Origin of the sequence: Legionella gresilensis (genome assembly GCF_900639865.1) — a bacterium.
GTDB lineage: Bacteria > Pseudomonadota > Gammaproteobacteria > Legionellales > Legionellaceae > Legionella_C > Legionella_C gresilensis.
The window spans coordinates 1-230,686 of the sequence record NZ_CAAAHX010000001.1 but is presented as its reverse complement, the minus strand read 5'-3'; the positions used below and the strand labels follow the sequence as shown (position 1 = coordinate 230,686).

Below are 230,686 nucleotides of genomic sequence, written 5' to 3'. Positions count from 1 at the left end.
CAGTCAAAGGGGATGATAAAGCTAAAATAGAAGATAAAATGAAAATCTTAACTGATGCTTCTGGAAAAATGGCTGAGCGTATCTATGCTAAAAAATCAGCTGAAGGTCAAGGTGGTGCGGGTGGGCCGCAGCCTGATGATCAAACAGCGCATACTGAACAAGCGCCTAAAGATGACAGTGGTGTTGTTGATGCTGAATTTGAAGAAGTTCAAGACGATAAAAAATAATTTAGTTAACAAAAATTGCTTAACAAGTGGTTAATTTAAACGAAAAAGTCTCTTAATTGTGATGATAGTAAAAAGATTAATTGCACTTAAGGGACCATTTTAAACAAGATTAATTAACAGTTAAGTTAATTATGTTTGACTTAATAAAATAATATTGGGGAGGGGTGTGAAACACTCCTTTGTATTTTTACTGTTTAAATAAATGCAGTCATTAAATTAATTGGTGTAAAATATGGACCAGCGGGATTATTATGAAGTACTTGGCGTTAATCGAAACGCTGATGATAATGAAATAAAAAAAGCGTATCGCAAATTAGCGATGAAGTATCATCCTGATCGTAATCCCAATGATAATGACGCTGAAGAAAAATTCAAAGAAATTCAAAATGCCTACGCTATTTTATCTGACTCCCAGAAAAGGGCTATGTATGATCAATACGGTCACGCTGGCGTTAGCGGTGGTGCAGGAGCTGGCGGTTTTGGCTTTGGTGGATTTGGGGATGTATTTGAAGATATTTTTGAAAATATTTTCTCTGGCAGTCGCGCTCGCCAATCCAGGGCTCATCGAGGCGCTGATTTACAATTTAATGTGCAATTAACTTTAGAGGAAGCAGCGGTAGGTAAACAAATCGAAATTACCGTCCCTCGGCATGCAATCTGTCAAAACTGTGCTGGCTCAGGTGCGAAGCCTGGTTCTTCTCCTAAAAATTGTGAAACTTGTAATGGTATAGGTCAAGTACGTATTCAACAAGGGTTTTTCTCAATTCAACAAACATGCCCAAGTTGCCATGGTGAAGGTAAAGTGATTACCGAGCCTTGCACCAGCTGCCATGGTCAAGGCCGCGTTCGAGAAAGCAAAAAGCTTACTGTGAAAATTCCTGCTGGTGTTGATAATGGTGATCGAGTTCGCTTAAGTGGTGAAGGCGAAGCGGGCCTTCATGGAGGCTCGCCAGGTGATTTATACGTTCAAATAAATATTAAAGCTCATAGTATCTTTGAGCGCCATGAAAATGATCTTCATTGTGAAGTTCCCATTAGTTTTGCCACAGCAGCGTTAGGTGGCACTATCGAAGTGCCTACTTTAGAAGGTCGGGTTACTTTAAAAATCCCTGCAGAAACCCAAACGGGTAAGGTATTTCGCCTTCGTGGCAAGGGGATGAAATCAGTCAGAGGCCATGCGCCAGGTGATTTATTGTGTAGGGTTGCTGTTGAAACACCGGTTAATTTATCACGAGAGCAAAAAGATTTGCTAACTAAGTTACAAGAATCTTTAGAGAGTAGTAAGAAAACTCACTCACCAAAGTCAACTAGTTGGTTTGATGGGGTAAAAAAATTTTTTGAAGATATGAAATTTTAAGTTTTTGAAATAATTCTGCTAATTTAAATCTATGTAAATGATAAACTTCTCCTTATTTAAAGCGAGGAGAGGTTTATAATACTATACTTAATAACCTATCATTCGGTATAATATGCACTCCTTAATGTTTAAGTTTTGATTGTCTCGATATAAGGTTTTTTCTCATGGTTTATAAACCCGCAATTTTAGCGCTTGCTGATGGTACTGTTGTAGAGGGTATTTCAGTGGGTGCCAATGGTGATTGTGTGGGTGAGCTGGTATTTAATACCGCCATGACAGGATATCAAGAAATGCTCACCGATCCTTCCTATGCAAAGCAAATCGTTATGTTAACAACTGCACATGTTGGTAATACAGGATGTAATGATGAGGATATGGAAGCATCAAGAATATGGGCAGCAGGCCTTGTAATGCGTAATTACTCGCCCTTGGCAAGTAATTACCGTTCTAATCAGACGTTATCTGACTGGCTTAAAAAAAATAATATTGTTGCTATCTCAGGCGTTGATACGCGGCAATTAACAACAATCATTCGTGAAAAAGGGGCACTTGGTTGTTGTATTAGTACTAAAGTCGATAAACCAGAATTAGCGTTAGCTAAAGCAGAGTCTTTTGCTGGGTTAAATGGTACAGATTTAGCTTCTGACGTTTCACGACAGACCATTGAGCGCTGGGATCAGGGTCGTGGGGAGTGGGGCGAAGCTTCAAAACCCTTACAATATCACGTGGTTGCTTATGATTTCGGTGTTAAGCACAATATACTAAGAATTCTTTATGATAAGGGCTGTCACGTTACACTTGTGCCGGCGCAAACTAGTGCAGAGGAAGTCTTAGCTCTTAATCCAGACGGCGTTTTTTTATCTAATGGCCCAGGTGATCCTGAGGCTTGTACTTATGCTATTGAAGCGACTAAAAAATTCTTACAAACTGAAATACCAATTTTTGGTATTTGTTTAGGATTTCAAATTTTAGCGTTAGCAAGCGATGCAAAATCGATGAAAATGAAGTTTGGACATCATGGTGCTAATCATCCTGTCGTAGAAACATGCGAACCTAAACGCGTATTTATTACCAGTCAGAACCACGGTTTTACGATTGAGGAAACAACCTTATCTGATAATTGGGAGATAACCCATCGTTCTTTATTCGACCAAACGTTGCAAGGTATTAAACATAAGTTGAAACCTGCGCTTGGTTTTCAGGGTCATCCTGAAGCAAGTCCAGGTCCACATGATATAGAGATTATTTTTGATCAATTTATAACGATGATGCACAATGCTAATAATTCAAGAGGAATAAAGTGAACGAATTTCATGTCTTTACTTCAGAATCAGTCTCTGAAGGTCATCCTGATAAAATCGCCGATCAAATTTCTGATGCTATTTTAGATGCTATCATTAAAAAAGATCCTAAGGCTCGAGTTGCTTGTGAAACATTTGTAAAAACTGGCATGGTTATGATAGGCGGAGAGATTACTACTTCGGCTTGGGTTGATGTTGAAGACATTACGCGTAACGTAGTCAAAGATATTGGCTACAATAGTTCAGAAATGGGTTTTGATTGGGCTTCTTGTGCTGTTTTGTCAGCAATTGGTAAACAGTCACCTGATATTTCGCAAGGCGTCGATAACTTAGAGACTAGAATTTTAGGTGCTGGTGATCAGGGATTAATGTTTGGCTATGCAAGCCGAGAAACTGATGTATTTATGCCTGCGCCGATTGCTTACGCTCATCGTTTAATGGAGAGACAAGCTTATCTTCGGAAATCGCAAAAGTTACCTTGGCTGAGACCCGATGCTAAATGCCAACTAACATTGCATTATGAAGGAGGAAAACCTGTAGCAATTGATACAGTTGTTTTCTCAACTCAACATGACCCAGATATCCAACATGCTGATCTAATGGAAGCGGTTCATGAAGAAATCATAAAGCCTGTACTGCCAAGTCATTGGTTAACAAACAATACGCGTTATTTTATAAATCCCACCGGTCGTTTCGTTATTGGAGGGCCTCTAGGCGATTGTGGCTTAACTGGTAGAAAAATTATTGTCGATACTTATGGCGGTATGGCTAGACATGGAGGTGGCTGCTTTTCCGGTAAAGATCCATCTAAAGTAGATCGTTCTGCTGCTTATGCCGCAAGACATGTTGCAAAAAATATTGTTGCAGCCGAGATTGCAGATAAATGTGAAATTCAAGTATCTTATGCAATTGGTGTGGCGGAGCCCACTTCAATCAGTATTAATACCTTCGGAACAGGTAAATTACCTAATCAAGATATTATTAATCTAATAAATAAGCATTTTGATTTAACGCCACAAGGTATAATTGACGAGCATGATTTGTTACGTCCTATCTATCGACAGACGGCTACTTATGGTCACTATGGTCGTGATGAATTTCCCTGGGAACGATTAGATAAAGTAGATGTACTTAAACAAGCTTTATAGTAGTCAATTTCAGTTGTCTAATAGGTTATAAAAACTCTACTTTAGCCTATCTTCTAAATTAGAAGTAGGCTAAAAATTAATTATGTTAATATACTGCATCTATTAAAGGATAATTTATGAATACAACCACCGTTGCTGCAAGCAAAACCTTTAATGATTTTAAAGTAGCAGATGTTTCTCTTGCTGCATGGGGCCGTAAAGAAATTGCGATTGCTGAAACAGAAATGCCGGGGTTAATGGCGTTACGAGAAGAATTCGCAGCAGAGCAGCCACTAAAAGGCGCGCGTATCGCAGGCTGCTTACATATGACTATTCAAACAGCAGTATTAATTGAAACGTTAATTGCTTTAGGTGCTGAAGTCCGGTGGTCTTCTTGTAATATCTTCTCTACTCAAGATCATGCTGCCGCGGCTATTGCTGCAGCAGGTATTCCTGTTTTTGCCTGGAAAGGAGAAACTGAAGGTGAATATTGGTGGTGTATTGAGCAGACAATTTTAGCTAAAAATGGTTGGCGGCCCAATATGATATTGGATGATGGGGGTGATTTAACCTTTGTTATTCATGATAAATATCCTGAGTTACTGGATGACATTCGGGGTATTTCAGAAGAAACAACGACTGGCGTCGCTAGATTATATGATATGGCTAAAAAAAGTTTATTAAAAACACCAGCTATTAATGTCAATGATTCAGTTACAAAGTCAAAGTTTGATAATCTTTATGGTTGTAGAGAGTCACTGTTAGATGGTCTAAAGCGTGCTACTGATGTCATGGTTGCTGGAAAAGTAGCGCTAGTGATTGGTTATGGTGATGTTGGTAAAGGTTGTGCGCAAGCACTACGTGGTCAAGGCGCAACCGTTTTAATTGCTGAAATAGACCCTATCTGTGCGCTACAAGCAGCTATGGAAGGTTATCGAGTTGTGACCTTAGACGAGGTTGCAGAGCAGTTAGATATTGTTGTTACGGCAACTGGCAATTACCATGTTGTAACCCATGAGCATATGCTTAGGATGCGTAATCAAACCATAGTATGTAATATTGGACATTTTGATTCTGAAATTGATATTCAAAGTTTGCGGCAATATCGTTGGGAAAATATTAAACCTCAAGTCGATCATGTTATTTTTCCAGATGGTAAACGGATTATTATACTTGCTGAAGGACGCTTAGTTAATTTAGGTTGTGCGACAGGTCACCCAAGTTTTGTCATGTCTACTTCTTTTACCAATCAAGTTTTAGCGCAGATTGAATTATATAAGAATGGACATGATTATGAGCATCAAGTCTATACTTTACCAAAACATTTAGATGAAAAGGTTGCTCGCTTACATTTAAAAAGGATTGGTGCTAAGTTAACTGAATTAACCGAGCAGCAAGCTGAGTATATTGGTGTAAATGTCAATGGACCTTATAAGCCAGAGCATTATCGTTATTAATAGAACATTAAATTTATTTAAAGTTAATTACGGAAAGCTATAACATGCTGATGGATTTTATTTATTTTCTTTTGCATATAGACACTTATTTAGTAAATTTTGCTTCTACTTACGGTGTCTGGACTTATTTGGTCTTGTTTGCAGTTATTTTTTGTGAAACGGGGTTGATTATTACCCCTTTTTTACCAGGTGATTCATTGCTTTTCGTGGTTGGTAGTTTTGCCGCTTATCCATCTAGCCCGCTTAATATCATTTTTCTTTTCTTATTATTAAGTGGTGCTTCTATCTTAGGAAATCAAGTTAATTACTTAATAGGAAGGGTAATTGGGCCACGTGTTTTTACGGCCAAAGATTCTTGGTTTTTTAATAGAAAACATCTTGAGCGAGCGCATCAATTTTATGAAAAAAATGGTGGAAAAACGATTTTTTTAGCTCGTTTTTTACCTATTATTCGTACTTTTGTTCCTTTTATTGCTGGAGTAAGTTATATGAGTCCAGTGAAATTCTCTTATTATAATATTTTAAGCGCTGTAGTTTGGGTAGGAAGTTTATTATTTTTTGGCTATTTTTTTGGCAGCATTCCAATCATTAAAGAAAATTTTTCTATTGTTATTTATAGTATAATTATTCTTTCGTGCTTGCCGCCGGTAGTTACATTTATAGTGGCTCAAAATAAAAAATAGACAATAATTAAAAAAACTAAGATATATTTAAAAATCTGATCCTGTCTTAACATGCTACGGTTTTATCCTATCTTACGTACCGCGGCTTCATTCTCATGCTCTACGTCCTGCAACTTGTTCGCGGGATCCAGTGATGTAGCAAGATTCCTAGATTCCGCTAACAAGTCGCGGAACGTAGACGAAAGAGAGCTGAAGCTCCTAAACAATTACGCTTCTTTATGCTCACATCCTGTAGCTGATCTTCCTACTCAACGACGTCCTGCGGCGTGTCCGCAGGATCCAGTAATGTCTCTAGATTTCTAAATTTAGCGAACAAGTTACGGAATATAAGATAAGATGAAGCAGAACGTCCTACTTCGACTTCAGGCTTTTTTAAAAGTATACACACTAATTAAAGCTAATAAATTTTGGTTAAATTAAATTATTAAGCACTTGTTATTTATATCAAAATTTTATTATTTTGCTCGTTTAAATAAAAATAGAGATTAGAAGATATTTTTTCTTATCCAGAAATCTTATTTTAAATTAAGCTAGAATTAATAATAGACATACAATTTACCATTAAAATTATCTCTAGTTATTATTTATCTACCACACTATATTTAAGTTAAGCCAACTATTTTAAAGCAAATTTTATACTTAAGTTATTTTACAATGATTATGCATAGTTTAATTAATTAAAGGTATAAACTATGAAAAATGTAAGTAAACCAGACGCAGCAACCTCTAAAGAAAGTAAATATATTGATTTATTAAGCATTGATGAATTGGAGCTTAAAAATAATAAGGCAAAATTCCAAGCAAAACAGGTTTCTAATAATTGCAACCATACTGTATTTATTGGTTTATTAACGAAAGATGGTATTTTTACATATGTCAATAAACTTGCTTTTGATTTAATTGGTATGAAAGCTGAGGAAGTTTTAGATAAACCCTTACCTAATATTCCTTGCTGGTCATCTTCTATTGTGAATCGTAAGCTTCTACATAGAGCCATTAAATTGGCTGCAAAAGGCGATACAATCCATTTTGAAATTTATATTCGAGATAAACATGGCAAGATGTGTATTTCCAACTTTTTCTTATATCCTCTATTTAATTCTAAGGGGGAGGTAAGTTATCTAGTTCCTGCGATTGAAGATATTACTTCTCGACATTATCTAGAGTCAAACTTACAATTAACTCAATTTGCAGTGGATCATGCTGATGACGCGATAATACAAATCGGTGCTGATGGTAAAGTTAAGTATGCTAATGAATCTGCTTGCCGCCATTTAGGTTATTCTCACAAACAGTTAATTGGTATGTCAATTGAAGAATTTGATATTAATAGTAGAGAAATTGATTGGCCATCACAGTGGAATATTTTAAAGTCACAAGGTTCTAGGCGTAGTGAGTCTATTCACTCCCATTCAGATGGGCGAAAAATTCCTGTCGAAATTTCCGCAACTTATTTTGAATATCATGGCGAAGGGTATTGTTTTCTCTATATAAAAGATATCAGTGAGCAAAAAGCGGATGCTAAACGGATTGAGTATTTAACGCATTATGATCATATGACGCGATTACCAAATCGAGTGTTATTTACTGAGCGTCTCAATGAAGCAATTAATATTGCTGCAAAGAATGAGACTAAATTAGTCATCTTTTGTCTAGGGCTAGATCGATTTAAATTGGTTAATGATACCTTAGGCAATGTTAGTGGCGATGAAGTTTTACAAATTACAGCTAATCGACTCATTTCAATTGTGCGTGATATGGATACAGTTGCTCGCATCGGGGGCGATGAATTTGCTGTGTTATTGGCAAAAAGTCCACAAAATAATGATGATATTGTACATACTGCTCAGCGCATCTTAGATGTTTTCAACCAGCCTTATTTAATTAATCGGCAAGAAATTTATATTATGTGTAGTATTGGCATTGCTACTTATCCTAAGGGTGGTAGGGATGCTGATGAAATTTTAAAAAATGCAAGTGCTGCTCTACAACAATCCAAAAAGCAAGGTGGCAATAACTATTGCGTTTATACATCCAATTCTTGTAATCGCGATCCGGCGCGCTGGTATTGGGAAGCAGATTTAAGAAATGCTTTGAAAAATAACCAGTTTGAGATCCATTATCAACCTCGAGTTGAGTCTAATACAGGTCGAATATTTGGTGCGGAAGCCTTACTTAGATGGCGTCATCCTTCAAAAGGTTTAATTTTACCTGATCAATTTATAAATATTGCAGAGGAAACAGGCTTAATATTGCCTATAGGAGATTGGGTATTACGTAATGCTATTAAACAGCGTAAAGCTTGGGCTGAACAAGGTATTCCATTAGCAAGACTCGGTATTAACCTATCAGCTCGCCAATTTCGCCAAAGAAATTTAGCTCAAACGATAGAAGCTATTTTTGAAGAGGTTAAGCTTAATCCAGACCTCATAGAACTAGAGTTAACTGAAAGTTTAATTATGCAAGATGTAGCACAAGCAATTCAAATTATGAATGAATTAAAACAACTGGGCGTTCATATTGCATTAGATGATTTTGGAACAGGTTATTCAAGTTTGAGTTATTTGCGTTATTTTCCTATCGATACTTTAAAAATTGATCGTTCTTTTGTTAATGAAATTACCTTTGATAAAAATAGTGTCGCTATCGCTGAAGCCATCATTATTATGGCACATCGTTTAAATTTAACTGTCATTGCTGAAGGGGTAGAAACGTTTGAGCAGCTTATGGTCTTGCGTCAGGGAGGTTGTGATCAAATACAAGGTTTTCATTTTTCAAAAGCATTACCATCCGAAGAGATGACGATGTTATTGGCTAGCGAAGTAGCTGTAAAAAATTGGGGCGAAGCGTATACCTATCGTCATTAAACTTAATAAAAGGAGTTTGCTATGAAGTGGATTATTCTTGCTAATACTAATGAGTGTCGTATCTATTACTATGATAAAAAAAGCAATATACGTGTGTATAAAGAAATTAGTCATCCTGAAAATAAATTAAAAAATCAAGATTTAGATACTGATAAGCCTGGACGCTACGCTATTAGTGGTAGCGCAACTCGTGGTACTTTTACTGAAAGAAATAGTAGTATTGATTATAATATTGACCGCTTTGCCCATGAAATTGCTCAAGAATTAGAACAAGCTGACAATCATAATCAGTATGAAGCCGTAACATTAATTATGCCGGCACAACTATATGGGCTTGTTCATCATTATTTATCTAATAAAATTCAAAATAAAATTAAACAGGTTATTCAAAAAAATATAATGAATTTACCTGAACAAGAACTTGCTGATTATTTAAAAAAAGCTGGTTAATTTACTACTAAGCCAGCTATTTCTTGTATTTGTAAGGTACATATACTGGCTCCCAGATATGACTCTTTATGCATGTCTCAATTTCATCATCACTCATAGGTTTTGCTAAATTGTCTCTTACAGCTTCCTTAGCTACTGCTAAAGCGACTTGATAAGACACTTCTCTAACTTGAGTTAAGGGAGGTAGTAAATTCGCTTCAGGATCTTTTTGCGCTGGTGAGCAATTGGCAAGTGCTTTTGCTGCTACCATAAACATTTTGTCTGTCACATGCCGTGCTTGAACTGATATTAAACCTAAACCCATACCTGGAAAAATATAAACATTATTGGTTTGATCTACCCGAAATAATTTGCCGTTTTTAACAATATTACCAAAGGGACTTCCTGTTCCAATAACAGCTCGGCTTTCCGTCCAAAGCATTAAATCGGTGGGTGTTGCTTCGCTATGCGTAATAGGATTAGATAGGGGGAGAATAATAGGCTGTTTAACATGCGATGCCATTTCTCGAATAATTTCTTCTGTAAATAATCCTGGCTGCCCTGATACACCTAATAATGCATGAGGATGTAAATTTTTAATGACATCTAAAAGACTTATGTTATTTTTATTTTCAAGTTTCCAGTCCGCGATTGCTGCTCGTGTTTGCGTTAGTTGTTGCTGAAAGGGTAATAAATCCTTCATTTCATCAAGTAATAGGCCATTTCGATCAACCATAAAAATACGTTTACGTGCTTCTTTTTCAGATAATCCATCTTCCATCATGGCATGAATAATTAATTCTGCTATGCCACAACCTGCTGTACCTGCACCTAAAATAGCTATGCGTTGTTCACCTAATGGGATACGAGTAACTTGTACAGCTGATAAAAGTGTGCCTGTTGCAATAGCGGCAGTTCCTTGCACATCGTCGTTAAATGTACAAAGTTTATTGCGATACTTATCTAATAAACGAGTTGCATTTTGCAGTGCAAAATCTTCCCACTGTAATAAGATGTGAGGAAAGCGTTTCTTTATGGCTTTGATAAATGCATCAACAAAATCATCATATTCTTGACCGCGGATGCGTTCATGTCGCCAGCCAATGTATAGGGGATCATTAATAAGGTCCGGGTTATTTGTCCCTGTATCAAGTAATATAGGTAGAGTTGCACTTGGATGAATACCAGAGCAAGCACAATAGAGCGCAAGTTTACCAATAGGAATGCCCATTCCACCAGCGCCTTGATCGCCTAATCCTAAAATACGTTCCCCATCTGAAACGACGATGGCTTTAACAGAATCAAAATGCGGATTTGCTAAAATCTGATCAATGCGTTTTCTATCAGGGTAGGCAATAAAAACCCCACGCGGACGACGATAAATATGACTAAAGGATTGACAGGCTTCACCTACAACAGGAGTATAAACGATAGGCATAATTTCAGTAATATGTTCAATAAGCAAACTGTAATAAAGCGTTTCATTAGAATCTTGTAAATCGCGTAAATAAATATATTTTTCCAGATCTGTTTTTCTACTGCGAAAAGCTTCGTAAGAACGTGCCCGCTGTTGTTCCATTGTACTTACCTCTGGCGGAAGTAAGCCAAATAAGTTGAATTCTTCTCGTTCTTCATTCGTAAACGCAGAACCTTTATTTAAGAGAGGATTTAAAATAAGATTAAAGTCTGTAACGCTGATTTCCTCTACATTCTTTTTATGTACTTTATGCTTCATTACAGCCTCCTGACTATTTTTTAAAACATCTAAAAGAATATAATAAAATTAATAGTACAAAAAATTGACAAAATCATGTGTTTTACTATAATTAAAGTGTAGATCAATTAAAGACTTTTATGTTTTTAATCTGATCTTAAAGAAACCACCTTCGGGTGGTTTCTGCATTTAGAGACAGGCCAGTGAACCGATGTTTAATTGATAAAATTGAGAAATTACATTATGTTATTTTTTGTGCAACTACCCTAAAGTTAATTTGTACCTCATCTTTAACCGTACTCACATCCGACCATTCACCTTGCCCAACTCCAAAAAGAGTTCGCTTAATCGTAGTATTTCCTTCAACTACTGTATAACCCCTATTATTTTCGTCTGCTGTAAAAGTTAGGATCGTAGGTACGGTTTTATTGCGAATAGTTAATAATCCATCTGCTGTATAAGTATTTTTGTTAACTTTATTAAAATGAGTCGCTTTAAAATTTGCGATAGGAAATTTTTTAACATCAAACCAGTCCGCTGATAGTAACATTGTAATTAAGTCATGATAAGAAGCACTTAATGAAGCTATATCGATATTTATATTAATGCGACTAGATGCATATTGCTCCGCATCAGCTATGATCTCACCATCGAAGCGCTTAAATTGGCCAGACACAGGTGCATTATTTTGAATTGCAGTAAAAGTAATGCTGCTTTGATCAGGTAAAATTTCCCATTTGGATAAATTATTAGCAAAAAGCAGAGAAGAGAAAGAAACTAGGCTAATAATTCCTAGTAGTCTTAATGACCAATTCATGGCAACATTCTCCGTATCGTATCATCTTTATCATAAAAATGATGTTTTAGCGCAGCAAATACATGCAATGTAATAAGTGCAATTAAAATATACGCTAAGAGTTCATGTGCTTGAGCAAAAAAGTCACGCCAGTAATCATTGGGCGCAATGAGGTTGGGAAGCGTAAATAAACCGAAGAAGGAAACTGGAAAGCCTGCTGCAGATGACATCAGCCAACCGGTAAGAGGCATTGCAAACAACAGAATATAAAGCAACCAATGGACAGTTAAAGCAGCATTTCTCTCCCAGCGGGGGATCGTTAATTGGGGCGTGATATTTATAAATCGCCATAGAACTCTTAGAGTAACCAAAGTTAAAACCACGACCCCAAATGCTTTATGTAGGCCGTATAATCTTAGTTTTTCAGGGCTTGTGTCTAGAGAAACCATATATAAGCCAACACATAGCATGGCAATTACAATAATAGCTAAAAGCCAATGCAAGATAATAGCAACTAGGCCATAATGAGAACTAGTGTTTTTTATATCCATGATTATACCTTATAATGTAGGCTGGCTATCTTGATATGCTTCAGCGCCAATTTCAATTTTTACATCATCTCCTAAGGCATCTTGTAAGTTAGTCATACCAAAATCAGAACGCTTAATTGTTGTTGTAGCTGAAAATCCTGCAGTCATTCTTTCTTTCATGGGATGTTTACCCATTTTATTTAGAATGACATCTAAAGTAACTGGTTTCGTAATACCATGTAGAGTTAATGTCCCATGAACTTTAGCTGTATTTTTGCCAGTAATATCAATCTGTTTGCTTGAAAAAGTCGCAATAGGATATTGTGCTGTATCAAAGAAAAGTTTTTCCCGTAAGTGCTTATCAAGTTCAGGAATGCCTGTAATAACATTATCAAGTTTAATATTGGCAATGACTTTACTATTTTGAGGATTTTTAGGATCGAGCATAATTTCGCCATTAACAAACCATTTGCCTGTTTGATAAGAAAATCCTAAATGTTTAATAGTCCATTGAACATAGGTGTGTTGATCATCAAATATCCATTTTTCAGCAGCAGATGCAGAAAGAGTAGTGAGAATAAATAGTAGCCCAATAAAACGCTTTAAAAAAATAAGCATAACTAACTCCAATGTCAGTAAAATTTTTGCAAAATCCTTCGGCAACATTACCTTAGCAAGGTAGTATTAAATTGTCATTTAATTTATTATCATTTAAAACTTTGTCTTGAATGATTATATACTTGGCTTGTAATAAATTTACAAGGATTCTATTTTTTTATCTCTTTTAAATACAATTTCTTATGTATATTTTGACTATCACTTTTTTTAACGAGTCAATAGAAAAATTATCGCAATTTATATTTTACAAATAGGGGTTAACACGGCTAATATAAAAAAGGAATCACATAGGCTGTACGGAGGATTCGTATAACTTTTCCTTTAACTCAAGGAGTGACATATGTCTTTATTAGGATGGGCACTATTATTTTTAATAATAGCCATTATTGCAGGTGCTTTTGGTTTTAGAGGGGCTGCTTCAGCTGCTTCAGGTATTGCTAAGGTACTCTTCTTTATATTTATCGTTATATTCTTAATTTTCTTAGTTATGGGATTGTTAGGTGGCGGCACGCCTACAGTGGTCACGCCTTAGATTTTATGAGATAGCCGCATATAGCGGCTATTTTACAGGCACAAGTAGATTATCAGAATTGAGGTCTGGATGAATCAATTTAGTCTTTGACTTAGCATATATTCCGTGCTTAAGAATGCCTGTTTCACCTTTTGGTGTTAAAGAGTCAGTAGTTGGGACTGAAGGACCGGGAAAGATTGCTATGGAGTTTGCTTCGTCATACAAGGCACGTTTTTCAGTAAGTTTATCTATGTCTTCTTGGATTTGCTTAAGTCTGGACTCTGTAACCCCCATTCTCTCTAAGCGTTCAACTTGACTTTCTTGCCTATCTAACAAGTCACGATATCGATTATTACTCTGTTCTAACTGCTCTTTTACTTCCTGTAATTCTTTTTCTAATTCTTGCACTCTATTATTAATAAGTAGAGCATTTTGCTCACTGGTATCGATTATCATAGCAATTTTCTTTTGGAAAAATTCGCGTTTATTATTATCATCAATCACTGTACCGGATAAAGTTTTAACAGTAGTTTGTAGAGTCGTAGCAACATCTTTAGCCTTTTTTACTTCTGCTTCCATAGAAAGTCTAACATAAGCAAGTTCAGCTACTTTTTCGTTAAGCTGCTCTCGGCTTTTTTCATAATCTTTCCTAACTTGCATTAATTCAAGCTCATTTTTTTTCAATAACTCTTCACTATCTGCCGCTGTTTGCCTAAGTCGAGCCGCTTCTTGCTCCAATTTTTCTTGAGTTCCGCGTAATAGTTTTTCAGTAAGAACAAAAATCTCTACTTGATTACTCAATGTTTCTAATCTGTCATTAAGTAAGCCTATATTGCCAGCTAATTTATCATTTTGTTCTTTAAATTTTTCAAGTTCTTGAGAGAGTTCTAATCGAATTTTATCTAATGCTGAAATGGTAATTGCTAATATGTCTGCTAAGCTAAAAATTCCCTTTTTTAATTCTTCAGTTATATTTTTATTGTAATTGTGGTGGTCATCAAGAATAATACTGCCAGTTGTATAAACAGCTACCGTTGCGCCACTTAAAGCTAATAATGCTCCTAGCTGTGCTGCAATACCTGCTGCAAGAGTAGGCACAGTTAATACGGCACCACCTACAAGTTTTTGCCACAATGGCAATCCTCCCCAATAATCGGCTGCTTTAGTAACTAAGCTTCTATTTCTAGACAAAATATCGATAATTTCAGCAAGATTCTTTTTTATTTGGGAAAGATGTTCTTGAGTTAAGGCTATTTTTTGCAGATTATCTTGCTCATTTTTATATGATTCACGGATAACTACCTCAGATAGTGGGTTTTCAGCAAGCTCTACGCCACCAACAAGATCTTCTTCTTTAGTTCCCATGACGACTCCTTGTTGTATTTTTTTCCTTTGAAACTTATTTATAAGCATAAAATTGAATAGAGTGCAAGGAAAAATTCATCTTGCATAAATTTAATAAAATTGTCTCCTGTAAATATAGCTGCTGAAGATTGAAGACAAATTAAATAATTATATTGGCGTTCTTGCATAACCTGGGTCTGCGCGTTGTAAACGTTTTTGCAGTGCTCCTACACCATATAAACGCCGCTCCTCAAACCTTTACGCCTTGCACTAAAGCAAAATTCACAAGTTATGTAAGAACTCTATTTCTTTAATGATAGTTAATCTTCAACAATTTAGAGCAAGATTTGATTAATTTCAGTAAAATTAAATTGTGTGCGGTTGTATCCAACCAAAACTGAATGCTAAAAAAAGAAAAATAAATAAGGCCAGGGATAAGCCGATACGCCAAGTTAAAGCTTTAACAGTTCGCTTTGTTTTACCTTCATCACGAACTAAAAAAATCAAACTGCTACCTAATGCAGCTAAAATGATAAACATAACACTAATAATAAAAATTTTGGTGAACATTTGTTATACTCCCCGATTTATTACAACGCTTTATTTGTTAATTATCTAAAATAGTTAGCAAGAATTACTTATTTAGATGGTTTTAACATTTATTCGCTTAGGAAAAAGAATGGCCAGTTTAACTTGTTTTTATCGTCGTTTCACCTTTAATTGGCTATGGATAATAGGTGTTATTTTCTTAAGTTCATTTTTTATCTATTTAGGGATATGGCAGTTAAATCGTGCTGATGAGAAAAAAAACATGCTAATAAGGGAGGAGTACTTATCAGCAAAGGCGCCTATTAAATGGCAGACTAATATTAAACCACAGCAATACCAACAAATTACTGTTCAAGGTCAATACCTTCCTCAAACATTTTTATTAGATAATCAGCATCATGAGCATCAATTTGGCTATAATGTTTTAACGCCGCTTCTGCTTTCCGATGGAAAAGTTATTTTAATTGATCGAGGCTGGATTAAAGGGGATTTGGACAGACGCAAACTTCCAACAATTACTTCGCTAAATAAGTCATTGCAATTACTAGGTCAAGTTTATTATCCTTCTTCCAAAAACTGGGTTCTAGGCCAAATTTTAGAAAAAAAGACGCCTAATTTAGCTGTTATAGAGCAAATAGATTCTGTAAAAATTAGCCAATTTTTGCATAAATCTGTTTATCCATTTATCATTCGCTTAAATAAATTGGAAAAGGATGGCTATATCCGTGAATGGGCAATTATTTCTATGCCTCCGGGGCGCCATAAAGCTTACGCGTTGCAGTGGTTTGCTATGGCATTGGTTATTTGGTTGATTTTTATTGGGTTAAGTTTAAAGAAGACTAATGAATAAAATACGAAAGAATAATTATGTTACATTGCTAATTCTGACATTAATTTTTGTTTTTCCAGGGGCTGCAGCTTATTTATTTTATACTCACCCCCATTGGTTACAGGGACAATCAATTAATAAAGGGGAGTTGTTAAATCCTCCAGAGCTGTTAGAAAACATTCATGAGCAACCCAAATGGCGTTTAGTTTTATGGATACCCCATGACTGTAAGAAAAATTGTTTAACTCAAATTGATAAATTAGCTCGCATTCGCTTAGCTTTAGGTAGACGTCTCTTAAATGTAGATGAATTAATTATTATGAATGATCAAAATCAATTTCCCTACTCGCTTAATGATCGTCTACATGAGCAAGATATTCACTTATTGTTAATTTCCAAAGCTCAACAAGATAGGCAGAAAAAGCTTGATAATCATATGCGTATCTTTATTGCTAATCCGAATAATTACTTGGTTTTGGCTTATAAGCCAGCTACAAGTCCTGAAGATATCTTTCATGATCTTCAAAAGTTATTGCACGCAAATGAGAAAGGTAATTGATGTTTAAAAAAAATTCCAAATTAGAACTTTATATAGTAACCAGCGCGGTAGTGCTTGCATTAACGGTTGTTATGTTAGGCGCTTATACCCGTTTAACAAATGCTGGTCTCGGATGTCCAGATTGGCCAGGCTGCTATGGTCACTTAGTTTTACCAAGCGCTAATCAGGACTTAACTAAAGCTCAATTAAACTATCCGCAAGTCCCTATTGAAGCTAGTAAAGCTTGGACAGAAATGGTACATCGCTATGCCGCTGGCTTGTTAACTCTATTTATTTTTACCATTGGTTTTTACAATTTATGGTTATTATACAAAGATAAGACGCAGGCAAAGCTTCTACCTATAATGCTTATGCTATTAGTTTTATTTCAAGCAGCTTTAGGTATGTGGACTGTAACTTTAAAATTATTACCTATTGTTGTAATGGCTCACTTGTTAGGTGGTATATTAATTTTTTCTTTACTTTTCCGTTTAAGAATACAATTAAATCATTCCTCAACTTCTTTACGACAATTATCATTATGGCAATTTTGGATTAGTTTAGGCATAGGGCTAATTTTCTGTCAGATTGCGTTAGGTGGTTGGGTGAGCGCAAATTATGCAGGAATTGCTTGTATAGGTTTTCCTCAATGTAATGGTCAGTGGTGGCCACCACTACATATGGCTCAAGGTTTTCATCTATTTTCAACAGTTGGTGCTAATTATCAAGGTGGTTTATTAGAAAATGAAGTAAGGATTACAATTCAATTTATTCATAGGTTAGGCGCGTTTGTTGTTGCATTCTATATGATATCCTTGGCGGCGGTAATCTTATGGAAGGTAAAAGATAAAGCTATGCGAGTGCTGGCTATCTTAATTATTTTATTAATTCTTATACAAATTACCTTAGGCGCCTTAAATGTAATTTACTTATTACCTTTAAGTATTGCTGTTGCACATAATGGTATTGCTGCATTATTATTAGCAACCTCATTATCTATGCTTTACTTTACTCAAAGGAGAATTAAGTAATGTCTTCTAATGAGTCAACTTTATCACCCGTAATATGGCGAGATTATCTCGAGTTATGTAAGCCACGTGTTGTTGCTTTAATGCTTTTAACTGTCATAGTAGGGATGTTCTTGGCCACGCCTGGTTGGGTGCCTTTAGCAACACTTTCTGCTACTTTATTAGGGGTAGGATGTTGTGCTGGTAGTGCTGCTGCTATTAATCATTTAGTAGATAAACGGATTGATGCGCTAATGCAACGTACTAGTAAAAGGCCAGTCGCACAAGGAAGAGTATCTGTCAAACAAGCATCCTATTTTGCTTTGATACTAGGTACAATTGGACTCTTTATTTTAGTTGTTTTTGTTAATTTATTAACCGCAGTTATGACTTTTATTACTTTAATAGGTTATGCTGGAATTTACACAGGTTATCTTAAACGAGCAACGCCACAGAATATCGTTATTGGTGGGTTAGCAGGGGCTGCGCCTCCTTTACTTGGCTGGACAGCCATTACCAATCAACTTGATCCACAAGCTCTCCTACTTGTTTTAATTATTTTTACTTGGACGCCGCCTCATTTTTGGGCACTAGCAATCTATCGCCTTAAAGAGTATAGAAATGCAGCTATTCCTATGTTGCCAGTAACTCATGGTGTAGCATTTACCAAATTAAACATCTTGTTATACACTATCTTGCTTTTACCCGTAAGTATGTTGCCATTTATAGTAGGTATGAGTGGTGGCTTATATTTAATTGGTGCACTTTTATTAGGGGCACGTTTTCTATATTGGGCAATTTTTCTTTATTTGAAAGAAGAGCCTATTATTGCGATGCGTACCTTTCGCTTTTCTATTATCTATCTAATGATGTTATTTATTTTCTTATTACTAGATCATTATATGGTTTAGCGTTGAAAATAAAACAATAGTTGTAATTTAACTTTATCAACTTTTAATTAAGTAAAATGGATTTCCAGCTTGGAGGAGTAAAATGCCAATGAAAAAAAGAGTTGTACTAGGTAGCGTTTTTGCTGTTATAGCATTAGTAATGGGTATAACAATGTCAAACTCTCTTTATAAAGAGAAAAAAATAGACCCCGAACAATTTCATGGCACCTTGTTACAAAAACCCAGGGAAATACAACAGTTTAATCTTATCGGAGTAGATAATCAGCCATTTAATAATAAAAGTCTCCATGGTAAATGGACAATGGTATTCTTTGGATTTACTAGTTGCGGTTATTTATGTCCAACGACCTTGAGTGAATTAGCTAAAATGTACCGTATCCTTGAACAAGAACACATTAAACCTTTGCCACAAGTCGTCATGATTTCCATTGACCCTAATCGAGATTCGTTAGATAAATTAAAAAATTACGTTAGTAACTTTGATTCTCATTTTTATGGTGCTCGTGGTGAAGAATCAATAGTTAAGAAAATGACTCATGAAATGGGCGTGGCTTATAGCAAGGTCAGCTTGCCTAACGCAACCGATGCAGAAAACTATGATATGCAACACAGCGGCGCTGTTATGTTATTTAATCCAAAAGGTGAGTTAAGCGCATTTTTCACTACTCCTCATCAAGCTACCTTACTTGCTAAAGATTATCAGCTTTTAGTAGGTTAAATGGCTTAAATAGTAAAATCTAATTATAAAATGTATTTTCTTTTGAGCAATAAAGGATATAATTTGCCTTTACTGCTCAATTAATTGTATTCCCGACTATTAATTTATTAATATTCTCTTAGTAGATATTTGTCAGGCTATACTTAATTTAAAGTAATGTTTAATAAATTTAGTTGTCCTATGCCTAACTAATTAATTTTTAAAAATAAAAAGACATGAATTGGTTTTGTGGTAGTAGCCGCAATAAAATTATTTAGGAATGACTTATATGCAAATTGCGATTTTAGCCACTAACCCTCAATTATATTCTCATCAGCGCTTAAAACAAGCGGGAGAAGAGGCAGGACATAAAGTCCATATTATTAATCCTCTTTATTGCTATATGAACGTTGCAACTTCTTGCCCTAAAGTTCATTACCGTGGAGGGGAGCCCTTGCCTCAATATGATGCGGTTATCCCTCGAATTGGCTCATCCATTACCTATTATGGAACAGCTGTATTAAGGCATATGGAAACCATGGGCATGTATACTTTAAATGAATCGCTTGCCATTTCTCGTTCAAGAGATAAATTTCGTGCCTTACAATTATTGGCAAGAAAAGGTCTTCCTTTACCGCTGACAAGCTTTGCTCAATCACCTGATGATACTGAGGATTTAATCCGTATGGTAGGAGGCGCTCCTCTAGTCATTAAATTACTTGAAGGTACACAAGGAAAGGGAGTGATTTTAGCTGATAGTCATCAATCGGCAGTTAGTATTATTAACGCGTTTAAAGAGATGTCTGCTAACATTTTAGTACAAGAATTCATAGAAGAATCAAGAGGGACTGATATACGGTGTTTTGTTATTGGCGATAAGGTTGTAGCTGCCGTTAAACGACAAGCAAAGGAAGGAGACTTTCGAGCCAATGTGCATCAAGGAGGAAAAGCAATTAGAGTCATATTAACGCCACAAGAACGTGCGATCGCCGTGGGCGCTGCAAAAACAATGGGTTTAAAGGTCGCCGGGGTAGATTTAATTCGTTCAAACCATGGGCCTTTAATTTTAGAAATTAACTCCTCACCTGGCCTTGAAGGAATAGAGAAAGCTACTAACGTTAATATTGCTGGGAAAATAATTCAATATATTGAGAAGCATGCTAAGCCTAAGACATCTAAGCAAAGATTCCAAGGGTAATAAAAAGAAGGAAATTAGGAGTCTTTTCTCTTTTTAAGATCGCTTTTCCCTAATAACCATTCTGCATTAACTTCTAGTTCGTCAGCTAATATATTTAATAGATTTGGATCAGGAATAGCAGCGCCATTTAAATATGCTTCAGCTTTAAATCTAGGTACTTTTAACAATTTAGAAAATACTTCAACACGTTCATTTGCTAAAAGTGGAACACCTATGCTATCTAATTCTCTATTTAGCCTATCGGCAAATCGCTTATTGGACATGCTCGCTCCAAATATTTTTGACTATTAATTTCTATAGCATAAAAAAAGGGTTTTGCAATAATTTTAAGACTCGACTATAAGCTTATAATAATGGCCGAGAATAAATAAGTTAGAGTTTAGACTTAATTTATTTCTAAATGGAGCAAAAAGTGGACTCATTAATTACCCTGGTTTTGTTAGCAATCTTTGCAATTGCATTCGTATTGGCTGGTGTAAAAGTAGTTCCTCAGTCCGAGGAATGGACTGTTGAGAGATTTGGGCGTTATACACATACCTTGCATCCAGGTTTAGGATTAATTATTCCTTTTATTGATAGAGTAACCTATAAAATCAATATGCGTGAACGAGTTTTAGATATCCCACCTCAAGAAGTTATCTCCTCAGATAATGCTATGGTTACTATTGATGCAGTCTGTTTTTTTCAAGTAATTGATACTGCGAAAGCTGCTTATCAAGTAGATGACTTAGAGCATGCAATTCGTAATTTAACAATGACTAATATTAGAACAGTTCTGGGTTCCTTAGAATTAGATTCGATGTTAAGTCAACGGGACGAAATCAATAGCCGATTAATGCATGTTGTTGATTTAGCAACAAATCCTTGGGGTGTGAAAGTAACACGGATTGAAATTAGAGATATTAGGCCTCCGCAAGATTTAGTGGATGCAATGGCTAATCAAATGAAGGCAGAGCGTGATAAGCGTGCATCAATTTTAGCAGCAGAGGGTCATCGGCAAGCAGAAATTTTAAGAGCTGAGGGTGATAAACAAGCCCAGATTTTAAGGGCAGAAGCAGCAAAGCAAGAGGCATATCTAGAGGCTGAAGCGCGTGAGCGTACAGCCCAGGCTGACGCAACGGCAACCCGTATGGTTTCTGACGCAATTGCCACAGGCAATATGAATGCAATTAATTATTTTATTGCCGAAAAATACGTAGAAGCTCTAAAAATGATTGGCACCTCTGAGAATAGTAAAATGGTATTAATGCCCATAGAAGCCACAGCTATTGTTGGTTCATTAGCAGGCATAACAGAGCTTTTTAATAAAGTAAATTCACCCAAAGGATAGGGTTATGTTTGAATTAACTTATTGGCATTGGTTAGCATTAGCACTCGTTTTAATCATTGCTGAAACATTGGGTGCTGCTGGCCTTTTAATTGCTTTAGGCATGGCTGCAGCAACAACCGGTATAATTACTTGGCTATTTGCCATAACTTGGCAATGGCAGTTAATTGATTTTTCACTTTTATGCATTTTATTTGCAGTATCTTGGTGGTTTTTTATTAAAAAAAGAACTGCTAAAGAGCCTTCTTTAATAAATAAACCTTTCCATTCTATGTTAGATCAAACCGTCATTTTAGTGGAACCTATTAAAGATGGTCGAGGTTTAATACGAATTAATGATGCAACTTGGTTTGTCAAAGGGCCAGATTTACCTGCAGGAACGAAAGTTAAAATAGTAGCGATTGAAGGAACCAGTATGGTGGTTGAGCCCCTTATTGCAAGTGGCAAATGTCAATAATTGCTTCTGCCCAGGCTTCTGAATCATTAAGGCAAGGGATCAATGTAAATTCCTCTCCACCCAAGTCTAACCACTGTTGCTGCGCACGGATACCTATTTCCTCAAGGGTTTCTAAACAATCAGCAATAAAGGAGGGGCAGGAAATTGCCAGTTTTTTTACTCCTTGCTTAGCAAGTCTAGGTAAAATTAAATCAGTGTAAGGCTTAATCCAAGGTGTTCTACCCAAACGAGATTGAAATGACATACTGAATTTATCTGCTGGTAGCGAAAGTATTTCTGCTAATTGACGGGTAGTTTGATGACATTGCGCTTTATAACATACGAGATTAGCATCTTTAACTGGCGGACAAACTTGGCAAATAGTATTACAACCTGATTCCTTTAAGTGAAACTCAGGAATGCCATGATAACTAAACAAGATATGATCATATTTCTCTATATAAGGCTTTATGAGCGCTGCTTGCGCTAGCAGAAAACTTGGATGATTGTAAAAATCTCTAATCACATGTATAGATGGATGCGTGGGTTTTTTTGCTAAAAGTGTTAATACTTTTTCTAAAGCAGCCCCAGTTGCAGCAGAAGAGTACTGGGGATATAAAGGTAAAATTGTAATATGAGGACAATTTTCTAATTGTTTTAATGCTGCGTTTACAGAGGGTTCCCCATACTGCATAGCTAGCGCCACTTGAATATCGCTTAGTTTGCTTTGCAATTTATTGACTAGACGTTGATGGTTAACTAATAAAGGCGAGCCTTCCTTTGTCCAAATGGCTTTATAGGCATGAGAAGATTGCTTAGGTCGAAAGGGAAGAATAAAAGCGTAAAGAAGAAAATATCTTAAAGGGGCATTAAGATTAATTACGCGTTTGTCAGCAAGAAATTCTTTTAAATAGTGCCGTACATCAGTAATAGTAGGGGATTTAGGTGTACCTAAGTTAATTAATAACAAGCCATGTTTCATCTAAATTATTTATAAAGCGAAATATTAAATAATACATCAAAATCATTTTTTATAGAAATTTAATAAATTAAATTCGTTAGTTTTTTAAGAAAGATGAAACTTGCTGTAAAAGACAGCCGAGCCTTAAACAGGCTCTTGCTCTCTTTCTTCGGCTGTAACTACAACATTTGCTGCATGTAAACCCCGTTCACCTTTTATTAAATCATAACTAACTATTTGGCCTGGATTTAATGTTTTGTAGCCCGTACCATGTATAGCTGAAAAATGAACGAAAATATCTTCACCACCGCCTTCAGGTATAATAAAGCCCCAACCTTTGGCATTGTTAAACCATTTGACTTCGCCCGTAGCCATGAATCCTCCTTTTGCTAAAGCGTATCAATCGTCGGCTGAAAGTAATCAGCTGGCAATTGCATTCGTCCTTAAATGACAATTGGTAAGCCCATATATATGGGTTTATTCAACATAACGCAAAAGAGGCATAACTCACAATAGTTTTTTATACTATTTTTCTAGTTTATTCATAAATAAAAGTTTTTTTTAATTAAACAATAAAAAAATTACGCAAACACTAAAAAAAACAAGCATTAGCCTTAATTTTTAAAAGACTCATTTCTTATAAATATTGGTCCAGTGGCTGTTGATCAGGAAACATTTCTGATAATGAAATTGAAAATCCATCTTCTCGAACTATTCGTGCATGGCGCCGTTGTAGTTGTCTTGGTTCATCTACCCCACACGAATGGCAAATAATAGCTACTTCATGAGCCATATTATTAGCGTAGTGAAAGACACGCTCAGCTTTGTCTTCAATAACAATACCCCGTTGTAAGTTAGCATTGTGCGTTGCAATACCTGTCGGGCAGGTATTACTATGACATTTCAAGGCTTGTATACAACCTAAGGAAAACATAAATCCTCGCGCAGAATTAACGAAATCCGCTCCAGCACATAATGCCCATGCTACTGTTGCTGGTGTAATCATTTTTCCACTTGCAATAACAACGATACGTTTGCGTAAATTATATAAAATAAGGATATCAACCAGTTTGGGTAAAGATTCTTGAATAGGAATACCCATATAATCCATTAAGCCTTGTGGTGAGGCACCCGTTCCGCCATCTGCACTGTCGAGAGTAATAAAATCAGGTGCATACTGCGTACCCCGATTATGAATTGCTAAACATAAATCATGTAGCCACTCATAACTACCCAAAACAAATTTACATCCTACAGGTTTACCTGTAATTTTTCGGATATGATTAATTGCATCTAAAAGTTCTTCCACATTTGCGATATCTGTATGGCGGTTAGGGCTGATTGAATCCTGATAAGGAGGGATACCTCGAATTTGCGCTACTTCAGGCGTAACTTTAACTGCTGGTAGGATACCACCTTTACCAGGTTTTGCACCTTGGCTTAACTTGATCTCAAACATTTTAATATTAGGGTGTAATGCTAACTCCCGTAGTCGACTATCGGATAGATTACCATGTTCATCTCGTACCCCATATTTAGCTGTACCAATTTGAACTACTAAGTCACAGCCGCCTTCTAAGTGATAAGGAGAAAGACCTCCTTCGCCTGTGTTAAGCCAGCAACCGGCTTTCTTAGCTCCCCTTGATAAAGCTTTAATAGCTGGCTTTGAAATTGAACCATAACTCATAGCAGAAATATTAAAGATATGATTACTTGTATAGGGGTGCTTACAATACGGGCCAATAGTTAAAGGTTTAATGGCTGCTTCAGTTGCTAGCGGCGGAAAAGGAGCGCTAACGAAATAAACTGTCCCGGGTATATGTAGCGGCCGAGTGGAGCCGAAACCAATGGTAGTATCAAGGTTTTTAGCAGCCCGATAAACCCAAGAACGTTCAGCTCGATTAAAAGGTAGCTCTTCTCGATCATTGGCAAAAAAATATTGACGTAAAAACCCACCGAAATACTCTAGGATATAACGAAAATGACCCAAAATAGGAAAATTACGTAAAATAGTATGAGGTTTTTGAAGTCGATCATAGATATAGGTAATAATTAATAAAACTATTATACCTAAAATAATAACTAAGAGGACTATTTCATTGTATTCGAGCGCACGAAAAATAAAAAGATCTTTTTTACTTAAATCAACTGTTTCCACAAACTGGCCCTTTAAAATGATTAACTTAAATTTATAGAATAAAATTTACTATAAATGAAATAATTATCTTTTAATCACAAGTATAGTCTTTAAGAAAAAAAATATTATTTATCTTATAGGTAAGTAAACAAACTACTTTTAGATTAAACGAAAATAAAGAAAAAAATTTATTTGAAATCTTCACTAACAACAAAAATTCTTAACCATAATCCCTAGTTTAATCAGTGTCTTATTATTTACAAACAAATCAAGGTGATTAATTTTTTTTATATTAGTATATAATTAAATCAAACCCTTCGGTTTCGGAGAAGCGCATTATGACAATTGAGACCTCATTGGCTAACCATTTGTTAATCGCTATGCCTTCTTTAACTGATCCTAATTTTGAGAGAACAGTTATTTATATTTGTGAACATCATCCACAAGGTACCGTAGGTTTAATTATTAATCGTCCTACAGAATATCAGCTCAGTATGGTTTTTGAACAGTTGAATATTTTGCCTTTACATCAAGAGATAAGTTTGCGTCCTTTATTATTTGGTGGTCCGATTCAACCTGAGCGAGGTTTTGTTATTCACCGCCCTAGTGGAGAGTGGCGCTCAAGTTTATCTTTGCAGGATGACGTTACAATAACGACTTCAAATGATATTATCCGTGCTATTGCAGCAGGAAATGGCCCACAAGATGCCCTTGTTACTTTAGGCTATGTTGGCTGGATAGATAACCAATTAGAGCAAGAAGTTCAAGACAACGTATGGCTTGTATGCCCTTATAAACATGAGATTTTATATGATGTTCCTTATAGGCAGCGATGGGAATATGCAGGCTCCCTCATTGGTATAAAAATGTCTCAACTTAGCTCGTCAATTGGTCATGCTTAAAAATGTTATTGAAAAGCGCTTTATCTTTGTCTTTATATTAAAATCTTAGAAAATTTAGTCGTATTTGGAGTCGATATGCCATCAGGCATTTATTTTGGTTTTGATTTTGGTTTTAAGCGTATTGGTGTAGCAGTAGGACAAAAGATAACGCTAACAGCTAGGCCGTTGACAATAGTTCAAGCTAAACAAGGTATACCAGACTGGGACTTATTAAGAAATTTAATTAAAGAGTGGCGACCTGAGGCATTTGTGGTCGGGCTGCCAACTTGTATTGATGATACAGAGCTTTATACAACTGCAGCAGCAAAAAGATTCGCTAAACAGTTACAAAAACAATTTTGTCTACCGGTTCATCTGGTAGATGAACGATTATCAACAAAAGAAGCACGTGCTTACTTGTTTGAAGAAGGCGGATATCGTAAAATCCAGTCTTCTCAAATTGATAGTATAGCTGCTTGTATCATTCTTCAGCAGTGGTTGCATTCGCAGCAGTTTAAAAGTGAATCATGAACCATTTTCTAGAAATTAGTCAATTAACAATTAACGAAATTGAAAACTTATTACAGCGCGCCTTATTTTTTAAACAGTTTGGTAATTATCCTAATTTTTCTAAACATAAGCTTGCCAACTTATTTTATGAAAATAGTACACGTACCCGAGTAAGTTTTGAGTTGGCGGCTAATCATTTATCAATATACCCAGTGAATCTTAGCGTGGCCGCTTCTTCGGAAAGGAAAGGAGAGATTATTACCGATACCATTCAAACTTTAGCAGCTATGGGCATTAACCTATTTGTAATTCGCCATCAACAAGACGGTTTACAACAACAGTTAGCTGCTCAGGTTGGGCCTGATATTCATATCATCAATGCTGGCGATGGTAAGCATGCTCACCCCAGTCAAGCCATGTTAGATTTAATGACCATTAAAGAGAAAAAATCAAACCTACAACAGCTTAAAGTTGCAATCGTTGGGGATTTACGTCACTCACGCGTAGCAAATTCATTGCAATGTTTATTTTCTCTGATAGCGATTAAAGAATTAAGGTTAGTTGCTCCATCTATTTGGCAACCAAGCCAGATCCATTATGGGCAGGTTACTGATTCCTTAAAAGAAGGTATTAAAGATGCCGATGTGATTATTTGCTTACGCATTCAAAATGAGCGCTTATCATCTAGCGAAGTTATAAATTTAGATACCTATCGAGCCAATTACGCAATAACTTCTGAGGTGTTACAGTACGCTAAAAAAGATGTAATAATTATGCATCCAGGTCCAATTAATCGTGGTGTTGAAATTGATAGTGATGTAGCTGACGGTCCACAGTCATGTATCTTGCAACAAGTAACAAATGGCGTTTTTATGCGTATGGCTATTATTGAGAGCTTATTAACTCAATATATCTGATTGATAGGTTTTATTACTAACATCTTATACTTCTAAGTATATGTGAAACTTAGATTTTCATAATAACTTTAATATAGATTTATTCTAAAGAAACGTATTTAGTTTATTCTTACTGTTGATAACCATAAATTATATTAATTCTCTTAATCAGTCCGACAAATAAAATAATGTAAATTTATTATACTAACTGTAGTTTAAATTATCTTGTTGGCTCTCTATGTTAATTTATAAATCTCCTTTAGTCGAACAAAGTACGGTCGATGAAAAGAATGAATTTAGAGCACTTAATTCATGTTGGCTATATGCCCCAATTATTGCTAATTCTAATTCTCATGAAACAGAAGAATTTGAAGAGCAAAAGCAAATTTTGATGGAGAAAATAGTTGATGGAGGCATTTCACAAGACTCTTTAATTAATATGATTCAAAAAGGGACTTCTCCGACTAATGAATTAAACAAAAAAATAAATAAAATTTTAGGTTTAACAGATGGTGTAAGCTTAACAGCCATTACTGGCGTGTTCGCAGATTACAAAGGAGCCTCTAGTAAAGTAAAAAGAGAGATTTATAGTAAATTATCTAATTTACTAGAAGAAATGGGCCCATTAGTTTTAGAGTATCCTGCATTTGGATTTAAAGCAATCCATAGAACAGCAATCACAGGCATACTTTTAGGTAAGAATAGTAAAACGAATGCAGAAGAGATTTTTTTTGTGACCAATGACACAATGGATTGTAGAATAAAAGCTATACCCTTAACAGATTTTTTAGAAAAACAGGATGTTACTCCTAATTCAAATATTTATTTTTTACCACCAGCAGAAAAAAGAGTAAAGAAGCCAGACAGATACTCTATACAGGAAATAGAGCAGATGTTTGATAGCCTTCCTTATGATATTTATAAATATAATCTAAAAACGGATCTAATGCTTGGTTTAGGTATAGATAGCCTTATTAATCCTACTTCAGGAAACATAGTAAGTATTAATTCGCAACGCTCAAAAAGCCCAAACCAATTTTTTAAAGGTGGCGGCTTTGCGGATGAAGCTCCTCAAGCAGCAGAGGATGAAAATTTAAGGGGTAGTTGTAATTTGCTCTAAAATAAATTAAGCCTCAGGTTTTTAATTTGTAGGTCGGGCTTTGGCCCGACAATAGATGCTTAAATAGAAGTCGTTTAATAAGTAAATTAAAATTAATATTTATTAAATAGAAGGTGATTGCAGCATATGTCTAAACGATAGCGTTTGCTTTAAAGTATTTAAACTCACATCCTTTTGTTCTTCTAAATCAGCCACCGTCCTCGCAACTTTTAATAAGCGATGATAAGCCCGACCTGATAATTTTAGTTTTATCAGCGCTTGTTGCAAAAATTCTTTTTTCTCTGCCGTAAGGTTGCATAAGCGCTCACAATCTTGAACGTTTAAATTGCTGTTAATTACACCTTGACGCTTAATCTGTAAGCTACGTGTGCTTTCTATGATTTCTCTAACTAGAGAACTTTTAGTTGCTTCATCATCATGTTCTTTAATCAATTCATCAGGACGTAGTGCTTGTACCTGAATATGCATATCAATCCTATCAAGTAGAGGGCCTGATAATTTAGCTAAATAACGGCTAATTCGATCTGGCGTGCAGCGGCAGCTGGCTTGAGAGTTACCCCAATGGCCACAAGGACAAGGATTCATAGCCGCTATAAGCTGAAATTGAGCTGGAAATTCAGTTTGAATGGCTGCTCGGGAAATACAAATATTTCCAGACTCTAAGGGTTCACGTAAAGTTTCCAGTACATGCTTGCTAAATTCTGGTAACTCATCAAGGAATAAAACACCATGATGAGCTAAAGAAATCTCGCCAGGCTTAGGTGGATTACCGCCGCCAACTAACGATACAGCTGAAGCTGTATGATGCGGCGCGCGAAAAGGAGGTATACACCAAGTTTGAGGATTAATGGCTCGACCCTGAATAGAGTAAATGGCAGCACATTCTAAGGCTTGTAATTCAGATAATAAGGGAAGAAGCGTTTTAAATCGTTTAGCAAGCATTGTTTTACCGCTACCAGGAGGGCCACTTAACAAAATACTATGGCCGCCGGCAGCCGCTATCATCATCGCCTTTTTAGCATGTTTCTGACCCTTAACATCTGACCAGTCAATTGCTTCATTGTATTGATTTGCTAAACGCTCAGGTAAGGTTTTTAGAGGAATATCTTGGCATAAATGACTACAAACTTCTTGCAGGCTAGTAGCTGTATAGACATGAGGATAACCTGTAATAGCTGCTTCTTTAGCATTTGCTTCCGGTATAATAAGCGTTTTTTGTTCGCGCATAGCAGCAAGAACGATTGGAATAATGCTATGTACGGCTTTTATTTCGCCGCTTAATGCTAATTCGCCAATAAATTCATAATCCGTTAATTTGCTATTAGAGATTTGTTTGGACGCAGCAAGAATGCCTATAGCGATAGGTAAATCAAAGCCACTCCCTGCCTTAGGTAAGTCAGCTGGCGCTAGATTAACGGTAATTTTACGGCATGGGAATTCAAAATGACTATTAATAATTGCACTTCGCACTCGATCTTTGCTTTCCTTAACAGCAGTTTGAGCAAGGCCAACAATTGTAAAACTGGGTAAGCCATTAGATAAGTGAACTTCTACAGACACGGAGCGCGCATCTATGCCTAATGCACTGCGCGTTTTGCTAAATGCAAGATTCATTAATTTCCTTAAATGAAGTTGGACAATTATTTTTTAATCTGGTTTATTGACTAGGTCATTATTTTTTTTCTCTATTAATTCATTAACTTGAGCTTGTAGGTTTTCAAGTTTTTCACGAGTTCTTGCTAGTACTTTAAGTTGAATGTCGAATTCTTCTCGCGTCACTAAATCTAAGCGAGAAAAGGTTGATTGTAAAACTTCTTTAAATTTTTGCCGTGTTTCTTTTTCTAAATTCTGCAAACTTAAAGGTAATGTAGCAAAAAGTTTTCTGGTTAAGTCATCAAATAGTTTAGAATCCAGCATGAAAATCCTTAAGATTAGGCAATCTACATCAATTTTACTAAATATACTAAGTACTCACTAGTGGCAATTCTACTCCATTAATTGATAATAAAGATAGTAGCGCTTTTGGATAACCTGCAACTTGGCTTCTTGCAGTTAGTTTTAAAGAAGACTATTTACTTTGTAAACGCTGTTCCTTTAAATATTTATGCCTTGCCTTAAAGTAAAATCTACAAATTTTGCAAAAGCTTTAGAGTAGTTTATAGGAACCTGTTACCTTTCTCTTAATTTTTCTATAATCCCAAAATTGTGATTAAATACCTTTCTTAATTGAATTAGGAAGACAAGATGAAAATGCTTACCGCAATTATTAAACCTTTTAAGCTTGATGATGTTCATGAAGCATTAATGGAGATAGGTGTACCTGGAATTACGATTTCTGAAACCCGTGGTTTTGGGCGGCAACGAGGCCATACAGAGCTGTATAGGGGGGCTGAGTATGTTGTTGATTTTCTACCTAAAATAAAAATCGAACTTGCTCTACCTGATAATATGGTCGAACCTGCTATCGATGCTATTTGTAAAGCAGCTTATACCGGTAAAATAGGTGATGGTAAGATTTTTGTATATGACTTACTCCAAGTTGTACGTGTACGTACAGGCGAAGTTGGAGAAGACGCTCTAGGTTAATTAGCGTTAACGTAATTGCGAATTAATAAAAGCCCATTCGGTCTTACTAACAGGTATAATCGATAAACGATTACCTTTACGTAGCAATAACATATCCTTAAGCTCAGGATGTTGTTTTAATTGCTTTAATGCAATTACTTCTGTAAATTTTTCTTTAAAAGTTACATCTACCATAACCCACCGTGGATTTTCAAGGCTACTTTTAGAATCAAAATGCTCATTTGATGGATCAAAAGCTGTATGATCAGGATAGGCGTCACTCTTAATCTCGGCGATACCAACAATCCCGGGTGTGTCACAGTTAGAGTGGTAAAAGAATACTAAATCACCAATAGACATCTGATCTCGCATAAAATTACGTGCTTGATAATTACGTACTCCATCCCAATGTGCTGTTTTATTAGGCGAATTATAAAGGTCATCAATACTAAAACAATTAGGTTCAGACTTCATTAACCAATAATTAATCATTATTTACCCCACCAGTACGTATTATTTGGTGTAATCACCGCTGTTAAAGGAACATCCCATTCTTGGGGAATAATCAAGTGTTGATGTTGAAAATCATAAGCAATACCAATGAGTAAAGGATGATTTTCCTTAGCAAGGGTACGATCATAATAACCTGCACCTCTACCTAAGCGGGTACCATGCTCATCAAAAGCAACTAAAGGAAGAAAAATTAAATTTAGCTCTTTAGGTGAAATTGCTTGAGAAAAATTAATATCTGGTTCAAGGATCCCATATTGATTTTCTTTAAAAGAAGTAGTTGGTGTTGCTGGTAAAAATAAAAGTGTTTTATCTTTAGTGAGGGCGGGAAAGCAACAAAATTTACCTTGCAGGGGTGCTGATTGCCAGATTTCTTGCAGGCTTATTTCACCGTTAGAAGCATTATAAAGAGCAATGTTCTTAGCATAGCGGTATTGTTTAAGTTGGCGAATACGTGCACATACTTTTTGGGAGGCTTCATTTTGATAAAAAGGTGGCAAATTTTCTCTTATGTCTTTGATACTATTACGTAAAATTTTTTTAAAACGATCAGCCATGATTGTAAAAATAATAACTTATATCTTTCATTATGACTTGGATAGATTAGTTTATTCAAGGTACTTGCGAATACTTTTTTTTACTTAGCTATCTAGTCAGAGCAAAAAAAATATTGTATATAGCCGTTCTAGCAAAATATTTAGTAATCTAATAAATTAACTACTAATAAATGTTAGGAAATTAAGCTTACATGGCAATTTATTGTGCAGGTATGTTTTAATATTTAAATTATAAGCTGGCTTATTGACAAGCAGGTGCTTTTAGCAAGATAAATACTCAAAGACGTGCCTAGCCCATATTGGTTTAACTTTTAAAGTTATTGAATTAACTGATGAGAGATAGCAATGAGTGATTTATTTGATGACGATGATGATTTACTAGAAGACGTATTTAGTCCAGATGATACTGTACCTGTTGATTCTGCTGAACTATCTGAAAGTACTGTTTTAGATGCCCGTCGTCGGCTTGAACAGGCTTTAGAGGAAAAGCGTCTTCGTGATGAACTCAATGATTTTGTAGATTATTAATAATGTCTTTCCAGGTTGTCTTTGGTAGGCAAAACAATAATATAAACTTTTTAAGTCATGATCGTCTTTTATTAGGTGAAGGACTTTTTGAAACTATAAAAATAGTAAATGGCGAGCCTTGTTATGCTGATCTTCATTGGCAAAGGCTCAAGCAATCTGCGAATTTTTTAGAGATACCCTTTAATCTTTCTCTAACAGAGTGGCTTAATAAGCTTTTTTTGTATATTAAATCTATGGCGCTTAATAATGGTGGTATTAAAGCTGTTTTAAGTGGAGGTAGTGCTGAAAGAGGACTAAATGCTAAAGGTAAAACACCTTATTTATTTTTAGAAGCGTTTAATTATCAACCAAACTATTCTGCTATAAGTCTTACTCAAGCACCGTGGCTACGAGATAGTAATAATCCTATTTACAAAATTAAGTCAATTAATTACCTTGAGGCCATTATGGCTTATCGCTATGCCAAAGAGAAAGGTGTAGATGATGTATTATTTTTTAATTTAAAGCAATTCGCTCTTGAATCTACAATCGCTAACTTCTTTTTAATTATTAATAATCAATTGGTTACGCCATCACTGTCTTGTAATATCTTGCCTGGTATTACTCGCAGCCGTATTCTAGCAATTTGTCAGAAATTAAATCAACCTTATGTTGAGACCAATGTTGATATGTCTATGTTAGCGCAAGCTGAATCCGCGTTTATCTGTAATACATTACAAAACGTGCGACCTGTTAAAACTTTAGATAAGTTTAAATATGATGTAGAACATCCTTTATTAAAGGAAATAGCTGAATTGATAAAGTAAGTTAGACTTTTATCACTTATTTGGCCTGACAGGTTCTTGCGGACAAGCCGCGGAATATAAGCATGAAGAAAAATAATTTTGTAAATTGTAAAAAAAAATGCTATAGCTTAAATATAGTTAATAAAACCTTAATCTAGGTTTGTTAATATACCTTCAAGACTTAATGTGAGGTGCTTTATGGCTAACACAGCTAAAATATTAGCAGCTTTAAATAAAGATGACGTCATTGCTGAGGTAAATCAAATACCTTCAGTTGAAGACGTTAAAAAAAGCCTACCTCGTAGTTCATCTTCTCAAAACATGGCTAAGATTGTTGAAGGTATTGGTAAGTCTCTTGCTGAAAAAGATGATTTCGATCTAACTCCTGGCAGTTAATTATTTAATTTACAGCTAAAATAACTTCTTAGATAAATCTTATAAAATTTTATATACTTAATTTTAACAAGTATTCGACTTGTAAAATGACGTTTGTTATTTTATTTAAGTCTTAAGTAAGTCGTTAGATGGAGCACATATGGCTGGTTTTTCTGAGACAACCCATTGGCGTGATTCAGCAAGGAGTGCTCGTTTTTTTATTGTTGATGCACGAGCCGCATTCCCGATCTTTCTATTTTTAATGCATATAAGATTTTGGACGGGTTTCTTGGTGGTAATATCTGCAATCTTTTTCGGTGTTATTGAACATTATGGCTTTACGGTACCCGTTTTTTTAAGATGGCTTAGAAGCTTTCTTGCTGGTCGAGTTAAATCATCTCAACCCTGGTGGCGATAAATATGAGTATTGATATCGATATCCGTAGAAGTTTAGCCCTCATTGCTTCCTCAATGAATGCTAAATTTTACTTAAATGATAGGTTTATGAGCTTTGATGAGGTCTTTTCAGACACAGGCTTACTGCCGGCTATTGCGCGTCGTGCTGACCAATTATGTTCTCTTTGCCTAGGTTATGGATTGGGTGCCACGTTTGATGAAGCTGAAAACGCTCTTTTAGGCACTCGCGTGGTTTTTGATGAGGTCACGCCCAATTCATTACGGCTTTTATGTATGACAGATGTGCTAAATGAGTTAATTCAAGGCGGGCCAAGCCGGGACTATACGCCTCTTGATGAATTAATGTATGATTAAAAGTTGACCACACATTGAATATAATGTACAATTAGGGTACATTAAAAGCGATAGTTTGCAGAACGTTTTAACTTAGAGAAAAATTTTAAAGATAATTGTAAAAAAATTGAAATTTCTTGTTGTTTTAAGTTTATCTTAAAGAAATTTCTGGTAATCTAATATTGGTAATCAATGATTTGGAATAAAAATGAGCATAAATAGATTTTTTAGTCAGCCACCTGTGAGAGGTTCTAGTAATACTTCTTATGCTGTTGATGAGAAAAGCGCAACTGATGAAGTTAAAGATAAAATAGCCCAATTTGCCAGATCGCTTCCTGCAGGGTTGAGTAGGCTAAGTGCAACAATAGATAAGATTAAAGGAATGAATACTGACCCAGCTAAACAGGAAGGAGCTAAAGATGCCTTTAATAGGGTTTCAGGCGCTGGTCCTAAAATTTTATCTATTGCTCAAAATCCTAATTTTAGATTTGATGAAAAGGCGCAAGTCAGTCAGGAAACCTTCAAAGCACAAGTTCAGCCAAATAAAGTAGTTCCATCTGCACCTGAAGCTGAGCCTCAATTATCAGATTCAACTCCACGTTTTGGATAATTTAATCAGTATTCAACTTTCCTGGTTGAATACTGTTATAATATCTTTAACAACTTCATCAATTTGTCTAAGTATCTCCATATTATGAGTAAAAATCATTTAACTGATGATCAGGTAAAAGCGATCTTACAAGTATTGGAAGACACCATTAAGGGAGGTCCATGGGATACTTCTAATTTTTTAAAGGTTATCGGAAAAACTTTACAAGATTATCATAATGAATTGACAAAACTATATAATGAATCGAACGAGCTAAAAGCGAAAAGTAATCAGTTACTAGGTAGAGAAACTAACCCAAATCAGCAGGAAGTTTTTATCTCCTTATACACCTCTGATGGCAGTAACATACAAGCTTGGGAGCGTATTATTCTCAATCTCCCTAGACAAATGATATCTCGGCCTATCTATGCTAATGAAGAAGACGTTAAAAATTTAATTAAATCAAAAGAGAATAAGTTAAATGAAGGGTATATAGCTATTTTTGTTGATAAAAACAGTATATTGAATTTACCACCTGATAAAATGCCGCAAGACCGATTTGGTAAGCAGTTGTTGACTTTAAGGGACCGCTCTTTAGATCTTAACAATATTCATTATTTTGTTCACCTTTCTGGTACTTATCGTTATCAAAGGGGACGCCTCCTTATGAGTAATGTAGAACGTTAATTATTTGGGATAAATGAATTCTAAATTATTAAGTTATCTGCTTAAATAATTGAAATTTAGCTATAACTCGCTTTTATTGTTTTCATTTTTGCTTCAGTGAGAAACTATTTACGAATTAAAAGATAATTCATAGTTAAAAACGGGGAAAATTTCGCCAATTTTAGCTGATAAAGTTATAATGATAGGTATATACTTGAATTAAATAACTGGATTTAAATAGCCGATGGCCCAACAACCACAGCAATCTGGTGGTGGCGGAGGAGGCGATAATTCCATGGCACCAGTATGGATAACTCTACTGGTTTTTGTGGTTTTATATGCTATTTGGTACGCTGCCCATCAATATATAGTAGCTTTTGTTTTTCATATTAATTTATTGGAAGCTAAGTTTGTTAATTTATTTATTGATAATCCTAAGCTTGCTAACGATGTTTATTTGATGCAAACCCTTAATCCTTCATCTGTTAAGTGGGAGCAGTTCGCTGATTTGACGGCAAGTGTTGGGGATTATATACGTTATCCTATTGTTGCTATTCTAGCTCTATTAGCTGTTTATCTTTATACCTCAAATGTGACTTTAAAATTTCGTAAAGCACACGATATGAAGACATTACGGGCGCAAGAACAATTTAATTGGCCGGCTATTATGCCTATCGTCAAAGAAGATATTGTTAGTGAGGATGTTAATAAAGGTCGTTGGGCGATGGGTCTAACGCCCATGGAATTCGCACGTAAATATAATTTATTAAAAAAAGATGACGCTTTATTAGATAACCCAGTTCCGGGTATGGAATTTACAGCAGGTGTTCGTCGTGGTGATGCTAAGCGCGTTTTTACTTTGCAGCTTGGGCCTTATTGGGAAAGTTTTGAACGTTGCTCGCCCCAAGCTTATACGCTAGCAGCGGTTTTTATGGCCCGCATTAATCGTGACCGTGGTGCTGCAAGCATGATTTTAGAGCATATAGATAAAACGTTTGCCCAAGGAAAGCCTGATTTTGCTGTCGCAAGGCCCATTCTAAAAAAATACGAAAATACAGAAATTGTCCAAGAGATAGTGAGCCAGCACGCTTATATGTTGACTGTGATGGCCTCTTTATTGGAGAACGCTCGTAAAGATGGTGTTGTGCCTAGTGCAGAATTTTTATGGTTAAAGCCCCTAGATCGCCGATTATGGTATATGCTTAATAGTGTTGGTAGACAAACGCCATTTGCGGAAGTAGCGGGTCCTTTTGCTCATTGGATAGCAGAGAAAGCACTGGGTAGGCGTTCGTTGGTTCCTATGATTGATGAAGCTATTAAAGCTTTAGAGATAGCGATAAAAGAAGTTAAGCTATCTCCCCGTGAGTTGCAGGAGTTAAAGCCATGATGCGAGGTATTGATTCAAGGCATGAAATTGACCCTACGCTGCTCTTAAGAGATACGCGTACAATAGGGCAACGTATTGCTGACTTTTTTTCAGACCCAACTAATGCATCGATTATATTAGTGATGTTTGCAGGCGTAGCTTATTATATGACTGCACTTGCTACTGTCGGATTAATATTAGGTTTTTTTTGTTTTCTTTATAGTTTTACTAGGAAACAAACCCTTCCTTTTCGCTTACCTAAAGTTGCGCAAGTAAAAGATTATAATGATTTAAAGCCAGGTATTAAGACACCGAATATCGCGCGTGGAATTACATTTTTCGGTAATGATAGAAAAACAAATGAAGAGTTATGGTTTGCTAATGAAGATATGCGAACTCATGCTTTAATTTTCGGCTCAACTGGTAGCGGTAAAACAGAAGCGTTAGTGTCACTAGCATTTAATGCTTTGGTGCAAGCAAGTGGCTTTATTTATGTCGATGGAAAAGGTGATAACTCTTTATATGCCAAAGTTTTTTCCATGGTACGTAGCATGGGACGTGAAGATGATTTATTACTTATCAACTTTATGACAGGCGCTAGGGACATCATTGGACCACAGGAAAAACGTCTTTCTAATACCCTTAATCCATTTTGCCAAGGTTCATCTAGTATGCTAACGCAGCTAGTTGTAAGCCTAATGGGCTCATCCAATCAATCTTCCGATGGTGATATGTGGAAAGGCCGAGCTATAAGCTTCGTTGAGGCATTAATGAAGTTATTAGTTTATATGCGGGACGAGGGTGCAATTTTATTGGATGCCAATACTATTCGAAATTACTTTGATTTAAATCGGCTAGAAGCAATTGTAATAGATAAAGTATTTCCTCGTGATGAACAAGAAAGTATTAATATTGAGTCAGTTCCAAAACTTGTAACTGATCCTCTACGTAACTATGTCTTTAACTTACCTGGATATAATAAAGAAAAAAAAGGTAAGCAAGTATCGCAAGTTTTAGAGCAACATGGCTTCATCACCATGCAGTTAACGCGAACTTTCTCATCTTTAGCAGATACCTATGGCCATATTATTAGGACAAATCTTGCTGAAGTAGATTTTAAAGATGTTGTTTTAAACCGACGTATCTTGGTCGTGTTACTGCCTGCTTTAGAAAAATCTCCCGATGAATTAGCGAACTTAGGGAAAGTAATTGTATCTTCCTTAAAAGCAATGATGGCCGCAGGTTTAGGAGAAGAAGTAGAGGGGGATTATCGAGATGTTATTGAGCGTAAAGCAACCAATGCGCCTACTCCTTATATGTGCATCTTAGACGAGTATGGTTACTATGCAGTACAAGGATTTGCTGTTGTGCCAGCTCAGGCACGTTCGTTAGGTTTTTCTGCTATCTTTGCAGGGCAAGATTTACCAGCCTTCCAAAAGGCTTCTAAAGAGGAAGCTGCTTCCATTGGTGCAAATACGAATATTAAAATTTGTATGAAACTTGAAGATCCTACTGAGACTTGGGATTTCTTTACTAAGACTGCGGGTGAAGCTTATGTCACTAAAGTAGACTCTTTTCAAACTAAAGATACCAGTATCGCAAATACTTATATGGATACGAAGAGTTCTTCATTTGAAAAACGTGCTCGTATCGATTTATTAGATTTAAAAGAACAAACTGAAGGTGAAGCTCATATCTTCTTTAAATCAAAGATTGTAAGGGCTCGCATGTTTTATGCTAATCCGAAACCAGTTAAGCAATTAAAATTAAATCAATTTTTAAAAGTTGAGCCACCAGCTGATGATTATTTAGCAAAATTACAAAAGCAACTTTCTGGTTTTCAACAAATATTAGACAGTGGTGATTTAAGTATTAATAAAGATATAGAAAGCGAAGAAATCACGCTCATAACACAGGCATTACATGAGTCCACCATTTCAGAGCCAATAGAGCGTGGGGTAGCTGCTTTACTTGCATATCATGGACAAAATGAATTACCCCCACTTGAAGATATTATTGAGGAAGAAGAAGAAGGGGTATTAACAATCTTCAATCAATTACGGCAACAACCAGGTTCATTACCTCTTCTAGTTAAAGATACCGAGCAATTTTCTCTACCTTTATTGGATGTTAATAATACCCGTAATTATCTATCTACCATCGAACGCTTAAGCGGTGCAAAAGATAAATACGCAGGTTCTATATCAAATGAACTTATTAAAGATTTTAAAACAGCTACCAGTTATCCGCCCCAAGAAAGGGATTATATTAGTGGCGAAGAACTTGCTGAGCTTGCTAATGAGCTTTCTAATAGAATTGCCAGCGAGCGTGATAAAGCAAGTTTAGAAGATAAAAATGATTAATACTTAGCTGAAGTAAGTGATCAAGTTCTAATTTAAACTCTCCAAATCTAGCATTTGTACAAAATAATGATCGTACATACGACTAGCTTTTAACTTCAAATAAGCTTATTTTTATTTTACTAACTCTTGACAGCTATAATGACTTGGCGTATGTAAGGTTTTGAAATAAAAAACATTTATTGCTCTGTTAATAAGCATTTTTTTGAATGGTTTATGAATTTTTTATGAATCCCTTGTAACCTGAAGATTTGTATGTTTTGATTTTACTAAAATGAATTAGCAATATTGGCGACAGGATTTTAAGTGAAACGAGAGAGTGTTGGTTATTTAACCCTATGGATTAGATATTTTATCATATTATCATCCTTAATCTTGACAGGTTGCTGCTGTGGTAATGGAAAGATGTTACTCCTTACTCAACAGGGTTTTAAATTGCCTACTCGAGTTAAAGGCTCTTCTGATGCTTATGTTATTGCCCAGCAAGCTGGCTTTGCTAAATGTGGTGTTCAAGTCATTACTATTGGCTCTGATTATTTAATCAGTATTCCTTCGACGGTTTTATTTGCTGATCAATCACCAAGAATAAAGTGGGGGGCATATTCAGTTCTAAATAAAGTTGTTAAGTTTATGCAGCAATTTAGAAAAGTAGGCGTTAATGTAACAAGTTATAGTAGCCCTTATGTTTCTTCTAAGAGAGAGCAATCATTAACTTTAGCGCGTGCTAGGGCAGTTGCTGATTATTTATGGTCACAAGGTATAGATAGTCGTTTTCTTTTTGCAGAAGGTGCAGGAAGCGAAAAACCTATATCAGCATTTATGCAAGGAGGAGACCGGTCTTTAAATTCCAGAGTTGAGATTACTTTTCGAGACGTTGTTGCTTAAGTAAAAGTATGCTGTGTTAGAGCGGTGATTAACTTTTGTATTAGGCTTAATTGAGGTGCGCCCTGATATGATAAAGGTAGTATTTGGAGAGATAGAAGTAACTATAGAGTAGCTAATAATTGTTAAGAAATTTAAAAGCTTATTGCTTAATGCCTTAAATGAGGTTTAAATGAGTCGTCAGTCTTGGAATAGAATAAAACAGTCTAAATCATTTTATGTAATGACATATAGACGAGCATTAAAGTTCTTATTACTGTCTATGGCATTGAACGTATTTATTTGTGTTGCTATTAGCTATGTATATTTAAATAGGCCGGAGCGGACATTTTATGCAAGCAGTGGAATTACGCCTCCTATTAAACTTACCCCATTAGCTACACCAAATTACTCATCACGATTTTTACTGTCGCCAGATCCAGTTGATGATAATGAAGAGAAAGCCATACCACAATAAAAAGAGGAAGAGATGGTTAAAGATTCGCTAACAGCAGTAACTTTGCGTAATGAGTTTTACCGTGATGGTCAAAGAAAAATGGTTCTAGGTTTACTCATTTCATTGCTTACTAATTTTATTTTAGGATGTATGTTAGCTTATTTACTCACCCACCCACCAGCACCTAAATATTTTGCTACAAGTATTAATGGGCGAATTACGCCAATTTTTCCTTTAAATGAACCTAATCAATCTGATTCAGCGGTTTTACAATGGGCTAACCAGGCTGCTATCGCAGCATTTACTTATAATTTTGTTAATTATCGTGATGAGTTACAAGCAGCATCCGGATTTTTTACAGCAGAAGGTTGGCAACAATTTTTAGTGGCATTGCAACAATCTAATAATCTTGATGCCGTTAAAGCTAAAAAGCTAATTGTGTCAGCAGTGGCAACAAGAGCGCCCATTATCTTACAAAAAGGCTTACTAAATGGTCGTTATTCATGGCGAATTCAAATGCCTTTACTGGTAACTTATCAAAGTGCAAGTGAATTTTCTCAACAAAATAATGTGGTTACTATGCTAATAACGCGAGTTTCAACCCTTAATTCACCTCGCGGTATAGGAATTGCACAGTTTGTAGTTGGTCCAGCAAGTGGCGGAGTAACCTAATTATGTTCAAGCCAAAAAACAGTATTACAGCGAAAGCTAGTCTAATATTTGCTATGACTATACTGAGTTCAGTACTCTATGCCTCTGACCAATCGGATTCTGCCCAACAGGCTTTACAGCAGTTACGGCTATTACAACAGCGGTTATCTCAGAATCAAGGAAGCAGTACCAATACAACTCAAACTAAAACTACAACCACAGCTAGTGATACGAAAACACAAAGTACAAGTGTAATACCTAATATTGCTAACTCGCCGACTAGGGCTGTGACGACGACTACTACTAGGAACGTACCAGCTGTTAGCACAGTTCCTAGTACATCAACTACTACGACGACTACCGCTGAAGCGGCCGTAAATCCGGTGCCCGTTATAAATAAGGAGTCTTTAGATGAAGTTGCTTTTGAGAGTGTAGCACAACAATTATTTCCTTTAACTCCTGAGCAAACCATCCGTTTAAAGCAAATGTTTCAAACAGCAGAGTTTGCTCAAGCATCACCAGCTGGGGTTCCACCTAAACCAACAGCAACGTCACAATTTGTTAATTTATCTCCTGGTTCTACACCACCTGTTATTCGTTTAGCACAAGGATTTGTCTCTTCCTTAGTATTTTTAGACTCAACAGGCGCGCCATGGCCTATTAGTGCTTATGATCTTGGTGATCCTTCATCATTTAATATCCAATGGGATAGAACAAGTAACACTTTAATGATTCAAGCAACGAAGCTCTATACGTATGGAAATTTGGCTGTAAGGTTAAGAGGATTAAATACACCTGTAATGCTAACTCTTATTCCTGGCCAAAAAGCAGTTGATTATCGAGTTGATTTACGTGTCCAAGGTTATGGTCCCCATGCTATCACCCCTGTAGCTGAAGTAGGTTTACCTCCAAGCGCAAATGATCTTTTATTACATGTTCTAGATGGTGTACCGCCAGGTGGAAGTCAGCGGTTAACTGTCAGTGGGGGTGATGCTAGAGCATGGCTATTTAATAATAGAATGTATGTTAGAACTAACCTTACAATTTTATCGCCAGGATGGATTAGCAGTATGACAAGCGCAGACGGTATGCATGCTTATGAAATGCAAAAGTCTCCTGTTTTGCTTGTATCTTGGCATGGAAAAGTCATGCAGCTTAAGGTAGAAGGGTTATAATCACATGGCAGGTAGAAAAGAAAATTTGCAGGCGTTATTCACCAATACCCGTTCACGCGTTATTATTGTTTTTACAGCCATACTTTTAATTATAGCGGTCTTATATGGCGTATTACGTTTTGTGCGCTCTGGTGAGGAAGCATCAGTAAGTCCCTCCTCTGTAAATTATGTGCCAGGTATTCAATCTATTCCCGGTGCTCTTGACCCAACTATTCAATATGCGAAGTTACAAGAAACCCAAAATGTTAATCAAGCTCAAGCTGCACTTAAAACAGGTAGTAGCGCTATCCCTACCATAGTTCGTTCACAAGCACTTGGTTCTGGTGTCCAAGTTGTAGGCTCGCAGGGAGGAGAAGGTGGGTTAAGTTTTACAGGTTTAAGTACGGCTGAGCAAGCTGGGAATCAACGTAGCTTGTGGTTGCAAGATTTACAAAATAATAATTGCAGTAAGACAACGGTCAATAAAGTAGTTGCTCAAGGTGCAAATTTAATTGTACTTAGAAACGCTTGTACTTGTATACAACTTAAGGATGTTGGTTATCAAATAAATGCATTACAGCAAGTATGCTCCTGCCAAGAGTTAAAAGCGGCAGGCTTTAATGCCAACCAATTTAAAAGTATTGGTTATACAGCGGAGCGCCTACGTACTTGTCAGTTCAATGCTTGTGAACTTCGTGACGCAGGTTTTAGTGCTCAAGCATTAAAAGATGGTGGTTTTAGCGATGGTGAGTTAAAAGGTGCAGGTTATTCTCCGCAAGAAATAGCACGTGCAAGTGGGCTGCCTCATAATATTTCTATAGCTGATGTTCAAAGGGCAGATTGCCAACCTGAAGCACTAACTCGTCTTCGAGCTGCAGGTGTTAGCGCAGGCGCCATTAGGCGAATTAATGGGTGTAGTGTGGCGCAATTAAAAGCAGCAAATTATACGCCTCAGCAATTAAGAGAAGCAGGCTTTACTGCAGCTGATTTGAGAGGCGCAGGTTTTACACCTGATCAACTACGGCAAGCTGGCTATAGTGCTCGTGACTTATTAAATGCAGGATTTACACCGCAAGATTTAGCTCAAGCAGGCTTTCCACCAGCTGATATTTCTGCAGCTCAATCTGAATTACCACCTGGTGTTACAGCTAATGATATTAGACAAGCTGATTGTAATGTAGCTGCGTTACGTAATGAAAGGCTAGCTGGGGTAAGTGCAAGGCTTATTCGCCAATATGCTGGCTGTAATCCACAAACCTTAAGAGCTGCAGGTTTTACAGGAGATGATTTAGAGGATGCAGGTTTTACACCAGCACAAATACGTAATGCAGGCACGGTGCCGGTAGATAATAATACCATTAGAGCTGCTGATTGTGATCCAGAGAAATTAAAAAGTTTGTTTGATCAAGGAGTATCTGCAAGAAGGATACATGAGCTAAATGGCTGTAGCGCACAAGCTCTAAGAGCGGCAGGTTTTAATGCTGCTGATTTGTTAGATGCAGGATTTACACCACAAGATTTAGCCGTAGCTGGCTTTACACCTGACCAAATCAAAGCCGCTTTAGCAGATCCTAATGTAGCAATCCGTGTTGCCGATTGTGATCCTGCTAAATTAAGCGCTCTTTTAAAGCAAGGCGTCTCAGCGGCTCAGATACGTGATCTAAATGGTTGTAGTGCGCAAACACTGCGAGCAGCTGGTTATAATGCTAGAGCATTAGCAGATGCAGGATTTACGCCGCAGGATTTAGCAGCGGCTGGATTTAATCCAGAACAAATAAGAGCCGCTATGGCAGCTTCTGATGCGGCCATAAAAGCCGCCGGATGCGACCCTGCTAAGCTAAATGCTCTGCTTAAACAAGGTGTTTCAGCAAGTCGAATTAAGCAACTAAATGGCTGTAGCGAGCAGGCTTTAAGGGCAGCAGGTTATAGTGAACGCGCTCTAGAAAATGCCGGTTTTAGCCCGGGTGGGTTACCGGGAACAACTTTAACGCCAGCCCAATTAAGTCAATTAAGTAGAACGCCAGCTGCTTTAATTGCTGCAGGGCGTACAGCAGATTGTAGCGTTGCAGCATTAAGTGCAGCGCGGTCAGCAGGTGTTTCTGCAACAACTATTAGAGAAACCTTAGGTTGTAGTGCTGCTGCTTTAAAAGCCGCAGGTTTTTCTGCACAAGATCTAAGAAATGCCGGTTTTACTGCTGCTGAATTAAAAAATGCAGGTTTTACGGCTGATCAATTGCGAGCAGCAGGTTATGGACCACGAGAATTACGTGACGCAGGTTTCTCTGCGCAAGATTTAAAAAAACTTGGATTTACGCCTGCTCAATTAAGAGAGGCAGGTTTTAGTGCAGCTGAACTAAAAGCGCTAGGGCTTAATGCTAGTCAGTTAAGAGCGGCTGGCTTTAGTGCTCAAGATTTAAAACAAGCGGGATTTGGCGCTCGGGAATTAAAAGCTGCGGGCTACAGTGATGCAGATTTAAAGGCAGCGGGATTTGGCCCAACTGAAACTGCAGTAGGCTCTCAAGTTCCAGGTTTGAATACGTTATCTAGTGACGTTCCTGTTGATTCTAGTATTCCTACTATTGCAGGGGCTACGGCGGCTACACAAAATATTGCAGCAAGTAATATCCCGTCAGCTAATCTCAATGCTAGGGAAGCTCAATTACAAGCTGTTGTTGCTCGCCAGAATCAGCAAATGGCTGATCAAAGATACCAGCAGCATTTACAAGATCGACAAAGTCAAATGCTTGGTATAGCAAATCAATACTTGCAGAATTGGAATAAAGTTGCACTACAAGCTTATATAGCTGGTAATCCTGTTGTAAAAAAGACCACGACTACTACAACGAAAACAACTTCAACGAATAGAACTGTAATTGGTAACCCTACTACAGTAATTAATTCTAATGGTGCAGCTCAGCAAAAAGCTTTAATTAAAACAGGAGATGTTCTTTTTGCTGTAATAGATACTTCTGTAAATAGTGATGAACCCGGACCGATCTTAGCAACTGTTGTTTCTGGCAGATTTAAGGGCGCGAAATTAATTGGCAGCTTTAATTTGCCAAGTAATGCCGATAAAATGGTTATTAGTTTTAACACTATGTCAGTTCCCGGAGCAAGTAGAAGTACCCCCATAAATGCGTACGCTATTGATATAAATACAGCTAGAACAGCACTTTCTAGTCGTACAGACCATCATTATTTACTTCGGTATGGTTCTTTATTTGCCTCTTCTTTTATTGAAGGGTTAGGTAATGCATTCCAGTCGGCTGATACGCAGGTAACTATTGGCGGCACAGGTGGTGGAGATAATATTACTATTCAAAATGGTATTGGACGTTCGGTACTAGAAAATGCAGTTATTGGATTAGCAACAGTAGGTAGAAATTGGGGGCAATTTGCACAGCAACAATTTTCTACGCCAACGACAGTATATGTCTATTCGGGAACTGGGATAGGTGTACTATTTACTCAGGATTTAATGAATCTTTAAGCTAAAAGTGGGTAAGACATGGTAGATAAAATTCAAGATAATGATGAATATGAATTTGTTGATTACGATACTATTAGTACTGATCCCATGGGCCAGGATGATGAAGTTGTCGAACGCACAACTCGCGTACGCTCTGCCGGTGGCGGAGGTCATGTGATAAGAAATGCAATTATTGCAATAGTACTAATTCTCTTAGCTTTAGTAGTCTATAGGTTTATAAGTTCTTTTACTAAAAAAACGACGTCAACTGATGCAAGTATCCCTGCTATAACAACACCTACTGACCAATCATCAACGGTTACAACCAGTACAGCAACGACTAATGGTATATCAGCTGATACTTCTGCGCCTATTGCAGCAGTACCTACTGATAATCTACCGACACAGCAGTCCCAGCCAGCAGAAGTAGCACCAGTTCAAACAACAACATCCTCATCGACAACAACCACACCAACTACGGTTGCTGTAAGTACTCCTTCGCTTGATGTAAGCCAAATTGACCAAAAAATATCTGCAATAGATATTAATCAACAAGGAATGCGAGCTGATATTAATACCTTAAATAATCAGCTTAGTGGGATTAACTCAAATATAAGTAATTTAAATGTAAAGATTGAAAATTTAACCCAAATAATTAATACACTTTCTGCTACAATAGAGAAACAAGTTAATCAAATTACGGCATTATCGATAATAAAAAAAGCGCCAAAAGTAAAAAAAGTTGTACGTCGGGTAATTGTTCCACGTAGAGTGTATTATATACAAGCTGTTATTCCTGGTAGGGCGTGGTTAATTGCATCAAATGGGTCTACACTTACGGTAAGGGAGGGGACGAATATTCCAGGATACGGTGTGGTTAAATTGATTGATCCTAATCAAGGACGGGTTTTGACTAGTTCAGGTCAAGTAATTAGGTTTAGTCAACAAGATAGTTGAGGCGGTTATGGCAGGTGGGGGTTCAGTTGCAGATTGGGTAACCTCTAATGCAGATATCATTATTAATATTGCTAAAAGTTTAATCCCTGTAGAAAGACTTATTACTGGCCTTGCCTATGTTATAGGTGTTTTCTTTGCTTTTAAAGCAATTTATTCTTTAAAAAGTTATGGAGAATCCCGCACGATGATGTCTAGTCATGCAAGCATGAAAGAGCCTTTAGTCTATCTTTTGGTAGCAGGTATGTTTATTTATTTTCCTACCGGATTAAGTATTCTACTTAATACCACATTTGGTTCACCTAACATTCTTGGATATTCTCCAGTTGATAGTCAAAATCCAACTATAAATGCATTGTTTGGTAGCGATAGCGTAGTTGGACAATCTTTGACAATTATCATTCAGGTTATAGGTTTGATTGCATTTGTAAGAGGGTGGGTATTAATAGCCCGTTCATCTTCGCAAGGGCAGACTCCGGGTGGTTTGGGCAAAGGAATGGTTCATGTTTTTGGTGGTATTGTTGCAATGAACATTGTTCTTACTTTAGAAATAATTAATAATACTTTATATGGTACAAGTTAATATAGGAGAATAAAAGTGGAAAGCTCGGCTTTTTTTAGAAAAATGAATTTTAAAAGGCTATTTGCTTGGGTGGCTTGTATAGGATTAATAATAGTAGCAGAATCTGCCTTGGCTGGCGGTCCAACAATTGGTTCAATGGCTTCTAATATAGTTAAATCTTTTACCAGTTTAACTAGATTAATTACAGGGGGCTCATATTTAGCAGGTATTGGTTTTTCTATTGGTGCTATTATGAAATTTAAACAGCACAAAGATAATCCTACGCAAATAACTATTGGTACACCAATAGCATTGGTACTTATTGCAGCGGCATTGTTATTCCTACCTACAATTCTAGATGTTGCTGGTTACACAATGTTTGGAACTACTGGTGGAAAGGTAGCTGGCCCTAGTGGATCTATTATTGGGTCTGAAACCTAAAATTATATAATTTATAGTTTATAATTTACCTATAGATGAATATCTATAAAAGTTAGAAGCCTTAGGGCTTCTAACTTTTATAACTTGTTTGAAATTACGAAGTATATAGAGGTTTATATGGCTTTAGATCAGGAAAGTAATAAGTTAAAACTTGTAGCTAGTCCTGGTGCTTGGCGCTTATATTCAGCCAGGAAAGCAGACGAACGATTTAAATCTTTTGAATTAAAAGTATTTCAACGAGATCGTTATACTTGTCAATTCTGTGGATTTCAAGCTAAGTTATTTCAAGAAGTAGTAAATCTTGACGGTAATTATACTAATAATCGCTTAGCAAATATGGCTACAGCATGTTGCTTTTGTGCACAATGTTTTTTTATCGAGTCTGTAGGGGTTGGTGGCTATGGTGGTGGTACCTTAATCTACTTACCCGAGCTTTCTCAAGAGGAATTAAATAGCCTATGCCATGTCTTATTTTGTGCTATTACCAATGATACTGGTTATAAAACGAGCGCACAAAATATATATCGAAGTTTTAAATTTCGTTCTCAGGCTGTAGAAGAAAAATTTGGAGAGGGGACAAGTGATCCGGCTATTTTTGGCCAATTGATTATTGATTCTGGTGCCTCTATCGATACTGCGGATAAACTTTTCCATAATATTCGTCTTTTACCATCGCGGGCTAAATTCCGGAAGCAAATTGAGCAGTGGGCTGCAAGTGCGTTAGAAGAAATGACGGAAGCTAGTTAGATTATATAATTTTCATAAAATTAAATCTCATTAGACTTCTTTAGAAACTCTACTGCAACGGCCAATTGTAGGTGCAGCAGTGCTCGAATTCTCATGTGCTTTGACGTACACTGCGGTTCTGTGCGCTGGTGTAACTTGTAACTTAGCTCTTTGCAGTGAGTTTCTGGAGAAGCCTAGTTAAAGAATTACTAAAGAATATGTTCTATATATAATAGAAGTAGTTAGATATACAGATTATCTTTAAAGGGTTACTCTAAAATAAAAATGATAGATTAAGTAAGAAGCGAACTTTATTAATTATTAATTTAGCAGCAATAGTTGCACTGAAGCTAAAATAGGAAAGGGTATGGGTAAGTGGGCAGAGTCTTTTTTCGAAGGTGTTGATACTTTTTTCGCTTGGCTTAGTACTTCTTTAAAGCAAACTACAGAATCTTATTGTGAATTAGAAACGGCTGATAGTCCCACGGTTCTAGTAAATCATGATGGCTCTTTGCTTTCTATTATAAAAGTAGAAGGAATTACTGCTTTATCTGGTGCAGATGAATTTCAGATATTGGTTGAAGGATTAACTAATTCATTCCAAGCTGCTATGGGTAGGCCCGGTCACGCATTGCAAGTCTTTTTTAGTCATGACAAACAAAATATCAAAAAAGTAATTGAAAATATTTATGCACCGGCCCATAGTACAGCTGAACGAATTGAGTTAAATTTGGCTGATCTGTTTAAAGAGCGAGTTGATTATTTGGCACAATATTGTGCGGATGAGAAAGTTTATTTTGTACTATTTACGAGGCCCATTAATCTTGCCCAAGAGCAGTTAAAAGCTGCTAATAAAGCTAAAATTAAGATGATTAGAGATACCAAGGCGCCTCCTTTTAAAAACACTCAAACTGTATATGCTGCTATTCCGGAGCTACGGGATACGCATGAAGCTTATGTGCGTGCTATATTGAATGACTTAGCAACGCTTAATATTTTTGCTAATTTACTTGAGGTTCATGAGGCGATACATGCTATTCGCATGACAGCAGATGCTGATTTTACAGCGGAGGATTGGCGAGCTACCTTACCGGGAGATAAAATTTTTCCCCGTGAAATTAATGATTTTGAAGGCGATGCTTCAGACCTATTATGGCCTTCATTAGCAAAACAAATTATTCCTCGTGATGCATTTAGCGTGGATTTAAGAACAGTACAAGTAGGGGATAAAATATATTCCTCAGTTTTTATTGACCTCTTTCCTAAAGAAGTTAGACCTTTTATTAGCCTTTTTTCCCGCATTCTACCTTCACATGTACCCTGGCGAATTTCCTTTTTAATTGAAAGTGAGGGGTTAGATACAATTAGATTTAAAGGCTTGTTATCGTCAATATTAAGCTTTTCTTCTGCTCAAAATAGATTGATAAGTGACTCTGTAAATCTGTTAAAATATTTAAAGTTAAACACAGATGATGCTATTGTGAAGTTGCGTGTTGTAGCAACAACTTGGGCCAAAGAAGGCGAAATTCCTTTGTTACGCCGCCGTAGCTCTGAATTAGTGAAGGCAATTCAGGGTTGGGGATCAACCGATATATCAGAAATTTGTGGTGATCCTTTTGCAGGCTTTGTTTCTAGTATGTTAGCGACTACTACAAATAGTACAGCTGTGTCTTCTGTCGCACCTTTATCTGATGTAATTACCATGCTACCGATTACTCGGCCTGCTTCTCCGTGGCGTACAGGTGCAATTTTATTTCGTTCACCTGATGGTAAACCATGGCCATACCAGCCGGGCTCAACGCAACAAACAACTTGGATTGATTTAATTTATGCTCGTCCTGGATCTGGTAAGTCGGTATTATCTAACGCTTTAAATCTGGCTTTATGTCTTTCAGCGGGTATCAGTAGATTGCCACGGATTGCCATTATTGATATTGGTCCTTCAAGTAGCGGTCTAATTTCATTATTAAAAGAAGCACTGCCAGTATCTAAACGTCATCTAGCTGCTTATTACCGATTGCGTATGACACCAGAATATTCTATCAACCCGTTTGATACTCAGTTAGGTTGTCGCTACCCTACAGCTTCGGAGCGGTCATTTTTAGTTAATTTTTTAACTTTACTTACAACCCCCTTAGGCTCTCCTAAGCCTTATGATGGTATGGCTGATTTAGCAGGCATGGTGGTTGATGAATTATATAAGAGTATGGCTGATGAATTTAATCCAACACCCTATGCCCAAGGTGTAGAAGAATTTATTGACAGTATCTTAGAAGAAATAGGATTTATTAGGGATTCAAAATCTACGTGGTGGGAAGTAACTGATTCGTTATTTTCGGCAGGCTTTATCCATGAGGCTATGCTTGCGCAGCGATATGCAATGCCACTGATTGCCGATGCTGCATCAATTTGTCGTACAGCCTCTATTGAAGATTTATATGAGAAAGTAACTACACCAACTGGTGAATCATTAATAAATGCTTTTTCTCGTATGATTTCTGGTGCTGTACGTGAATATCCTATTCTATCAAGGGTAACAAGTTTTGATATAGGCGATGCTCGAGTTGTATCGTTAGACTTAGATGAAGTTGCGAAAAGTGGGGGAGATGCTGCGGATAGACAAACTTCAGTGATGTATATGCTCGCACGTTATGTTTTAGCCCGGCATTATTATCTAACTGAAGAAAGCTTAAGTAGTATCCCAGATCAATATCGAGACTATCATAAAAATCGTATACTCGAAATTCGTGAGGATCCTAAACGTATTGTATACGATGAATTCCATCGTACAGCTAAATCATTAGCAGTTCGCGATCAAGTACTAATTGATATGCGAGAAGGTAGAAAATGGAAAGTGCAGATTGCTTTACTTTCTCAATCAGTAGAAGACTTTGATTCAGTAATGATTGACTTTGCTACTTCTATTTATATTATGGATGCAGGGCCTTCTCAAGCAGTGGAAAAGACTACCCAAATTTTTGGTTTATCTGATACTGCTAAAATAGCATTGCGTACTCGTGTTCATGGGCCGCGGGCTGGAGGAGCCACCTTTTTAGCCCAATACGCTACTAAAACAGGCGTTAACGTGCAATTATTAACGCTTACCCTAGGCCCTATTGAATTATGGGCTTTTAGTACCACTGCTGAGGATGCTGCAGTTCGTAATCGATTATATAGGCATTTAGGCCCTGCTGAAGCAAGACGAGTACTTGCTAATTTATTTCCTAATGGTTCTATAGCAAAAGAAGTTGAAGATCGTTTAGCTGCTGTTAAAGCACAAGAAGGTTTAATTGAAGAAGATGCTATGGACAGTGTCATTGAACAGTTGATTCATGATATTTTAGAAGCTTATTCAAGAGATCCTGACATAAAAGTTTTACCAGCAAAAACAATTTAGTTACTTAGTTCAGTTGTTGTAAAGTAGGTAAATTTTAAATTACTTGATAATAGAGGTGGGTACAGTTTAGTATGCCTTACCTTTAAGCCATCTATTTATTTACCCCTTAAGAATTTTTAGTTTAACTGAATTAGATAAAGCTTAAAGCTAAGGTAGTTAGGTTATTTTCAGTGGAAAATTTATTAGGTTCTTTTTCTAAATTAGTTTTTATCTCCTGCAACGTTTTTTCAGTGGCTGAATGAGACGAAAAAAAACTAATAAAGTGATTTGAGCGCCGTCTAAACAAAATATCTTTCTTGTCATTTTCAAATTCAGTTATTTCTAAAAGCAGATCAAAAGCACTAAGCTTAGATGTACCAGCAATCTTATTATAGAGATCTTTTAATTCATCAAATTTCATCCGGGTTTTAATATCATTACCATGTAATTTAGGTATTTTTTTTAAGCGCCCATAGAGCTTATTAAGGGTACTAAGCTGATAACTAGTTAAAGGTTTATAAACTGAAGGTGGAGGAGGAAGAATATAAAAAGATTGTTTATCGGGAACACCAGCTATTAATTTCGTATGATAAGAAAGGGGAATAAAAAATTGTTTAGATGCATCTATTTTATAATGAAGTATGGATTCCAAAATATCTAAAGCGCTATGTCGACATGTATTGCTAACATTAATTCGATTTATCTTGTTTACAATTTGTGAGGCAGATCTTAAATTTTGCAGATAAATTTCTTCGGGAGCCCGATATTCTCTTAATTTTTTATATTCAAAAACGACTTGATTAGGACTTGTAGTGAGATTATTAGATACATTTTCTTGGCTAGGAACATACGCTTGAATTGCTTCTTTATATAATTTTTTTTTGTACGTTTTATTTAGAGCATTCTTAATCTCGTCATTAGCTAATTGTCTTTCTTCAATGTAAGTAATGAGGTCTAAAAATTCTTTCATTTGTTCATAAGTAATTGAATAGGCTTGATAGGCGATAGCATCTTTTTGGGAACTTTTGCGTGTAATTCCTTCATCAGCAAGTCGTGCTAAGGTGCCTGACGTTAGGTTTTTATAAAAAGGTTTAAAGCGTTTCTTAATATCTGGATCAATGTCATTGGTTTTGCCAACCCTAGCTAATAATGTGGGCTTGTTATCTTGTATGACACCTAGCATTAGAAAACTATGATGTTCTTGTTTAACTATGGATAAAAAAAATTCATCATCTTTATTAAGAAGAAGTTCCGCTGGCATAAAATCTCAGAGGTTAAATTATTTAGACAATAATAAAATATTATATTTGAATAAAATAGTCATAATTGGATTAAATGTATTATTAATAAACAATATTTTGACTAAAAATTCCTAAAAATTTAGGCAATTTCTTTTTTCAAACTAAATCCGCTTAAAATGCCGGGACTAAAAGGATTAATTTGATTTTGAGTTTTTAGTAAATAACGACCAGAATTACCATTAACTTCAAATAAGATTTGTAAATTAGCGCTATCATTATTATCCACTAAAACATTAACTTTTTGTAACATTTTAAAGAAGGCCCAAACGCCTTTCTCCTCTAATTCAAAATGGCTGCCATCAATAGCGCTTAAAATTAATTTGGCACCAGTTTGGGGCCAGTTAAAGCTTATATAAGATTCACTTGTTTGGGTATCTTGAAGGGTTGTTTGACCAATACTAAGTTCTAAGTTTGCAACTACAGGATCTAAATTAATTTTCTGTAAACTAAATTCAATTTTACTTGTTGCATTATTATCTGGAAAAAACATATTACTAATAACATTTGCCCGAATAAGTTCGTTCACTAAATCTGCCGAAATAGGTAAAACAAATCCATTAAGTTCTTTAGGCCGCCATTCAGGATGAGAGATATCTAAGAAGGGTTTTAAATAATTGCTAACGAAAGTATTCAAAATTCCTTGAGGAGCAAAAAAATTATTAAAATCAGCAAGTGAAACATCTTCCTCTTGTATTGAATCTAGAGGATAGCGATGAGCAATCGTTTGTTGATAAGGAGTAAATACAGTATCTTGCCACTTTTTATTTAAATATTGTTTACTATCATTTATAAAAATAAACCACACATCGTCAGCCAATTGTTTTGCCCAACTCGCTACAGGCTCAGGTAGTTGTTTTGCTCTGCTGTATAACATACTTAAAGGATCGCCTACGCTCTCGCCTAAAAATCGAGAGCGAGTAAGATTAAAAACAGTTTGCCCATTGTCTTTAATAAGTGACAGCGTAGTTAATAATTTTTCAAGCTCCCTAATATTCTGGGTAAATTCTTGCGTTGCAGACATAGAAATTAAATTTAAGGGTGTAAATTGACTCGCAATCTTTTGATTAAAAAGTGCAAACTGCTCCCCTGATTCAGGGCTGGTTTGCTGCTGCATAAATGTAAGTAAACGGGTAATTGCATTTGTTTGCTGCAAAATTTGTATAAGTTGGCGCGCTTGCTCATAGTTTTGATAATGTTCAAATTGAACACGTTTAATAAAGTTTTGCCACCAAGTAATATAATCAAAATGATAGGCCTGCTCTAATTGAGTAGATAATGTACTTAAATCTTGCCGTGCTAAGACCCAATTTTCCTGTTGTAATTTTTGTGCAATATTAGGTAACGAAGTAGTAACTTTCTTAAAACCTTCTTTCGTAAAGTAAATAGGTATCTCTTTATTAGATAAATTAAAGCCTTTTAAATTTATGGCTAAATTTTCTTTAGGAAAATAACTTTTAGCTAAGGAATAGTATAAATAAGTAGCTGGTAAAGCGTTTAAATAATTTCTTGCATCGGTAACAAGCTGTAAATTAATAGGAAGGGGTTGAAAGGGCTGTTTTAAGGCCTTTTTCAGTAATATTTCTTGGGTATTATTAAGCTTAGTTGCATGAGTAGTTTGCCAGTATTGATTGAACCACTGATGTATTTCTGCTTCTGAAAAGTGCTCAGACTCACCAATCATAAGATAAACTTTTAAGGCTTGATAGCGCGCCGATTGTGTCTGAGATGGGTTTGTAAGTGTTTCTTCTAGGCTTGCTATTAAATCAGCTAAAAAATCATGACGTAATTTAATTTTAGTGTTTTTATGTAGTCTTGTTTTAAGTTGATTAATGATAGAAACCTGCAATATACCTTTAGGAATTAAATTCAATTTATTTTCTGCCAAGGATAAATGATAAAGCGCAGCGGTTTTATTAGCTTGGCTTGTTAAGGTCTCATAGGCAATTAGTTCTTTACTTGCTTCATCTAATAATCTTGAAGTTTTAAAATATTGATAACTTAAACCCGCTAAAAGTAAACTAACTACTGTTGCAGTTGTTGCAATAGTAATATGCTGCTTTCTACTTAATTGAGGTAAATGATATTGTGATTGTATTTGAAATGAATGAATAGCTCCTTCAATAAAATAGGCACGATAATTAGTAGATTGAGGAAATCTATCTTGTACAGAAAGCGCATATTCATGCTGGATTTTTTTATTAAGTCTATCAACGCTTAAGCCGCCTTGCTCAGCACTGCTAAAATAAATAGCTTGTAGGTGTATTAAATTATGGTTGATATTTTGTAGTATTGTTTGAATGGGCGCACGTAACCCGGCTAATTGTAGGGGAAACTCACGAATTAAGGTGCGTTTTAAACTTGAGCGAGCCGGGTGTAACTTATTAATTAGTTGCTGTCCAAGTACTTCTACCATTTGATCAAATCGATAATGATATTGTGAAATTAACTTCGTACGTTCTTTTCGCAAGTCAAGCGAAAAGCCTAAAGGCTTTTTTAAATCGACTTCATGTTCAGATTGAAAGAATTCAGCAAAGCCAGCTAGGGTGTCTAATTTCGTAAGCATTAAGGCAGTATCGATAGGGTAGTCAAGTGCATTGGCAAAATTTTCAAGTAATAAGGAATGCTTTTTACATTGTTCTTGAAAAGTTAATGGCTCGGCTAAAAAAAGCTCGCTACTATCAACACATAAGATAATGCCACTTATTTTAATACCCTTAACACAGCGATTTAATTTTTTTAAACTAAAAGTGAGTAAATTTTCACTTTGATTAAGCCAAGCTTCGCCAAGTTCTAAAATAATGCCGAGATCATTGTAAAAAAAATTGGCGTTATTTTCTGGATCTACGGTATATTGCTTAAGTGAGCTTTGTTTTAAAAAAGCACTTTTTCCTTGTTTCCTTTTTCCTGTGACAAGAATAAATGAAATAGAGTTATTTTGCGGTTTTAACTGTGAGCCAATGCGTTTTAGAGCGTCACATAAATTTTCTAATGACTTATCCATTAATTATCCAGCTCTGCTATTACAGCATGCCCAAATTGGACTGCTTTGGCTTTACCATCTAATATAAAATAGCTAGTTANCTAGTTACATAGCTTGTTATTAACATACCTAATAAACCTAAGCTTATTATTAGAATTGATTTATAGCTTTGTTTAGGCGCCGACATTTTCTTAGATTCTTTGAAAAGGTGGCAAGGCTTATTTACTCGATGTTTTTGAATAAGTTGGAATAATTCTTCAATCATATTATCTAGTATTAATCGTCCATCAGCCTTTTGATGTTGTTTCCCTTCAAAGCCAGCAATAAGGCAATAATAGGCAAGTTCAATCAAATCTAAGTATTGATTAGGACTTTCTTTAATATGATTAACAATATCAAAAAAGCGTTCTTCAGGACCTATATCATCATAGGATAAAGGTGTAAAGGCTTGGAATTCGGCGGGGCGTCCATATAAACGAAGGTAACTTTTACCTAAAAGTTCATCTATAGTGGCGCATAGAAGATAATGAGCGATTGCATCGAATTCTTCTGTATATGCTTTTCCAGCCAAACGGCTATGAAAAGCGCGTAATTCATGTTCAATATTCTCTCTAATATGCTGCACAGGTGGCATTGAAGGACTAATGCATAGTCGCTCCAAGAGAGAAAGTAAGGGCCCTGCTGCGGCTACTAGAGGGTTAGCGGTGAATGAAATAGTAAATAATTTAGAACGATAATAGACTTTTGGTATCTGTTGATTGCCCAATACTAATGGCAATCGTCCGGCAAGGGAGGCCGACATCTGCCCAACTGTCATCGCTTCACTCCAAAGAATTCAAACTCGCTTCTCAATAAGAGACACCTATACTAAGTTAATACTCTACGATTTCTGTAAAACTCTTTTTATTTTAATAAGTTACACGTATATTCAGTAAAAAAGTCAAGATTACCTATAATCAATAGGCCTACTGCATTTTGTTAAAAGAAATAAGTCGGTTTTTTAAGACGTTTATCTTATTTAAGATTTAAAGATAATACGTTATATATAAGATCTTGTCGATATAGTAATATATTTAATCTAATTTAACGGTGTCAGCTCACTTTATGAAAGCTTAAAAATTATATATTTACTAAGTTATTGTTTAAATTTATTCTTTCTAAGAAATGATATAAGGGATTTATTTAAACAAACGCTTCAGAAAAATATCGCTCGACCCATGCTTCACCTAAATAGGTGAAGCAATCTTCAAGAAAATCAGCTAGTTCATCAGGTGTGACTTCGTATTCCTGGCCAACTGGTTCAATATCATGGTGAAAGTACTGACCAAAGTAACTCTCACAAAATTTTGTATAGTCACGGGTATGTAAAATAAATGCATGCCATAATTCATCTAGGGGTAATAAAGGGCCAAAGAGATAGGTATGGCGTTTTGATATTTTTCGTTGCATAGTAAGCCACATCCAAGCAAGAAGATCTTGCCATAATTGATGAGCTTGCTCAGATGAAAAACTAGGATTATGATGGCAAAAATAGTGAATTACTTGCTGATTTTCATAGCGAAGTAATTCATCTAATTCTATTTTAGTCATTGAAAATGACAGCAAGTTTTTCGCCAGTTAGTATTTTTTGTAATATAATGGACAATTCGACAAATTTTTTCTTGTTTAGACATGACTAGCCTCCTGAGTTAATTAGAATTAATTCTAACCACTTATTTCAGCAATAAATACGTTATAATGCAATCCTTATTAGTTTAATCACATTTTTATAAAAAAACTACAAATTGCTTTATAAAAGATATAAGGCTATTTTTGAGGTTGCCATGTTTATAAAATTAATTCTTGCGCTTACTCCGATGGTATTGGCTTTACCGCTTGCCATGGATGTGTATGTGCCTGCGATACCGCATATTACGGAAGCATTTAATACCACAGACACAAAAATGCTACAGACCTTAAATTGGTTTATGTTAAGTGCAGGGATAATGCAATTAATTATTGGTCCGATTTCAGATCAGTTTGGTCGTCGTGTAATAGCGTTATGGACAATCGCTTTTTTTGCTATCGGCTCGCTTTGCTGCGGCTTAGCTGTCGATGTCAAAGAGTTATTGTTTTACCGAATCATTCAAGCATTAGGTTCTTGTGGCATGATGGTACTTAGTTTTGCTATCGTTAGAGACCTTTATGCAGATGAAAAGAGCGCTAGAGCCTATAGCTTTTTAAATGGCATGATTTCTTTTTCGCCTATTTTTGCAACGTTTATTGGTAGTTATTTAGATTATTATTTAGGTTGGCAATCAACTTTTTGGAGTTTGTTATTAGTTGCACTGAGTGCCTTTTTTACTATGGGCTTATGGCTTGACGAAACGCTACCTTCGTTTAAGCGCGTATCTTTATCAAAAAATCTTTTAAGTCAGTATTGGCTTGTTCTGCGTAATCGGGAATTTACTATTTTTAATATGGCCTCTTTTATGGGGCATTCCTATTTATATTTATTTTGTGCGCTTTCTCCTTATTTAATCATTCGCTGTTTAGGTATTCCCCAAACGCAATATGGCTTTTATTTTTGTTTTATGGGGATATCTCTTTTATTAGGAAGTTTTTTAGGTGGGATAATTGTTGAACGGATAGGAATAATTAAAACGTGTTTGCTAGGTTATTTAATTACTTTAGTAGGTGGCACTTGGATGGCAATATGGTATTTATTTTATGGATTAAGTGTCTATAATTTTATTTACCCTATGTTATTGATAGGTACGGGTGGAACCTTTTGCATGGGCGCTGGCGCTGGCGGGGCTATGAACCCGTTTGATACAGCTAAAGGAACAGCTGCGGCAGCTATTGGATCTTCGCGGTTTTTATTTGCAGGGATAGCAGGTTACTTTTTAATAAATAAAACGGTAAGTTCCACCTTGCCTTTAGCTATTCCTGCTATAGTATTTAGTCTTATTGGTTTAATTTCTCTTTCCTTTACAGTGAGAAAATCAGCAAGGTTAGTTGTAAATTATAATAGTTAAAAGTAATTGTTTTGATAATTATAATCGATTTTACTTATTTAATAAGATTCACTACAGTTAAATAAACAAAGTAATTCATTAATAAAAGGAGAATAAAATGATTTCTGTAGGTCAACCCTTTCCAAAATTTAATCTTAAGGCTACTGTTAGTAATGATATGAATAGTGCCTTCACGACTATTTCAAATGAGACTTACAAAGGTAAGTGGCTTGTTGTATTTTTTTGGCCAAAAGACTTTACCTTTGTTTGTCCTACTGAAATTGCTGCATTTGGCCAATTAAATTCAGAGTTTGCTGATCGCGATGCGCAAGTATTAGGCGGTAGTACTGATAGTGAGTTTGTCCATTTAGCTTGGCGCAATCAACACTCGGATTTAAATAATTTGCCATTTCCAATGCTTGCTGATGTTAAACGAGAATTATCACAAAGCTTAGGTATCTTGGATGCTAATGAAGGTGTTGCGCAACGGGCTACATTTATCGTCGATCCTGATGGTATAACTCGCTTCGTTATGGTTACTGACTTAAGTGTTGGTCGTAATCCAGAAGAAGTCTTGCGAGTACTTGATGCATTGCAAACCGATGAATTGTGTCCTTGTAATTGGAAAAAAGGTGAAGAAACTATCCATGTTTGATTTAAGGAATTTAATTTATGTTTGAGCAAATTAAAGAAAAGTTACCTGAGTTCGCTAAGGATACTCGTATAAATCTAGGTAAGGTAATGGATCTAAATCAAACGGATGGCCTTGAAGCTCAGCAAATTGTAGGAAGTGCTTTAGCGGTTGCTTATCACTTAGGTAATAAGGAGCTAATTCAATCTCTAGAAACAGAGTTTGAAACAGAGCAGACCTTACGAGAGGCGGCCAAATTAGCTGCAAGCTTGATGGCTATGACAAATATTTATTATCGCTTTATTCATCTTAGCGAGCAGCCAGAGTTAAATCATGTCCCTGCTGGGTTACGTATGCAGGGCATGATGAATCCGGGTGTTGATAGAAAAACGTTTGAGGTGATGTCATTAGCCGTATCAATATTAAATGGCTGTGGAGCATGTATTAGTGCGCATTGCCGTAATTTAAAAGAGCATGGTTTTTCAGCCCAAGCTTTAGCTCGCATAGGGCGGATTACTGCGATTATTCATAGCACCCATGTAGGCCTTCATTTATAAATAAGCACATATCCCGTATTTAGATTTATTCTAGATACGGGTTTAAGACCTCTAATAAAAATTTACTCAGCTGGCGTATTTTTTTCAGACGATGAATTAAAAACACCGCATCCTAGACGAGCGCCTCCTCCCCCTAAAGCTGGGTTATCAGAGTAATTATCACCACCAGCATGAATCATAACTGCTAAACCTGTCAAGTCACTAGTTTTTAATCGTGGCGCAAGCAAAGGCGTATTTGCTTTACCATCTTCCATAATAAATAACACAGGTAAATCACCTAAGTGGCCATCGCCATAGGGTCCAAGGTGTTTTTTGGTATCTTTAGGATCAAAATGCCCACCTGCATCCATGCCTGCATCCCCACAGTTCGCATGCTGATGAAGATGAAATCCGTGCGCGCCAGCTGGCAAGGTAGTTAGGTCAGGCTTAATTAATAAACCATATTGAGTATCGGTAAAAGTAATTTTGCCAAGTGGTGCTTTATTCTTTTCTGTTGCATAAATAGTTGCACTGAGTTCATTAGCATAAGACATTGTTCCATGTAACAACGAAATCATTAGAAGGCGTGAAAATTTTTTCATAATTTCCCTATAAAGATAAGTTAAAGTGTTAAATCATTGTATACGCAAAAATTGCACGTTTTGAAAGAAAATTCAAATACCACTCTTTTAGTTTAAATAAAAGATGAGTAGCATTAAATTCATTTTTAATTATTATAGCTTAATACTCTTACGGAAATAAGCAATGAAGTTAAAGTGGCGGTTTATTGCCGGAGTCCTTTATATTATGTTAGTGCAAAATGCTCAAGCTGATAATGTAAGTATTCAAGGCTGGATTTACCCTGGAAATCCAGCTTGTAATGCAAAAAATGAGTATACAGATGGTCGAGTTATACAAGTATTAAAACCTGAGTATTTTACCGTAACTGGCGTAGGCGTTCTTAAGCGGTTAAATGTTGCTGATGCGGGTTGTAACGCTTATAGCAAAAAAAATGTTAAAAGTATTAAAGCTCACTCACAACAACAGTTTGTCACTATATCTGCAAATGCAAGTTCAATGGTTGCCTTAACTTCAAGCGCAAAAAAACGAGCCAACGCGATTAATAAGCTAATTAATTTTATTAAAACGACAAACTTTACTGGGGTGGAGCTAGACTTCGAAGAATTCGGTAGCTGGACTGATAAAAACTACCGTGATTATAAACTATTTATAATGGAGTTAGGTAATGCTCTATGGTTAATTAATTCACAACTTATGATTGATGGACCTCCTATATCAAATAGCACTGAGCAGAGCTACTATAAATGGCGATATGAAGATTTTAATGATCTACCCGTTAATTACATTGTGGTTATGGCCTATGACTATCAATATGATTATGGAGTAGGTACACCTATAGCACCTAACACATGGGTAATTGACATAATTAATTATGTTAAAGACAAAGTAGAGGATATTAACAAAATAGTAATTGGCATACCTGCTTATGGTTATCATGGTATTACCGGATCTTATAAAATTAAACTTGATACGTTTGAGCAATCAAAAAGCTATCCTGGATTTTCTCTAGCAGTCCAAGACCCGTCCTCTTTTGAATATTTTTGGCAGCATGAGAATACGACATATTTTATTCAAACAAGCGATTCCCTTAATCGAAAGAAAGCTTTAATCGAGGCAGCAGGTATTAAACATATTTCTGTTTGGCATTTAGGTGGTAATCAATGGTTTTAGGACTAATTGATAAAGTTTTGCCTTAACTCTAATAAACTTATTTACCTATTGAGAAACTAAAAATAACTTATTAAGGTGGAATGAATGAACAATAGAGTATTATTTATAAGATTTTTATTAGAAGATTTAAGTAAAAAAACTAGCTTTGAGTTAAAATTGATAACAATTTAAGTTTACTCGGGTAAGTTGTGAAGAAAGTCAATTTTGCTATAGCATCTGCTCTACTATTTTGGTCATCAGCTTTCGTAGGCATTCGTGTTAGCCTAGTAAGTTATACGCCAGGTGCTTTAGCTTTATTGCGCTTTATTATTGCATCTGCTTGTATGGGATTAATCTATGTAAAATTACCAACTAAAAATAAAATGCCTTGGCGGATTCGACTACAATTATTATTAATTGGTGTAGGCGCAATTGGTATTTATAATACATGTTTAAATATTGGAGAGTTAACAGTTTCAGCAGGGATAGCTAGTTTTATAATAGGTATTAATCCTGTATTAACAATTCTCATATCTATTATACTCTTTAAGGAACGCACAAATTTAGGCGTATGGATTGGTATATGTATTAGTATGCTTGGTTTATTTTTGATGGCTTTAGGCGGTAATGATACAAATATACACACAGAAGGTGTTTTGATTATCTTTATTTCTACAATAATGAGCGCACTCTATAACCTTTCGCAAGGCTATTATTTAAAGAATTACCATCCTATTGCCGTAACATCTTGGGTAATTTGGGGAGGAACTTTATTTTTACTATATTTTTTTTCTGATTTAAGGCAAGAAATCTTTAAAGCTAATTTAGGAATAACCCTTGTAATTGTTTATATGGGTATTTTTTCCGCGGCACTCGCTTATTTATGTTGGGGCTTTGTACTTTCAAATATACCAGCTTCTAAAGCTTCTATATATGCTTATTTCTTACCTTTAATTTCAACAGGGCTAGGATTTTTGCTACTAGGTGAAAAACCATCTTTTATCGCTTTTCTAGGCGGTGTTATTGCTCTAATAGGTGCTTTTATTGCTAAACGGCCGCCTTCAATTCTTACTACATCAGCCGCGCTAAGATAAGTAATCGAGATTGAAATTATTATAAAAATGTTAAAAAGCGTTAAGTAACTTCTCTAGAGTGCTTTATACTGGAGTTTTTACAATAAGTAACATGAATAATACAACTTATGAATAGCTGCCAGAAATCTCGTTATTAAGTGTTGCAAGTAATTTATTGTGTTTAAATAGGAATTTTAATAAAACGATTAAGTCTTAGGTGATAACTCCATGGAATTGAAAATTGATAATACGCCATTTAAAGCCTTATTTCAGCCCTTAGATCTGGGGTTTACTCAATTAAAAAATAGGCTATTAATGGGATCGATGCATACAGGTTTAGAAGAAGACAAAGAAGGATTACAACGCCTAGCTGCTTTCTATAGAGAGCGTGCATTAGGAGGCGCGGGATTAATTGTTACAGGTGGGATTGCACCTAATCGTGCAGGCCGGCTTGCACCTTTTGCAGCAAAGCTTACGCAACGAAAAGAACAGCAGCGCCATGAATTAGTAACCCAAACGGTGCATGAAGCAGGAGGAAAGATTGCTTTGCAAATTTTGCATTCAGGCCGTTATGGGTATCATCCATTCATTGTCGCCCCAAGTCCAATAAAATCGCCCATTAGTCCTTTTGCACCCTGGAAAATGAGTAAGCGACGGATTAGAAAAACGATAGAGCATTTTGGACGATGCGCCAAGTTAGCACAAGCTGCTGGTTATGATGGCGTAGAGGTGATGGGGAGTGAAGGTTATTTAATTAACCAATTCATTGTAACACATACCAATCGCCGCACTGACGAATGGGGAGGAGATTTCGCCAATCGTATTAAATTCCCCATTGAGGTTGTTAAACATATCCGCGAAGTAGTCGGTGAGCAATTTATTATTATCTACCGTTTATCGATGTTAGATTTAATTGCCGATGGTAGTAGTTGGGAAGAAGTGATCTTTTTAGCAAAAGCCATTGAACAAGCAGGTGCAACAATTATTAATACTGGTATTGGTTGGCATGAAGCGCGTATTCCTACCATCGCTACGATGGTTCCACCAGCAGCATTTACCGCAATCACTAAGCGGCTTAGGCCTGAAATTACAGTACCTATAGTTACTTCAAACCGCATAAATACTCCTGAAATAGCCAATCAGTTATTAGAAGATGGCGTAGCTGATATGATTTCAATGGCCCGACCCTTTTTAGCAGATCCGCGCTTTGCAGAAAAGGCAAAGCTTGGTGATAGTAAGGCAATTAATGTTTGTATTGCTTGTAATCAAGCATGCCTTGATCGAGTTTTTGTTAACAAAACAGCTTCTTGTTTAGTTAATCCTCAGGCCTGTAATGAAACAGAATTAATTTATCAAACTGCACATCATCCTAAAAAAATTGCGGTTGTTGGCGCAGGTCCTGCAGGCCTTGCTTTTACAGCGGTTGCTGCTGAAAGAGGTCATGACGTGACTCTATTTGAAAAGAAAGATAGATTAGGTGGTCAATTTAATTTAGCTAAATCGATTCCAGGTAAGGAAGATTTTCAACATACTATTAATTATTATACTCATCAATTAGAAAAATTTGGTGTAGATATTCATTTAAATACAGCAGCTCAGGTTGATTTATTAAAAGAATATGATGAAATTGTACTTGCTACAGGCATTAAGCCACGCACGCCAAGTATTCCTGGAATTGATCATGCTAAAGTCATGAGTTATGTCGATGTTATTGAAGAACGCAAAATTCCTGGCCAACGGGTTGCTATCATTGGTGCAGGTGGTATTGGTTTTGATGTAGCTGAGTGGTTAACGCATGAGTCACAGTCCTCACCTTTAGAACAATTTTATAATGAATGGGGAATTGATATTAATGTCACTCATCGAGGAGGGATAAAAGCGCCAATAATTGAAAAAACAGCACGTGAAGTATTTTTGCTACAACGCAAGAAAGAAAAACTAGGAAAACGTTTGGGCAAAACAACAGGGTGGATACATCGCTTAAGTCTTAAGCATAGACATGTAAAAATGATATCAGGCGTTGAATACATACGTATTGATGACGAAGGCTTACATATTCGTGTTAATGATGAACCTAGACTGTTAGCAGTAGATTCAGTTATTATTTGCGCTGGTCAAGAAGAATTACGTGAATTATTTGAGCCTTTACGTGAAGAAGGTTGCAATGTTCATTTAGTAGGTGGTGCTTTTAAAGCATTGGAACTTGATGCGCGTCATGCTATAGATCAAGCATGTCGATTAGCAGCATTGCTTTAGTTTTGTATATAAATAAAATTTTTAAATTTTATATTAATCTAATTTCATTTGAAGTTAGATTAGCTTATCGCAGTTAATGAATTAGTAAGTTAAGGAATTTTCATTTTAGTTACATGAATTTATGTATGTTTAATCTGGAGCCCGTATAAATGCTTCGTATTTTACGGGGTAGCGTTCCTTTAGCGACATAAAGGAGCCTTCGTCTCTTTTATGTCTAACTCACGTTAATTAATAAAAGTAAATGTGGAGACCAATTTAAATATATTGAGATCTGTGATATAATAATTAACAATTCGCAATAAAATAAACCGCAACGCCGCTATACCATCATCTATTATTGAAAATCCGTGCAAGCCATTGTTTATTTTGTTATTATACTGAGCAATTTTTACATTACTTAAGCTATTGCTACATCATTTGGAAGATTTATGACAGACAATTTAGTAAATTTCGCAGCGCTGAACTTATCAGCTCCTTTATTGAAAGCTTTAGAGGATATGAAATTTCAAACACCTTCACCAGTGCAAGCTCAAACCATCCCACAGATGTTAGAGGGCCGTGACATTATTGCCCAAGCCCAAACAGGCACAGGAAAAACTGCAGCTTTTGCTTTACCTATTTTAGAACGCTTAAATGGTAACTTACCAGTTACTCAAGCGTTAATCTTAGCACCCACACGGGAGTTAGCTATTCAAGTTGCTGAGCAATTTAAAACATTGGGTAAATACCAGCAAGTTACTGTATCTGTATTATGCGGCGGTCAAGACTATTCAAGACAATTAAAACAATTAAGGGAGGGGGCACAAGTCGTAGTAGGTACGCCAGGTAGAATTTTAGACCATATGGACCGTGGTACATTGAAATTAAACAATTTATCAACTTTTGTACTTGATGAAGCGGATGAAATGTTGCAAATGGGTTTTATTGACGATATTGAATTAATTTTCTCAAAATTACCTGAACAAAAGCAAATCGCATTATTTTCGGCGACAATGCCACATCGTATTCGCCAAATTGCTAATAATTATTTAGTTGATCCTATATCAGTACAGATACGTTCTGAAACAGCAACCGTAAAAAGTATAGAGCAACGCTTCCTATTTGCCTCTCCTGCTCAAAAACCCGATGCTTTATCACGTATATTAGCAGTAGAGGATTATCAAGGTGTTATCGTTTTTGTGCGTACTAAGAATGCTACTGAGGATGTCGCAGATACTCTGCAAAAACAGGGCCACCGGGCCATGGCTATTCATGGTGATATTACCCAAGCCCTTCGTGAAAAAATTGTTGCTCAATTTAGACAAGGAGCGATTGATATACTGGTTGCTACTGATGTTGCTGCGCGTGGATTAGATGTTGAGCGAGTTACTCATGTCATTAATTACGATGTACCACATGATTGCGAGACTTATGTTCATCGTATTGGACGTACAGGCCGAGCTGGGCGAAGTGGGGTGACTATTTTATTTGTAAGCCCTCGGGAAGCAAGGATTCTAAATAATATTGAACGCCATACGCGTCAACGTATAGAAAAAATAAACGTTCCCAATGACCATATAATTCAAGAGGCAAGACAGCAGCGCTTCTTATCAAATATTAGTAATAGGCTTGAGCATAAAAATGTAGTTCAATATCGTAAAATTATTGATACCTTTTTAGAGCAAAATCCAACTGTTGCAGCTGCTGACGTAGCTGCTGCCTTAGCACTATTAGTTAATAAAGATAAGCCTTGGCAGTTTGAGGCACCTAAATCAATTAATGTAGGTAAAGATAAACATATTAGAGAACGAGTAAATTCTAAGGATTCTTACGAGCGCTCAACTAAAAAGAATCGACGTAGCTCGCGTGAATCTTCTTCAAACCACTTTGAAGATATGCCACAAGAATTATTTCGCTTAGAGGTAGGACGAGTTCATGGCGTAAAACCAGGTAATATTGTTGGCGCTATTGCTAATGAGGCGGGATTACAAAGCCGTTTTATTACCGGTCTTAAAATTCATGATGACCATTCTACTGTAAGACTACCTAAAGGAATGCCTAAAGAAGTCTTTCAAGATTTAAATAAAGCTTGGGTCTGCGGACGACAATTAAAGCTAAGTGTCATTAATTCTAATTAACATAACATAAGTAAAACAAATGTTATCCCGTACAACGTATAGAATTGTACGGGCATTTGTTTACACGTTAAACTCAATTTATTGTCGAGGGCTGTAATTATAGATTACAGCAGCACCTAACAAGACAACTGCGCCACCAAAAAAACTGTATTCATTAAAAATTGAGGTATTTTCTTTTTTAGGTAACTTTTCTAAATTCATCTTTAGTTGCTGGGATAACTTTAAAAATGGATTTTCTGGATCTAATTCCCTGACAAGTTTGGGAATATATTCAGCACGAATTTTTTCTGTCATATTATGGATAGTTTCGGCATCCTGAGTGTCTATAAATTGCTCTGTTGCTCGTGCAAACGTTTCAGCAAGTGCAGCTGTGAATTTTTCAGCATCCATTGGTTTCCAGCCTATCAAATTAAATGTATGCATACCACTGTAACGCTTAGGATTATTTTTATCCTGTATCGTTTGGAAATTTCTTAGTGCTTTTTCTATTTCTAGAGGAGTAATAACATTAATAAATGATTTATAAAATGCATGTAAATATTCTGTTTCAAAATTAGACATCTTGTCTCATCCTATAAAAGCAATTACTCATAATATAAATAATTAGATAGTTTAGCGAGTTCTTTAACTATTTATCCTAGTAAAATGAACTTAAATTAGAAAGATTTATGTTACTTAATGATTTAATTAAGCGAGTATATATGCACTTCGAAGCTGTAAGCGATACCTAGCAAGACTTGCTAAATGATAAAATAATTTCAGTATTTGTTTTAATACAATAGCATTATAATAGTAATACCATGACGGCACTTTAATATAGTGATAAGGGAACTAATATCTTTTAATATATTTCAATTATGGACAGTCAATGAAATTGGTATCTCAGTTGTATAAATTAGTATGCATTTTATGTCTAACGGGGTGTAATTATCCCGCCGATCCCAATAATACTTTGATAACAATTAAAAACAATCATGTAATTAAAATTGGACTATGTTCTAATCTTCAGCAAAACGCTTCTCTGCTGAATAAATTATCTCAAGGACTGAATGCACGAATTTTAAAAGTGGTAGATAGTTTTGATAACCTTTATAAATTATTAGAAAAAAATGAAATTAATCTTATTAGTTGTGACATTGAAGAAGATAATCCCTGGCGTGAAAAAGTAGCCTTTACTAGGCCTTATGAAAAAAATTATGTATGGGTAGTTCAGCAGGGAGAAAATGCTTGGCTTAGTTATCTCGATAGGTTTATTTACTTTAATAGGAATAATAACAACTAATGCAAAATGTAACTAAAACAGTAGAGTTTCCTAAAGAATTAAAAGCTCAATATTCGAAAGCTATTTTTTATGAGTGGATATCACTTTTTTACATGATTTCTGCAGCAACTTTTTCCTTTTTAGTTATGTCTAACTCTCAAACAATGAAAACAGTTTGGCTGGAAGATAGCTTGGGTATTATACCACCTTTGTCCTTTTTAGTAGCTAGTAAGATAGTTAATCGCAAGGCTAATAAGACATTTCCTTATGGTTTCCACCGCGTAACCAGCATGGCCTATTTTACGAGTTCACTAGCTTTATTTGCATTGGGTATTTATCTGTTGATTGATGGAAGTATTGTTTTATTAAAGCAAGAGCATCCTAGTATTTCATCAGTGGTTTTTTTAAATCATACGATTTGGCTTGGATTTTTGATGATTGCGGCTCTATGCTGGTCAAGCATTCCTTCTACGGTTTTAGGACATATTAAAATACCTTTAGCACATTACTTATATGATAAAGTTTTATATGCAGACTCTAAAATGAATAAAGCAAGTTGGACAGCTGGGTTTGCGAGTATTTTAGGTATTTTAGGAATAGGTTTAGGATATTGGTGGGCAGATGCAGTTGTTGGTATATTGATTTCTTTAAGTATTATTAATGATGGATATAGTAATTTCAAAAAATCTATTTTGGATTTACTAGATGAGGTGCCGAAAACGTTAGAAGGTGATAAAACTGATCCCTTAATACAAGAAGTTGAAGCGATAGTAAAAAGACAGGATTGGGTTGAATCAGTTGCATTACGCTTTCGTGATGAAGGACATGTATTTTTTGGTGATATCTTTGTTACATCAAAACATAAAAGTATTGAGATTAAAAAATTATCCGAACTCCAAGAAGAAATCAAACAACATCACTGGCGGTTAAATGACATTGTTATTATGCCAGTTTCATCTAAGAAGGGATAAAGATAGAATCTTTTAACTAAAAAGTTCTACTTTGAGAGGCATCTAGACCTATTTTTTACAAAATTAAGATTTATTAACTGTCCTAATTTTTTCTTAATAATTAATAGGTCAAGTGATAGTTAAGTTTCTAATTTTAAACTTAAGTATGGCTAAAAGTTTTTCTCCTAACAACAAAAATCATCACTAAGACAGAATATTTGTTCTAAATTAATTATAGGTTTCCTGGTTATTTTCATTGGTTGCGCAATGAATTGGTTATAATGAGACCTTTTTTCAAATTACTCCTTAACCAGAATTCTGGGTATAAATTTTAAAAATTTATTTTATCTTTAATAATAGAACAAATAAAATGCATTATTTTGAGTCAATTTAATACAAAATTTTACAAATTTTTTAAATTTTGCACGATTTAGGTTATAATGTTTTCTATTTAGTAGTTAAGGGGTATTTATGAAAGAAAAGCATGCGGAAATACTTGAATTAGTCGAGAAGATTGTTAATACACAATTTCCATATATAGAAAATACTGATCTAAACAGTAAACCTATTCTTAATCAACCACCTATCTTTGGACATTTTAGTTTAATTTTGTTAGAGCAAACTAAAAAAGAATTAGAGCAAAACGTCACTGATCATTTAAATCTACTTGTTCAGATGCTAGATACATTGGTACCTCAACTACAAAATAATCAAGTAGCAAGATACTATCAAGACGAACACTATAACAATTATGTAAATTATTATAACAACTGCAAGCCTGAATACCGTTCTTTATTGATACCTCCTCAGGACTTAGGTCAAAAATTTATAGAAATCCAGCAGGGTGTAGTTAAAGCTTATAGAGATCTAAAAGAAATTTTATCACCATCTGAAAAAATGACAAATTCACAACAATATGGGCTCTACCATAGGCGTCGACCTAAGGACGACGCTTATGATGAAGAGCTGCGCCATAATAAATCAGCTAAATCCCGAGGAAATGTAGTGGTTGATCCTATAGAAGAAGGAGGTGATCCTATGGAAGAAGATACTAACTATTCATCTCCTAGCCCTAAGCATTCGTAAGTTAAAATTACATCTATTTACCTGTATTTTAAAATATGGGTAACTAGAATCCTTGCCTAATCTGCGCCTTTACTTTATTGCAGTGTTGTAAACGTTTTTGCCGTATTCATTTATTCCATTAAGCTCTATTCCTTGAAACATCTATGCCTTGCGCTAAATCATCACAGGTAAGGCAAAACGCTAATCATTAAGGGTAAAGCTATAAATGGCCTTATCACTAAGGTTAAATTATGTTTCACTTATGCATTAGCATCCTATTAAATCTTTCTTAAACCTAACTGATAAACAAATGTGATATCTATTTATAGTTACTTACAGAATCGCGTTTTAAAACTACTTAAACAGTTACCTAAGTACATTATTTAATATGCTCTTAGCATTTCAACTAACAAAATTACTAAATTGATTCATTTCGATTTTTCATACTATAATCGGGCCTCATTATTAATTTAGTTATTAAGGGCTTACTAATGAAAGTGTTTTTGGCTATGTTTGTCCTGCTTTTCTCGACATTGGTAAATGCTAATGAGTTGAATAATGTAGTCGTTTTTGGGGATAGCTTATCTGATAATGGAAACTTGTACGAAGATATGCATCATCGTATTCCCCAGTCGCCGCCCTATTATGAAGGACGATTTACAAATGGACCTGTTTGGATTGAGCAGCTTACAAATTCATATTTTCCTAATCAAGTTAAATCACATCTCCTTGATTATGCTTTTGGTGGGGCGGCAATTTCTGATAATACCGATGACGATGACATACTTTATACATTAAACCGTGAGATTAAAACCTATTTAATAGGTAATGATAATAAAGCAAGCGGGCAAAGTTTATTTGTTATATGGATTGGGGGTAATAATTACCTAGCTTTACCTGAGGATGAAGTGGAAGCTAATAGGATAGTTGTTAATGGTATTACTCAGGGTATTGAACGACTAGTTAAAGCAGGAGCGCAACATATATTACTTCTAAATTTACCTGATTTAGGAAAAGGTCCTGCAGCAAGGCAGTTAAACGCTGAAGAAAAGTTAACTAGGTTATCAAAGCGGCACAATGAGCTTTTAGGGGGTTCATTAAAAGAGCTTAAAATAAAATATCCTCATGTCCAATTTTTATATTTTGATACGGATAGAGCAGTTAATAAGCTACTAGATTCACCTGCAGAGTATGGTTTTACTAATACGCTTGATACCTGTTATGACGTATTAATTGATGAGGTGTCAAAAAAATCTACCCTATTGATGGCTGCTAAAGCGGCAAAGATAGATACAACGTGTGAAGGTTATCTATTTTTTGACCCAGTGCACCCGACAACCGTGGCACATCGATTAATAGCTGATGAAGTTCGTGCTATGCTCGATTCTTCTCAGGTTAAGTTTAAAACTAAATAATACCCTTTTCTAAAGCTTATTTAACTTTAACTGTTCATTCTAGGTAAGAATGAACAGTTAGATATAAGTTATTTTTAATTTTAGACTGGTTACCATTTGGGAAGAATTTTTTCTAACCATTTAGGTAAATACCAATTTAACGGTTTAACTAACGCCATAGTTGCTGGCACTAAAAGAGTACGAATTAAAAAAGCATCAACAAAAATAGCTGCAGCAATTCCTAATCCAAATTGTTTAACCATTAATACATCAGCTACCATAAACGAGCCACAAAGAAAAATTACAATTAGTGCTGCGCTTGTTATAATCTTACTGCTCTTTTCTATACCAAAAATAATACTGTTCTCATTGTCTTTAGTTTGTTCATAGTACTCTTTAATACGCGTGAGTAAAAAGACTTCATAATCCATAGAAAAGCCAAAGAGAGCACAGAAAATAATAACTAACAAACTAATATCTAAACTACCTTGTGGATCAAAGTTAAGCCATTTTTGTAAGTGTCCTTCCTGAAAAATGAAAACTAATACACCGTAGCTAGCACATAGACTGACAATGTTCATTAAAATAGCTTTAAGGGGTAGAAATAAGGAACGTAATAAGATAAGTAGAACGAGATAGGTTAAACCTATAATCCATAATACAGTATATGGAAAAAGGCTATATATTTTATTTAAGACATCTTCATTTTTAACAGGACCACCAGTTAGCTGAAAATCCCATCCACTAGGAGGCTTAAGTGCGCGTAATTGTGAAATCAGTGTTTTAGTTTCTTTTGAATTGGCGTCATATTTACTAATGATATTAATAACAGTTGCATACTTCGTTGTTGTCGTTGCTAATAAGCTTTTGATTGACTCAGTATCTAAAGTACTTTTTGTATTATACAAAGTTTGATACTGTGATTTTGTGAGGCTACTACTGGTATTTACAATACTATTGATATGATCAATTAGTGGGTTTTTTTTAAGTGTTTTGACTAAATCATATAATTTAGCAATATTAGCTTTAAAAAGAATAGGATCCTTTTGACTGGTAACAATTAATAAAATAGGTGTTAAATCTTGTTCATTAAACTTATCAACATAAGTATTAAAAAACGCGCGGCCTTGGGAATGCTGGGGTAAAATACGAAAATTAGAAATTCCAAATTTAGCATTTAAAAAGGGATAGCCTAAGAGTAATAGGAGACTTAAGGTTAATAAAAAAAAGCTTAAAGGTCTTTTAACCACTTTCCTTGCTAGCCATCGCCAAGCAAGGGAAGCTTTTTCTTTTTGCGAAAGGCGTATGGATAAATAATTTATTCCGTTTCTCAGAATAGCGAGAATAGCTGGCAGCAAAATAACTGACACACAAACAGCAACAAATACGGCTGTAAGACCACCCACACCAACTGAAAATAAAATATTGATAGGAAAAAAAAGCAAAGCACTAAGGCTAATAAAGACAGCTAAGCCACTAAAAAAAACAGCTTTACCGGCAGTAGCAATAGTGGTAGCAGTAACACGCCTTATTGCTTTATTTTTTCTTAATTCGTCTCGAAAGCGACTGATAATAAAAAGGCAATAATCAAGACATAAGCATAAGCCTAATAAGAGAGCGATATTAATAGTAAAGATAGATAAAGTGTAGGTTTGGCCAATAAAATACAGCAAAGAAAGAATAATAAGCGCGCAGCCCCCACCTAATACAATGGGAATTAAGGCCGCTATTAAAGTACCAAACACCAAAATTAGAGTAATTACTGAAACCGGTGCAGCAACCAAATCTGCTTTATAAAGATCTTTTTGAGTTTGCTTGTGTATGACTTCTTCAAAAATTGCTTCACCCCCAAGCTGCATGGTCATATTTGGCGGCGTCTTTATGCTGTTTTCTAAATCCTTGATTAAATTTTTATCGATCACTTGATCATGATCAAAGAAGATAACGGCATAGGCTGTATGTTTATCTTTAGATATTTGCTTTTTATTAGCATCGGGATAAATAATCTCATAATTAATAGGTAAGTCTTTTAAGCCCGATAACGATTTTTTTATTGCATTTTTAAAGCGGCTGTCCGTTGCCAACCATTTTTCACTAGTATAAAGGACTAATATCTGGTTAGAGCTTAAGCCAAGTTTATTATTTAAATAATTTTCTGCTTTAGCACTATTAGAGGTAGCATCAATAAAACCCGTTGATTGAAAGGGTTTCATAATGTTTGGTAAATAAGGCAGGCAAAGGATAATTAAAATTATCGATAGCCATACAATATGTACTCGAAGTTTATAAATTAATTTTCCGAAACGAAAGAAAAGCGAATCCTGCATAAGTAGTCTCGCTTATTTTTTATATTATTATTTAAAGTATAGAGCAACATTGCTAAGCCCAACTTAGAGTATAGTTGATTAAATCCAATTAATATCTAAAAAAGGGAAGGTTTTTTAGCCTTCTAAATGAATTAAATAAACTTTTTAATACTAATTAGCATTTTATAATGGTATTTGTAGCTAAGGTTGCATTAATCTGTAATAGTGAATTGGTTATCAATAACTTTGACTCGGGAAATAGATAGAAATAACCATTTATAGCAGTTAGCTTAAAGGAGAGATTTAAATCCATAAAGAAAATAGCCTTACTAATCTAACGGAGGATTAACAAGCAAAAGTTATTTTAATGTTGTTGCATTTCTTATCAGAGAGCTCTAAAAGTTATAAAATTCTTAACTATTAATTAATACAACTTCCAATAAGGAAATGATAATGAAATATGCAGTGACCTTTTGTGTACTCGATCGAGAAGCTGGTAGTAATCCTTTCTGGCATAGTTGCCTTTTATTATCCCAATGGGAGAATAAGGGTAAAATAGAAGTAGTCGAGCAGTGGGGGTTTTATGGTTTACCTACAACTACGCCTAATTCATTATTAAAGAAGGTAAAATTAAGTTTAGGTTTGGATGTAGATTTAAATGGTAATCATGGCATGTTACGTCATGAAGAAGTACGTTTTTTAGACTTAGGATGTGGTTTACACGGAGCTACCTTTGAGTTAACAGAAGAAAAATTTAAGCTATTACAGCAGCGCTGTAAGGTTGCTGCTGATGAGCAAGAACAAGCAATCAATGAGGTAATGAGTCAACAGGGGCTGGCTGCTAAGGCAAAAAAAGACACAAGAATTTACCCTTATGAACATTGGTCTGCACAAATATACCAATTTGAAAAGGCTAAAGCGCAAGAGCAGCATCGTGAATCAAGGCTTAAACCTTTTGAATTAAATTTATCTTTAACCTTATGGGGGCCTAGTTTAAAAGGCTCTTATACTTGTAAAACGCAAACTTTGTCACTGTTAAAAGGTATCTTGACTGAGCAACAGTTGAGTCGCTTAACAGAAAATGATAAACATCCAACTATTCCTCGGTATAGTGGTCCTTTAGAGAAAATATTTCTACATAGCACAGGCACCTTAAGACAGCACACTAAAAGGTCGGGAAAAAAAGTACATTATCGTGCTTTAGAAGATAAGGATGTAAAACTCTATTGGACCCTACCCCCTCAAGAAATGGAAGCCCTTACTGAAGAAACCAATAAATCCTTACAAATTTCTAAAGATTACGCAGATGATGCTAAATTAGTTATCAAACGGTTACAACGCTTAGAATGGTTATTTAGAAATGCTACTTTACCCAAGGAATATCAACCTTATCGCGATCAATTAATTGAGCAAATATGTGATTATTATGAGAATTTTGCTCGAGTAAATACTATTAAATCGCTACCTATAAAAGAAGAAAGCTGGTTTAACTATTTTTCTTTTCTAGGTACGCTACCGAGAGATAAGGGCGAGCGAAAGCTTTTAAAGCAGATTCATAAAGCAAAAATGCTCTTTAACTCTCTTTATATGGCAGTGGTTGATCAGTGGCAAATTGATCTTAAGTGCCCTAATGAGCGTTATGAAAGGGTAACTACAAAGAAATTTAATAAAGAGGAAGTAGATAATGTTAATTTTTTTGACAAAAAGAACATAGCTAATATTGCTCATATGCAGCCTTTAATGAATCAAGTTATAACTAAGTCTGATTATATTAATCCTTTAGAAGCCGTAGCAGCTTATTTAAGCCTAGAAGATCAAAAAGCGCTTTGTTCCATTTTAGGTAGGTCTTATATACCAACTGATAAGATAATTAATGAATCTACACAAGAAGTCACCCTTATGACGTCTAATATAGTACCTACTAATAAAAATGATGAAATTAATCAAGGGAATACGCTTGTAATAAATTAATAATTTACTGTTATTTTTAATAATACAACTAATCTAATAAAACAGAAGCTAAATTGTGTATTTTCAAGCAAAAATGGTTTCTGTTTCCTTAAAAATAACTTATCTTTAATTGAAAATTTAATGTATCTAGTTCTAAAAATATTTAATTTAAAATAATTATAAAAAAACAATAAAATTAATTTATATGCAAATTTGATATTTCTTATACATTTTCTTAAACTAAGATTAGACTACTCACTAAATTATCCTTATGCACATTACTTTAAGTCATACTAAAGAAGAAAAGCTAAAATTATCTGTAGAATCTCAATATATGATATCTAATCCAGGATGGGTAGTTAATTGGGTAAATAATGCTATTTTGGCTTCTTCTGATCAAGTTCAGATCAATGGAGAAAAGATTGATATCTATGGAGAGAAAATTAAACATTTTCTAGAGGATTTAGTTAAACTGGGAAAGGATAGTCAAATATTAACTGAATCAACTTCACCTTCTGATAATACTTCCATAGCTATTTCAAAGATAGAACAAGCTGAGCACATATACTCAATTATCAAAGATTTGTCACTCGAAAACAGGTTTGATAAAGGGCAGTTTAATAGCTTAAGTAATGTATCAAGTTTGGATACTTCAAAAAATTCTAAAGCTAGAGATTTATTTATTATTGCATTTAAATGCTTTTATTATTCTAGTTGTAGCTTTTTCGGACAGACTTTCTCAGAGCATGATTTGGATTTTAGTAAAGTTGCTAAGGAAGCGAGGGACAAAGAAGGTCCTTATAGAGATACATTTATTCGTTTGAAATGGATGGATACCAAAGGATTGCTTACCCCGTATGCGCCTCATGAAGTTAAAGAAATCTTAGAGTCTGATAGTATACCTGCTCCTCCCCCATTGCCCCCTACAACTCCACAAGCTGGGTAATTACTCTAGTTGGATTTAAGTGATTTATTCAAAAGCTTAAATTTAATTAATTTTGAAAGCTTTTATTTTTATAAGTCCTCCATTATTCAGAGAGCAAAAATATGAGCTAAAATTAATTGCTATGGAGTTAAATCAGTCGTTTTGTCATTAGATTTTTCCATATTCTGAAATAAGCAAAAAGGAAATTTTTAAACTGTAATAGTAAATAGGTACTTTTAGGACAAACGGAAGGAAATAACAATGAAAAAGCTACTTATACCATCTAGTCTATTGTTAATAGGAACATCTGCCATCGTGCAAGCGCATGGCTCCATGGAGCTGCCAATTTCTCGTTCTTATCAGTGTTATAAAGAAGGTCCAGAAAATCCTAAATCAGAAGCTTGTAAGGCCGCTATAGCCGTTGGAGGCAAACAAGCTATCTATAATTGGAATGAAGTTAACCAGGGAGCAGCTAACGATAGGCACCAAGCTATTATTCCTGATGGCACACTATGTGCTGGAGGACGCGATCTATTTCAGGGCTTAAACTTAGCTAGAGAAGATTGGCCAACAACTTTAATGAATGTTGAACCAAATAGGCCATTCCAGTTTATTTATAATGCGACTGCGCCGCACCGTACTAAATATTTTAAATTTTACTTAACTAAGGATAATTATACGCCTGCACAGCCTCTAAGATGGAGCGATTTAGATGAGGCTTTTTGTACAATTACCAGTGTTACTTTAGAGAATGGACGTTATAAAATGAACTGCCCAATCCCGGCTAATAAAACAGGTAAACATATCTTGTATGTAATATGGCAACGAGCCGATAGCCCAGAAGCATTTTATTCTTGTAGTGATGTTTTCATTAAGCAAGCAACATCTAATGTTAGCTGGAATGAATTAGACACCCTATATAATACTGCCGACGTTGTACCAGGTACCACGGCCTATTTAAGATTATTTAAGAACGGCTCAGAAGTAGAGAGTCATAGTATTGTTACGAATCAAAGTAATTCTAGCGCAACGCAATGGCCCTATGCCCTTGCCCAGAAGGTAAATAGTCAATCAAGCCTCTTACAAATTGGGCAACTGGATCCAGCTTCAGGTAATATAATTTTGACACCTGGTAGTGCTTATAAAGTCTATATTAAGGATAACAATGTAAGTAACTATCGCATGGCAGTTGATCTGAAAAACCCTGGCGAAGTAGTAGACTATATTTACCCAGATGGTATAGCCAATTACAAAGCCGGCACAATTGTTATGGGCCGTAATGATCATAAGAGATATCAGTGTAAACCTTGGCCATACTCTAATTGGTGTTCACAATCACCTGCCTATTATGAGCCTGGTGTTGGTTTAGCTTGGACACAAGCTTGGAATCTTTTAGATTAACAAAACCTTTTGTTTGATTAGTATAAGCCATTTGTAAATGGCTTATACTACAAATGATAAATAATAGAGTTAATATAGAAATAATTGTCATTCGTTATTTCTTATTTACTGACTGTTTTAAATGAATTCGCAATATCCCTTGTTAAGTGATTTAAGTTAGTATTCATGCTTTTAACAAGGGCTTCAATTGTAACAGGTTCGTTAATTAATTTAAGCCGATAAAATACATCATACTTTTTAACCAGTGATTCATTAGAAAAAATAATATACTCGGCTCGTAAAATACTATCGCCTTTGCAATCAATTTCAAATTGAAAAATATCAATCTGAATATGGTAGTTAGGCTTAAACTTAGTATCCCAAGGGTATCTTGCAATAACTGCGCCTGGCAATAAGGTAGTTAAATTAGCCTCGATAACGCGCCCAATATTTTTATCTAAGGACTCAACCCAGCGATGATACTCCTTTAATTGGACCTTGTAAGGGGTGTAGTTAATCATTAATTGTGGTTTTTGAGTGTATTCGGGCACCTGAATTTCATCTATGCCAATTTGCATGTCATTATGAAGCACTTTGCTTTGCTCAGGCGTAATCGGATTTAATAGATAAAATTCTGATTCTTTTGAACGACTGCAAGAAAGCAATAATAACATGAATAAAATAAGGCTAATTGTTCTAAAGATCACGATTTACCTCGTAAGAGTGATTCGGGGTGGCGTGATAGGTAGTCACTCAAGTTTTCGACGGAATTAGCGGCGTCTGCTATTTCTTTTACAGAGCGATTAAAATAGGTAATAGCTGGTGGTAAATAATCATCAAGGTTAAGTGTTAAGCGATTAAAGTTATTTATCGCAGACGGAAGCCGGTTATCAAGATTGCGGGTTAATTGATTAAAACTATTAATGGCCGACGGCAACCGATTATCAAGATTACGCGATAATCGCGTGAAACTATTAGCCATTCGTCGCGTAGAAGTTATAGTATCTTTAAAAGCCGGGGAGCGAACAAACTTCGTAATTTCTTCAATCATTATTTGTGCTGATTTTAAGGTTTCGGTAATTGTAGTGGGTTTTTCCTTGGTATTTCTTGTGGGAAAAATAGGATAGCCACGGAAATAGCTAGGCTGATAATTACTAAGTTTGACATCGCTTTTAACTAGCTCAATTTCAGCGACCCCCGTTAAAAAATTAGGGCTAGAAATGTTCGCAACAAAGCCATTCCTAATTAATAATTCAACAGGGTTTTGAGCAAAATCTAGGTTTTTCTCTACAAAAAATTCGACATAAACAGGAATTTCAACTTTATTTTTAATTTTATTCTCTGTAATTTCAATAAGCGAGACTTCACCAACTTTCACACCTCGATAAGTTACGGGAGTCGTTGCGCTTAATCCTTTTAATGAGCCTTTAAAAAACATAACAAACGTTTGTACTTTTGCTTGCGTATGTTGTTGATAAAAAAATAAACCTCCAACAAACATCAAGGCAAGGCCACCAACTACAAATATACCTACTAAAGTATAAAAAGGTTCATGACGCATTAATTTATCCTTAAACTATTTTAGCGATCATTTAAATCCGTAGAACTTTTAACAGAGCGCCTATTACAATAATCCATAGGGCACCACGTGTTAAAATACGAGATACGGCAGTGCGTAAAGGAATATGTATAATCGCAGCTAAATAATAATAATAACCAGCTGTTAAACTTATAATTGTAGCAAATAGAAGTGTCTTAATTGTTCCAATTATTAAACTGGTAATTTTTACTGCATGACTAATATGAAGCATATACTCATATAATGTCATATTAAAGTAATAATTAAATATATAAGAAAGACCAATTAAAGAAGCAGTAAGCGTATAAGCATACAAAAGTACAGCACACATATTCGTACCTATAAAAATAGGTAAGATATAGGTAAGAATTACTTCATGTGGCGTATGGCGTAACTTTGTAATTCTAACCCGGTTAATAATCAAATTAAGTGAGGATTGTACACATAATACTAATCCTATTAAAAGAGGTAATAGATCCCTGGTTAACATGGTTTGGGCAATGGGGAGCGCTTTCTCATGCAAATTAAAATTTTGTAAAGTGAAATAAAGGTTAAGACATAAGGTGCCTGCTGATAAAATGCTAATAAAGATAAGTGGAATAACAATCGCTGTCCCAGAATTATAAAGAATCTTTAATACATTTAACCAGACAATATGTGTAGGGCCAAAAATTGCTCTTAGAGCACTATGGCCTACATGACCGAGAAACGCGAAAAAAAGATTAAAGGAGAGGAGGACTCGACTGGTATTCCTTCCTATCGCGTAGAAAAAAGTCATTTACCATCCTTGTATAATGTTGATATATAATTTTTATCTCTAGACTTCTTTGGAAACTCTACTTTAATGGCCAATTTGCTGGCTGCGGCAGTGCTCAAATCCTCATGTACTTTATGTACCCTCCGGTTCTGTGTGCTGGCGCAACCTGCAACTTAGCTCCTTGCAGCGAGTTTCCGAAGAAGTCTACTAAGAGAATAACAGAGGTTAATAATGAGGTTAATTACTTTTATCCCTTAACACATAAAATTTGTCTTAAAGTAAATAATATTTCTACTAAATCTTCTTGTGATTTCATTACGGCATCAATGTTTTTATAGGCAGCAGGACTTTCATCAAGTATATTTTTATCTTTGCGACACTCAACGGCTTTTGTAGCTATCTTATGTTCAGCTAAGCTAATCAATTTTTTTGCTTGATGGCGTGACATAACGCGACCAGCACCATGGCTACAACTATTAAAACTCTCTGGATTGCCTAACCCTCTAACAATAAAAGACTTTGCACCCATACTTCCAGGAATAATACCTAATTCGTCTTTTTTAGCCGATACGGCACCTTTCCGGGTAATATATACACGCTGACCGTAATGGTTTTCTTCTGCAACATAATTATGATGACAATTAACTACATACAACTCACTATTAATAGGTATACCTAAAAAATTACTTACTGTTTGAACAAGAATTTGCAGCATAATATCTCTATTGCATCTGGCATAATTCTGCGCCCAGCTGACAGCATGAAAATAATCATCAAAATGCTTTGTTCCTTTAGTAAAATAAGCTAAATTTCTATCAGGTAATTGACCTAGTTGCTCTTGCATATCACGTTTAGCTAATTCAATAAAGTAAGTGCCAATTATATTACCTATTCCTCTAGAGCCACTATGTAACATCAACCAAAGTTGTTGTTGTTCATCTAAACACAGTTCTATGAAGTGATTCCCACCGCCTAGCGTACCAAGTTGACTAACTGGATTAGAACGGTGCTTAGATTGCTTGCCCATACCTATGGAGGGGTGCTTCTCTCTTAAAAAAAGATACTCTTTATTAAGTTTACTTTTCCAGATTTGAATAGCCAGTTGCGGTAGTGTTTGCTCTGTCCATTTATCAAAGCCAACTGGAATAGCTTTTTCAATTGCTAAACGTAGCTTATATAAATCATCAGGTAAATCCTTAGCAAATAAATTAGTTCGCATCGCTATCATACCGCAACCAATATCTACACCTACAGCAGCTGGGATAACTGCTTTTTTAGTAGGTATAACGGAGCCTACTGTAGCACCAATGCCTAAGTGTACATCCGGCATTATCGCGATATGTTTATAAATAATAGGTAGAGAGGCTAAATTTATAATTTGCTCTTTAGCGTTCTCATCAAACATAACATGCTTTGTCCAGGCTTTTATTTTCCTGTTGATTTGTAAGTATTGAGTCATAAGATAGACAAAGATTAAAACCAGATAGATTAAATAATAGCAAAAATTTAAACAAATTTTTTATCTTTCTTTAAAAAAGGGAATTAAACAATAGGCAACTTTGATTCTATAGACTAGCTTCCTGTAATAGGGAATGCACTATCACGAGGATTTCTAAAATCAGGAAAGGAAGCATGAAGATGCGCAATTTTCCAAGTCTGGTCTTCCTCATCAATACAAATGGTGACTCTTAAGTGCTCTAGTATATAAGTTTGCCCATCAATCCATAATTTCGCACTACAGTTAGCACTAGCCCAAAAAGAATGAGCAGGTGCTGGATTAAAATTAATAATTGTAATTTCACTATCTTCAGATTGACTCCACGCACGTAACAATTGCTCTTCAATTTCTTTCAGTCCGTAGCGGTATTCATCAATACCTGTACCCCATAAGGTAGCATTTTCCGTAAATAAACTCAGTATGTGGGGTAAATCTCGATGTTTGTAACTATCACAAAAATTTTTAAATAGTTTTTCGCTGGTAGAAAGTTTGTTCGGAGTATATTTTTGCGTGTCCATTATTTTCTCTGGTTAATAAGTATCTATTCATCCTAGGAATAGAAAAATTTTATGATGCTACTTTGATTTATGCCCATCAATACCTTGTTGGCTTTCTCCATGCTGAAATTGCCTTTTTTTATTTTGGCCATGCTGTTGACCGCGCGTATTTTTATCTTGTTGATCTTCTTTATATTTATCTTGCTGGGGTTTGCTTTTATTGTCCATGATTGTTCCTAGATGAATTAGAGTTATTTAAGAGTTTACTACCTCAATGAGTGACTTTATTTTCGACCTAAATTCATTTTTCTTTAGCTTTAATAGACAAGTTAAATTTATTTTTAGTGAGAATTTTCGATATCTTTTTGCCTGCAAATAATGCTGGCATATAACTCTCCTTAGCAAAAGTCCTTACATAAGCACAGTTTCGCCCGTTTTTTTAGGCTACGTTCTAGAAATTAAATATAATTTTATTATCTTAAGCTTACCTATAAGACCTGTCAAATTCAGTTTAGGTAAAAGTCTAATGCAAACAAATCCATTAAAGAAAATTACTTTTTAAATAATAAAGATCAGTGCTCGGTATTATTTACTAAACGGTTTGTATAGGTAATTGCTAAGGCTGAAATAACAAGCGTTAAGTGAATAACCACCTGCCACATGACAGCATAATTACTTTGTTTTGTGGGATCAATAAAGGTTCTTAACAAATGAATTGATGAAATACCAATTAAAGCTACTGCAAGTTTAACTTTCATGGCACCTGCATCTAAATGATCGAGCCATTCAGGTAAATCAGGATGAGATTGTAAACTAAGCTCGGAAATAAATGTATCATAACCGCCCATAATAACCATGATAAGTAAGTTGGCTATCATTACAACATCAATTAAGTCTAATACACCAAGCATAATATGTGTATCATCAAGAGATTGAATGTGAATCAATAAATGAAATAACTCAACAATAAATCGATAAGCATAAGCCCCTAAAATTAAGATAAGGCCAAAATATAAGGGCGCTTGCAGCCAACGACTAAGGAAAATAAGATGGCTAAGACTATTTTTGATAACATTCATTTAAGATTAAACCTTGGTATAAATAAGGGTATATTAAGGGAGTTAATTTGTTGAATCAAACAAAAATAATGACAGATTGTAATAAATTTATCATGCTAATCATAAATTTTCAGGATGAAGAGAGGTAAACTTTATTTATGAACCTGCCATAGCGAATCAACAAAATAATTTTTCGAATCAAAAAAATTTTTGACGATTGCAAAGTTACTTTGCTTGGCAAACTCATTAATTTGTGGTAGTAAATATTTGTAAGAAAATTCTAAATGAATAGGTTCGAATTCAGAAAAATGAATAGATTTATCAAGCGCTTTGATAAAAACATTTTGCTTTTGAGAACTAATAAGATAGCTTTCCATTGCGCCTGAATATACATTATAAGGGGCATAATGATAAAATAATGTTGGATCAAAATTAGCACCCAACTCCTGATTTAAACGATGTAATAAATTAAAATTAAATGCGCGGGTAATTCCATCCTTATCATTATAAGCACGTAATAAAATGTCAATATCTTTTCGTAAGTCAAATCCAATTAAGAGATAATCATCATTCTTTAAATAAGACCAAATTTCTTGCAGAAAAGTTTGCGTATGGCCGTAATTAAAATTACCAATACTTGAGCCTAAAAATAATAATAAATTTTTTCGATTGGATTGCATTTTTAACCATTGTAAACCTTTAAGATAATCAGAATTTAAGGCGCCTAGCTTTAGGTCAGGAAACTCTTGACTATATTGGTTAATAATCTGAACTAAGTACTTATTAGAAATATCAATTGCATAATAGGTAAAGTCTAAAGAATTTTGTAAAAACTGTTCGATAAGTATACGACCTTTAATACCTTCACCAGGGCCAAGCTCTATAAGATTAAAGCTTTGTTGGTTGAGCAAGTCAGCAATTTCAGCTTTGTGATTTTGTAAGATTTCTAATTCGCAATTTGTTAAGTAATAATCTGGGTGGCGAGTTATTTTATTAAATAATTCACTTCCTTGCTCATCATAAAAATATTTTGATGAAATAAATTTTTTTTCACTTGTTAAGCCATTTAATATATCCGTTAAAATAGTTTTATTCCTTTCAACTAAATCAGGTTGATCCAGTGTGGTTATATTTAAATTAACAGTCATTAAAACTCCTTTTTTAATTATCCTTCACTAGTCGAATACCGCTAAATACCCATCTTTTTTCTGGTTGGTAAAAATTACGATAAGTTGCTCGAATATGTTGTTGCGGAGACGCACAGCAGCCTCCGCGAAGAACATATTGATTATTCATAAACTTACCATTATATTCACCAACTAAGCCAGAAAAAGGTTTATATCGAGGATATGCTGAGTAAGGACTAGATGTCCATTCCCAGAGATCACCAAAAAACTGTTTTGCCGACATGTCTTTTGATTGTTGATAGGCAGGCTGTGGATGATAAAAACCTTGCTCTAGGAAATTACCATTTAATGATAATTGATTTTGAGTTACAAAGTATTCCCATTCTGCCTCAGTGGGTAGGCGGCAAGAGCGCCATCTAGCATAAGCATCTGCTTCAAAATAACTTACATGGGAAACAGGTTCCCAATAATTTATAAGCTTTAACCCTGTTAGTGTAAATTCATACCAACAATTATCTATATCCAGCCAATATAAAGGTTTGGTAATTGCATTATTTTGTATCCAGTCCCAGCCATCTGCCAACCATAAAGTGGGGTCTGCATAGCCACCTGCTAGCATAAATTCTAGGTATTCTGAATTCGTAACAAGTCTGTTAGCAATGGAGAAATTTGTAATAAAATTTTGGTGGCAGGGAAGTTCATTATCAAAGCAAAAGTTTATGCCTTGATAACCCATTATAAAATTACCCTCTATTATATTGATAAACTCTAACGGCATCCGTGTTGTATTTAATTTAGACGATGTGTCTGGTGTAAAATAAGTAGGTAAATCAGGATTGAGAGAAAAATTATATTTAATATCCATAAGCAATAATTCTTGATGTTGTTGCTCATGCTCTATACCTAAACGAATTAAAGGATAAAGTTTAGTTAACTTATTAAATGATGATTTATTAATTAACTCCAAAATTTGCTTATCAACATGGTCTCGATAACTATAGATGTCGGCTACTGATGGCCTAGATAATAAGCCACGGTTTGCGCGAGGGAAAGGCTGATTAATCCCTAAATAGTAAGAATTAAATAAATAATCATAAGACCGTTTAAAAGGCCGATAATGTTTCGATTTTAGTAAAATAAAGGTTTCAAAAAACCAGGTGGTATGTGCTAGATGCCACTTAGGGGGGCTAACATCTGGCATTCCTTGAATAATATAATCTTCAGTAATTAATACTTGGCATAATTTTTCAGTTTGTTCGCGAACAGACCGAAAAGAAGTCATCAACTCTTGTTTAAAAATTTTTTCATTCTTATAAGTCGCCTGACTTGCTTGCACAATCTATTCCTCCAGATCTAGTCATTCTTTAAATAAGAATAAAAATGATGCTATTTAGATTTCTTTGGAAACTCTACTATCACGGCCAACTTGCAGCTAGATTCGAAAGAAATCTATTATAAAAATCAATTATAGTTAAAATTTTCTTTTTATCTTTTATCGCTTGCAATAGTCATGCCGTTGATTTTTAATTACTAATTGTGTCTGAATAAATTTAATGGCATAGTTTGTTATTAGTTCTATACTAATACACGTAGGGAATAAGGATAAATAAAAGGAGATTGTAATGGCAGACCATAATTCTAGTAATAACGTTGCTATTGTTGCGATAGTTGTTATTGTAGTCATCATCGGTGTGATTCTTTATTATGTATTAGGGGATCATAATACGGTTAATACAACGACTACACCGGCACCAGAAAATAGCACAATTAATGTAGAAACACCTAGCGCTACTGTTCCTGCATCTAACACTTCAATAAACAGCTCTACAACAACTACAACAGACGTACCTGCAACAACTGGTACAACTGGAACTACAGGCACCAGTACTACAGGAACTACTGGTACTACCGATACTGGTACTACCACTAATACAGGTACAGGTACAACAGGTACAACAGGTACTGGTGGTAATCAATAAGCGTACAGTTTAATCAAGCAATAAGAAGAATTTAAATTCTTCTTATTGCTGTTATTTAGAGAGTTTTAACGGTTTATTATTGGGCTGTATTTGATGTACTTGTGGTATTAGATTGGTTAGAAGTACTTGAAGAATTATCCATTTGATTTAATTTCTTTTGAATCTGCTGTGCTTCTTCTAAATGTTTAACTAAATGTTTCCGAGTTTGAGTTAAGTGATTTTTTAATTTTTTATTACTTACACTAGGAAGCAAATCGTTATCAAATAACTGTATAGCTTGCTGGTGATCTTGTATCATCGCATCAATATAGGCTTTATTTAAAGCAGCACCTGTTAAAGGATTTAAGGTGTTTAATTCATCTTGTCCTTTTTGCTTTAAATTATTAGCTGTATCATTTTGTATAGGTGCGCCAATAATACGGCTAAGCTTCATGGTTTCTCTTAAATTTTTAGCATGTTCTTTTGCTAGCATTTTTGCGTATTTTTTTACTGAAGGATTAACATCTTTCTTTTTAGTAACCAAATCAGCTGATGACACTTCATTTTGATTTAATACCACCAAAATACCTAATATCTGTCCATCTTTTTGATTTTGCTGATTGTTAGCTTGTTGATTTGAGCTTGTGCTATTTTGATTTACATTGCCAACGTTATGCTGAGTAGCTGTAGTTTGAGTAGTCGTATTATCAGTGTTATGAGTAGCTCCTGCTGCAAAAACGATAGGCATAGTAAAAGTAGAAAGTAAGCTAAGTGTGACTAATTTAAGTTTCATCATTAAATTCCCTTTAAGTTAGTAAAAATCCAAAATAATATAGCATAGTCAATTTAGTTTGTTCTATTAGATTAAAATAAATTCTGATGATATTTCGAATATCCTCTGAAAAAAGGTCTTCAAATACTTATGTATTTTACGTACGCCGCTTTTTTTCAGCCTTTTTTTCGAAGGACCTCGTCTCATCACTGACAGTTTGGAAAAGAGGTCTAGTGTTGGCGCGGATCGAATTTCATGAAAATTAATCCCTTAAAGATAAAAGACAGCTAATTAAATAATTATTTTCTCTCTTTTTTTATGGGATTTCATAGTTATAAATTGTGAAAATTTTTAGGCATTATTAATATAATTTATCTGTTTTATCTTAAGAGGATAATTGATTATTATTAGGTGAATTTGGCGTTGTTTTGGGATCCCATTCAGACACTTCAAATCCATCTACTGTAACTTGGCTAGATTTAAAATCTTCATAAGTTTTAATCGGTTTAATAATTTCTTTGGCCACATAAATAGTGTTAGGTTTAGCATGTTTTTGCATATGTCCGGCAATATCAATAACCCTATCACCAAATTCTTCCAGTGGCGTTGATAAATCATAATATACGAAGCCAGTATTTATACCACAACGTACCTTAAAATCTTGTTTCATCATTTTTGTGTGTTTATTAAAATTATCTAAACCAGAGATAATTAGACGTGCTGCATTAATAGCTTGTTCAGTCGTATTAAAACAAGCCATGACTCCATCTGGAGTCCAAGAGGCTTTGATGTAGCCCGCCTCCTTAAACTTATTACAAACGAAATTTCGATATTCATTAAAATCACTTTCTACAATAACGGGATCTTCTCCTTTTTTCATGCCTGTAGAGTCAACAACATCGACCGCTAAAAATGAAAGGTTCCTACCCGTCTTTTCAAGTTCCTTTTTTAAAAGTACAAATTCTTTCAATAATTGTTGTCGGTTTTTACCTGTAGGATTGTGCTCAAACTGTTCTTCCAACTTATGTATAGATTGACGCTGTTTTTCAGTAGCTGCTTTATTCTTTAATAAACCAAGCTCCTTTTTCATTCTAGATCTTCTGGTTTGTTCTTTTAGAGCTATTTTTGCTTGCGTAGTGAGAATAGATAAAATAATGAAGAAAATAATAGTAATTGGTCTAGACATATCCCTATCGGATATCGTAGTAGGAACATATTTTTTAACGTTATTGTTTATTGTTTTTTCGAAATTGACGATGGGAGTTAGGTAGTTATATTTATTTATATTAGTAATATATGGCTTAGCAAGTCCAAATAAAGTAATAAAGATAAAAACCCAAATCACTAGTTTTACTAATGTTAGCAAATGAAATAGTAGATTATTTAATATTCGCATATCTCTTCCCTACATTATTCTTATTTCAAGTATAGCAATTTGTTTTATTAAAGAATTATGGTAATTTGACATTGTTAATTTAAGTAGTCGATAAGTGGCTATTTACAATAAGTTTTTTTAAAATATAAGCTTAAAATGAGGCTTATTTAAATAGATAAATCTAAGTTTCTAATGAGGGCTATTATGATTTTAAGTAGATTTTTTGTTTGTACATTATTTTTTCTAAGTTCTACTTATTTATATGCTAGCCCAAATCATGCTAAATCTTCAGTACAATCACTTCATTTAGATTGGTTAGATAATAGTGTTTCCCCTGGCGAAAATTTTTATAAATATGCTAATGGTACCTGGCAGATGACCCATCCAATTCCGCCGCAATATGCTAGTTGGAGTACATTTAACATTCTGCAGGAAGATATACAAAATAAGCTTCATCTATTGTTAATAAGTGCCGCCAATAAACCATCTACTTTAGGAAGTATTGAACAAAAAATAGGGGATTTTTATGCGAGCGGTATGGATACAGTTACAATTGATAAATTAGGATTTACGCCACTGCAACCTTTTATTAGTCAAATTAATGACATTAAAAACCAAATTGATTTACAAGCTGTTATTACGCAACTGCAATTAATAGGCGTCGATGTATTATTTAATACTAGCAGCATGACAGATTATAAAAATAGTCAACAAGTGATTGGCGTAGCGTTACAAGGAGGCTTAGGTTTACCCGATAGAGACTATTATCTAAAGGAAGATCCTAAATTTAAAGTCATAAGAGAAGCGTATCTTACTCATATCGCTCGTATGTTTGAACTGATAGGCGATAGTTCATCACTTGCTAAACAGAAAGCAATGACAGTCATGGGCATAGAAACAGAATTAGCTAAAATATCGATGCCACAAGTTAAACAGCGAGATATAAAAGCAACCTTTAATGTCAAGACTCGTAAAGAGTTAGAAGCGCTTATGCCTAATTTTTCTTGGCCAAGCTATTTTAAAGCTTTAGGTTTACCAAATATCAAAACGATTAATATCGCAATGCCTGATTTCTTCATTGGTGTCAATAAGTTATTAACAAGTATTCCTATAGAGAATTGGAAAATATATTTACAATGGCATCTTTTAGATGGGTTTGCTCCTTATTTATCTCAACCATTTGTAGATGAAGATTTTAATATGGTCAAGGCTTTAACAGGCGCGCAAAAATTGTTACCTCGTTGGAAGCGCGTTGTAAATACGGAAAACAGTCTTTTAGGGTTTGCAATCGGTAAATTGTATGTAGAGAAATATTTTTCTGAACAATCAAAAACGGCTGTATTAGCCATTTTACACAATATTCGGCAAGCACTAGAAACTGATTTACAAACATTAAGCTGGATGACCCCAAGTACTCGACAAGCGGCATTAGAAAAGCTGGCTTTAATGGAAGAGAGAGTAGGGTATCCAAATAAGTGGCGTGACTATTCTCAATTAAAAATTGATAGAGGGCCTTATGTTTTAAATGTCATTCGTGCTAATCAATTTTTGCTTAAAAGAGATTTAAATAAAATCGATAAGCCTGTGGATCGAGAAGAATGGGAAATGACACCACAAACGATCAATGCTTACTATGATCCTTCAATGAATAATATTAATATTCCCGCTGGCATTTTACAGCCACCTTTTTTTGATCCTAATGCACCTGCTGCAGTAAATTACGGCTCTATTGGATTTGTTATTGGTCATGAAATTACGCATGGTTTTGATGATCAGGGCGCCCAATTTGATGGCCATGGTAACTTAAAAAATTGGTGGTCCCCTAAAGATTTAGAGCGTTTTCATCAAGCGACTCAATGTATTGTTAAACAATATGCTAATTATAAAGTGGACGGCCTAGCTATCCAAGGTGAACTCGTAGTGGGTGAAGCAACAGCAGATTTAGGCGGTGTTCTATTAGCTTATTTGGCTTTTCATAAGTCTGAAGCTTATAAGCAAGCTAAGACAATTGCAGGCTTTACACCTGCTCAACAGTTCTTCTTAGGTGCTGCTCATGTTTGGGCTACTAATATACGTCCAGAACAATTACGCAATTTATTAACAACTGATCCTCATCCACCAGCAGTTTATCGAGTTAATGGCCCCTTAGCGAATATTCCTCAATTTGCAACAGCATTTAATATAAAAAGTCCTAGTCCGATGATAAATCCGAATCGCTGTGTTATTTGGTAACTAAAGGAAACAAAAATAAGTAAATAGTAAAAAATAATTTAAGTTCAAATAAAAAAGCTTTTAGTACTCATTAACTAAATTTTAAGATAAAATATGGTTTTTTTATTAGCACTTTTATCTTAGTACAGCCTCATTAACTAGAATTAGATATAATATAGTTGATTAGAAAGAAGTTTAACTAGGTCAAAAATGAGTTTATATACAATAGCAACCTTTTATTATTTTACGTCTCTTACCAGTTACGAAGCGATGAAAGAACCATTATTAATGGTTATGAAGGAAAAAAATATTCGTGGCACCATTATTTTAGCTGCAGAAGGTATAAATGGCACGTTTTGTGGAGAAGAGGACTCAGTCACTTATTTAGAAAATTATTTAAAAAGCTTTACTGAATTAAGTGAGCTATCTTTTCGTAAAACCTATGACGATTTTAATCCGTTTGATAAAGCAAAGGTAAAATTACGCAAAGAAATTGTCACTTTAGGTACACCTGAAATAAATCCCAAAGATGAGACAGGCATTCATTTGACACCGGAAGAATGGAATGAATTACTTGCCGATCCTAATGTTGTTGTTATTGATACACGAAATGATTATGAAGTGAAGTTGGGTACCTTTAAAGGCGCTATTAATCCAGAAACAGAAAATTTTAGAGACCTCCCTGCCTATGTGGAAAAACATTTGCTTGATAAAAAAGACAAGAAAGTTGCTATGTATTGTACAGGTGGGATTCGTTGTGAGAAATCCACAGCTTATTTAAAGAAATTAGGTTTTAAGCAAGTTTATCAGTTAAATGGTGGTATTTTAAATTACCTTGCTACCATGCCTGTTGAAAACTCTATGTGGGAAGGGCACTGTTTTGTATTTGATGAACGAGTAGCTCTTGATCATAGCTTAAAGAGTTTAGAGAAGGGATCGATTGATACTGAGTGGAAAAATAAAAATAGGAAGAAGGCGGGTTAGAGTAATTTAAGCTGTGTAGTAAATTTTCAGTAAAAGTAAGTTAACATTAAAGCTTTGTTTATCATTTCTAAAATTTGGGCCACACTCATTATAAAAGAACAAAGCTTTAACTAGATTATTAGAATTAAATATATATATAACTCATAATTGCTCAAGTCTAGCTCATTAGTTGTAGTTGGGATCGTAGCAAATTTGTCCATGCTCTCAGGAGATTTAGTAATTTTTAAGCGGTATAGCATAAAATTTCCTGTAAATTTTCATATAAACTAGTTAAATTGCAGAAATAATTAGTCTCTACATAGTTAACACTTTTCTAAAATAGTTAATTGATTAACAAATTGGTATAAATATGGCAAAAATAAGTATAAAAAATTTTTTAGGTAAAAAAATTAAATAGTTTTGATTGAACTTTAAAGAAATAGAAAAAGATTTGAATTCAAGCATTTAATCATAGTTAGGATTTCAATAAAGGTTTAAAGGTAAATAATAACCCTATTTGTTAGAATAAATTTCTTGTGTTAATATTTTTATTATGAAGATATCTAACCCTATAGTTAAGTATTTCTTTATTCTAAGCTTAATTTTTACTTTTATTAAGCCCGTTTCTCTTTTTCTGAATAAACAGCCTTTATCAACCAGCCAATATACTCAAACCACAGAATGCCCAACTAGAGCAGCAATAAACGCTTTGTGTCAAGCTTCTACTTACTATACAGCCGAGGAACAATACTTAGGTTGTTTGCCCTATTTATTTATTCCTATTGGTCTATTGTTCTTTGCTATACCTTATTTAATTTCTACCCCGCCACGTGAGTCGCCTTTTAAGCCACCTATTTAATTTATGTAGTCTAGTTTTAAAAATTTAAGCAAATAATTTTAAATGCTGAGCTTAGGTTAAAGCCTTAATCCATTAGCAGGTTTAATCCTATTGTTTCAGTTAAATTTAGATTAAGTAGCTAATGAAAGTTAGCTATATATAGATTATGAGGACTATATGAAAAAGAATACTTATTTATTAATCTTAATAGGGCTTATAGGTATTGTTAGCTCTACGTGGGCGCTACCTGTCGGTTTTGATAGCTCAAATCCTTTAACATTAGCGCACCTTATTCAAAATAATGGGCCCTGGGTTTATTTAACTATCTTTTTTGGGCTTGGTGTATTATTAGCTTTTACACCCTGTGTACTACCTATGGTGCCTATTTTATCGGGCATCATCGTGGGCCAAAATGCTTTATCCTTATCAAGGGCTTTTAAGCTGTCAGCAGCCTATGTGATAGGTATGGCATTGACCTATGCTCTAGCAGGAATGCTAGCTGCTTATTTAGGTAGTACGGTACAAACTTTAATGCAGCAGCCTTGGATTATTGGCGCCTTTAGCGTTTTATTTATACTAATGGCATTATCTATGTTAGATATTTTCCATTTAAGTCTGCCTAGTTCGTTTAATTCTCGTTTAAGCCAGCTAAGCCAAAAGAGTAGTAAGAGGAGCTTTATTTCTGTTGCTTTAATGGGTGTAATTTCAACCTTAATTGTTTCACCCTGCGTAACTGCGCCTTTAATTGGGGTATTAACTTATATTGGGCAAGAAGGCCAAGTATTAAAAGGTGGCTTAATCTTATTTGTAATGGCCTTAGGTATGGGAACCCCATTGCTGTTGGTAGGCGCAGGATACGGCTCTCTATTACCTAGTACAGGCCTCTGGATGATTAAAATTAAACAGTTTTTTGGCTTTTTAATGCTAGCAATGGCTATTTGGATGTTATCTAGAATTCTTCCTAATGCCATTATTGATGTTTTATGGGCGCTTTTACTCATCTTGGTAAGTTTTTATCTAGGACTTTTTCAAAATACATCATCAAATGGGCAGAAAGTCATGCAAGTCTTTGGTAGTCTGGGCCTAATGATAAGTGGGGTCATATTGTATTCGTCAGTCCCAACTATGATTAAAAATAATGCTAATGCTGTCTCAGCACCTAAACAGGCTCCTTTTATAAAGGTAAATACATTAGAGGAAATTAATACTCATTTGATTCAGGCCAAGCAAGCTCATAAACCTGTGTTTCTTGAATTTTATGCAACTTGGTGTAGTGATTGCCAGGCGATGGAGGCGCATGTTTTCAATCAACCAGATGTTATTAGAACCATGGATGGATTAGTTAGCCTGAAGGTGAATTTAAGCGAGAATACCCCTGAAACGCGTAAAATTAAGAAGAGATTCGCGATTTATGGTTTGCCTGAAATGATTTTCTTTGATTCATTAGGCGCTGAACGAAGTCAACTTACTTCTGCTGGCTATTTAAATAAAGCAGAAATGTTATCACTACTTAAGAAAGCTAAATAACTTAACAAAGCGCAATGTACTTCTTGCACACTGCGCTTTTTCAGTTTTTTAACTGCTCTTGTTGTCAGTTAGGAAAGTGGTCTATTGATGCCTAAAATAAAGCCATGAAGGCTAAAACATTGCAAATGAAAGAAGATTTTTTTAATATGCGTAGCTATTAATTCCTAATTTATCTTAAATTATTCCATTGAAATCAGTATTAGATAACCTAAAGGCATTTAATAATTATATTAAAGGAGATAGAGCAGACGTTGTAAAAAACGAATTAGCTTATTATACGTATAATCTAGATGCATTAAGGGTTAACTTCAAAGAAATTATTATTACAGATGATGAGGAAATTGTTGAACAAGTCCAAAATATTCTAGCCAATCTAAATATTCCTAAATCTCAATGGTCCAGCTATATCAAGGGAAAAAATCTCTATCAATTTCTGGAAAAATTAAATCGTCGTGGTTTTATTCAAATAAGCTATATCTTGCAATTAATAGATGAAAAAACGCAGATAAGTAGGAAAAAGCTTACCTTGGCTGGGTTTGGTGCATTAATGATTTTTCTTTCTTCGCTTTTTATACCGCAATTGGTAACAGTAAGGCTTGCTCTGCAATCATTTATTTTATCTACATTTAGTCTACCGGTTTTAGGGCTTATTTCTCATGTCTTTTCAACAGGATATTATCTTTATAATAATCATACAGATACTAAAAGAACAGTACTTAAACGTTTGCATGATAATGGCTTTGTAGTGGCAAGTTTTCTTGTTAACTTTGTAGCTTATGTTTTATGGATTATTGCCGCTTCACCAATGACGCCCCTTATTGGCGGTTTATTTATTTTGGCTTCGGTCTTAAATGTTGCTAAGGAACTCATTTCATTAGGTCACTATGCTATTAAATATATCGCTAGAGAAGCATTACCTACTACCCTAGATTTAAATCTTTACCGTAGTCACATTCGTAATGAATATAGTTATTTTAATCGACGAAATAGCACTTTTATTAACTTAATAGCAGCCATTTTAATTGTTGGAATTATGGCTGCTTGGTCGTTTTTACCAAGTGGTATTATCTTATCTGTTGGTACTTTTGTAGCGATAGGTATTGTTGCTTTAGTTAAAAAATTAATTCTAGATAAAAGTGAAAAAATCATTAGAGAACGATTACAATTGCAGTTGCAGCATATTAATGAAGTAGAAGAAAAATTAACTAGTAGAACACCCTTGACTGAAGAGTTAGGTCACCAAATAGTTAAAGAGGTTAAAAAGGAACAACAGAAAGAGGAATTTACAGAACGCTCTAAAGCAAGTGACACTAATTCAACCTCTACTTACTTGCTAGTAAAAAAATTAAAATTTCTTTTTTGGCAACGCCCAGAAAATATTACGATTCCCTTTAAGACGAATACGTCAGCTCCAGTTAGTCCTAAGTGGTAAATTACTTATAACTAGTAGAGGAGCTAGCGTGTTATTGCATTTTTGGTACGTTTGTATCTTCTTGCTTTTCATTTTCAGGTGTAAACTGACTAGTTGAGCTTTTAGTTTGTTGAAACTTATCTTTCTCTATAACCATAGCTAATCTTGTTTCAGCGAGTTTATATTTTTGAATTGCCTCTTTATCCGCTGGATTATTCGCCTTTTCAAGTGCCTCACGATCCTTGCATATTTTATCTTTTATTTCGATAAGGGATCCGTCATACATTTTACCCGTACCTAACGAAAATAAATTCTTACCAGTATATTTTCCATTTTCATCTATGGCACGCACAAAGAACTCACGCTTGTTTGGTTCTTTGGCTTGATCATCAAAAAATTTCTCAGCCTCACCTATAGTAGGAAAAATAAATGTGTTATTTTTATAGTTATCCTTACCATACTTTGTTTCAAAATCTTTAATAATGTCCTCAAAATCTTTACTCTTAGGCGCAGTATTTTTATAAGCAGGGGTAGCTTGTGCGTTGTCCTCTTCTGCCTTTTTCTTTCTATTCTTTAGGTCTTGCATTTGAACCCCGGGCTCTTCTTGAGCTTTATCTTTCGGTTTTTTTCTAGGAGGCATAGTAAACTCCACATAATTGGATTAAAAATTAGTCAATATGATCTAAAATTTTAAACGATTTTAAAAGAAAAGACAAGATAGATGCCAAGTTTGCACCTGTTTCTAGCCTGTTTTAGCCTTTACCTGTAAACTAGAGCACTTTATCAACTTACTATTAAAATTAAAATGCTTGAAATAAATCAAATTAATATAACTTTACATGATTTAAGTGAGCGAACCAACGCACTTCGGGGGTATCTTTGACTTCGATAGTAAGCAAGAGCGCTTAGAAGAGGTGACGCGCGAGCTCGAATCTGCTGCTATTTGGGATAACCCAGAGCTGGCTCAGGCCTTAGGACGCGAGCGTGTACAGCTAGAATCCGTTGTGCATCAATTAGAGTTTTTAACTAAAAATATTCTTGATTTGACTGAACTTTTTGAGATAGCGCGTGAAGAAAGTGATGAAGAAGCCATAAATGACGTTGCTAAAGAAGTCGCATCACTAGAACAGCAAGTAGCAAAATTAGAATTTCGCCGCATGTTTTCAGGTAAAATGGATGGCGCCAATGCTTATCTAGATATTCAAGCAGGCTCGGGTGGAACAGAAGCCCAAGATTGGGCGGAAATGTTACTACGTATGTATTTACGTTGGGGTGAGCATCATGGTTTTCATATGACTTTAATAGAATGTTCACCAGGTGAAGTTGCCGGCATTAAAAGTGCAACTATTCATGTAGTTGGTGAATATGCTTATGGTTGGTTACGGACTGAAACTGGCGTCCATCGCTTAGTTCGCAAGTCACCTTTTGATTCAGGTAATAGACGCCATACATCATTTGCAGCTGTATTTGTTTCACCTGAAGTTGATGAGGATATAGAGATTGAAGTCAACCCCGCTGATTTACGTATTGATACATATCGCGCTTCAGGCGCAGGTGGGCAGCATGTTAACCGGACTGATTCCGCAGTACGGATAACCCATATGCCAACAGGTATTGTGGTGCAATGTCAAACAGATAGAAGTCAGCATAAAAATAAAGATAGCGCTATGAAGCAATTACGAGCGAAGCTTTATGAAATGGAACTACAGAAGAAAAATGCAGAGCAGCAGGCGCTTGAAGCAACAAAATCTGATATTGGTTGGGGCTCACAAATACGCTCTTATGTCTTAGATCAATCACGAATTAAAGATTTAAGAACAGGTGTTGAAACCAGTAATACGCAGGCTGTATTAGATGGGGATCTAGATAAATTTATAGAAGCCAGTTTAAAAGCTGGTATAGGGGCAGCAGTATGACAGAAGTGACAGTAGATGAAAGTGAAGTATATTTAATTCGTAAACAAAAATTAGCTAATTTACGCAAGCATGGATTTAATTTTCCTAATGATTTTCGTCGTAAATACTATGCTACTAATATAATAGATCAATATAAAGATTGTACTAAAGAAGAATTAGCTGCAGAAAAAATTCAAGTTGCTGTTGCCGGCCGTATTGTTTTACGTCGGATTATGGGTAAGGCAAGCTTTTTTCATATTCAAGATGTATCTGGTCGTATTCAAATCTATATAAAGCAAAATGATTTACCCGAAATCTATGAGCAATTTAAAGAATGGGATTTAGGCGATATTGTCGGTGTAGAAGGAGAATTATTTAAGACTAATACCGGGGAACTGAGTATTCATGCAAATAATGTTGTTTTGCTTACAAAATCACTAAGGCCTTTGCCTGATAAATTTCATGGTTTAGCTGATCAAGAAATGCGCTATCGCAAGCGCTATGTGGATTTAATTGCCAATGAAGATTCGCGCCGCACTTTTCTTATGCGCTCACAATTAATTAAAGCTTTTCGTCAATATATGGATAATCATCATTTTCTAGAAGTAGAAACACCTATGATGCATCCTATTCCGGGGGGGGCTTTAGCCAGGCCATTTATTACCCATCATAATAGTTTAAACATGGATATGTTTTTACGTATTGCTCCTGAATTATATCTTAAGCGTTTAGTTGTCGGTGGCTTTGAACGCGTATATGAAATCAATCGTAATTTTCGTAATGAAGGTATTTCAACGCGCCATAATCCAGAATTTACTATGGTTGAATTTTATCAAGCATATGCCGATTATCAGGATTTAATGGATTGTACCCAAGATTTAATGCAGCATTTATGTGATGTCGTTTTAGGTAGCCGAAAAATTAATTATCAAGGTCAGGAAATTAATTTTAATGAACCTTTTGCGCGCTTAAGTGTTAAAGAAGCAATTTTACATTACCATCCTAATCTAACGTCTACTCAGTTAGAAACTGTAGAGGAATGCAAAGCTATTTTAGAGCAGTTGCAATTATCTTATAAATCTACGGATGGATTAGGTAAATTACAAATGATTATTTTTGAAGAAACAGTGGAACATTTATTAATTCAGCCCACGTTTATTACGGGTTATCCAACGGAAGTATCACCATTAGCAAGACGTAACGACAAAGATCCAACTATTACTGATCGCTTTGAATTTTTTATTGCTGGCCGTGAGATTGCTAATGGTTTTTCAGAGCTTAATGATGCGGAAGATCAAGCTGAGCGTTTTCATAAGCAAGTTACTGAAAAAGAAGCTGGGGATTTAGAAGCCATGCACTTTGACCATGATTATATTGAGGCCCTTGAGTATGGTTTACCACCAACAGCAGGCGAAGGTATTGGTATTGATAGGTTAGTCATGCTTTTTACTAATTCACCTTCTATACGCGATGTCATTTTATTTCCACATCTACGTCAATTAGACTAATCCTATTTGTATTTTTCTGTCCACTTATCCCGCATAGAAAATTGAATTCTAAGCGGGATTTTCCTAGTTAAAAAAATTATTACAAAACACTGGACTTATTTAATATTTCCTATTTAATAGATAGCGCTAGTGATCATTTATTAGCAATACCCTACATTTTTTATTTTCATTGTACAAATAGTCTTGTACAAGTAGTTCTAGTGAGGATCAAGGCTATGAAATCTCAAATTCAATACGAAGAAGAAATTAATGACGCATCGGCTCAAGTCCCAAATGTGTATGCTTGTTTAAACAATAAGGATGTCATAGCAAGCAAGATTTCTGATCATCACCCTATAGTTCATGACGGTATTTTATTTTGGAATGTCATGATGCAAGGAAGGAAAAGGGGAAAAGGATTTAATAATGGATTTGGTATTGTCGAGGATGATGCAGATTATAAAACAAGGCTAAATAAAGTTGCACATGTTATTGCAGAAACTGTTAAGAATAATCCTTCAATTGAAGCAATTTGCCTTTGTGAAGGGCCTATTAAAGATGATGATATTAAGTTCTTAAATAATAGTTTAAAAGCCTTCCCTGCAATGCAGCGCTTTATCAGTAAAGATGAATTTCATAAGCCAAATGAAGTAGGGCCAGAATGGGGTTTATTGATGCTTGCTGATAATCACTATAAAGTTAGTAAAGTCAATTTAGATGGGATAAGTCTTCTTCCAAATCTAGTTAATCGCTTTCAGTTATGGCAATTACAAAATGGTGAAATAACAAAATATGTTGCTTTGGCACATTTTCCATTTTCAGGTGATGTTTATACAACAGACAAAAAATTACTCTCAGCACGCACTCAAGTATATTGTCAATTTATTCAGTATGTTTTGGATCGCTATCAAGATAAAAGTCTAATTTTTTGTGCAGATTTTAATTTTAATCCGCATTTGATAGGACAACCGGTAGAACGAGCCTTAGATCATATAATTAATAACAATAGTATTTTATTGAATATTGAAGAAAAATCCGGTTTATTTAACGTTGATGCTGTGACAGTTGATGGGGTTTTGTTATCGCAAAAAGAAAAACAAAACTATCTTAATTCAAAAAGAGAGCAAAATTTAATTACAATGCTGCAGTATAACGATCGCTTTTTTAAAGCGGCAGTGAAAGTTGTTCTGGAGCAAAAAGAGGCCAATGAGTGTTTAGGTTATATTCCAACACTTACTTCCCAAGCTTGTTAGGTTCTTATTTGAAATAATTTAAAATTCTGCTATCAAGCTACAATGCTAGATTCCGCGAACAAGTCGCGGAACGTAGGCATCTTAAATAAAACGTGGCAAACTTAAATAATTTGTTAACCATTTAGTTTAATAATGTTTAATTCTCAATATGAGATTATTAAGAATTAAGTTTGATTATTAATGGCGAATTTCTGCAGTTTCTTCACTGGTAAATTGTAATTTATCATCTTTCCATGAGACATGAATTGTTTCACCTGAGCTAAATTGTCCAGTCAACAAGGATTGTGCTAATGGATTTTCTAACTCTTGTTGAATAGTACGCTTAAGTGGTCTTGCACCATACACCGGATCAAAACCCGCTTTCCCTAAATGCGCAAGTGCTGCAGGTTCAACGTCTAAGCGAATATTTAATTGTTGTAAACGTTGTTGTAAATTACTAATCTGAATACCCGCGATGGTTGTGATTTGTTCCTGACTGAGCGGATGAAAGACCACCGTATCATCAATTCGATTAATAAATTCAGGACGAAAATGCTGGCTTACAATTCCCATTACCGCTTCTTTTAATTGATCATAAGTTACTTTAGACGCCATATCTTGAATTAGATGGGATCCTAAATTAGATGTCATGACAATCACCGTATTACGAAAGTCAACAGTACGACCTTGCCCATCTGTTAAACGACCATCATCCATAACTTGCAGTAAAATATTAAATACATCTGTATGTGCTTTTTCAATTTCATCAAGCAAAATCACAGAATAAGGTCTTCGTCTTACCGCTTCCGTTAAATAACCGCCTTCTTCATAACCTACATAGCCTGGTGGAGCACCGATCAGACGGGCAACAGAATGCTTTTCCATGAATTCGGACATATCAATTCTAACCATGGCTTCAGTAGTATCAAATAAAAAGGCAGCTAACGCTTTACAAAGCTCAGTCTTACCCACCCCAGTTGGACCTAAAAAGAGAAAAGAACCAATAGGGCGATTAGGATCAGAGAGGCCGGCGCGTGAACGGCGAATAGCGTTGGAAACAACATCTACTGCTTCATCCTGGCCAATTAAACGTTTATGCAGAGCATCTTCCATATGGAGTAATTTTTCTTTTTCACCTTCAAGCATTTTAGCCACAGGAATACCGGTCCATTTAGAAACGACTTCAGCAATTTCTTCTTCAGTTACTTTATTACGAACTAAACGATGCTCGGTGTTGTCTTCTTTTTCATTCACTTGTAATAGTTGCTTTTCAAGCTCAGGAATGCGGCCATACTGCAATTCAGACATGCGAGCTAAATCACCCGCTCTGCGTGCTGTATCTAATTCTATTTTCGCTTGTTCCAGCGCTTCTTTAATATGGGTTGCGCCTTGCAACGTTGCTTTCTCTGCTTTCCAAACCTCTTCTAAATCAGTATAAGTTTTTTCAAGCTCATCAATACTTTGTTGTAAATCTTGTAATCTTTTTTTAGAAGCTTCATCATTTTCATTTTTGAGCGCTTCTCGTTCTATTTTTAATTGAATTAAGCGTCTATCTAATTTATCTAAGCTTTCAGGCTTAGAATCGATTTCCATGCGAATTAAGCTGCCTGCTTCGTCAATTAAGTCAATCGCCTTATCTGGTAGTTGACGATCACTAATATAACGATGTGAAAGTGTTGCTGCAGCAATAATGGCAGGGTCAGTAATTTCAACACCATGATGAACTTCATAACGTTCTTTTAAACCACGCAAAATTGCAATCGTGTCTTCAACAGAAGGCTCATCAACTAATACTTTTTGAAAGCGTCTTTCAAGGGCCGCATCTTTTTCAATATACTGACGATACTCATCCAGCGTTGTTGCACCAATACAATGCAATTCACCGCGAGCTAAAGCCGGCTTTAACATATTACCAGCATCCATCGCACCTTCTGCTTTACCAGCGCCTACCATCGTGTGTAATTCGTCAATAAATAAGATAATTTGACCTTCTTGTTTGCTTAAATCTTTTAACACTGCTTTTAAGCGTTCTTCAAATTCACCACGAAACTTAGCACCAGCAATAAGAGCACCCATATCAAGAGAAAGTAAGCGCTTATTCTTTAATCCTTCCGGTACTTCACCATTAATTATACGTTGTGCTAACCCTTCAACAATGGCCGTTTTACCTACGCCTGGTTCACCAATTAAAACAGGATTATTTTTAGTACGTCTTTGTAGAACTTGAATAGTTCGGCGAATTTCATCATCACGACCAATAACAGGATCTAATTTACCTTGCTCAGCTCGCTCGGTTAAATCTAGCGTATATTTTTCTAGAGCTTGTCGTTGATCTTCTGCATTAGGATCATTAACGCCCTCACCGCCACGTACATCATTAATTGCCTGTTCAAGTGTTTCTTTGGTTACACCGGCTTGTTTAAGTAGGCGACTTAAATTTCCTTCTTCACTCACAGCAGCTAGTAAAAATAATTCACTTGAAATATAAGCATCTTTGCGTTGCTGAGCTAATTTATCCGTTAAATTAAGCAAGCGATTAAGCGCATTTGAAATATGAATATCGCCGCCGGTACCTGCTACCTTAGGCAAACGATCCAGCGCTTGGTCTAACGCTGTACGCAGTTGAGCAATATTAGCACCGGCCTTGGTTAATAAAGGTCTACTACTACCGCCTTGTTGATCAAGCAGAGCTTTTAAGACATGTTCAGGCTCAATAAAACTATTATCTCTTCCTAAGGCTAAGGATTGAGCATCAGCAAGAGCCATTTGAAATTTTGAGGTAAGTTTATCCATTCGCATTGTATAACCTCTCTATCATAGATTATTTATGCTTGCTTGCATAAGTTAAGTCTGGTTAAATATCGACCTTTATCTTTCAATATGAAGCTAAAAGGTATTAATTACAGTCTTACTGCCGTAAAATAAGGGCTTAAATTCAAAAAACAAGGGGTAAAGCAGTCTATTTATGAATAATTCTCCTAACCAACAGTCTGAGTCACAAGTGCTATTAAATCAAATAATTCTTGAATACATGCGCGAACAAAAACGAAAGCGTCGTTGGCGTTGGATAATACGCATTCTTATCGTCGCCTTAATTATTCTAGCTTTTTTTAAACTGAGTTCTTTATTAGAAACTGATAAAGAGGTTCTCGTTAAAGAGCATGCTGGTTTAATTGATCTAGAAGGAACTATTTCTGACGATGGCGGCGGCAATGCAGAAAATTTTGTTAAAGGGTTAGATAAAGCCTATAAAAATAAATCTTTGAAGGCGTTAATTATTCGTATTAATAGCCCGGGTGGAAGTCCTGTACAAGCTGATTATATGTATAGCGCTTTACGCCATTATCGTGCTCAATATCCTAATATTAAGACCTATGCTGTATGCGTTGATGTGTGTGCTTCAGCAGCTTATTATGTGGCAGCAGCAGCTGATGAAATTTATGCTAATGAAGCAAGTATGGTAGGTTCTATTGGTGTACTTTATAATGGCTTTGGCTTTGTTGATGCCATGCAAAAATTAGGTATTACCCGTCGTTTGCAAACAGCAGGTAGTAATAAAGGCTTTTTAGATCCATTTTCGCCCGTTACACCTGAGCAGCAACAATTATTACAAACCATGCTTAATGATGTGCATCAGCAATTTATAAATCGCGTAAAAGCAGGACGTGGCTCGCGCCTACACATAGATAATCAAACCTTTTCAGGTTTATTTTGGACTGGAAATCAAGCGAAAGCACGTGGGCTTATTGATGGCTTTGCGAGCAGTGGGCAGCTTGCACGTGATGTATTAAAATTAAATACTGTCATTGATTATACTTATAAGCAAAGTGTTCTTGAACGAGTTAGCCGTAATGTGGGTACCGCCATTGCAGATGAACTTCCTAAAGCGTTAGGCCTTAATCCAGGTATTAAAGAATAAAGGCTGAGGGTAATATTAATTTAGAAGTAGGGAACTTTTAGTTCTTTACTTCTAAAAAGTTTATGTTCTATTGGAGTTGCCGCCAAGATTGTCTGCCATACGCTTGTTGTCCTGGATTTTCATTTACTTTTTGCATACTACCACTCGTACCTGCTAAGTATTTATATTCCTTACTACCTGCATTTAAAATTGCTGGCGTCGCTGTAAGGCCTACCTCAGACTTAAGACCGCTAGCTGTTGTGCTAAGTTGTTGACCATCTTGAGTGGTTATAGTGACGCCATCTGCTGAATTAAATTGTCCATCTTGATTTAAATCAAACACATTGAAATTTAAACGGCCACCCGTATTAGCATTTAATTCCATAAGCCAGCTTGTGCCACCATAATCACATGGGTCAGTATTGGGAATAACTGTAGTAAAGATAATCCTACCATTGAGATAGATCATATCTGAAATAGTACGCTCACCTTGTGCTTGGCCATTATAAATTAAATCCATATACCAGCCGCGTTGATTGGTTATTGCATTATCGCTGGTAATACGTAAGTTGGTTTGTTCTGCTATGATAGTTTGTTGTAATAATTGTTCTCTTCCGGTAATAACCGTATTAGTATCATCACGTAAGGCATAAATACTTTGGATACTTAAATCTGTTTTATCTGCGTTTTCTATATATTTACCTGTGCCAATATAAATTTGTAATCCGCCGGTGCTAAAATTAACGCGTGAAACAGTAGGGCGCGTGGTAATTGGTTGTCGTTTCCCTGTACTATCTTTTGCTACAAAGAAGGGGGCTGGATTGCCACTGCCATTTTTAAAACTAAAATCCCATAAGCTAGGATTTGCCGAAGAAATATCAATTTTCCAAACATTGCCAAATAAATCGCCGGCATAAATGAGATCGGCAATCATATTGCCATCTGTATCTACAACTGTGGGTGAAGACATGCCATTAGGTCGCGCTAAATTTAAGGGATCAGAGCTCATGCCAACTTTGGTATCAAACTTTTTGATAATAGCGCCGGTATCAATATTGACAACGTAAATGACAGCATTACCCGTGGAGCTAACATTTGAATCACTGTAAGTATTGTTATAGCCATTACCAAAGATGGCAGCCCACTGACCATTAGCTAGGCGCACAATAGATGCTTGGCCAAATGAAAATCCCATATCAGCATCATTAACATCACTAAATTCCCATTTAACTAGTTGCTCGGCATTGGATTCAGCAAACATAGTAGGATCAGTTATATCGAGAGCAAAAATACCTTGGCCGCCAGCGTTGAGCGAACCAACTAAGACAGTGCGCCAGTTGCCATTAATAAAAACATCGATAGCATTAGGTGACCCATCCACATAATATCGATGACTATAACTTGTACTTGTTAATTGATTTAAATTAGCAAAAACTTTAGATGGCACATAAGCAAACAATTCATTTCCGTTATCGGCGTCAAAGGCATGCAACATGCCATCATTAGCTCCAACATAAATAACAGGCTTTCGATTTAAATTAGCATCTCTAAACGTGCTATAGGGGACAGTATTTTCAGCAGCGCTACCGGACCAAACAATAGGATAATTTTGTTTTGGTACATCCACTAAGACGGGGCCAGAGTCAATAATATCACCTAGAGGTGTACTACGGTTGCGGAAGATACCACCATTTTGCATTTCTTTGCTGCGATCGCCACGGATATAATTAAGTCGATTACTGCCTTGATTGTCAACAAGGGCTGTAGAAGGGTTCGTGTTTAAGATAGTAGATTGCGAAACGTCCAGCTCGGTAAGCGTGGGTGAGGCAGGATTAGTGGGCCATCTAAAAGGTATGCCTTTTTTGGTTGATGGTTTATAAGTAATAATATTACGACCTGTATTAAAGTTCTGTAATTTTAGTTTTTCAGCGGCATCCCAGATTGCGCCTTGAGTTGAGGAACCTGTATAAAGAATATTTCCATTGTCTGGATCAAGTGCAAATGCAAGCAATCGTCCGCTCCAGTCGATGGTACGGAAAATAGCTTGATAGATTAATGTTCCTGATTTTAAAGAACCACTGCTTAATGTTGCAGATGAAAACGAACCTGAACGGTCCATGATGGCTTGCAAAGCTTTGGAAAGTTGTGCTCCTAGATTGCTTGCATTCGTAATTAAAAAGAAGTTATCAGGATTGCCGCTATTAGAGGTGTCATATTCACTTTGTATATCAGGTACTTTATTGTTATTGCTGTCAGTAAACCCTCCCCACTTAGCTGCATACCATAATGGGGAGTTAAAAGTTTTAGCTGGCCCTAGACCACTTGCAGTCAACGTACGATTCGTTATCCACGGCAACGGTTGATTATCATTCCAAGTTCCACCTGGAAAGGCGCCAGGCGGTGTATCTAAAATATAATCAACATCTTGATTAGAGCCGGTATCTTTATCTCTAACTTCTAAATAAATACCATCTTTAGTCGTGCCTGAAATAATGTAACCTAGATGTTGTTTTTTACCGCTATTAGCAAAAAGACTTTCTGTGGTAATAGTAAGCGTATTGTTGGCGTTAACAGTAATCGTATATCTTACAATGGTATCAATACCAAAACCTGATCCTGCTTGTAGATCAGAAAAATTAACAGTGAAAATACCTTGGTTATTTATCAGATAATCGACATAAATATCAACAACTGCACTTGTTGGCACATTGTTACCACCATTTTCATTAATTTGAGATCCTGAAACTGATTTACCAAAAGGAATAATACTAACGCTGCTATTGCCAACTTTGAAATTAATTTCAGGTCTTCTGGGCGATAAAACAACAGAAAAGAGCTTAGCATTCTGTGTACCTGCGACATTGCTTAAATCATTTAACCAACCATGATAAGCAACACTTGCGGCATAATAACTACCTTCATATGCCGTATCATAGGGCGCAAGCCCGCGAATATTTGCAAAGCTCGTGACAGGTTTAGCTGTTGGATTACCATCTGCATTGGTACCTGACTCGCCAATAAAAGCAAATAGACTGGAAAATCCTTCGCCATTGAAGATCGCTTGGGCAAGGGCTGAAACATTTAAGGAAGCAAGATCACCTGACATAGGATTAAAATAATTTCCAGGTACATAATCACTATCATAGGTGGGATAAAAATCGCTAATAGAAAGTATATTTGCTTTAGCACAAGAAGGAAAATTAGTATAAGGGTTTTGCCAACTTGCATTAGGCAAATTAAGACTATTATCTCTGCCACCGGAATAATTAAATCCTGCCGTTGGACCGCTTTTACCAGCAAAGTAGCGTACTGCTTCATAGATCATTTCAGCAATAGGTTCACCTAGCATTTCGCATGAGCCACTGGTTAAATTTTTATAAGCGCAAACATAAAGGTTGGTATTCGGATGAGTAAACGTAAATTTATTAATCGTTGAAATAATACCATTAACTGCAGTAAATTGCCCGGTTGTTAAATTTATTTCGTCACGAATACTGCCAATATTTTTGCGCAAAACACCACCATTCGTATTATTAGCATATGAACCAGTAATAAGCCCAAATAGCATAGAGTCGTTTTCACCATACTCCTGTAATAAGCCAATAGGTTTATAATTTCCATTCGGATAGGCACGGCAATTGGGTTCAAGGCCGACATTAGGATCGCATACCTTTACCTGCACAGCAAAATCTGTCACGCCTGGAACTGCAGCTGCATTTCCTTTAAATTCCAGATCTAACCATTGCCAAATGGTATAAGGCTGGTTTAGGGCAACACGCAGCATAGGATAACCATTTTTATTAAGTGAACCGCTATAAAAGATATGTCTAACAGTGGAGCTTGTTGGTGGGGTATAAGGTGTATAATCGCTAATGTTATAGCCATGCGTAAGTTCATGCTCCTTTGCCCAGCTATGACCATCTAGAGGGACATATATGCGTTGTAAAACAGTTTGAGAGGTGGTATCAACAGAGCGAAATCCACCATACAGTACTTTTCTAACTGCATCAAAGCGAGCGGTAGTTAAATAATTTAGAAAATTACCACTCCAGCTTCCAGGGCATTTCTTATTAGATGCAATTGAAGTCGGATAAAAAAGATTACCTCCTGTATCGTACGCGTAACATTTGTTACTATCAAAATAACCAAAATAAGTGAAAGATGGTTTAAATGTATATTCAATAGCACCATCGCCGTCTAAATCAGTAAAATCATCATAGGCTTCAAAATAAAACTTATGATCTCGGCCTAAAACCAGCATCGTCATTGGTGCCACTGACTCAGTGAAAAAAAGAGGTGATTGCGCTAAATTTAAGGGTGCTGCATAGCTTACGCCACAAAATAAATTAGCGATTGTTAAAAGCAGCAACAAAACACGTCTCATTAGAATCGCCTCGCTACTGTGGTTTGCAAATAAGTTACCGACTCGCTATTAGCACCTACGCCACGGGCCGTAATCCGATAATAATGCACGCCTGTCCCAAATGTAGCACTGCCTACTACAGGTGAATCGGGAACAAATTGTAAGTATTCAATAACATACCGGGGAGCTGCGATAACATTTTTAAGTTGGCTTGTATAGGCTGCTGAATTACTAGACCACCAGGAAGCAGGCTGACTATATAAACTAGTACTATCAAACATTTGTCGTACACAGGGAAAAGCTGGGCAATTATTAGAATAAATAACGGGTTTCTTTGTTTGTGCTATTAGCCAGTCCTCACCCGCATTTAAAGCTGATTCAGCAGCTCTGAGCGAAATTTCTTTATCTTGTATGTTAGCGGACATTCTTTCTTGCATATGACTAACTTGGATTGAACCAACTGCAAGAATGGTGATTACAAATAATAAAATGAGTGCTATAGCAAGTGTGGCTCCTTGTTGCTTTTTCATACAGGTAACCCTCGATTACGTAATGTTATGAACATTACCCATTCTCGTCTGATTTTCCTGTCAGTTGGCGTCGTTGTTACCCCATTAAACGTGTATGGTCTTGGTCTATCAGCGACATTATCAACAGTAGCTAACAATAAATTAACGTGTACACTGATAACATTATTCCAATTATTGGCCGTATTAACCTGAGCAGCAGTCTGATAACTATTTACAGTATTATCACTATCAGTATCGACACCATAAGTAATTTGCAGGCGTTCAACGCCTTCAGCTATCTCATCTTCATTACCATTAGCACTAAGCCTTACTAAAGAAAATATTGGTTGATTTAGATTGTTAACGCGTCCAGTATTTTTAATATAGAAAGCATAGTAAAGAAGTCTCATGACTTGAGCATTAGTTAAATAGGCAATACTTAAATTATCAGAGTTATTTACACCGGTAGGGTGCGTAATTGTAGTATTGTCAGTGCCTGCACCTGCCATAAATATATTACCTATTACGCAATTGGTAATGATTAGTGGTGTACCACTTTGGGCACCGAGCCCAGAATAAACATTAATGGCGCTATTAGCTTGTGCCATATCCGCACTTAAATGTACACCATTGCTTGAAGCCATTCGGACTTCTATTATATCATTCCCAGCAACAGGTGCTTTAGAACTAATATTAGCGGGTAAAGAAGGGGTAAAAGATGTTCCACTGCTACTAAATCCTTGTAAAGGTTTGTCATAATTTAACATTGTTGAGTAATTTGAGACCAAATTTGTCAATGTGACTTGCCGCTGATTTGTACACCCTTGAAAGCCGGCCATGCGAATATCTCGGGCTAAAACATAGTTTGCGTAGCGACCATTTTCCTGTAATCGAGCTAAAGCGGATTGGATTGAAAAAGTAGCTTTATTGCTTAGATAAACAGCACCAATACCCGCAATTAGTAAAGTACCAATAGTGGTAGCGATTAAAAATTCAAGAATAGTAAAGCCTGCAGTTTTCATCATAACTCGACCTCCATACGCAGGCAGGTTAAATCGACATTAGTATTACTACTGCAGTTTGTTCCTGTTGCGCCTGTACGGTCGTTATCCCAGAATAGAGTAATTGTGAAACGCTGTCCGTTACGAGTGACAGTGCCTTGTCCTGAAGGTAAAAGTTGGGCATTAGTTGTATTCCATTGATGAATATCACGTTGTGCTATTTGCGCGCTTGAACAAGTAGTGCAAGTTGCCAGCGTTCCTATGCCAGACACATTATTATACGCACCCACATTAACACCGGCGTAATTAGATTGCATACGATCTATCATATTATTAATTTGGTTAATTGCTGTAGAGCGAAGTAGGGCTGAATGATTATCGCGAACAGCACGCGTTTGTAATGCAGCTACTCCTAAAAGGCCAACAGCAAGAATAATTAAGCTAATTAAAACTTCAAGCAAACTAAAGCCATATTGTTTGCTTTTCTTTTTAATCATAATTACTCATAAAAAAGATATTATTTTAATATTAAGCAAAAAATGTACCGAAATTGCCTATTTTGTTCTTTTTATAAGACAACTTAAAAATATTTAACCCCTACCAAAATCTGATATTAACTCACTCCCTATAATTAAAATTTAACTTTTTGCCCACCTTCCACTTACCCACGTTCCGCGGCTTGTTCGCGGAATCTAGTGTTTTGTTCTACACTGAATCCTACAGACATGTTGCAGGTGGTTGGAAGAAGTAGTAGAGATTATTTGATAATTTTTGCCTGTATAAAGCAAAGCTTGTTATTCAAACTAAATGAGCAAAAAAATTTAAACTTAAGATTTATTATCCAAATTAAAATTGCATTTTACAAAAAACAAGTTATGCTGGAATAAGCCGCTGTCTGTTTTAAATAAGTTTAAAGGACTATAACTTTTCATATTAGCTTAAGTAAAAAAATAACTTACTTTAACATTAAGCATCTTAAATACCATGTCACAGATCGCATTATATTTATGTCATTTAAAATCTTCACAGCTTAACTTTTTTAATAAAGAGTTCGAGCCAGTTGCTGCTGAAAGTTTAAGTGGTTTATTTGCTTATATCTTTTTTAAGGATATAAAACTTTTAATTATTAGCAACTTAACAGCTTATCAAAGTAATCATGCTGGCATAAATTTAGTTCAAAAAGCATTACATAAGAGACTACATGAAGAATCCCTTTATAAATCCATAGATATTACCCTATCTTGTAAAGAACCAGATTTTGGTGGAGAAATTTTACTCTTAAAAGGTGAAATTATTTTTTGGAATTTTAAAAGTAAAAGCTACTCGGAGAAATATGAAGCATTACATGATGAAAGTTTGCATTTAAAGCAACAAATAAGAGAGTCTGGTCTGCTTCCTAAGCGTTTTATTAATATTAAAAAAGCGGAGCTTTTTCAAGAAACCTACCTTAAAACTTACTTTGCCCCTAATGGACAATATCGGCAAAATCCTTATCAAGTCGCCCAGCTGCTATCTTTAGCACTAAATTTATCGCCATTAAATAACCAAAATCTAGCTAGCCCAATTATAGAAGCTGGAGCTAAGCAGAGAGATAATTACCCTTCTATGACAGCAGCAGATAATCTATTTTCTTTTTTCACTAAAGTTGCAGAAAATCCATCAGTTTTATCTGCTGAATCAGACTCACCTAAACCTTAGCGGCTTACAATAGGTGCTAAAGTCTGTAATATTGATTTAAAAATTTTAGGTGTTCCCGCGATAACATCACCTTGATCAAAATAATTTTCCCCGCCCTGTAAATCGCTTACAAGTCCGCCAGCTTCTTTTACGAGTAAAGACGCTGCAGCTAAATCCCATGGACGTAATCCAAACTCCCAAAAGCCGTCTAAACGACCACAAGCAACATAGGCCAAATCAAGTGCTGCTGAGCCGGTTCGGCGCACCCCTGCACATTTAGTAGCCATGGCTTCAAAAGTAGGTAAGTAGCGTTGAGTTAATAGCGCATTGCGGAAAGGAACACCTGTGCCAAGTAAGGCTGCATTCAGTAACGTTTGTTTTGAGACCCGTATTCGTCTGTCATTTAATTGTGCACCTCTGCCGCGGCTAGCTGAGAAGCATTCATGGCGAATGGGATCATAAACTACGCCATGCTCAATTCGGTTTTTTACTTTAACTGCAATCGATACGGAGACAAAAGGAAATCCATGTAAATAATTAGTTGTGCCATCTAGCGGATCAATAATCCAAGTAGTTTCAGCATTATCGTTAAACACACCACTTTCTTCAGCTAAAATACCATGCTCAGGATAAGATTTTTGAATTGTCTTAATGATAGCTTGCTCAGCCTTTACATCCACTTCACTAAAATAGTCATTTGAGCCCTTAGCGCTGACTTTAATTCTATCAACTAACTCTAAATTACGTAAAATAATTTCACCTGCCTGACGGGCAGCATTTATAGCTATATTTAATAATGGATGCATGCGTTGCTCTTGGAAGACAAAATCAGGTATTCTAGCATGTTTTTTTATTTAAGGCAGTTATTGTAAAATTTAAACTTAAGTTGGTTAATGCAAGCAGTCTGTCTTATTTGATAACTTTTTACAGCTTAAAATCAGACATTAATATGTTTGATTATTAAACATACTCCTTATATAAGAAAAAATATCTAAGATTATTATGAAATTTAACTCAATTCGTATTGTATTAGTGGCTACTTCTCATCCAGGCAATATCGGATCAACAGCACGAGCTATGAAAACAATGGGTTTAAGTCGACTCTATTTAGTTGCACCCAAATCATTTCCAGATCAGAAAGCATATGAGTTAGCAGCAGGCGCAGATGACGTGTTAGTGGCTTGCCAGGTTACCAATTCATTACAGGATGCTTTACATAACTGTCAGTTAGTTATTGGCACAAGTGCTAGACCAAGAGGGATTGACTTACCAGGATTATTACCTAAAAACTGTGCAGAACTTATTTCTAAGCAGCCAGATGATACTGAAGTAGCTGTTGTATTTGGTAGGGAGCATGCAGGTTTAACTAATGAAGAATTATTACAGTGTCATTATCATGTAAACATTCCTAGCAATCCTATTTATAGTTCACTAAATTTAGCTCAAGCAGTACAAATTATTGCTTATGAAGTAAGGATTGCTTTACTAGCGCCGGCGCTAAAAGTTAGCCATACTCAAGATAAATTAGCAACTGTAAATGAAATAGAACAATTTTATAGTCATTTAACAGATGTATTATTAACGATTAATTTTTTAAAGAAAGACAATCCGCGCAGATTACAGGAACGACTAAGACGATTATTTAATCGAGTTGGTTTAGAGCAAATGGAAGTTAATATTTTACGTGGCATCCTTACTTATATGCAAAGAGCATTACAAAAAAGCGAGAAATAGAGAAGTGGATACTGAAAAGTTACCTATTTATTTTGATTATATGGCTACTACGCCAGTAGACCCCCAAGTTGCAGAGAAAATGATACAATATCTTGGGCCTGAAGGAGTATTTGGTAATCCTAATTCAATAACCCATGATTATGGCCGGCTTGCCGCGTTAGCTGTTGAAAATGCTAGATCACAAATTGCTGATTCAATCTCTGCTAATCCCAGAGAAATTATTTTTACTTCCGGTGCAACAGAAGCAAATAACCTTGCCATTATTGGTGCTGCCCATTTTTATCAGCGTAAAGGTCGGCATCTTATTACGATGACAACAGAACATAAAGCTGTACTTGATAGTTTTGCTCAACTAGAAAAAGAAGGGTTTATAGTTACTTATTTAAATCCAAAATCAGATGGTTTGCTGGCTTTAGAAGACTTAAAACAAGCCTTACAGCCTGATACGATTTTAGTTTCAGTTATGCATGTTAATAATGAAATTGGTGTTATTCAAGACATTGCAAGTATTGGTAACTTACTTAAACAGCAAGGGATTATCTTTCATGTTGATGCTGCCCAAAGTGCAGGTAAGTTACCGCTTAATCTACAAGCTTTGTCAGTTGATTTAATGTCTTTTTCTGCGCATAAGAATTATGGACCAAAAGGCGTAGGTGCATTATATATTCGACATAAACCGCGTATCCGTATTGAAGCCCGCTCTTTTGGCGGAGCTCATGAAAGCGGATTAAGGGCAGGAACACTACCTACGCACCAAATAGTTGGCATGGGAGAGGCTTTTCATTTAGCGCACTTAAAGCGCATTGATGAACAAGCTAGATTATTAAAATTAAGGCAAAAACTTTGGCAGGGTATCAAAAATATTCCGGGTATCAAATTAAATGGTCATCCAACAGAGCGTATTGCAGGTAATCTTAATTTAACTTTTTCAGGGATTCATGGCGAATCTTTACTACTGGCGCTGCGTCAATTAGCTGTTTCTACTACTTCTGCTTGTGCGTCAGCAAGCTTTGCGCCGTCGTATGTTTTAAAAGCATTAGGTTTAAGTGCGGAAGCAGCTTATAGTTCTATTCGACTGTCTATAGGTCGTTTTACAACTGAAGAAGATATAAATCAAGCAATTGAGATTATTAATACACAAATTTTGCGACTGCAGCAAATGGCACCTTTATGATTTATAATAATCTTGTTAAACGTTATTTTTTTCAACCAAAGCATATTGGAAAGTTAGATTGTACTTTAGCTAGGACTGTGTATTGTTCGATAAGTGATGCGTCTAAAAGTAATTATTTTGATTTATATTTATCTTGTGATGAGTCAGAGAAAATTATAAAAGCATGTTTTAAGGCATGCGGTAGTCCATACTTAATTGCAAGCCTTGAATGGCTTTGTAGCCAATTAGAAGGTAGCTTTCTTAAAGTACATCCCAAACTAACTTATTTAGTTTTAGTAAGTCAGTTAGAAATACCTAATCACGTATATCCAATAGCAATCTTAGTTGAAAAAGGCTATAACAATATTATATTGGCTATGAAAAAAAAGCTCAATGAGGAAAAGAAATGAGTGAAGTTGTAAATTATTCAAGTACTAAGAATCAAGGTGTTACCTTAACTGAGGCAGCAAAAAGTCATATTATAGGTTATCTTGATAAAGAACCTAACAGTCAAGGCGTTCGTTTTTCGGTTAAAAAAACAGGTTGTTCTGGTTTGTCATATGTAGTGGATTATGTCATTCACCCACAAGAAAGTGATATTGCTTTTTCCCTAGATGAACGTTATCAGATTTGGATTGATAAAGCGAGTTATCCTTTTTTAAAAGGGATGAACATTGACTATATTAAACAAGGGTTAAATTATAAATTTATTTTTGATAATCCTAATCAGACTGGACAGTGTGGTTGTGGCGAAAGTTTTACGGTAGATTCTGTCTAATAATCTTAATTAATTTTTAAAGCTTCTGTCTAAATTAGGTAGGAGCCCTATTCTTATTTTTATAACTATTAGATTTAATAGGTATCTCTCTATATTCAAATTTAACTAATTTGACTTAAATTTCACAAACTAGAGTGAAGTAAATTTAACTTGATTAAATTAACGTAAAAATGTACAATAAAGGATCTAGTTTGGGTTATGAGATAATAAATGAATTGCGGTAATAATCTAAGAACATATCATTTTGCATGTCGGCTATAAAAAAAGCTTGATAAATGCTCAGTTTTTCCTTAAGCTTCCCTTAAGAAATGAATATGATTAAATCAATATTTACATAGTTTGTAATATTTGATACTATATAGGTCATGATGTTCTGTTTATGATAAATAGAACGTTCTTTATTTATTTAATTTTAACTATTTAAGTATACGGAGAGATGTAATGAATGCAGTAATGCAGGATATTGAGCAAGTTAATGAAGCATTAACTCAGCAAGTGATAAGCGCAGTGAAGGGATATCTAAACACAGTAGGCAGTAAAGATGCAAACTTAAATCTTTATCAACTTATTGTTGAGGAAGTTGAGGCACCTTTATTTCGTACTGTTATGGAATTAACTCGCTATAATCAATCAAAAGCAGCTCGAGTATTAGGCGTTAGCCGTGGAACTTTACGTACTAAGTTAAAACGTTATTTTGATGACGAATTTATTGGTACGCGAGGTTAATTCTGGCATTCGCAAGCTCAATTTGCTACGATAATAACAAGCTGGTCAGGCAATCGCTCTTTGTTTTTTAAAGGGAGGAAAGTCCGGGCTCCTTAGGGTAAAGTGCCAGGTAACACCTGGGAGGCGTAAGCCTACGGAAAGTGCCACAGAAAATATACCGCCTTTTTAAGGTAAGGGTGAAATGGTGCGGTAAGAGCGCACCGCGCAACTGGTAACAGTTGCGGCAGGGAAAACCCCACTTGGAGCAAGACCAAATAGGAACCTATTCTCATTAATTTGAGTACACATGGCCCGTGTGAGGTTCGGGTAGGTCGCTTGAGGTATATGGTGACATATATCCCAGATAAATGATTGTCCGCGACAGAACCCGGCTTATCGACCAGCTTGTTTATATCTAATTTATTTAAGCCAATTCTTTTTAGTAATTGCAATGAGCAGTATTTTTTTAAATAAAAATAACAAAAAGAAATCTTGGAATTACATTTCAGTAAAATGTTCTTCTTCAATTATTAGCTCCTGTCGTAACCATATTGCTATATTCGGTGTAATGAAGCGCTTGTTAAAGAGCTCTTTATTAAGCTAGGCCTTGATTTTATTTTTTCTGAGACTTACTATCGACCATCGCTGATAAACGTAGTTTCGGCCCAAAAGAGGTAAGTGCCTTTTATGTCGTTAACCTACGTTATCATCTGAAATGTAACGCATGTAAGCAGAATTTAAATCAAAATAAGCGAGTTCAGCGCAAGAGTTTTATAAATCTTTTACGTTGTATTCACGAAGTATGAAGGGTGAGCTCACGCTATGATGTTATGCATTGATGTTGGTAATTCTCATATTTATGGTGGTGTTTTTATTGAAGACAATTTACAACTTCGCTTCCGCCATACTTCAAAAGCAAGTGCGTCTGATGAGCTAGGGATTTTCCTAAAAACAGTTCTCCGTGAAAATCAATGCCAACCTGAAGAAATTAGGGAAATTGCAATTTGCTCAGTTGTACCACAAATTGATTACTCCTTACGTGCAGCCTGTGTTAAATATTTTTCTATCGAGCCATTTGTGCTGCAGGCAGGTGTCAAGACGGGTTTAAATATTAAATATCGCAATCCTATAGAAGTGGGCGCTGATAGGATAGCAAATGCTATTGCTGCTGTGAACGCTTATCCAGGGCAAAATATAATTGTTATCGATTTTGGTACAGCAACCACTTTTTGCGCTATTACTGATCAAAAAGCCTATTTAGGTGGTACTATTTTACCAGGCGTACGTCTATCCGTAGATGCGCTTGCAAGTAATACAGCCAAACTTCCTGCAGTAGAGATTATTAAAATGGAGCAAGCGCTCGGGCGGTCTACAGCTGAAAGTATTCAAGCAGGTGTATTCTTTGGTGCTTTAGGCGCTTGTCGTGAGCTTCTTGCTAAGATTAAATTAGAGGCTTTTCCAGAGCAAGATGTGCTTGTACTAGCTACTGGTGGTTTTGCTTCATTATTTGAGGAGCAAGAACTTTACCATTATTTAATTCCTGATTTGGTTCTTCAAGGGATTCGGCAAGCCGCTATTCTAAATCGTTAATAAACCTCTTTCCAAACTAGCATTGATGGCCAATCTCACTCGAAAACAGGTCTGCAAAACCTGTCCCCATGTAGATGAGGATGCTCATGTACTTCATGACACGATACTTTTTCAGCCCTTTTTCCGATTGACCTTGTCTCTTTACTGCCAGTTTGGAAAGAGGTTGGATTATAATTGTCTTATTAATAAGCAAAGTAATTTATAAATATTCGATCCAATCAATTTTCTTCATTTTTATATTAAATAGATAAAATTTGATCTATTTAACGCTAGAAAATTAAATTTCTATAGTGTATAAAAGTGGAGTAGAATATAAAAAAGTGGAGAATTGTGGGTAAATTCGAATTTACCCACATTACTAAATATGTTTCGTGGAATCAATACAAGCACGTTAGATGGAAAGGGGCGCTTTATGGTGCCTATTCGCTATCGTGAAGTATTGTGTGCTGAAGAAAGTAGTTCATTAGTCATTACTATTGATACAGAGCTTTGTCTCCTTGCTTATCCTTTAGCACAATGGCAAATTATCGAGAAAAAATTACAAGATTTACCTAGTTTTGATAATGTAGCACGTCGCATTCAACGTTTACTCATTGGTCATGCTACAGATGTTGAACTAGATAATAGTGGACGTATTTTATTACCTAGTGTTCTACGTGAATACGCTAAATTAGACAAACATATAGTCATAATTGGTCAAGGTAATAAATTTGAAATTTGGAATGAAATGTTGTGGCAGCAAAAGCGTGAGCATTGGTTGGCTGAAAAAGCATTGCAGTTAGATAGTTTACCAGAGGAAATGAAAAATTTTTCTTTATAATGGGAAAATATCATGTCGCATCAGTCCGTGTTGCTACACGAATCAATTGAAAGCTTAGCTATTAAAGCTGATGGTGTTTATATTGATGGAACGTTCGGCCGTGGTGGCCATAGTCAAGCTATTTTGGCGCACTTATCCTCTCAAGGTCGATTAATTGCCATTGATAAAGATCCACAAGCTGTAGAATTTGCGAACTGCCATTTCACTAACGACCCACGTTTTCAAATTTTTCAAGGTTCATTTGCCGACTTGCCTAAGTTTGCTAAACAAGCAAATGTTTATCAGCGAATCGATGGTATTTTACTAGATTTAGGGGTGTCATCACCGCAATTAGATGATGCTAATCGTGGCTTTAGCTTTATGCAAGCAGGTCCTTTAGATATGCGAATGGATATACAGCAGTCTTTGGATGCTGCTACTTATATTAATCATGCAAAACTAGATGATATGGCAAAAATATTTTGGGAATATGGTGAAGAGCGATTTGCACGTCGTATTGCTAAAGCAATTATTGATGCGCGAACACAGGCGCCTATTACCTCAACAACCCAACTTGCTGAAATCATTAAACAAGCTAATCCTAAATGGGAAAAACATAAACATCCGGCAACGCGAGTTTTTCAAGCGATTCGTATCCACATTAATAATGAGCTGGATGATCTAAAAAAAGGGCTTAAAAATGCTTTTGAAGTCTTGGGTAAGGGTGGGCGTTTAGTTGTTATCAGCTTTCACTCGTTAGAGGATAGAATCGTTAAGCAATTTATGCGTGATATGGAGATAGGACATCAGTTACCTTTTGATATTCCAATACGCGCGCAAGAGGAGTTGAAAAGTTTTAAACGCGTAGGAAAAGCAATTAAGCCTGAAGAGAAAGAAATTAGACAAAATATTCGCTCACGCAGTGCCATCCTAAGAATAGGAGAGAAAATTGTATGAACGCTGCAGCAAGAATAATTAATCAAAGTACACTATTTAATGGTCAATTATTTGCTATGCGTATTTCTAAAAAGCTTTGGCTTACCTTAATTCTGATGCTGCTTGTTTTATCAAGTGCGTTGGCAGTTATTTATACGACAAATGAGTATCGTACAAACTTTAGTGAATTGCAGAAGTTTGAGCAGCAAGCACATCAATTACAATTACAATGGGGCCAATTATTACTTGAGCAAGCAAGTCTTGCTACACCAGGGCGTGTAGAAGCACTGGCAAAACAAAAATTGCAAATGCGCCTTCCCGAAGATAAACAAACATTTGTATTACAGGCCAAATGAAAAAAAATGGACACCATTCTCGGTTAGCTACTGTATCAATCTTCTTTATAATGATTTTTGGTATCTTAGTTTGGAGGATACTTGATTTAACTGTGTTACATCGGCAATTTTTAAAAGGCCAAGGTGACGCTCGTAGTATACGTATTCAGGATATTCCGGCTTATCGAGGAATGATTACCGATAGACAAGGTATTCCACTTGCAGTTAGTACGCCTGTACAATCTGTTTGGGTTAATCCTAAAGAGTTCTCTCCTACTAAGGAGCAGCTTAATAAATTAGCAAAACTAATTAGTGTTAAATCGCAGACCTTATTAGAGCGCGTGAAGCAAGCAAATTCACGAGAGTTTCTTTATTTACAACGCCAATTACCACCGACATTAGCTAAAAAAATTGAGCAATTAAAAATTCCAGGCGTTAATTTTCAACAGGAATTTAAACGCTATTATCCTGAAGCAGATAGTGCAGCTCAGTTAATTGGGTTTACCAATATTGATGATGTAGGTATAGAAGGATTAGAGTTAGCTTATCAAGATTGGTTAATGGGCATACCTGGTAAAAAGCGTGTACTTAAAGATAAGATGGGTCGAGTTATCGAAGAATTAGGAATTATTAAGGAGCCACGTTCCGGACAGGATTTAGTATTAAGTATTGATAGACGAATTCAATATTTAGCCTATCATGAATTACAAAATACATTAGAAAAATTTTCTGCCAAGTCAGGGTCTGTTATTGTACTAGATACACAAACAGGGGAAATTTTAGCTGCTGCTAATTATCCTTCTTTTAATCCCAATGCACGTGGTCGTTATTCACGTGATAAATATCGTAATAAAGCGTTAACGGATGTTTTTGAACCAGGTTCTGTAATTAAGGCTTTTAGTATTGCTAGTGCTTTAAGTAGTGGTTTAGTAAAGCCAGAAACAATTATTGATACGCGGCCAAGCTGGATGGTTGTTCATGGACGAACTATTCGCGATATACATAATTATGGTGTATTAGATGTCACGGGTGTCTTACAACATTCGAGTAACGTAGGTGTTACGAAAATGATTCTTTTAAGTCCGCCTGAGCAATATATAGGTTTACTGCAACGTAGTGGTTTTGGCCAACGTACAGAAAGTAGTTATCCAGGTGAAAGTGATGGAAGTATCGTTAAAATTAAAGATGCTAATCCATTTGTTTTGGCCACTTTAAGTTTTGGTTATGGTTTATCAGTAACAGCTTTGCAATTAGCTAAAGGCTATTTAATCTTTGCAAACGGTGGTAAAACATTACCTGTAACACTTTTACATAAAGATAGTGCGGAAGAGGGACAACAAGTTATTGATGAAAAAACAGCTAATGACGTGTTGAATATGCTTGAGGCTGTTTTAGGAAATGCAGGCACAGGTAAATTAGCACGTATACCTGGTTATCGTGTAGCGGGAAAAACGGGTACCTCTCGTATTGCGGGCAAAAAAGGTTACCAGGAGAATAAACATATTGCTAGCTTTGTTGGTATTGCGCCTGTATCTCGCCCTAAATTAATTGTGGTTGTTGTTATTCATGAACCAACTCGTAATAGCTATTATGGTGCTGCGGTTGCTGCACCTCTTTTTGCGCAAGTCATGTCAGGCTCATTACGAATTTTAAATATTCCACCCGATAAAACAACAGGTTAACTGAGTTTATGAAATTAAATACATTACTTGCACCATGGATTAAAACATCACTACCAGAAGTAGAGATTTTAGGGATACATAATGATAGTCGTAAAATAAGCCAGGGGTTCTTATTCTGCGCTTATCCGGGTGTAGCAACAGATGGACGAGGGTATGCTGAACAAGCAATAAAAGCAGGTGCTATAGCCATTTTATATGAGCCAAAAGATTATACGCCCCCTAAAGAGCTTACTGCTAAAATTTGGATACCCTTTGCAAATTTAGCACAATATTTAGCAGCAATTGCGAACCGATTTTATGGAGAACCAAGTAAAAAATTACATCTTACCGGTGTAACAGGAACAAATGGTAAAACAACCATTGCCTATCAATTAGCGCAAGCTCATCAACTACTAGGACATCAATCTGCCTATATTGGGACAATTGGCCAAGGTAGAGTTGAGAATCTTATCTCATTAGATAATACGACGCCTGATGGCATTTGCCTACAAGAGCTTTTTTCTAATTATTTGGATAGCGGGATAGAACACGTTTGTATGGAAGTTTCTTCACATGCGCTAGCACAACAACGGGTAGATGAAGTTAATTTTGAGCAAGCCATTTTTACTAATCTCACTTTGGATCATCTTGATTATCATCAAACCATGGATGCTTATGCAGCAGCAAAAGCAAGATTATTTACCTACACTTCTCTTAAAACTGCTATTTTAAATTATGATGATGATTACTCTCAATTTATGCAAAAACACTTGAGCCCTACTTGTAAATACATTACTTATGGCTTAAATAAGGGCAGTGATATACGAGCACTCGATTGGCAAGTCACGATGGCAGGAACTGCAATCAACGTCCATTCTGCTTGGGGTAATGCACATTTAAAAATTCGCACCCTAGGTTACTTTAATATTTATAATGCATTAGCTGTGTTTACTAGCTTACTGGCTTGGGGTTATCCAATTGAACGTGTTACTTCTATTATGGCTAAGTTGTCTCCATCGCCAGGCCGGATGGAAGTAGTTAACCAAGCGCCATGTATCGTCGTTGATTATGCACATACGCCTGATGCATTAGAAAATGTCTTAAAGACATTAGCTCATGTTAAAGAAGGGCGTTTAATCGTTGTTTTTGGTTGTGGTGGAGATAGAGATAAATCAAAACGCCCTATTATGGGGGCTATAGCAGCTCGTTATGCTGATATTGCTATTATTACAAGTGATAATCCACGTACAGAAGATCCCGAGCAGATCATTACAGAAATTAAGCAAGGCATTACAGCTAATGATGCAGCTATACATCAAGTAACAGATAGAAAGTCGGCTATTGGTAAAGCAATTAGTTTGGCAGGTCCAAAAGATATCATTTTAATTGCTGGTAAAGGCCATGAAGATTACCAGCAAATTGGGCATATTAAGTACCCATTTTCAGATCAACTGATAGTCAAACAGATGATTAGATCTCGGAGTGAGTTAAATAATCAAGGATAAATCTGTTTGTTTATATTCTGGCTCAATTATCATTTCTCATCTATCTATATTTTAGGGCTTGACCGTGCCGCGGCGCTTACAACACAATAGCCCAGTTTGAAAATAAAATGGGAATTGCCCAATCATCAGGATAAGACCTTCAAAGGTAAATAACTATATTAGCTGAAATATAAAAGTACCTTTATATTTATTTACAGTAATTTTTTCTTGGGCAACAGAGGCTACATAAAATTTTCTTATTGGGGCCAGATGTCGGATATAAGACTGCAATTGTAACCTTTTAAACTAAATGATGCTTATTCTTTGATAATATGGGCGAGTTCATATAAGACTAATATTTAAAAATTACTTGAGCTTTTTCAGCATCTAATTGCTTATTTTTATGGAAGATTTCTAATACTAAATATGTGTCATTAGGAGTAAAAAATAAAAATTTCAAATCTAGATGATATTCGGAAAAATATTTTAGCGTTTTACTAAGTCTAATTAGAACCTTAACCAGACTTAACTTAGAAATAAACTGAGGAATCTTACTTGAAATGCAACAAATCCCTTCTGTAAGCCACTATTTCAGATCATCAAATAATGCTTATTGTCAGTCCAGGTGCTAGTGAAGCCATTACGCTTTATCTCTCATAAATCGTTGTGCGGTGGTCCTTTAATAGTCTTGCTATCTTTGACTTATACTTTCTCTTATAGAGGCAAGATACAAGCGAGTACATTTATGCCAAAAGACCACGAAAAACCATTTTTTACTTTTGACTACCTACTTCGGGATCCTAATAAAAAAATGATCCAAGATACCAAATAAAACGACAAGCTCCACATTCGAATGAAGATGAAGTAAAGAATTTTGATAAGTGTTCAGCAATTTTTAAAACGCTCTATGAACTGATGAAAAATAATCAACCCTTAGAAAGTCTTAATCAAACTAATAAGTTTAAATTTGAACAAGGTAGTTTTTGGGTTAATGAAACTGATAATTCAGGACAAACACTACTTCATTATGCAGTTCGATTTAAGCGCGATGACATAATTGATTCTTTATTATATAAAGGAGCGAATCCAAACCTTCCTAATATTCAATCTAAGAAGCCCATGGATTATGCTGACGATAATATAAAACGAAAGCATCCTGATCTGACAAAAGTTAATCAGCCACAAGGCCATTCTGGCCCCCGCGTTTAATGCGGATTAAGTCAAGGTAATAATTACTTTGTGGGCAAATAAATTTATATTTGAAGTAAAAGTAATTCTCTTCCGCCTCTAGTATTATTTTTTGAGTTTCTTTTTCTTAGTAATTATTATGTAATAGACCTAAAATTTAGGATATTTAAAATACGATAGATTTTTTAACAGCCATAAATAAGTATATCTAATTAAATAAGACTAAGCTGCTGTTATTTAATAACCCTCCCTGGTAATTAATCACAATTTATATAGTAAAAGTGTTGGTAAATGACTCTTCAGGTATAAATCCGAATTTGTTATCTACACCAGAGGCTCTATCAATAAATTGTTGTAGCATGGCTGTTATATTTAACAATTCACTTTGACCTTGGATTTGTACTGGTGAGTTAGTTAGTTTTTTAAAATCATTATTAGCGAAAAGAGATTGATTTGAGCGGTATGTTTTTTCATTGATATCTGTACTACCACCAAAGAACGTTCCTTGATAACTAAGAGAGACTGTTGAGCTATTTAGGAGCTTTAGATCCACATCATCTATTTTTTGCTTTTCATCAAGCGTAATTTGCTTGGACCGGTTAATATCTTTTCTAACTTCCTCAATGAATTCTTGAATAGATTTTATGAATTCATCAGGATTTTGAATAATTTTTTTTGCTAATACGTGACTTATTTTATTACGACTTTTAGCAAGCTGTATATTTGCATTTTCACCAAGTTGTAGCGCGCCATTTGTTTGTTCTAAGAGCATATTTGCAAAAAATTCATTGATATCCGCAATTTTTGTTCTAATTTCTTTTAATTGTGGAAAACTAGTTGAGTGCTTATCTAAAGAAGCTAAAAAAGTTTTTGTAGTCTGATAACAACTTTTAACTTTAACCAAGGGATTATTTTTTAAGGCATCAAAAGTGGGATCGAATGCGGCAAAAGTGCTTAGATAATCTGTAAGATTTACTTTCATCATTATTCCAAATAAATTAAATTTAGGCTTAAATGTTTATCGTACGTCTTAACATACGCAAAAACGAATAATTTTATCACTCTGATTTATATTTATTCAAATGTATTTTATTAAATTAAAGAAACAAAATACTCCTAAATTTTGATTATGAGTCGACCCTTTGCAATTATCCTACATACTTTTATCCTTCATGCCTATAAACTCTAGAAAAAAAGAAGAAAATGAGTTTTGATTAATACATAGCCAGTTTAGGACGGACCTTGGCCTGAATTCCATATAATTTTAATAAATTAAGTTTACAATATAAGTTTCATTGCTGTTAAAAATTAGTATCTGAGAATGTTAATTTAAGTAGAATTTAATAATCGAAATATGTGTTTTTGGGACGCTTTTATATTATTCAACCTCATACTTACCTTATGCCATAATCAAGATATCTTTGCTTATACAATAGCGACTAGGAATTTTTATTATGAATGTGATCTCCAATGTATTATTTAAATTTGCAAACAGCTTTAACCTCAAAGATTGGGCTGGGTTAGTAAGTACATTGATGGATCAGGTTGATTGTGATTATAAGGATTTGCGAGGAAAGACAGATAGCTATACTAAAACCGAGTATGTTAATTCAAGAAAAGAAGCATTAAGTCACTTAAAAACACAGCATCTATTTTCAAATTTAGAAATCAGATGTGAAAAAGAATATTCGTACTGCAGATTAAGTGCGGTTATTTATAGACAAGATAAAGATGGCAAAAAATTTAATTCTCATGTTATTTATAATTTTGAATTAACCAGATTATTTAACAATGAATGGAAAATTCATAAAATAAAACAGGTTGTTTTATGGAATGAAGGTGATTCTACAATATACAGAGTTTGCGAACTGAATTTAAGGGTAGATTTATAATTTTTGATAAGCCAGTTGATGCGTTCAGAAACCCATCTTTTATTGAAATTAACTGCCTAACAGTATAGGTAAGCTAGATTTATTTAATTATTTTAATAATTTCTTATATTAATATCTCAATTATCTTTTTGGTAAATAGATATTACGTTTAAATTTTCAAGTTTTGCTTTGGCAATAAAAATAGGCTTAGCCTCAGACTTAAAATAATTGTTTTAAATATCTTAAAAGAAAGAGTTTTTCATAATCAAAAGTAATTTCTAACTTAAAAGTGGCCATAAAAATTCTGGTAATAGTGATTGGAAAACGGAGAAATCATGTCGTTTTTGATGTGCCTTGCGCAACTTAAGAAAGCACTCTCTTATATTGACTGCTTCTTTTAAGACAATTGTTTCATCCATAGGATTATAGAGTGCCAAAATATAGTCTTGCCAATTTGTTGCTGATTTAAAGTCAGGCATTTTTGGTAAAGAAAGAGAAGGAGAATAGTGGGGGAGAGGTAAGTGTAAGGCCTGATGAAGTTTTTGACTTACTTGAACAACAGCATTAAATTTAGCCTCTATACTATGGCCAGCAATATGAGGTGTACAAAGGTAAGCTAACTTAACTATGTCAGGATTAATATTGGGTTCATTAGAAAATACATCAGTACAGTAAAAAATTTCTAAATACTGACTCTTGAGCGCTGCTTCATCAACTATTCCACCACGAGAGGCATTAATAATAGCTGTATTAGGTTTTAATCGAGCTATTATTGATTCAGAAATTAAATGTCTACTAGGAAAGGGTGAGTTATTATGTAAGTTAGCGTGAATGCAAATTAAATCGCAGTCTAAGATTTCGTTAAGTGATGCGCTATAAAATTTTTTATCAACTAATGCCTTAGGCGGATCATAATTAACCATATCAAAGTTAAGAGCTTGTAAACGCTTAGCAACTTTAGAGCCGACAGCACCAAAACCAATAATCCCTGCCTTTTGGCCTTGAAAAGAAGTATATTTTTGTAGATAAGCGATAGTTGCAATAACATAATCTGCTACAGCGCCTGCGTTACTACCCTTAGCATCAATAAGTGTTATATTTTTTTGCTTAAGAAAAATTTCATCAATGTGATCAGTACCGCTACTTGCTGTAGCCACAAAGGATATGGAAGAGTCTTTTAATAGTTCCTTTGTTACTTTCAAGGTTGAACGACATAATAAAATATCTTGCTTTGCTAGTAAGCGACTAATGTCATCTTGCTGGTGATAAAGGGTGATTTTAAATGGTGGTGGAAATGCTGTCATTAAACCTGGTAAGGAAGCATCAGCTAAAATATTCATATATTAAAAAGGGCACTTAATGCTGCTAAAGACCAATTAATCGGTGGAGAAATAATCCAACTTAAAATACCAGTGATTAATAACAGTAGAATAATGAAAAAACCATAGGGTTCGAGTTTTTGATACATAATTGCTTGTCTTATAGGCAATAAGCCTGCAACAATACGACTACCATCGAGAGGAGGTACTGGTATTAAATTCAAAAAAGTGAGTAACAAATTAATGATAATCCCAGCCTTGCTAGCTAGAATTAAAAATAAGCCAATCGTGGATGTTTGCGGGTTAAGTGATAATCCTATTTTAAAAAGACCGGCCCAAAAAATTGCCATAAGAAAATTAATTAAGGGTCCAGCTGCTGTAACCAAAATTACATCACGTTTAGGATTTTTTAATTGACCTGCATTAATTGGAACCGGTTTTGCCCAGCCAAAAACAAAGGTAAAATTACTTAAAGCGAGGGTGAGAAGTGGAACAATGATTGTTCCAATAAGTTCGATATGTTTCACTGGGTTAAAACTTACCCGTCCTAACATCTTAGCTGTTGTATCGCCAAGTCGATAGGCAACCCAAGCATGAGCTGCTTCGTGAAGAGTAATAGCGAATAAAACAGGAATAATCCAAACTGCAATTTGTTGTATAATAGTTAATTCTGGCATCAGAGTAATGCAGTATAAAACAAACAAACATTCTAACTAGTCTTTTAAGATATAGCTAGTATTTCCAACACTGGTCTTATATTATACGCATCATTAGAGCATATTTATAGAATTAGGCATTTGGTTTTGGAAAAGATTAAAGTTAGCTTCTTTTTATTGCTTTTCTCATTGCTATTATTTGCTTCAGGTATAACTAAAATACCGGTGATCGATCGCGATGAAGCACACTTTGCCCAAGCAAGTAAGCAGATGATGCAAGTAGGCAATTATTTTCAAATTCGTTTCCAAGATAAAACGCGATTCCAAAAGCCGCCTGGAATTAATTGGTTACAGGCACTGAGTGTAAAGCTATTAAGTGATAGTAATACACACCAAATTTGGCCTTATCGTATTCCTTCAGTATTAGGCGCATTTTTAGCAATTTTGTTTACCTATCTTTTTGCAAGCCGATTTTTAGGTTCAATGACAGCTGCATTGGCTGCCAGCCTACTTGCCTCTTCCCTTTTATTAATAGTAGAGGCGCATATGGCAGTGATTGATGCAACACTGCTTTTTTCTGTTGTATTGATGCAAGGAGCTTTATGGCATATTTATCAGTCTTATAAGGAGCAAAGAAAAATAGGTTGGGTTTGGCCTTTATGTTTCTGGTTTGCTATGGCTTTTGGGATCGCCTTAAAAGGCGTGACTCCTTTAGTAGGTTTATTAACTATTCTAGCTTTATGTTTAGTCGATAAAGATTTATCTTGGTTGCGGCAATTAAAGTTTTTACAAGGGTTGTTCTTAGTAATCGTTCTAACTGCAGTTTGGTTAATATTAGTTAATAAAGCTGAACAAAGTAATTATTTATTGCAAATGTTTAATAAGGATTTGCTACCAAAATTAAAGGGCGGACACGAGTCTCACGGTAAGCCACCTTTATTTCATTTAGCTATGTTACCTATAACATTTTGGCCTTCTTCTTTATTTTTAGGGCTTGGTGGAATTTATGCCTGGAAAAATCGGACTACAAATCAGATTAAATTTTTATTGGCTTGGTTTGTACCTTCTTGGATTTTCTTTGAATGCATGCCAACAAAACTGCCACAATATGTTATGCCTTTATTTCCAGCCCTAGCTATTTTATGCGCATTAGCAATTAAGGAATATGCTTATGCGTTAACAAACAAATGGTTAAGGCTTTTACAATATCTTTGGTTAATATTATCTATTATCCTTGGCTTAGTTTTAATGTTAATAACCTATTGGGTGAACGGAAGATTAAGCATAAGTGGTGTTATTATAAGCGGGGCTATTGTCATTTTTTCCAGTAGTGCAATTTATTTTAGTCGGCAAGGTAAATTAAATAAAAGCCTAATAAGCAATTTTATTATGGCAATGGTTGTTTTTCCGCTTATTTTTAATAATTTATTGCCTTCTTTAAAGCCAGTGTGGCTTACTCATACGATAGCGCAACTTGTTGACAAGGTCAGAATTGACAATAGTATGCCATTATTAGTTGTAGGTTTTGAAGAACCAAGTTTAGTTTTTAATCTCGATACAAAATCCGTTCGCTTTGTTGATTTTAATACAGCTATTACGCAATTACTTACTAATCCTAAGCAGCTAGCTATCTTTGATGATAGAGTATTACAAGCTTGGCCTTATCCCTTAGATAAAATAAAAATTTTGGCTCAAACAAGAGGATTTAATTACAGTAAAGGACGCTGGGTAAAATTATTGCTTATAGGACAAGAGACGGGAGAAACTCTAAATGGCACCATTTAATCGATTAATTTTAATTATGACTAGGCCATGGGTTATTATGGCTTATATATTAATTGTTACGGTGCTCTTTCTCTACGTTGATAAGCCTCTAGCGGAATATTTAGCTTTACAAAATTTTCGTATCAATCTTATCTTTCTTAACCATTTCACTAAACTTGGCTTAGGATTAACTTATTTTATTACTTTCTTTTTAGGTATTCTTTATTTTAGGTATATTAAGGTTAATCGTATTTGGGAAGCACGTATGTGTTTTCTTTGGCTTTGTGTTGTTGTAAGTAGCATATTTTGCGGTATTTTAAAAGTTCTATTTAGCCGCGCTCGTCCCGATATGTGGTTTAATGGTCATTATTATGGTTTTTACTGGCTGAAGGCTAACGCCCCTTTTTGGTCTTTTCCATCAGGGCATACAACCAATATTATGGCTATTGCTTTTGGTTTGTGTGTTCTTTTCCCACGTTATTTTTATGCTTTTCTACTGGTTGGCTTCTCCGTTGCCTTTTCACGTGTCTTGTTAATTCATCATTATTTTAGTGATATAGTAACGGGTACCTATTTATCTTTACTCAGTGTTGGTCTAATACTTTGGATTTTACGTAAAAAAACTTGGCTGGAACCTGTTTGGCGAGATACGGTATACTAGTTATTATTTTGTTTAGGAAGGATGTTTTGAATAAGTTAACTTATTTATCTGTTATTATTCCGGTATATAATGAAGTCGACAATGTTGAGCATTTATATAAGGAAATTGTGCAAGCGTTACCTGCAGAGCAATTTGTTTTTGAAGTTATTTTCGTTGACGATGGTAGTACTGATGGCACGGTAAAACGCCTAGAAGCTTTGGCGAAAGAAAATGCTTCGTTACGTCTTGTATGTCATAAACATAATTATGGACAAAGTGCAGGTTTAGTTAGTGGTGCTAAAGCAGCACAGTTTCCAATATTAGTGACTTTAGATGGCGATGGTCAAAATGATCCTAAGGATATTCCTCTCTTATTTAATTATTTATCCAATGATAAAACAGTAGTATTAGGAAACCGAAAAAAACGTGATGATAATTACCTGCGTAAAATTTCTTCAATTATAGGTAATAAAGTACGTCAATCTTTATTAAATGATCAATGTCCTGACACAGGATGTAGCCTTAAGCTTTTTCCACGTGATGGGTTTTTAAATTTACCTCATTTCAATCATCTACATCGATTTTTACCGGCTTTATTTAAACGAGCAGGTTATACATTAGTTAATGTTCCTGTAAACCACCGGCCACGTTGGCATGGGGTATCTAAGTATGGTGTAATGAATAGGTTGTTTGTAGGTATCCATGATTTAATAGGTGTGCGTTGGCTGTTAAAACGCCCCTGCGCTCCGGAGATTTCTAATAATGAATAAAGATTATATTTGGCTGACAATTGGTTTAATTGGCCAAGGTATCTTTTCAGCACGTTTCATTGTTCAATGGTTAGTAAGTGAAAGAGAAAAAAGAAGTGTTATTCCAGTTGCTTTTTGGTATTTAAGCCTCTTAGGCGGGATTACACTATTTATGTATGCTGTTTATAAACGTGATCCTGTTTTTATCATTGGCCAGTTTAGTGGCGTTTTTATTTATTCACGCAATTTATATCTTATTACTAGAGAACGTGCATCTCGGTTAAATAAAAATACGGTGTCTATCTAATTCACCTTCCCAATAGGCAAGGCAATATTACCGTAACGCACAAGACATGAAAGTAAATTGGTTTCTTTAATTTATTTATGTTTAACTTGGATCCTGTACAAATGCTTCGCATTTTACGGAATAACGTTCGTTTAGGATTTATAAATTAATAAATAATTTTTACTGTTTCAATAAGTGGATTATATTAGAATAATTATCGGTCCATAACATGGCCTTTTGATTAGTAACAAGCTTCCACCCGTCATGTTTTTGCAATACTGTTCCTACAAATTGTTTATTTGAAGTTAGCAAAACCCACTCCGAAGCTAACTGCCCCTTTTTAGGATCACCTACATCATTTTTATTAAGCACAGTCCAATCTAATTTTTGCCCTATAGCAGTTAAAATAGGTAATAAATTTAGATGACGATTACTGATGTGTACTAATAAGAGGCCATAGTTAGACAGTATGTGCTTATAAAGCTGAAATGCTTCATAAGTTAAAAGATGCGTAGGAATTGCATCTGAAGAAAAAGCATCAATAACTAATAAATCTAAGCTAGCTTTTGCTCTTTGCCGTAAAACCAATCGCCCATCTCCTTGCGTAAGCAAAGGTTTAGCCGAGCAATTTTGCAAATAAGTAAAAAAATAAGGATTGCTAGCAATGTTAATAACTTGTTCATCGATATCAACCACTTCAATAATGTCAGAAGGTCTAAATTGACAAACCATTGTTCCAGTTCCAAGCCCAATAATCATAGTTCGTAGGCTTGGATATTGTTGTTGTAATAAATGAATAATAGAGGCCGGCGGGCCATAATAGGATGTTGCGCCTAAACTACCCGTAGGGAGATCAAATAATTGTAAGCCGTGTATTGTGCTTTGGCTAATTAAAGCATGACCATGAGGTGTTTTTACAACTTGCTTAATCCCATAAAAATTACGTTGTTGGGTTAGAATTGGTAAATGCTTAAACCAAGGACTAAAGATAAAAATAAAAAGGATCAAAATTGATAGGCAAAGGCTTAAGCGGCTTCGAGTCCAAGTAAAGATTATAAATAATGAAAAGATCTCAGCTACATAATATTTTCTAAGCCAACTTAACCACGCAACGTTGGATAAGAGGTAAGAGCCAATTAAAAGACCGATTATAATTATGGGTACTCGATTCAAGCCTCTCATTGGCATAGGAAGACATAGAAAGGATAGCGCAAAGACTAAAGGATATTCATAAGGACCATTAAAAATCCGTGGTGCCAATACACCATTAAATAAACCAGCTAACACCCCTCCTAAAGCTATGCATAAATAAAAACTGGTTAGCTCTGAAGCTATAGGACGACGGCGTATTAATTCACCATGACAAAGCAGAGCAATAACAAAAAAGCCAATTAAATGAATGGTAATCGATTGAAAAGAGAATAAATTACTCGGCCCAATAATAAATGCTAAGATCGGAAAAACAGCAAAAATAAGTATATTACTTGTTATCCATTGATGAGATATTATAGGTTTTTGTGCGAAAGTAATAATAAAACTTACTAGGTAAAGCGCTAAAGGAACTACCCAGAATAAAGGTGTTGCTGCTATATCCGTTGATATATAAAACGTTACGCCTAGCATTAAACTACAAGGAACAAAACTGTAGCCTATCCAGGAAGTCAGTTGAGTGAGAGAAATAAAATTTTGTTTGACACTTGTTTTACTGATATGAGAAAAAGGGACAATTAATAAAATGACAGTAAGCGATACAAGGTAAATAGTAAAACCTATTCGCCAAAATTTATATTGAATATCTAGCCCAATCCACCATTCAATAAAACCAGGATAACTAACTAAAGCAGCTAAGCTACCAAAATTACTAGCAACATATAGAAAATAAGGATCAGTGGCCCTTTTAATTTTCGTGCAACTAAAAACATATTGTAGTAAGGGCGACGCTGAAGCAATCGTTAATAATGGTAAACCTAATTTTAGAAATAACTCTTTTAAAATAAATAAATCAGGAGAGTTAGCTAGTTTACTTGTTTCAGGTGTAAGGTTTAAAGGTAGATATAAAAAACTTATTAATGAGGTTGTTAAATAAATTAGTCGCCAATACCAGCGACTACCAAAGTAACTTAATACCCAAGCGTAACCGTAACCTAATAGCAGTATTGCCTGAAAAAATAACATACAGACAGTCCATACAGCTGGCGTTCCACCATATATAGGCAATAGATTTTTAGCAACCATTGGTTGAATTAAGAATAATAAGAAAGCACTTAAAAATAAACTTAAAGAAAATAGTAATTGAATCAAAGTAAAATCCGTTTTAATTCTTAAATCAAACAATCTAAACTACCTTTAGCAAGCTCATCTTACTATTTAAAGTAGATTGTTGCTTAACTTAAGCTGTATTAGTTCCGCTGTAATCTAAATATCATTTGCTAAAGAAGTCTAATATATCTAACTTAGCTAGGAACCTTGATTACTCTTCCAAATTAAATTCTTTTAGACCAGCCTCCTATAGGCGATAGCTTCTATCTTCATGGTTTAGGTGGCATTATTGCACAACGCTAACTTATCTGCAGGATCCAGAGCAAACGATTATTCAAGTTATCTGCTTATCAGGTATATTGAAATTTATAAGAGCCTGACCTGCTACAATTCGATCAGTTTTCTTGTTTTTAATCCAATTTACATTAGTAAGTTTAGCTTGTTTAATTATTTGCTCAGCCCAATATGGTATAGTCTGACCTTCCCATAATAAGAGAGTGGCACCAGAAGGTATATTACCCCCTTGATGAATTAAATAAGATTGTGCATTTTTAAATTGTAATTTCATATTCCCTAGTAGCCAATGTGAGTCAGAAATAAGAAAGTCAATTTTCTGTGAATTATTTTTATAAGTTTTAGCAATTTCAAGAACAGGGATAGATTGCCGTTTATTGTGTCCAAAGTAACTTCTATAACTTAAGGTTAACAAAAAAGTAAATTGCATAAATAGGCAAAATAGAATAAAGCGTTTGCTGTATATAGCTAAAGAAGCCTCAGGTTTTAAATAACTAAAAAATAAAAGTGGAGTTAAAAATAAAATAGGAATAAGCCAGCGTGTTTCAAAGTTATGAATGCCTGCGAATAGAACAATAAATACAATAACTGGAAAATAAATAATATGATAATGGAGTAATAAATTGTTGGCAGCTGTCCGCCTAAAGTTAAATGGTAGGGGGAAAAATAAATAGGAAATTGTTAAAACGGGTACAATAAAAAAAAGACTAGCATTGAGGAGATTAATAAAGCCATCAAAAAGTGTTTTTTGTTCTGGGGCTAGTTTATAAGCAGCATGTAGGCCCACATGGTAATTATGTATAAGCCAATTTCCATAAGGCAGCGCCGTTATGATTATTAATAGAAGCGTAAGAAAAATGCGTTGATCTACTAATTTTAAACGGTATTCTTTTTGTAAGGTTACACTGATTAAAAAAAGAATTAAAAATAATAAATAATTAAATTTAGATAAGAAGCCGAAACCAATAATAATACCTAAGCGTAAATACCAATTTAGAGGCGATTTGGTAGGGGTAATAAACCAGTACCAAGTTAGACAAGCAGTTAAAAGAGCTAAGATGGAATGTGTATTATCTTTCAATAAATCTAAACTAATAGAGCTAATTAAAGCCCATGCCGCTGTTGCACTTATAGCAAGAAATTGATTAGGACAATAGAATTTACAAATTAAGTAATAACAGTATAAGCAGCCTAAAAGTAAACTATATTTTAAGAGAGCTAGACTGATTAAATTGACACCTAGAAGCTGAAATAAAAAATATTGTAGCCAAGAATATAATGGTGGCTGATTGGGATACCCTGAAAGAAGTTGTTGAGCCCAAATAACCTGTTCTGCTTCATCTAATTCTAATAAGGAGCTGCGGAAACACAACCGCGCTAAAAGAGTTATTACAAAAAAAAGTAAGAAAAAAAGTCGGGGATTATTTGATAAATAACTTTTAATGTGTTTAGGTAATTTTGTCATTTCAATTAAATATTATTATTTTTCAGATAGCATTTACATCTTAAGTTTCTAGCCAGGTGAACAGAATAAAATAGATCGGACTTCATCATGCAAACCTTGTAATATTCTAAAAGCTCGGTGGATAGTGCTATAAAAAGCTTGTTTTTTTAAATCACTACTTTAATCTATAACAAAAGGACGTAGTAGTAATCATCTTTTATTGCTCGTAAGGATACAATAATGAATAGCCTTAATCAAAGCCTAGCTGATATTGTAAGTGCTTATAGCCAGTATGCTCCCTCAAATAAATCCTATTATCCCAAGCAATTATCTGACGCAGAATTACAAAAGCTTGAAGTACAACTTATTACGCTCTTTTCCCAATTTCTAACGAGTGATGGCGTTGCAGAAAGTGAAATTAATAAGCAACAAAAGATTCTACGTGGACTTTTCCATCCTGATAAACTTGTTATAGCATCTCCAGAAATTCAATGGCTAGAAAATAGTTTAAGTGCCGGAAGTAATAATGGTATATGTTTCAAGCTAATTGACAGTTGTGCTGAAGAATTAAAGCAGCCAAAAATAAATAAAGAAGATTTTATATTTGATGAGGATGATTTAAGTTTTCTGCATATAGACGAATTAATTAGAAAACTTGAGCAGATAAGGCAACAAGCAGTTACCTTTACACAGCAAGCATTGATAGATAGTACTATTACGCTTTTACAAACTATTAAGCGCTTTCAGTCTACAACAGATCAATTTGAGCCAGGATGGCTTAAAACAATTCTTAACTCTCTACCTTATATAACGAGTGGATTTTGTATTAGTTTATATCTTAAAGAACTTTCTTTGCTTTATGCTATTTTAGCTTTGGTTGCTAAGGGTGGGAGCTGGCTACAGAAAGGAGACATTTACGGTTGGCGCGCCTTAGGAGAAATGACGCGTGAAATTAGTAGTATTATTTCAAATGCAGCTACAACACTCACTCTTTATTTTATTAGTATGAATTTTTCTGCTTTGAATACTGCTTACTATATTGGTTTTGAAACTTGTTCGAAAGTATTTCAATTGATTGGTCTTGCGGAAACAAAGCAAATACCTAGTCCTGATGCTAACTCGCAAGCTTTGATATTGCCGCAGCATTTTTTACCAGGCAAATTCAATTTTGAAACTTTAGAATTAAAATTAATTACTCTTAAATTAGAGCAATATCAAGATCAACAAAAACAGCAATACTTTGCTTCATGGCGAAGAGGTTGTAAAAAGAGCAGTTTAATTGAAAGAGTGTTCCACCAGCTTAAAGTAATTGATCTTAAACCTATTACAATAAGTGAAAAGCTTCTTGAAGCTAATAGTATTATTAATAATCTAGCCTGTCACCCTTACTTTAAGGCAAATAAAAGTAAAGCAAGAGAAACAATAGAAGCGGTCAAAGTAATTCTACAAGCACTTATAAGTAATAGCGATAAGAAAAATATAAACAAAACAATAATTACCGAAGATGATTGTGCACTTATTGATAATTTATTTTCTCTTACCTCGCCTTAACTAAAGCAAAATGCACAGTTCTACAAGAAATCTATTTAATTTTAGTTAACACAGTTGACTTTATTTCAATAAGATTATTTGTTATTCACTCAAATTTTATTAATAATACTGCCTTAGGTTGATATAGCGAGAGAATAATGAATATTGCAGTTTTCGGCGCTGGATATGTTGGTTTAGTTTCTAGTGCCTGTTTCGCTAAACTTGGACACCAAGTAATCTGTGCAGATATAAATTCTAAACGAATAGGCATGTTAGAAGGTGGCCAGTGCCCTATTTATGAGCAGGGTTTAGAAGAGTTACTTAAGGAGCAATTAAGTTTAGGTAGTTTAACTTTTACCAGTGATCTAGTTCATGCTATTCAATCAAGCCAGGTTTTTATAATTGCTACTGGCACGCCCAGTTTGCCTGATGGTCATGCTGATTTATCGCAAGTTTTTTCAGTGATAGATTTGATTATAGAGCATGTTACTCAAGATGCAGTATTAGTTACTAAATCAACGGTACCCGTTGGAACAGGTAATATTATTGAGAGCTTGGTCCATGAAAAAATGAGTATTACGAAGAAGCAGATTAAGTTAACCATCGCTTCTAACCCTGAATTTTTACGGGAAGGGTGCGCAATTAGCGATTTTTTAAATGCTGATCGTATTATTGTTGGTGGAAATGCATATGCACTCTCTTGTCTAAAAAAATTATATCAACCGTTAATTGATAAGGATATTCCTTTTCTAACGATGAGTAGAAGTTCTGCAGAATTAACAAAATATGCTGCTAATGCTATGTTAGCCTGTCGAATTAGTTTTATGAATCAAGTTAGCCAACTTGCAGAAAAAGTAGGTGCTAATATTGAAGATGTTAGGGATGGGATGGCCCTTGATCCACGTATAGGACCTTATTTTTTGCAAGCCGGCATTGGCTATGGTGGTTCTTGCTTTCCAAAAGATGTACGAGCACTTGCTCAGACCGCACAAGTGTTAAATATTGATACCACTTTTTTAGATGCTATAGATAAAGTTAATGAATCACAAAAAAACTGGTTGTTTGATCAAGTAGCAAAGCATTTTCAACAGCAATTACAAGGCTTAAAAATTGGTTTTTGGGGTTTAGCGTTTAAGCCCGGTACAGATGATTTACGTGAAGCTAGTAGCCTTGTAGCGATTCAAGCATTTTTAAAAGCAGGCGTAAAGATAAGGGCCTTTGATCCAGCTGCAGTTACGAAAGCACAACTATTATTTAACTCCTCTGATAATATTGTGTGGTGTCAAGATATAAATGATGTATTTAAATCTAAAATTGACGCATTAATTATTGCTACTGAATGGCCTCAGTTTAAGGATTATTCTTTAGCTATTTTGCGTGATAAATTAGATGGCGTGCCTCTTTTTGATGGACGCAATTGTTTTCCCTTAGCGTCCGTACAAAAAGCAGGAATAGCTTACTATTACTCAGTTGGTCGGCCTGTTATTTCTAATATGGAAGATATGGAGCTTGTTCATTATGCAAATTAAAAAGGCTGTTTTTCCAGTAGCGGGCTTAGGTACTCGATTTTTACCTGCAACCAAAGCAAATCCAAAAGAAATGCTTCCTATTGTTGATAAGCCTTTAATTCAATATGCGGTTGAGGAAGCTGTAAGAGCAGGGATCACGCATATGATCTTTATTACTAGTTCAACTAAACGCGCTATTGAAGATCATTTCGATAAACATTTCGAGCTGGAAGCTAGACTTGAAGAAGAAGGAAAAGAATTCTTATTAGAACTAGTAAAAAATGTTTCACCTGCTCATATTCAATTTACCTATGTTAGGCAGAATCAACCATTAGGTTTAGGACATGCTATCTTATGTGCTGAGCATGTTGTTGGCAATGAACCGTTTGCGGTACTTTTAGCGGATGATTTAATTGATGAATCAAAGTTACCCTGTTTATCTGCAATGACAGAGCATTTTGAATATAATAAGCATTCTATTTTGGCAGTTCAACAAGTATCTTGGGAAAAGGTACATCAGTATGGTGTGGTTAAATTAGATTCTATTAATAAGGATTACGCTAAGCTACACGCGATGATTGAAAAACCTACTGTTGATGAAGCGCCTTCAAACTTTGCAGCTGTTGGTCGTTATGTTTTTACCCCAAGTATTTTTGCCTCTTTAAAAAAGATAAAAGCTGATCGCAGAGGTGAAATACAATTAACTGACGCTATTCAACATTTGTTAAACTATGAATCAGTGATTACTTATCACTTTCGTGGAAAACGATATGATTGCGGTTCAAAATTAGGCTATTTACAGGCAGCTGTTGAATTCGGGTTACGGCATACTGAAATAGGAATAGACTTTTCAAAATATTTGTCTAATTTGTTAGACCATGCTGCAGAAAAAGTTTATTAGAAATCTCTATAAATAAATGATTAATATCATTATGATTTTAAATACGGGTTTTTTGCTTTTGCTCAAATACATAGCTTTAAATTAAACTATATTTAAATTATGAGTACCGAAGTAAATTCTAATCATTATTCAAGAAAATTAGGACTTACGAAAAATATCAAGGTCGAGGCAAAAATAGGTTTAATGAGGGAGTTTAGATAGACTAAATGAGCGAGTAAACCTATTTTTTAACGAAGAGAATGGTGTTTTTCGTAAGTCCCATAAATATTTAATGATGAATATCACTTCCAACCTTGAATTGGATATATACCTCTGGCAAGATGCTTGTTGATTTGGATTTCCAGCGAGGAAGTATGAAAATACTTGTTGCAGTAAAACGTGTTATTGATCCCTACGTCAAGATAAGGATTACACCAGATCACATGGGGGTTGAAACACAAAACGTAAAGATGTCTATGAACCCTTTCGATGAGATCGCGCTTGAAGAGGCAGTTCGTTTAAAAGAAAAAAATATTGCCTCTGAGGTTGTTGCTGTTACAGTCGGAAGTGATTCGACGCAAGAAACACTGCGACACGCACTCGCTTTAGGCGCAGACAGTGCTATTTTAGTAAAGAGTGAAAAGCATTACTGTAGTTTAAATATTGCAAAGATTTTACAAAAAATTGTAGCGCAAGAGCAGCCAAGTTTAATACTTATGGGTAAACAAACGATTGATGGCGATAACAATCAAACGCCTCAGATGTTGGCAGCGCTACTTGACTGGCCACAGGCAACCTATGCATCTAAGCTAGAAATTGACGGTACCTCCTTGCAGGTTACACGTGAAATTGATGGTGGTTTAGAAACGCTTGCTTTAACACTACCGGCGGTTGTTAGTACAGATTTACGCTTGAATGAACCTCGCTATGCTAGTTTACCTAATATTATGAAAGCAAAACGTAAACCACTGGAGATTCTATCTATAGAAAGTTTACAACTTAATTTACACGAGCATGTTCAAGTACTTTCAGTAAAGCCTCCTTCTGCACGTTCAGCTGGTGTCATACTTGATTCAGTTAAGTCACTTGTTGAAAAATTAAATGAGGCCAAAGTGCTTTGATAAGGAGAAATAATGAGTGCTTTAGTAATTGTTGAACATGATAATCAAAAAATGCATGCATCTACCCGCAGTACTTTCTCGGCTGCATTAAAACTAGACGAGCATCCAACACTCTTAGTGGTAGGATATCAGTGTAAGCAAGTAGCAGAAGAAGCAGCCGCTTTAGTGGGCGCGGGCATGGTTTTATTGATAGACAACGAAGCTTACCAACATCATTTAGCAGAAAATACGAGTCAACTTATTACAGCAATTGTTAAAGATTATGCATTTATTTTGGCCCCTTCAACAACATTTGGTAAAAATATAATGCCGCGTGTTGCAGCAAAATTAGAGGTAGCTCAGGTTTCAGATGTTATTCGAATCATTGATTCTGAGACATTTGAGCATCCTATTTATGCTGGTAATGCAATTGAAACAGTTAAAGTTCTTGATAATAAAAAAGTGTTGACCATTCGCACAACTGCTTTTTCAAGCACGCTAGCAAGCCAGACACCTTGCTGTATTGAAACAATAGATAATGTAATTTTTGACAAAAACACAACCTTTATTAAACAGGAATTAAGTCGTTCAGTGCGACCTGATTTATCAAGTGCTAAAATTATTGTTTCAGGAGGACGTGGTTTACAAAGCGCGGAAAAATTTAAGCTTATTGAAGAATTAGCAGATGCTTTAGGCGCTGCTGTAGGTGCATCAAGGGCGGCTGTTGATGCAGGATATATTCTTAATGATTGCCAAGTTGGGCAAACAGGTAAAATTGTTGCACCGGAGCTCTATATTGCGATAGGGATTTCGGGAGCAGTACAACACTTAGCTGGTATGAAGGATTCAAAAATTATTGTTGCCATTAACAAAGATCCTGATGCTCCTATCTTTCAAATTGCCACCTACGGTTTAGTCGGCGATTTATTTGAATTAGTTCCAGAACTAATAGAACAATTGAAGCAATCTTAGGAGATATTATGATCGTTGGTATACCTAAAGAAATTAAACCTCAAGAAAATAGAGTAGGTTTAGTTCCTGCAAGTGTTAGGGAAATTGTTCGAGCTGGAAGTTCGGTTTTTGTTGAGAAAGGCGCTGGCTTAGGGATTGGTATTTGTGATGAAGAATATCAAATAGCAGGAGCAGAGATTGTTGATACGGCTGATGAGGTTTTTGCTAAAGCAGATTTAATTATTAAAGTAAAAGAACCTCAACCTATTGAATGTAAGCGTTTAAGAGAAGGTCAAACCATATTCACTTATCTACATTTAGCACCTGATCCACATCAAGCACGCCTACTAAAAGAGTCAGGTGTTACTGCTATCGCTTATGAAACTGTAACACAAAATGATGGCGGCCTACCTTTGTTAACCCCTATGTCGCAAGTTGCCGGGCGTATGTCAATTCAAGCGGGAGCACATTGCCTTGAAATGGCTCAGGGCGGAAGTGGCGTTTTGCTAGGTGGCGTGCCTGGTGTAGCGGCCGCTAATGTTGTAGTCATTGGTGGCGGCGTTGTTGGTACTAATGCTGTACGTATGGCTATGGGTATGGAAGCGCGGGTGATTGTTTTAGATAAATTCTTGCCTCGCTTACGTGAATTAGATTTTCAATTCGGTGCTAAATTAAATACTATTTATGCTACCTCTGATGCATTAGAACAATACATAGCAACTGCTGATTTAGTGATAGGTGCTGTGCTTGTACACGGAGCCGCTGCACCGAAGTTAGTGACGAGAGCCATGTTAAAAACCATGCGTCCTGGTTCAGTTGTGGTCGATGTGGCTATCGATCAAGGGGGATGCTTTGAGACAAGTCGCCCAACTACTCATCAAGATCCAACCTATGTTGTTGATAATGTTGTCCATTACTGTGTCGCTAATATGCCAGGTGCAGTACCGCGTACATCAACCTTTGCTTTGAATAATGCGACATTGCCATTTGTTATGAGTTTAGTAACTAAGGGAATTAAACCTGCTTTATTGCAAGACCCACATTTATTAAATGGCTTAAATGTTCATAAGGGAATGATTACTTATGAAGCAGTTGCATTAGACCTAGGCTTTGAATATATTCCAGCTATTAATGCTTTGAATAGTTAATTTGAGTTTGCCTTAAATAGTCCGAAGCGCTTAGTATTATTGTATACATAATAGATGTCTTTTTCTATATGAAGCAATGTCATTCCCGCGCAGGCGGGAATCCATATAGAATTTAGTTTTGTACTAATTAATGAATGAATTCCCGCCAGCGCGTGGATGATAGGGGGTAGTTTGGTTGTAATCAGCTCTGAAATTTATCCCTGCAACAAAACCAAAGCGCTTTAAGGCGTTAACAAGTTTTATCGCATATAGACTAACGTTAAAAATTTGGAGTCTACTTATCCACAGTATTTTTCAAAATCTATTACAAAACTTAACGAATTAAATTTACAGAGATAACCCATGTCCATAGAACCTTTAAAGGTATAAAGAAAATTACTACAAGTTAATTTAAAATTTTGTCATGATTTCATGAAGGAGAATGAAAAATATGAAATGGAAAACAATGGTTGCAGCAACTCTATGCTGCGGTAGCGGATTAGCTGCGGCTGGCACAATGGGAGATATTTCTCCTCTTGCACCAAGATTTTATGTCGGTGCTGAAGGTGGTGGTTCTATTTCTGTCAATACGCATTTTCAGCCGATTTTTAGTGGGTCGCGTCGTTTAACTGTACTTGCGCCAGACAATAGCGATTGGTCACGTGATTTAGGTGTTGGAGGATTTGGTGGTTTATTCGCTGGTTATACATTCAATCCAAATTTAGCGTTCCAATTTACCTGGGATTATCGTAGTGGTTATAATTATGATTTACATGCCGCTTATGGCCTTGATGTAGAAAATCCTAATTATTTTCTTCAAGATCGTTACGAAGCACGTGGTATTAAAATCCAAACGTTCTTGTTTGATATGATTCTTAAGCCTGCTGTAAATTGGGGTGGCTTTGTACCTTATGTCAAAGGTGGCGTTGGTGTGGCTTATAATAAGATAAAAACTTTACGGAATGTAGAAATTCCATTTAATGGAACTGAGCTATCTTATGACACATTTATACATGGCGACTCAGAAACTAGTTTTGCTTGGGATGCAGGTGTTGGCGCTGACTACTTCTTTACTAATAACCTTAGTATTGGGCTTGGCTACCGCTTTGTTGATGCAGGTGAGTTGCGCACTAAGAGGATAGCTAATGATGCCGTGACGGGTAGTGTTTTCACAATTAATCCTTTTAAAGCGAAACATTTTCTTTTAAATGAAGTAATGGCTTCTATTGCTTATCATTTTGATTATGTTTAAACGATAATTATTTATAGAGAAATTAAGTTATCATTTTTTCTTAATTTCTCTAAGATTACAGGGTTAAGGTATTTAGCAGCCAATAACCAAAGGAACTGCTGATATATTAAAAAACTTCTTTTTGTTCTTCTTGGGATGTAGCAAAACTTGACGTATTTGCTACACCTTCTTCACTAGGTACATCTTGTTCTCGAAAATACTCAACAATACTATTATTTTGATTTTGTCTGGCTAATAATCCTGTTTGAGGATCAATGCGGACAGCAACAATATTCTTGGGTTGTGGAAGTGCGCGTTCTGGTATGTCTTGTAAAGCAACTTTCATGAAGTCTATCCACATAGGTAAAGCGATACTAGCTGCATATTCATGAAGTGAGTGAGGAGCATCATAACCAACCCAAGTTGTTACAACTAAATCTGGAGTAAATCCAGCAAACCAAGCATCAACTTGATCATTTGTTGTACCTGTTTTTCCAGCTAAATCTTGGCGGTCAAGAATATTTGCAGCATGCGCTGTACCATGTTGCACAACACCTTTTAAAGCTGAAGTCATAAGAAATGCTGTATCGGCAGGAATTACTCGAGGTGCTTGCGATGAAGAGTCAGACGTAGCATTTTGTTCGCAATCTTGTTGGCAAACTTTAGCAGGTTTTGCTTGTAGCAGAATCTCGCCTTCGTTATCAGTGATATGATCAATTAAATAGGGCTCAATTTTATAACCACCATTAGCAAAGACAGCATAAGCTGTAGTTAATTCCATAGGACTTATAGATAAGCTACCAAGTGCTAAAGATAGTCCTCTAGGAAGATTTTCTTTATGGAAACCAAAGCGAGAAACATAGTCAATAGCATAATTAAGGCCTAAATCATCTAATACGCGTATGGAAACCATATTCCGTGAACGTACAAGTGCTTCTTTAAGCCGTGTTGGGCCGTTAAAAGTTAACGTATCATTATGTGGTCGCCATAAATCTGGTTGACTAGGATCTTCAACAACAATAGGAGCATCGTTAACTAAGGTTGCTAATGTATAACCCTTATCTAAGGCTGCGGCATAAATAAATGGTTTGAAGCTTGAGCCTGGTTGTCTATTAGATTGAGTAGCACGGTTAAATTTACTTTTATCAAAATTAAAGCCACCAACTAGAGCTAAAAGCGCACCATCATTGGGATTTAAAGCGATTAAAGCTGCTTCAATTTCGGGGACTTGACTTAAAACCCATTCATCTTGTTGTTTTCTTACATAAACAATATCACCTACTTTAAGAATTTGTTTAGCATAAGTAGGTTGCTTGCCAACCCAGCCCTTTCTAAGTGCAGGTCTTGCCCAAGACATACCAGACCACTTTAAAGTAAATTCTTCATTAAACCGAGTTAACCCTTGTGCCTCCTGATTATCAATATTTAAAATGATAGCAGGTTCTAGGCCATTAAAAGCAGGATAATGGAGAAGATATTTATTTAATGATTCTTTTGGTTTGCCTTGTATATCAATATTACTAACAGGGCCTCGATAGCCATGACGACGATCATAACTAAGTAAATTTTCAGCTACAGTTTGATTAGCGGTTAGCTGATAGGCCCCTTTGATTGTTGTATAAACATTATATCCCTTTGTATAAGCAGCAGGGCCAAAGTGATTATAAAGAGATTGGCGAATCATCTCAGCAACATAAGGGGCAGGTACTTCCACTTTAGCGCCATGATATTTAGCTGTAATAGGTTGACTAAGAGCTTCCTTGTATTGTGCTTCAGTAATGTACTTTTCTTCAAATAAACGCTCTAAAACATGATCACGTCTTTTCCGGGCTGCAGCTGGATTGACAATAGGATTTTGCGTAGAAGGAGCTTGTGGCAACCCTGCAATCATTGCTAGTTCGGCTAAATTTAAATCCTTTAATGGCTTGCCATAATAAACATTAGCAGCAGCGCCTACACCATAAGCACGGTTTCCTAAATAAATTTTATTTAGATAAAGCTCTAAAATTTTTTCTTTACTTAACTCTCGATCGATTTTAATGGCTAACAAAATTTCATTAAATTTACGTAAAAACGTTTTTTTGCGACTTAGAAAGAAGTTTCGTGCCACCTGCATGGTGATAGTACTACCACCTTCCGCTTTAGTCCCCGTTTTAAGCATTTTTAAGGTAGCGCGTCCTAGACCAAAGATATCAACGCCTGAGTGCTCAAAGAAACGTTGATCTTCAGTAGCAAGTAGAGCGTAAATAAGCATTTTAGGAATTTCTTCATAAGTTACGGGGATACGCTTTTTCTCGCCATACTCTTGAATCAATTTCCCATCTTGAGTGTAAATGCGCAAAGGAACTTGTAAATGCACAGTATTAAGAGATTCAACGTCAGGTAATTGGCTTGCTAGATATAAATAAAGAAAGCTTATTCCAATAGTAATTAGGAAAAATAGGCTTAAAAGAGTCCATAAACCTTTACGCCAGAAGTAAATCGCTTTTTTCATATTAGATTAGTGTAATTTTGTACAATTATATTGAATTTGCGATTATAGCGCTATTTTATACCACTTGGCGAACGATACTATTCATTATTAGTGAAAATTTAATTAAATTTAGTAAAGACCTTAGAGTTCACTAGCGCTTATTAATTTTATAAAGCGTAAGCCCTATAAGGGCTTACTGAATATAAATTAATGTTTAAGTATTATTCAACATTATTCATATTGGTTGGACTTGGTGATAGTGTTGATGGAATAGTATCATTAGTGTCTTGCAGAGTGTTGTTTAAAGCTAGACGGCCAAAAATTCCTGGCGTTGTCGGAAAGAAGCTTAGAGAAGGATAAAGAGCTGAGCGCCCGCCTATAATAGGGGGAGTCGGAGTTGTTGCCCTTAATTGATGATTTTCCCTTTCAAGCCTTGCAATTGTATTTTTATATTCATTCTGCTTATTTTGGAGAAGACTAATTTCATCTTGAGCACTCTTTAGCATAGTACTTTGGGTTTCAAAGTTATTTTTTAATTCAGAAATTACTTCTCCACTTTTTTCTTTTTCTACAGCTAATGCTTGTTCTAGTTCTTTGTTAGCTTCTAGCGCATTGTTTAAATTTTGAGCCAATACATTCTTGTCTTGACAAAGCAGTTGAAATTGCTGCTTTAAAAGAGGGACAAGTAAAATATTTTGATGCTCATTGATAATTGTTTCAATATATAAAGCAACTTCATTACTTGTCTTAGCACTAATATTATTCACAAGATAATTAGTTACCGTCTTTCCCATTTCAGACAAAACTTTTTCAGAGTTAAATGAAAAAGACCAATTTCTGCTAATAAAGCGTTTTGCGCCTTCTTCGATATTATTATATTTTAATTTTACTTCAGTGCTTTGAGTGATATCTAATAAATCAAAAAGTGTAAGTAAAAATTTTTGTAAAATTTCTTTAATTAATAATATTTCTGATTCTATTAAAGGTGTATCTTTTTCGACAAGGGGTTTTACCTCATTAATTACGTAAATAAAATAATTTAGACAAGAGCGCCTAGATTCATATTTAATATCTTCATTGAGAATGCTAGTTAATTTCTCTACTAATTCCTTATGAGGTTTGGCTAATATTTCCTTTGTATCATAAGTTTTTGAACTTTGTGTCTCAGCATAATGTATAATTACTCGGCCTAATTTGGTTATAAATTCTTGTAAACGTGACATATAATAGCTCCTTTACGTAGTTACAAGGGTTCTCTCCTCTTGTTTACACACTATATTTAATACAAACGGAGAGAGCAAGCCTTGAACAGTTTAAAAACTTAATAATTTATGTGATTATTAAATTTCTAAATTTATTTAAGTTTATAATTATAGGTAATCAAAGCATTAATTTAGTAATTGCCTCATAAGGATTTCTTTTTTATACCGCATAAGCTAGCATGCTATATATACATATGGAGGTGGGGTCAGTGTTTAATCTTAGTTCTAAATGCCCTCCTATCTTAGGAATAGATATTAGCTCAACGGCTATTAAAGTTGTTGAAATGTCAGGAAAGGAAGGCCATCGTATAGTTGAAGGTTATGGTTACCAGCCTTTACCGCCTAATACAATGGAAGGGCACGCCATTAAGGATATTGATGCTGTTGGGCGAACTATACAAGATATTATCAATCGTAACCGCTTAAAAGCTAAGCTAGCTGTTTTGTCTTTACCCGATTCATTAGTCATAAGTAAAGTTATTCAAGTCAACGAAGGACTGAATAATTCTGAGATTGAAGAGCTGGTAATTATGGAAGCTGATAAGTTTATTCCATTCCCGATTGAAGAGGTAAATATAGATTTCGAAATTATAGGTCCTTCAGCTAGAAATACAACGCTAGTTGATGTGCTTGTGGTTGCATCACGTTCAGAAAATGTCATTAATCGGGTTGAGGCAGCAACCAAAGCCGGATTACAAGTCAAAATCATGGATGTTGAATCTTTTGCAATTGAAAGAGCATGTAATGCAGGGGGACTTGTTGAGAATAAAATTACAGCAGTCGTTGATATTGGCTCTTTATTTGCTAATTTGTTCGTTTTAAAAAATAATGAAATTATTTTTACTCGAGAAGAAGAATTTGGTGGTACTCAGCTAATTGAGGCCATCAAGCATCATTATCATCTTTCTCATGAGGAAGCGCTGCAGTTAGTAACCCAATCACAAGTGCCAGCAGACTATCAGGAAGAAATTATTAATCCTTTTCTAGAAACATTCATACTTCATGTAAAAAGAGCATTACAGTTTTTTTATTCAACCAGTAATTACTCAACTGTTGATCAAATTCTATTGACTGGTGGCGTGGCTAAAATACCGCATATTGAAAAAAAAATAGAAGAGGAAATAAAGATAACGACTTTAAAAGCGAATCCTTTCTCTTCTCTGACTTTGAGTAGAAAGTTAAATGCGGAGTATGTTAATAGTGATACCCCATTATTAATGATTGCATGCGGGTTAGCTTTACGAAATATTGGTAAAGCGTTATGACAAATATTAATTTATTACCTTGGAGAGAAGTACGTCGAGAGCAAGAGAAAAGAGAATTTCGTACCTTAATGTTAGGCGCTCTCTTAATTGGGATAGGTATTGTAATTCTTATAAATTATTATGTACAAGATTTAAATAGCGCCCAAACAGCACGAAATCAGCGCCTGCAGGATGAGATTAATACTTTTAATCGACAAATTAAGGAGATAAAGCAGCTTAAACAAGTTCGAAGTGAATTAATTTCACGTATGAAAATCGTTCAAGGTTTACAAGCAAAACGTACCTTAACAGTGTATTTATTTGATGAGTTAATTAAAGTCGTTCCTGATGGCATTTATCTGACTCAAGTAAAACGAGTAGAAGATAAAATTACTGTGCAAGGCTATGCAGAGTCAAATACAAATGTTTCAATTTTAATGCGTAATATTGAGCAAAGCCCATGGATTCAAGATCCAGTCCTAACTGAGATTAAAAAAAATAAAGAACCCTTAAATAATCAAGTCCCAGTCAATCAGGCTTCAGTAGTAAATAATGAATTTACTTTAAGCTTTGTTTTAAAACCGAAAAGTCCTTTATAATGAATAAAATAAATTTAAATGAGTTAACATTAGAGAATGTCGGACAATGGCCACCATTAATAAAATATTTGGCGGCATTATTATTAGCAGCTATTATTATTGGTTTTGGCTATTTATTTCTAATAAAACCTAATCTAGAAACACATGCTAGTCTATTAAATCAAGAACAGACTCTTCGTGCAGAATTTGAGCAAAAACAGAGATTAGCAGCTAATCTTGTTGCTTATAAATTACAATTACAAGTAATGAAAGAGCGTTTTGGTGCCATGTTAAAGCAGCTGCCAGCAGAAAATGAAATGCCAGGTTTATTAGAAGATATTTCAAAAACAGGAATAGCAAGCGGTTTAACGTTTGATAGCTTCGCGCCTCAGACTGAGGTAAAACATGATTTCTATATTGAGTTACCAATTAAAATTGCTGTAGTAGGTAATTATCATCAATTAGCTGTATTTGTTAGCCGTGTTATACAAATGAGTCGTATCGTTACGTTACATGATTTTGAAATAAAGCAACAAATAGATGAAAAACAAAAAAAACCTATAGGTGATCTACTTATAATGCAATTAACAGCAAAAATTTATAGATATAAAACTAAATGAAAATACAAGGATGGTTAATTTTATTATTGATTCTAACTCTATCTGCTTGCTCAAGTACAAATGAAGATGACTTAGATCAATATATTAAAGAAGTTAAAGCACGTAAGGCACGTCCCATTGAGCCTTTACCTACGTTTCTACCGCCTATAAAATTTTCTTATCCTGAAATTGATAATCGACGTAATCCATTCAAACAGAAAGAAGTTGTGGTTGTTATTACGGATGAGTTAGCGCCAGATACCACAAGGCCAAAACAGCGTTTAGAACAGTTTCCTTTGGACGCGTTAAAATTCGTAGGTACGTTAGAGCAGACCCCTACAATATGGGGTTTAATTAGCCTTCCTAATGGTGAGATTGTACGCGTTAGACCTGGTGATTATATGGGGAAAAATTTTGGTCAAATAACTCGAATTACACCAACTGTACTTTCTTTAGAAGAAACAGTGAAAGTTGCAGGGAAATGGCAGAAAAGGAAAATTGATTTTAATTTAAATGCAGGGAAATAGGAGTTGCATTTTGCGTAAGTTTATTTGGGCAGTTGCATTGTTTATGTGTTTTTGTAGCATTTCATTTGCTAAGGAAAACACGTTAGTGGGTTTAAAGGTCACCCCATTACCAAGTGAAAGGGTAAGAATAGATTTTGTATTTAATGAGGCATTAACTACCTTACCAACAAATTTTATTACCAAAAAGCCAGCCCGATTAGTGCTTGATTTTGCTAATACTAAAAGCCTGCTTGATCAAACATTAGTTACTAAAAAAATTAATCTTGGTGCCTTAAGTGATTACGTTATTGTTGCGGTTGATAATCGAGTACGTGCTATTTTTAACTTATCAACTGTAGCTATTTATTCTGGTTATATTTCTGGCAAGGTATACACATTAACATTAAGTGGTAAAACGACGACCGGTTTTGAGCAAAGGAAAGAAATTTTTGTTACTCACAGACCAGTTAAGGCCCATTTTATTATAAATAACGTTGATTTTCGCGGTATAGGAAAACAAACGGGCCGCGCTATTATTGATGTGTCTAGTAGTAGTGTGCCTGTTGAAGTCACGCAAAGGGGTAGAGATGTTGTGGTAGATTTTATAAGTACACGGATTCCTGAGCGGTTAATGAAACGTTATGATGTAGCTGATTTTCAAAGTCCTGCTAAAACCATGACATTCCGACAAATAGGCAAAAAAACTCGCTTAGTTATTAGAAATAAAGGGGATTATGGTCATTTCGCTTATCAGGTAAATAAGCAATTTTTTGTAGATATTTTTCCATTAACCGCAGAAGAAATAAAACAAGCCAAATTAAGAAAACAAGTCTATACCGGCAAATCTATTTCTTTAAACTTTCAAGATATTTCTATTCGTGCGGTGTTGCAGTTACTTGCAGAATTTAGTGGCTTTAATATTATCGTAAGCAATAATGTGGATGGTAAAATTACGCTGCGTTTACATGATGTTCCTTGGGATCAAGCGTTAGATATTATTCTTAAAACCAATAATCTAGATAAGCGGCAGTCAGGTAATGTTATTTTTGTTGAAAAAGCAGAGGATTTATTAAAAAGGGAACAGGCAGAGCTTAAAACGCAACAAGCGGTTATTAGCTTAGCACCATTGCGTTCGGAGTTATTACCTTTAAATTTCGCCAAAGCAGCGGATATTGCTACTCTTTTAAAAGATAAAAATACCTCTCTCTTATCGAAGCGAGGATCAGTGAGTGTTGATGCGCGTACCAATACTATCTGGATTCAGGATACAGGTGAACAGATTGAGCGGATTCGTGAACTTGTGAAACAGCTCGATATTCCTATTAAGCAAGTTCAAATTGAAGCACGTATTGTTAATGTGACGCGTGAAGCAATTAGAGATTTAGGCGTGCGATTTGGCATTTCTCGGCCTCCACATTTAAGCGGAACATTAGAAGGGGCTAATCAGCTTGCTGCAGGCGTTCCGCCGGCTGAAGTCATTCCATTAGCTGATCGGTTAAATGTTGATTTAGCAGCACCTGTTGCTAATCCTGCCTCAATTGGTATTGCGTTAGCTAAGTTAGGCGATGATATCTTATTAGATTTAGAACTTTCTGCATTAGAAAGTGAAGATAAAGCAGATATTATTGCAAGCCCACGTCTAATGACGACTAATCAGCAAGCAGCAATGATTGAGTCGGGTGAGGAAATTCCCTATCAGGAAGCGACATCCAGTGGAGCTACCGCTGTCGCTTTTAAAAAAGCAGTCTTAAGTTTAAAAGTAACACCTCAAATTACACCTGATAATAAAATCCTTATGGATTTGCAAATTAACCAAGATTCACCTTCGGGCCGTTTAGTTAATGGCGTACCGGCTATTTTAACCAAGCAAATTCAAACTAGCGTTTTGGTAAACAATGGTCAGACAGTGGTTTTAGGAGGGATTTATCGCCAAGATAAAAATAATACAATAAATCGTGTACCTTTTTTAGGCGAATTACCGGGGCTTGGTGCTTTATTTCGCAACAAACATTCTAGAATTAGAAATGAAGAGTTGCTCATTTTCATTACTCCAAGGATAATAACGGATAATTTGGCTATTTTGGCCGTAAAAGGTCAGGGTATAGGGTTAGATAAGTTCGGAAAGCCAATTAATGTTTATAAATAAATCTCTTGAATAAATAATAAGAGAGTTAATAATTTGCACCTTAGTCGCAACATAGCGCCACTATTTTTTTATATTTAGTAATTTACAAATCATAATTTATAATAAAAAATGAGCCTAAAGTTTTGGACGTGAGCAAAATTAAGGTGATTTAATATCGGCTTTAGGTATTATGTTAATCAAACAGAATTGTTAATGTACAATTCTCTATTAGCAAAGAGGTATGTGATTAAAAATGAGCATAGTTAAAGTACGTAATATTTTTTTAATTGGGCCTATGGGAGCGGGAAAAAGCACTATTGGCCGTACTTTGGCAAAAGAGCTCAAATTAGAGTTCTTTGATTCTGACGAAGTAATTGAAGAACGTGCGGGGGCTGATATCTCCTGGATATTTGATATTGAAGGTGAGGAGGGTTTTCGTAAGCGTGAACAGAAGGTCATTGATGAATTAACGCAAAAAACAAATATTGTATTAGCTACCGGCGGTGGAGTTGTTATGACTCCAGAGAATCGTAATGCGCTTGCTGGTCGGGGCACGGTTATTTACCTAAAAACTTCTCTTCAACAGCAGTTTGAACGTACTAAGCGTGATACAAAAAGGCCGCTCTTACAAACAGACGATTTAGAAAGTCGCTTAGAGATGTTACGAGATGAGCGTGAGCCTTTTTATGAAGAGTTGGCAGATATTAGTTTTGAAACAGACAAACTAACTGTTAAAGCTGTTGCCAACAATATTATAAAATATATTTATGGTGAACTTTGATTTGCTTTATACATTAGAAGTCAATTTACCAGGGCATGATTATTCTATTTTTATAGGCAATCACCTTTTATCAGTTGAGTGCAACCTGCTGTCAGATAGTGTAAAATCAAGGCAGATTATGGTTGTTACGAATGAAACAGTAGCCCCTTTATATCTAGAGCGTATACAACGTTCATTTGGTAAGCGGCAGATTGATAGCGTCATACTTGCCGATGGTGAAGAATACAAAAATCAGCAAAGTCTTTTCCAAATATTTGATGCCTTAATGGAAAAAAAGCACCATAGAGATACAACTATTGTTGCTTTAGGCGGTGGTGTTGTTGGAGATATTGCGGGATTTGCAGCATCGTCTTACCAAAGAGGTGTCAATTTTGTTCAAATTCCTACAACTTTATTGGCTCAAGTGGATGCATCAGTGGGTGGGAAAACAGGAATTAATCATCCATTAGGTAAAAATATGATCGGTAGTTTTTACCAGCCGCAAGCTGTCATTATCGATCTGGCTGTTTTAAATACACTCTCTTTAAGAGAGTTTCGTGCAGGACTTGCTGAAGTAATTAAATATGCCATCTTAGAAGGCGGCTGCTTTTTTACTGACGTTCAAAGAGCCTTACAAAAAGGGTTAAGCCATCATTCATCTGAACTTGCAGAAATTATTTATCGCTGCTGTCAAATAAAAGTAGGCTATGTGCAGCAAGATGAACGAGAAGCAGGGGTTAGAGCTTTATTAAATTTAGGACACACTATAGGGCATGCTCTTGAAGCCTATACCCATTATCAACGCTGGTTACATGGCGAAGCAGTAGCAATTGGCTTATACTGTGCTGCCTTGTTATCTCATCGACTTGGGGAAATAAGTTGGGAGACTGTTAAACAGATAGATAATTTATTATATTTAGCAAACTTACCTAGGCGAATACCAAAAGATATTAATCTGGAGCATTTATACATGCTATTAGCAACAGACAAAAAAATTAAAAATAATAAGTTGCGCTTTATTGTAATTAAAGAAATTGGAAATTGCTCTCTTGTAAGTGATATTAATGGACTAACAATTCAAGAAGTTATGGCAAGCGTAGTAGGAGATTAGCACGATGTTATCTAATTCTCGTAAATCCCTAATACCTTTGCAAGCTACGACAACTTTTTTATATAAACCTCATAATTGGTTAGCTAAAATTAATTTTATTAATCACCTTGTCTTGTTTAATGATTTAATGATTGTGATTATGGCTGAACAAGGTGGTGGTAAAACATCATTTATTCATTTATTACGAGAAAATTTAGATTTAGATATAAATGTAAATCTTATTGATGCAAAAACACCTTTAGCTGAAGCACAAGTTTTAACTGCGTTAGAAAAATTTTGTCAGCGACCGTCAAGTATAAAGCCTCAATTAAGTGAATTAGTCAAAGAAGTTAATATCCTTAAAAAGCATATACTAATTATTATTGATAATGCTCACTGCCTAAAGGAAGGTTTTCTAAAAAGTTTGTTAGAAGAGGTGAGGAAGTATCAACATAGTTTTTTTCATATTTGTTTAGCAACGGATTTTTCATTAAATCCACTGCTTAATTCATTACATGGTGATACTTATAAAGATTTAATCCACACAATCGAACTAGGGCCTTTAAGTAAAAGAGAAACAAGAAAGTACCTATTAAAAAAACTGCCTATATCGAAAGGAATAAATAAAAATTTAACTGATAAGTGTGTAAATGAGTTTTATAATCTAACCAGTGGCCATATTGCCCAGATAAATACGCATTTAGACGCTTTTTTTAAATCAAATAAAACAAATCAATTACCTTTATTTAAGTCTATTAATTTAATGGGTGGTTTATTTTTATTGGTATTGCTTATTGCCTATGTAGGAAAGATTAAATTTAAAGCCTCTGAAAATTCAGTATCAGAATTTTCTAATTCTTTTACACCTACTACTTTAGTTGCCGAGCATCAAAATATTATACAAGTGCCATTAGTTGAAAGTAATCAAGTTACTACATTAGTTAAAAAATCAATAGACCGTGCTTTAGAACAAGTGTTTTTAAATAAAGAAGTTTCATCAAATTACGTAAGTCATATGCATGTTATTAATGAAGAGGTAAGTAAAGTAGCACAAGCTGCTCTTATAGAAGAAGTTGAATTATCCCTACTGAAATCTAACTTACAGCCAATAAATAATTTTTTTGAAACACACTTAGTTTCTAACGCAGTGGCTGAAAATCCATATTTTACGATTCAATTAGGTGCCGGACCTAATAAAGAAAAATTGCAGCATTTTCTAACGAAGAATATGATTTCGAATGCTCAAATTAGCCATATTAAGCTAAATGGAAAAGACTGGTTTATTGTCACTTTAGGTCAATACAGTCAAGCTAAACAAGCAAAAATGGCATTAAATCATTTAAATCCTAAGCTCTTAAAACTTAAACCTTGGGTAAGAAAATTACCTTCGACTTCTATATCATAACCATGTAGCACTATTCGCTGAACAGTCGTATTTAAAGTAATTAGTACTCCAGTCTGGCTGTTCACCAAGGTTTTAGTATTTCCTTTCTACTCTACCAACTTACGTAAAGACTTTAGATGTAAAAATTGTCTAGATTAATAGGACATATAATAGATAAATTAATGATTAATTTTTTGACTGTTATATAAATATTGCTACTCATAGTCAACAAGAAGTAATACTAAACATTAGACTTCTTTATTACAATTATCATTTAGCGACGGGATTTTTATTAATCAACTGTTTAAATGTCTCTTCACAAACAGGCTTTTCTCCTCGAGTAGCGAAATAGCTAAGAGGGGTAAGAAGAGCAATATCGATGTTTAAGGCAGGACATAAAGTAACCCATTGGGCGAAGCATTCTTGATCTATTTCATGAAAGCCATATCCACTCTTTGGATTGCCAAGTTTGCAATAAGCAATAGAGGCAACGGCTTTTTTCAATAAGCCTTTTTTTAATTGACTTTCTCGAAACATAAAGCGTGTGCCACAATATACAACTGCCATCTCTAAACCTGCTTGATATTGGTCCATAAAATGGGGATCACTAATATTCATTTGATGAAGACGACTATTTGCTTGTGATATTCTACCTTGAGCAAAATCTTGGTAAAACCAAATTAACCTGCGAATAGCAATTGCGGTATTTAAATCTATCTTCCTGGGAGTTGAAGCACCTTCTTTACCTTCTAAAAAAGCAGTATCATAAGACTTATTCTTCCCTAATTGAAACGCATTAAATAATCTATCGGCTGACGTTTGTGTCAAACCAAAATTGGTTTGATAATTAAAACGAATATGTCTTTGTTTGGCGAGGGTTAATATTAGTCTCCATTGGTCTAAATTGGTTTGGGCTTTATAAGTGGAAATCGAATGACCATTCATATCTGTGATGCCTGCCGAATCACCGCTACTCTCTTTAAGAATCATCGCTAGAATATGGGCCCATTGATACGCGGTCTGTTCATCAAAATAAGTATTTTGGGCATTGGCCATATATTGATAAATAAGAAAATGTTGAAAAATCAGCAACCTAAGATTCGAATTTATTGAGGCACATTGTTTATCTTTTTCATTCTGTACAAGGTCAACCACGCGTTCATTCAATAGACTAACTTGTTCGTTAACTGGCAAGCCAGTAAGATTAGGAAGCCAGCCACCGTCCACCGGATCATTTGAGGAAGACAAGTGTAGATGATCTGCTAGCGAAGCCGGAGCATGTTCTTCAAATTCTGGAATGGTAGTGGCTGTTACTTCAGAAAAAAAAATAACTATTATTGCTTGAATAAAACGTCTTATCATAATCTATTAGTATAATTCATATTTAAATAATTGTATAATTTTTATACAAATAGTTAAGTTTAAGTTATTTTTAAGCTTGGTTATATAAACGTCTATGGGAGAAAAAAGTCTTTTATAAATAAGGGGAAAATAAAGTTAGAGATGATATTATCGCATAGTAAAATGGCAGTTTTATAATTCCTTGTTTAAAAAGAAAATAACCTCTGACTTCTATCTATGACATTGTTTATGTAACAGTTTTTACCTGTTCAATAAGTTCTAAAGAGTTATTCCTACTGTATAATATCTTAAGCCAACTGTAATAACCATAAAGTGCCATGATGGTATAGACAGTCATTAATAAAGCATGAAAAGGAATTTGCTTTTGCCAATATAAATAAGCATAAATTGCATCAGTAATAAACCAAATTAGCCAGGTCGCTATAAATTTATGACACATCAGCCACTGACCTACTAAACTTAATGAAGTTGTAAGAGCATCGAGTGTTGCTACATCGGAGTTTGTAAAGTAAATTAGGGCAAAATTAATAGTTAAAAAGAGCCCATTAATAGCTATTAAAAGTAAGAGCCACTGTTTTAAGTTTAAGCTAAGAATAGACTGTGAAATATTCTTTTGAGTACGACGCCAGTTAAACCAGCCATAACAAGTTGTAATAAAATAGAACAATTCCAAAACCATATCAGCATAAATTCCTTTTTGCCAATAAAGCCAACTGTTTAAGCTTATAGCTACTAGGCTGATTAACCACGCAGAACTATTTAAGCGAATAAAATAGAACGTCGCTAAAAAAGAAGTGAGTGCCCCAAAAATATCTAAAAACATAGTTAAATCCCTACGACGGCATGACCCGAACAGGTTCAATGGGTGTAATCTCAGCCTATAAATAAAATACCTAAAACTAGATAGATACACTACTAGGCACCCCTTAGGCAGAAATGTAACAAAAATTAAGCAATGAAAGCAAATAGTTAAATGAAAATTTCATTAATTTCTGTTAGGCTTATATTAGAGGAATCTAAGGGAGATTAGGATGTATAAAAGAGTAATGTTTGCCACTGACTTTGACGAAGTGGGTATTAAGGCTGCTCGGAAAGCAAAGAAAATTGCTGATGAAAATAATGCTGAGCTGCTATTAGTTCATGTGGTTGAGCCCATTCCAGCTTATGCTTATCCAGGTTTTGCAGGCTTTGCAGAAGTAGAGGTTTCTATTCGTGAGCAAGCTGAAAAAGAATTAGCTTCATTAGCTAAAATGCTAGGCGTTGATGAAGCACATTGTATGATTGAATATGGCTCAACCAAAAATGAAATTCTGCGGGTGGCTAAAGAAAAAAATATTGACCTTATTGTAACTGGTAGCCATGGCAAACATGGACTTGCATTACTATTAGGCTCAACAGCCAATGCCATTTTACATGGCGCTGAATGCGATGTGTTGATTGTAAGGCCAGTTACTGATAAAACTTAATCTCCTAGATTCCGCGAACAAGTCGCGGAACGTAGGCTGAGTTTAGAAAAGATAGATACATTGGCTTTAAAACCAGTAAATAAGCTATTTATCTATCTATCTGTCTATGTAGGCTATCTCTATACCTACGTAAGCCATCTCTATACCTATGTCCCGCGGCCTGTCCGCGGGATCCATAAGCAGTGCTAGACTCTACATATTGCGAACAAATAGGGGCATGTAGTTAGGAAGAGAGTAATACATTGTTAATAGTTATTCTGCTAACAATGCATCAACTTTAGCAGCACAAATAAAATCATTCAGCGTCAGACCTTTTAAAGCATGAGTCATAAAATTAACATGACAATAGTTATATCCAATTTCTAAGTCCGGATGATGGTTTTCAGTATTAGCTATCCAGGCTAAAGCATTAACAAACGCCATGGTTTCATAAAAATTATGAAATTTAAGGGAACGAGTAATCTTTTTATGATCAGTTGAAACTTCCCATTTACTATTCAATTGAGGCATTAAATTACTTATTTGTTGACTATTTAAAGCCTCGCCGATGCCTTCACATGACTCACAATGTTTTTGTTTTAATTCGCTGTTCATAAAGCCTTCCTCACTTTCTAAGAATAATTGCTAAATTTTTAAGGAAATGGGTATTTTGTTCAGGTAACCCTACACTTACTCGTAAATGATTAGGAAGATTATAATTATGCAGTGGCCTAACTATAATTCCTTCTGCAAGTAATTGCTGATAAATAGGTAAACTATTTTGGCCACAGTCAAAAGTAATAAAATTACCTGCTGATGGAAGAAACTGGAGATTAAGATTGGTTATTTCTTGTTGCATCTGCTTTAGCTCCTGCGCATTTAAATTAATTGTTTCGGCAAGAAAGCTTTCATCTTCTAAGGCCGCAGTACCTCCGGCTAACGCTACTTGATTAACAGTAAAGGGTAGTTGGATTCGATACAATAAATTAATTATATCAGGATGCGCTACTGCATAACCTAATCTTAAGCCAGCAAGCCCATAGGCTTTAGAAAATGTTCTTGTAACCACTAAATTAGGAAATTCAGACAGTAAGCTAAGTGAAGCTTGCTGGTTAGACTCATAAGCATATTCGTAATATGCTTCATCGATGACTACAATGGTTGAATCAGGAACATGCTTAAGTAAATAATGAATTTTTTCTAAGGGAATAAGTAGGCCAGTGGGATTATTAGGATTTGCTAAAAAAATTATAGAAGTGTTTGTATTAGCCATTTTTATCATAGCTTCAATATCAACTTCCCAACTGGGTAGTAAAGGACTTATTTTTACTGGCACGCCTAAAGTTTGAGATTGAATGCTATAGGTAATAAAAGCATACTCATGAGTAAGCATAGGCTTATTTTTATGTAATCCAAAAGTCGTAAGGAGTAAGGAAAATAATAAATCAGACCCATTACTTAAGATTAATTGATTTTCAGCAACAGCTAATTTTTCACTTAATTTCTTTTTGAGTGGATGGCTAGCAGCTGCTGGATAGGTAGCCATTTTTGCTGTTGCTAATTGAGTAATAGCTTCTTTAACTTTTAAACTACAACCTAGCGGATTTTCATTACTAGCGAGCTTAATAATTTCACTTAAGCCTTTTTCTTGTCCCAGCTCTTCAATAGATTTTCCAGGTACATAAGGTTTTAAATTCCTTATACCATCATGCGGCAGTTGCTGATAATCACAAGACAAAACATTCTCCTTTTCTTAATACTTTAAGGAATGTTGCTCATCTTACTTAAGAAATAATAGAAAGGGAATGTGTTTGACATAACAAAATATTTCTTGCTTAAAAGTTAAGAAAGAAGCTATTCTATGCGCGCAATTTCAAACCTCAATAATGGATTACGGTATGCAACGTGGATTTTCACTAATCGAAGTGCTTGTTTCTCTATTTATAATAAGCGCAACTATTTTTTCACTTATTAATCAACAATTACATCATTCCCTATTAAGCAATGAGATTTTGAGGCAGTGGACTAAATTTGTTAATACAACAAATTTAATAGAACAGCCACCGCCGCAAAATATAAAAGTCTATTAGATAATAATTTGCAGAATAGAAATAATGATAAAGCAACGCGGTATAAGCTTACTTGAGCTAATGATAAGCCTCTTCTTGTTTTGTTTATTATTAGAAATTGTCACGCAATCGTATCTAAATAGTAAACGCCAATATCTAATAGCTCAGCAAAAGCTAGATAATACATTTGATATTCAATTAGTAAGTCAATTAATTAGAGCTAGTATTAGAAGTGCAGGATTTACACCATGTCTAAATAGCGATTATTTAATAATGCAAGATAGGCGCAACAGCAGCGACTTACAACTGTCATCTATTCAAATTAAAGGTAATAACTTAACTATTAGGCACATGAGTGATGATTTTTTTACAGTCAAGCGCCAGTTAGATTCAAAGCACTTATTAATTACTGACAATAAAATATTAACTAAAGGTGACGATGTATTAATTGCCGATTGTGTGCATGGCGAGGTTCATAAGATAAACTCAGTTGAGTATACAGCATCTGGTTTATTAGTTGGTTTAAAAAAGCCAATTTCTTTTCATTACATCACGCCTATGTATATAGGTACTTGGTTAGAGGAACAATTTTTTACCAAAGCTGATAAGTATGGTGTAGAGAATTTGTTTTATAAATTAAAACACGCTGAACAATTAACATCTCTTGTTAATCATTTTTCGGTAAAAATGTTAAAAAAAGAAGGATATCGATTTATTGATGTTATTTTAGGCATAGGCGATAAGGTTATCGATTTACATACGCGAGTACGAACATCATGCGGCAACAGGGAATAATTTTATTAACAACAGGGCTTGTGCTAAGTTTAGTAATGTTACTGTTATTAGCGCAAATAGAGCTAATTAATTTACATCAAAAAGCACAAAACCAGTTTATAATTCGTACTCAACTCCTCCAACATTTAGAAAATATCGCTTTTCAATTAATAGATAAAATCAATCATCATAACGCTAGCAGCTTGCCTTGTATAATTGATAAAATCGATCCAAATAAAGTCATTAATTTAGTCAAAAATCAGCAGGTTGGTTGTTTTATAACAGACAACAATTATACTTATAATTATGTAGTTGAAGACCTTGGGCTATTTAATTGTATAAGGATTAAAGACCATAATGGTGGTATCTATCCTACTAACCAATGGCGTTTGACTATTGCCTTACAAGAAGCGCAAACTTCAATTTTACAATTGCGTTTTGCTAATATAAATTCCTTAAAACTTAAAAAATGTAAGCAACCTGTAATTATTGAATCTGGTATTTTAAGCTGGCGCAATCTAACTTAATTAGTGTATAATGTCTTTTTTTTGATTAATTTGAACTTTTTATGATTAAATTAATAAAGAAGTGTTTAATTTACTTTACAATAATTTCTTTTCCAATCATACAAGTATATGCTGATGCAGATGTTGTATCCTTGTTTCCTATCGAGCATTATGATCAAAATATTTCCGCTTGGATTAAACCGTCTGATCCTAATTACGATAAACCTTTATTAAGCCAAAGTATCCAAAAGCAGCGTATGAAGCAATTTTACGAACATACTTTTGGAGAAATGTCTCCTTGGAGCGCTACTTTTGTGAATCAAATATTACAGCAAACAGCGCCTTATAATGTAAAGGGGTATGTTAAAAATTTAATGGATGAATTTAATAATGAGGGTAAGGAGAGTAATCACATTGGTTATGGCGAAAATTTTAGACCCTATAGCAGCAATTGGATGACTAAAATTGCGCAAAATATTGATTTAGATCAATTAGATAATTTAACTTATCACAGTAATAATCGCGGTATTGCTATTGATAATTCATATGCACGTTCTCTACCAACTAATGATGTCTATTTTTATCATCATAAAATTCCAGGTCAAGGATACCCTTTCGATAACTTACAACAATCGGCTCTTTGGGCAGGAACGCCAGTTTATATTTTAGCGCAGAGTAAAGATGGCGCTTGGTTATTAATCCTTACCCCTGAGTATATTGCTTGGGTTAACAGTAAAGCGATTGCTCGTACAAGCAATGATTTTGTGAATAAATGGCAAGCAGCAGCTCAAAATAAAATGGCTGCTATTATTCGGCCTGACACTCAGATTTTAAATGAAAAAGGACAGTTTTTGTTAACTAGTTATCCTGGTACTGTTTTTCCTGCCACCCAAGATAAGGGTGCTTTGCGCTTACTAGTACCGGTTGCTAATACTAAGCAGCATGCATTAATTAAAAAAGCAACAGTTACAAGTAAACAAGCAGTCATGATGCCGCTTGTCGCAACCCCGCATAATTTTGCAAAAGTAATGACTAACCTTATTGGTAGGCCTTATGGCTGGGGCGGGCTTTACTTTTATAATGATTGCTCAGCTGAATTAAAAAGTCTATTTGCGCCATTTGGCATCTGGTTACCACGCCATTCTTCCCAGCAAATTCAAATGGGTAAACAAGTAGATTTAAGTCCTTTACCAGCAAAAGATAGACTTGATTTTCTTGCAGCTCAAGGTAAGCCCTTTATGACAATTGTCTATGTTGGTGGTCATGTGGTTTTATACATTGGAACATTGCCTAACCCTAATAACCCATCTATGTCTATGGTAATGACCTATCAAAATATATGGGGATTAACACCGCGCTTAAAAGATAAGCGTGATGTAATTGGTGGCTCAGTTTTATTCCCACTACTTTTGGCGTACCCAGAAGATCCAAATTTAATATCTCAAGCTGATAAACCGTATTTTCAAGTAGCTTATCTTGATCAAATGCCTAATTTATCTACAGATTTTAATAGAATTGATTTCAAAACTCTAATGACTTCTGTAAAAAAAGGCGACAATATTTAAGTTAGTCGGGCTAGGGGCCCGGCCTACGTTGGCTAAATGAGCTGCAATCTAAATAACTGTAGCTCAAGTAAAGTAAAATTCATTATTAGAAGATTATTTGTTTATAACTAGATATAGCAACTTTCAAATATTAGCGTACGTATGTTTGGCATTATCAAAATAGCTTTTAATTCTATCTTTTAGTTGCGTATCCAACCATGCAAAGTATAATCCTTTGCTCCTTCTTCTTTATTTTTCTCCTTTGAATCCTTATTATCGTTTGTTGTTACCTCAGGTTTTCCCATAAAACGATTATTATGATGACTTACGGGAGATTTGGCTTTAGAAACTATGCTGGGTTCCTCTAATGAACGAGTTGTGTTTTGGGTTGGTTTTTTTGTATTTTTTTGGCGTTGCTTTAACTCTGCTATTAAGAGGGCTTGTTGTTGAGGTTTGTTTTTAGAAGTCTGTGTTTCCGTGGGTGATTTTTCCTTTATCTTTCCTGATATCGCTTCTGGAAAAGAAGGATAGGTTGTAACAAACTCATCTCTCTCCTCCTGCACCTGGAAAAGGTTAAGAATCTGACTAATTGAGACTTGATAATTCTCATAAAGAGGTTTAAGGTCATTTAAATCTGATAATTTTTCGCTGATTTGAGCTATTGTATCGGAATTATATGCTTTAGCCAGCAGTTGCTCTAAGTCACTAATAAGCGTTATGACGCTCTTCTTCTTAGAATTAGCATCTTTTAATTGATTTAACCATGATTGAAAAGCCGCATATTTCATAACTGCACCTAAACTAAACATAATATATAATTATATATCAAAAAACAGGTGGTCATTGTTGATAAGTAAACCAAAATAAATTGCTTTTAGCAGACTCAAATCGCAAATAAGTAAATAACTCGTTATATTTACTTATCATTTAAAACTAAACCTCTCAATAAATCTTGAAGTTATTTTCCAGAAAACTTACATTCCTGCATGCTATTGTTCAATAGACTAAAATGGTACAAATATTGCTACAAAAACACTATGTAATGAGATAAATAATTTCGAATACGAGCTCTAGGCAAAATAGGCTTGCTTAGCATGGGTAAATCTCATAATACGTTAAGCTCACTTAAGTAGGGATTAACTTATGAATCGTGAACAATTGGCTGAATTTCCATATTGGCCGCATTTGATCACGTTGATCATTATTGCGTTAGCTTTTTTAGGCTATCGTTATTTCGCCTACTACGATACACGTTCAAATGATTCCTACGTATCAGCTAATGTGATTAATATGGCCTCTTTAGTGTCAGGGCCTATCAGTGCTTTATATGTACAAGAAAATCAATCAGTAAAAAAAGGCGATAAACTTATTGAAATTGATCCAAAGCCTTATCTTTACGCCTTAAATAAGGCAAGAGCGTCTCTCAATTTAGCAAAAATTCATTATGAGAATAAAAAGTTAGCAATCAAAATCGCTGAAGAGAAATTAAAACAGCGCCAAGCATTCTTAAGTCTAAGTCAAGATTATTTCAAACGGTTTAATAAATTAACAAAACAAGGCGCTTTAGCAGAAATTCAATTAGTCAATGTGATTGCGCAAATAAAAGAACATGAAGCAACGGTGCTAGCTGCAGCCCACAATCTTAGAATTGCTAGGCAAAATTTTGATAATAATGAAATTAAAGAAGCCCAAGCCATTTATGACAGAGCTCTCTATTTATATCAACATACAACGATTGTTGCACCCACAGATGGACTGATAACCAATTTTAATCTTCGTGTAGGGCAGTATATAAAAACAGGAGAATGGTTATTTGCTTTTATAGATACACAACAATGGTGGGTTGAAACCCGTTATCGTGAAACTGCTATACGGTTAATCAGACCCGGTGATAAAGTAAAAATTTGGTTAGATATGTACCCTGGAAAAACTTTTCACGGGCATGTTCATAGCATAGGTTGGGGTATTAATCGTGTGCAATCCCAGGGTGTTGCGCCTTCTTCTTTAGTTTATATGGAGCCTACTGAAGATTGGATTCGTATCGCTCAACGATTTCCAGTGCGCATTTATATAGATGATGTTAGTCCTGATTATCCACTGCGAATTGGCGCCAGTGCAACAACGGTGACTTATCGATGAATAGGGTCGATTTTTTTAAACAATTTTGGCCACATTCGTTAGAAAATCGAGCTGCTTTACGTACTGCAGTTGGTATTGTAATAGCCGTTGTAATTTCTTATGCGCTACATTTTGAAAAGCCTTATTGGGCTGGAATGACAGTGGCAATGGTAGCTAATATATATACAGGTAACATTATTGATAAATCAATAATGCGTTTATTAGGGACGTTTATTGGTGTTTGGGCAGGATTTTATCTTGCTCACTTCATTGTTAATAGCTTCTTACTCTATTTTGTGATTAATTTCTTTATTCTTGCTGCTGCAACTTATTATTACAATTTCAGTCGTTACGCTTATGCCTATTTATTAGGTGGTATTGGTGCCTTCTTTGTTGTAGGTCAGCTTGCTATGGACCCACAATCAACCTTTGAGATTGCTATTTGGCGCCCAGTTGAAATAGGATTAGGCGTTATTGTCTCAGCTATCGTTGCTTTGTTTATTTTCCCAAATAGCCTAAGCAACGATGTTTCTAAAGAAATAACTGCTCTTTTTACCGCCATGGATTCCTTACTTAATAAAGTTAGTAGTTTATATAAAGCGTCGGATGCTCAACTTTCGCTAGCATTTCGGCAAGAAAATTTAAAAGTTAAAAAGACGATTCGTAAGACCTCTGAATTAATTGGTTTTATGCACAGAGAATTTGATAATGATAAAAATAGAATTGATCAATTTCGTTTTTTTACAGCGTCCCTTGCTGATTTAAGGCAAGCTATTGATTATTTTAATTCTTTAAGTGTAAGGAGTGAAAAAATAATCAGTGCAAATTTAATGAGTTTGACAGATGTTTTATTTGCAACAGCAAGGCGAGATCTTACTCATTTACATCAAGCATTTATAGAAAGAAATGTAAAAGTTCGTTTAGAATTGCCTACTTTGATCTCTAACCTAGAAAACTTAAGCACATTAACTACTAAAGAAGAATTAGCGATTACTCATTTTTTTCGACAAATAAATACAGCTCTCCTCGATTTACAGAAAGCGTTATCGGGTATAAGTAACCAGGGTCAATCAAATAAATTAATTAATAATGAGCAGCAATTACGTAACGATCCTGATGTATTAATGCATAGTATAAAAGTAGGTTTAACTGCTTTAGTTGCATTAGCTTTATGGATGTTAAGTGATTGGCCAGGTGGTTTGGCAGGTATTATTAGCAGTATTGTTATTTCAGTGAAAAAGAATTTATTTGAAATGAAAAATACCAGTATCTTGCGCTTTTTAGGCGCTTTAACTGGTGGTGGTATTACAATTTCAATTATGTATTGGCTACCTTTAAATTTTTATCTCCTCATCATGATTATTTTCCTTACCGGCTGGGGATTTAGCTATCTTTATTTTAAATCTCCAGCGTATTCGTATTTAGGATTACAAGCGAATGTGGCTGTGCTAATTACGTTAGCTCAAGCTGGTGGCCCCCCTGTTGAGGTAGCAGCACCTTTAGAACGTCTAGCAGGTGTTATCATGGGGATTATAGCAAGTTTTATTGTAGGAAATTTAATTTGGCGTACTGATTTAATAGCCATGTTACAAAGACAACTTAAGAAATTAAAAAACCATTTATTTTATAATTGCGTAACTATTATAACTTTACGAACTCACGGTATTTTATATGATTTAACGAGCTTATTTTGGTTATGTCGGAGCCTAGTAGATACCTTATCTAATGAAACCTTGCGTGCCGATAAAAAGGCCAGACTAGCAGACTATATAGACACTTTTAAGTCGGCAGTATTATTGCAGATGTCCTTAAAAAATATTTTAAATACTATTAATCAAGATCAAGCTGAACAAACAGCAGCTAAACTTACCGTAGATTTGGTATACCTTGAGCAAGCAGTCGCTAAGTTATATCAAGATCCCACTGTAAAAAATACTGATATAAAGATGCAATTAGAGGAAGCGATAGCAACCGTACTAACCAATAAAAGTAAAGAAACCATTTCTGTTATCGAGGAGGAAAATCTAGTTACTTATTTACATGCGCTAATTCGTTTAGTTGAAATTAGAAAAAATTTACGTACTGAAAATGTGTAAGTAAAGTTTTAAATTATTTTTACTGCCATTCCACTAATCCTTTAGGCTTTTGTAGCCAATTTGAATCAGGATAGGGAAAAGCAGCGTCAATCACATGTAACGTGTAAGCATGCCTTGAATTAGGCGACAAATTAGCATTACTTTTATGAGGTAGGCGACCATGTAATAAAATGACACTGCCTTGTTCGACTTCTAAAGGGATACAGTTGTTTTCTTGCCAAATTAACCGATGATAGTTTTCAAAATAAATTTCATTACCTTTACGAATCATCCGCTTACTTAAAGGCGTTGAAGTTGGGCTTGGAATAACTTGCAGACAACCATTATTTATGTTGGCATCTTCTAGAGCAAACCAAAAACCTAAAATTTCACTGTTTTCTGCATGTAAGAAGGTACTATCTTGATGTAAATCAACTTCTGCACCAATATTAGGTTGTTTAAAAATATACATAGATTGCAACAAACTTGGTTTTTGAAAATTAAGCTGATGACAGATTTTTTTTAACCTTAAATCGTAAGAATGTTCTTTAAAAACTGGATCTAAATCATGCAGAGCGTGACCAATTTTATTGAGAGATTTTTCTAAAGGCTGTTTTAACTGGCCATCACTATTAAAAGAATCAGGTTCAAAAAAGAAATGAATTTTATCACCGGAATTTAAAAAATATTGGGTTTGTGCATGTTCATTAGTTTGAGTTGAAAAAATGGTAGTAGGGATTTCATATTGTTGATTAGCTAAAATCCACTGTATACGTTCTTTCAATATTTCACAAATTGATTGCGAGAAAAAGTTATTAATGACTAAATAACCATTATCATTAAAAAATTCAATTTGAGAAGTAGATAAGTCCATTTTACAACCTATATAGGGATAAAGTGCTTTATCATAATCAGTGAAAATTTTTTTAGCAATACTCCACAACGTCTCTAAATTTTTTTATATATCAGCCAAGTAAGGGTAGGTTGGGCTAAACGAAGTGCAGCCCAACAAATTATAAAGATGCTATATGCCTTATAACTAAAAATATTAGGCTGCGGTATGTTTAGCCCAACCTACTCTCGTTAGCTCTATGCTACAATATGGCCAATCTGATTTATTGTTAGCAGTTCATGATTAAAGTTGATGTTATTATTGTGGGGGCAGGTGCTGCTGGCATGATGTGCGCGATTGAGGCAGGGGCACGTGGTCGGCAGGTTTTAATCCTTGATAAAAGCAATAAGCCTGGTAAAAAGATTTTAATGTCTGGTGGAGGTCGCTGTAATTTTACCAATTTATATGCAAGTCCAGATCAATTTATTTCGCATAACCCACACTTTTGTAAGTCAGCTTTAAACCGCTATACTCAGTGGGATTTTATTGAGCTTGTTAAACGCTATAAAATTGCCTTTTATGAAAAAACGCAAGGTCAATTATTTTGTGAGGAAAAATCACAGCAAATTGTCGATATGCTACTAGCAGAATGTAGAAAAAATAAAGTTACTATTCAATTAAATCAGGCCATTCAGTCAATTAGTAAAAAAGATAAACAATTTATTGTGCAATGCCAGCAAGCGACTTATCAAAGTGATACGTTAGTTATTGCCAGTGGTGGGCTCTCGATTCCTACATTAGGAGCAAGTCCTTTTGGCTATCAACTGGCAACACAATTTGGCTTGCATGTATATCCAACTCGGGCGGGCTTAGTACCATTTACCCTACATGATAAAGATAAAGAGCATTTATCAGTATTAACTGGAAATTCTCTTGAAGGATTAGTGAGTTGCAATGATATATCATTTCAAGAAAAGGTACTTTTCACTCACCGTGGATTAAGTGGACCAGCAATATTACAAATTTCATCTTATTGGCTACCCGGTCAGCCTATTTTTATTAAATTTCTACCTGAACTGGATCTATATCAGGAATTGCTCCAAGCGCAAGTTTCCTCTCCTGATAGTTATTTAAAAACGATATTAGGCAATTATACCGCTAAGCGTATTTTGGACGTGTTCTATAATAATTACCCCATCGATAAACCAGTTAAGCAATTTAGCCCTAAACAATTACAAGATATTGCGCAAGTTCTACAAAATTGGTCCATTAAACCGAATGCCACTGAAGGTTACCGAACTGCTGAAGTGACTTTAGGCGGCGTAGATTGTAATGAAATTTCTTCACAGACTTTTGAAACCAAGAAAGTACCCGGCTTATTTTTTATTGGCGAGGTTTTAGACGTAACCGGTTGGCTAGGAGGGTATAATTTTCAATGGGCATGGTCTTCGGGCTGGGCAGCAGGGCAGGTAGTATAGAAAATTGCCTTGATTATTTCTCTTCATTACTAAATCTCAAGAAATATAATATTAATTAAAAAATAGGAGCTGCTTTTATTAAAGGCAGCTCCTATAGTAAAGCTATATTAATTCGGCTACTGCAAAACAGCTGATTGCTGTGGAATAGGCGTAGGGGCAGAATACATTAAAGCTTCTTTCATATTAAATAAAGCAAAGTATAAATCATTTGCTGAATTAGGATTCTTTTTATGCTTAATCATTAATTGATCATTTTCAGCAATTGTGTCATCAATAAGTTTTAATACCTTATGATAATTATTCTTCGTTTTAGCCAATTTTCTAATAAACTTTTCGGCTAGCTGTAATTTTTCATGAGTGAGGTCATTATTAAACAACACTGATAATCGTTTTTTAGGTACATAAATTAACTGCGTTATACCTGTTTTCTGGCGTGGGAAACGCTTGGGATCAAGAAACTTATCTTTTAATTCAAAAGTTCCAGCCCCTTTCTCATTCTTATGCCTGTTATTGCTGTTAACATCAATATAAACATTAGCACGAGCAAAGATATAGCTTTTTATTTGAGTTATAATACGTGTCTCAACCTCTTCACTTATCTGGCCAGAGAAATATGTCTCTTTTTCTCTATCAAAACAAGCCTTCATTTTTTTAATGCGGCTGTCTTCTCCTCCTAGAGCCTTATCACAAGGTTGTTGCGGTTGTCTTTCTTCTCTTTTTAAAACTTTACTAAATAAGGAGGCATAAGTACTTAAGGTATCTGAAGTTCTTATAACTTTTCTATCTTTAATACCTTGTAGCAATTTTGTTGAGGTTTCTACAGCTTTCGCCATTTCTCTACCTTGCGTTGCCCTAGTTACTCTATCAATAGTAGGTAAAGACTCTTGTAAGGATTTTAAACCGAAAATTCGCCGCCAAACTTTCCCTTTCTCATCATTCTGGTCGTGTAGGGCTGGACTAAAGATACTCACGCCCTTAGGCCTTGATTTCTGATCTTTTTCAGAAGTAGTAGTTTCATCTAATATCACTAAGTCAGTATAATGCAATAGATGATTTAGGTTATCACCATTTTTCTTATTGTTCCTCTTTATTCGATTTGTTAAAAGTCTACCAAATTCAATGAAGTTACTATCAAGTAGTGCCTCATTTGTTATAGTTGACGCTGTAAAAACTTTATTGCCCACATCAACTCGCTTAATAGCGTAAATCCCTGACTCTGTGCTATTTAATTGCAAATAGATTGTATTCTCTTCTTGCTCTTCAATATTATCTATATCTGAAACTAATTTAATATTATAATTAGAAATGCTTACAATGGTAGAAGAAGTAATAATATTATCTAGTACTTTTTGCTCCTCATAAGTCATCAAATTTTTAATACCTTGAGTTGGTGTTTCCTCTGTTAGTAATTGATAGGCATCCTTAAGTTTTCCCTTTTCAATAAAATTTTTAGACCACAGAATAATGTCATTACTCTGAAGAAGATCAGTCGTTAAAAATTTGTAATTTTTATTTGCATCAGTTTGCATAATTCCTATAATTCTAGGGCTAACTTCTTCACTTAATTGTAAATAGACAGTTAGAGGTTCTACTTTTTCTTTAGGTATAGAATAAATATTTTTAGCTATTTTTATGTCATACCCATCGACAGCTTGGCGTATTAAAGCTTTACCTGCTGGACCATCATCTGTAGTTTTAAAGAAGTTTCTATCTTCTGGCTTAGGGTCCTGCGGTTCCCCTTGCGCATTGAGCTTATAAAATTGTAAATTACTTTCATCGATGCGAGTGAAAAGTATTTCCAGAAGGTTATGCATTTTTAGAATATTTAAGTCATATATATTTAAATCTGCTGAAAGTAAATTTTTATTGTAGCTCTCTAACGTTTCTTTCCTTTTTCTAGGAGGTAGAAAATATTTTTCATAGAATGAAGGTTGATTTCCATTTTTGTTTATATCATCAATAAATTCTAACAATTGCTCATGAAATGGCTCTGCATCCTTAGTTACACAAAAGATAACTTTAAGATCCTCTTTCGTGAAATTATCACTAATAAATTTTAACATCTCTTTAAATGCAGGATCTGTAATTAAAGGCTCAACTAATTTTTTAATGTCATTTATAATTTGCAGTTTAATATAATTTGCGTAGTCTAGAGTTTGGTTTTTAGAAGGTTTTAAATAAATTAGACCCTCTCTATTAGAGTCAATTTTTTCATATATTCTATCTTCCAAATCTTCATTAGATTGAATAAATTTAGTAAGTTTTTCAACCCCATAATTTTCAATTTCAGCCTGCTCATAACCCAGGGTAACCAACATCTTTTGGATGCGCTTAGTGTGAAATATTTGATCAGGATGAGAGGGATTCATTTCTAGAGTTTTTAACATCTCCACCAATTTTTTGATTTCCGTCTGATCCTTGCTTTGTACGGCATTAGCTATCGCACTAGCTAAGGTTTCTTTTTCTTCAGGATCAGCTAGGGCTATATAACTGCAAAGGCCTTCTAGAATAATTTGTAACTCAGGATACTCATTTTTAATTTTCTTCCTATTTTGTTTGTCTAAAATATTTAATGGCTTTAGAAGTATGGCTGAATAATATTTATCACGAATTTTATGAAGCGATCTTGCTTCATTTGCAACGTTCATAAATATAATTTGACGTGATAAATTATGTTTCCATACTGTCCAAAGTTCTAGGTTGTTTATCTTGTAATGCACCAGGGCCCTTTCGACATCAGCAGAAGGTTCTGTATCTAACATACTAGTTGCTACTGCGGCAAATTCTTGTAATTTTTTTCTAGGTTCTTTTGAAGTCCACCATGACACTATTCTAGCTACACAATGCATTAACATAGCTGTTGCTTTTATTACCCAGCTTAAGGTCGTTCCTTTTTGTAAGTCATCTTGTTTTTTAGCTAAATAACCGATAGCTACACCTAAGACTTGCTCATAATCTTTTTGAGTTAATTTAAATTTAAATGCATTGGCTTTATTTAAGTTATCAAGTTTATCGAAACATTTCTCGATAACAGCTTGTGCTAATTTATCATCATCAACTTCATGAAGAGCATCTTTATTTTCCTCAATCCAAGCAAGAATTTCTTCACCTAAGTCTTGACCTAATTTTCTAATATAGTTAATTTTAAATTTCTTTAAGGATTTATCATAATCGGATTGATAATCAGGTTTGTTAAGTTCATTAACACCAAAAACACACTTAACACCACGTTGGGTAACTAAGAAGAAGTTAGGTACTCTAAAGCGGTTCAGACCTCGATTACGGCCATAAGCTTGAATAAGGTTAGCTGGATTCGATAACGTATTTTCATCTGAATGAGCAAGTACAGCTACTTGGTGAAGGTTAGGATCATTAAACCCTTCTATTTTTTTATCAGTTGCATAGACTGTTGCTATACCTAAGCGAAATAAATTATCTGTTTTTTCAATGCGTGTCTTAGTATCTTCTTGTTGCTGAATATCCTCTTTTTTCTTTTTAGAAGAATTAGTATTTGGTGTAAAATCTGACACTGTAGCTTTTGGGTCTAATACCTCAACAGCTCTTTTACCTTCGGGGCGTTGCTTTTCTTTATACCCCTCTTCTCTATTGGCTATGCCTGCACCCATTTTATTTTCATCCATATCTGTAAAGGGTACATCTTTTTCAATCGTTTCATTTCTTTCGACTTCAGCAAAAGCAAATTGCTTGTAGTGATTTGCTGCAAAAATTTCTACTCTTTGCCAATTAACATCTAATTGATCAAAATTATTTTGGTTGGCAAACCAGTTATCAACGACATCTGTAAGGTCTTGACTAGGGGTTTTGTTAATTTTCTGTATGATATCATATATTATTTCAGCTAATTCGTTAGCTACTTGCTCGTCAAGCCCCTTAGGATTATTCTTTGGATGATAAGTTAAAAGTGTTTTTAGCCACTCAGAATTTTGAGCTGTGTGTCCTGCTGCCTTCTGAAGCTCTTTGGTAAAAACTTCTAAGTTATTAAACCGTTGCTTATCTAAATAAGCACTGCCAAAATCTTGCATTAAACTATTTAAATGAGGGTCTTTACCTGCAGCTTTCGCAGCAAGAATTGATAAAGTGAGCTCAATAATGCCATGCATACTATTGGTGATAGGTGACTTTGCAACACCTCCGGCTATTTCTGTGGCAATAGTTTTAGCTAATTCTGGTAGTTTGTCTGGTTTAATATTTAAATCATTAGCTAAGTGAATAATTTCTACTTGTAATTGACTTGTAAATTGAGTATTCAAGGTGCTGGCGTATTGGTCATAAATAGCGGTATCCACATGTGTAACCGTCTTGACGCCCTTATCCTCTGTCGTTTCAGCCATTTGTAGGAATTTATAAGTTTTATCCCGATCAAATGAGTTTCCATTAGTATAATATCTTTTTGATAATGTAGGTGTTTCCGATTTTTTCTCTTTAAGAACTTTTGTAGTTGGTACGGTTTGATCTTCTTCTAATTCATCCTCATTTATTTTTTCAACTTGTAATTTCTCTGTTGGATTTAACTGCTCTAAAAACAGATTTAAGTTAACGATATCTTCAAAATGGTTAGCACAAATCAATGTTTTAGGTTGGAAAGCTGAGGGTTGTAAGCTCCATCTTACTGCTAAACGTAATTTCTGGTCAGGCGAAAGATTATCGGGCAACTTTTTAAGTTGGATAGCATTTTGTGCACTAAAAAATTCTTTTTTAGATATGTTATAAAGATAAGCTTCACCAAATGCATTAGCAGCATCATAACCTGTTTGAGGATCAATAGTATCTGCTATACGACGACCAATTTTTTCCATGGTCCCTAGACTAGCTTTTTTACCCATTTCTTCCAGGGATTGCGCACTTTTAGCATAACTTGAAGTACGCTCTGCATAACCATTATCAACTTTTTGCTTATTATTCATAGTAGCAACAACCGTTAGATTTTGCTTTTGATCATCGCCTTGAGCCAAATCTACTAAAGCAGGTGTAGGTGTGGCTGTTAAATATAGATTAATAAATTTACTTGCTAATGTTTTTGCTTTAACGAATAGTTTTTCATTTGAAGCTAATAAGTGAGCTTCGTCAAAAGCAAATATAGTAGGTCGATTGTCAGCGGGTCTATTGTCATCAACCTGCTGGACAGGGTTTTCACCCCTCAACTCGGCATGTTTTGCACCAGTTAAAATTTCTTCGGGTGAGTCAATGATAATATCACCATTGGCTTCAATATCCATATTATCTGGTATTAAGCGACCTAAATCACCTTTAAACTGGTTAAGTAATTTTTCTGGTACTGTAAAGACCCCACGTATACCAGACATTTTTAAAACCATCATCCATAACGCTTGGGTAAATGTTTTTCCCGAGCCTGTCGTTAATGATACAAGCATGTTGTCATCAGATTTTGAGCGACGCCAAAAACTTTTATCCTCAAAATGCTTAATAATGCGACCTAGGTTGCTAATATGTAGGTTATATAAAGATATTTTGGCGGACCCGCCAATGGTATATTCGGTTGAATCTTTATCTGCAGAAGCGGGTATATCTTTAATAGTAGTGGAGAAGCACATTTCTCCTTGCTCATTAGGGGCTACATTAAAATTATTTTCCGTTAGCAACTGTATCACATCACTTGAGCTGTATTTTTTTAAATCTTTTATAGGGATAGGTGTATTTTTTCTTTGCCCAATAGCAGTAAATTTTACGACTCCATCTGCACCTTTTTGCATTTTAAATGAGTGATTTTCATCTAATTTAATATCCACATCTAAGGGATTAACGCCCTTATTTTCTTTAAGATAATTTGCAATGGTAATTTTTTGATTACCAATAGTTACTTCCATATTTTGCAACCATTCCAATTTTAAATAGCCAAAGTAAACGGCTTTTGCGTTTTTTATTAACTGCTGTTTATGTTCATCAGCTAGTCTAGGCATGGAAATCACTCCAAAGTTCAATTATTAAACATATTGTACTCCGTTTTGCTTAAGGAAAGATTAAATGTATTTTGAATTTTTTTTCTGATAGATATAGCAAAATTGAGCTTTATTAAATTCAATTAATAGCTATCTAGATTAGAATTAGGGTAAATATTTTTTAATTACTTACTATGGATAGAATTTAAGGTAAGGGATTAATAATTATTAATCCCTAAGTTCTTGAAATATTGTTGATTATTTTCGTTCAAAAGTAGCTACGGAATAAGTCTCCGCCGTATAATAAGGTTCTTCATCAACTTGATAATCTTTTGCAAGCGTTGCTGCTGTTTTATGGTCAATGCAGTGTATACCTAGTTCTTCACAGATAGAGACTATTTCTTCCGGTTCAAAAAAAGCTTTAAAAGGCGATTTCTTGCTCGCAAATTCATCTAGTGTTTTTTTTAAACATTTTTCATTGGCGGCTGAATCTAATGTTTTTGTTTTAGTTTGCATTAGGGCATGCATATAATCAAAGGTAATGATTAGATGATTAAATTTATTCGCCAAATTTTTAAGGATTTGGATGACTTCTGCTTTTTCCAGGTAAAAAGTGTTACCCTCCCAAAGAATTAATGTCGGTTTGTTAAAGTCGACGTCATTATTTTTTAATGCTTCAATCAAATTACCTTTAACATAATCAAGGCCAATATAAGTGGCATTCTTATTAATATGATTTTCAGCGTAAATCTCCTCTTTACATTTTAAAATAGATGTTTGATCAATTTCAAAGAAGCGGGTGCCAAACTGCTGCGTGTATTTAGCTTTACGTGTAGCGAGCGTATCAAAACCACTGCCTAAGATAATAATTTGTTTTACGTCTTTATGTTTTACTGCATCAGATATAGTTCGTCTAAAAAAGCGTGTTCTTGTGGCAAGCGGAAGCCACATACGTTTATCTAATCGTTGTTCAGCTTCTTGTTTAATGTCTTCATTAACAAACTGTACCATCTCAGCATCTTTAAATAGATCTTTTTCTCTTTTACCTTGTTTTTGAGTTAAAGTGGGCCAATTTTCCTTTTTTTTGGCTTCATTTTTCCAAAAATTGGCTAATAGAGAAGTAGTAGCGACGTTATAATCATTTAAAATTTTCTTAAGCATAAATAAACTCTCTTTATTGTAATAATGCAGCAATAATCTGATTGGCACCGGAATAATAAGCAGCGTGATCTGCATCTAAATAGATAATATGGTCAGTGACTGTTTTACTCATTCGTAATTGATCACTTAAAAGAAGAGCCTGATCATAACGGCAAACCAATGAGCGCTTAGCAATTTGGGCAAAATGTTTGCCTACTTTAACAGACTCGATTAAAGGTTTTAAAGGTTCAGGCTGAAGTTTAGCTAGTGCTGTTTGCGCATCTACTAAACTACACTGATTAAAAAAGACGTTTACTAGGTTTTCAGTGCGTGTAAGATAAATCGTTTGGTAATCTTCATTAATAATGAGGTAGGGAGTTAAGTTGTGTGACTCTGAAGCTTCTGCAATAGAGAATAACGATTGCTCACCTTGAGGAATATAAGCTGCCACAAAAATAAGTTCACGGATAGCTTCTGGAATGGCTTCAGCGACTTCTGAAATAATGAGTCCGGCCATACTGTGGCCAACCAAGGTCACTGGTTCGGATTGTTCTTTTATAAGATGAATAAGATAGCTAACATAATCTTGCAAGCTTATATTGTTAGGGCTATTCAGGTTTATATGGCGCCCAGGTAAATTAGGCGTTAGAACTGTGTGCCCTTTTAAATTTAGTACTCTAGCAATATATTCCCAACACCATGCAGCATGCCAAGCGCCATGAACTAGGATGAAGGTTTGAGAATTTTGCATAAAAAACTTCATAAATAAAAATTATTTTATAGAAAAAGAGTAAAAATTAATTAAATAGTCATTTTTATAATCTAACCTAGTAATTTGTTGACTTTATTCGTTTTAGTCAATGAAATCAAATAGAAATATAATGATTTTAAGCAAGCGTAGGTTGCGCCACTCGGCCCAGCATTTATATTGCCTATTTATAATTTGAGTCGCTCTGAGCCTTTTATTGCTCCAGCCCATCGACAGCTCCGTATGTGTAAAGAATTGATACAAAATAGAGTATTTCCAATTGCAATTTTACTAACTGTCCTCTTGATATAATGTGTTTTGATAATTCACGGATAGCTGCTGGACCAAATGGCCTAACTTACGCCTGCTAAATATACCTAGCCAGTAGCTTAGGTGCAGGTGCTAAGGGTCTTAGGCCGAGGTTTCACCTTATTGTACTTAAAGTTATTGGCTTAATCTTTATAGTTTGATTAAAAAACATTAAATAAGTTAAAATATGAAACAATAAGTTAAATATAATTAATATTCGCTTAAGTTTTGATAAGTATAATTGATCAAATAGTGACTATTGAGTATCATTTTATGCCAAAGAATTTCAAGCTCATTGAACAGTTAATCAGGCCAAGCTCAGAACTTCAACAAAAAGTTACTACTGCAAATACCTATAATGATCTCCCTCAGTTAATACAGCAGCAAATGCAGAATAAAGAAGATTTCGAATTTTTTTTAAATCAATATCTTAATTTAAGCAAACAAATAAATATTAAAATTTTAGTTGAAAAAGCTATTGAATTTAATTCTATTGAAGCTGCAGTAATACTTCTAACAAAAACAGAGCATTTAAAAAGACTAAGGACAGAAACAGAGAAATTTAAGCAGTTACTAAATCATTATATTAATAATTTACAATGGCTGCATACGGTCAGTAGTCAATTATCCTTATCTCTTCTTAAGGAAACTCTAGGCGAAAATCACGAATTATTTAAGGCTATAAAAGAATTTAAATCCAAAGCAAATGATACTAATGAAAACAGTACCAATAGCACCATTGAAAGTCTTTTTAAGCCTGAAAACCCCTGGGCAAATACTAACTTAGCTTACTTTATTGCCAATCCAAAGCCTTGCTCTTATTGTTTGCGTAAGACTCAGATAACGGATATGTTTAGTTTAGCTAGCACTCAACAAATTTTATCATTATGTTGGGCATTAGTTAAAACTAGAATTAAGTTATTAAAGTATTACTTTACAACAAGTGAGCGTGATGAAGGCCCACTAAAATATAAAGTTCAAACAAGTTTAACAACACAAAGTAGTAAACAAGCTACAGATTTTCTCACATCCAATTCTTCTGTCACCGTTGAACTCTTTAAATTAGATGCAAATAACCTAGATATAGGCACTTTTAAAAAATATCTTCTACACTCTCATAACCCTAGACTAATCATCAAGGCACATGGCGACTTAATTATCAAGCAAGCTAATTCGGTTTCGCAAATTAAGAGGCTTAAAGAAGTTAATGCAGCAGCTAATCTACTAAGTAACAACAATGCATCTATTGAAGAATTTACAACTAATTTTCACCTTTTGGTTGAATTTAAAACCGGTCTTTTAAGAAAAGCTTTAGAGATGCCAAACGTCAAAGCGGCTGTTATGAATAAATTAACAGCAGAGGATAGCCGCAACGAATGGATAATGATGCATTTAAAAGAAAACCCAGATTTAGTAAAGGCGCTTTGCAAAGATAGTTCTGATAATTTCTTAAAATTACTCAATTTAACTGATGATCCGGGTAAGTTTTTAAGAGAATTAGCTGGGAAAGTGGATAGTAAAGATCGCGCTCGCATTATTTTTCAATCCGTTATTCAGATTGCCCGCTATACAAAAGAGCATCCTGAATATCAACCTGAATTTAACAAGATGCTAGAAGAAAGATTTTGGTTAAATTTTGGTTATAGGCGGGTTAAATACATTGCGATAGATTACTTATCGAATGAATTGAGAAATTTAAATAAAGTCAATGTGTCAGACAGCGTAGATCCGGGAATTGACCCTAAATTTATAATAGAAGAAGCTGATCTTGCATTTATAATAGAAAATGAAAACTTACGACAGCTATTTAATCTTACTAAATCACAATTACAGCAATTAGCTGAAAATTATTTTAAAAAGCCAAGCTCACATCATGCGTTGGCAGAGCATTATTACGATAAATTGGATCTAGAAAGTGAAACGCCGCAGAAGGCTCAAGCTATACGTAGTAAAAGTATTCATTATATTTTGAAATTGATTGAACCTGAGTATAGGCGAATAGCTTTGAATGAAGCTCTCTATTATGGTGTTATTGAGCAAGTTCAAGATCCTCAAGCCAAAAAGCTAATTTCAGTTAGCCCTGAACATTTATTTGATAGACCCTTAGAGCTCTTAAAAGATTTAGATAAGTCTGATTTTGATAATTTTTACAAATACTATGTAGAGCAAATTGAGAAAATTAAGACAATTCCAGAGCTAGATGCACTAAAAAGCCGATTTAATGGTAGCGTACATGATAAAAATTTAATCTCACCTATTGAAAAACGTAAAGAATTTATTACTAAAAAACAAATGCTTAAAGTTATCAAACGTCCTTTAGCTGATGATCCAGATAGTTTGCTTTATTCGTATGCTAAGGTGCATGGAATTGAGGCCTTATTAAGCCTAGAGCTTGATATTGATAAAGAAGTGATTAAGAAAAAAGTTGTTTATGAAGCAATTATACAAAATGACTGGGAATATATTAACCAGGTAGAAAGTTTTAAAACCATTTTCTTAACTCTGATGGCAGAGCGAGATTTTCAAACAAATGGAGATAAGCAAATTGCAAAAATATTGGTTGATAATATAGCTGATAAAGATTTTATTATTCAGGTAATTAAAAGCCTAGATTCTTCTCTTGCTCACCCTGAAATTGATAAGGCTTTTCTAGACTCAAATGCTCTTACTCTTGCTTGTATTCAATTTAAAGGAGAGTGGGATAGTGATCATTTAAACAACATGCTGTTATGGTTTGATAAGAATAACTTAACTCACGCTAAAATTGCAGTTGAAAAATTATTGTTTACTCAAGGTAGTCTATTAGTATTAATGCAGATTGCGCAATTAAATCCTGTTTTAAAAGATAAAATATTAGCCTCTTCAGAGATCTTACAACGCTTTACAACACAGCCTTTAACTGAAGAAGAGGCTAGCGTATTTTTAGCCTGGTATTGTAATAAGGCTGATGTTAAGCAAGCGTTCCGGCAAATCCTTCCGGACTTTATACTTTTAAATAAAGAAAATTCTCAATTTACTAATAAATTAATAAGTGATCTCAGTGAAGGTAAACGGCTTGTGCTTTTAAAAGATACACGTATTGACTCAAGCTTTATTGCCCAAAACCCATCATTAATAGCTTATAAAAAGCTGCACACACAAGCTAATTTAAGAAAAGAAATTATGGATAGTAGTGCCCTCCTTAGCAAAGTAGTTCATGTTTTTGAGAAATTGCCAGTTCAAGCAATTGAGTTTTTCCAAAATGAGCACAGCGAGCTTTTTTTAAGGGTATTAAATCAGAAAGAATTAATAGAGGGATTAGCGGAAGAGACTAGAGTTGCTTTTGATAATGCTTTAGTACAGGGGCTTTCTGAAGATATATTTGTAAAAGCCTTGTTAAAAGATGAGAATAAGCAAGCAGCAATTGCTATAGTAACAAGTAAGAATGAGAAACTTCGTGAAGCATTCTGGGCCGCTGCTAGCGCTGTGCCTAAGCTAGTTGCGCAAGTAATAGAAGCTATTTTAGAAAATTCTACAGAGATTAATGAACATAAAGACATTATTAATAAATATTTGCAAACTTTTTCTTCAGACAAGAGCGCGATATCAGTTCGCAGTCATCAAAATATTGTAGCTATAACTGAGAAAGCTAGAGTTCTGGATTTGTCGGCACCCACAAAGCCAATAATTTCTCAAACTACCTCCTTAACTAAAGTAAGCTCACATAAAGAAACAATACCTATACGAGAAAAGAAAGAAGATATTAGTCAAATTAGTAGGGAAAGGATAACAACAGAAACATCTCAAAGTGAATTAAATAAGCGCGGTCTGAATAATGTAGCAATATCAGTTAGTGATTTTCACTATATTGAAGATATCTATCGATTTTTATCAGAACATAGAAATGTAAACATCAGTCATTTGATTAATGTTTTCAAACAATTACAAACTTCTAACTCAAAACTATTAGAGCTGGCTTATCAGCGAGCTTTCACAACGGATTATGCAATAAATACATTGCTCAACCAGATCAAGGAAAATTTACCAATAGAAGTTACCAAACCAGTAGTAGTGCCAGTCAAAAGCGCGCGGGAAGATAAGAGGAATTCAAAAAGAGAATTTCAGACTAATGGGCAAGATGAAGATTATTTAAAATTTAAAGAAGTTAGTGAAAAAATAGTAGAAGATACAACAAAAAGAATTAAAAAATACAAACAGCAGTCAATGTTGCAACAAAAAAAGGTAGACAAGAAATTAAGTAGAATTGATAAGCTTTTTAAAGACCTACAAGATCATGCTGAAAAAAATACAGCGGATAGAGCAAGGACAATTACTAAACAAGCAACAGCTGTTTTAGCTGGTTATCAAGCAATTAAGTGTCAGTATCTACTTTTGGAAGAGTTGACAAAAAATACATATCTTAATATTCAAAGTACTAAAAATAAGGGAGCTACCAAAGAAGAGCATTTAAATGAAATTGCTAGAACATATGGACTAACTTCAACAGATAAATTAAATACCAGCCTAAATTGCGTATTAAAGCAAGCTCAGACTTATTTACAGGAGGGTAAGTATCATTTAGCTGCAAATTATTATCAAGAAGTTATCAATGCTTGTCATGAGGATGAAAATATTGATTCCTCTATAAGATATAAAGCAACAGAGGCACTCATTTCTTTATTAATTCAAGAGCCAACTATACAAATCGAGTCTAATGTTTCTTCTGAGCAAAGTATTAAAAATTTATTTCAATCTTTTTTTAGTGAGTTTACGAATAAATTTATTAAGGATAAGGTCGCAAATTTTCCTCCTAAATGGCTTACCTCACCTGCAATTTTTAATGCCTTAAAAGAGAATCTTGAGAAAGATAATCCTAATGAAAAGTTAGTTGAATGGGTAGTTAAATGTAGTGAAAATAAACATGAAGATATAATAATTGAAAAAAATTTAGATAACCTTAGAAAAATTTTAGACACTAAAAGATTTATTATCCGTCATGAAGACAGTGGAGCAAATAGCGATGAGCAATCGGCTTTACTTAGAGAAATTTATGCTCGAGATCCAGATTTGTTGTCAGACAGCAGATTTAAATTTAACCTTGAAGCAGTAATGGCTACTACTAGTGAAAGTCTTGATATTTTACTTTTCTTTTTACGTAATACTCAACTTGCAAAAAATTTGCTTTCTGTGTCAAAAGAAAGTCAAGATATGCAGGAACTCTATGAGCTCGGTAAGAAAAATGAGCTTATCAAATTCGTATTAACTGTATGTTATCCTCATTTAACAGAACAAATTGATAAAGATGCATTTAATCAAACTATAATTATTACGCAAAGCGATAATTCTCTTAAATCTGAGGAAAAAGACGTACCAGGAAATAACAGCCACCAAGAAGATCCACCCTTAGCACCACCACCGCCGCCTGGACCGCCACCACCACCGCCACCGGGGCCACGACCGCTTAAAATCCCCAATAAGCCATCTGACGACACTAGTAAAGATAAGAGTATTTCTGGGCAGCCTACTGATTCTGATAAAAAGACATCGCCTACTGGCAATCCTATTGTTACTCTAAAAGACATTGCATCAGCAGGTAAAAGGTTAAAAGCACCAGACCTCTCAACAAGACAAAAACCAGTAGAGAAAGAATCTGGTAATAAAGCAAATGATATAGCCAATATGATTGCTGCTAGAAATGAGAAGCGTATTGGTACAGCATGGCAAGCAATGATGTTTACTAAGGAAAAACAATTTTCAACATGTGGTCAACTAATTCTTCAAGCTCTTATTAAATCGGCTAACACAGAAAATGACGTCCCAGCTGACATTAAGCGTGGTTTTGCTGATGTATATGATAAAGTTATGCGATGCCGAATTGAAGACATAACTGTTGAGCTTATATTAAAGGAAATTCAGTTGAACTCAGATTTAAAAGGAGAAATCACTCAAAGTAATGAATTACTTTCAAAGCTTGCTATGGAGCTTTGCGAAGTAATCAAATCTAAAAAGCCAACTGTAGTTGAAAAACCAAAACCTGTCCCCTCAAAACCTGTAGCTGTTAAAGAGCTAGCTATAAAGCCTGAAACTCAAGTTGAAAAAGGTATACTAGATAATAGTAGCGGCTTAAATTTAGGGACCTTTTTAGGTAATTTTGAGCAAATTGTAAAAATAAAAGCTCCAATAATAAACCTATATAATAGGTTTATTAGTATGCAGAAAGGAGAAGATAAAACGAGTGAGGAGGAGTTAGTAAAGGAACTTATTAAAATATTAGATGATAATATGCTTGCTAAAGTTAAGGACGAAATACAGGAGCTAAGTCAAAAAACAGAAGATCCAGGGCCCCCTTTAGAAAAGGTATTAGCAGATAAAGCTCATCAAATCTTTAACAAGATAAAAGAGGTTTATCAATCTTATTTACCTAAAAATCAAAGCACTACTTCTACTGGCGCACTCCTACGAGACATTAGGAAGAGGGCAAATCCTAACCAGTTGGCAGTATTTCAACTTCACAACTCTCAGAAAATCTATGATTTAGTGAGTGAAAGTCAAAAAGTATTTATTGAAGAAAATATTAAAGCAGCTTTAGGTAAAGATAATGAGGCATCTTTAAAGGAATTTGAGGCCAAAATATGGAGTGCGATAGAAAAAATTCAAAGAGGAAATCGTATTTCTAGAGATGTTTTACTTGGAAATTTATATGGTATTGCAGACAAACGTAATCGTGACAAGTTTACTGAAGATTTTGATAAATTCATATGGGCTCCCCTCAAAATCTATGCAAACTCTATAGGTAAACAATTGAATGTTGTGGATCAAATTGAACGAAAAGTTTCTAGCGCACCAGATAATAAAAGTATATACGCCGATAAGGTGTTTAATAGAGATGAATTAGAAAATGTTATTGAAAAAGATCAATTTATCAATCTTGGGTATCTACTTGCGGATAAAATAAATGCTATTAACTTAAACAAACCTGTATTTCGAGATGAATTATGGGACAAAATTAACCCTATAATGGTTATGCGTCAGGATAAAACGGAAGTTTTTGATAACCTTATTTGGGGATCTATTAAAGTTTATGCTGCAAAACATGGAAAATCTGAGTTAGTTCAAGAAAAAGATCCTTTAAGGGAAAAGATGAGCAACCAGAGGTTTTTTGGTAACAATAAACTAGAAGGAAGTAAACAAGAACCTAATAGCACTCTTGTAATAACTAATTCCTGATTATTAGATAACCCTGTAAACAAAAGCTTTAATAGCGATCGTAGGTTGGGCCAAATGGCCCAATATTTATTCCCCGTTCATATCTTAAGTCACTGTGGTTTTCCATTACTCTTGTCTCTTGATTGCATAAATTATTTAAAAAATTGATGCGAATTAGAATATTTCTAGTCAAATAATTTCAAAATCTTTCCACTCTGTTGGATTTTAAATTTATAGAATTCGTGCTGAATTGACAAAGGATTATTGGGTCGAAGGGCTCAACCTACACTTGCGTCTACTAGAAAACATTATAGTTTATAGTTTCCTGATTTTGTGCATAAAGGCTTTGATTTGCCATAATTTATTTTGAGTCTATCCTTAAATAAGGTAGCTAATAATCAAATTAACTATATTTAGGGAAAGGAGATGAAAAATGGATCATTTACATCAGGATCAAAACCGAGGAAAAATTAAACCCAATCTGGGAGGGTGGCAGGATACACCCGAGCATGAGCAAGTAGAGCCTTATTCAACAAAAAAATTACATCAGAAACAATTCAGCCAAAAGCCTTGGTTTAAACAAGCTAAACAGCGATTTATTGAGTTATTTCACGATAGCCGTGATAAGGTAAGTGATACTCAGCATGCTATTAAAGACTATTCTAATACAGCCATAGATAAATTTGTTGAAAGACCTATGCCTTATTTATTAGCAACTACTGCTATAGGATTTATACTCTCTTCTATGTTGCACCGAAACGAGGATAAAAAGGCTCATTTACATCACGAATCTCTGAAAGATCGCTTAATGAGAAATTTGCCTCACGAATCTTGGAAAGATCGTTTAGTGAAAAATTTACCTCATATGCCTTTCAGACAAAAACCTTTATTTAGCCGTGTTAAAGACCAATTTAATGAACTATTTTATGATAGCCGGGATAAAATTAGTGAGACTCAAGATACTATCAAAGACTATTCTGACACTGCCATGCAGAAAGTGAGTGAAAAACCTTTTCCTTTCTTATTAATGACTACGGGTTTAGGATTTTTGCTATCTTCTTTGTTACAACAAAAAAAAATAAAAGTAGTTCATTTATATAAAGAAAAAGACCACAACCGCATGAAACAAAATACCATGCAAAACAAGCCTAATGCTTCTCATCAAGAGCATGCTGGTCACCCTTCATTAGAAGACTTACCTAATAATATGCAATTTAGCGGAAGACCTACGACTTATTTATTAATAGCTGGTACTGTAGGGTTCTTGCTATCCTCTATGTTTTATCGTAAATAAAAACCAATTAAACTAAAAAAGATTAATTAAGAAAAATTAGCAAGCGTAGCAGCTGTCTTGAGCTAAAAACTCAGGACAGTTGATTTTGTTCAAAATTCCAAAAGTGATTCCTAAAATGTTTTTGAGCTTAGATTTATTGGTATTTAGAAATAGTTATGTACTGTTTTTATAGCGCTATTTGTACAATATTTGACCCTGGCATGACTTGGTCATGTAGTGCGTTAATAAACTCGCTTACAGTTTGAACTCTTTAACCAACAATATTATCTGCATAACCTGCTTTAATAAAAGCTCTAAGGCTTTTACCTAGTTCACCATCTCGCAAAGTAGGTAAATGATCTAGGAGTTCAGATGTCGGCTCCCTGTTTAGAGCTTTTTTAAGAGCCTTAACTGCTTTATCTTTCTGATCAAATGATTTTTTAAAACAAGTAAAAAAGCTACCATAGTATTGTTTAGTAATGCCGTTACTCTTAACATTGCTTCGCTTAGTTAGATAACTATCTAAAGTTTCTAAAATAGATGGTTTTGATTGCGTAGCTTCTGGTTTCGACACACCAAATAAAAGGCGAATATTACTATTATTGGCTTCAATGACTTCTTCTATTAACTTTAATTTCTGTTTAATTTTTGGATTATCCGATGAAAGTAAGCCCTGTCGGCGATAATAATCTTTACAAGCTAAAAATTCTTGTTGAAATATATCTTTTACCTCATTTACTTGCTTAAAGCTTATTTTGTCTTTTAATCCAACACAAAAAGAGCTAATACCAGGAATATCTTCGGCACTTGATTTTGATTCATTTCCTATCTTTTCTAAGGCTGCGAAAACAGCTTGCTTAAGGTGAGCTGCTAAGTTTTCCTTAATTGAGGAATCTCGCTTTAGAAAAGTTTTTTCAGCCTCAGCTAAATTACTTACTACTTCTTTTATACCTTCCTTATATTGCTCAGCATAAGTTACTAAATGCCTAGTTACAGAATCATTTTGGTACCTATTTTTTTCAATATATAATTTCAGCAATGAAGGGATTTGCTCTGGTAAGATAGGATCTGAACTAACTATTAAACCTTGTAATTGCTTAATAAGAGCGTTTATATCACTCTGAATAGGTGCGATTTCACCATTGAGGCTATTAGCATATTCTTGTAGTTTCTCAATTATTGGTGCGATTGCTTGACGAAGCCTTGGTTGACTAGCCCTAATGGTTCTATCAAATTCCTCCCTATGTCTGGTAGAATCATCGTTAGATAGATGGTGACATACCTTTTTATCTTTTTTATCGAGTTCGTCGGATTATAATACTGAGGAACGTCCTTAAGCTTGGGCATAAATATTTCCAAGTGCTCAACTAAATAACATATAGTAATTATACTTAACTTTTCTTAACAAAAGATTAAATTTAACCTCAGCAGATAATTATTTATTTCACTAAGTTTAGAGATATTTTTTGAGAACCTTCGCAACTACTGGCGTTGTTTCATATTTTAAGAGAAGTTGAGGTAATATTAAGAATAAATAAAAAAAGGTGGTGTTACGCACCTGAACGTTATAACTTCTATTCGTCGAAATAGAGGAGTTTAGCCATGACTAAAAAAGTCTATCGCGTTCGTAACTGGTCTGAGTATAACAAAGGATTGGTATCCCGTGGAAGCCTTGATGTATGGTTTAATGAAAATCAGATAAAAAGTAGCCAAAGTTCACATGGGAATCCGGTTTATTCGGATTTACTTATTGCTTGTGCGTTAACCCTAAGACAACTCTTTCATTTAACTTATCGAGCAACAGAGGGATTTTTAAGTTCTTTATTAACCCTTCATAAGTTAGCCATTAAAACGCCAGACTACAGCACCTTATGCCGCAGAGCCAAGATCTTAAAGATTGACTTAAACATTAAGCCAAAAGTAAGGCACGGCATATTCTAATCGACTCGACCGGTGTTCAAGTCCTTGGTCAAGGCGAGTGGAAGCGCTTAAAACACGGCAAGAGCCGCTGCTGTTTGGAAGAAATTACATCTAGCATTAGATGCAGGCACGCTTGATATCGTTTCCATGCATGTCACCGATAGTGTGCATCTTGATGGCAATCATTTACCAGGCTTGATAGCCCAAATCAAAGGGCCCATTAGAACAGAACTAATATCTTTAAATTTCTCCTAATTTCTTAAAATATTTGGGTATTAAATAAAAACATATTGACTTAATATTGATCAATATGGTATAAATTAATAACTTTTATTTTAATTGGTTAACGATTATGCCTACAGACAAAATTTCTATTAACGAGCCTAACCATCAAGAAACTCCTTTGGCTACAGAATTAAAAGAGCGTTCTACAACAAGCGCACCCATAGCTACAACTAGATTCCCTACTCAGGATAATTTAAGTAATCAAGATTTGGCCCATATGGTAAGTCGATTTAATCTATTTGGTGAAACGGTCTCTAAGGGCAAACAAGCTACTAGTGCACCGACTCAAACACCTACTGTATTAACTGGCTCTACACCACGAGTTTTTTTACATGGTGAAGAGCTTAAAGGTGACGTCCTAAAAACTTATGAAAGAAGAGTTATTGGTAAAGAAACAAAACACTTTGTCACCATTAATAATCAAGAAAGAGAGGTTTATACCTATGCTCAAAAAGCTAGCCATCAGCTATTTTTAAATAATAATGAAATTATTGATAAAGAAATCTTAAAAACCCATACAGTTGAAGGTCAGGCTAATAGAAAAAAACAACACTATGTTATAATCGGTGGTGTTAAAACATTAGTCTTATCTTTAAACCAATATAAATATCAAAAGGAACTTAATAGACAGGCAAGGCTCCGCCAACAATTTAGCTTTGTTAATTCACAACAGAATAAAAAAGATCAAAGAGAGGATAAAGCAGACGAATATCCTTTAATTAACGGAAGGCGGAAAAGAGAATTAAATAATTCATCCGGTTCAAGTCATAAACATATAAAAACACATCATCATTCTGGCATATTTTCATCAGATACAGATGTATCTGCGGATAATGATTTTTCCCATACAGACATGTCTCAAAAAATTTAATTTTATTTAGTCCCTGCCTAGGTATTTTTAGAAGCAGGGACTCTCTTGATATATTTATAGCTTCGCTTATATTGTGTAAAGACCCCGTTAAAGTTTTATGCGGTTTATCAATATGCACCCGAATTTGGGAAAGACCCAATTAGGGTTAGAGTGCTGTGTGCTTGATAAATGCCCCTCATAAACAGAAAAGACCCGTAAATAATTTATTTAAAACGGATTTAATGGTGGCCAGAGGTGGAATCGAACCACCGACACAAGGATTTTCAGTCCTAATTTAGCCGTTTTTAATACCTTTTCTTAACTTTTAAATTCCTTTATTTTTCCTTTAAAATCAAATACATTATGCATTATTTTAATTTTTTAACTTTTAATACATTTTAAATAATCTGTCTACATGGCGTCTACATGAGATTTTAGTTAAAGGTTTTTTAAAGGAAGTTTTATGGAAAATAATAAGGCAATCAAACTCACTAAATCGGTCATTGATAAAATCAAACCTAGTGAAGGAAAAGACCAAGTTTTCTATCGTGATGAACAATTAAAAGGCTTTGCATTGCGAGTAACCGGCAGCGGGGTAAAAAGCTTTATTGTAGAAACGCGCATTGCTAATAAAGTGAAACGCATCACACTAGGTAAATTTGGCCAGCTAACTGCCGAAGAAGCACGCAAGCAAGCAAAACATGTATTAGGCCAAATTGCGAAAGGGGATAATCCCATTGCTGAAAAGAAAGCAAATAAAATTAAATCTCTAACGCTGCAGCAAGTATTTAATGACTACCTTAGAGCGCGCAAAGATTTAAAGTCATTAACTATTAAAGATTATCAAAGCGTCTTAAAACAAGTTATTCCTGATTGGTTAGGTAAACCTCTAATTAATATCACCAGAGAAATGATTGCTAAACGCCATGCCCAATATGGGCAAACCAACAGTAAAGCGCGCGCAAATTACGCCATGCGCGTTTTACGCGCTGTTTTTAATTTTGCAGTCCATGAATATCAGCTTGAAGATGGCCAACCGATTATCGCCATTAATCCCGTTGAATACCTATCGCACACTCGCAGTTGGTACAGAGTAGATCGCAAAAATACCATGATTAAAAATCACGAGCTTGCTGCCTGGTATGAGGGTTTAACCAAACTCGGTGAGCAAGAGAGCTACCCACAAGCCATGATGTGGAAAGATTATTTCTTACTTATTCTTTTTACAGGCTTAAGACGTATGGAGGCAGCGTCATTATGCTGGCAGGACATTGACTTCAAAGCCAAAACATTTACAGTACAAGATACTAAAAATAGAGAAACGCATACGTTACCTCTAACTGATTTTCTTTATGACTTATTCTTAAGAAGAAAACAATTTAAAACGAATGAATTTGTATTCCCAGCACCTAGTAGAACAGGGCATGTTGTAGAACCAAGAAAAGCCATGCTCAAAGTAGCAGAGCTATCAGGTATTCCATTTACCATTCATGATTTAAGACGAACCTTTGCAACCATTGCTGAAAGCCTTGATTTGCCAGCTTATGCTTTAAAGCGCTTGCTGAATCATAAAATGACTAATGATGTAACAGCAGGGTATATCATGCGAGATGTGGAGCGGTTAAGGAAACCTATGCAGCGAATTACCGATCATTTGATTAGGAATATGGCAAGTCAATTAGATAGTTTAAAAGAGTTAATAATATAATAAATAGAACTACTTCCCCCAGGACTCTGCTCCTAGGGCACAGAGTTGCGTGTATAAGTTTGAGAGCTAACTGTAACCAAAGATGATCCTATATTATCCCGAAAATCCTATGTCATCCCGAAAATCCTATGTCATCCTGCGAACTCTATGTCATCCCCGCGCAGGCGGGGATCTATTCATCAATTAGCACTGAGGTTAATTTTTAGATAGATTCCCGCCTGCGCGGGAAAGACAATATAAAAGTGGCCGAAGTCGAGTTTAAGATTTAATAAGCAGAATTAACACCTTATTCCGAATTATCCAGGGTCTTATTCCGAAAAATCCAGATTTTTATATTTAAATATCAATAACTTAAAAATTAAAGTAACATAACAACCCTACATTAAGATTTCACATTATTAAGCATATTATTTCGAGGTGATTTTTAAATTTTATTTAAGCATTAAATAAAAATAGTGGGACAACTGGGACACTTGGGACAACCTTATAAACATTGAGCTAGAGCTGTCCCAGAATATTATTTTTTATTGGGACAAATGGGACAATTTATATAGAAAAATTGTCTTATTAGCATTGCGCTCTGCATTAGAGAAATTAATGCGAAATTACGATTTTAATAAACCTGAAGTCCCTTTAAATAAAAGACGTATATAAGATACGACGAATATATGTAGTTTTTTCAGCTGCGTTGGATTAGCTGCCTTAATAAGCTTTGTTGATTTTACTCCTAAAAAAATTTCTTACACGGGAATACTTCAATCACTTTTTCGTTTTTAATAATTGTATAAGCGAAAGTGATTTCTAAAGCGTTTTTAAGCTCAAATTTTATAATTTCCGCAGCAATACCTGTTTGGATATGATATTGCTCTATTACTTCTGGTAATAAAAAGATCAAATCTTGACTGCAGCTTGAAGGTTTATAAAGGATAAGGCTCTGAGTATTTAATGAAAGTTGCTTATTACCTGCGTCTATTTGCTCTTTAAGCCAGATTAGGAAGTTAGATAAAGGACTTTTAGTAAATTTCTTTTTCACATTGAGAACTGATGGTTGCTCTTGCTTAGAGTCTTGCAGTTTCATGCTAATTTTAGAAGAAAATGTAGCGTTATGTGAATTGTAATTATTATTCGCCTTCATATTATTGTCCTAATTCTTATATGTAAAATTCCTAATCAATACATTGATATTGAGTAAACCTATATTAAGGTGGTCATCTCGCTATTTTATACATAGTATTTGTACTACCTATAAATAGCTCTAATCACTAGCTTAACTATAGAGGATTGTATTTTTTCATATAATTTGAAGGTAATCATTCATCATTCAAATAATAAATATTTTTATAATAATCAATAGGTTATTATTAAATCTCATCATTTATAACTTTAATTTCTAAAGTTATAGAAGGTTGGTTGTAAAGTTAAAAGGGTAGTAATATTTTAAATGTAGCTCCTTGGTTTAGATTGCTTTTAAGTATGATTTTTCCATCCATTTTCTTTATCATTAAGAGAGCGTTACTCAAACCTAGGCCAATACCGGAGTATTTTGATGTTTCTGGTGATTCAATACAGGTAAATGGCTCAAATATTGATGCATGATATTTTTTATCAATACCGATTCCTGTATCTTTAATTGTTATAACTATCCATTCTTTCTGTTCAAATTCTTCGAAATTTAAACAAATAGTAACTCCACCAATACGAGTAAATTTAATAGCATTAGATACAATATTGAGTACGATTCGATGAATCACTAACCGATCAGCATTATAATAAATTGGTAAATTTGGATAATGGCTACTTATTACTAATTTTTTTTCTTCTGCTTTAGCAGAAACAAGTAGGATAACTTCATTAATTATAGATTTGATGTCTATAGTTTTAATAGACAATTTATATTGATTACTATCTAGTCTTGAATAATCTAAAACATCTTCTAATATATTCATTAGTTGTTCTGATGATTGAATAACTAATTGTTGTAATCTTTTTAATTTAGGATCTTCTATCCTCTTGTAAATTGAACGAGACATAGAATAAATCCCACTTGCAGGAGTCCTAAAATCATGAGACATTTTCATTAAGAAATCTGATTTAACTCGATTTGCTAATTGTAATTCAGTTACAGTATTCATAATAAATTTACATAATTTTTCTACTTCATAGATGCTGAATTTTTCATTTGTTATATAAAATTGATTAATATCTTCTACTTGTTTTTTTAAGTCAGAAATATCTACGTTATCAGTCTCAATAAAGCGATTAATAATATTTTCTAATTTAGAAAGTGTTGATGAAATTTTAGCTGATAAAAAATGACTTCCAATAATAACTAAAACTGAAATTGGAACAAGAGTAGATAAAAACCCCTTTGTGATCTGGTTATAAAGACTATATTCAGTAAAAAGATAATTCCAAGTAACAAATAAAAGTAATGATCCTAACCATAATATGAGGGACCATATAGTTAACTGTGATTGAAGGCTAGTCAAAGGCATTAGTTTTAATATTTTAGTTTTCTCTTCATTAAAGCTTAAATAGAATCCTAAGCAGATGATTAAAAGTCCTAGAACCCAGGTTGCCTCAAATGGACTTAAATAAGGAATAGATCCAGATATAACGCAATATCGAATTATAAAGTCTGAAGAAACAATGATTAAATAGCCAATAGTAATGAAACTAACAAGATGACTCTTTGATCTTGCTAAACAAATAGTTGCTAATGCAAAGCCAGCCGCTTCAAGAAGAGTGTCTATAAATTGGAATATTCCTACTGCTGAAAAATAACTAATTTTCCAAGGTACTCCAAATATAAACATTGTAAACATCAACAAAGATAGAATGATGTTTGGTGTATATAGTGTCTGCCTTTTATTTTCACCTTTTCTGTTTAAAATAATGATGTATGCCATTGCAAGAAACTGTAATAATAAAAACGAGGCAAATGGGATTTCAAAAAGCAGTATGGTAATTGTATTTTCATACTTAAAATCAAATAAATTTAGTAAAATATTATAAGTTAAATCTGAAGATAAAGAAGCTATAAATGAAATTGATAAAATTAAAAATAATCTTTTATAAATTTTTTCCTTAAATTGATTTTTTAATCTAAATGCTAATATTGATGCTAACGCATCGAAACTGGTTTCTCCTATTAAAGGAAAATAGGCTGAATAATGATCTAATAATGAGTTACTTTTAAAAATAAAATAAAGAGAAAGGAATATTAACCACCCTATTATAGGTTTAATAATAAAATGGTTAATATTTAAGAGTTTATCGTGAACTAGGGTGTTCATATTTTAGCAATGACACGAGCTGGTAAACCATCCATATCATTAATTTTCATTGGCATAATATAAATTTTACAGCGACCAACAGGTACATTTTTGAGTTCTAAACCTTCAACAATGAGGACATCTTTTAACAATAAAGATTTATGTACAGGTAGATCTTCTGACTCATATTTATCAACACTAATATAATCTATTCCTACAATTTTTACGCCCTTTCCTAACAGTTCTTCAGCAGCATCTGGTTCAATGTAAACATATTTATCAGTAAATGCTGAATTTTTTGAAATTTTAGAGTTTGCAGTTTTAAAAAAAACAAAATCATTTTTCATAATAGAGTGACTTGCAATAAGACTTTTTGTAACGGAAATTTCTTGATCAGGAACTTCAATGATTAAACCAGAGCCAATTAAGGTTTCGATTGGAAAATCACTACTTGTTTTTCCTCCTTTAATTACATGAGCAGGAAAGTCAATGTGAGTACCTGTATGATTTCCTAAGGACAGTTTATTTAAATGAAAATGAGATCCATCTTCTAAGGTGCTTACCTGTTCAGCTTGATAGCGTGGATCGCCTGGAAAAGTGACTAATTTTTCTGAAATATTAGCTGTAAGATCATAATATTTTTTTTGTTTTTTTAAAATTGGTTCATCATTATTTGTGCTTAAATTTTCTGATTTTGACAGCATTTTTACTCCATAAAATATCTTTAGATTCAGATGTAATTGATTTTTTATTGCAAACTTAATTTATCAGAGAAGTATGTAAGGAATCAGGATGAGCATTGTTAACTAATTTTAAAATAATATTGTTAACATTATCATCTTTTATTTTCTTAGCTATTCGTGATTTCAAATTTCTTACGTGAGATAACTCTACACATAAATCTAAGGCTATTTTATCGTCAGATTTACCTGAATTCGACTGAACAAACACTTCAAATTCTCTTTTTGTAAGTTTATTTAACCCAATAATATTTTTTGATTCTCTTAAATTGTTTAAGAGTGAAGGATCAAGATACGTTCCACCTTCAATAACATAGGATAAAGCTGTTAAAAAATTAATCTCAAAATAGGGCGAACCTTTGATTGCAATGGCATCAATATATTTATTATTAATAATTCTTTCGATAATAGAGGGTTCATTGTGTGCAGTTAATACAAAAATTTTAATGTCAGGATAATAGCTTTTAATTCGCTTCGATACTTCAAGCCCTGTCATATCCTGTAATTGAAAATCGAGAATAACTAAATCAGGTTTACATTTTTTAACAGATTCTATTCCATCACGGCCAAGATTATTTGTGCTGACAACGATAAACTTAGGATCGTCTATTAACTCAGTATTAAGCCATTCCCGATGTATTTCACTATCTTCAATAATACTAATTTTAAATCGACTATGCTCCGCACAGACTTCATTTTCCATAACTTGTAATCCTATAACAAGCGATTAATAGATTTCTCAAGCAGGGCATTTTAATTGAAATAATATTTGGACGCTAGGTAAGATTTTAATGATTTTAAGAATTTAGCAATACGGGGTTTACTAGATAAATAATATTTCTTAATTAACTTTAGAATTATCTCTAGATCACAATTTATTTTTGATTTCCATTATTTGTCGGCTAGGTCTTTAATTGTTGCAGCGTGTCGCTCTTTTAATTTAGCAATTGCATGAGCACGTTTTTTCTGTTTTGCTTTTTCAAGTTGTGCATTAGTAGGCGTACCAACTTTGCCAAGGATAAAGGGCTTATGTCCTTTGCGAGCAAAGCAAATTTGTTCACCATTGGCTATTTTTTCCATAATTTCACTCAAATGTTCGCGCATATAAGTGTAAGTTATAATTTGCATGACTTTCCCCACCCTCACTAGACTAATGGTTTTAACATTTTGTTATTTCCATAATGGTAAGATTAGCCGAATCCTAAGCTTAATTGTTACAATATTAGCTCCATAAAGAAGCTATTGGTACAGCAAAGAGGTTATCGCCGAAGGAGGTTGTATGATCCCCATCATATAATAAAATGCCCAATTTAAATTTTTTATCGGCAATTTCCTTTAATTTCCTTAAGCCAGTTAAATCAATTTGTTTAATGGTGGCAGTAGCCTTAACTTCAATTCCGATAATCTCATCAAAGCTATTTTCTATAAGAATATCCACTTCTACTTTGTCCTTATCTCGATAATGATAAAAATTTAATTTCTCATCGATAAAATTAGATTGTTTTTTTAACTCGTTAAATACAAATGTTTCTAGCAGCGAGCCAAAAATATCGGGATTAGTACGAATCTTATCTGAATTTATTCCACGTGCAGCACAGATAATACCTGTATCTGTAATGTGCAGTTTCGGTGTTTTAATTAATCTTTTATAGGCATTGGTATGCCATGCAGGCAAGTTTTCAATTAGAAATAATTGCTCTAACAGAGAAGTATATTTTTTTACGGTTTGCCGGTGCATCTCTAATTTACCACCAAGCTCTGTAAAGTTAATTAGGTTTCCAGAGTAAAGTGTTAAAGCTTTTAAAAGTTTAGTCATTTCACTGTGGTGTTCTATATGTCCTAAATCCTGTATATCCTTTTGAATTAAACTTAAGAGATAATTGTTATACCATGCTTGAATTCTAGGTTCATTTTCCCTTTGCACGGGTTCTGGAAAGCAGCCTGTAACGATTCTTTTAATTAAATAATCCCTAATTCTTATTTCTTTAGTGTTGGGTGCTTTTCCTTCCATAAGCTTAGATAAGAAGGTTGGTTTCCTATCTAATATTTCATATTCAGACAATGTGGTTAATGGAATCATTTCCATCCTTCCAGCTAGGGAATCAGATAAAGTAGGAAGTAATAATGCATTCGCTGAACCTGTTAAAAGAAAACGCCCAGCAGTACGATTTTCATCAATAGCTTGTTTTATAGAGACAAATATTTCGGGTAAACGTTGAACTTCATCTAGAACAATAGATTTATCTGCAGGAATATTGCGTATGAAACCTACCGGATCTAATTTTGCAAGATTTAACTGAGTCGTATCATCAAACGTTATATATTCCCAGGTTTCATTAATAACATCTTTAACAATAGTGGTTTTTCCAGATTGCCGAGGGCCCATAATATAAACGACAGGCGTATCAGATAGTGCATTGTAAATATTTGTTTTAATATAACGTTTAAACATATTCCCCTCGGCCAATTGATGGTTATAGTGCTGTCCAATTGATGGTCATGATGCCGTCCAATTGATGATTATAGTATCGTCCAATCGATGATTCAATAGCCGTCCAAATGATGATTGCCTGGCCGTCCAATTGATGGTTCTATATCAATTAAGGAGGTGTGGGATAAAAAATTTTTTCTTTAAAAACATTTATTAATGCAAATAAAATAGTAATGAAAAAACTTTTTCAGTAGCAAACAGTATCAAACAAGTCCATTTGTTATCACTACCCTGAAAGTGCTTGACGAGCTTTTAAGTTTCAAGCAATACTCGTTTCGAGCTTTAAACTTTTATAGGTTAACGGTTCTATAAAAGTCATGGAAAAAGAATTATCACCGACTTTTTCCCGCAAGGGAACCCGGCCGGACAGTCAACTGATATTCGTAAAGTAGGACGCAATACCGTCGGCATTAAGCTGAATGAATAATCAATTGCTGAGGTTTTCTATGAATCAAAAAGTATCACGTTTACAACGCTTAAATGAATTTGAATCTGCACCAAATTCTGCTCTGTTTAATCAACAAACGTTAGCAGCTGTTTTAAGTTGTTCTACTCAACTTTTAGAGCGCAATCGCTGGGCAGGCACCGGTATTCCCTATCTTAAAATTGGTCGCAAGGTTTTATATCGCAAAAGTGATGTCTTGGCTTTTCTGCAACAGCAACGAGTCTATTGTTCAACTAGTGATAAAGGGCGAAGCCTATCCTTAGTTAACGAATAAGTTCAATCAACATAGATTTTCGGTTCAAGAAAGGGATGATTTCTATTACAGAACTTATGCCTTTCCTGAACGCTGTTTGGAGAGAGAGTCATGACTCAAAATCAAATTATTAATATCAAAAATAAAGCCCGTAATTTCCCTGTCATTTATGAATATGCAGGTGGTTGTTTTAAGTTAACAGAGAAAGGCATCTCTTTTCTTGGCAAAGATAAAGATGGCAATGCAATGGCACCGCGCTGGATTTGTTCACCTCTGTATGTCATTGCTAAAACCCGAGATGCTAAAAGTGGTGATTGGGGCCGCTTATTGGAATGGCAAGATGACGACGGTGTGATACACCAATGGGCTATGCCGATATCGTTACTGCAAGGTGATTCTTCTGAAGTGAGACGAGAACTAGCTAACCTTGGCTTATCTATTTCACCGAGCAAAATTGCGCGAGATTTACTGGCTATTTATTTACAAGTGTGTCCCGTTGAAGCAAGAGCACGCTGTGTAGATAAGCTAGGTTGGTATGGTGAAACGTTTATCACAGCATTGCAAACAATAGGTAATTCATCAGAAAAAATTGTCTTTCAAAATAATAATGCGATTGAATCGGCATTGTCGGTGTCAGGTACCGTCGCAGAGTGGCGTGATTCCATCGGTGCGTTATCTGCTAGAAACTCACGGCTAGTTTTTGCTATCAGTGCTGCTTTTGCACCAACTTTAGCGGCGATTGCTGGTGAAGATTCTGGCGGTTTTAATTTTAGAGGCGCTTCATCTTGTGGCAAAAGTACAGTTTTAAAAGTGGCTGCTTCAGTTTGGGGTAATCCGCAAGCTTATTGTCGCTTGTGGCGAAGTACTGCTAATGGTCTTGAAGGGTTAGCTGCGCTTCACAATGATGGGCTGCTAATTTTAGATGAGTTAAGTCAAGTGGATCCCAAAGAAGCAGGCGAAGCTGCTTATTTACTGGCTAATGGTCAAGGAAAAACACGTGCTAATCGTCAGGGCATAGCTAAGCCCGTTTCTCAATGGACGTTGCTTTTTCTCTCAGCTGGTGAAGAATCACTCATGTCTTTAATGGCGAGAATTGGACAGCGAACTAATGTTGGTCAAGAAATTCGATTGGCTGATATTGAAGCAGATGCTGGGTTTCATATGGGTATTTTTGAGCATATTCATAATCAGCTTAGCCCTGTGACAATGGCTTTGTCTTTAAAAGAGTATGCTAGCAAATATTATGGCGCCGTTGGTATGGAGTGGCTAAGAAAAGTCGTGGCTAATCGGCAAACGATTGCAAGTACCATAACAAATAAATTAGCGGAATTTACCAGCAGTGTTGCTATGCCTGGTTCAACTGGCCAAATCATAAGAGTGGCTCGGCGTTTTGCGCTTGCTGCTATTGCCGGTGAGTTAGCGACTCAATATGGGTTAACAGGCTGGGAAGAAGGGCAGTCATTCTATGCGGCCCAAGTCTGCTTTCGAGCTTGGTTAGATGCGTTTGGCAGAGAAGGTAATCGGGAAGACAGAGTAATACTTGCGCAAGTACGAGCCTTTTTTGAATCGCATGGCGCTAGTCGCTTTGATAATGTAAGAACACCGAATAATGAACGCGTCATAAATCGTGCTGGATTTTATTCAACTGACGATGAAGGGTATCGTGTTTATATGGTGCTGACAGAAGTCTTTAAAAAAGAGTTATGTCTTGGCTTTGATCCTAAAATGGTTGTTCGAGTATTAATGGATGAAGGCTGGTTACAACCCTCAGCCGATGGATTACCTACTCATAAACCTAGAATTAGAGGCGTAGGTACACCCAGAGTCTATAAATTCACTGATAAAATCTGGGGTGGTGAATAAGTTAACCCTTGAAATTGTCCCATAAATTTTAACGTTTGGGACAAGTTGGGACAGCACGAGTCCAGTATTCATGCGCTGTCCCAAGTGTCCCAGTTGTCCCAGCCGATTTTACATCCTTAAGATACAACCATAAGGTATTACGCGATTTTATTCCCATCTCATATTGTATCAATAAGCAAGTTTTATAGTTACCATGCTCCGCCAGCAAGCTTGCATACATTTGTTGCGCATACAAATATCGCCAGCTTTTAGCGCTAGATAGGCGATGTTTGGCTAAAGCACTGCGCCATCTTAAGCGGATTTCTTCATAGGGTATTATTTTTATGAGGCTATCATGCCTGCCAGTTAACTGGTTAAAAAATTCTACAAGTAAGCGTTGAGTTGTTGTTCGATAAGGGATATGACGGTCGCTCGAGTTAAACGCAATATCTCTGGTAATCCAAAAATGATCATCTTGAACCTGGATGTGCGGTTTTATTGTAATGGCTTCACGAAAGGTTAAACCAAACTCAGTTTGCAATGCCATAATGATTCGAGCGTATGGATCAGTCATTGATTGCCAAATATCTGTTTTAACAATTAACTTGCGCTTTTTGCGTTTAATAGGACGCATTAAGTTAAGTGATTTGTTATCAATATTGTCAACAGAACACTCACACAGGGCCAAGAAACGACGAATGATTGTCATATAGCGCATGATTGTCACAGGATTAATATTGCACTTTTTCCAATAAGAAACTAGTTCGGTAATATGTTGCGTGTTTAGTGCCTGCCAGGTGGGTGGTACTAGCCGAATAGCAAATAAATCATCAATCATTTTATGAATGACATAAGCACGATGCTTGCGATAAAGGTATTTACCTCGTCTGTCTAATTTAATCTGCTGATTAGCGAATTGTCTCAATGATTGTGTACGCATAGTTCACCTGCAAAGGTATTTTAAATAAATGTTTGCCCTGAATGCTGTTTAGTGTTGGTCGAGCAGCTCACTCGCTAGTGAAACTCGGCAAAGCCGTAAAGCTCGAAGTAGGGGGCAAAGCAATCGTTATAAGGCAAACGATTTGGCCAAAACTAAGTTTTTTTGGTGGTTTTTCTCCTATTAATGTATGTGAAAAGGTTAGATAAAACGAAAGAGCTTTATCCGCCATCCATTTCATAGTGAACAATGATTTAGCTCTATCGAATGATAGAGTTCCTTTAAGGTTTCCCGACTAAACGTCCAACCATGAGGTTAGGGAATAAGCATGGTTTTAGTATAAGACGCCTAAGCGTTTCGCCGGATTTCCACCGGCTCATCAGTCATACTTCATTTAGAAAAGTAGCAAAGTGCAGATCTTGAGACAAGGGGTTTAGGAGCGATTTTTTGTCCTATCTTATTTGGTTCGTTAGGACAGAGGGTTTTCTAGGGCAGGTAGCAACTGGGTAGTTAATTTAAGAATTGCTGCGTCACTGCACGTTAATTGCAGTGACGCAGCATATAGGATCAGAATGTCTATAATGATCGATATGGTCTGTTATTCATAAGCTTGGATGCTGTTAAAAGGATTTGATATGGCTAATAGAATTTTATTAACTGGTGCTGGATTTACTCGTAATTTTGGGGCTCCTTTAGCTAATGAAATGGCTACACATATATTTAATTTGTTAAAGTGTCCTGAAGGAAAAAAACTTAAAAAAATTTTAAGGGAATATTCATATGATTATGAAAGCGCATATCAGGCTATTATCTCGGGAGAGTTTTCATTAGAAGAAAAATCAACAATGAAAACAGCATTAATTGAAGCTTACAACTATTTAGATAAAATTATTATTAATATAGGTAATGAACATATTCATACTATACATTCTATTGAAAAGGAATTAATTAAAGATCTACAAGTTAATTATAAGGGTTCAGGTTTTATATTTACTTTAAACCAAGATTTAATTATAGAAAGAAAATTTAACAATGGTACTATTAAATATAGGCTTCCTGCCGCATACACAAAATTTTTAAATTCCGATAATAGCATCAAAGATTTTGAAAATAACTTATATTCACAAAATAATGATTTACAGCAAATTGAAAAAGAAAGAAACCAATTTCTTACTCTACTGAAAAAAATTAAGAATGGAACTAATCATACCAACTTAATTGCTTATGTAAAACTTCATGGCTCAATGGACTGGCTCTCAGGTGAAAATAATCAACTAATGATTGTTGGTGGTAATAAAACTAAATATATCGATAAATTTCCGCTACTTAAATGGTATTATGAATTATTTAAATTTGAGATAAATAAAACTGACGCAAGGTTACTTATCATTGGGTATGGTTTTATGGATGAGCATATAAACTTGGCCATAAAAGTGGCAATTGAAGAGAATGCCCTTCAACTTTATATAATAAATCCTACTAAGCAAACAGATTTTGAAAAAGAGTTAAGCAATAAAAAATATGGGAAGGAAATTTTAGATGCTATAAAAGGCTACTATCCTTATGAGTTAAGTGTAATTTTCCCCAATGATTCATGCGATCCAATAACAGCTCAATGGATTAATATTAAAGAACAATTTTTTAATTAATTCTAATTGCATACCCAAATTTCAGCTCTACGCTATTTGAAGAAGATCCAAGCTATTTAATCTAGGTTAAGTTACGCTGTAATCTGTCTACATTGTGTCTACATGAAAAATTCTGAATTTCGAGGATTTTACGTAAGTACTTGATTCTAATGGTGGCCAGAGGTGGAATCGAACCACCGACACAAGGATTTTCAGTCCTTTGCTCTACCGACTGAGCTATCTGGCCCCAAGGGTTGCTATTAAACTCTGTTAATGAATTTGAGTCAAGTAGGAGGATTAAATTTTTTTACATATTTCTTTTTTTTAATCAATTAAGTTACGAAGTTGTTTACCCTTGTGGAATATAACCTGTCGGTTTGTCTGATCCTTCGCCAAAAAAGAATTTTTCCATTTCCTTAAATAAAAATTCTCGTGCTTTCGGATCAATTAAACTTAAACGGTATTCATTAATTAACATGGTTTGATGAGCCAGCCACATTTGCCATGCTCGTTTTGAAACTTGTTGATAAATACGCTCGCCAAGTTCGCCTGGAAAAGGTGCAGACTCTAGGCCTTCCAATTCTTCATTTAATTTTGCACATAAAATTTGTCTAGTCATAACAGCTCTATTCATTTAAGTGTGTAGAGGGGTAGTTTATCGAGCAAAAGGCTAAGAGGCAAAAATAAATTATTGGTTTTTTTATATAATTTAGTTAACAGAGAATAAAGAGCCTAGAAAAGGGCATAAAAAGGTAGCTTAATCAGATCACCACTAATCTAAACGGCATTGTACCTGTGCAAGCATAATATGCTGTGATAACAATTGTTCTTGCTCCTTTGTTAGCCCATCAAACTGCACTGCTGTCCTGTAACTATTGTTTGAATATTGGCTATAAACCACGACAGCATTGACGATAATGGGTACCATTTTAGGCTTGGTATAAATAACTAATTTTAATGCCGTGTGTTCTTTGATTTTAGTTTTAGAATAGAAAGCCATGCCACCTAAACTAATATTAACTTTATGTAGTGGGGTCTTGTCAGCAATAGATAAATGCCTCATTAAATAGTCAATTTTCGCATTTAATAAATTTAAATAATGCGCAATGGCAGGTTCCTTCATAGCAAGGGTTTGGGTTAATTTAGATAGTTCATAATCCAGGCTCTGAAAATAGCGCGTTGTTTCTAGGTAGCGTTGGCCACTTTGTCCTAGTAATTCGTCGGTCAGGGCCTTATCCGAACTAAAGTTCCCTGGCTCAATTATTTTATATTCAAAATAAATTTCATCATCTATACGAAAGTGTTGTCTACGTTCATGTACAGGCATAATTACTCCATCAATTCCATTTTAATAATAAAAAGAATTTTTAATCTCAAGATTATGAACTCCATGTCATTTAATTGCCTTAAATTAAATATAGTCAGAGATTTACCTATTAGTAAAATAAATGTAAAAAATTTAATTGCCTAAAGATTGGGTAAATTATGATGAATTTACTTCTCATACGTGGTAGTAGAGATATTAATATCTTTAATAGAGGGATATTTCTCGAGTTGTTCGGTAATTTCTTCAGCTACTTTATGATGTATTTTAGTAAAAACTAAAGTGACGTCATCGTAATCTAATGTTTTGTTGGGCTGTACAATTAGCTGGCCAACTTGGTTAATATTATCACCAATGATTTCTTTAAGCTTCTCCATAGACATAAGGCCATGTTCTATTTGAAAATTCAAAACACGCCGAGTTCTTTTTGCCTCAAACTTATCTTCTAATGGTTTAACAACAATTAAAATAATAAGAATAATGACAGTTGTAGCTATTGCAGCAAAATACATCCCGCCGCCTATAGCCAAGCCAATAGCAGCCACAATCCAAATGCTGGCTGCTGTTGTTAAACCATAGACCATATTATTACGTAGAATAATGGCTCCTGCGCCTAAAAAACCTATACCAGAGACCACTTGTGCTGCCATTCGTGAGGGATCAAGAACAATATGATTATTGGTAGGACTTAAAATATCAAAAAATCCGAAGGCAGAAATAATCATGATAAGGCACGAACCAACACAAACAAGCATATGCGTTCGCAGACCCATGGCCCAAGATAAGCGTTCTCTCTCTAAGCCTATGATACAACCAAGAAAAGCGGCTAAAAGTAAACGTAGAATTAATTCCAGTGACGAGAGCATAATTGTCCTAATGTTTGAATCTAAAACATCTGATTCTATTTTATAGCTTAAATAGCTTATCCTAATTAAGGATTTGCTTATAGAAGTTTGAAAATCAATAAATTTTTATACCTTGTTTAGTTAATTTTAACTACAATAGAATTTTATACTTTATATACTAGCAAATTATGTTTAAACCTTTAGCCCTTTATATTGGCTTACGCTACACCCGAGCAAAGAAAAAAAACCACTTTGTTTCCTTTATTTCTTTGAGTTCAATGCTTGGGATTGGGATTGGGGTTATGGTTTTAATTACGGTCCTTTCAGTAATGAATGGGTTTGATGAACAAATCCATAATCGTTTTTTTGGTATGGCGCCAGAAATTACGATAACCAGCCCTAATAATAAGATAAGTAACTGGCAAGCATTAGAAACGCAATTAGCTAATTTTCCCTCGGTGAAAGCAATTGCACCTTTTATAGGTGTACAAGGCTTAGTAACTCATGATGGTCAGGTTCTTCCCATTGTATTAACGGGTGTGTTACCTGATAAAGAACAGCAAGTTTCCCACCTTAAAGATAAGTTATTAGCAGGTGATATCTCTAATTTACAACATTTTGGCATTATTATTGGCCGGGGGCTTGCTGATAATTTAGGATTAATGATGGGTGATAAGGTCTCTATTATGATTCCACAGGCCACAGTAACACCTGCAGGGATGATACCTCGATTTAAGCGTTTTACCGTCGTCGGTGTCTTTTCAGCCGGAAGTGGTTTTAATTTTGATACGTCTATTGGCTTTGTAAACATAAGTGATGCCCAAAAATTATTGCAGATGGGAGAGGATGTTACCGGGTTAAAAATGAAAATTGACAATGTTTATCAAGCGCCTGAAATAACCAAACAGCTCAGTGATAAATTAGGTGAACAATATCAGGTAGCCAATTGGACTAACCAGTTTGGCGCTTTCTTTGAAGCAGTAAAAATGGAAAAAACCATGATGTTCCTTATTTTGTTGTTAATCATTGCGGTAGCTGCTTTTAATCTCGTTTCATCTTTAGTTATGGTTGTTAATGATAAACAGTCAGAAATTGCAATCCTGCGTACTGTGGGTGCCACGCCTAGCACTATTCTTTGGACTTTTATTGTGCAAGGGATGGTTGTAGGTGCAGTCGGTACTTTAATTGGTTTAGTAGGTGGTTTGATTTTAGCGAGTAATGCAACAGCGATAGTGAATGGGTTGCAGTCTCTTTTTCATATTCAAGTCCTCTCTTCAAGTATTTATTTTGTTGATTATTTACCCTCAAAAATTATGATTAAAGATCTAGTTCAGGTATGTTTATTGGCATTATTAATGAGTTTTATTGCCACTATCTATCCAGCATGGCGTGCCTCAAAAACTGTGATCGCGGAGGCATTGCATTATGAATAAGGCCATTTTAAATTGTGTCAACCTAAGCAAAACTTACCATGATGGTGTTAATACCGTTGAGGTTTTAAAAGAGATTAACTTAACAATTAATCAAGGTGATAGATTAGCGATTATTGGCCCTTCAGGCTCGGGAAAAAGTACCTTATTGCATTTGCTTGGTGGTCTCGATAATCCTAGCAGTGGCAAAGTTTTAATTCAGGATTCAACTTGGCAAGCATTAAGTGAGAAAGAACGATGTAAATTACGTAATAAGCAGCTTGGTTTTATTTACCAATTTCATCATTTATTACCGGAATTTACTGCAATTGAAAATGTGGCTATGTCATTACTTTTAGGTGATGCCACTATTGACAGTGCTCGCGAGCAAGCCATTACAATTTTAAATCAAGTAGGACTTAGCCATCGACTGGATCATAAACCAGCGCAATTATCAGGTGGTGAGCGACAACGGGTTGCAATAGCTCGTGCCTTAGTGCATAAACCTTTCTGCGTTCTTGCCGATGAGCCTACTGGTAATTTAGATCAAACAACAGCGCATAAGGTATTTGAATTAATGCTGAGTTTGAATAAAAATTTAAATACCGCTTTGGTAATTGTAACGCATGATCAACAGTTAGCTTCTAAAATGGATAAAATCCTTACAATTAAAGACGGTGTTTTAAGTTAATTTTTTGATAAATTTAGGGTTTTATATATCATTTAATAGGTTAAAACCCTAAGTAATCTTACTAAATATTAATTTTAAGGGTGTGCATTAAAGTAATTTTGTTGCACAAGCCCGCCATTAGGTAAATTAAATAAATTAAATTGTTCAGCCACACGTTGAAATACAACGTTTTCATTTGATTGAACGCGTGGAAAAAAATTAGCGTTCGAGTTTAAATCCATTTTTTTAACAATTAAATCAGTAGCCTGTATTATATCAGGATGTATATTGGCTTGATTTCCTCCTAGTAATTCCTCCACAGCCATATTGGCAGCATGATTAAAACCAAGAAAACGTAAAAATCGGACAAGTAGATGGTTAATAGGATCCATAATTACTTTTTTAACTAAGTTAAGAGAAATGAAATTTTATGCAATAAATAATTCGCAATTAAATTGGCCAGATAAATAAAAAATAATTCTGTGCTACTAGCTGTATAGTAATTATATTTTGATTAATATGAATAAAGTAACTAATTTTATTTTTATTCAGAACTCTATTCCATATTTAATTTTTGAGTTTTACAGAAGTTGCTTGATTTTCCCACTAAAAGCAGGAAAATCATTATAGTAATTTTAAAAATCTGCATGTCCGGGTGTGCGTGGAAACGGAATGGCATCTCGAACATTTGCTATGCCAGTTACATAAGTAATTAAACGCTCAAAGCCTAAACCAAAACCTGCATGGGGCACTGAGCCATAGCGTCTTAAATCTCTATACCACTGGTAATGATCTTTATCTAGGTGAGATTCGTCCATTCGCTTATCTAGTATTTCTAAACGCTCTTCACGTTGACTGCCGCCAATAATTTCTCCAATGCCTGGCGCTAATACATCCATAGCGGCTACAGTACGTCCATCTTCATTTAGACGCATATAAAAGCCTTTAATATCTTTAGGATAATCAGTAATGATGACAGGTTTTTTACATAAATCTTCAGCAAGGTAACGCTCATGCTCTGATTGTAAGTCTAGTCCCCAACGCACTGGATATTCAAAAGATTTTTTTGCCTTTTCTAATTGAGTAATGGCATCTGTGTAAGTCATTACTTCAAATTCCGATTCAATGATATTCTCTAAGCGTTCAATACAGCCTGGGGCTACAAATTGATTAAAAAAGCCCATATCATCTTGGCGTTCTTCTAAGACTGTTTTGCTTAAAAAGCGCAGCATCTCTTGGCTTAAGTCGCAAATTGTTTGTAAGTCAGCAAAAGCAATTTCAGGTTCAATCATCCAAAATTCGGCCAAATGACGACTGGTATTTGAATTTTCAGCGCGAAAGGTTGGGCCAAAAGTGTACACTTTAGACATGGCTAAACAATAAGCCTCAACGTTTAATTGACCTGAAACTGTTAAAAATGTTTCCCGGCCAAAGAAATCTTTAGAAAAATCAATGTCACCCTTTTCATTTTTGGGTAAATTGATTAAATCTAAGGTACTGACCCGAAATAATTCCCCTGCGCCTTCGCAGTCGCTTGCTGTTATAATAGGAGTATGAATCCAAAAAAATCCGCGCTCATGAAAGAAGCGGTGAATAGCTTGAGAAAGTGTATGCCTAATTCGCGTGACCGCACTAATAGTATTTGTTCTTGGGCGTAAATGAGCTACTTCTCGTAGAAATTCCAGGGTATGCTTCTTTGCTTGAATAGGATAGCGTTCAGGATCATCAACCCAGCCAATGACTTCAAGTGATTCTACTTGGATTTCAAAAGCCTGACCTTTACCATGCGAAGCAACTAGCTTGCCCGTCCCTTTCAGTGAGCAGCCAGTCGTTATTTTTAAAACATCTTCTTGATAATTTGATAACTGGGCAGGAACAACCAATTGAATGGGTGAAAAACATGACCCATCATGTAAGTTAATAAAAGATAATCCAGCCTTTGAATCACGTCTTGTTTTTACCCATCCTTGAACTGTTACTGTTTCATCAACGCTTATTTCACCTTCTAAACATTGTTTTACTGTATAGACATCTGTCATTATGTACTCCGAAATCAAATAGAGAGTAGTAGAATTGCTGTGATTTTATTAAAACAGCACAAAGGCTCTCAACGACAAAGAACTTTTACCTATCTTGTAATTGTAAGCTGTAAAAAAGTGGTTTTGTCATGAAGAAGAATAATACACTAAATAAAATCAAGAGGGGAACCTATGTACGTACAAGTTACATTGATTTTTGTAATATTTTTTACAGCTTTAAGTTATGCAGATACAGAGATAAAATTGTATAGACCTTTTGGAGACACCATAGCGCAAGAGCCTTTAGTCGTAAAAGAAACATATCCAGGTGATTGCTGGCAGCAATCACAGCGAATTAAACGTGAAGATGCTTGGCGATGTCAGGTGCAAAACAAAATATATGATCCCTGCTTTGTCAAACAATTTGGGTCTCATAAACAAGCCATTTGTCCTCAGTCGCCGTGGAATGGTGTAAGCGTACTTCTCAATTTACCGACTGCAGTTAATAATAGCCAGCATATTACTTTAGATGTTTCTAAAGCTTATCCTTGGGCCATTGAGTTAAGTACGGGTGAGAAGTGTCAGGCTTTAGATAGGGAAGAATTTTATGATAATATGCCAATACGCTACCATTGTAATAATCAAACAGAGCTTTTAGGTCATCTACAACGTTGTAAATCAACTTGGACTATATTACAACGTAATAAAAGCAATCAAATTGAGAAGGCTATCGTTACAAAAGCTTGGTTTTAGAGGGTTGGATATATGACATGCCAGCTTGACTATGGAATCCCGCACTAGCTAGATTCCGCGAACAAGTCGCGGAACGTAGGCGGTTGATGAAGTTAGTAGGGGTTTAAAAGAAGGCACGCGCGGGCAGAACAAATATTGCAAGCGATTTACTCTAAATACCCACGCTCAGCGGCTTGACCGCGGGATCCAGCCATTTAGTTAGAAACTCTGGATTCTGTATACAGGTTACAGAACGTAGGGATTGAAGGTAAGCCCTGTTGAGGTAGTATTGACAAAGGTTAAAAGAGCTTTATTAATTTTTGTTTGGTAACAGGCAATTATAATAAAGCTGACTTAAGAAATTATCGTATTTAAAAGGAGCTCTTTTGGACCAGTTAATTGCAAATACTCATCCAGAGTGGCATAAGATTTTAAAGAAAGCTCTAGCGTGTATGGATCAAACTTATCTAGAGCAGATACAAGACCAAACGGACTGGCTACCTGGATTAGATAAGTTATTTGCTGCATTTAAATGGCCCTTATCCAATATTCGTTATATTTTGTTAGGTGAGTCACCTTATCCACGTGCCCAATCAGCTAATGGATATGCCTTTTGGGATAATGCCGTTAAATCGCTTTGGAGTGCTAAAGGGTTAAGTAGAGAAGTTAATCGAGCAACATCCTTACGTAACTTTATCAAAATGCTGCTTCTTGCACATGGTGATTTAAAAGAAGATGATTTATCACAAAGTGCTATTGCCAGACTTAATAAGTCATCTTATTGTCAAACTGCAGAGCAATTATTCCTAAATATGCTTAATAAAGGTTTTCTATTATTAAATGCTACCTTAGTACTTAGCCAACCCGTACGACTACATGCAAAGCAATGGCGCCCCTTTATGGCAAGTATATTAAAGCAATTAGCTGCTTATAACCCTTCCATACAATTAATTTTATTCGGTTACTTTGCAGCACAAGTACCAGAAACAGCCCTATTTAAAGGCCTTACCTCAGAGCATCCCTATAATATAAGTTTTATTACTAATCCTGATGTAGTGGATTTTTTTCAACCTTTGGATTTATTAAGTTGCCATGAATAATCAAGATCAATCTTCAATAAATGAACATGAAGTAGCTAAATTCGCAAAGCTCTCTTTACAATGGTGGAATACCGAGGGTGATTTAAAAACGTTACATGATATTAATCCTACTCGCTTAGCTTTTATTAAGGATTATACTAAGCTTGCAAAGAAAAATATCTTAGATCTTGGTTGTGGCGGAGGTATTTTAAGTGAAGCCTTAGCACGAGAAGGTGCGTTAGTGACTGGCATTGATGCTGAGCACCAGGCCATTGAAGTTGCAAAAGAGCATGCAAGCATGAACCATTTAGATATTAACTACATTTGTATGCCTATTGAAGATTATGAAGCAACCCCGTTTGATATTATTACATGTATGGAAATGCTTGAGCATGTTTCTGAGCCATATTGGGTGATTAAGCATTGTGCCCGCTTATTAAAGCCTGGCGGACTGTTATTTTTATCCACCATTAATCGAACATTAAAAGCTTATGCTGCAGCGATTGTTGCAGCAGAGTATCTTTTAGGCTTATTACCTAAGCAAACTCATGACTATAGTAAATTCATCAAACCCGCTGAATTGGCCGCTATGCTTAGAGCAGAAGGGTTTGAAGTCATAACTATAAAAGGTATGACTTACAATCCTCTTATCCGTAGGGCAAGCTTACAAAATTCAGTAAGTGTTAATTATTTAATGTATTGCAGAAAGCTTTAAGAGGTACTGAAGTAATTAATTTTATAAAGCTTTATTTTCTTTTACTTTAGCTTGTGCATTATTCTTTTCTGCATAGCGCTGTTGATAGCGTTGATAAGCATATTTAGCTTGCTCGCTTGTTACTATATCAACTTCATTACCATATAAGTCAACTCGAGCGCTATTTGCTTTTTGACAGTTTAAATAAGCAGGCGACGAACTATAGTAACTTAATGCTTCCCTTAGTGCTTTTTTACTAAAGGGTGGGGAGTCTAGCCTGTCATAAAATTCAACAATTTCATCAAAAATACCAATTTGTAGCGGTTTCACTTGTTGACCTTTTTTAAAAAAAGCATTTGGAAAATGCTCAATGAGCCAGTTGATAATCATTTGCTTATCTTTTTTGACGCCTTCATGTTGATTCATAACGTTACTCTAAATAATAGTTAATGATGATATTAGCTTGTGAAATATCATCTTTATTTATGTTTAGTTTTGATCCCGTACAAATGCTTCACATCTTACGGAATGACGTTCGTTTAGCGACATGAAAGAGCTTTCATCTCTTTCATGTCGAACTCACGTTAATTAATGTAAAACAGTATACAAGTTTATGTTAAATTATAAACTATCCTAATCAAAATGTTTCACAAATTTTTAATTATTAGCCCTCTTTCCAAACAGCCATTGATGGCCAATTGTAGCGGAAAAAAGATCTATTTCTAAAAAGGCTAGTTTGTAAGTAAAATTAGATAGTCTAAGAGCCCTTTTTCCACCTGATCTGTTATAAATGGAATTAGTAAATTTCTTAAGTTGGCCCAAGAAATATCTCAATAGTTCGTGAGATAGTTAACATAATTTAGCTAAGATTATTTTTAATTTTTTATTAAGCTATTGATTAATAATAATTTTATTAAAAAAATAGTTTTTAAACTTATCATTTGTTTAATTTTTTGAGCTTGCTGTATAGTGAACCAGCTGCTAAGTTTTAAGCATGACTTCATAAGGAATTGAAGTCTACAGATGGATCTGGAATCATATGGATAATGATACTCAGGGATAGAGAACAGAACAGGATGTTCTGGTTGGAAGACTGCGAAAAAGCCAGGGAAAACCCTGGCTTTGTTTTTTAAACTAATACAAATCCTGAGTGAGATAAATAATATTTATCTGGATAATAAGCAAAAACAACTGAACCACCTTTAAGGGTATTGATAACTGGCTTTGCTAACGTTTTTGCTATAGATGGACAACCCCAGCTTCGACCTGCTTGACCTGCTTTTTTGATAAAGGATGGTTCTACATACCAAGCACCATGAATAACTACACGACGATTGTAGGCATTATCATTAATTCCCTTTTCTAATCCTTGTAGATTTAAAGATAAACCCTTAGAACCTATATACGTATCCCGAGTAACGTAAGTCCCTAAGCTTGTTTCTTTGCTAGACATTTTATTAGAAAAGTGATGGGGAACAGTGGTACCTGAGTTTTTACCATGTGCGACATAAGTATTGTATAGAAGTTTAGCCTGCTGTAAGTCAAAAACCCACATTCTTTGTTTCGAAGAAGGTAAAGAATAATCAATTACAGTTAATACAGGTTTTTTTACATTGGCGCTATTAGAGGCTTTTTGGTAGGCTGCTAGGGCTAATCTTAAAACTTTTTTGTTGAGTTCAGGCGCTTTTTGACTTAACTGTTGAACTTGTTGATTAATATCTGTAATCTTTTTAACTGCTACTGCGGTTTGCGTGATTGGTTTGCTGACTTCGGAGGGCGTTATAGGAGGTAAATTTGTTGTTGAAACGCTCGAAGAAAAAAAAGCGGCAGATAGTAGACTCAATATCGTATTCATAATTCCTCGTTTCTTTCTGATAAACCCAAAATCATGAGATGTAGCTCCTTAGTTATTTGTGGTTAAAAATAATTCACCGCGAGGCACGTTAGCATTGTTAATAGAACCATTTTTAACTTGGCTAACTTATAAGACAAACATCTGCAACTGCAGGGTTAAAAAGTTAAAACCAGAACCAAAAAATGTGGTAAATCTTACCACAAAGAGTGGTGATTATATTGGCAAGTGAATCAAATGTAAATTGATAAGACATACGATTAATCATTTATATAATTTTTTAATCAATTCAAAGACTTAAATTACGATGATTTTACTGCGTGGTTTATTATATAACAATTTGGTTTAAATTAAAACCAAATTGACTTATTTTTTTTAAATATTTAGTTTATTTTTAATTCTATTTGATCTAAATTAGTTCTAATTTTTTCTTTTTAGTTTGAAAAATAGACCAAAATATAAGTAGGTTATGGTATTTTTTTGATAAATTTAATTTCATTTAAATATTTTCTGAATTATCATCCCACCATATATATTTTGACCAATTTATTGGAGAAAGCTATGTTGGAAAGGTCTAATGGACATCTTCCTCAGGGTTGTCGCGCCCACATTAATAAAGCTTACCGAGCAGAGGAGCAAACGTTAGTTCGTGAACTAATTGATAAAGGAATTCTATCACCAGAAACAGTAAAAGCAATTCAAAATGATGCCATAAATCTAGTAGAAAAAGTGAGAGCTGAGCGAAAAAAAAGCACGGGCATCGATTCTTTTCTTACCGAATATGCTTTATCAAGTGAAGAGGGTATTGCGCTTATGTGCCTTGCTGAAGCATTATTGCGCGTACCTGATAATGCCACTATTGATAGCTTAATTAAAGATAAGTTAACTACGGCTGATTGGAAATCACATCGAGGCCAGAGTGATTCATTTTTTGTCAATGCAACGACTTGGGCGTTAATGCTCACAGGTAAAGTATTAACCCCTGAGCGAGCTGACTCTCTTTTAAGTAAAGCATTACTGACTTTACTTAATCGAAGCGGGGAAGGCGTCGTACGTAAAGCTGTAGAAAAAGCCATGCGTATTATGAGTAAGCAATTTGTTATGGGTAGGACAATTACTGAAGCCCTTTCTAGAGCTAAGAAAAATGAGTCAGTGGGTTACCGTTATTCTTATGATATGTTAGGAGAGGCGGCTCTTACGCAAGCTGATGCAGCTCGTTACTTTACTGCTTATAATAATGCAATTGAGGCGATTGGTAGTCGAGTTGATAGAAATGCTACGATTTATCAGCGCCCAGGTATTTCAATAAAATTGTCAGCGCTGCATCCGCGTTATCATGAAGCGCAACGTGATAGAGTATTAGACGAGCTATCACCTAAGCTTTTAGCGTTAGCTCAAGCTGCTTGTAAATATGATATTGCGTTGACTATTGATGCTGAAGAATCGGAAAGATTGGACTTATCGCTTGATGTTATAGAAAGTGTATTTAGTAACCCAAGCCTAGATGGCTGGCAGGGTTTTGGCATTGCTGTACAATCTTATCAAAAACGTGCTTTTTTCTTATTAGATTGGATAGCAGAATTAGCTAGAAAAAATTATCGCCGGATTATGGTAAGGCTCATTAAGGGTGCTTATTGGGATAGTGAAATCAAAAAAACGCAAATGCAGGGTTTGACTGATTACCCGGTATTTACTCGAAAAGTGTTTACCGATGTTTCATTTCAAGCTTGTGCAAAAAAGATATTAACTATGACGGATGCTATTTATCCGCAATTTGCAACGCATAATGCTTACTCAGTAGCAATGATTTTAAATATTGCTGGTAATTATCGTGATTTTGAATTTCAATGCTTGCATGGTATGGGTAAGGAGCTGTATGAGCAAATTGTACCTGCTAATCGGTTAGGAATTCCATGCCGAATTTATGCGCCAGTAGGAAGTCACGAAGATTTATTACCTTATCTCGTGCGTCGTTTGTTAGAAAATGGCGCCAATTCTTCTTTTGTAAACCGGATTGTCGATGAAAAAGCGCCTATTGCTTCATTGGTTGAAGATCCAGTTGAAAGAGCTAGTTTATTAATTAATAAACCCAATCCTAATATTCCTGCACCTAATAATTTATTTATGCCCGAGCGCCAAAACTCACTAGGATTTGACTTTAGTGATAGAGAAGCTGTAAATCAGTTAAAATTATTATATGAGCGAATGGATTTTAATCATTGGGAAGCAGGGCCATTATTAGCTAATAAGGTAGATAAGCAAGTTGAATATAGTGTGACGTCTCCTCAAAACCAAAAAAAACCTATAGGCCGAACGGCAGATGCTACTCTAAATGATATTCAAGCTGCTTTAAGCAGTGCTGAAAAAGCATTTATGCATTGGAACATAAAACCCGTTCAAGAGCGTGCTGCTATTTTATTATGTATTGCTGATTTATTTGAAGAAAATAAGCCGGTATTGATGGCCATGCTTTGTAAAGAGGCAGGTAAAACTTGGGCTGATAGTTTAGCAGAAGTTCGCGAAGCAATTGATTTTTGTCGATATTATGCAGCAGAAGCTACTAAATTAATGGGCAAACCTCAGCGATTACAAGGTTATACTGGTGAGTTAAATGAGCTTTCATTACATGGCCGTGGAACAGCATTATGTATAAGCCCGTGGAATTTCCCATTAGCAATTTTTACCGGACAAATCGTTGCAGCCCTTGTAACAGGGAATACTGTCATTGCTAAACCTGCTGAGCAAACACCGCTTATCGCAGCTTATGCTGTTAAACTTATGCGTCAAGCTGGTATTCCTAATGATGTTTTACAACTATTGCCTGGACCTGGTGAAGTGATAGGTTCTGCGTTAGTTAATGATTTGCGTATTAAAGCAATTTTGTTTACAGGTTCAAACCAAACAGCAGATATTATAAATCAGACCTTAGCTTCTCGTGGGGGTGAAATTATTCCGTTTATTGCAGAAACGGGTGGTCAAAATGCCATGATTGTTGATTCATCAGCCTTATTAGAACAAGTTGTGGTTGATACAATTAATTCTGCCTTTGGCAGTGCTGGTCAACGTTGTTCTGCTTTACGCGTTTTGTATGTGCAGGATGAAATTTATCCTCGTTTGATCACTTTATTAAAAGGCGCAATGGCAGAACTTAAAATCGGCGATCCGCAATGGCTTGTTACAGATATTGGTCCGGTTATTGATCGAGAAGCACTCGCAGCTTTAAAAGATCATGTGCACAGTATGAAACAACAATATGAAATTATTTATCAATGCACTTTGCCCGAAGAGTGCGCTGACGGCTATTTTATGCCACCAACGACTATCGCTATTGATTCTATTAAAGCATTAAAAAAAGAAGTATTTGGACCAATCTTGCATGTCGTGCGTTACAAGCGCAAAGATTTGGATAATGTTATTCAAGACATTAATAATACCGGTTATGGGCTAACCCTAGGTATTCATAGTCGTATAAATCATCAGGTCGAATATATTCGCAACCGTATTCGTGCAGGTAACTGTTATGTTAACCGCAATATGATAGGTGCTGTAGTTGGTTTACAGCCTTTTGGGGGCGAAGGCTTATCAGGCACGGGCCCTAAAGCAGGAGGTCCTTATTATTTATTACGTTTATGTCATGAACGAACTTATACCGTAGATACAACAGCCGCTGGTGGTAATGCTAGCTTGATGTCTTTACCAGAAAATTAAATTGTACTTTTTTAGGATAATTTATATGAAAAAATTGTTCTAAATTAAGCATTGCCCTGTATGCCTCAGACTATCCGAGGCACATAGGCCATGAAGACTATTGTTGACATATCTTAGGACATGAAAGGAGAGGTTAAACTACTATTTGATGAAGCTGGTTGAGTGGCAAGATTTAATTTATAAATAGCAAATTCTCTAAGTTTTTGATAAGCTTCTTGCATGATTTCTACTGTGATCTGTTTTTCGCACCCATAACCTGTCCAAAATTTAGTTAAGTTTTTATGCATATTTTTGGCAAATTCCGGGTATTCGCTATCAGGATAAACCCCACCTGCTGATTCCGGTAGCACTAAATTCCAAACTGCTATTCCTGCAACCAGTTTATCATCAAAGTTTGAGGGTGTAGTCAATCCAAGATCTTTATAGGCTTTATTTATAGCTTTATTTGCATATTTTGCAACTACAGTCTTATCAAAAAGATTATGATTTTCATCTCCTGCTAACTCATGAAAGGTATGGCATGATGCTTCGAAAACTAAATAAGGTAAGCTTATTAAGCTTTTGTCAGTAGGAATTCCTAAAAGGGAACGGAACTTCTTTCTTTCTTCGACAACCAATGCTGACATATCATCGCTACCATAATTAATATAAACAGACATTTTCCATCTGCTTGCAAGTTTACCTAGTGTGTTAGCAGCAGTTGGCTCAAAAAAACTTTTCATAATTTACTCATATTGCTAGAAAAATATACTAAAATTTTAACAAACTTAGCTTAAGGATATCTTAATAGGCCTGGTAGGTAACAGTTTTAATAGAGGCAATAAGATTATAGCTATTATAAAGTAGTTTTAAATTAAATAGCTCGGTAAATTTTCTCAGCTTTTTATAGGCCTTTCATCAGTATCTTCTTTAGGATCGGGCTGTTGATTATTTTTTTCTTCCAAATTTTGAGATGCGAAAAATAACTTATGAGATTTTTTATTTGGATTTTTCTTACACGTTGAGCTCTTTTTTTCAAGAATCATACGTTTAATCTCTTCTGAAGAGGTATGATGATATTTTAATGTTGATTTCCTTGTACTTTGACTTTCTTCTAGTCGCTTTTGTATAGTTGGAAAATCTACTAAAGGTTTAGGTATTCGAACTGTATCTTTTCGTGCAAACCAAGGTTGATTAGCTTTAGAATTGGGCGTATTATTTTCTTGTAATTTTCTTCGTTTTAGCTCGCTCTCTACTCTAAAGAGATTGTTAAAACTATCAGGAGTGTTAGACGGTGTTGTAAAAGACTGAGAATCTAAAAATGCAATTAATCCTTCAACTGAAGTAATTGAATATTCACTTTGTAAGGGCGTATTTTGGCGGGTTGGCTCTAATAATTCTGTATCAATAGTAAATTGTGTGCTTATGTTCCTTTCTTCTAAGTTTATAGGTTTTGTAGGCTGGCTTTGAGGAAATCTTTGAGACGCAGAACTAGGGTGATATAAAGTAGGTTGGAATGAGAGGGAGATTTCAGTAGCATCTTTCCTTTTCTTAGGGTTCTCCTTAGGTCCTTCTATTCCAAAATTAGAAATCATATCCTGCAGAGGATTCTCTGTAGGTGTTTTTTGCTCTGTCTTTTTGTTTTGTGGCATATTTACCTTAAAGTTGAAACTCATTTCCAAATAGGGCTTAGTTGTCGAAATAGTTTTAGTTGATTTTTCTGGCAGAGAGTCTGAAGAGTTTGTCTGGTTTGGCCTATACATAAAGGTTATTTAAGTAAACATCTATACAATAATTGTACAATTTAATAGAAATATAATCAACCGTTTAAATAAAGTTGGCCTAGATAAACCTCTGTTATTAAATAATCTTAATCATTATAAGGTTTTTTTGCCCACCACCAAGGAATAGCAACAAACACAATAAGGCCAATAATTAAAAAAGCTTCAAAAAAGGCTACATTGCCAATAGGAATTTGTGTTGGTGGAACAAAACCTATTAACATGGCTAAAATACAACACATTATTCCAGTTAAAGAAATTATCCACATCAACAGATTGCCACCGGGAACTTTATAAACGCGAGGTAGATCAGGTTGACTGTAACGTAACTTAATAGCAGCAGCGAACATAAAAATATAAACTAATAAGGCCATTTGGGCACATAAATCACTCAGTAGCCAATAGGCGGCATTAATTGAATCAAACAAAATGAATACACTCGTTAGTAAGGTAAAGATAATGCTTTGAATAATTAGAATAGGAGCAGGGGAGCCATATTGATTAACCTTGGCAAATACAGGTGGTAGAGAGCCATCCCGAGCTGCAATCAACAGGCCTTTAGTTGGGCCAATAATCCAAGCAGAAACGCCACTTAAACCGCCAAGGATGATTAACAAGGCGATGATAAAGGTCATCCAGGTCATATTATAATTACTAAAGAAAATAGCAAATGCATCAATTAGGCCAGAAACCACGCTAAGCTTAGCATTAGGAACGACAACGACAATGGCAAGCGAGCTTAAAACAAGTGTTAGGAATATAATACAAATTGAATAAAGAATAGCTCTCGGGTAGTCTCGTTGTGGATTTTTAACTTCTTCTGCATGGACTGCAGACATTTCAACCCCAATTAAACCAAATAAAACAGCTGCAAAAAGAGATAAATTACCTAAATTGCTAAAGTCTGGTAACCATGAACTAGACCAATCAACTGCACTAGGTCGGCCTTGAGCTAACCAGATAATACCGAGCCCAATGATAAGGAGCATAGGTAATATTGTTCCAAAGATAGCGCCTATAGTACTTACCCAGCTAGATAAGCGCATACCGAAGCAATTTAAAAACGTAAATAACCAAAACAGGCCTATTGTAGTAGTTAAGAGGTACATTTTATTATTAGCAAGTTCAGGCGCAAAAAGATAGGAAAAGGTAGCAGCAATAAAGGCTAAAATAGTTGGATACCACACAACATTATAAATCCATTGCAGCCAAATTGTAATAAAACCAGCACGTTGACCAAATGCCTCTCGTACCCATACATAAATCCCGCCTGTTCTTGGATAAGCAGTTGCTAATTCAGCGGCAACTAGAGCAATGGGAATAAAGAAAGTTATTGCGGCAACTATATAGTAAGTAATTAAAGGAAGACCTAGTTTTGCACTCATCGGTAGCGTCCGTAGGCTATCTACAGCAATAACGTTAATCATGACTAGTGAAAAAACAGAGAGTACTTTTTTGGAAGAGTGCATGCAAAATCCTTGGGTACAGCTAATATTAATCGGTCTTTACATAAATAATTTACTAGCCTTCTTTCAAAAAGCCTACTACAACACTAATTTCAAGGTAGGGCAGTATACGTTCCGCATATATTTAATATACAGTGGCTCTATATCTTCATGCTAAATGCAGTAGAGGATTTGAAGAACACCTATTATTTATTCACAGTTAATAGCTACAGGCCAAGGACTTAACTTAGCTTGTAGCTGCGCAGGCGCAACTTTAATACAGATTAAACAAACAGTACAGTAATTAACGTAATTTTGACACAAAAGAGGCAAAGTCTCTTTGTGTCGCTAAACGAACGTTATCCCGTAAAATGCAACGCATTTATACGGGATCTAGAGTAAAATAAACAAAATTGACATAAAAGTGTATAATATTTCTTATGTCAGATTCACCTTAATCAACTTAAATTACGTAGTACATATTGTAATATTCCACCATGGCGATAATACTCAAGCTCATTAGCTGTATCAATACGACATAATACTGGCACAGCGTCCTCTTGACCATTGGTTCGCTTAATTAACATGGTTAATTGTGCACCCGGTTGTAATGTATCATCAACTTCAATGCTAATCTGTTCTGTACCGTTTAATTCTAATGTCTTTCGGGTAGTGCCTTCTAAGAATTGTAATGGTAGAACACCCATTCCGATAAGATTTGAACGATGGATTCGCTCAAAACTTTCAGTAATAACAGCTTTAACACCTAAAAGATTAGTTCCTTTTGCTGCCCAATCACGAGAAGAGCCTGTTCCATATTCTTTACCAGCAATAATGACTAATTGCTGATTTTTTGCCTGATATAACATAGCTGCATCATAAATACTTAAGGTACTATCTGAAGGAATATGACGAGTAAATCCACCTTCAACGCCTGGAACCATTTCATTGCGAATCCGAATATTGGCAAAAGTTCCGCGCATCATGACTTCATGATTACCTCGTCTTGAACCATACGAATTAAAATCAGCTTCTTCTACCCCTTTAGATTTTAAATATAAGCCAGCAGGTGAATTAGCTTTAATAGATCCCGCTGGTGAAATATGATCTGTGGTAATAGAATCACCTAATAATGCTAGAATAAATGCATCTGCAATAGGTTTGATAGGTTCTGGCTTTGGTGAGAGGTTTTCGAAAAAGGGTGGATGTTGAATATAGGTAGAATTTGTATCCCATTTATAGGTAATGCCACTATTTACTTTAATAGCTTGCCACTGTTCATCACCTTGAAATACTTCAGCATATTCTTTTCTAAACATGGCACCGTTTAATTTAGCTACTTCACTAGCAACTTCTTGATTAGAAGGCCAAATATCTTTTAAGAAAATGTCATTACCTGAGCTATCTTGACCAATAGGTTCTTTACTTAAATCCTTAGTGGTGGTACCACATAATGCGTAAGCCACAACCAGCGGAGGAGAAGCTAGCCAATTGGCCCGAACTTGAGGATGAACACGGCCTTCAAAATTGCGGTTACCTGAAAGGACAGCGCTTACGACTAAATCATGGCTATTAATGGTTTCAGCAATAGGTTCATCTAAGGGACCAGAATTGCCAATACAGGTTGTACAACCATAACCGACTAAGTTGAATCCTAATTCATCAAGGTAAGTTTGCAAATTGGCCTGTCTTAAATAATCGGTAACTACTTTTGAGCCTGGTGCTAAAGATGATTTAACCCAAGGCTTACGCTTTAAACCTTTTTCTACAGCTTTTTTAGCAACAAGTCCTGCGGCCATCATAACACTGGGGTTAGATGTATTAGTACAGCTAGTAATGGCAGCAATAACAACATGGCCATGTTGTAGTGAACAGTCCGTATCTTTAACTGGAAACTCAACTTCTTTTTCGATTTCTTTACCAGCTTCTTGTAAAAAAAGATTAAATTCTTGCGGTAGTGTGGTTAAATTAACTTTGTCTTGTGGACGTTTTGGCCCAGCTAATGAAGGCTCAACTGTTGCTAAATCAAGTTCCAGGGTATCTGTAAAAACAGGATCTTCTGCTTGCTCGCTATACCACATGCCTTGTTCTTTACAATAAGCTTCGACAAGTGCAATTGTATTTTCATCGCGCCCACTTAATTTAAGGTAATTGAGTGTTTCTTGATCTACGGGGAAAAAACCACAAGTTGCGCCATATTCTGGTGCCATATTCGAAATGGTTGCTCGATCGGCTAAAGGCAGCGCTGCTAAACCTGAGCCATAAAATTCAACAAATTTGCCAACCACACCTTTTTTACGCAACATTTGAGTGACAGTTAACACCAAGTCAGTTGCAGTAATTCCTTCTTTTAACTTACCAATTAATTTAAATCCGATGACTTCTGGAATTAACATAGAAACGGGCTGGCCTAACATAGCAGCTTCAGCCTCAATACCGCCTACGCCCCAGCCAAGGACACCTAATCCATTAATCATAGTGGTATGCGAATCGGTACCTACTAACGTATCTGGATAAGCGTAAAGCCGGCCATTATCTTCACTACTCCAAACAGTTTTACCTAAATACTCTAAATTAACCTGATGGCAGATGCCGGTACCAGGTGGTACGACTTGAAAATTAGCAAAGGACTGCTGGCCCCAGCGTAGAAATTCATAACGTTCTTTGTTACGTTTAATTTCAATTTCTGTATTAACTTTTAACGCATCCTTACTTGCATAACGATCAACCATGACTGAGTGATCAATCACTAGATCAACAGGCGATAAAGGTGATATTTTCGTAGCATCACCGCCTATTTTTTGCAGTGCAGAACGCATTGCAGCTAAATCAACTACTGCGGGTACGCCTGTAAAATCTTGCATTAATACCCGAGCTGGACGATAAGCAATTTCATGTTGAGAAGCTTTAGTATGAATCCAATGAGCAAGTGCCTTAATATCATCCGTAGTAACAGTATTATTATCCTCAAACCGTAATAGATTTTCTAATAAAACTTTAAGAGAATAGGGTAGACGGCTTATACCAGGAAAATGGCTTGCTTCAGCTTTTTTCAGGCTAAAGTAATAGTAAGTTTTATCATTAACTTGTAATTGAGATTGTGTTGATAGGCTATCATGACCTACTTTCATACATCTGCTCCTGAATTAAAAAAGCTAATAATAGCTGAAAACTAACAAATTTTCATGTATGAAATATGCCTGTTTCAAGGTATAGCGCCGCCCACTAAGTTTTAGACAAGACGTAAGCGTTTCGAGGAGCGGCGTTTACGTAACATAGGAGCACCGGAGAAACGTTTACAACGCCACAATAAAGTAAAAACGCAGGTTAGGTAAGAACTCTAATGAACCATGACCGCCTGCTCTTCCCTTATATCTCTGATATCTTTTAATTCTGATTGTGAGAGATCGGTATGGACTGCAGCTTTAAAGAGGTCTACTTCTGCTTTAAATGCGTTAATTTGTTTGGGTAATGTTTCAGATACTAAGTAAAATAAACTGGGCATAAGCGCAGTAAAAGCAATGCTTAAACCGATGATGCCAAGAACAGGGCAGCCAACACTTAAAACTATGCTACTTAAGATAAGCGCGCTTAAACCAAAAATGGCGCCACCAAGCGCGAGATTATTTACTTGATTATTAATATATGTGTCTTTTTGATTATGGAAATAGTTATCTAGGGGAACTAAGCGGTAGTCAGAAGAAGTATAATATTTAAATAAGTATTTATTAGCATGTTTATTATCAACAAGACACGACTCTAATATCTGAGCAAAATGCAGATAAGAATGGATTAATTTATTTTGCCTACTAGAGTCATCAGCTGCGTAAATTTCTCTTAAAAAGGCATCTCTTTTTTGTTTAATTAATTGCATTAATAGCAATGAATTTTCAGATCTATTAAGGTCCTCTATCTCATTTAAAATAGCTTGAATTTTATTATCTGGAAGTTCGATACTAATGAATTTTTTCTCATTCATTTCTGTAAAAAAATTAAGTTTAGGCATATCAGATTCCTGTTCAATTAAAAATTGACGAGAATTGCCAGTTAGGCAACTATACAATTTATTTATAATGATTATTAACCAATCAAAATTTATTACCTTGTCCCATTAAAAGATCCGATAATAAGTTAATTAATTTGGTTATAAGAGATAGCGCTATTGTCTTAATTTAATCAACATTGATAAGACTAGCATTGGCAATTTAAAATTAAACTGGTTTTACATTTAAGAAATAAATTTTAACTTCTAGAATAAAAGAAGGGCTTATTTTGAAAAGAAAAGTTACTGGTTTATTGTATTTATATCTTTACTTATTTAATCATTAAGCGTGGAAATTCAGTAACTTTTCAAATTTAGAATTTAATTATCTATTTAAAGCTTCCTTAGTAGCATCGTGTAGCACAGATCAGTCGATTCCACCGGTTAACAAAGCAGCGTTTTTGGCAGCCATAGAAAGGACCTGTATTGATGAAGCGATAGCCTGGTCCATACCAACCTGGTCTATAACCCCAACCTGGTCCGTAACCACCCCAACCGATCGGCGCAAAGCCAATTCCACCATATCCAAATCCACGTCTCCAACCATGATGACCCCAGCCATAACCGCCCCACCCATGACCATGCCAAGCCAGTTGCATCGGTTTTGCTGATACATTAACTGTTTCGGCATTAGCTCTATCACTTACTGTTGCAGCAAGTAAGAAGGATGAGATAATAAGACTAGGTAACAGACTAATTTGTTTAATTGCTGAAGTAGCCATATGTCGACCCTCCAATGGTTTTTACAGTATAAATTATAGACAATTTATTTAAATATCATGCATTATTTGCTGCGTATTTAATGATAAAAAATAGATAATTTTTAAACTGATTGTGTCAGTTAAATATACTATTGAATTAATTTTCAATTGGTTATGAATAAATACAGGTGTAAGTGAATGATAAATTTTAGAACATTAACAGTAAGCGACTTTTTACGTACCTATTGGCAGAAAAAACCACTGGTTTTAGAAAATGCAATACCTGATTTTAATCAACCATTGTTAGCCGATGAATTAGCAGGTTTAGCCATGGAAGATGAAATAGAAAGTCGCTTAGTTCGCGAAACACCAAAAAATCCACCTTATTGGTTACTACAGCGTGGGCCTTTTACAGAAAAGGATTTTAGCAAATTACCTAAATCGCATTGGACCTTACTTGTGCAAGGTGTTGATCGGTTTATTCCTGAGGTAGCTGCTTTACTTGATAATTTTAATTTTCTACCGCAATGGCGTGTAGATGATGTCATGATTAGTTATGCTGTAGAACAGGGTAGTGTAGGGCCTCATTATGATAACTATGATGTTTTCTTATATCAGGCTCAGGGCTCTAGAAAATGGTTATTAACGACACAAAACTGTCATGCTGAGAATTATATAGCTGATCTTGAACTGCGTATAATGAAACAGTTCAATATTGAGCAAGAAATTATTTTACACGAAGGGGATATGCTTTATCTTCCGCCTCATATAGGCCATCACGGTATAGCATTATCAAATGATTGCATGACATATTCTTTTGGTTATCGAAGTTATACGTCTTCGGAAATGTGGGATAGCTTAAGTGAGTATCTATTAGAGCATAAAAAAAAGGATTTGTTATATGAAGATCCTTCTTGGTTTAATTTACAGGCGCCGGCAGAAATACCTAAACAAGCCTGCCAGCAAGCTCAGGAGTTACTAAAAACGGTTCTTAAAGATGATATTTTAATAGGTCAATGGTTTGGTAGTTTTATCACGATGTTAGATAGGCACGCGGAATCAATATTACCTACTTTAAATAAAAAAAGGAATTTCACTCAATTTCTCAATAAATTAAAAAAAGCTAAACAAATAAATCGAAATACATTGTGTCGTTTTGCCTATATTAATGATAAGAATACTGGCTTGCCTATTTTATACATTAATGGCGAGGTCTGGGAAACAACGAGTATTACGCCTGAGCTAGTAAGAAAAATTGCAAATCATCGCTGTTTAGCATTAAAGGAATTACTGCCATTCGTCGATAAAAATGAAAACCAGCAATTTCTTTACAAATTATGGCAATTGCAATGGATAGAATTTACAAATACTTGATCTATTGTTAAAACTTTAATTTATGATAATACTAAGTAAGTAGTTGCGATTTTTAGATTAAACCAGGGAAATAATAGACCTCATTGGAAACGCTGTTGCACTTAGCACCTAGCAGCAAGTTTCGCAAGAAGTCTAATTACTAATAGGGAAATTGCAATGTGCAAAATAAAACTAACCTTTACGTTTTGGTTAAGTCTCATTCTTCATTCTATTTGTTTTGGGCAGACTAAAGAGATCGCAATCACGATTGATGATTTACCTTTTGTTGGGTCAACACATGGTAAACCTGCTAATTTACAAAGGGAACATGATCGATTTTTACAAATAGTAGAGGCTTTAATTGATCATAAAGCCCCCGCAACGGGTTTCATTATTGCCGGCTCGATAGAAAAAGATCAATGGCAATTACTAGAGTTATTTCGTGAGAAAGGATTCATTTTAGGTAATCACACTTATTCACATAAAAGTTTAAATAATTTACCGGCAGAAAAATATATTTCTGATGTTGATAGAGCTGATAAAATTATTGAACCCCTTTTTAATGGGCCTCGATATTTCCGATATCCCTATTTAGCTGAAAGTACAGGTGATAAGCGCCAAAAAGTTCATAATTATTTAGCTGAGCATCATTATATAATTGCGCCAATCACGATTGATAGTAAAGACTATCAATTTAATGCAAAATTATTTGCCATTCCTTATCGACTTCGCCCGCAAAACCTACCCCGTATAAAGAAACAATATTTAGATTATATCTGGAATCAAACATTAAAAGCGGAAGCACGTGCTCAAAGACAACACCAAGAAAATGCTAAACAAATCTTATTAATTCACGCTAATTTATTAAATAGTCATTTTTTAGGAGATATTCTAGATATGTATGAAAAAAATGGTTATAAATTTATTAGCCTTGAAGAAGCATTGAAAGCACCAGCGCCTACTATTAATACGCCTATTCAACAAGATAGCCCTACAAAGGATGCACCTATAAAGGATATGCCTGATGAAGAAAATGATAGGGCTATAATAAGCCTCTTAGAATCTAATTTTCTGGAAACTGTTTTAGCATCAAATAAGGAAGTTAGTGAAGATCATTTAATTATTATTAAATAAAAATTATATTTATTTTGTATTAAGCAATTTTTTTAGGTAAAAGAGTATCAACTGTATGTCGAGGTAATAATAACCAATAGCGACCTTTATTTTTCATATTTCCAGCAATAAAGGTTGCTTTATCACCTGCGCCCCAAAATACGTCACCACGAACTACCCCACGTATTGCACCGCCTGTATCTTGAGCAATCATTAAACGTTGCAATTTTTTATGCGCAGCTGATGGGGGGGTAGGCCTTGTTGTATCTAGCCATAAAGGCGCACCTAGCGGAATCCATTTTCTATCGACAGCAAGTGAATAACCTGGTGTTAATGTAACACCTTGGGCGCCCATAGCAGCGGTATCTTTTAAAACCCTGAAGAAAACAAACGATTTATTAAGGTTAATAAGTGGTTCAATTTCATTCGGATGTGCTTCTAGGTAGGCACGAATACCTTGCATAGAGGCATTATCTTTAGTTAAAATACCCCGATCTATTAAAAATTTAGCAATTGGTTTATAGGGAGCGCCATTTTCTCCGGCATAACCTAAATAAAGATGCTCACCATTAGGAAGTTCAACAATACCTGAACCTTGAATTTCTAAAAATAATCTATCTATATGGCTATCAACCCATACAAGAACGGAAGCTTTATCTTTTAAAGCTCCTTTGTTAATTGCTGCACGGTCATAAAAAGGTAAAACCTTATTATTTTCAATACGCGCTACAATACGCCTTGAAGCAAGATCTGGACTAAAGGCACCTAAATCGATAGTGACTAAATTTGAAGGTAAACTATAAATAGGAACATTGAATTTATTTGTTTTAACTAAGCTACCATGTAACAACGGTAAATAATAACCGGTAAAAAGACCATGAACTGTTTTTTTCTCATAAAATTCTACAGGTTTAAACCATTTTTGAAAAAAGCTACGTGCTGTCTTTTCACTAGCATTATTAAGTAATAAAGCCTCTCTACAAGCAGGGTACCAGTCTTTAACTTTTAGAGGAATCTTTTGACTGCCTACTGCTCGATCAGGATTCTGCCGTAAGAAAGTTTTACAAGAAAGCTGAAAAGCGGAAAGTGATTTTGTAACATGAGCCTCATTCCAGCCAGGCAACTTAGCAAAAGAGGATTCCTTAAGCATAAGTTGTGCTGGTTTATGCATTGTCCATAGGATAGATCCTGCAATAACGATGCAAGCAAGAATGATGAAATAAAGTAATTGTCTTTTCATATCTGGACAAATATTACACGAAATGAAATAAAATTCAATAAATTTTACAAAAAAAATCTTTTATAAATTGCCACAATGTATTTTATTTAATTTTAAATTAGAAGTTAAGCGCATGTTTAATAAACACATTTAGATAAATTAATTATTGAAAAAACTAAATTTGATTTTATATAAATAATAAAGCATAAGCCACTAGATGCGGCTTATGCTACTTTATTATTATCTAACTGCTCTTGAGATATCACTTAAGGTAGGATGTCTCATAGAAGAAGCACCTATTGAAGGCGTTCTTATTGAAGACTTAGAAGCTTGTTGTCTTTTTTGTGTGCCTCCATTTGATCTAGATTTACTAGCTGAACTAGCTTGTCTTTTTTGAGTACTAGTTCCTGATTTAGATTTACTAGCTGAACTAG

General features: G+C 35.0%; 199 protein-coding genes, 1 tRNA gene, 1 other RNA gene and 2 pseudogenes (1 of these 203 cut by a window edge). 124 read left to right on the top strand and 79 right to left on the bottom strand.

Translation table 11 applies throughout. The annotated features are described in order from the left end of the window. The 8 genes from dnaK to E1P04_RS00970 all read left to right on the top strand — a co-directional run. A protein-coding gene (gene dnaK, locus E1P04_RS01005) for a molecular chaperone DnaK (protein ID WP_131781067.1) crosses the window boundary here: on the top strand, nt 1–227 show its 3' portion. The gene continues 1,723 nt to the left of window position 1, outside the view; the window shows 227 of its 1,950 coding nt (coding positions 1,724–1,950); the start codon falls outside the window, past its left edge; its stop codon occupies nt 225–227. Nucleotides 228–459: 232 nt separating this feature from the next. After that, nucleotides 460–1,584, top strand: coding sequence for a molecular chaperone DnaJ (gene dnaJ / locus E1P04_RS01000; RefSeq protein WP_131781066.1), 1,125 nt, complete (start codon nt 460–462; stop codon nt 1,582–1,584). Between the two features lie 164 nt (nt 1,585–1,748). Then, nucleotides 1,749–2,888 carry a glutamine-hydrolyzing carbamoyl-phosphate synthase small subunit gene (gene carA, locus E1P04_RS00995; RefSeq protein WP_131781065.1) on the top strand — a complete coding sequence of 380 codons (1,140 nt, stop codon included), beginning with the start codon at nt 1,749–1,751 and terminating at the stop codon, nt 2,886–2,888. Further along, on the top strand, nt 2,885–4,033 hold the full coding sequence (gene metK, locus E1P04_RS00990; protein WP_115330298.1) for a methionine adenosyltransferase: 1,149 nt from the start codon (nt 2,885–2,887) through the stop codon (nt 4,031–4,033). The genes carA and metK overlap by 4 nt, the downstream gene beginning before the upstream one ends. A gap of 116 nt (nt 4,034–4,149) precedes the next feature. Continuing rightward, nucleotides 4,150–5,469: an adenosylhomocysteinase gene (gene ahcY, locus E1P04_RS00985; protein WP_131781064.1), complete on the top strand. Its 1,320-nt coding sequence runs from the start codon at nt 4,150–4,152 to the stop codon at nt 5,467–5,469. A gap of 44 nt (nt 5,470–5,513) precedes the next feature. Continuing rightward, the gene (locus E1P04_RS00980; protein ID WP_131781063.1) at nt 5,514–6,152 is read left to right on the top strand and encodes a DedA family protein; all 639 of its coding nucleotides are present in this window, start codon (nt 5,514–5,516) and stop codon (nt 6,150–6,152) included. 692 nt (nt 6,153–6,844) lie between these two features. Continuing rightward, nucleotides 6,845–9,019 carry an EAL domain-containing protein gene (locus E1P04_RS00975; protein WP_131781062.1) on the top strand — a complete coding sequence of 725 codons (2,175 nt, stop codon included), beginning with the start codon at nt 6,845–6,847 and terminating at the stop codon, nt 9,017–9,019. 21 nt (nt 9,020–9,040) lie between these two features. After that, nucleotides 9,041–9,469 carry a host attachment protein gene (locus tag E1P04_RS00970; protein ID WP_131781061.1) on the top strand — a complete coding sequence of 143 codons (429 nt, stop codon included), beginning with the start codon at nt 9,041–9,043 and terminating at the stop codon, nt 9,467–9,469. A 16-nt stretch (nt 9,470–9,485) separates the two neighbouring features. Here E1P04_RS00970 and E1P04_RS00965 read toward each other — a convergent pair whose 3' ends face one another. From E1P04_RS00965 to E1P04_RS00950, 4 genes are all read right to left on the bottom strand, one after another. Further along, nucleotides 9,486–11,183, bottom strand: coding sequence for an NAD-dependent malic enzyme (locus E1P04_RS00965; RefSeq protein ID WP_131781060.1), 1,698 nt, complete (start codon nt 11,181–11,183; stop codon nt 9,486–9,488). Nucleotides 11,184–11,403: 220 nt separating this feature from the next. After that, nucleotides 11,404–11,979, bottom strand: coding sequence for a YceI family protein (locus E1P04_RS00960; RefSeq protein ID WP_131781059.1), 576 nt, complete (start codon nt 11,977–11,979; stop codon nt 11,404–11,406). Continuing rightward, the gene (locus E1P04_RS00955) at nt 11,976–12,509 is read right to left on the bottom strand and encodes a cytochrome b (RefSeq protein WP_131781058.1); all 534 of its coding nucleotides are present in this window, start codon (nt 12,507–12,509) and stop codon (nt 11,976–11,978) included. The genes E1P04_RS00960 and E1P04_RS00955 overlap by 4 nt, the downstream gene beginning before the upstream one ends. A gap of 9 nt (nt 12,510–12,518) precedes the next feature. Then, complete coding sequence (locus tag E1P04_RS00950; protein ID WP_131781057.1) at nt 12,519–13,106, bottom strand: YceI family protein; 588 nt, start codon at nt 13,104–13,106, stop codon at nt 12,519–12,521. 340 nt (nt 13,107–13,446) lie between these two features. Between E1P04_RS00950 and E1P04_RS00945 the strand changes: the two genes are divergently transcribed. Continuing rightward, entirely contained in the window at nt 13,447–13,638 is a 192-nt protein-coding gene (locus E1P04_RS00945; RefSeq protein ID WP_131781056.1) for a DUF1328 family protein, read from the top strand. A 27-nt stretch (nt 13,639–13,665) separates the two neighbouring features. Here E1P04_RS00945 and E1P04_RS00940 read toward each other — a convergent pair whose 3' ends face one another. After that, nucleotides 13,666–14,982: a LegC2/C7 family Dot/Icm T4SS effector gene (locus E1P04_RS00940; RefSeq protein ID WP_131781055.1), complete on the bottom strand. Its 1,317-nt coding sequence runs from the start codon at nt 14,980–14,982 to the stop codon at nt 13,666–13,668. A gap of 345 nt (nt 14,983–15,327) precedes the next feature. Next, nucleotides 15,328–15,531 carry a twin transmembrane helix small protein gene (locus E1P04_RS00935; protein ID WP_115330307.1) on the bottom strand — a complete coding sequence of 68 codons (204 nt, stop codon included), beginning with the start codon at nt 15,529–15,531 and terminating at the stop codon, nt 15,328–15,330. Between the two features lie 109 nt (nt 15,532–15,640). On the opposite strand from E1P04_RS00935, the gene E1P04_RS00930 reads away from it, so the two are divergent. The 6 genes from E1P04_RS00930 to rimK all read left to right on the top strand — a co-directional run bounded on the left by E1P04_RS00930 (nt 15,641) and on the right by rimK (nt 20,690). After that, on the top strand, nt 15,641–16,360 hold the full coding sequence (locus E1P04_RS00930; protein WP_131781054.1) for an SURF1 family protein: 720 nt from the start codon (nt 15,641–15,643) through the stop codon (nt 16,358–16,360). Further along, nucleotides 16,353–16,898, top strand: a complete 546-nt coding sequence (locus E1P04_RS00925) for a hypothetical protein (RefSeq protein WP_131781053.1) — start codon at nt 16,353–16,355, stop codon at nt 16,896–16,898. Before E1P04_RS00930 ends, E1P04_RS00925 begins: the two co-directional genes overlap by 8 nt. Next, nucleotides 16,898–17,908, top strand: coding sequence for a COX15/CtaA family protein (locus tag E1P04_RS00920; protein ID WP_131781052.1), 1,011 nt, complete (start codon nt 16,898–16,900; stop codon nt 17,906–17,908). The genes E1P04_RS00925 and E1P04_RS00920 overlap by 1 nt, the downstream gene beginning before the upstream one ends. Then, nucleotides 17,908–18,795 carry a heme o synthase gene (gene cyoE / locus E1P04_RS00915; RefSeq protein WP_131781051.1) on the top strand — a complete coding sequence of 296 codons (888 nt, stop codon included), beginning with the start codon at nt 17,908–17,910 and terminating at the stop codon, nt 18,793–18,795. The genes E1P04_RS00920 and cyoE overlap by 1 nt, the downstream gene beginning before the upstream one ends. Before the next feature lie 82 nt (nt 18,796–18,877). After that, nucleotides 18,878–19,513 carry an SCO family protein gene (locus tag E1P04_RS00910; protein ID WP_131781050.1) on the top strand — a complete coding sequence of 212 codons (636 nt, stop codon included), beginning with the start codon at nt 18,878–18,880 and terminating at the stop codon, nt 19,511–19,513. A gap of 268 nt (nt 19,514–19,781) precedes the next feature. Further along, on the top strand, nt 19,782–20,690 hold the full coding sequence (rimK, locus tag E1P04_RS00905; protein ID WP_131781049.1) for a 30S ribosomal protein S6--L-glutamate ligase: 909 nt from the start codon (nt 19,782–19,784) through the stop codon (nt 20,688–20,690). Nucleotides 20,691–20,704: 14 nt separating this feature from the next. Here the strand turns inward: rimK and E1P04_RS00900 are convergent, their stop codons facing one another. Continuing rightward, nucleotides 20,705–20,953 (bottom strand): hypothetical protein, encoded by a 249-nt coding sequence (locus tag E1P04_RS00900; protein ID WP_131781048.1) that lies wholly within the window; start codon nt 20,951–20,953, stop codon nt 20,705–20,707. A gap of 149 nt (nt 20,954–21,102) precedes the next feature. Between E1P04_RS00900 and E1P04_RS00895 the strand changes: the two genes are divergently transcribed. Then, nucleotides 21,103–22,020: an SPFH domain-containing protein gene (locus tag E1P04_RS00895; RefSeq protein ID WP_242604361.1), complete on the top strand. Its 918-nt coding sequence runs from the start codon at nt 21,103–21,105 to the stop codon at nt 22,018–22,020. A gap of 4 nt (nt 22,021–22,024) precedes the next feature. Then, the gene (locus E1P04_RS00890; RefSeq protein ID WP_131781046.1) at nt 22,025–22,474 is read left to right on the top strand and encodes an NfeD family protein; all 450 of its coding nucleotides are present in this window, start codon (nt 22,025–22,027) and stop codon (nt 22,472–22,474) included. On the opposite strand, the gene hemH is transcribed toward E1P04_RS00890, so the two are convergent. The 3 genes from hemH to E1P04_RS00875 all read right to left on the bottom strand — a co-directional run bounded on the left by hemH (nt 22,449) and on the right by E1P04_RS00875 (nt 25,572). Further along, nucleotides 22,449–23,435 (bottom strand): ferrochelatase, encoded by a 987-nt coding sequence (hemH, locus tag E1P04_RS00885; RefSeq protein ID WP_131781045.1) that lies wholly within the window; start codon nt 23,433–23,435, stop codon nt 22,449–22,451. The genes E1P04_RS00890 and hemH overlap by 26 nt on opposite strands. Before the next feature lie 123 nt (nt 23,436–23,558). After that, entirely contained in the window at nt 23,559–23,789 is a 231-nt protein-coding gene (locus tag E1P04_RS00880) for a cold-shock protein (RefSeq protein WP_115330318.1), read from the bottom strand. Nucleotides 23,790–24,051: 262 nt separating this feature from the next. After that, nucleotides 24,052–25,572 carry an FMN-binding glutamate synthase family protein gene (locus E1P04_RS00875; protein ID WP_242604360.1) on the bottom strand — a complete coding sequence of 507 codons (1,521 nt, stop codon included), beginning with the start codon at nt 25,570–25,572 and terminating at the stop codon, nt 24,052–24,054. Nucleotides 25,573–25,889: 317 nt separating this feature from the next. Here E1P04_RS00875 and E1P04_RS00870 point away from each other — a divergent pair, with 317 nt between their 5' ends. The 4 genes from E1P04_RS00870 (at nt 25,890) to E1P04_RS00855 (ending at nt 28,958) form a co-directional block, all read left to right on the top strand. Then, on the top strand, nt 25,890–26,453 hold the full coding sequence (locus E1P04_RS00870; protein ID WP_131781044.1) for a YqgE/AlgH family protein: 564 nt from the start codon (nt 25,890–25,892) through the stop codon (nt 26,451–26,453). Nucleotides 26,454–26,528: 75 nt separating this feature from the next. Continuing rightward, nucleotides 26,529–26,963 (top strand): Holliday junction resolvase RuvX, encoded by a 435-nt coding sequence (gene ruvX, locus E1P04_RS00865; RefSeq protein WP_131781043.1) that lies wholly within the window; start codon nt 26,529–26,531, stop codon nt 26,961–26,963. Beyond that, a complete protein-coding gene (locus tag E1P04_RS00860) occupies nt 26,960–27,859 on the top strand; it encodes an aspartate carbamoyltransferase catalytic subunit (RefSeq protein WP_131781042.1) in 900 nt (299 codons plus the stop codon). Before ruvX ends, E1P04_RS00860 begins: the two co-directional genes overlap by 4 nt. Nucleotides 27,860–28,076: 217 nt before the next feature. Then, nucleotides 28,077–28,958: a hypothetical protein gene (locus E1P04_RS00855; protein WP_131781041.1), complete on the top strand. Its 882-nt coding sequence runs from the start codon at nt 28,077–28,079 to the stop codon at nt 28,956–28,958. A 102-nt stretch (nt 28,959–29,060) separates the two neighbouring features. Here the strand turns inward: E1P04_RS00855 and E1P04_RS00850 are convergent, their stop codons facing one another. Both E1P04_RS00850 and E1P04_RS00845 read right to left on the bottom strand, forming a co-directional pair. Further along, a complete protein-coding gene (locus tag E1P04_RS00850; RefSeq protein WP_131781040.1) occupies nt 29,061–30,572 on the bottom strand; it encodes a YifB family Mg chelatase-like AAA ATPase in 1,512 nt (503 codons plus the stop codon). A gap of 33 nt (nt 30,573–30,605) precedes the next feature. After that, nucleotides 30,606–30,875 (bottom strand): accessory factor UbiK family protein, encoded by a 270-nt coding sequence (locus E1P04_RS00845; RefSeq protein WP_131781039.1) that lies wholly within the window; start codon nt 30,873–30,875, stop codon nt 30,606–30,608. A gap of 327 nt (nt 30,876–31,202) precedes the next feature. Between E1P04_RS00845 and E1P04_RS00840 the strand changes: the two genes are divergently transcribed. Continuing rightward, complete coding sequence (locus E1P04_RS00840) at nt 31,203–31,544, top strand: P-II family nitrogen regulator (RefSeq protein WP_115330324.1); 342 nt, start codon at nt 31,203–31,205, stop codon at nt 31,542–31,544. Between the two features lie 6 nt (nt 31,545–31,550). Here E1P04_RS00840 and E1P04_RS00835 read toward each other — a convergent pair whose 3' ends face one another. Next, nucleotides 31,551–32,015, bottom strand: coding sequence for an EVE domain-containing protein (locus tag E1P04_RS00835; protein WP_242604359.1), 465 nt, complete (start codon nt 32,013–32,015; stop codon nt 31,551–31,553). After that, a complete protein-coding gene (locus E1P04_RS00830; RefSeq protein ID WP_131781038.1) occupies nt 32,015–32,590 on the bottom strand; it encodes a 5-formyltetrahydrofolate cyclo-ligase in 576 nt (191 codons plus the stop codon). The genes E1P04_RS00835 and E1P04_RS00830 overlap by 1 nt, the downstream gene beginning before the upstream one ends. 345 nt (nt 32,591–32,935) lie before the next feature. On the opposite strand from E1P04_RS00830, the gene E1P04_RS00825 reads away from it, so the two are divergent. The 19 genes from E1P04_RS00825 to E1P04_RS00735 all read left to right on the top strand — a co-directional run bounded on the left by E1P04_RS00825 (nt 32,936) and on the right by E1P04_RS00735 (nt 52,681). After that, the gene (locus tag E1P04_RS00825; protein WP_131781037.1) at nt 32,936–33,118 is read left to right on the top strand and encodes a PA3496 family putative envelope integrity protein; all 183 of its coding nucleotides are present in this window, start codon (nt 32,936–32,938) and stop codon (nt 33,116–33,118) included. A gap of 2 nt (nt 33,119–33,120) precedes the next feature. After that, a complete protein-coding gene (locus E1P04_RS00820) occupies nt 33,121–33,924 on the top strand; it encodes an aminotransferase class IV (protein ID WP_131781036.1) in 804 nt (267 codons plus the stop codon). Nucleotides 33,925–34,101: 177 nt separating this feature from the next. Further along, entirely contained in the window at nt 34,102–34,299 is a 198-nt protein-coding gene (locus tag E1P04_RS00815; RefSeq protein ID WP_131781035.1) for a hypothetical protein, read from the top strand. A 139-nt stretch (nt 34,300–34,438) separates the two neighbouring features. Further along, complete coding sequence (gene icmT / locus E1P04_RS00810) at nt 34,439–34,696, top strand: IcmT/TraK family protein (protein WP_131781034.1); 258 nt, start codon at nt 34,439–34,441, stop codon at nt 34,694–34,696. A 2-nt stretch (nt 34,697–34,698) separates the two neighbouring features. After that, nucleotides 34,699–35,049: a type IV secretion IcmS family protein gene (locus E1P04_RS00805; protein ID WP_427852980.1), complete on the top strand. Its 351-nt coding sequence runs from the start codon at nt 34,699–34,701 to the stop codon at nt 35,047–35,049. Between the two features lie 187 nt (nt 35,050–35,236). Next, nucleotides 35,237–35,638, top strand: coding sequence for a hypothetical protein (locus E1P04_RS00800; RefSeq protein WP_131781033.1), 402 nt, complete (start codon nt 35,237–35,239; stop codon nt 35,636–35,638). 84 nt (nt 35,639–35,722) lie between these two features. Next, nucleotides 35,723–36,304: a Dot/Icm secretion system protein IcmQ gene (icmQ, locus tag E1P04_RS00795; RefSeq protein WP_131781032.1), complete on the top strand. Its 582-nt coding sequence runs from the start codon at nt 35,723–35,725 to the stop codon at nt 36,302–36,304. A 223-nt stretch (nt 36,305–36,527) separates the two neighbouring features. Next, nucleotides 36,528–37,670, top strand: a complete 1,143-nt coding sequence (gene icmP, locus E1P04_RS00790) for a type IVB secretion system coupling complex protein DotM/IcmP (protein ID WP_131781031.1) — start codon at nt 36,528–36,530, stop codon at nt 37,668–37,670. Further along, the gene (locus E1P04_RS00785) at nt 37,667–40,012 is read left to right on the top strand and encodes a TraM recognition domain-containing protein (protein ID WP_131781030.1); all 2,346 of its coding nucleotides are present in this window, start codon (nt 37,667–37,669) and stop codon (nt 40,010–40,012) included. Before icmP ends, E1P04_RS00785 begins: the two co-directional genes overlap by 4 nt. 303 nt (nt 40,013–40,315) lie before the next feature. Then, a complete protein-coding gene (gene icmN / locus E1P04_RS00780) occupies nt 40,316–40,894 on the top strand; it encodes a type IVB secretion system protein IcmN/DotK (RefSeq protein WP_242604358.1) in 579 nt (192 codons plus the stop codon). A gap of 169 nt (nt 40,895–41,063) precedes the next feature. After that, nucleotides 41,064–41,348, top strand: coding sequence for a type IVB secretion system protein IcmM/DotJ (gene icmM, locus E1P04_RS00775; RefSeq protein WP_131781029.1), 285 nt, complete (start codon nt 41,064–41,066; stop codon nt 41,346–41,348). A 12-nt stretch (nt 41,349–41,360) separates the two neighbouring features. Further along, on the top strand, nt 41,361–41,999 hold the full coding sequence (locus tag E1P04_RS00770; protein WP_131781028.1) for a type IVB secretion system apparatus protein IcmL/DotI: 639 nt from the start codon (nt 41,361–41,363) through the stop codon (nt 41,997–41,999). Between the two features lie 53 nt (nt 42,000–42,052). After that, on the top strand, nt 42,053–43,153 hold the full coding sequence (locus E1P04_RS00765) for a DotH/IcmK family type IV secretion protein (RefSeq protein ID WP_427853025.1): 1,101 nt from the start codon (nt 42,053–42,055) through the stop codon (nt 43,151–43,153). A gap of 4 nt (nt 43,154–43,157) precedes the next feature. Next, the gene (dotG, locus tag E1P04_RS00760) at nt 43,158–46,622 is read left to right on the top strand and encodes a type IVB secretion system protein DotG/IcmE (protein WP_131781026.1); all 3,465 of its coding nucleotides are present in this window, start codon (nt 43,158–43,160) and stop codon (nt 46,620–46,622) included. A gap of 18 nt (nt 46,623–46,640) precedes the next feature. Continuing rightward, nucleotides 46,641–47,558 (top strand): type IVB secretion system protein IcmG/DotF, encoded by a 918-nt coding sequence (gene icmG, locus E1P04_RS00755; protein WP_131781025.1) that lies wholly within the window; start codon nt 46,641–46,643, stop codon nt 47,556–47,558. Nucleotides 47,559–47,565: 7 nt separating this feature from the next. Then, nucleotides 47,566–48,138, top strand: a complete 573-nt coding sequence (locus tag E1P04_RS00750) for a type IV secretion protein IcmC (protein ID WP_131781024.1) — start codon at nt 47,566–47,568, stop codon at nt 48,136–48,138. A gap of 42 nt (nt 48,139–48,180) precedes the next feature. Further along, nucleotides 48,181–48,558, top strand: coding sequence for a type IV secretion protein IcmD (locus E1P04_RS00745; RefSeq protein WP_131781228.1), 378 nt, complete (start codon nt 48,181–48,183; stop codon nt 48,556–48,558). Nucleotides 48,559–48,675: 117 nt separating this feature from the next. Continuing rightward, nucleotides 48,676–49,305, top strand: a complete 630-nt coding sequence (gene icmJ / locus E1P04_RS00740) for a type IVB secretion system protein IcmJDotN (protein ID WP_131781023.1) — start codon at nt 48,676–48,678, stop codon at nt 49,303–49,305. A gap of 346 nt (nt 49,306–49,651) precedes the next feature. After that, on the top strand, nt 49,652–52,681 hold the full coding sequence (locus E1P04_RS00735) for a type IV secretion protein IcmB (protein WP_131781022.1): 3,030 nt from the start codon (nt 49,652–49,654) through the stop codon (nt 52,679–52,681). 130 nt (nt 52,682–52,811) lie between these two features. Here the strand turns inward: E1P04_RS00735 and E1P04_RS00730 are convergent, their stop codons facing one another. From E1P04_RS00730 to E1P04_RS00715, 4 genes and pseudogenes are all read right to left on the bottom strand, one after another. Next, a complete protein-coding gene (locus E1P04_RS00730; RefSeq protein ID WP_131781021.1) occupies nt 52,812–53,921 on the bottom strand; it encodes a hypothetical protein in 1,110 nt (369 codons plus the stop codon). 119 nt (nt 53,922–54,040) lie between these two features. Next, nucleotides 54,041–56,962, bottom strand: coding sequence for a type IVB secretion system protein IcmF (icmF, locus tag E1P04_RS00725; RefSeq protein WP_131781020.1), 2,922 nt, complete (start codon nt 56,960–56,962; stop codon nt 54,041–54,043). After that, nucleotides 56,962–57,758, bottom strand: a pseudogene (gene icmH, locus E1P04_RS00720) (type IVB secretion system protein IcmH/DotU). Before icmH ends, icmF begins: the two are co-directional and overlap by 1 nt. 365 nt (nt 57,759–58,123) lie before the next feature. Then, nucleotides 58,124–58,531, bottom strand: coding sequence for a glycine-rich domain-containing protein (locus E1P04_RS00715; protein WP_131781019.1), 408 nt, complete (start codon nt 58,529–58,531; stop codon nt 58,124–58,126). 233 nt (nt 58,532–58,764) lie between these two features. Between E1P04_RS00715 and E1P04_RS00710 the strand changes: the two genes are divergently transcribed. The 3 genes from E1P04_RS00710 (at nt 58,765) to E1P04_RS00700 (ending at nt 61,125) form a co-directional block, all read left to right on the top strand. Further along, complete coding sequence (locus E1P04_RS00710; RefSeq protein ID WP_131781018.1) at nt 58,765–59,958, top strand: multidrug effflux MFS transporter; 1,194 nt, start codon at nt 58,765–58,767, stop codon at nt 59,956–59,958. A gap of 97 nt (nt 59,959–60,055) precedes the next feature. After that, entirely contained in the window at nt 60,056–60,592 is a 537-nt protein-coding gene (locus E1P04_RS00705) for a peroxiredoxin (RefSeq protein ID WP_131781017.1), read from the top strand. A 17-nt stretch (nt 60,593–60,609) separates the two neighbouring features. After that, nucleotides 60,610–61,125, top strand: a complete 516-nt coding sequence (locus E1P04_RS00700) for a carboxymuconolactone decarboxylase family protein (protein WP_131781016.1) — start codon at nt 60,610–60,612, stop codon at nt 61,123–61,125. A 62-nt stretch (nt 61,126–61,187) separates the two neighbouring features. Here the strand turns inward: E1P04_RS00700 and E1P04_RS00695 are convergent, their stop codons facing one another. Next, nucleotides 61,188–61,706, bottom strand: coding sequence for a superoxide dismutase family protein (locus tag E1P04_RS00695; RefSeq protein ID WP_131781015.1), 519 nt, complete (start codon nt 61,704–61,706; stop codon nt 61,188–61,190). A gap of 163 nt (nt 61,707–61,869) precedes the next feature. Between E1P04_RS00695 and E1P04_RS00690 the strand changes: the two genes are divergently transcribed. The 4 genes from E1P04_RS00690 to E1P04_RS00675 all read left to right on the top strand — a co-directional run bounded on the left by E1P04_RS00690 (nt 61,870) and on the right by E1P04_RS00675 (nt 68,281). Next, nucleotides 61,870–62,856, top strand: a complete 987-nt coding sequence (locus E1P04_RS00690) for a glycosyl hydrolase family 18 protein (protein ID WP_131781014.1) — start codon at nt 61,870–61,872, stop codon at nt 62,854–62,856. A gap of 188 nt (nt 62,857–63,044) precedes the next feature. After that, nucleotides 63,045–63,929, top strand: coding sequence for a DMT family transporter (locus E1P04_RS00685; protein ID WP_131781013.1), 885 nt, complete (start codon nt 63,045–63,047; stop codon nt 63,927–63,929). A gap of 207 nt (nt 63,930–64,136) precedes the next feature. Continuing rightward, a complete protein-coding gene (locus E1P04_RS00680) occupies nt 64,137–66,164 on the top strand; it encodes an NADPH-dependent 2,4-dienoyl-CoA reductase (RefSeq protein WP_131781012.1) in 2,028 nt (675 codons plus the stop codon). A gap of 428 nt (nt 66,165–66,592) precedes the next feature. Continuing rightward, nucleotides 66,593–68,281, top strand: coding sequence for a DEAD/DEAH box helicase (locus E1P04_RS00675; protein WP_131781011.1), 1,689 nt, complete (start codon nt 66,593–66,595; stop codon nt 68,279–68,281). A 78-nt stretch (nt 68,282–68,359) separates the two neighbouring features. Here E1P04_RS00675 and E1P04_RS00670 read toward each other — a convergent pair whose 3' ends face one another. Further along, entirely contained in the window at nt 68,360–68,842 is a 483-nt protein-coding gene (locus E1P04_RS00670; RefSeq protein WP_131781010.1) for a hypothetical protein, read from the bottom strand. Nucleotides 68,843–69,149: 307 nt separating this feature from the next. Between E1P04_RS00670 and E1P04_RS00665 the strand changes: the two genes are divergently transcribed. The 4 genes from E1P04_RS00665 (at nt 69,150) to plaA (ending at nt 72,972) form a co-directional block, all read left to right on the top strand. Beyond that, complete coding sequence (locus E1P04_RS00665; protein ID WP_131781009.1) at nt 69,150–69,563, top strand: hypothetical protein; 414 nt, start codon at nt 69,150–69,152, stop codon at nt 69,561–69,563. Next, the gene (locus E1P04_RS00660; protein WP_131781008.1) at nt 69,563–70,513 is read left to right on the top strand and encodes a cation efflux transmembrane domain-containing protein; all 951 of its coding nucleotides are present in this window, start codon (nt 69,563–69,565) and stop codon (nt 70,511–70,513) included. The genes E1P04_RS00665 and E1P04_RS00660 overlap by 1 nt, the downstream gene beginning before the upstream one ends. 450 nt (nt 70,514–70,963) lie before the next feature. Beyond that, nucleotides 70,964–71,578, top strand: a complete 615-nt coding sequence (locus E1P04_RS00655) for a hypothetical protein (protein ID WP_131781007.1) — start codon at nt 70,964–70,966, stop codon at nt 71,576–71,578. Between the two features lie 470 nt (nt 71,579–72,048). After that, complete coding sequence (gene plaA / locus E1P04_RS00650) at nt 72,049–72,972, top strand: GDSL family lysophospholipase PlaA (RefSeq protein WP_131781006.1); 924 nt, start codon at nt 72,049–72,051, stop codon at nt 72,970–72,972. An 89-nt stretch (nt 72,973–73,061) separates the two neighbouring features. On the opposite strand, the gene E1P04_RS00645 is transcribed toward plaA, so the two are convergent. Continuing rightward, nucleotides 73,062–75,278: an MMPL family transporter gene (locus E1P04_RS00645; RefSeq protein WP_131781005.1), complete on the bottom strand. Its 2,217-nt coding sequence runs from the start codon at nt 75,276–75,278 to the stop codon at nt 73,062–73,064. 432 nt (nt 75,279–75,710) lie between these two features. Here E1P04_RS00645 and E1P04_RS00640 point away from each other — a divergent pair, with 432 nt between their 5' ends. From E1P04_RS00640 to E1P04_RS00630, 3 genes are all read left to right on the top strand, one after another. Continuing rightward, complete coding sequence (locus E1P04_RS00640; protein ID WP_131781004.1) at nt 75,711–77,228, top strand: hypothetical protein; 1,518 nt, start codon at nt 75,711–75,713, stop codon at nt 77,226–77,228. Nucleotides 77,229–77,478: 250 nt separating this feature from the next. Next, nucleotides 77,479–78,153, top strand: a complete 675-nt coding sequence (locus tag E1P04_RS00635) for a hypothetical protein (protein WP_131781003.1) — start codon at nt 77,479–77,481, stop codon at nt 78,151–78,153. A gap of 240 nt (nt 78,154–78,393) precedes the next feature. Continuing rightward, nucleotides 78,394–79,533, top strand: a complete 1,140-nt coding sequence (locus tag E1P04_RS00630; RefSeq protein ID WP_131781002.1) for a lytic polysaccharide monooxygenase auxiliary activity family 9 protein — start codon at nt 78,394–78,396, stop codon at nt 79,531–79,533. 101 nt (nt 79,534–79,634) lie between these two features. Here E1P04_RS00630 and E1P04_RS00625 read toward each other — a convergent pair whose 3' ends face one another. The 9 genes from E1P04_RS00625 to egtB form a co-directional block, all read right to left on the bottom strand. Further along, entirely contained in the window at nt 79,635–80,219 is a 585-nt protein-coding gene (locus E1P04_RS00625; protein WP_242604357.1) for a PqiC family protein, read from the bottom strand. Beyond that, nucleotides 80,216–81,073: an MlaD family protein gene (locus tag E1P04_RS00620; RefSeq protein WP_131781001.1), complete on the bottom strand. Its 858-nt coding sequence runs from the start codon at nt 81,071–81,073 to the stop codon at nt 80,216–80,218. The genes E1P04_RS00625 and E1P04_RS00620 overlap by 4 nt, the downstream gene beginning before the upstream one ends. Nucleotides 81,074–81,104: 31 nt before the next feature. After that, a complete protein-coding gene (locus tag E1P04_RS00615; protein WP_131781000.1) occupies nt 81,105–81,869 on the bottom strand; it encodes an ABC transporter permease in 765 nt (254 codons plus the stop codon). Between the two features lie 226 nt (nt 81,870–82,095). Continuing rightward, complete coding sequence (locus tag E1P04_RS00610) at nt 82,096–83,307, bottom strand: RtcB family protein (protein ID WP_131780999.1); 1,212 nt, start codon at nt 83,305–83,307, stop codon at nt 82,096–82,098. A gap of 113 nt (nt 83,308–83,420) precedes the next feature. Next, entirely contained in the window at nt 83,421–83,864 is a 444-nt protein-coding gene (locus E1P04_RS00605; RefSeq protein ID WP_131780998.1) for a nuclear transport factor 2 family protein, read from the bottom strand. A gap of 57 nt (nt 83,865–83,921) precedes the next feature. Beyond that, nucleotides 83,922–84,071 (bottom strand): hypothetical protein, encoded by a 150-nt coding sequence (locus tag E1P04_RS17535; RefSeq protein ID WP_165482641.1) that lies wholly within the window; start codon nt 84,069–84,071, stop codon nt 83,922–83,924. A gap of 344 nt (nt 84,072–84,415) precedes the next feature. Beyond that, nucleotides 84,416–84,922 (bottom strand): TIGR00645 family protein, encoded by a 507-nt coding sequence (locus E1P04_RS00600; RefSeq protein WP_131780997.1) that lies wholly within the window; start codon nt 84,920–84,922, stop codon nt 84,416–84,418. A 131-nt stretch (nt 84,923–85,053) separates the two neighbouring features. Then, a complete protein-coding gene (gene egtD, locus E1P04_RS00595) occupies nt 85,054–86,049 on the bottom strand; it encodes an L-histidine N(alpha)-methyltransferase (protein ID WP_131780996.1) in 996 nt (331 codons plus the stop codon). A 13-nt stretch (nt 86,050–86,062) separates the two neighbouring features. Next, the gene (gene egtB, locus E1P04_RS00590; RefSeq protein ID WP_207385966.1) at nt 86,063–87,364 is read right to left on the bottom strand and encodes an ergothioneine biosynthesis protein EgtB; all 1,302 of its coding nucleotides are present in this window, start codon (nt 87,362–87,364) and stop codon (nt 86,063–86,065) included. 286 nt (nt 87,365–87,650) lie between these two features. On the opposite strand from egtB, the gene E1P04_RS00585 reads away from it, so the two are divergent. Next, nucleotides 87,651–88,007: a hypothetical protein gene (locus tag E1P04_RS00585; protein WP_131780995.1), complete on the top strand. Its 357-nt coding sequence runs from the start codon at nt 87,651–87,653 to the stop codon at nt 88,005–88,007. 76 nt (nt 88,008–88,083) lie between these two features. On the opposite strand, the gene E1P04_RS00580 is transcribed toward E1P04_RS00585, so the two are convergent. Then, nucleotides 88,084–88,782, bottom strand: a complete 699-nt coding sequence (locus tag E1P04_RS00580; protein WP_131780994.1) for a DUF4142 domain-containing protein — start codon at nt 88,780–88,782, stop codon at nt 88,084–88,086. A gap of 361 nt (nt 88,783–89,143) precedes the next feature. After that, a complete protein-coding gene (locus tag E1P04_RS00575; protein WP_131780993.1) occupies nt 89,144–90,154 on the bottom strand; it encodes an adenylate/guanylate cyclase domain-containing protein in 1,011 nt (336 codons plus the stop codon). A gap of 186 nt (nt 90,155–90,340) precedes the next feature. On the opposite strand from E1P04_RS00575, the gene E1P04_RS00570 reads away from it, so the two are divergent. The 5 genes from E1P04_RS00570 to E1P04_RS00550 all read left to right on the top strand — a co-directional run bounded on the left by E1P04_RS00570 (nt 90,341) and on the right by E1P04_RS00550 (nt 97,104). Continuing rightward, the gene (locus tag E1P04_RS00570; protein ID WP_427853023.1) at nt 90,341–92,365 is read left to right on the top strand and encodes a M13 family metallopeptidase; all 2,025 of its coding nucleotides are present in this window, start codon (nt 90,341–90,343) and stop codon (nt 92,363–92,365) included. Nucleotides 92,366–92,554: 189 nt separating this feature from the next. After that, nucleotides 92,555–93,328 (top strand): oxygen-dependent tRNA uridine(34) hydroxylase TrhO, encoded by a 774-nt coding sequence (gene trhO, locus E1P04_RS00565; protein WP_131780991.1) that lies wholly within the window; start codon nt 92,555–92,557, stop codon nt 93,326–93,328. A gap of 532 nt (nt 93,329–93,860) precedes the next feature. Further along, entirely contained in the window at nt 93,861–94,166 is a 306-nt protein-coding gene (locus E1P04_RS00560) for a lpg1681 family protein (protein WP_131780990.1), read from the top strand. 156 nt (nt 94,167–94,322) lie between these two features. Next, entirely contained in the window at nt 94,323–95,672 is a 1,350-nt protein-coding gene (gene dsbD, locus E1P04_RS00555) for a protein-disulfide reductase DsbD (RefSeq protein WP_131780989.1), read from the top strand. A gap of 187 nt (nt 95,673–95,859) precedes the next feature. Then, nucleotides 95,860–97,104, top strand: a complete 1,245-nt coding sequence (locus E1P04_RS00550; protein ID WP_131780988.1) for a hypothetical protein — start codon at nt 95,860–95,862, stop codon at nt 97,102–97,104. Between the two features lie 31 nt (nt 97,105–97,135). Here the strand turns inward: E1P04_RS00550 and E1P04_RS00545 are convergent, their stop codons facing one another. Next, nucleotides 97,136–97,723 (bottom strand): hypothetical protein, encoded by a 588-nt coding sequence (locus tag E1P04_RS00545; RefSeq protein ID WP_131780987.1) that lies wholly within the window; start codon nt 97,721–97,723, stop codon nt 97,136–97,138. A gap of 165 nt (nt 97,724–97,888) precedes the next feature. On the opposite strand from E1P04_RS00545, the gene prfB reads away from it, so the two are divergent. The 3 genes from prfB to E1P04_RS00530 all read left to right on the top strand — a co-directional run bounded on the left by prfB (nt 97,889) and on the right by E1P04_RS00530 (nt 101,718). Next, nucleotides 97,889–98,999, top strand: a protein-coding gene (prfB, locus tag E1P04_RS00540) for a peptide chain release factor 2 (protein WP_131780986.1) whose coding sequence is annotated in 2 segments (ribosomal slippage) — nt 97,889–97,963 and nt 97,965–98,999 — 1,110 coding nt in all. Because the reading frame shifts where the segments join, the coding sequence is not laid out codon by codon here. Continuing rightward, a complete protein-coding gene (lysS, locus tag E1P04_RS00535; protein WP_131780985.1) occupies nt 98,996–100,486 on the top strand; it encodes a lysine--tRNA ligase in 1,491 nt (496 codons plus the stop codon). Before prfB ends, lysS begins: the two co-directional genes overlap by 4 nt. Before the next feature lie 215 nt (nt 100,487–100,701). After that, nucleotides 100,702–101,718: a hypothetical protein gene (locus E1P04_RS00530; RefSeq protein WP_131780984.1), complete on the top strand. Its 1,017-nt coding sequence runs from the start codon at nt 100,702–100,704 to the stop codon at nt 101,716–101,718. 177 nt (nt 101,719–101,895) lie between these two features. Here E1P04_RS00530 and clpB read toward each other — a convergent pair whose 3' ends face one another. Continuing rightward, nucleotides 101,896–104,496 (bottom strand): ATP-dependent chaperone ClpB, encoded by a 2,601-nt coding sequence (clpB, locus tag E1P04_RS00525; protein WP_131780983.1) that lies wholly within the window; start codon nt 104,494–104,496, stop codon nt 101,896–101,898. A gap of 166 nt (nt 104,497–104,662) precedes the next feature. Here clpB and E1P04_RS00520 point away from each other — a divergent pair, with 166 nt between their 5' ends. After that, nucleotides 104,663–105,616, top strand: a complete 954-nt coding sequence (locus tag E1P04_RS00520; protein ID WP_131780982.1) for a S49 family peptidase — start codon at nt 104,663–104,665, stop codon at nt 105,614–105,616. A 67-nt stretch (nt 105,617–105,683) separates the two neighbouring features. Here E1P04_RS00520 and E1P04_RS00515 read toward each other — a convergent pair whose 3' ends face one another. Genes E1P04_RS00515 through pilV form a run of 4 tightly spaced genes read right to left on the bottom strand, consistent with a single transcriptional unit; the run spans nt 105,684 to nt 111,965 of the window. Continuing rightward, on the bottom strand, nt 105,684–109,979 hold the full coding sequence (locus tag E1P04_RS00515; RefSeq protein WP_131780981.1) for a pilus assembly protein: 4,296 nt from the start codon (nt 109,977–109,979) through the stop codon (nt 105,684–105,686). Continuing rightward, nucleotides 109,979–110,488, bottom strand: a complete 510-nt coding sequence (locus E1P04_RS00510) for a pilus assembly PilX family protein (protein WP_131780980.1) — start codon at nt 110,486–110,488, stop codon at nt 109,979–109,981. Before E1P04_RS00510 ends, E1P04_RS00515 begins: the two co-directional genes overlap by 1 nt. Further along, nucleotides 110,485–111,492: a PilW family protein gene (locus E1P04_RS00505; protein WP_131780979.1), complete on the bottom strand. Its 1,008-nt coding sequence runs from the start codon at nt 111,490–111,492 to the stop codon at nt 110,485–110,487. The genes E1P04_RS00510 and E1P04_RS00505 overlap by 4 nt, the downstream gene beginning before the upstream one ends. Further along, nucleotides 111,489–111,965: a type IV pilus modification protein PilV gene (gene pilV, locus E1P04_RS00500; RefSeq protein WP_131780978.1), complete on the bottom strand. Its 477-nt coding sequence runs from the start codon at nt 111,963–111,965 to the stop codon at nt 111,489–111,491. The genes E1P04_RS00505 and pilV overlap by 4 nt, the downstream gene beginning before the upstream one ends. Before the next feature lie 487 nt (nt 111,966–112,452). Here pilV and E1P04_RS00495 point away from each other — a divergent pair, with 487 nt between their 5' ends. Next, the gene (locus E1P04_RS00495) at nt 112,453–113,166 is read left to right on the top strand and encodes a hypothetical protein (protein WP_131780977.1); all 714 of its coding nucleotides are present in this window, start codon (nt 112,453–112,455) and stop codon (nt 113,164–113,166) included. Here E1P04_RS00495 and E1P04_RS00490 read toward each other — a convergent pair. Further along, a complete protein-coding gene (locus tag E1P04_RS00490; RefSeq protein WP_131780976.1) occupies nt 113,163–113,951 on the bottom strand; it encodes an inositol monophosphatase family protein in 789 nt (262 codons plus the stop codon). The two genes, E1P04_RS00495 and E1P04_RS00490, sit on opposite strands and share 4 nt — an antisense overlap. A gap of 196 nt (nt 113,952–114,147) precedes the next feature. Between E1P04_RS00490 and trmJ the strand changes: the two genes are divergently transcribed. The 13 genes from trmJ to E1P04_RS00425 all read left to right on the top strand — a co-directional run bounded on the left by trmJ (nt 114,148) and on the right by E1P04_RS00425 (nt 125,529). Then, on the top strand, nt 114,148–114,879 hold the full coding sequence (gene trmJ / locus E1P04_RS00485) for a tRNA (cytosine(32)/uridine(32)-2'-O)-methyltransferase TrmJ (protein WP_131780975.1): 732 nt from the start codon (nt 114,148–114,150) through the stop codon (nt 114,877–114,879). Nucleotides 114,880–114,883: 4 nt separating this feature from the next. Then, nucleotides 114,884–116,053 carry an IscS subfamily cysteine desulfurase gene (locus E1P04_RS00480; protein WP_131780974.1) on the top strand — a complete coding sequence of 390 codons (1,170 nt, stop codon included), beginning with the start codon at nt 114,884–114,886 and terminating at the stop codon, nt 116,051–116,053. Continuing rightward, a complete protein-coding gene (locus E1P04_RS00475) occupies nt 116,050–116,442 on the top strand; it encodes an iron-sulfur cluster assembly scaffold protein (RefSeq protein ID WP_131780973.1) in 393 nt (130 codons plus the stop codon). The genes E1P04_RS00480 and E1P04_RS00475 overlap by 4 nt, the downstream gene beginning before the upstream one ends. Beyond that, nucleotides 116,439–116,810: a HesB/IscA family protein gene (locus E1P04_RS00470; protein WP_131780972.1), complete on the top strand. Its 372-nt coding sequence runs from the start codon at nt 116,439–116,441 to the stop codon at nt 116,808–116,810. The genes E1P04_RS00475 and E1P04_RS00470 overlap by 4 nt, the downstream gene beginning before the upstream one ends. Nucleotides 116,811–117,251: 441 nt before the next feature. Further along, the gene (locus tag E1P04_RS00465) at nt 117,252–117,536 is read left to right on the top strand and encodes a helix-turn-helix domain-containing protein (RefSeq protein WP_115330395.1); all 285 of its coding nucleotides are present in this window, start codon (nt 117,252–117,254) and stop codon (nt 117,534–117,536) included. A 37-nt stretch (nt 117,537–117,573) separates the two neighbouring features. Then, nucleotides 117,574–117,927, top strand: an RNA gene (gene rnpB / locus E1P04_RS00460) — RNase P RNA component class A. Between the two features lie 410 nt (nt 117,928–118,337). Continuing rightward, nucleotides 118,338–119,105, top strand: coding sequence for a type III pantothenate kinase (locus E1P04_RS00455; protein ID WP_131780971.1), 768 nt, complete (start codon nt 118,338–118,340; stop codon nt 119,103–119,105). 364 nt (nt 119,106–119,469) lie between these two features. Beyond that, nucleotides 119,470–119,925, top strand: a complete 456-nt coding sequence (gene mraZ / locus E1P04_RS00450) for a division/cell wall cluster transcriptional repressor MraZ (protein WP_131780970.1) — start codon at nt 119,470–119,472, stop codon at nt 119,923–119,925. 9 nt (nt 119,926–119,934) lie between these two features. Then, on the top strand, nt 119,935–120,861 hold the full coding sequence (gene rsmH, locus E1P04_RS00445; RefSeq protein WP_131780969.1) for a 16S rRNA (cytosine(1402)-N(4))-methyltransferase RsmH: 927 nt from the start codon (nt 119,935–119,937) through the stop codon (nt 120,859–120,861). After that, nucleotides 120,858–121,196: a cell division protein FtsL gene (gene ftsL / locus E1P04_RS00440; RefSeq protein WP_131780968.1), complete on the top strand. Its 339-nt coding sequence runs from the start codon at nt 120,858–120,860 to the stop codon at nt 121,194–121,196. Before rsmH ends, ftsL begins: the two co-directional genes overlap by 4 nt. Further along, nucleotides 121,193–122,857: a peptidoglycan D,D-transpeptidase FtsI family protein gene (locus E1P04_RS00435; protein WP_131780967.1), complete on the top strand. Its 1,665-nt coding sequence runs from the start codon at nt 121,193–121,195 to the stop codon at nt 122,855–122,857. Before ftsL ends, E1P04_RS00435 begins: the two co-directional genes overlap by 4 nt. A gap of 8 nt (nt 122,858–122,865) precedes the next feature. Next, the gene (locus tag E1P04_RS00430; RefSeq protein ID WP_131780966.1) at nt 122,866–124,341 is read left to right on the top strand and encodes a UDP-N-acetylmuramoyl-L-alanyl-D-glutamate--2,6-diaminopimelate ligase; all 1,476 of its coding nucleotides are present in this window, start codon (nt 122,866–122,868) and stop codon (nt 124,339–124,341) included. Nucleotides 124,342–125,235: 894 nt separating this feature from the next. Continuing rightward, the gene (locus E1P04_RS00425; RefSeq protein ID WP_131780965.1) at nt 125,236–125,529 is read left to right on the top strand and encodes an ankyrin repeat domain-containing protein; all 294 of its coding nucleotides are present in this window, start codon (nt 125,236–125,238) and stop codon (nt 125,527–125,529) included. A gap of 247 nt (nt 125,530–125,776) precedes the next feature. On the opposite strand, the gene E1P04_RS00420 is transcribed toward E1P04_RS00425, so the two are convergent. Further along, on the bottom strand, nt 125,777–126,490 hold the full coding sequence (locus E1P04_RS00420) for a hypothetical protein (RefSeq protein WP_165482640.1): 714 nt from the start codon (nt 126,488–126,490) through the stop codon (nt 125,777–125,779). A gap of 472 nt (nt 126,491–126,962) precedes the next feature. Between E1P04_RS00420 and E1P04_RS00415 the strand changes: the two genes are divergently transcribed. Continuing rightward, on the top strand, nt 126,963–127,400 hold the full coding sequence (locus E1P04_RS00415; RefSeq protein ID WP_131780963.1) for a nuclear transport factor 2 family protein: 438 nt from the start codon (nt 126,963–126,965) through the stop codon (nt 127,398–127,400). 257 nt (nt 127,401–127,657) lie between these two features. Here E1P04_RS00415 and E1P04_RS00410 read toward each other — a convergent pair whose 3' ends face one another. Both E1P04_RS00410 and E1P04_RS00405 read right to left on the bottom strand, forming a co-directional pair. Then, nucleotides 127,658–128,719, bottom strand: coding sequence for a 4-phosphoerythronate dehydrogenase (locus tag E1P04_RS00410; protein WP_131780962.1), 1,062 nt, complete (start codon nt 128,717–128,719; stop codon nt 127,658–127,660). Then, complete coding sequence (locus E1P04_RS00405; RefSeq protein WP_131780961.1) at nt 128,716–129,375, bottom strand: site-2 protease family protein; 660 nt, start codon at nt 129,373–129,375, stop codon at nt 128,716–128,718. The genes E1P04_RS00410 and E1P04_RS00405 overlap by 4 nt, the downstream gene beginning before the upstream one ends. A 126-nt stretch (nt 129,376–129,501) precedes the next feature. Between E1P04_RS00405 and E1P04_RS00400 the strand changes: the two genes are divergently transcribed. The 4 genes from E1P04_RS00400 to E1P04_RS00385 are packed head-to-tail and all read left to right on the top strand — an operon-like array spanning nt 129,502 to nt 132,814. After that, nucleotides 129,502–131,139 carry an ArnT family glycosyltransferase gene (locus tag E1P04_RS00400; RefSeq protein ID WP_131780960.1) on the top strand — a complete coding sequence of 546 codons (1,638 nt, stop codon included), beginning with the start codon at nt 129,502–129,504 and terminating at the stop codon, nt 131,137–131,139. Beyond that, nucleotides 131,126–131,779: a phosphatase PAP2 family protein gene (locus tag E1P04_RS00395; RefSeq protein ID WP_131780959.1), complete on the top strand. Its 654-nt coding sequence runs from the start codon at nt 131,126–131,128 to the stop codon at nt 131,777–131,779. The genes E1P04_RS00400 and E1P04_RS00395 overlap by 14 nt, the downstream gene beginning before the upstream one ends. Nucleotides 131,780–131,805: 26 nt before the next feature. Continuing rightward, nucleotides 131,806–132,528 (top strand): glycosyltransferase family 2 protein, encoded by a 723-nt coding sequence (locus E1P04_RS00390; RefSeq protein WP_131780958.1) that lies wholly within the window; start codon nt 131,806–131,808, stop codon nt 132,526–132,528. Beyond that, nucleotides 132,521–132,814, top strand: a complete 294-nt coding sequence (locus tag E1P04_RS00385; RefSeq protein WP_115330406.1) for a lipid-A-disaccharide synthase N-terminal domain-containing protein — start codon at nt 132,521–132,523, stop codon at nt 132,812–132,814. Before E1P04_RS00390 ends, E1P04_RS00385 begins: the two co-directional genes overlap by 8 nt. 159 nt (nt 132,815–132,973) lie before the next feature. Here E1P04_RS00385 and E1P04_RS00380 read toward each other — a convergent pair whose 3' ends face one another. Then, nucleotides 132,974–135,127, bottom strand: coding sequence for a spermidine synthase (locus E1P04_RS00380; RefSeq protein WP_242604356.1), 2,154 nt, complete (start codon nt 135,125–135,127; stop codon nt 132,974–132,976). Between the two features lie 259 nt (nt 135,128–135,386). Next, nucleotides 135,387–136,811 carry an ArnT family glycosyltransferase gene (locus tag E1P04_RS00375; RefSeq protein ID WP_131780957.1) on the bottom strand — a complete coding sequence of 475 codons (1,425 nt, stop codon included), beginning with the start codon at nt 136,809–136,811 and terminating at the stop codon, nt 135,387–135,389. Nucleotides 136,812–137,030: 219 nt separating this feature from the next. Between E1P04_RS00375 and E1P04_RS00370 the strand changes: the two genes are divergently transcribed. From E1P04_RS00370 to E1P04_RS00340, 7 genes are all read left to right on the top strand, one after another. Next, complete coding sequence (locus tag E1P04_RS00370; RefSeq protein WP_131780956.1) at nt 137,031–138,341, top strand: hypothetical protein; 1,311 nt, start codon at nt 137,031–137,033, stop codon at nt 138,339–138,341. A 137-nt stretch (nt 138,342–138,478) separates the two neighbouring features. Next, nucleotides 138,479–139,849: a UDP-glucose dehydrogenase family protein gene (locus tag E1P04_RS00365; RefSeq protein WP_131780955.1), complete on the top strand. Its 1,371-nt coding sequence runs from the start codon at nt 138,479–138,481 to the stop codon at nt 139,847–139,849. Beyond that, a complete protein-coding gene (gene galU / locus E1P04_RS00360) occupies nt 139,836–140,729 on the top strand; it encodes a UTP--glucose-1-phosphate uridylyltransferase GalU (RefSeq protein ID WP_427853021.1) in 894 nt (297 codons plus the stop codon). Before E1P04_RS00365 ends, galU begins: the two co-directional genes overlap by 14 nt. A gap of 353 nt (nt 140,730–141,082) precedes the next feature. After that, entirely contained in the window at nt 141,083–141,829 is a 747-nt protein-coding gene (locus E1P04_RS00355; RefSeq protein ID WP_131780953.1) for an electron transfer flavoprotein subunit beta/FixA family protein, read from the top strand. A 12-nt stretch (nt 141,830–141,841) separates the two neighbouring features. Next, on the top strand, nt 141,842–142,780 hold the full coding sequence (locus E1P04_RS00350; RefSeq protein WP_131780952.1) for an electron transfer flavoprotein subunit alpha/FixB family protein: 939 nt from the start codon (nt 141,842–141,844) through the stop codon (nt 142,778–142,780). 8 nt (nt 142,781–142,788) lie between these two features. Further along, nucleotides 142,789–143,907 carry an alanine dehydrogenase gene (gene ald / locus E1P04_RS00345; protein WP_131780951.1) on the top strand — a complete coding sequence of 373 codons (1,119 nt, stop codon included), beginning with the start codon at nt 142,789–142,791 and terminating at the stop codon, nt 143,905–143,907. Nucleotides 143,908–144,337: 430 nt separating this feature from the next. After that, nucleotides 144,338–145,138 (top strand): outer membrane protein, encoded by an 801-nt coding sequence (locus E1P04_RS00340; RefSeq protein WP_131780950.1) that lies wholly within the window; start codon nt 144,338–144,340, stop codon nt 145,136–145,138. A gap of 106 nt (nt 145,139–145,244) precedes the next feature. Here the strand turns inward: E1P04_RS00340 and E1P04_RS00335 are convergent, their stop codons facing one another. Next, the gene (locus E1P04_RS00335; protein ID WP_131780949.1) at nt 145,245–147,611 is read right to left on the bottom strand and encodes a penicillin-binding protein 1A; all 2,367 of its coding nucleotides are present in this window, start codon (nt 147,609–147,611) and stop codon (nt 145,245–145,247) included. 200 nt (nt 147,612–147,811) lie between these two features. Then, the gene (locus tag E1P04_RS00330) at nt 147,812–148,813 is read right to left on the bottom strand and encodes a coiled-coil domain-containing protein (RefSeq protein WP_131780948.1); all 1,002 of its coding nucleotides are present in this window, start codon (nt 148,811–148,813) and stop codon (nt 147,812–147,814) included. Nucleotides 148,814–149,061: 248 nt separating this feature from the next. On the opposite strand from E1P04_RS00330, the gene pilM reads away from it, so the two are divergent. The 8 genes from pilM (at nt 149,062) to E1P04_RS00290 (ending at nt 157,159) form a co-directional block, all read left to right on the top strand. Further along, a complete protein-coding gene (gene pilM, locus E1P04_RS00325; RefSeq protein ID WP_242604355.1) occupies nt 149,062–150,117 on the top strand; it encodes a type IV pilus assembly protein PilM in 1,056 nt (351 codons plus the stop codon). After that, nucleotides 150,114–150,695, top strand: coding sequence for a PilN domain-containing protein (locus tag E1P04_RS00320; protein WP_131780947.1), 582 nt, complete (start codon nt 150,114–150,116; stop codon nt 150,693–150,695). The genes pilM and E1P04_RS00320 overlap by 4 nt, the downstream gene beginning before the upstream one ends. Next, complete coding sequence (locus E1P04_RS00315; protein ID WP_131780946.1) at nt 150,695–151,294, top strand: type IV pilus inner membrane component PilO; 600 nt, start codon at nt 150,695–150,697, stop codon at nt 151,292–151,294. The genes E1P04_RS00320 and E1P04_RS00315 overlap by 1 nt, the downstream gene beginning before the upstream one ends. Then, nucleotides 151,291–151,800: a pilus assembly protein PilP gene (locus tag E1P04_RS00310; protein ID WP_131780945.1), complete on the top strand. Its 510-nt coding sequence runs from the start codon at nt 151,291–151,293 to the stop codon at nt 151,798–151,800. Before E1P04_RS00315 ends, E1P04_RS00310 begins: the two co-directional genes overlap by 4 nt. A 10-nt stretch (nt 151,801–151,810) precedes the next feature. Continuing rightward, nucleotides 151,811–153,925 carry a type IV pilus secretin PilQ gene (locus E1P04_RS00305; RefSeq protein ID WP_242604354.1) on the top strand — a complete coding sequence of 705 codons (2,115 nt, stop codon included), beginning with the start codon at nt 151,811–151,813 and terminating at the stop codon, nt 153,923–153,925. A gap of 232 nt (nt 153,926–154,157) precedes the next feature. Continuing rightward, a complete protein-coding gene (gene aroK, locus E1P04_RS00300) occupies nt 154,158–154,685 on the top strand; it encodes a shikimate kinase AroK (RefSeq protein ID WP_115330418.1) in 528 nt (175 codons plus the stop codon). Continuing rightward, on the top strand, nt 154,672–155,775 hold the full coding sequence (aroB, locus tag E1P04_RS00295) for a 3-dehydroquinate synthase (protein ID WP_131780944.1): 1,104 nt from the start codon (nt 154,672–154,674) through the stop codon (nt 155,773–155,775). The genes aroK and aroB overlap by 14 nt, the downstream gene beginning before the upstream one ends. Before the next feature lie 4 nt (nt 155,776–155,779). After that, on the top strand, nt 155,780–157,159 hold the full coding sequence (locus tag E1P04_RS00290) for an SPOR domain-containing protein (protein WP_131780943.1): 1,380 nt from the start codon (nt 155,780–155,782) through the stop codon (nt 157,157–157,159). 249 nt (nt 157,160–157,408) lie between these two features. On the opposite strand, the gene E1P04_RS00285 is transcribed toward E1P04_RS00290, so the two are convergent. Together E1P04_RS00285 and pnuC are read right to left on the bottom strand one after the other, a co-directional pair. Then, nucleotides 157,409–158,500: a hypothetical protein gene (locus E1P04_RS00285; protein WP_131780942.1), complete on the bottom strand. Its 1,092-nt coding sequence runs from the start codon at nt 158,498–158,500 to the stop codon at nt 157,409–157,411. A gap of 226 nt (nt 158,501–158,726) precedes the next feature. Next, nucleotides 158,727–159,323, bottom strand: a complete 597-nt coding sequence (gene pnuC / locus E1P04_RS00280) for a nicotinamide riboside transporter PnuC (protein ID WP_131780941.1) — start codon at nt 159,321–159,323, stop codon at nt 158,727–158,729. Nucleotides 159,324–159,531: 208 nt separating this feature from the next. Here pnuC and E1P04_RS00275 point away from each other — a divergent pair, with 208 nt between their 5' ends. Continuing rightward, nucleotides 159,532–159,966, top strand: coding sequence for a universal stress protein (locus tag E1P04_RS00275; protein WP_131780940.1), 435 nt, complete (start codon nt 159,532–159,534; stop codon nt 159,964–159,966). 252 nt (nt 159,967–160,218) lie between these two features. Here E1P04_RS00275 and E1P04_RS00270 read toward each other — a convergent pair whose 3' ends face one another. Continuing rightward, nucleotides 160,219–160,560 carry a 4a-hydroxytetrahydrobiopterin dehydratase gene (locus E1P04_RS00270; RefSeq protein WP_131780939.1) on the bottom strand — a complete coding sequence of 114 codons (342 nt, stop codon included), beginning with the start codon at nt 160,558–160,560 and terminating at the stop codon, nt 160,219–160,221. Between the two features lie 10 nt (nt 160,561–160,570). After that, nucleotides 160,571–161,683: a histidinol-phosphate transaminase gene (gene hisC, locus E1P04_RS00265; RefSeq protein ID WP_131780938.1), complete on the bottom strand. Its 1,113-nt coding sequence runs from the start codon at nt 161,681–161,683 to the stop codon at nt 160,571–160,573. A gap of 160 nt (nt 161,684–161,843) precedes the next feature. Between hisC and E1P04_RS00260 the strand changes: the two genes are divergently transcribed. Genes E1P04_RS00260 through E1P04_RS00245 form a run of 4 tightly spaced genes read left to right on the top strand, consistent with a single transcriptional unit; the run spans nt 161,844 to nt 164,859 of the window. Beyond that, nucleotides 161,844–162,035, top strand: coding sequence for a prepilin-type N-terminal cleavage/methylation domain-containing protein (locus E1P04_RS00260; RefSeq protein ID WP_165482639.1), 192 nt, complete (start codon nt 161,844–161,846; stop codon nt 162,033–162,035). Nucleotides 162,036–162,059: 24 nt separating this feature from the next. Next, nucleotides 162,060–162,809 (top strand): PilW family protein, encoded by a 750-nt coding sequence (locus E1P04_RS00255; protein WP_131780936.1) that lies wholly within the window; start codon nt 162,060–162,062, stop codon nt 162,807–162,809. Next, nucleotides 162,791–163,315, top strand: a complete 525-nt coding sequence (locus tag E1P04_RS00250; RefSeq protein WP_165482638.1) for a hypothetical protein — start codon at nt 162,791–162,793, stop codon at nt 163,313–163,315. The genes E1P04_RS00255 and E1P04_RS00250 overlap by 19 nt, the downstream gene beginning before the upstream one ends. A gap of 41 nt (nt 163,316–163,356) precedes the next feature. After that, on the top strand, nt 163,357–164,859 hold the full coding sequence (locus tag E1P04_RS00245; RefSeq protein WP_131780934.1) for an SH3 domain-containing C40 family peptidase: 1,503 nt from the start codon (nt 163,357–163,359) through the stop codon (nt 164,857–164,859). 179 nt (nt 164,860–165,038) lie between these two features. On the opposite strand, the gene E1P04_RS00240 is transcribed toward E1P04_RS00245, so the two are convergent. Beyond that, the gene (locus tag E1P04_RS00240; protein WP_131780933.1) at nt 165,039–165,626 is read right to left on the bottom strand and encodes a hypothetical protein; all 588 of its coding nucleotides are present in this window, start codon (nt 165,624–165,626) and stop codon (nt 165,039–165,041) included. A 355-nt stretch (nt 165,627–165,981) separates the two neighbouring features. Between E1P04_RS00240 and E1P04_RS00235 the strand changes: the two genes are divergently transcribed. After that, entirely contained in the window at nt 165,982–166,977 is a 996-nt protein-coding gene (locus E1P04_RS00235; protein ID WP_131780932.1) for an HlyD family secretion protein, read from the top strand. Continuing rightward, entirely contained in the window at nt 166,974–169,052 is a 2,079-nt protein-coding gene (locus E1P04_RS00230) for an FUSC family protein (protein ID WP_131780931.1), read from the top strand. The genes E1P04_RS00235 and E1P04_RS00230 overlap by 4 nt, the downstream gene beginning before the upstream one ends. A gap of 19 nt (nt 169,053–169,071) precedes the next feature. Here the strand turns inward: E1P04_RS00230 and E1P04_RS00225 are convergent, their stop codons facing one another. Beyond that, the gene (locus E1P04_RS00225; RefSeq protein WP_131780930.1) at nt 169,072–169,905 is read right to left on the bottom strand and encodes a phytanoyl-CoA dioxygenase family protein; all 834 of its coding nucleotides are present in this window, start codon (nt 169,903–169,905) and stop codon (nt 169,072–169,074) included. Between the two features lie 257 nt (nt 169,906–170,162). Between E1P04_RS00225 and E1P04_RS00220 the strand changes: the two genes are divergently transcribed. Next, nucleotides 170,163–171,341, top strand: coding sequence for a BaiN/RdsA family NAD(P)/FAD-dependent oxidoreductase (locus E1P04_RS00220; protein ID WP_131780929.1), 1,179 nt, complete (start codon nt 170,163–170,165; stop codon nt 171,339–171,341). A 116-nt stretch (nt 171,342–171,457) separates the two neighbouring features. Here E1P04_RS00220 and E1P04_RS00215 read toward each other — a convergent pair whose 3' ends face one another. The 3 genes from E1P04_RS00215 to E1P04_RS00205 form a co-directional block, all read right to left on the bottom strand. Beyond that, nucleotides 171,458–177,280: a DEAD/DEAH box helicase family protein gene (locus E1P04_RS00215; protein ID WP_131780928.1), complete on the bottom strand. Its 5,823-nt coding sequence runs from the start codon at nt 177,278–177,280 to the stop codon at nt 171,458–171,460. Nucleotides 177,281–177,517: 237 nt separating this feature from the next. Continuing rightward, complete coding sequence (locus tag E1P04_RS00210) at nt 177,518–178,420, bottom strand: class I SAM-dependent methyltransferase (RefSeq protein ID WP_131780927.1); 903 nt, start codon at nt 178,418–178,420, stop codon at nt 177,518–177,520. A gap of 13 nt (nt 178,421–178,433) precedes the next feature. Continuing rightward, complete coding sequence (locus tag E1P04_RS00205) at nt 178,434–179,150, bottom strand: alpha/beta fold hydrolase (RefSeq protein WP_131780926.1); 717 nt, start codon at nt 179,148–179,150, stop codon at nt 178,434–178,436. 579 nt (nt 179,151–179,729) lie between these two features. Between E1P04_RS00205 and E1P04_RS00200 the strand changes: the two genes are divergently transcribed. Both E1P04_RS00200 and E1P04_RS00195 read left to right on the top strand, forming a co-directional pair. Next, complete coding sequence (locus E1P04_RS00200) at nt 179,730–186,662, top strand: hypothetical protein (RefSeq protein WP_131780925.1); 6,933 nt, start codon at nt 179,730–179,732, stop codon at nt 186,660–186,662. 412 nt (nt 186,663–187,074) lie between these two features. Beyond that, nucleotides 187,075–187,935 (top strand): hypothetical protein, encoded by an 861-nt coding sequence (locus E1P04_RS00195; protein ID WP_131780924.1) that lies wholly within the window; start codon nt 187,075–187,077, stop codon nt 187,933–187,935. Between the two features lie 250 nt (nt 187,936–188,185). On the opposite strand, the gene E1P04_RS00190 is transcribed toward E1P04_RS00195, so the two are convergent. Then, a complete protein-coding gene (locus tag E1P04_RS00190; RefSeq protein WP_131780923.1) occupies nt 188,186–188,953 on the bottom strand; it encodes a hypothetical protein in 768 nt (255 codons plus the stop codon). A gap of 563 nt (nt 188,954–189,516) precedes the next feature. Between E1P04_RS00190 and E1P04_RS00185 the strand changes: the two genes are divergently transcribed. From E1P04_RS00185 to E1P04_RS00170, 3 genes are all read left to right on the top strand, one after another. Beyond that, nucleotides 189,517–189,855 (top strand): transposase, encoded by a 339-nt coding sequence (locus E1P04_RS00185; RefSeq protein WP_131780922.1) that lies wholly within the window; start codon nt 189,517–189,519, stop codon nt 189,853–189,855. 331 nt (nt 189,856–190,186) lie between these two features. After that, nucleotides 190,187–190,990 carry a hypothetical protein gene (locus E1P04_RS00180; protein WP_131780921.1) on the top strand — a complete coding sequence of 268 codons (804 nt, stop codon included), beginning with the start codon at nt 190,187–190,189 and terminating at the stop codon, nt 190,988–190,990. A gap of 442 nt (nt 190,991–191,432) precedes the next feature. Then, nucleotides 191,433–192,677, top strand: a complete 1,245-nt coding sequence (locus E1P04_RS00170) for a tyrosine-type recombinase/integrase (RefSeq protein ID WP_131780920.1) — start codon at nt 191,433–191,435, stop codon at nt 192,675–192,677. A 727-nt stretch (nt 192,678–193,404) separates the two neighbouring features. On the opposite strand, the gene E1P04_RS00165 is transcribed toward E1P04_RS00170, so the two are convergent. From E1P04_RS00165 to E1P04_RS00140, 6 genes are all read right to left on the bottom strand, one after another. Beyond that, a complete protein-coding gene (locus E1P04_RS00165) occupies nt 193,405–193,812 on the bottom strand; it encodes a hypothetical protein (RefSeq protein WP_131780919.1) in 408 nt (135 codons plus the stop codon). A gap of 283 nt (nt 193,813–194,095) precedes the next feature. Then, nucleotides 194,096–195,973 carry a sensor histidine kinase gene (locus tag E1P04_RS00160; RefSeq protein WP_131780918.1) on the bottom strand — a complete coding sequence of 626 codons (1,878 nt, stop codon included), beginning with the start codon at nt 195,971–195,973 and terminating at the stop codon, nt 194,096–194,098. Beyond that, nucleotides 195,970–196,656, bottom strand: a complete 687-nt coding sequence (locus tag E1P04_RS00155; protein WP_131780917.1) for a cyclase family protein — start codon at nt 196,654–196,656, stop codon at nt 195,970–195,972. The genes E1P04_RS00160 and E1P04_RS00155 overlap by 4 nt, the downstream gene beginning before the upstream one ends. Nucleotides 196,657–196,711: 55 nt before the next feature. Continuing rightward, the gene (locus E1P04_RS00150) at nt 196,712–197,395 is read right to left on the bottom strand and encodes a response regulator transcription factor (RefSeq protein ID WP_131780916.1); all 684 of its coding nucleotides are present in this window, start codon (nt 197,393–197,395) and stop codon (nt 196,712–196,714) included. A gap of 188 nt (nt 197,396–197,583) precedes the next feature. Then, nucleotides 197,584–197,820, bottom strand: a complete 237-nt coding sequence (locus tag E1P04_RS00145; protein ID WP_131780915.1) for a type II toxin-antitoxin system Phd/YefM family antitoxin — start codon at nt 197,818–197,820, stop codon at nt 197,584–197,586. A gap of 94 nt (nt 197,821–197,914) precedes the next feature. Then, nucleotides 197,915–199,144 carry an ATP-binding protein gene (locus E1P04_RS00140; RefSeq protein ID WP_131780914.1) on the bottom strand — a complete coding sequence of 410 codons (1,230 nt, stop codon included), beginning with the start codon at nt 199,142–199,144 and terminating at the stop codon, nt 197,915–197,917. Between the two features lie 485 nt (nt 199,145–199,629). On the opposite strand from E1P04_RS00140, the gene E1P04_RS00135 reads away from it, so the two are divergent. Then, nucleotides 199,630–199,902, top strand: a complete 273-nt coding sequence (locus E1P04_RS00135) for a helix-turn-helix domain-containing protein (protein ID WP_131780913.1) — start codon at nt 199,630–199,632, stop codon at nt 199,900–199,902. A 90-nt stretch (nt 199,903–199,992) separates the two neighbouring features. Further along, nucleotides 199,993–201,744, top strand: a complete 1,752-nt coding sequence (locus tag E1P04_RS00130; RefSeq protein ID WP_131780912.1) for a DUF927 domain-containing protein — start codon at nt 199,993–199,995, stop codon at nt 201,742–201,744. Nucleotides 201,745–201,856: 112 nt separating this feature from the next. Here the strand turns inward: E1P04_RS00130 and E1P04_RS00125 are convergent. Then, a pseudogene (locus E1P04_RS00125) lies at nt 201,857–202,663 on the bottom strand (integrase); the annotation flags it as partial. A 41-nt stretch (nt 202,664–202,704) separates the two neighbouring features. Between E1P04_RS00125 and E1P04_RS17530 the strand changes: the two are divergent. Continuing rightward, a complete protein-coding gene (locus E1P04_RS17530) occupies nt 202,705–202,869 on the top strand; it encodes a hypothetical protein (protein WP_165482635.1) in 165 nt (54 codons plus the stop codon). Between the two features lie 426 nt (nt 202,870–203,295). Continuing rightward, nucleotides 203,296–204,309: an SIR2 family protein gene (locus E1P04_RS00120; RefSeq protein ID WP_165482637.1), complete on the top strand. Its 1,014-nt coding sequence runs from the start codon at nt 203,296–203,298 to the stop codon at nt 204,307–204,309. Between the two features lie 150 nt (nt 204,310–204,459). Here E1P04_RS00120 and E1P04_RS00115 read toward each other — a convergent pair. The 4 genes from E1P04_RS00115 to E1P04_RS00100 form a co-directional block, all read right to left on the bottom strand. Next, nucleotides 204,460–204,535, bottom strand: a tRNA-Phe gene (locus E1P04_RS00115). A gap of 102 nt (nt 204,536–204,637) precedes the next feature. Further along, nucleotides 204,638–204,907, bottom strand: a complete 270-nt coding sequence (locus E1P04_RS00110) for an oxidative damage protection protein (RefSeq protein WP_131780909.1) — start codon at nt 204,905–204,907, stop codon at nt 204,638–204,640. 153 nt (nt 204,908–205,060) lie between these two features. Then, entirely contained in the window at nt 205,061–205,615 is a 555-nt protein-coding gene (locus E1P04_RS00105; protein ID WP_131780908.1) for a PilZ domain-containing protein, read from the bottom strand. Between the two features lie 167 nt (nt 205,616–205,782). After that, nucleotides 205,783–206,478, bottom strand: coding sequence for an MgtC/SapB family protein (locus E1P04_RS00100; protein WP_131780907.1), 696 nt, complete (start codon nt 206,476–206,478; stop codon nt 205,783–205,785). Between the two features lie 167 nt (nt 206,479–206,645). Here E1P04_RS00100 and E1P04_RS00095 point away from each other — a divergent pair, with 167 nt between their 5' ends. Both E1P04_RS00095 and lolD read left to right on the top strand, forming a co-directional pair. Beyond that, complete coding sequence (locus E1P04_RS00095; protein WP_131780906.1) at nt 206,646–207,890, top strand: lipoprotein-releasing ABC transporter permease subunit; 1,245 nt, start codon at nt 206,646–206,648, stop codon at nt 207,888–207,890. Beyond that, nucleotides 207,883–208,557, top strand: coding sequence for a lipoprotein-releasing ABC transporter ATP-binding protein LolD (gene lolD / locus E1P04_RS00090; RefSeq protein WP_131780905.1), 675 nt, complete (start codon nt 207,883–207,885; stop codon nt 208,555–208,557). Before E1P04_RS00095 ends, lolD begins: the two co-directional genes overlap by 8 nt. Nucleotides 208,558–208,631: 74 nt before the next feature. On the opposite strand, the gene E1P04_RS00085 is transcribed toward lolD, so the two are convergent. Together E1P04_RS00085 and asnS are read right to left on the bottom strand one after the other, a co-directional pair. Beyond that, nucleotides 208,632–208,928 carry a hypothetical protein gene (locus E1P04_RS00085; RefSeq protein WP_131780904.1) on the bottom strand — a complete coding sequence of 99 codons (297 nt, stop codon included), beginning with the start codon at nt 208,926–208,928 and terminating at the stop codon, nt 208,632–208,634. A gap of 243 nt (nt 208,929–209,171) precedes the next feature. Further along, entirely contained in the window at nt 209,172–210,575 is a 1,404-nt protein-coding gene (gene asnS / locus E1P04_RS00080) for an asparagine--tRNA ligase (RefSeq protein WP_131780903.1), read from the bottom strand. A 171-nt stretch (nt 210,576–210,746) separates the two neighbouring features. Here asnS and E1P04_RS00075 point away from each other — a divergent pair, with 171 nt between their 5' ends. From E1P04_RS00075 to ubiG, 3 genes are all read left to right on the top strand, one after another. Beyond that, a complete protein-coding gene (locus E1P04_RS00075) occupies nt 210,747–211,307 on the top strand; it encodes a hypothetical protein (protein ID WP_131780902.1) in 561 nt (186 codons plus the stop codon). A 365-nt stretch (nt 211,308–211,672) separates the two neighbouring features. After that, on the top strand, nt 211,673–212,386 hold the full coding sequence (locus tag E1P04_RS00070) for a uracil-DNA glycosylase family protein (protein WP_131780901.1): 714 nt from the start codon (nt 211,673–211,675) through the stop codon (nt 212,384–212,386). Beyond that, nucleotides 212,379–213,080, top strand: coding sequence for a bifunctional 2-polyprenyl-6-hydroxyphenol methylase/3-demethylubiquinol 3-O-methyltransferase UbiG (ubiG, locus tag E1P04_RS00065; protein WP_131780900.1), 702 nt, complete (start codon nt 212,379–212,381; stop codon nt 213,078–213,080). The genes E1P04_RS00070 and ubiG overlap by 8 nt, the downstream gene beginning before the upstream one ends. Before the next feature lie 21 nt (nt 213,081–213,101). Here the strand turns inward: ubiG and E1P04_RS00060 are convergent, their stop codons facing one another. Together E1P04_RS00060 and E1P04_RS00055 are read right to left on the bottom strand one after the other, a co-directional pair. After that, a complete protein-coding gene (locus tag E1P04_RS00060; RefSeq protein ID WP_131780899.1) occupies nt 213,102–213,485 on the bottom strand; it encodes a ProQ/FINO family protein in 384 nt (127 codons plus the stop codon). Between the two features lie 703 nt (nt 213,486–214,188). After that, nucleotides 214,189–214,914, bottom strand: a complete 726-nt coding sequence (locus tag E1P04_RS00055) for a murein L,D-transpeptidase catalytic domain family protein (protein ID WP_131780898.1) — start codon at nt 214,912–214,914, stop codon at nt 214,189–214,191. Nucleotides 214,915–215,472: 558 nt separating this feature from the next. Between E1P04_RS00055 and putA the strand changes: the two genes are divergently transcribed. Then, nucleotides 215,473–218,619 carry a bifunctional proline dehydrogenase/L-glutamate gamma-semialdehyde dehydrogenase PutA gene (gene putA, locus E1P04_RS00050; RefSeq protein ID WP_131780897.1) on the top strand — a complete coding sequence of 1,049 codons (3,147 nt, stop codon included), beginning with the start codon at nt 215,473–215,475 and terminating at the stop codon, nt 218,617–218,619. Between the two features lie 113 nt (nt 218,620–218,732). On the opposite strand, the gene E1P04_RS00045 is transcribed toward putA, so the two are convergent. The 6 genes from E1P04_RS00045 to E1P04_RS00020 all read right to left on the bottom strand — a co-directional run bounded on the left by E1P04_RS00045 (nt 218,733) and on the right by E1P04_RS00020 (nt 226,588). Further along, nucleotides 218,733–219,341, bottom strand: coding sequence for a hypothetical protein (locus tag E1P04_RS00045; protein WP_131780896.1), 609 nt, complete (start codon nt 219,339–219,341; stop codon nt 218,733–218,735). 153 nt (nt 219,342–219,494) lie between these two features. Then, nucleotides 219,495–220,361: a hypothetical protein gene (locus E1P04_RS00040; protein ID WP_131780895.1), complete on the bottom strand. Its 867-nt coding sequence runs from the start codon at nt 220,359–220,361 to the stop codon at nt 219,495–219,497. Between the two features lie 107 nt (nt 220,362–220,468). Then, nucleotides 220,469–221,848, bottom strand: coding sequence for an APC family permease (locus E1P04_RS00035; protein WP_131780894.1), 1,380 nt, complete (start codon nt 221,846–221,848; stop codon nt 220,469–220,471). 434 nt (nt 221,849–222,282) lie between these two features. Next, complete coding sequence (acnA, locus tag E1P04_RS00030) at nt 222,283–224,955, bottom strand: aconitate hydratase AcnA (RefSeq protein ID WP_131780893.1); 2,673 nt, start codon at nt 224,953–224,955, stop codon at nt 222,283–222,285. A 209-nt stretch (nt 224,956–225,164) separates the two neighbouring features. After that, complete coding sequence (locus tag E1P04_RS00025; RefSeq protein ID WP_131780892.1) at nt 225,165–225,830, bottom strand: hypothetical protein; 666 nt, start codon at nt 225,828–225,830, stop codon at nt 225,165–225,167. Between the two features lie 380 nt (nt 225,831–226,210). Continuing rightward, on the bottom strand, nt 226,211–226,588 hold the full coding sequence (locus tag E1P04_RS00020; protein WP_131780891.1) for a hypothetical protein: 378 nt from the start codon (nt 226,586–226,588) through the stop codon (nt 226,211–226,213). A gap of 177 nt (nt 226,589–226,765) precedes the next feature. On the opposite strand from E1P04_RS00020, the gene E1P04_RS00015 reads away from it, so the two are divergent. Together E1P04_RS00015 and E1P04_RS00010 are read left to right on the top strand one after the other, a co-directional pair. Beyond that, complete coding sequence (locus E1P04_RS00015; RefSeq protein WP_131780890.1) at nt 226,766–227,941, top strand: cupin domain-containing protein; 1,176 nt, start codon at nt 226,766–226,768, stop codon at nt 227,939–227,941. A gap of 156 nt (nt 227,942–228,097) precedes the next feature. Next, nucleotides 228,098–229,054: a polysaccharide deacetylase family protein gene (locus E1P04_RS00010; RefSeq protein ID WP_131780889.1), complete on the top strand. Its 957-nt coding sequence runs from the start codon at nt 228,098–228,100 to the stop codon at nt 229,052–229,054. A 19-nt stretch (nt 229,055–229,073) separates the two neighbouring features. Here E1P04_RS00010 and mltA read toward each other — a convergent pair whose 3' ends face one another. Together mltA and E1P04_RS17820 are read right to left on the bottom strand one after the other, a co-directional pair. After that, nucleotides 229,074–230,273, bottom strand: coding sequence for a murein transglycosylase A (mltA, locus tag E1P04_RS00005; RefSeq protein WP_131780888.1), 1,200 nt, complete (start codon nt 230,271–230,273; stop codon nt 229,074–229,076). A gap of 219 nt (nt 230,274–230,492) precedes the next feature. After that, nucleotides 230,493–230,686 (bottom strand): hypothetical protein (locus tag E1P04_RS17820; RefSeq protein WP_207385965.1); only part of this gene is annotated, 194 nt, incomplete at its 5' end.

Coding starts and splice junctions, on each gene's coding strand:
- E1P04_RS00105 (WP_131780908.1), bottom strand. CDS start 205,615: ATGCCTGTACATGAACGTAGACAACACTTTCGTATAGATGATGAAATT.
- E1P04_RS00130 (WP_131780912.1), top strand. CDS start 199,993: ATGACTCAAAATCAAATTATTAATATCAAAAATAAAGCCCGTAATTTC.
- E1P04_RS00455 (WP_131780971.1), top strand. CDS start 118,338: ATGATGTTATGCATTGATGTTGGTAATTCTCATATTTATGGTGGTGTT.
- ahcY (WP_131781064.1), top strand. CDS start 4,150: ATGAATACAACCACCGTTGCTGCAAGCAAAACCTTTAATGATTTTAAA.
- E1P04_RS00510 (WP_131780980.1), bottom strand. CDS start 110,488: ATGAAAAAGCAACAAGGAGCCACACTTGCTATAGCACTCATTTTATTA.
- icmM (WP_131781029.1), top strand. CDS start 41,064: ATGAGTCGTCAGTCTTGGAATAGAATAAAACAGTCTAAATCATTTTAT.
- E1P04_RS00945 (WP_131781056.1), top strand. CDS start 13,447: ATGTCTTTATTAGGATGGGCACTATTATTTTTAATAATAGCCATTATT.
- E1P04_RS00695 (WP_131781015.1), bottom strand. CDS start 61,706: ATGAAAAAATTTTCACGCCTTCTAATGATTTCGTTGTTACATGGAACA.
- E1P04_RS00910 (WP_131781050.1), top strand. CDS start 18,878: ATGCCAATGAAAAAAAGAGTTGTACTAGGTAGCGTTTTTGCTGTTATA.
- E1P04_RS00320 (WP_131780947.1), top strand. CDS start 150,114: ATGACAAATATTAATTTATTACCTTGGAGAGAAGTACGTCGAGAGCAA.
- E1P04_RS00560 (WP_131780990.1), top strand. CDS start 93,861: ATGAAGATATCTAACCCTATAGTTAAGTATTTCTTTATTCTAAGCTTA.
- icmJ (WP_131781023.1), top strand. CDS start 48,676: ATGGCTTTAGATCAGGAAAGTAATAAGTTAAAACTTGTAGCTAGTCCT.
- rimK (WP_131781049.1), top strand. CDS start 19,782: ATGCAAATTGCGATTTTAGCCACTAACCCTCAATTATATTCTCATCAG.
- E1P04_RS00110 (WP_131780909.1), bottom strand. CDS start 204,907: ATGACTAGACAAATTTTATGTGCAAAATTAAATGAAGAATTGGAAGGC.
- E1P04_RS00870 (WP_131781044.1), top strand. CDS start 25,890: ATGACAATTGAGACCTCATTGGCTAACCATTTGTTAATCGCTATGCCT.
- E1P04_RS00335 (WP_131780949.1), bottom strand. CDS start 147,611: ATGAAAAAAGCGATTTACTTCTGGCGTAAAGGTTTATGGACTCTTTTA.
- E1P04_RS00515 (WP_131780981.1), bottom strand. CDS start 109,979: ATGAGACGTGTTTTGTTGCTGCTTTTAACAATCGCTAATTTATTTTGT.
- E1P04_RS00640 (WP_131781004.1), top strand. CDS start 75,711: ATGAAATATGCAGTGACCTTTTGTGTACTCGATCGAGAAGCTGGTAGT.
- E1P04_RS00765 (WP_427853025.1), top strand. CDS start 42,053: ATGACTATACTGAGTTCAGTACTCTATGCCTCTGACCAATCGGATTCT.
- E1P04_RS00330 (WP_131780948.1), bottom strand. CDS start 148,813: ATGTCACGTTTACAAGAATTTATAACCAAATTAGGCCGAGTAATTATA.
- E1P04_RS00415 (WP_131780963.1), top strand. CDS start 126,963: ATGAATGTGATCTCCAATGTATTATTTAAATTTGCAAACAGCTTTAAC.
- E1P04_RS00680 (WP_131781012.1), top strand. CDS start 64,137: ATGGAATTGAAAATTGATAATACGCCATTTAAAGCCTTATTTCAGCCC.
- E1P04_RS00620 (WP_131781001.1), bottom strand. CDS start 81,073: ATGCGTCATGAACCTTTTTATACTTTAGTAGGTATATTTGTAGTTGGT.
- dotG (WP_131781026.1), top strand. CDS start 43,158: ATGGCAGGTAGAAAAGAAAATTTGCAGGCGTTATTCACCAATACCCGT.
- E1P04_RS00770 (WP_131781028.1), top strand. CDS start 41,361: ATGGTTAAAGATTCGCTAACAGCAGTAACTTTGCGTAATGAGTTTTAC.
- E1P04_RS00970 (WP_131781061.1), top strand. CDS start 9,041: ATGAAGTGGATTATTCTTGCTAATACTAATGAGTGTCGTATCTATTAC.
- E1P04_RS00785 (WP_131781030.1), top strand. CDS start 37,667: ATGATGCGAGGTATTGATTCAAGGCATGAAATTGACCCTACGCTGCTC.
- asnS (WP_131780903.1), bottom strand. CDS start 210,575: ATGACAGATGTCTATACAGTAAAACAATGTTTAGAAGGTGAAATAAGC.
- E1P04_RS00405 (WP_131780961.1), bottom strand. CDS start 129,375: ATGCCAGAATTAACTATTATACAACAAATTGCAGTTTGGATTATTCCT.
- egtD (WP_131780996.1), bottom strand. CDS start 86,049: ATGACTGTTAATTTAAATATAACCACACTGGATCAACCTGATTTAGTT.
- lolD (WP_131780905.1), top strand. CDS start 207,883: ATGAATAAGGCCATTTTAAATTGTGTCAACCTAAGCAAAACTTACCAT.
- aroB (WP_131780944.1), top strand. CDS start 154,672: ATGGTGAACTTTGATTTGCTTTATACATTAGAAGTCAATTTACCAGGG.
- E1P04_RS00505 (WP_131780979.1), bottom strand. CDS start 111,492: ATGATGAAAACTGCAGGCTTTACTATTCTTGAATTTTTAATCGCTACC.
- E1P04_RS00275 (WP_131780940.1), top strand. CDS start 159,532: ATGTATAAAAGAGTAATGTTTGCCACTGACTTTGACGAAGTGGGTATT.
- E1P04_RS00225 (WP_131780930.1), bottom strand. CDS start 169,905: ATGGACTTATCTACTTCTCAAATTGAATTTTTTAATGATAATGGTTAT.
- E1P04_RS00825 (WP_131781037.1), top strand. CDS start 32,936: ATGAGTGATTTATTTGATGACGATGATGATTTACTAGAAGACGTATTT.
- E1P04_RS00150 (WP_131780916.1), bottom strand. CDS start 197,395: ATGGAAAATGAAGTCTGTGCGGAGCATAGTCGATTTAAAATTAGTATT.
- E1P04_RS00270 (WP_131780939.1), bottom strand. CDS start 160,560: ATGAACAGCGAATTAAAACAAAAACATTGTGAGTCATGTGAAGGCATC.
- E1P04_RS00830 (WP_131781038.1), bottom strand. CDS start 32,590: ATGGCTGATCGTTTTAAAAAAATTTTACGTAATAGTATCAAAGACATA.
- E1P04_RS00850 (WP_131781040.1), bottom strand. CDS start 30,572: ATGAATCTTGCATTTAGCAAAACGCGCAGTGCATTAGGCATAGATGCG.
- dnaJ (WP_131781066.1), top strand. CDS start 460: ATGGACCAGCGGGATTATTATGAAGTACTTGGCGTTAATCGAAACGCT.
- E1P04_RS00490 (WP_131780976.1), bottom strand. CDS start 113,951: ATGCATCCATTATTAAATATAGCTATAAATGCTGCCCGTCAGGCAGGT.
- trhO (WP_131780991.1), top strand. CDS start 92,555: ATGAGTTTATATACAATAGCAACCTTTTATTATTTTACGTCTCTTACC.
- E1P04_RS00950 (WP_131781057.1), bottom strand. CDS start 13,106: ATGCTTATTTTTTTAAAGCGTTTTATTGGGCTACTATTTATTCTCACT.
- mraZ (WP_131780970.1), top strand. CDS start 119,470: ATGTTTCGTGGAATCAATACAAGCACGTTAGATGGAAAGGGGCGCTTT.
- E1P04_RS00690 (WP_131781014.1), top strand. CDS start 61,870: ATGAAGTTAAAGTGGCGGTTTATTGCCGGAGTCCTTTATATTATGTTA.
- pnuC (WP_131780941.1), bottom strand. CDS start 159,323: ATGTTTTTAGATATTTTTGGGGCACTCACTTCTTTTTTAGCGACGTTC.
- icmF (WP_131781020.1), bottom strand. CDS start 56,962: ATGGATAAGTCATTAGAAAATTTATGTGACGCTCTAAAACGCATTGGC.
- E1P04_RS00420 (WP_165482640.1), bottom strand. CDS start 126,490: ATGAAAGTAAATCTTACAGATTATCTAAGCACTTTTGCCGCATTCGAT.
- E1P04_RS00245 (WP_131780934.1), top strand. CDS start 163,357: ATGATTAAATTAATAAAGAAGTGTTTAATTTACTTTACAATAATTTCT.
- E1P04_RS00410 (WP_131780962.1), bottom strand. CDS start 128,719: ATGAATATTTTAGCTGATGCTTCCTTACCAGGTTTAATGACAGCATTT.
- E1P04_RS00880 (WP_115330318.1), bottom strand. CDS start 23,789: ATGGCTACGGGCGAAGTCAAATGGTTTAACAATGCCAAAGGTTGGGGC.
- E1P04_RS17530 (WP_165482635.1), top strand. CDS start 202,705: ATGCTGTTTAGTGTTGGTCGAGCAGCTCACTCGCTAGTGAAACTCGGC.
- E1P04_RS00385 (WP_115330406.1), top strand. CDS start 132,521: ATGAATAAAGATTATATTTGGCTGACAATTGGTTTAATTGGCCAAGGT.
- E1P04_RS00095 (WP_131780906.1), top strand. CDS start 206,646: ATGTTTAAACCTTTAGCCCTTTATATTGGCTTACGCTACACCCGAGCA.
- icmQ (WP_131781032.1), top strand. CDS start 35,723: ATGAGTAAAAATCATTTAACTGATGATCAGGTAAAAGCGATCTTACAA.
- E1P04_RS00155 (WP_131780917.1), bottom strand. CDS start 196,656: ATGCTGTCAAAATCAGAAAATTTAAGCACAAATAATGATGAACCAATT.
- E1P04_RS00365 (WP_131780955.1), top strand. CDS start 138,479: ATGAATATTGCAGTTTTCGGCGCTGGATATGTTGGTTTAGTTTCTAGT.
- E1P04_RS00290 (WP_131780943.1), top strand. CDS start 155,780: ATGTTATCTAATTCTCGTAAATCCCTAATACCTTTGCAAGCTACGACA.
- E1P04_RS00180 (WP_131780921.1), top strand. CDS start 190,187: ATGCCTACAGACAAAATTTCTATTAACGAGCCTAACCATCAAGAAACT.
- E1P04_RS00940 (WP_131781055.1), bottom strand. CDS start 14,982: ATGGGAACTAAAGAAGAAGATCTTGTTGGTGGCGTAGAGCTTGCTGAA.
- cyoE (WP_131781051.1), top strand. CDS start 17,908: ATGTCTTCTAATGAGTCAACTTTATCACCCGTAATATGGCGAGATTAT.
- E1P04_RS00495 (WP_131780977.1), top strand. CDS start 112,453: ATGTCACAGATCGCATTATATTTATGTCATTTAAAATCTTCACAGCTT.
- E1P04_RS00845 (WP_131781039.1), bottom strand. CDS start 30,875: ATGCTGGATTCTAAACTATTTGATGACTTAACCAGAAAACTTTTTGCT.
- E1P04_RS00425 (WP_131780965.1), top strand. CDS start 125,236: ATGAAAAATAATCAACCCTTAGAAAGTCTTAATCAAACTAATAAGTTT.
- lysS (WP_131780985.1), top strand. CDS start 98,996: ATGACAGAAGTGACAGTAGATGAAAGTGAAGTATATTTAATTCGTAAA.
- E1P04_RS00600 (WP_131780997.1), bottom strand. CDS start 84,922: ATGAATGTTATCAAAAATAGTCTTAGCCATCTTATTTTCCTTAGTCGT.
- ald (WP_131780951.1), top strand. CDS start 142,789: ATGATCGTTGGTATACCTAAAGAAATTAAACCTCAAGAAAATAGAGTA.
- E1P04_RS00815 (WP_131781035.1), top strand. CDS start 34,102: ATGGCTAACACAGCTAAAATATTAGCAGCTTTAAATAAAGATGACGTC.
- E1P04_RS00120 (WP_165482637.1), top strand. CDS start 203,296: ATGGCTAATAGAATTTTATTAACTGGTGCTGGATTTACTCGTAATTTT.
- E1P04_RS00670 (WP_131781010.1), bottom strand. CDS start 68,842: ATGTCTAATTTTGAAACAGAATATTTACATGCATTTTATAAATCATTT.
- E1P04_RS00800 (WP_131781033.1), top strand. CDS start 35,237: ATGAGCATAAATAGATTTTTTAGTCAGCCACCTGTGAGAGGTTCTAGT.
- E1P04_RS00960 (WP_131781059.1), bottom strand. CDS start 11,979: ATGAATTGGTCATTAAGACTACTAGGAATTATTAGCCTAGTTTCTTTC.
- ruvX (WP_131781043.1), top strand. CDS start 26,529: ATGCCATCAGGCATTTATTTTGGTTTTGATTTTGGTTTTAAGCGTATT.
- pilV (WP_131780978.1), bottom strand. CDS start 111,965: ATGATTAAAAAGAAAAGCAAACAATATGGCTTTAGTTTGCTTGAAGTT.
- E1P04_RS17535 (WP_165482641.1), bottom strand. CDS start 84,071: ATGGACAATAAAAGCAAACCCCAGCAAGATAAATATAAAGAAGATCAA.
- E1P04_RS00060 (WP_131780899.1), bottom strand. CDS start 213,485: ATGAATCAACATGAAGGCGTCAAAAAAGATAAGCAAATGATTATCAAC.
- E1P04_RS00820 (WP_131781036.1), top strand. CDS start 33,121: ATGTCTTTCCAGGTTGTCTTTGGTAGGCAAAACAATAATATAAACTTT.
- E1P04_RS00655 (WP_131781007.1), top strand. CDS start 70,964: ATGAAAGAAAAGCATGCGGAAATACTTGAATTAGTCGAGAAGATTGTT.
- icmG (WP_131781025.1), top strand. CDS start 46,641: ATGGTAGATAAAATTCAAGATAATGATGAATATGAATTTGTTGATTAC.
- E1P04_RS00930 (WP_131781054.1), top strand. CDS start 15,641: ATGGCCAGTTTAACTTGTTTTTATCGTCGTTTCACCTTTAATTGGCTA.
- E1P04_RS00745 (WP_131781228.1), top strand. CDS start 48,181: ATGAATTTTAAAAGGCTATTTGCTTGGGTGGCTTGTATAGGATTAATA.
- E1P04_RS00220 (WP_131780929.1), top strand. CDS start 170,163: ATGATTAAAGTTGATGTTATTATTGTGGGGGCAGGTGCTGCTGGCATG.
- E1P04_RS00040 (WP_131780895.1), bottom strand. CDS start 220,361: ATGTATAGGCCAAACCAGACAAACTCTTCAGACTCTCTGCCAGAAAAA.
- E1P04_RS00840 (WP_115330324.1), top strand. CDS start 31,203: ATGAAAATGCTTACCGCAATTATTAAACCTTTTAAGCTTGATGATGTT.
- E1P04_RS00285 (WP_131780942.1), bottom strand. CDS start 158,500: ATGATAAGACGTTTTATTCAAGCAATAATAGTTATTTTTTTTTCTGAA.
- E1P04_RS00980 (WP_131781063.1), top strand. CDS start 5,514: ATGCTGATGGATTTTATTTATTTTCTTTTGCATATAGACACTTATTTA.
- E1P04_RS00575 (WP_131780993.1), bottom strand. CDS start 90,154: ATGCGAATATTAAATAATCTACTATTTCATTTGCTAACATTAGTAAAA.
- E1P04_RS00430 (WP_131780966.1), top strand. CDS start 122,866: ATGAAATTAAATACATTACTTGCACCATGGATTAAAACATCACTACCA.
- E1P04_RS00255 (WP_131780936.1), top strand. CDS start 162,060: ATGATAAAGCAACGCGGTATAAGCTTACTTGAGCTAATGATAAGCCTC.
- E1P04_RS00475 (WP_131780973.1), top strand. CDS start 116,050: ATGATTTATAATAATCTTGTTAAACGTTATTTTTTTCAACCAAAGCAT.
- E1P04_RS00165 (WP_131780919.1), bottom strand. CDS start 193,812: ATGAAGGCGAATAATAATTACAATTCACATAACGCTACATTTTCTTCT.
- plaA (WP_131781006.1), top strand. CDS start 72,049: ATGAAAGTGTTTTTGGCTATGTTTGTCCTGCTTTTCTCGACATTGGTA.
- E1P04_RS00230 (WP_131780931.1), top strand. CDS start 166,974: ATGAATAGGGTCGATTTTTTTAAACAATTTTGGCCACATTCGTTAGAA.
- E1P04_RS00185 (WP_131780922.1), top strand. CDS start 189,517: ATGACTAAAAAAGTCTATCGCGTTCGTAACTGGTCTGAGTATAACAAA.
- E1P04_RS00100 (WP_131780907.1), bottom strand. CDS start 206,478: ATGCTCTCGTCACTGGAATTAATTCTACGTTTACTTTTAGCCGCTTTT.
- E1P04_RS00075 (WP_131780902.1), top strand. CDS start 210,747: ATGTACGTACAAGTTACATTGATTTTTGTAATATTTTTTACAGCTTTA.
- E1P04_RS00635 (WP_131781003.1), top strand. CDS start 77,479: ATGCACATTACTTTAAGTCATACTAAAGAAGAAAAGCTAAAATTATCT.
- E1P04_RS00520 (WP_131780982.1), top strand. CDS start 104,663: ATGAATAATTCTCCTAACCAACAGTCTGAGTCACAAGTGCTATTAAAT.
- E1P04_RS00085 (WP_131780904.1), bottom strand. CDS start 208,928: ATGGATCCTATTAACCATCTACTTGTCCGATTTTTACGTTTTCTTGGT.
- E1P04_RS00955 (WP_131781058.1), bottom strand. CDS start 12,509: ATGGATATAAAAAACACTAGTTCTCATTATGGCCTAGTTGCTATTATC.
- E1P04_RS00855 (WP_131781041.1), top strand. CDS start 28,077: ATGTTAATTTATAAATCTCCTTTAGTCGAACAAAGTACGGTCGATGAA.
- E1P04_RS00025 (WP_131780892.1), bottom strand. CDS start 225,830: ATGCCTAAACTTAATTTTTTTACAGAAATGAATGAGAAAAAATTCATT.
- E1P04_RS00020 (WP_131780891.1), bottom strand. CDS start 226,588: ATGGCTACTTCAGCAATTAAACAAATTAGTCTGTTACCTAGTCTTATT.
- E1P04_RS00370 (WP_131780956.1), top strand. CDS start 137,031: ATGAATAGCCTTAATCAAAGCCTAGCTGATATTGTAAGTGCTTATAGC.
- acnA (WP_131780893.1), bottom strand. CDS start 224,955: ATGAAAGTAGGTCATGATAGCCTATCAACACAATCTCAATTACAAGTT.
- mltA (WP_131780888.1), bottom strand. CDS start 230,273: ATGAAAAGACAATTACTTTATTTCATCATTCTTGCTTGCATCGTTATT.
- E1P04_RS00610 (WP_131780999.1), bottom strand. CDS start 83,307: ATGACTCAATACTTACAAATCAACAGGAAAATAAAAGCCTGGACAAAG.
- E1P04_RS00805 (WP_427852980.1), top strand. CDS start 34,699: ATGAGTATTGATATCGATATCCGTAGAAGTTTAGCCCTCATTGCTTCC.
- E1P04_RS00045 (WP_131780896.1), bottom strand. CDS start 219,341: ATGAAAAGTTTTTTTGAGCCAACTGCTGCTAACACACTAGGTAAACTT.
- E1P04_RS00935 (WP_115330307.1), bottom strand. CDS start 15,531: ATGTTCACCAAAATTTTTATTATTAGTGTTATGTTTATCATTTTAGCT.
- E1P04_RS00585 (WP_131780995.1), top strand. CDS start 87,651: ATGGCAGACCATAATTCTAGTAATAACGTTGCTATTGTTGCGATAGTT.
- E1P04_RS00240 (WP_131780933.1), bottom strand. CDS start 165,626: ATGAAATATGCGGCTTTTCAATCATGGTTAAATCAATTAAAAGATGCT.
- E1P04_RS00615 (WP_131781000.1), bottom strand. CDS start 81,869: ATGACTTTTTTCTACGCGATAGGAAGGAATACCAGTCGAGTCCTCCTC.
- E1P04_RS00705 (WP_131781017.1), top strand. CDS start 60,056: ATGATTTCTGTAGGTCAACCCTTTCCAAAATTTAATCTTAAGGCTACT.
- E1P04_RS00920 (WP_131781052.1), top strand. CDS start 16,898: ATGTTTAAAAAAAATTCCAAATTAGAACTTTATATAGTAACCAGCGCG.
- E1P04_RS00545 (WP_131780987.1), bottom strand. CDS start 97,723: ATGCCTCCTAGAAAAAAACCGAAAGATAAAGCTCAAGAAGAGCCCGGG.
- trmJ (WP_131780975.1), top strand. CDS start 114,148: ATGAAATTTAACTCAATTCGTATTGTATTAGTGGCTACTTCTCATCCA.
- carA (WP_131781065.1), top strand. CDS start 1,749: ATGGTTTATAAACCCGCAATTTTAGCGCTTGCTGATGGTACTGTTGTA.
- E1P04_RS00035 (WP_131780894.1), bottom strand. CDS start 221,848: ATGCACTCTTCCAAAAAAGTACTCTCTGTTTTTTCACTAGTCATGATT.
- E1P04_RS00470 (WP_131780972.1), top strand. CDS start 116,439: ATGAGTGAAGTTGTAAATTATTCAAGTACTAAGAATCAAGGTGTTACC.
- E1P04_RS00235 (WP_131780932.1), top strand. CDS start 165,982: ATGAATCGTGAACAATTGGCTGAATTTCCATATTGGCCGCATTTGATC.
- E1P04_RS00015 (WP_131780890.1), top strand. CDS start 226,766: ATGATAAATTTTAGAACATTAACAGTAAGCGACTTTTTACGTACCTAT.
- E1P04_RS00700 (WP_131781016.1), top strand. CDS start 60,610: ATGTTTGAGCAAATTAAAGAAAAGTTACCTGAGTTCGCTAAGGATACT.
- E1P04_RS00715 (WP_131781019.1), bottom strand. CDS start 58,531: ATGACTAAAATAGAATTAGATGAATTACTTCGCTATGAAAATCAGCAA.
- E1P04_RS00580 (WP_131780994.1), bottom strand. CDS start 88,782: ATGATGAAACTTAAATTAGTCACACTTAGCTTACTTTCTACTTTTACT.
- E1P04_RS00660 (WP_131781008.1), top strand. CDS start 69,563: ATGCAAAATGTAACTAAAACAGTAGAGTTTCCTAAAGAATTAAAAGCT.
- hemH (WP_131781045.1), bottom strand. CDS start 23,435: ATGAAACATGGCTTGTTATTAATTAACTTAGGTACACCTAAATCCCCT.
- icmP (WP_131781031.1), top strand. CDS start 36,528: ATGGCCCAACAACCACAGCAATCTGGTGGTGGCGGAGGAGGCGATAAT.
- E1P04_RS00010 (WP_131780889.1), top strand. CDS start 228,098: ATGTGCAAAATAAAACTAACCTTTACGTTTTGGTTAAGTCTCATTCTT.
- E1P04_RS00465 (WP_115330395.1), top strand. CDS start 117,252: ATGAATGCAGTAATGCAGGATATTGAGCAAGTTAATGAAGCATTAACT.
- E1P04_RS00890 (WP_131781046.1), top strand. CDS start 22,025: ATGTTTGAATTAACTTATTGGCATTGGTTAGCATTAGCACTCGTTTTA.
- E1P04_RS00310 (WP_131780945.1), top strand. CDS start 151,291: ATGAAAATACAAGGATGGTTAATTTTATTATTGATTCTAACTCTATCT.
- E1P04_RS00925 (WP_131781053.1), top strand. CDS start 16,353: ATGAATAAAATACGAAAGAATAATTATGTTACATTGCTAATTCTGACA.
- E1P04_RS00170 (WP_131780920.1), top strand. CDS start 191,433: ATGGAAAATAATAAGGCAATCAAACTCACTAAATCGGTCATTGATAAA.
- E1P04_RS00260 (WP_165482639.1), top strand. CDS start 161,844: ATGCAACGTGGATTTTCACTAATCGAAGTGCTTGTTTCTCTATTTATA.
- E1P04_RS00975 (WP_131781062.1), top strand. CDS start 6,845: ATGAAAAATGTAAGTAAACCAGACGCAGCAACCTCTAAAGAAAGTAAA.
- E1P04_RS00200 (WP_131780925.1), top strand. CDS start 179,730: ATGCCAAAGAATTTCAAGCTCATTGAACAGTTAATCAGGCCAAGCTCA.
- E1P04_RS00145 (WP_131780915.1), bottom strand. CDS start 197,820: ATGCAAATTATAACTTACACTTATATGCGCGAACATTTGAGTGAAATT.
- E1P04_RS00675 (WP_131781011.1), top strand. CDS start 66,593: ATGACAGACAATTTAGTAAATTTCGCAGCGCTGAACTTATCAGCTCCT.
- E1P04_RS00435 (WP_131780967.1), top strand. CDS start 121,193: ATGAAAAAAAATGGACACCATTCTCGGTTAGCTACTGTATCAATCTTC.
- E1P04_RS00900 (WP_131781048.1), bottom strand. CDS start 20,953: ATGTCCAATAAGCGATTTGCCGATAGGCTAAATAGAGAATTAGATAGC.
- E1P04_RS00860 (WP_131781042.1), top strand. CDS start 26,960: ATGAACCATTTTCTAGAAATTAGTCAATTAACAATTAACGAAATTGAA.
- E1P04_RS00340 (WP_131780950.1), top strand. CDS start 144,338: ATGAAATGGAAAACAATGGTTGCAGCAACTCTATGCTGCGGTAGCGGA.
- E1P04_RS00315 (WP_131780946.1), top strand. CDS start 150,695: ATGAATAAAATAAATTTAAATGAGTTAACATTAGAGAATGTCGGACAA.
- E1P04_RS00965 (WP_131781060.1), bottom strand. CDS start 11,183: ATGAAGCATAAAGTACATAAAAAGAATGTAGAGGAAATCAGCGTTACA.
- ubiG (WP_131780900.1), top strand. CDS start 212,379: ATGAATAATCAAGATCAATCTTCAATAAATGAACATGAAGTAGCTAAA.
- E1P04_RS00750 (WP_131781024.1), top strand. CDS start 47,566: ATGGCAGGTGGGGGTTCAGTTGCAGATTGGGTAACCTCTAATGCAGAT.
- E1P04_RS00350 (WP_131780952.1), top strand. CDS start 141,842: ATGAGTGCTTTAGTAATTGTTGAACATGATAATCAAAAAATGCATGCA.
- E1P04_RS00630 (WP_131781002.1), top strand. CDS start 78,394: ATGAAAAAGCTACTTATACCATCTAGTCTATTGTTAATAGGAACATCT.
- E1P04_RS00665 (WP_131781009.1), top strand. CDS start 69,150: ATGAAATTGGTATCTCAGTTGTATAAATTAGTATGCATTTTATGTCTA.
- E1P04_RS00160 (WP_131780918.1), bottom strand. CDS start 195,973: ATGAACACCCTAGTTCACGATAAACTCTTAAATATTAACCATTTTATT.
- E1P04_RS00530 (WP_131780984.1), top strand. CDS start 100,702: ATGAAATCTCAAATTCAATACGAAGAAGAAATTAATGACGCATCGGCT.
- E1P04_RS00250 (WP_165482638.1), top strand. CDS start 162,791: ATGCGGCAACAGGGAATAATTTTATTAACAACAGGGCTTGTGCTAAGT.
- E1P04_RS00135 (WP_131780913.1), top strand. CDS start 199,630: ATGAATCAAAAAGTATCACGTTTACAACGCTTAAATGAATTTGAATCT.
- icmT (WP_131781034.1), top strand. CDS start 34,439: ATGGCTGGTTTTTCTGAGACAACCCATTGGCGTGATTCAGCAAGGAGT.
- E1P04_RS00140 (WP_131780914.1), bottom strand. CDS start 199,144: ATGTTTAAACGTTATATTAAAACAAATATTTACAATGCACTATCTGAT.
- E1P04_RS00395 (WP_131780959.1), top strand. CDS start 131,126: ATGGCACCATTTAATCGATTAATTTTAATTATGACTAGGCCATGGGTT.
- aroK (WP_115330418.1), top strand. CDS start 154,158: ATGAGCATAGTTAAAGTACGTAATATTTTTTTAATTGGGCCTATGGGA.
- E1P04_RS00210 (WP_131780927.1), bottom strand. CDS start 178,420: ATGCTTAAGAAAATTTTAAATGATTATAACGTCGCTACTACTTCTCTA.
- E1P04_RS00730 (WP_131781021.1), bottom strand. CDS start 53,921: ATGCCAGCGGAACTTCTTCTTAATAAAGATGATGAATTTTTTTTATCC.
- E1P04_RS00205 (WP_131780926.1), bottom strand. CDS start 179,150: ATGCAAAATTCTCAAACCTTCATCCTAGTTCATGGCGCTTGGCATGCT.
- E1P04_RS00645 (WP_131781005.1), bottom strand. CDS start 75,278: ATGCAGGATTCGCTTTTCTTTCGTTTCGGAAAATTAATTTATAAACTT.
- clpB (WP_131780983.1), bottom strand. CDS start 104,496: ATGCGAATGGATAAACTTACCTCAAAATTTCAAATGGCTCTTGCTGAT.
- E1P04_RS00195 (WP_131780924.1), top strand. CDS start 187,075: ATGGATCATTTACATCAGGATCAAAACCGAGGAAAAATTAAACCCAAT.
- putA (WP_131780897.1), top strand. CDS start 215,473: ATGTTGGAAAGGTCTAATGGACATCTTCCTCAGGGTTGTCGCGCCCAC.
- E1P04_RS00710 (WP_131781018.1), top strand. CDS start 58,765: ATGTTTATAAAATTAATTCTTGCGCTTACTCCGATGGTATTGGCTTTA.
- E1P04_RS00055 (WP_131780898.1), bottom strand. CDS start 214,914: ATGAATACGATATTGAGTCTACTATCTGCCGCTTTTTTTTCTTCGAGC.
- E1P04_RS00735 (WP_131781022.1), top strand. CDS start 49,652: ATGGGTAAGTGGGCAGAGTCTTTTTTCGAAGGTGTTGATACTTTTTTC.
- E1P04_RS00835 (WP_242604359.1), bottom strand. CDS start 32,015: ATGATTAATTATTGGTTAATGAAGTCTGAACCTAATTGTTTTAGTATT.
- E1P04_RS00375 (WP_131780957.1), bottom strand. CDS start 136,811: ATGACAAAATTACCTAAACACATTAAAAGTTATTTATCAAATAATCCC.
- E1P04_RS00605 (WP_131780998.1), bottom strand. CDS start 83,864: ATGGACACGCAAAAATATACTCCGAACAAACTTTCTACCAGCGAAAAA.
- E1P04_RS00215 (WP_131780928.1), bottom strand. CDS start 177,280: ATGCCTAGACTAGCTGATGAACATAAACAGCAGTTAATAAAAAACGCA.
- ftsL (WP_131780968.1), top strand. CDS start 120,858: ATGAACGCTGCAGCAAGAATAATTAATCAAAGTACACTATTTAATGGT.
- E1P04_RS00355 (WP_131780953.1), top strand. CDS start 141,083: ATGAAAATACTTGTTGCAGTAAAACGTGTTATTGATCCCTACGTCAAG.
- dsbD (WP_131780989.1), top strand. CDS start 94,323: ATGAAAAAGAATACTTATTTATTAATCTTAATAGGGCTTATAGGTATT.